This window comes from Burkholderia cepacia GG4, assembly GCF_000292915.1.
Lineage (GTDB): Bacteria > Pseudomonadota > Gammaproteobacteria > Burkholderiales > Burkholderiaceae > Burkholderia > Burkholderia cepacia_D.
Genome location: NC_018513.1, coordinates 574,790 through 804,175, shown reverse-complemented (window position 1 = coordinate 804,175; position 229,386 = coordinate 574,790). Strand labels below are relative to the sequence as shown.

Below are 229,386 nucleotides of genomic sequence, written 5' to 3'. Positions count from 1 at the left end.
GCGACCTGAAACACCACGCCGAGCGCGATCAGCACCACACCGCATGCGGCGACGACCAGCCACGGATGCCATGCCGGGTTGTCATAGTGGTTCAGGCGGCGCGTCATGCCCATGAAGCCGAGCACATAGAGCGGCACGAACGCGACGTAGAAGCCGGTGAGCCAGCACCAGAACGCGCGCTTGCCTTGCTGCTCGTCGAGCTTGAAGCCGAACACCTTCGGGAACCAGAAATGGACGCCCGCGAAATAGCCGAACACGACGCCACCGATGATCGTGTTATGGAAGTGCGCGATCAGGAACAGGCTGTTGTGCAGCACGAAGTCCGCGCCGGGAATCGCCAGCATCACGCCCGTCATGCCGCCGAGCGTGAACGTCACCATGAAGCCGATCGTCCACAGTACCGGCACCGTGAACTCGACACGTCCGCGGTACATCGTGAACAGCCAGTTGAAGATCTTCACGCCGGTCGGGATCGCGATGACCATCGTCATAATCCCGAAGAACGCATTGACGTCGGCGCCCGAGCCCATCGTGAAGAAGTGATGCAGCCACACAAGGAACGCCAGCACCATGATCGCGCACGATGCGTACACCATCGTCTTGTAGCCGAACAGCGGCTTCTTCGCGAACGTCGAGATGACTTCCGAATAGATGCCGAACGCAGGCAGCACGAGGATGTACACCTCCGGATGGCCCCATGCCCAGATCAGGTTCAGGTACAGCATCGCGTTGCCGCCGGCATCGTTCGTGAAGAAGTGCATGTCGAGGTAGCGATCGAGGCCGAGCAGCGCGAGCGCGACCGTCAGGATCGGGAACGTCGCCATGATCAGCACGTTCGAGCACAACGCGGTCCATGTGAACACCGGCATCTTCATCAGCGTCATGCCCGGCGCGCGCATCTTGATGATCGTCACGAAGAAGTTGATCGACGTGATCAGCGTACCGACGCCCGAGATCTGCAGCGCCCACAGGTAGTAGTCGACGCCCACGCCCGGGCTGAACTGCAGCTCGGAAAGCGGCGGATACGCGAGCCAGCCCACCTGCGCGAATTCGCCGAGCACCAGCGAGATGTTCATCAGAATCGCGGCGACCGCCGTCATCCAGAACGAGAGCGAGTTCAGGAACGGGAACGCGACGTCGCGCGCGCCGATCTGCAGCGGCACGATCAGGTTGAAAAACGCGACCAGCAGCGCCATCGCCATGAAGAAGATCATGATCACGCCGTGCGCGGTGAAGATCTGGTCATAGTGGTGCGGCGGCAGATAGCCGGGGCCGTTGTACGCGAGCGCGAGCTGCAGGCGCATCATGACCGCATCCGCGAAGCCGCGCAGCAGCATCAGCACGGCGACGATCAGGTACATCACGCCGATCTTCTTGTGATCGACGGACGTCAGCCATTCGCTCCATAGCCATTTCCACCGGCCGGTGACCGTCAGTGCGGCGACGATGCCCAGCACGACGAGCCCCATGAAGGCGCTCGCCCCCATGATGATGGGCTGATCGAGCGGGATCGCCGAAAGTGTCAGTTTGCCGAACATGCGTTACCCCTTCGTCGTGCAGGCGGCGTCCTTCGGGTCGAGGACGTGGCCGTTGTTGTATTTCGCGATGATGTTGTGGAACAGCTTCGGATCGACCGACGAGAAATAGTGCACGGGCGCCTTCTCGCTCGGCTGCGCGACCGTGCCGTACGCGGTCATGTCGAGCCGGTCGGACGACGCCTTCACCTTCTGCACCCACGCGTCGAACTGCTCGCGCGGCTCGGCGAGCGTGCGGAACTTCATGTCGGAGAAGCCACGGCCGCTGTAGTTGGCGGACACGCCGGCGTAGTTACCTGCCTCGTCGGCGATCAGATGCAGGCGTGTCTGCATGCCGGCCATCGCATAGACCTGGCTGCCAAGCTGCGGGATGAAGAACGAGTTCATCACCGAATCCGACGTGATGTGGAAATTCACCGGCGTGCCGACCGGAATCGCGAGCTGGTTCACCGACGCGATGCCGAGTTCCGGATAGATGAACAGCCACTTCCAGTCGAGCGCGACCACCTCGACATTGATCGGCTTGACCGACGATTCGATCGGTCTGTACGGGTCGAGCTCGTGCGTCGTCCGCCAAGTGAGCACGCCGAGGAACAGGATGATCAGCGTCGGCACCGTCCAGATCACGACCTCGATCGCGGTCGAGTGCGACCAGTTCGGCGCGTAGGTGGCGTTGCGGTTCGACGCGCGATAGCGCCACGCGAACCACAGCGTGAGCAGGATCACCGGAATGACGACGATCAGCATCGTCCACGTCGCCGTCGCAATCAGCGATTTTTCCGCGACGCCCACCGCGCCCTTCGGATCGAGCACGTGAAGGTCGCTGCATCCGGCGAGTCCAGCCAGCAGCCCGATGACGGGTGCCGCACGCGCCCCGCCGGTGAATCGTCCGATCATTGTTCGTTCGCCTGATTGTCGTTGAGAAGAACCGCTGGCCGCACGCCGCCATCGCGCGACGCATCCGGCCGCGGCGACCTGTGCGCGAACTGTACGGAAAATTGCCGCAGTGCAACTTGACGGCGGACAAGGTTTGCCGAGGTGAGCCGGAACCGCTCCGAGCGGGGCGGGTCGGGAGACTGGCACTGGCACTGGCACTGGCACTGGCACTGGCACTGGCACTGGCACTGGCACTGGCACTGGCACTGGCACCGGCACCGGCACTGGCACTGGCGATGCCCTGCGGCAAAACCGGCGCTGGGCTTTCGCTCAAGCACCGCGGATAGCGGACGGCGACAGCGGGGCGGGGAGCGTGACGGCGGTGCACCGCGACATGACGGACGCCGGCGCGAACTGCGCAGCAGTCTCGGCGGCGGAACGGCGTCGGATGCGGAGGGCAGACGCGGAACGCCATGCGAGCGCATGGCGATTCAGGATCGAGCCGCCGCGCCGATTGATGCGTCGGCAACGAGGACCGAACGCAAGCCGCACGGCGGGCGGCGCGCGAGGCGCAAGCGTTGCCGCGCCGGACGGTCAAGGCGTCCGGCGCGGCGAAGCGCTTGCGCCCCGTGTCAGTCGAACTGACGGAAATCCGGCTTGCGCTTCTCGAAGAACGCCGTCATCGCCTCGCGTGCTTCCGGCGCGCGCAGCATCGCGGCAAAATGGCCGGCCTCCTCGGCCATCCGCGCGGACGTCGCCACGCCGCCCGTATCCTTCAGCAGCGCCTTCGTCACGCGCAACGACGCCGCCGGCAGTGCCGCGAGCTTCGCCGCCTGCTTCGCCACGAACGCGTCGAGCTCGGCAGCCGGCAGCACGCGGTTGACGATGCCGATCCGGTGCGCTTCCAGCGCATCGAACGCCTCGCCGAGCAGCAGCTTCTCGGCCGCGACTTGATGGCCGGCCAGGCGCGGCAGCAGCACGCTCGACGCGGCTTCCGGACACAGCCCGAGCTGCGCGAACGGCAGCGAGAACGTCGCGGTGTCGGCCGCGTAGACCAGATCGCAGTGCAGCAGCATCGTCACGCCGATGCCGATCGCCAGACCCGGCACCGCGGCCACGATCGGCTTGCTCGCGCTGCTGATCCGCGCAAGGAACTGGAATACCGGAGCGGTGTCGTCCTTCGGCGGCGCCTTCAGGAAATCCTCGAGATCGTTCCCCGCGGTGAAGTTGCCGTCGCTGCCGCGCAGCACGATCACGCGGATCGCCTTGTCTTCCTGCGCGTCGGCCAGCGCATCGGCCATCGTCTGGTACATCGCCGCCGTCAGCGCGTTCTTCTTCGCCGGGCGCGCGATCGTGATCGTCATCACGCCTTCGGCGCGTTCCACTTGAATTTCGGACACAACCGTCTCCTTTGACTTTCCTCTACCGGAATGAAAAACGGTGCGCGAGCTCGTGGCCCGCGCACCGTCGTCGCTTTGCGTCGCGTCCCGCTTACAGGCGTTCGATGATGCCCGCGGCGCCCATGCCGGTGCCGACGCACATCGTGACCATCCCGTACTTCAGGTTGCGGCGGCGCAGGCCGTGCACGACGGTCGCCGCGCGGATCGCGCCGGTCGCGCCGAGCGGGTGGCCGAGCGCGATCGCGCCGCCCATCGGGTTGACCTTCGACGGGTCGAGGCCGAGGTCGCGCATCACCGCCAGCGATTGCGCGGCGAACGCCTCGTTCAGCTCGATCCAGTCGAGATCGTCCTGCTTCAGGCCGGCGGCCTTCAGCGCGGCCGGAATCGCTTCCTTCGGGCCGATGCCCATGATTTCCGGCGGCACGCCGCGCACCGCGAAGCTCACGAAGCGCGCGAGCGGCGTCAGGTTGAACTCCTTCAGCACTTTCTCCGACACGACGAGCAACGCACCCGCGCCGTCCGACGTCTGCGAGCTGTTGCCGGCCGTGACCGAGCCCTTGTTCGCGAACACCGTGCGCAGCTTCGCGAGGCCTTCGATCGACGTATCCGCGCGCGGACCTTCGTCGAGCGCGATCTCGCGCGTCTTCACGTCGACTTCGCCGGTCGCGAGGTTCGGGAAACGCTCGGTGATCGTGTACGCGGCGATTTCGTCGTTGAACTCGCCGGCTTGCTGCGCGGCCAGTGCCTTGCGATGCGACTCGACCGAGAACGCGTCCTGGTCTTCGCGGCTCACCTTCCACTGCTCGGCGACGCGCTCGGCCGTCAGGCCCATCCCGTACGCGATGCCGAAGTCTTCGTTGCGATCGAAGATGTGCGGCGACATCGACGGCTTGTTGCCCATCATCGGCACCATGCTCATCGATTCGCAGCCACCCGCGAAGATCGCGTCTGATTCACCGACACGGATGCGGTCGGCCGCCATCGCGAGCGCGGTGATGCCCGACGCGCAGAAGCGGTTGACCGTCACGCCGCCGACCGTCTGCGGCAGGCCGGCGAGCAGCGCGCCCATGCGCGCGACGTTCAGGCCCTGCTCGGCTTCCGGAATCGCGCAGCCGATGATCGCGTCCTCGATCAGCTTCGTGTCGAAGCCGGGCACCTGCGCGACCGCCGACCTGATCGCGTGGACCAGCAGCTCGTCCGGGCGCGTGTTCTTGAAGACACCGCGCGGGGCCTTGCCGATCGGCGTGCGGCTGGCGGCGACGATGTATGCGTCTTGCAATTGTTTGCTCATTTGAGACTCCTTGCCTTATCCGCTCGCTCAGTTACGCACCGGCTTGCCGGTCTGCAACATGCCCATGATCCGTTCCTGCGTCTTCTGCGTGCCGAGCAACTCGACGAACGCACGGCGCTCCAGCGCGAGCAGCCACTGCTCGTCGACCAGGCTGCCGGCTTCGACGTCGCCGCCGCACACGGCTTCGGCTATGCGGCTCGCGATCAGGTAGTCGTGGTCGCTGATGAAACGACCGTCACGCATGTTGACGAGCGATGCCTTGATCGTCGCGATCGCCGAACGGCCTGCGACCGGCACGTCCTTCGCGCGCAGCGGTGCACGGTAGCCGGTGGCGGCCAGCGCACGCGCTTCCTTCTTCGCGGTGTCGAGCAGTTCGAACACGTTGAAGATGATCGTGTCGGACGGCTTCACGTAGCCCATCGCACGTGCATCGTGCGCGGACGCCGAGACCTTCGCCATCGCCGCGTTCTCGAACGACTTCGTGACGAACTTCAGGATGTCGGTGGTCGCGTTCGCGGCGGTCGCGGCATCCGCTGCGCGCAGCGCCGCTTCCTTCAGGCCGCCGCCCGCCGGCACGAGGCCGACGCCCACTTCGACGAGACCGATGTAGCTCTCGACGTGCACGACGCGCTTCGCGCTGTGCAGCATCAGCTCGCACCCGCCGCCGAGCGCGATGCCCGACACGGCCGCGACAACCGGCACGTTCGCGTACTTCACGCGCAGCATGCCTTCCTGGAACTTCTTCACGAACGGCTCGATGCCCTTCGCGCCGCCCATCATGAACGCGGGCATCGCCTCTTCGAGGTTCGCACCGGCCGAGAACGGGCCCCCCGGCGTGCCGAGCTTCAGCGAGGTCGGCTGCCAGATCACCACGCCCTTGTAGTCCTGCTCCGCGAGCTCGATCGCCTGCACGAGGCCGTCGATCACGCTCGGTCCGATCGTGTTCATCTTCGACTTGAACGACACGATCACGACGTCGTCCTCGCCTGCGCGATCATCGACCCATGCACGCACCGCGTCGGTTTCGAACAGCGTCTTGCCGTACATCTTCGGATCGGTGCCCGCTTCGCCGAGGAGCGGCGCGCGGAATACCTGCTTGTCGTAGACCGCGAGGTCCGAACGCGGCACGAAGCGCTTCGATGCCGGTGCCCACGAGCCTTCGGCCGTGTGCACGCCGCCCTGCTCGGCGACCGGGCCTTCTAGCACCCACGACGGCAGCGGCACGTTCGCGAGCGCCTTGCCGGCCGCGATGTCTTCCTGCACCCACTCGGCGACCTGTTTCCAGCCGGCGGCCTGCCAGCCTTCGAACGGGCCTTCGTTCCAGCCGAAGCCCCAGCGGATCGCGAGGTCGACGTCGCGCGCGTTGTCGGCGATCGACTCGAGATGCACGCCGATGTAGTGGAACACGTCGCGGAAGATCGACCACAGGAACTGCGCGTGCGGATGGTCCGTCTCGCGCAGCAGCTTCAGGCGTTCCGCCGGCGGACGCTTCAGGATGCGGCCGACTGTTTCGTCCGCCTTCGCGCCCGAATCCACGTAGCTGCCCGTCTTCGCGTCGAGCACCTTGATCGCCTTGCCTTCCTTCTTGTAGAAACCGCCGCCCGTCTTCTGGCCGAGCGCGCCCTGCTTCACCAGCTCGGCGAGCACGGCGGGCGTCTGGTAGACCGGGAAGAACGGATCGTCGGCGAGGTTGTCCTGCATCGTCTTGATCACGTGCGCCATCGTGTCGAGGCCGACCACGTCCGCGGTGCGGAACGTCGCCGACTTCGCGCGGCCGAGGCGGCTGCCCGTCAGGTCGTCGACTTCGTCGAAGCGCAGGCCGAACTTCGCGGCCTCGGTGATCACCGCGAGGATCGAGAAGATGCCGACACGGTTCGCGATGAAGTTCGGCGTGTCCTTTGCGCGCACGACGCCCTTGCCGACGATGCTCGTCAGGAAGGTTTCGAGCTGGTCGAGGATCTCCGGACGCGTATGCGCGGTCGGGATCAGCTCGACGAGGTGCATGTAGCGCGGCGGGTTGAAGAAGTGCACGCCGCAGAAGCGCGACTTCAGCTCGTCCGAGAAACCTTCGGACAGCTTCGTGATCGACAGGCCAGACGTATTGGTCGCGAAGATCGCATTCGGCGCGATGTGCGGTGCGACCTTCTTGTACAGGTCGTGCTTCCAGTCCATCCGCTCGGCGATCGCTTCGATCACGACGTCGCACTCGGCGAGCTTCGCGATGTCGTCTTCGTAGTTCGCGGCTTCGAGGTATTTCGCGTCGTCCTTCACGCCGAACGGCGCGGGCGACAGCTTCTTCAGGTTCTCGATCGCCTTCAGCGCGATCGCGTTTTTCGGGCCTTCCTTGGCCGGCAGGTCGAACAGCAGCACCGGCACGCGCGCGTTGACGAGGTGCGCGGCGATCTGCGCGCCCATCACGCCGGCGCCCAGCACGGCGACCTTGCGAATCAGGAAATTGCTCACGGGATGTCTCCGGATAGTGTCGTGCAGCGCGGGTTGTGAGGGCTGCACGGCGAAGTGAGTACCAGGAACCGTTGCGTTCGGGCGGCGCGCGGCGCGCACCGCCCGGACTCGCGTCAGAACAGCGATTCGTCGACTTCCATCATCGTCTTCGAACCGGCGCGCGCGGCGCGGATCGTCGCTGCCGTCTCAGGCAGCAGGCGCGCGAAGTAGAAGCGGGCCGTCGCGAGCTTCGACTTGTAGAACGGATCGCCCGACGCTTCGTTGTCGAGGGCGAGACGCGCCATGCGCGCCCAGAAGTACGAGAACACCAGGTGGCCGACGGTGCGCAGGTACGGCACGGCGGCAGCGCCGACTTCGTCCGGGTTCTGCATCGCCTTCATGCCGATTTCCATCGTCAGCTTCTGCACCTTGTCGCCGATGTCGGCGAGGGGGTTGATGAACTCGGCCATCTCCGGCTTCACGCCTTCGGCTTCCGCGAATTCGGTGACGAGCTTGCCGAACTTCTTCAGCTTCGCGCCCATGTCGCCGAGCACCTTGCGGCCCAGCAGGTCGAGCGACTGGATCGAGTTCGTGCCTTCGTAGATCATGTTGATCCGCGCGTCGCGCACGTACTGCTCCATGCCCCACTCGGAGATGAAGCCGTGGCCGCCGTAGATCTGCATCGCGTGGTTGGTCGACTCGAACGCGTTGTCGGTCAGGAACGCCTTGATGATCGGCGTGAGCAGCGCGACGAGGTCGGCCGCTTCCTTGCGCACCGCTTCGTCACCGTGCGACAGCTCCTTGTCGATCTGCAGCGCGGACCAGTACGTGAACGCGCGTGCGCCTTCCGCGTAGGCCTTCTGCGTGAGCAGCATGCGGCGCACGTCCGGGTGCACGATGATCGGGTCGGCCGGCTTGTCCGGTGCCTTCGGGCCCGTCAGCGAACGCATCTGCAGGCGTTCCTTCGCATACGTCAGCGAGTTCTGGTACGCGACTTCCGTGAGCCCCAGGCCCTGCATGCCGACGCCCAGACGCGCGGCGTTCATCATCACGAACATCGCGTTGAGGCCCTTGTTCGGCTCGCCGACCATCCAGCCCTTCGCGCTGTCGAGGTTCATCACGCACGTCGAGTTGCCGTGGATGCCCATCTTGTGTTCGATCGAGCCGCACTTGATGCCGTTGCGCTCGCCCGGCTCGCCCGCGGCGTCCGGAATGAACTTCGGCACGATGAACAGCGAGATCCCCTTCGTGCCTTGCGGCGCGTCCGGCAGGCGCGCGAGCACGAGGTGGATGATGTTCTTCGACATGTCGTGCTCGCCGCTCGAGATGAAGATCTTCGTGCCGCTGATCGAGTACGAGCCGTCGCCGTTCGGTTCGGCCTTGGTGCGCAGGATGCCGAGGTCGGTGCCGCAGTGCGGCTCGGTCAGGCACATCGTGCCCGTCCATTCGCCCGACACGAGCTTCGGCAGATACTGTTTCTGGAGTTCCGGCGCGCCGTGCGCGTGCAGGCATTCGTACGCGCCGTGCGACAGGCCCGGATACATCGTCCACGCCTGGTTCGCCGAGTTCAGCATTTCGTAGAGCGCGTTGTTCACGAACGCGGGCAGGCCCTGGCCGCCGTAGTCCGGATCGCAGCCGAGTGCCGGCCAGCCGGCCTCGACGTACTGCTGATACGCTTCCTTGAAGCCGGTCGGGGTCTTCACGACGCCGTCGCCTTCATACGTGCAGCCTTCGCGGTCGCCGACCTGGTTCAGCGGGAACAGTACCTCGGAGCAGAACTTGCCCGCCTCCTCGAGGACCTGGTTGATCGTGTCGGCGTCGAGGTCCGCATGCTTGGGCATTTGCTTGACTTCGGCTTCGACGTTCAGAAGCTCGTGCAACACGAATTGCATGTCGCGCAGCGGCGCGGCGTACTGTCCCATGACTCTCTCCAAAGGTGGGCAAAACGGCTCGAGCTCCTGGCGGGCGGGTCACGCGCCGCTAACGGCTCTCGCTCTGATACGAAACAATCGTCTTTTCCAGCGCGGCCCACGTGAGGCGCACGGCATCCGGCGAATGCAGGAAACGTGCGTCGTGATGCAGGCCGAGCGTGAAGCTGTACAACTCGAAGAGCATCAGGTCCGGATCGGTATCCGCACGCAGATGGCCTTCTTCCTTCGCCTGCGAAATGGCACGCAGCATCGCGGCACGCCAGGCCGTCACGCTCGCGATCAACTGCTCGCGCACGGGGCTGTCAGGCCGGTCGTCGTACTCGACGGCACCGCTGATGTAGATGCATCCGGTCGTCACCTCCTGGATGCGCTTCTCCGTCCAGCGGGCCAGCATCGCCCGCAGGCGCGGCAAGCCGCGCGCCTCGCGCAGGCTCGGAAAGAACACCTCGTTTTCGAAACGATGGTGATACTCGCGGACGACCTCGACCTGCAGGTCTTCGCGCGATCCGAAGTGCGCGAACACGCCGCTCTTGCTCATCTGCATGCGCTCGGCCAGCAGGCCGATCGTCAGCCCCTCCAGCCCGTCACGGCTGGCGAGGTCCAATGCAGCTTCAAGTATCGCGGCACGCGTCTGTTCGCCTTTTCGCATAGCTTTTTCTGTAACCGTTCGGGGGTTCGAATAAAATCGAACGGCCGTACTATTATTGAGTGCGGCCGCTCGCGAAACAAGGAAATTATTAGAAACCGGTGTCTAACCGAGCCGCTATTTTGCGCGATTCCGGCGGGACCGGAGCGGCTTTTCCGCACGAACGTGCGGACAGATTTTTGAAGCGAACGCTTAGTCGTAACCGCCGACCGTCAGCGCCTTCATCACGAGGCGGTACGTGTTGTACGCGAGCCAGTTCAGCGCACGCTCGATGCGCGGCCGCGCGGCGTACCGGGCGGCGTCGATTTCGCGGCCTTCGGCGAAGGCCGCCGCGATCGCGTCGCGCAGTTCGTTCGTGACCGCGTCGTAGCGCACCAGCACGACGTTGGCCTCATTGTTCAGCATCAGGCTCAGCGCGTCCAGGTTCGACGAGCCGACCGTCGCCCAATTGTCGTCGATTACCGCGACCTTGCCGTGCAGGATCGTCTTGTCATATTCCGCCACCCGCACGCCCGCGCGCAGCAGCGCGTGATACAGGAACGGCACGGCCGTATCGAGCGCCGTGAATTCCTTGCGGCCGATCAGGATCCGCACGTCGACGCCGCGTCGCGCGGCGCCCGTCAGCGCGCGGCGCAGCTTGCGGCCGGGCATGAAGTACGGGTTCGCGAGCAGGATCCGGTGGCGCGCCTGGCCGATCGCCGCGAGATAGGTCTTCTCGATCGCGCGGCGGTTCACGACGTTGTCGCGCGCGACGAACGCGACGCTCGGCTCCGTCACGACCCGCAGCGCGCCGGCCTTGACCCACCGGTGGCTGCGCATCCAGCGCCGGAACATGTCCGGGAACGCTTCACCGCCGTGCAGCCCGGCCGCGTACTGCGCATACGGCTTGTGGCCGAACTGGATCCGGTGCCACTGCAGCTCGAACGCGGCGCCCACGTCGGACACCGCCGGCCCGGCCATCTCGACCGCGAAATCCCAGCGCGGAAACGGCAGCGTCGCGCTGCCCTGCGTGTAGTCGTCGACGATGTTGATCCCGCCGCAGAACGCGACCGCATGATCGATCACCGCGAGCTTGCGGTGCGTGCGAGAAAAGCCGAAACGGCCAAACAGGAAACGGTTGTAGATGCAGTGCTCGACGCCGGCCTTGGCCCACGTGTCAAACAGCGGCAGGCGCGCGGTGCCGATGCCGTCGGTGATCACGCGCACGCGCACGCCGCGCTGCGCCGCGCGGATCAGCGCATCCGATACCGGGCGGCCGGCCGCGTCGTCGCAAAAGATGTAGGTTTCGAGCATGACCTGCTCGTGCGCGGCGTCGATGCGTTCGATCAGCGCGTGGAAGAATTCGCCGCCGGTCTCGCACAGCCGCACCGTGTTGCCGGCCGTAAACGCGAGTCGCGACGCGGAGCCGCGCTCCTGCAGGAACATCTGCCGCAATTGCGCGAAGCGCTTGCGGGTTTCCGCATTCATGCGGACGAGCCGTGCGGCACCCGCGCGAGCGCCGCGCGCACGGGCAATTGCAGGATCGCCTCGGCGTTCGACGGCGAGAAACAGCGTGCTGCGGCTTCGCGGTACGGCAGCCACGCGTGGTCGACATGCTCGCGCGGCGACAGCGTCACGTCGACGCGGCGCGGCACGCACAGGCCGAACCAGTGCTCGACATTGCGCGTGACGCCCGGTGCGTAGCGATGCAGGTATTGCGGATAGATCGTGTATTCGAGCCGGTGGTGCCAGTCGATCAGCGCACTGGCCGGCACGTCGTGCGACCCGACCGAGATGCCGGTTTCCTCGGCCACTTCACGCGCGGCCGTCAGCGCGAGCGGCTCGTCGAGCGTGTCCTTCGATCCGGTCACCGATTGCCAGAAATCGGGCTGGTCGGCGCGCTTGATCACCAGCACGTCGAGTTCGGGCGTATAGATCACGACGAGAACGGATTCGGGGATTTTCGGCGGCTTCGTCATCTTTGTTTCATGCGGCACCGGGCCGTGTGCCGGCCTGTGCCCGAACGGGCGGCAAGTGCTGCGACTGTACCGCAAAAAACGAAAAAGGCGCACCACGGCGCCTTTTTCATTGGGAGTCGTGCGCGCGTTACCGCGCCCACGACCTGCGACAAGCGCGTTACGCCTTCGGCTGTTCCGGCTGACGCAGGCGGATGTGCAGTTCGCGCAGCTGACGCTCGTCCACCGGGCTCGGCGCCTGCGTGAGCAGATCCTGCGCACGCTGCGTCTTCGGGAACGCGATCACGTCGCGGATCGAGTCGGCACCGGCCATCATCGTGACGATGCGGTCGAGACCGAATGCGATACCGCCGTGCGGCGGCGCGCCGTACTGCAGCGCGTCCAGCAGGAAGCCGAACTTCAGCTGGGCTTCTTCCGCGCCGATCTTCAGCGCGCGGAACACCTTGCTCTGCACTTCCTCGCGGTGGATACGCACCGAGCCGCCGCCGATTTCCCAGCCGTTCAGCACCATGTCGTACGCCTTCGCGAGGCAGCGGCCCGGATCGGTCTCGAGGTACTCGAGGTGCTCGTCCTTCGGGCTCGTGAACGGGTGGTGAGCCGCGACGTAGCGCGCATCTTCGTCGTCGTATTCGAACATCGGGAAGTCGACGACCCACAGCGGCTTCCAGCCGGCCTGGACCAGACCGTTCGCCTTGCCGAATTCCGAATGGCCGATCTTCAGGCGCAGCGCGCCAAGGCTGTCGTTGACGACCTTCGCGCGGTCGGCCGCGAAGAAGATGATGTCGCCGTCTTCAGCGCCGGTGCGCTCGAGGATCGCCGCGATCGACGCGTCGTGCAGGTTCTTGACGATCGGGCTTTGCAGGCCGTCGCGGCCCTTCGCCTTCTCGTTGACCTTGATCCATGCGAGGCCCTTCGCGCCGTAGATGCGCACGAATTCCGTGTAGCCGTCGATGTCGCCGCGCGACAGCTCGCTGCCCTTCGGCACGCGCAGCGCCGCGACACGGCCGTCCTTCGCGTTGGCCGGCGTGCTGAACACCTTGAAGTCGACGTCCTTCATCGCGTCCGTCAGCTCGGTGAACTCGAGCTGCACGCGCAGGTCCGGCTTGTCCGAACCGAAACGCGCCATCGCTTCCGAGTACGGCATGACCGGGAATTTCGCGTCGAGCTCGACGTCGATCGTCGTCTTGAAGATGTGACGGATCATGTCTTCGAACAGGTCGCGGATCTCCTGCTCGCCAAGGAACGACGTCTCGCAGTCGATCTGCGTGAATTCCGGCTGACGGTCGGCACGGAGGTCCTCGTCGCGGAAGCACTTGGTGATCTGGTAGTAACGGTCGAAGTTCGCGACCATCAGCAGCTGCTTGAACAGCTGCGGCGACTGCGGCAGCGCGAAGAACTGGCCCGCGTTCACGCGCGACGGCACGAGGTAGTCGCGCGCGCCTTCCGGCGTGCTCTTCGTCAGCATCGGCGTTTCGATGTCGATGAAGCCCTGCTCGTCGAGGTACTTGCGCGCTTCGATCGCGACGCGGTAGCGCAGGCGCAGGTTGTGCTGCATCTGCGGACGGCGCAGGTCGAGCACGCGATGCGTGAGGCGCGTCGTTTCCGACAGGTTGTCGTCGTCGAGCTGGAACGGCGGCGTGACCGACGCGTTCAGCACGTTCAGCTCGTGGCACAGCACTTCGATCTTGCCGCTCTTCAGGCCGGCGTTGACCGTGCCTTCCGGACGGTTGCGCACGAGGCCCTTGATCTGTACGCAGAACTCGTTGCGCACGCCTTCGGCGGTCGCGAACATTTCCGCGCGATCCGGGTCGCAGACCACCTGCACGAGGCCTTCACGATCGCGCAGGTCGATGAAGATCACACCGCCGTGATCGCGGCGGCGCTGCACCCAGCCGCACAGCGACACGGTTTGGCCCAGCAGGTGTTCGGTCACGAGACCGCAGTATTCAGTACGCATCGACATGATGTTTGCTTTCGTTCGGTTTGATCAACGGGTGCCGCGACGCGCGGCCCGGGCGATGATTCTTTACTTACAGCGGCGGCTCGACGGGACGGCGGGCGGGCGCCGGAGCCGGCGCCGGAGGCGCCACGACGCCCATCGAGACGATGTACTTGAGCGCGGCATCGACCGACATGTCGAGTTCGATGACTTCGCTCTTCGGCAGCATCAGGAAGAAGCCCGACGTCGGGTTCGGCGTCGTGGGCACGTACACGCTCACGTACTCTTCCGTCAGATGGTTGACCACGTCGCCGCCGGGCGCGCCGGTCAGAAACGCGATCGTATACGAGCCGCGACGCGGGTATTCGATCAGCAGCGCCTTGCGAAACGCATTGCCGCTGCTCGACAGCAGCGTGTCCGACACCTGCTTGACACTCGTGTAGATCGGCCCGACGACCGGGATGTGACGCACGACCGCGTTCCACCACGTGACGAGCTTCTGGCCGATGAAGTTCCGCGTAGCCAGCCCGACGACGAAGATGAACGCGAGCGTCAGCACCGCGCCGATCCCCGGCAGGTGGAAGCCGAGCATCCGCTCCGGCTGCCACGATTCGGGCAGCAGCAGCAGCGTCTGGTCCATCGTGCCGATGATGAGGCCGAGCACCCACAGCGTGATCGCGAGCGGGACGAGAACCAGCAGGCCGGTCAGAAACACCGATTTCAGGGTCGTCTTTTTCATCATCTGCCGTCTATGAACCGCACCGGCGGTGCGGGTTGGTCACGGCCCGGCCGGGCCGCAACGGTCAACTGCTGGCGGCGGGCGCTGCAGCCGGGGCGGGCGCGGCGCTCGTCGTCGTGCTGTCGGAACTCGTGGCAGCGGGCGCGGGCGCCGCGGCGGCAGGCGCTGCAGACGCAGCGTCGCCGGACGCCGTCGCCGGCGCGCTGGTGCCGCCCGAGCCACCGCGGAAATCGGTGACATACCAGCCGGAACCCTTCAGCTGGAAGCCGGCGGCGGTGACCTGCTTGCGAAAAGCATCCTTCCCGCATTCGGGGCACTGCGACAGCGGCGCGTCGCTCATCTTCTGGAGCACGTCCTTCGCGAAACCGCACGCTTCGCATCGATAGGCGTAGATCGGCATGATATTTTTTCCCGCAGAAACTGGAAACGGCTTGCAAAACCTTGAATTATATCCGAAACCCCGGCGCGCTCCGGCAACAGCCGCGACGCCCGGGGATCAGCGACGGCGCCACGTGAGCCAGCGCTCGTGCCCGTCGAACACAGGCAGCGAATCGGTCACGGGCAGATCCTCGATCAGTTCGAAGTGCGGCGCGAGCAGCGCATCGAGTTCGGCGCGCTCGATCCCGAACGGCGGCCCCTTCGGTTTCGCCGTCACGAAGAAATAGCCGGCCAGCAACCCGTTCGCGGGCAGCAGCTCCGCCATCCGCGCCGCATAGTCGGCGCGCATGGCCGGCGGCAGCGCGCACAGGAACGCGCGCTCGTACACCCACTGCACGTCGAACGGCGGCCAGTACGCGAAGAAGTCGGCCTGCTCGACGACCGCCGCATGCGCGCCGAGCTGCGCCTTCGCGGCCGCCACCGCCTGCGCGGCGAAATCGATCGCGCGCACGGGCCAGCCCGCCTGCGCAAGCCAGCCGGCCTCCTGCGCGCTGCCGCAGCCGGGAATCAGCACCGCGCACGGTTCGAGCCGCTGCGCGAACGCGCGAAACCCGTCCGGTACGCCGCCGAATTCCCACGGCGTCACGCCGCGCGCGAAGCGCTCGTCCCAGAACGACGCGTTGCCGGGATCGCGCGTCGCGAAATCGGCGGCGCTCGGCGCGGAAGGTTGTTTCGGTTCGGACATCGCACGGCTCCTTGCGCTCATGCGCCGTACGCGAGCGCGAGCAGCACGCGCGCGACGAGCGCCCCGACGCCGACGGCAAGACCGAAAATCAACAGCGCCTGCATCAGCCGATTGGTTCGTTTCTGCTCGACGAGGATCTGACGCATCAGGTCCTCGCTCGCCGCGCGCGGCGCATCGTGGTGCGCCGCCATCGCCTGATGGATCAGACGCGGCAGTTGCGGCAGCGTCTTGCTCCACTGCGGCGCCTCGACCTTGAAGCGCTCGTACCAGCCGCGCAGGCCGATCTGCTCGGTCATCCAGCGCTCGAGATACGGCTTCGCGGTCTTCCACAGGTCGAGTTCCGGGTCGAGCGAGCGGCCGAGCCCTTCGACGTTCAGCATCGTCTTCTGCAGCAGCACGAGCTGCGGCTGGATCTCGACGTTGAAGCGGCGCGACGTCGAGAACAGGCGCATCAGCACCTGGCCAAGCGAGATGTCCTTCAGCGCGCGGTCGAAATACGGCTCGCACACCGCGCGGATCGCGCTTTCGAGTTCCTCGACGCGCGTCTCGGGCGGCACCCAGCCCGATTCGAGGTGCAGCGTCGCGACGCGGTGGTAGTCGCGCTTGAAGAACGCGAGGAAGTTCTGCGCGAGGTAGTTCTTGTCGAAATCGGACAGCGCGCCGACGATCCCGAAATCGAGCGCGATATAGCGGCCGAACGTCTTCGGGTCGAGGCTCACCTGGATGTTGCCCGGGTGCATGTCCGCATGGAAGAAACCGTCGCGGAACACCTGCGTGAAGAAGATCTCGACGCCTTCGCGCGCGAGCTTCTTGATGTCGACGCCCGCCGTGCGCAGCGTCTCGACCTGGCTGATCGGCACGCCGGTCATGCGCTCCATCACGAGCACCTGCGACGTCGAGAAGTCCCAGAACATCTCGGGCACGAGCAGCAGGTCGAGGCCCGCGAAGTTGCGGCGCAGCTGGCTGCCGTTCGCCGCCTCGCGCATCAGGTCGAGCTCGTCGTGCAGGTACTTGTCGAATTCGGCGACGACTTCGCGCGGCTTCAGGCGCCTGCCGTCGGCCCACATCCGCTCGGTCCACGTCGCGATGTCGCGCATCAGTGCCAGATCGGAATCGATCACCGGCAGCATGTTCGGGCGCAGCACCTTGACCGCGACGGCCTTGCCCGCGTGCACGCCCTGCTTCAGCTTCGCGAAATGCACCTGCGCGATCGACGCGCTCGCGATCGGCTCGCGCTCGAATTCGTCGAACAGCTCGTCGACCGGCGCGCCGAGCGACTTCTCGATGATCGCGATCGCGACCGCCGAATCGAATGGCGGCACCTGGTCCTGCAGCTTCGCGAGTTCGTTCGCGAAATCGACCGACAGCAGGTCGCGACGTGTCGACAGCACCTGGCCGAACTTGACGAAGATCGGGCCGAGGCTTTCGAGCGCGTGGCGCAACCGCACCGCGGGCGGAGCCGTATAGCGGCGGCCGATCGTCGTGATCCGCAGCAGCAGCTTCACACGCCGGTCGTCGATCCGGGACAGCATCACCTCGTCGAGGCCGAAGCGGATGACGGTATAGACAATCTTGATGAAACGGAAAATGCGCATGCCCTGCGGCCCTCAGTGCGCGCCGCGCGGGCCGGAACCCGTGCGCGCGCCAATTTTTTGTTCGAGTCGCTCGACCCGTTTTTCGACCCGCGCGAGCGCATCGCGCGCGCGCGCCAGTTCGGCGTCGAAGCCGCCGAGCACCGCGCGCCGGACGACTTGCGGGTTCTCGTCAAGCCAGTATTCGGCGACGGAATCGAGCACGTTGCGGCCGGTGCGGCGCGCGCGCGCGCCGGCGTCGCGCACGACCGTCGCGATCCGGTACGCCGCCGCGTCGCCGACCAGCTTCGCGAGATCTTCCTCAGGTTCCCAGCGCAGATGTTCGGCCAGTTTCGCGATCTGGGTCGCGAACTCCGCGTCGCCCTCGATCTTCACGTGCTTCATCACGGCCGCCTGGCCACCCTGCAGGAACGCAGCGACCGTGTCGCCCGCGAGCGCGATCGACACGTCGACGTGTTGCGCATCGTGCGCTTCCACCGCGGACAGGTAGCCGTCGGGCTGCACGAGCAGCGTGAGCGTGACGGGCGGCACGTCGAGCCGGGCGGTCTTGCCCGCGTAGGGGATCAGGCGGTCGCGCGCCCATGATTCACGCGCGAGCAGGTGATTGACAGCAGCAGCAAAAGGCTTGGCGGCAAAGGTCATCGGGCTGGGAAAGAAAAAACCCGCGCAGGCCGGGCGCCCACGCGGGTTTCTATTGTAACGTCGGATCGTCGGCAGGCCGCGGCCAACCACACACCCGGGCGGCAAGCGGTCGCAGTGCGGCGGCCGTCGCCCGGGCAGCCGGCAGGCCGGCCGCCGGTCACGCTCAGTGCGTGTTGATCTGCTGGATACCCGCGAGCAGCCAGCCCTGACTGCCCGACTTCGACAGGTTCCACACCTCGTCGAACGGCGCGGCCGACGTATTCGCCGATTCGCGGATCAGCCCGTGGAAGCGCACGCTCGCCGACTGCTCGATGCCGCGATCCTCGATTGCGACCAGTTCCGCGTCGAGCTGCACGACATCGGTCTGGTTCGACTCGGTGCCGCGCGAGTCGAGGTCGATCTTGATCTCGGCGAACATTTCCGGGGTCGTGAACTCGCGGATGTCGGCCAGGTTGCCCTGGTCCCAGGCCGCCTGCAGGCGCACGAAGTAGACCTTCGCGCTGCGCAGGAACGCCTCGGTGTCGAAGCCTGCCGGCACCTGCAGCGGGGCGGCCGCCATCGCGCCCGCCGCGCCGGCAGCCGGCGTACCGCCGCCGAACACGCCCTGCGCTTCGTTCGCGTAGCTGCTGCCGCTGCCCGCATAGTTGTTGCCGGTGCTGCCCTGCTGGAACGACGGGCTCTGCGAGTAGCCGCCCGACGACGAGGCCGAGCCGCCCACCGAGTACGCCGGTTCCTGCGGACGGCGACGGTTCATGAACTTGCGGATCAGCCAGATGCCGACCATCGCGAGCAGTGCGATCACGATGACGTTCGCCATCATGCTCGCGAACGCGCCGCCCAGACCGAAGTGCGACAGCAGCGCCGCGATACCGAGGCCGGCCGCGAGGCCGGCGATCGGCCCGAGCCAGCGCGAGCGGTTCGGCTGCGCGGCCGGCGCCGGTGCGGCCGGGTTCGCGCGCTGCGCCTGCGCCGGCGCGGCCTGCTGCATCGGCTGCTGCGCGGGCGGCGTGGCCTGACGCTGGGTGACGGTGGAGTTCTGGCGGCCGATGCTGCGCCCGCCGCCCATGCGCCTGGCTTCGGCGTCGAGCGATGCGAACGTGCCGGCCGTGAGCAGGCCGACCATCAGCAGCGTGCCGACCCGTCGAGCCCACGGCTTCGACGGCTTGCTACGGTTGAACAACGAACGCGATTCGGACATCAGCTTCTCCAGATGTAAGGCGAATGTATGGGAAGAACCCCTTAATACTTGGTTCCTAGGTGTAAAGCTACCACGCCACCTGACAAATTGTAATATTTGACGGCATCGAGGCCCGCTTGTTCCATCATCGTCTTCAGCGTGTCCTGATCGGGGTGCATCCGGATAGATTCAGCAAGATACCGGTAACTTTCAGCATCTTTCGCGAACTTGTCGCCAAGCCACGGTAATACTTTGAAAGAATACAGATCGTACGCCTTTTTCAGCGGATCCCAGACTTTCGAGAACTCCAGCACCATCACGCGGCCGCCGGGCTTCGCCACGCGACGCATCTCGGCGAGCGCCCCGTCCTTGTGGGTCATGTTGCGCAGCCCGAACGCGACCGTGACCACGTCGAAGTAGTTGTCCGGAAAGGGAATTTTCTCGGCGTCGCACAGCAGCGACGGCGTCACGATGCCCTTGTCGAGCAGCCGGTCGCGGCCCACGCGCAGCATCGATTCGTTGATGTCGGTGTGCCAGACCTCGCCCGTCGGGCCGGCCGCCTTCGCGAATGCCTTAGTCAGGTCGCCGGTGCCGGCCGCGATGTCGAGCACCTTGAAACCGGGGCGCACGTTCGCCTGCGCGATCGTGAACGCCTTCCACGCGCGGTGCATGCCGGCCGACATCAGGTCGTTCATCAGATCGTAGTTGCTCGCGACCGAATGGAACACGCCCGCCACTTTCTTCGCTTTTTCGTTTTCCTCGACGCTTTCGAAGCCGAAGTGGGTTTTGCTCATCGCGTTGATCCTCAGTAAATGGCAAGACGGCGCCGAGCGGGCGCCGTCGATTTCAGTGACAGTGGCCGTGCGGCGCGGGGGCCGCCTGCATCGGCGCGTCGCGCTCGACGCCTGCCGCCTTCAGTTTGTCGAAATAGTCGCGCCACAGCGCGTCCTGCTGCGTCGCCAGTTCGTACAGCAGATCCCACGAATAGATGCCGGTCGAGTGGCCGTCGGAGAACGTCGGCTGCAGCGCGTAATTGCCGACGCCCTCGAGCGCCGTGATGGTCACCTCGCGCTTGCCGGTCTGCAGCGTCTCCTGGCCTGGGCCATGGCCGCGCACCTCCGCCGACGGCGAATAGACGCGCATCAGCTCGAACGGAATCCGGAAGCTGTCTCCGTTCGGGTACTGCAATTCGAGCACGCGCGACACCGCGTGCACGACGACGCCGGACGGAATCGGCGTCGTGGAAGTCAAACCGCTCATGGCTGCCTCGAATCGGTCGTTCGTTGAATTTCCTCGCGCACCGCATTGTGCAGCAGCGAGGCCTGCGCCGCGCGCGTGCGCAGCAGCGCGTCGGACACGCCGCGCTGACGCGGCGCCCAGACGGCCTGCGGGAAGTGGGGGTCGTTCGAGAAGCGCGGGATCACGTGCCAGTGCACGTGCGGCACCATGTTGCCGAGGCTCGCGAGATTCACCTTGTTCGGCTGCATCACGCGGCGCACGGCCCGCTCCACCGCGTACACCACGCGCATCAGGTGTGCCCGCTCGGGCTCGCCCAGATCGGAGAACTCGGCCACGTGCGTGCCCCAGATCACCCGGCAGAAGCCCGGGTACTCGTGCTCGCCCGTCGCGAGGACGACGCGCAGCATGTCGTCCTGCCAGAGCACCTCGCCGCCGTCTTCACGGCAAAACACGCATTCCATCGTCGCTCCCATGTGGACGGGCGCCGGCGCTGAAGCGCCGGCGCCCGCTCTCATGCCAAGCCCGGCCGGGCCGGCGTCATGCCCGCATTAGACCAGCACGCGCTCGATCCCGCCATTGTTCGCGTGTGCGACATAGTCGGCCATCCAGTTCTCGCCGAGCACCTGGCGCGCGATTTCGACCACGATGTAGTCGGCCTCGAGGTTCGCGTCCTCGCTGTAGCGCGACAGGCCCTGCAGGCACGACGGGCAGCTCGTCAGGATCTTCACGTCCGGGCCGTTCGCGGCGGCGGCCGGCGCATCGCCGGCCACGACCGGGATGCTGCGCAGCTTCGCGGCACCCTTGCGGATCTCCTCTTCCTTGCGGAAGCGGACCTGCGTCGACACGTCCGGACGCGTGACCGCGAGCGTGCCCGATTCACCGCAGCAGCGCTCGTTCTTCTCGATCTTGTAGCCGTCCTTCTCCGCGCCCATCAGCTCGTTGACGAGCTTCACCGGGTCCATCGTCTTGATCGGCGTGTGGCACGGGTCGTGATACATGTAGCGCGTACCTGACACGCCGTCGAGCTTCATCCCCTTCTCGAGCAGGAACTCGTGGATGTCGATGATCCGGCAGCCCGGGAAGATCTTGTCGAATTCGTAGCCTGCGAGCTGGTCGTAGCAGGTGCCGCACGACACGACCACCGTCTTGATGTCGAGGTAGTTCAGCGTGTTCGCGACCCGGTGGAACAGCACGCGGTTGTCGGTGACGATCTTCTCGGCCTTGTCGTACTGGCCCGAGCCGCGCTGCGGATAGCCGCAGCACAGGTAGCCCGGCGGCAGCACGGTCTGCACGCCGGCTTCCCACAGCATCGCCTGCGTCGCGAGGCCGACCTGCGAGAACAGGCGCTCGGAGCCGCAGCCCGGGAAGTAGAACACCGCTTCCGAATCGACGGTCGTCGACTTCGGGTTGCGGATGATCGGCACGATCTTGTTGTCCTCGATGTCGAGCAGCGCGCGCGCCGTCTTCTTCGGCAGGTTGCCCGGCATCTTCTTGTTGACGAAGTGGATCACCTGTTCGACCACCGGCGGCTTGCCGACCGTCGCCGGCGGGTGCTGGGTCTGCTTCGTCACGACCTTCTTCAGCATGTCGTTCGCGAAGCGCTGCACCTTGTAGCCGACGCCCATCATCACGCCGCGCGCGAGGTTGATCGTCTGCGGATTGGTCGCGTTCAGGAAGAACATGCCCGCCGCATTGCCGGCATTGAATTTCTTCTTGCCCATCTTGCGCAACAGGTTGCGCATGTTCATCGTGACGTCGCCGAAGTCGATCTTCACCGGGCACGGCGTCGCGCACTTGTGGCACACCGTGCAGTGGTCGGCCACGTCGTTGAACTCGTCCCAGTGCTTGATCGACACGCCGCGGCGCGTCTGCTCTTCATACAGGAACGCCTCGACCAGCAGCGAGGTCGCGAGGATCTTGTTGCGCGGGCTGTACAGCAGGTTCGCGCGCGGCACGTGGGTCGCGCACACCGGCTTGCACTTGCCGCAGCGCAGGCAGTCCTTCACCGAATCGGCGATCGCGCCGATGTCGGACTGCTTCATGATCAGCGACTCGTAGCCCATCAGCCCGAAGCTCGGCGTGTACGCGTTGCGCAGGTCGGCACCGTCGAGCAGCTTGCCCTTGTTGAAGCGGCCGTTCGGGTCGACGCGCTGCTTGTACGCGCGGAACTCGGCGATCTCGTCGTCGGTCAGGAACTCGAGCTTCGTGATGCCGATCCCGTGTTCGCCGGAAATCACGCCGTCGAGCGAACGCGCGAGCGTCATGATGCGCGCGACCGCTGCATGCGCGTCCTGCAGCATCTCGTAGTTGTCGGAGTTGACCGGCAGGTTCGTGTGGACGTTGCCGTCGCCCGCGTGCATGTGCAGCGCGACGAACACGCGGCCGCGCAGCACCTGCTTGTGGATCGCCTGCGCCTCGTCGAGGATCTGCTTGAACGCGCCGCCGTTGAAGATCGCGCGCAGTTCCGCGCGGATCTCCTGCTTCCACGAGATGCGGACCGTGCGGTCCTGCGTGACGTGGAACACGGTCGCGCCCGGCTGCTCGTCCGCGCGATCCGCGAACTTCTCGGCGAGCGCCTCGTAGCCGAGCTGCACGAGGTAGTGCTGCGCTTCGCGCAGCGGCTGGTCGAGCCGGTCGCGCACGAATTCCCAGCGTGCGCGCACGCGCTTGAGCAGTTCGAGCGCCTGCTGGACACGATCCTCGAGCAGTTCGGCGCTCGGGATCTCGTTCGCGTCGTCGGTCTTGCCGAGCGGCAGGTTGCCGGCGCGGAAGAACGCCTCGAGCGCGTCGACCAGCTGCAGCTTGTTCTTCAGCGACAGCTCGATGTTGATCCGCTCGATGCCATCGGTGTACTCGCCCATCCGGTTCAGCGGGATGACGACGTCCTCGTTGATCTTGAACGCGTTCGTGTGCTTCGCGATCGCGGCCGTGCGGCTGCGGTCGAGCCAGAAGCGCTTGCGCGCCTCCGCGCTAACCGCGACGAAGCCTTCGCCGCTCTTGCCGTTGGCCATCCGGATCACTTCGGACGTCGCTTGCGCGACCGCATCGGCGTCATCGCCGACGATGTCGCCGATCAGCACCATCTTCGGGAATGAATTGCGCTTGCTCTTGGTCGCGTAGCCGACCGCGCGCAGGTAACGCTCGTCGAGGTGCTCGAGGCCCGCGAGGATCGCGCCGCCCTGCTTCGACGTCTCGAACAGGTAGTCCTTGATCTCGACGATGCTCGGGATCGCCTCGCGCGCCTGGCCGAAGAACTCGAGGCAGACAGTGCGCGTGTGCGCGGGCATCTTGTGCAGCACCCAGCGCGCGGACGTGATGAGCCCATCGCAGCCTTCCTTCTGCACGCCCGGCAGGCCCGCGAGGAACTTGTCGGTCACGTCCTTGCCGAGCCCTTCCTTGCGGAACCGGCGGCCTTCGATCTCGAGCATCTCGGTGCGCAGCAGCTTCTCGCCCGGCGCGTATGCGCCGTCGAACCACTTCAGTTCGAAGCGCGCGACCGCGATGTCGTGGATCTTGCCCTGATTGTGCTCGTGGCGCGTGACTTCGAGCCAGTTGCCATCCGGGTCGACCATCCGCCACCAGGCCAGGTTGTCGAGCGCGGTGCCCCACAGCACGGCCTTCTTGCCACCCGCGTTCATCGCGACGTTGCCGCCGATGCACGATGCGTCGAGCGAGGTCGGATCGACCGCGAACACGTAGCCGGCCGCTTCGGCCGCCTCGGTCACGCGACGCGTGACGACGCCCGCGCCGGAGAAGATCGTCGGCACCTTGTGCGCGACGCCCGGCAGCTCGGTCAGTTCGACCGCGCCGAGCTGTTCGAGCTTCTCGGTATTGATCACCGCGGAGAACGGCGTGAGCGGCACCGCGCCGCCCGTGTAGCCGGTGCCGCCGCCGCGCGGGATCACGGTCAGGCCGAGCTCGAAGCACGCCTTGATCAGCCCGGCGATCTCGGCTTCGGTATCGGGGGTCAGCACGACGAACGGGTATTCGACGCGCCAGTCGGTCGCGTCGGTCACGTGCGACACGCGCGACAGCCCGTCGAAGCGGATGTTGTCCTTCTCCGTGCAGCGGCCGAGCGCCTTGGTCGCGCGGCGGCGCAGGTCGGCCATCTTGTCGAATTCGTCGGCGAATTCGTCGACCGCGCGCTGCGCGGCGGCCTCGAGCATCTCGACGCGCACCGCGCGTTCGCGGCCCGCATCGTCGTGGTGCGCGGTCAGGTCGGCACGGCGGCGCTTGCCGATCTCGGTCAGGCGGTGGTTCAGCGCCTCGATCAGCAGCGCGCGGCGCTTCGGGTTGTCGAGCAGGTCGTCCTGCAGGTACGGGTTGCGGCGCACGACCCAGATGTCGCCGAGCACTTCGTACAGCATCCGTGCCGAGCGACCCGTGCGCCGTTCGGCGCGCAGCTCGTCGAGCACCGACCACGCGTCCGCGCCGAGCAGGCGGATCACGATCTCGCGGTCGGAGAAGGACGTGTAGTTATAGGGAATCTCGCGCAGTCGGGGCGCGGGGTCGGCGGCGACGGCGGCGGCCGCGCCATGCGGATCGAAAACTTGTGGTGCGTTCATGTTCGGACGACTCGGAGGGCCGATACACCGTGCACGGGCGTCGGCAAGCGCGTAGGCGCAATCTTGGGGAAATCTGTTCTGGTGCCAGGCGCGCGACTATCTCGCATGGGGCCGGAGCGGGACGGTACTCACCGTTCCGGGCCGGCAGGGCCTGGCGGCACTCGGGGCCATCAGCACGATCGCGCGCGGCGCGCATGCCGCTCCGCCGCGGGGCTGGCAGCGCGCGGCGACGGCTTCAACGGGGCGATCCGAGGGTGCCTCTGCATCTTCCGATCCTTGATTCAAAACGGAATTCTAACTCATGATCGGGCCATGCGTGACACCCCGGACAGCTCGTGGGGCTATCGCCGCAAGCCGCGCCAGGCCTGGTTCGGCGCGGGTTTGCGCCGATATTCGCCGTCCGGCCGGTCGGTAACCATGCAGTTAAACCGGTAAAAAAGGACGCTCCATGCGGCAAACCCGCCCGCGGGCGCGGTTTCGCGGCGCGCGCCCGGCATGCCGCTTGCGTGCCGGCGGACCCTTGGCGCTATCATTGATGCTTTACCGTCTGCTTCCGCACTGCACGCGAGCGCCCATGGCATCCCACGACTACCTGAAGAAAATCCTCACCGCGCGCGTCTACGACGTCGCACTCGAGACGGAACTCGAACCCGCCCGGAACCTGTCGGCCCGGTTGCGCAACCCGGTTTACCTGAAGCGCGAGGACAACCAGCCGGTGTTCTCGTTCAAGCTGCGCGGCGCGTACAACAAGATGGCGCACATTCCGACCGACGCGCTCGCGCGTGGCGTGATTACGGCCTCGGCCGGCAATCACGCGCAGGGCGTCGCGTTCTCGGCGGCCCGGATGGGCATCAAGGCCGTGATCGTCGTGCCCGTCACGACGCCGCAGGTGAAGGTCGACGCGGTGCGCGCGCACGGCGGCCCGAGCGTCGAGGTGATCCAGGCAGGCGAGTCGTACAGCGATGCGTACGCGCACGCGGTGCAGGTACAGGCGGAGCGCGACCTCACGTTCGTCCACCCGTTCGACGATCCGTACGTGATCGCCGGCCAGGGCACGATCGCGATGGAAATCCTGCGCCAGCACCAGGGCCCGATCCACGCGATCTTCGTGCCGATCGGCGGCGGCGGGCTCGCGGCCGGCGTGGCGGCCTACGTCAAGGCGGTGCGTCCGGAGATCAAGGTGTTCGGCGTGCAGGCCGAGGATTCGTGCGCGATGGCGCAGTCGCTGCAGGCGGGCAAGCGCGTCGAGCTGTCCGAGGTCGGCCTGTTCGCCGACGGCACCGCGGTGAAGCTGGTCGGCGAGGAAACCTTCCGGCTCTGCAGCGAATTCCTCGACGGCGTCGTGACGGTCGACACCGACGCGCTGTGCGCGGCGATCAAGGACGTGTTCCAGGATACGCGCAGCGTGCTCGAGCCGTCGGGCGCACTCGCGGTCGCGGGCGCGAAGCGCTATGCGGAGCGCGAAGGGATCGAGAACCAGACGCTCGTCGCGGTCACGTCGGGCGCGAACATGAACTTCGACCGGATGCGCTTCGTTGCCGAACGCGCGGAAGTCGGCGAGGCGCGCGAAGCGGTGTTCGCGGTCACGATTCCGGAGGAGCGCGGCAGCTTCAAGCGCTTCTGCTCGCTGGTCGGCGATCGCAACGTGACCGAGTTCAACTACCGGATCGCCGATGCGCAGTCCGCGCACATCTTCGTCGGCGTGCAGATCAAGCGGCGCGGCGAATCGGCCGAGATCGCCGCGAACTTCGAGTCGCACGGCTTCAACACCGTCGACCTGACCCACGACGAGTTGTCGAAGGAGCATATCCGCTACATGGTAGGCGGCCGCTCGCCGCTCGCGCTCGACGAACGCCTGTTCCGCTTCGAATTCCCGGAACGGCCGGGCGCGCTGATGAAGTTCCTGTCGTCGATGGCACCGGACTGGAACATCAGCCTGTTCCACTACCGCAACCAGGGCGCCGACTACAGCTCGATCCTCGTCGGGCTGCAGGTGCCGCAGGCCGATCGCGCCGAGTTCGAACGCTTCCTTGCGGCGCTCGGCTATCCGTATGTCGAAGAGAGCGCCAATCCGGCTTACCGCCTCTTCCTGTCGTAAAGGCATCACGCAATGAATCCCGAACATTCCCCGCTCGGCAAGGCCACCGTCTACGCAGCGCAGTACGACGCGTCGCTGCTGTTCCCGATCCCGCGCGCCGGGGCGCGCGAGCAGCTCGGCATCACGTCGGCGCTGCCGTTCTTCGGCACCGACATCTGGAACGCGTACGAGCTGTCGTGGCTCAACGCGCGCGGCAAGCCGCAGCTCGCGGTCGCGACGTTCTTCGTGCCGGCCGAGTCGCCGAACATCGTCGAATCGAAGTCGTTCAAGCTGTATCTGGGCTCGTTTGCGCAATCGAAGTTCGACTCGGTCGACGCGCTGCGCGACGTGCTGAAGCGCGACGTATCGGCCGCGTGCGGCGCGAGCGTGTCGGTGCAGCTCGTGTCGCCGCACGATTTCGGCAAGCTCCAGATGGAAGAGCTCGACGGGCTGTCGCTCGACCGGCTCGACCTCGACACCGACGTGTACGAACCCGATCCGTCGCTGCTGTCGGCCGCCGACGCCGAAGACGAAGCGCCGGTCGAGGAGACGCTCGTGTCCGACCTGCTGCGCTCGAACTGCCCGGTCACCGGCCAGCCCGACTGGGGCAGCGTGCAGATTCACTACGTCGGGCCGCAGATCGATCACGCGGGGCTGCTGCGCTACATCATCTCGTTCCGCAATCACACGGGCTTTCACGAGCAGTGCGTCGAGCGGATCTTCCTCGACATCCTGCACGCTTGCAAACCGGTGAAGCTCGCGGTGTATGCGCGGTACACGCGGCGCGGCGGGCTCGACATCAATCCGTTCCGCACGAACTACAACCAGCCGATGCCGGACAACGCGCGGACGGCGCGGCAGTGACGGCGGCTGGCGTTCGCCGCGTACAGTCGCGGCGAATCCAAAACCAAACAGCCCGCTCGGCGCAAGCCGAACGGGCTGTTTTCCTGTGCACGGGGAAGCCCGGCAGCGTTACTTCACCGGCGCTTTGTAAGCGATACAATCGACCTCGACCTTGCAGTCGATGACCATGCTCGACTGCACGCATGCGCGCGCCGGCGGATGCTCGCCGAAGTACGACACGAACACCTTGTTGAACGACGCGAAATCGCGTGCGTCGTCGAGCCACACGCCGCAGCGCACGACGTGTTCCAGGCCGTAGCCGGCTTCCTTCAGGATCGCGATCACGTTCTCGATCGTCTGCTTCGACTGCGTGACGATCCCGCCTTCGACGACCTCGCCGTTCACCATCGGCGTCTGGCCCGACACGTACAGCCAGCCGTCGGCCTCGACCGCACGCGCAAACGGCATCACCTGGCCGCCGGTGCCCTTCGCTTCGCCTACGCCATATCGCTTCATCGTTTCACTCCTTGTTTGTCGACCGGCATCGGCGAGCAAGCGCCAGCGCCGGTCCCATGCAACGCACGGTTGCGGATGCGCGCGCCGACATGGCGCACGCGGCAAATCGGATCGAGACCGCGTTCAGAACGCGGCGTCGGCACTCGCCGGCACGCGCTCGCCGCGTGCGACGAAACCGCCGGCGCGCTCGCCGGTCGGCTGGCCGTTCTCATAGGTCAGCACGCCGTTCACCCACACCGCGTCGATCCCGTGCGCGGGCTGCTGCGGCTTCTCGAACGTCGCGGCATCGATCACGCGCGCCGGATCGAACAGCACGAGATCCGCGTGGTAGCCGACATGCACCTCGCCACGCCGCGCGATCCCGTAGCGGCGCGCTGACAGCGACGTCATCTTGCGGATCGCCTCCTCGAGCGGCAGCAGGTTGGTGTCGCGCACGTAATGGCCGAGCACGCGCGGGAACGCCCCCCACAGCCGCGGATGCGGCAGCGGATCGTTCGGCAGGCCGTCCGACCCGACCATCGTCGCCGGGTGCGACAGGATCCGGCGCACATCGTCCTCGGACATGTTGTGGTACACGGCGCCGGCCGGGCGGATCCGCTGCGCGGCTTCCTGCTCGGACACGCCCCAGTCGGCCGCGATCGCCTTCAGCAGCTTGCCGGCGACTTCCGGATGCGGCTCCGACCACGTGATCGTGATGTCGATGTCGCCCGTCACCTGCTTCAGGTCGAGCGTCGACGAGCTGCGGCTGTACGGATAGCAGTCGCAGCCGACCGGCTGGTAGCGGCGCGCGCCTTCGAGCGACGCGAGCACCTCGGTGCTGCGCCCCCAGTTCGACGGGCCCGCGCACTTCAGGTGTGAGATCACGACCGGCACCTGCGCGTGACGGCCGACGCGGTAGGCCTCGTCCATCGCATCGAGGATCGCGTCGAACTCGGTGCGCATGTGCGTCGTATAGAGCGCGCCCGCATTCGCGAGCGGCTCGGCCAGCGCCATCACTTCCTCGGCCGGCGCCGCGAACGCGGAGCCGTATGCGAGGCCCGACGACAGCCCGAGCGCGCCGTTCGCGAGCGCCTCCTCGAGCTGCGCGCGCATCCCGGCGATTTCGCCGTCGGTCGCCGCGCGGTCGAGGCGGTCCATCTGGTTGTTGCGCAGCGCGGTGTGCCCGACGAGCGCCGCGACGTTCACGGCCGGACGCGCGTCGTTCACGGCCGCGACATAGTCGGCGAAGGTCGGGTAGCGGAACGCGTCGCGTTCGCCGAGCAGGTTCATCGGGTCGGGCGGATCGCCCGCGAGCGTCACCGGCGACGCGCTGATCCCGCAGTTGCCGACGATCACGGTCGTCACACCCTGCGAGATCTTCGGCAGCATCTGCGGCGCGCGGATCACGTGCGTATCGTCGTGCGTGTGCACATCGACGAAACCCGGCGCGAGCGCGCGGCCGTTCGCATCGACCACGGTCTCGGCGAGCCAGTTCGACAGGTTGCCGATCGCCACGATCACGCCGTTGCGGATCGCGACGTCGCGCGTGACGGGCGGTGCGCCAGTGCCGTCGTACAGTTGCGCGCCGACGATCAGCGTATCGGCGGCTTCGGGATGCGAATGCATGGTCAGTCTCCTACCGGTTGACGGTCTCCGCCGCCGCGGTGCGCATCGAGCGCATGCTTGATGCGGCGCAGCGATTCTCGGCCCGCATCGCCGAGCCGCAGCGCGACTCCGGTGACGAGCACATCGATCGCCATCATCATCGCGTAGCGCGATGTCGAAGGCTTGTAAATGAAATCGGTCTCGAACGCGACGACCGGGATCAGGTGGTCGGCCAGCTTCGCGAGCGGCGAAGCCGGCGCCGTGATTGCGATCAGCTTCGCGCCGTAGCGCTTCGCGAGGCGGCAGCTCTCGAGCAGCTCGGGCACGCGCCCGCTGACCGACAGCGCGACGACCACGGCATCGCGCGACAGCGTCGCCGACACCATCCGCTGCAGCAGGCTGTCCTGGTAGCTCGCGACCGGCCGGCCGAAGCGCACGAGCCGGAAGCGCAGCTCGTCGGCGAGCGCGGTCGAGCCGCCGCCCTGCCCGTACACGTAGATCATCTTCGCGCCGGCGAGCAGGTCTGCCGCCGCGTCGAACGAGGTGTTGCGCAGCAGCTGGTGGTTGTGCGCGAGCGCCACGCGGATCTCGTCGTAGACGACCGACGCGGGGCTCGCGTCTTCTTCGGCATGCTCGTCGGACGGCACGAGAAAACGCTGGCCGACTGCCGCCGCCTGCGCGACGAGCACCTTCAGCTCGCGCACGTCGCGACAGCCGACCGCCTTCGCGAAACGCGTAACCGTCGCGACGCTCACTTCGGCGTCGCGAGCCAGCGTGCCGATGCTCGCATGCGCGGCACGTGCGAGATCGGCGAGGATGAACGCGGCGACCTTGCGCTCGGCTTCACGCAGCTCGGGCGCGCATTCGGCGATCCGCGCGACGATGTCGAGGACCGGCTGGGCGACCGGGGCCGGTTGCTCGGCTGCGAACGGTGCGGACGGGGTGGCGGGCGCATTCATCTGCTGAAATGGTGTGGCGCTTTATGTTACTAAATAACATCACCGCGCCGATGCTACTTTCTGTACCATCTGCATGTCAACTTTAGTGCAATGCATAGTGATGATGGAGCGGAGTGAGATGAAAGTTACAAACTATCAGGAACCGACAATCAATCCGCTGGGCAAGGGCCTCGGCAACCTGCCGAGCGCGAGCGTGCCGCTCGACGACGCCGGCCGCCTCGAATGGAACCTGCTCGCGGAAGACGTCAGCCTGCCGGCCGCGGTGCTGTACGCGGATCGCATCGAACACAACCTGAACTGGATGCAGGCGTTCGTCCAGCAATACGGCGTGAAGTTCGCGCCGCACGGCAAGACGACGATGGCGCCGCAGCTGTTCCGCCGCCAGCTCGACGCCGGCGCATGGGGCATCACGCTCGCGACCGCGCACCAGACGCAGGCCGCGTATCACGGCGGCGTGCGGCGCGTGCTGCTCGCGAACCAGCTGGTCGGCCGCCAGAACATGACGATCATCGCGGAGTTGCTGTCCGATCCCGAGTTCGAATTCTTCTGCCTGGTCGATTCGGCCGACAGCGCCGACCAGCTCGGCCGCTTCTTCGGCGACCGGAAGAAGCCGCTGAACGTGCTGCTGGAACTCGGCGTGCCAGGCGGCCGCGCGGGTGTGCGCGACGCCGCGCAACGCACCGCCGTGCTCGACGCGATCGCGCGCTATCCGGACACGCTGAAGCTGGCCGGCATCGAACTCTACGAGGGCGTGCTGAAGGAGGAAGGCGAGATTCGCACGTTCCTGCAGGATGCGGTCGCGCTCACGCGCGAGCTGGCCGAAGCCGGCCGGTTCGCGCGCACGCCGGCGATCCTGTCGGGTGCCGGCTCGGCGTGGTACGACGTGGTCGCGGAGGAATTCGCGAAGGCGTCCGACGCCGGTTTCGCGGAAGTCGTGCTGCGTCCGGGCTGCTACCTGACGCACGACGTCGGCATCTACAAGAAGGCGCAGACCGACGTGTTCGCGCGCAACCCGATCGCCCGCAAGATGGGCGAAGGGCTGCTGCCGGCGCTGCAGCTGTGGGCGTACGTGCAGTCGGTGCCGGAAGCCGACCGGGCGATCATCGCGCTCGGCAAGCGCGACGCGGCGTTCGACGCGGGCCTGCCCGAGCCGGCGCGCCACTTCCGTCCGGGCCGCGACAGCGCGCCGCGCGAGGTCGCCGCGAGCGAAGGCTGGGCCGTCACCGGGATGATGGACCAGCACGCCTACCTGCAGATCCCGCCGGGCGCGGACGTGAAGGTCGGCGACATGGTCGCGTTTGACATCTCGCACCCGTGCCTGACGTTCGACAAGTGGCGCCAGCTGCTCGTCCTCGATCCGCAGTTCCGCGTGACGGAAGTCGTCGAAACCTTCTTCTGACGCGCCGCGCGCGCCACCCCACCGCCCCGCCGCCGCGCGGGGCGGCCGTCACGCGCGCTTCAATCGGCCGGAGTACACTGCGCTTTCGCCCTCGGGGCCGCTTCGTCGCCGTAGCACCCGTCTGCCGCACACGGCGCGAACGGACCCTCAACGCTGTTCAATGGAGAAAGCCATGGCCGCGAAGAAGATCCTGTTCCTGACCGGTGATTTCGCCGAAGACTACGAAACGATGGTGCCGTTCCAGGCGCTGCAGGCCGTCGGCCATCACGTCGATGCAGTCTGCCCTGGCAAGCGCGCGGGCGACAAGGTCAAGACCGCGATCCACGATTTCGAAGGCGACCAGACCTACACCGAAAAACCTGGCCACAACTTCACGCTGAACGCGACGTTCGACGACGTCGATGCGTCGGCCTACGACGCGCTCGCGATCGCGGGCGGCCGTGCACCCGAATACCTGCGGCTCGATGCGAAGGTGATCGCGCTGGTGCGTGCGTTCGCGGAAGCCGGCAAGCCGATCGCCGCAATCTGCCACGCGGCGCAGCTGCTCGCGGCCGCCGACGTGATCCGCGGCAAGCGCATCTCGGCCTACCCGGCCTGCGCGCCCGAAGTGAAGCTCGCGGGCGGCGAATACGCGGACATCCCGGTCGATGCGGCCGTGACCGATGCGCCGTTCGTCACCGCGCCCGCGTGGCCCGCACATCCGGCATGGCTTGCGCAGTTCCTCGCGCTGCTGGGCACGCGCATCGAGCTGTAAATGAAGTGAATGAATTGAAGTGAAGTGAAACGCCGGCCGGCGGCGGGTTCGTGCGACCCGTGTGCCGCGCCGGTCACGAGCGGCCGGGGCGTGCGCCCCTTCGGGCCGCTCCCCGCCCCGCCCTTCAGTGCGACGCCGGCGTCGACCCGACGTCCGCGATCCGCGACTCCAGCATCGCCAGCGCGCCCGACAGCGCGGTCAGCACATCGTCCGGCAATTGCGCCATCGTCCGGTCGAGGAACACCTTGCGGCGCGGCAGGCACGCGTCGAACGCGGCACGCCCCTCGGCGGTCAGCGTCACGTTGGTCACGCGATTGTCGCGTGCGTCGGAGGCGCGCTCGATCCAGCCGAGCGCGTCGAGCGACTTCAACTGGCGCGTGAGCGCGCCCGGATCGATGCGCAGCACTTCGACGAGCTTCTTCTGCGACGAATGCCCGCCCATCGTGTGCAGCGCGACCATGATGCGCCAGCGCGGCATCGGCTGCCCGACATGCGTTTCGAACGCGGTCATGAACGCGCGATACGTGCGTCCGAATTGCTGCAAGATCGCGACGCGGTCCTGTTCTTCCATGCGCTGATTTCTACTCGTTCAATCGGTCAATCGTTCAATCGGCCGCGACATGCGGCTCGATCTTGTGTCGCAGCGCGATCGGCGGCACGCGACGGCACTGCCACACCGACACGACGGCGACGACGGCTGCCATCGCGACACCCAGGTGGATCGCGCCGACCAGCGATTCGCGGGCCGCTTCCAGCAACAGCGCGCCATTATGCCCGGCACGGGTCAGCTCCGCGACGAGACCGCTTTGCGCGGCCCGGTCGATCAGGATCTGCGGATCGGCGAGCTGCGCATGCCACTGCAGCGCGTGGTCGCCCGACAGCGCATCGCGCACGCCGCTCGAATACATCTGGTTGACGAGCGTGCCCGTCAGCGCAGTGCCGATCATCCCGCCGACCATCCGCAGCGATTGCAGCAGCGCGGTCGCGATACCGAGATGCTCGCGGCCGGCCGTCTGCTGCGCGAACACGGTGAGGTTCGGCAGCACGAAACCGAGGCCGATGCCGCCCGCGACCATCAGCGCCATCAGCGCCCAGGTCGGCGTCGTGTGCGTCGCCACGACGATGCCCGCGCACGCGATCGCGAACAGCACGAAACCGACGTGCAGCATCGCGTTCGGGTTGCGGATGCGCGTCACGACGCGGCCGTTCATGATGCTGCCGATCGTGATGAACACGACGAGCGGCGTGATCACGAGCCCCGCCGCCTTCGGCGACATCCCGAAGCCGCCCTGGAACAGCAGCGGTGCGTAGAACAGCAGCGAGAACATCGAGAAACCGGCGAGGATCGCGAGCACGAACAGCGCCGACAGCGCGCGATTGCCGAACATGTCGAACGGCAGGATCGGCTGCGCGCAGCGCTTCTCCCAGTGCCACAAGGCGACACCGGCGCCGACCGCGACGACCAGCAGCAGCGACGCCCAGCTCGCCACGCCGTACTTCGGCAGCCATTCGACGAACAGCTGCAGCGCGCCGAGCGACAGCGCGATCAGGAGCGCGCCGGGCCAGTCGAGCCGCATCTTGCGGTCGTGCTCGACGTGACGCAGGTGCGGCAGGTAGCGCCACACGAAGAACAGCGACAGCAGGCCGACCGGCAGGTTCACGTAGAACACCGAGCGCCAGCCGAACGACTGGGTCAGGATGCCGCCGAGCGACGGCCCGACCGCGTTCGCGATGCCGAACGCGGAGCTCATCAGCACCTGCCAGCGCAGCCGCACGACGGAATCAGGGAACAGGTCGGGAATGCACGCGAACGCGGTGCCGACCAGCATCCCGCCGCCGATCCCCTGCAGGCCGCGCGCGAGCACCAGGAACAGCATGTCGTTGGCCATCCCGCACAGCACCGACGCGCCGGTGAACACGACGATCGACGCGATCACGAACGGCTTGCGGCCGTAGTAGTCGCCGAGGCGACCGAAGATCGGTACCGTAATCACGGAACTGAGCAGGTACGAGGTCGCGACCCACGCATACAGGTCGAACCCCCTGAGCTCGGCGACGATGGTCGGCAACGCGGTGCCGACGACCGTCTGGTCGAGCGCGACGAGCATGGTGACGAACGAGATCCCGATCATCGCCAGCAGCGATTCGCGGAACGGCAGGACTTGCCCGCTCGAATGGTGGGCGGCAGTATGGACGGCCATTTTTTGTTGATGCAACTTTTGACGAGTCAAACAATCTCAAAATTCTAGCACGCCGGAGTAATCTAGGCTGGTGACGGATTTGGGGCCTGTGGCCGCCTGGGAGAACAATGGAACCGATTTCAATCACGCCTTCCGCGACGCTGTCGCCGGAAGACCAGGACGCGCTGCGGCGCGCGAAGCAGGTGCTGGAAAGCCCGTCGCTGACGATGAAGCTGACGGGCGTGCTGGGCGCGCCGGTCGAGAAGATGATCGCGCGGCTGCCCGACTTCGCGACCGGCAAGATCAACGACGCGACGCAGCTTGCGCTGCGCAAGTGCCTGAACATCGCGCTGCGCACGCTCGGCAAGCCGCAAACGCCCGACGCCGAGCCGGACAAGCCGAGCAACCTGCTGCACAAGCTCGCGGTCGCGACGACCGGCGCGGCGGGCGGCGCGTTCGGTTTCCTCGCGCTGCCGGTCGAGCTGCCGGTGACGACGACGCTGATCTTCCGCTCGGTGTGCGACATCGCGCGCAGCGAGGGCGAGGACCTGGGTTCGGTGGATACGCAGTTGCAGTGCCTCGCCGTGCTCGGCATGGGCGGCAACCCGGACAAGCGGGAAGAGGACGCCGATCTCGGCTATTTCGTGCTGCGCGGCGCGCTCGCACAGGCGATTTCGAAGGCGTCGTCGGACATCACGACGAAAGGGATCGCCGCGCACAGCTCGGCGGCGGTGTTCAAGCTCGTGCAGACGGTGGCGTCACGCTTCTCGGTGCAGGTCACCGAGCAGATGGCCGCGAAGTCGATCCCGGCGATCGGCGCGGTGCTCGGCGCGACCGTCAACACGCTGTTCATCGACCACTTCCAGCAGATGGCGCACGGCCACTTCACCGTGCGCCGGCTCGAGCGCAAGTACGGCTCGGTCGCCGTGCAGGCCGCGTATCAGGCGATCGACAGCTCGCCCGCGCGCTGAACCGCGCGCTCGACCGCGACGCGGCGCAGGAACGCGGCCGCACGATCGAGCGCGTCGCGCGACTCCGGCACCATCGGCGTGTACAGCTGCCACACGTGCGGCATGTCGGGCCACACCTCGATCTCCACCGGCACGCCGGCCGCCTTCGCGTTGTCGGCGACGCGGCGCGAATCGTCGAGCAGCACCTCGGTGCTGCCGACCTGGATGAAGAGCGGCGGCAGCCCGGTGAAATCGGCATAGAGCGGTGACGCGTACGGATGCGTCGCCGACGCGTCGCCCAGATACAGCTTCGCGGCCTTCGGCAGCGCCGCGCCCGCGAACATCGGGTCGGCGCCGTCGTTGCTGCGCATCGTGCCGCCGGTGCCGGCCAGGTCGGTCCATGGCGAGAACAGGATTGCACCGGCCGGCAGCGGTTCGCCGCGATCGCGCAGCGCGACGAGCGTCGCGAGCGCGAGGCCGCCGCCCGCCGAATCGCCGCCGATCACGATCGACTCCGGCGGCGTGCCTAGCGCGAGCAATTGCCGGTACGCGGCCAGCGCGTCGTCGAGCGCCGCCGGGAAGCGGTTCTCGGGTGCGAGCCGGTAGTCGAGCGAGAACGAGCGCACGCCCGCGCGCTTCGTGAGGCCGAACACGAGCGGCCGATGCGTTTTCGTCGAACAGAAGTAATAGCCGCCGCCGTGGAAGTACAGCAGCGTGCGGCCGGGCCCGCGTGCGGCGACCGCGTCGGTGCGTTCAAGCCATTCGCCGCGCAGCGGCGCGTCGCCGGGACCGTAGCATTCCCGCAGCCGGTAGCCCGATGGCGCGCGACGCGGCACGACCATCCTCAGGTCGGTAAAGCGCCGCGCACGGGCCGGATCGAGCACCGGGCGCGTGGTCTCGGGACGAAACTGCCAGCGCAGCAGCCAGCACGCGAACTTGCTTTGCCAACTCATCGAACGCACTCCGTGATCGCAGTGTGACGATAGTACGTGCGATCGTTGCCGCGACGCTCGACAGGAGGCTCTATATCAAACGCCGGCGCGCGCTGCGCCGGCCTCGGTTCGCCGGCCTCAGTTCGCCGGTCTCAGTTCGCCGGCATCACCTGGCCGCGGATCTCGCCGGCCGGATGCTCCTTCGTATGGACGTTGAAGTACCACTTGCCGCCCATCAGGTCGGTCACCTGCGCGTCGGTGAGTTCCTTCGAACCCTTGATCGGGCTCGCGAGCCCGTCCTTCGGAATCGGCACCTGCACGCCGGCGTTCTGGCCGACCGGTGCGGGCCCGTGGAAGTGCGCGGCGGTCGCCGGCCCCGTGAGGTGTTCGTAAGTCGCCGTCCACTGCAGCATGTGGGTGGCCGTGTCGTAGGTGGCCTCGACGGCGCCGGAGCCCTTGGTCGCGGTGGGCGGCACCTCGCTCGACGGCTGCAGGCTGGCGGACAGGCGCACCGTTTCGGCGGCGGCGCTGCCGGCGGCCAGCACACCCGCGAGCAATACGACCTGGAGCAAACGCAGCTTCGGCATGAATCCTCCTTGTACGACGTGATACGCCACCCGGCCGGGGACGTTACGTGATGGTAGTCGATCGCCACCGATCCGGCAGCCTGTCGTAACGAGGAAGAGACCTTTGCAGCGCGGGCCCTGAATCCGCGCGCGGCCTTTCGCTACACTTCGTCTCACAGTTGCTTGTTTCCTTCGTCCGAAGGAGTCTGCGAGTATTCACGCGGCCACCCGGCCGCGTTTTTTTTGCCCATACCGCATGGCATGCCGGCATCGTCATGCGCATTCCGCTGCGCGGGCTCTCAAGCATCGCGAATCAATTTTCGCCGCGGCGACCGAATCGGACCTCGCGCCGACACCGCGCCTTCACGCGCGATAGGCGGGATCGATGCGATCGACGATACGCTGCAGCGCGTCGAACGCGTCCTGCCCGGCGCCATGCTTCGGATCGAAATTCAGCGAATCGCGCACGCATGCGTCGAGCACTGGCGGCGCGATCGGCAATGCGCCGCCGATCGCGTGGGTCGCGACCTGCACCTCGCACGCGCGATTGAGCAGCCACATCAGCGAGAACGTCTGCGCGAGCGTCGCGCCGATCGTCACGGGCCCGTGGTTGCGCAGCAGCAGCACGGGGCGCCCGCCGGCACTCTCGACGATGCGCCGCCCTTCCTCGAGATGCACGGTGATGCCCTCGAAATCGTGATACGCGATCTTCCCGTACAGCTGCGCCGAATAGAAGTTCGAGAACGACAGCCCGTCGCGCGAGCAGCACACGGCCATCGTGGGCGTCGTATGCACGTGCATCACGCAGTGCGCGTCGGGCAGCGCCGCATGGATCGCGCTGTGGAACGTGAAGCCGGCCGGGTTGATCGGCCAGTCGGAATGGCCGATCACGTTGCCGTCGATGTCGATCTTCACGAGGTTCGATGCGCACACCTCGCGGTAATGGAGCCCGAACGGGTTGATCAGGAAATGGCCGTCCTCGCCCGGCACGCGCAGCGAGATATGGTTGTAGATCAGTTCGGTCCAGCCGAGATGGTCGAAGATCCGATAGGCAGCCGCGAGCTGCACGCGCGCTTGCCATTCGGCTTCGGAGAAACGGGCGGGACGCGTGAACGGCTGGTTCGGTACACGTTGCATGAGGCACTCCGGTTGCGGGCGGGCGCGGCCGCACGGGGGCGGCTGCGCGCATCGTCCATCGTCTCCTGGCGCCGCACGCGGCGCATACGGCTCGTGCGGCGCGTCGTTCGACACCGCGCCGGCCCGCATTGCGCGAGCCGTCCGCCGGCGCCTTCACGATACCCATATCGTTGCGCACACAACGATATCACCTTTCCCCGCGCACCGGTATTGCGGGTTTGGCCCGAGCCGTTCCGGCCCTTACAACTGGTCGCCGACCGGCAGCAGCATGAAGATGCCGGTCATCAGGTTGCGCATCAGCCCGGCATGCGGATCGACGTGAAAGGTGGCGGGCACGCCGTTGTCGGCACCGGTCCACAGCAGCTCGGGCGTGCCGCCGCCTGCCGGCGTCACGAGGCTCACGCGATAGCTCTCGTCGGGCTGCGTCACGTTCGCGAAGATCTCCGCCGCCTGCTGCGCGATCGTCGGGCTGTGGATCACGAGCGCAAGCTCGGTGTTCAGGTGCGCGGAGCGCGGATCGAGATTCATCGAGCCGATCACGAGGATCCTGCGGTCGATCACGTACGCCTTCGCATGCAGGCTCGCCCGCGAGCGCGAGCCGAACAGGCGCGCGCGCGAGCCGCCCGGCTGCGCCTTGAATTCGTACAACTCGACACCGTGCTGCAGCAGCGGCACGCGGTACGGCGCGTAGCCGGCCTGTACGGCGACCGCGTCGGTCGCGGCGAGAGAATTGGTGAGGATCGCGACGCGCACACCGCGCGCCGTCGTGTCGCCGAGGATCTTCACGCCTGCATCGTGCGGCACGAAGTACGGCGAGAACACGAGAAATTCCTGCTGCGCGGCGCGCGTCAGCTCGACGAGGCGCTGCATCGGCGGGCTCACGTACACGTCGGTCGGCCGCGCGACCTTGTCCGGCGCGTCGACCTTGAATTCGGCCGGCGCCCAGACGAGCCCGAGCTCGTCGTGCGCGATCTGCTGCGCGAGCGGCGTCGCGTTCAGCGGCTTCGCGTTGTACGGATCGGCGTTCTTGCGCCAGTGGTCGCGCAGCTCGTCGCGCATCGCGTCGAGATCCTTCGGATCGAACGACTGATGATTCAGCACCCGCAGCGGATAGCTGCTCGTGCTCGCCCAGTAGTCGTCGAAGCTCTTCGAGATGTCGTTCGTCACGGGCCCCGCGGCAAGCACGTCGAGATCGCGGAACTGCAGCGTCGGGCTCGCGCTGAAGTACTCGTCGCCGAGATTGCGGCCGCCGACGATCGCGAGCTGGTTGTCCGCGATCATCGCCTTGTTGTGCATCCGCCGCGTGAAGCTGTCGATCCGCGTAAAGAAGTTGGCCGTGCGCTCGACCATCCCGTGCTGCGACGCGCCGAACGGATTGAACACGCGGATCTCGATGTTCGGGTGCGTGTTCAGCGCGGCCATGACGCGATCGATGTCGCGGAAGTTCAGGTCGTCGACCAGCATCCGCACACGCACGCCGCGATCGGCCGCATACAGCGCCGCGCCGAGCAGCAGCTTGCCGGTCGTGTCCTCGGTCGCGATGTAGTACTGCATGTCGAGCGTTTTCGTCGCCGCACGCGCGAGCGCGATGCGCATCTGCAGCGCGGTCGCGCCGTCGGACAGCAGCCGGAAGCCCGACTGGCCCGGATGCGTGGCTTCCGGCGCAGCCAGCGCGTCGCGCAGCGGCGTCGCGGTATCGACCGGCAACGCATGAGAAACGGACCGATCGAGCGTGGTAGCAGGCGGATGCGTCGCGCACGCGGCGACCAGCGACAGCAGCGCGCAGACGGCCAGCGCGCGGGCCGAACGGCCGGCGGCTCGCCACGACAGCGCGGCCGGCGCGCGCCGGATCAAAGACGTGAGCACGGAGGCTTCCTCGACAGGCGGATCAATGAGCACGCGATCGCCGCGGCGCGCGGCTGACGGGCGGTTCCGGCCGATTCTAGTGGGCACTCGACGAACCGGTCAATCGCACGGCAGGCGCACGTCGCGCCGCCGGACCGCCCCCGGCGCCAATCGCGACCGGCCGCCGCGCGTGCTTGCGGCGCGCTCGGTCCAACCAATCTCATGGCACATCGCCGATTCGCTCGAAATGGCTGCGCACGTAATCGATATGGGTTTGCATCGCGGTGCGCGCCTCTTCGGGCCGGTGCGCGCAGATCGCGTCGCAGACCACCCGGTGCTGCTGCAGGAGCAACTCGGATGCCTGCTCGTCCTGCGTCGTCATCCCCGCGACGTTGATCGAGATGTGCTCGCGCAGCATCCCGATCACGCTCGTATGCAGGTGCAGGAACATCGTGTTGTGCGACGCGAGCGCGATCGCCTCGTGCAGCTTCGCGTCGGTCGACGCTTCGACGACCGCGTCGTCGTTCGCGTGCGCGGTTTCGAGCTCGCGCAGCAGCGTGCGGATCCGGCGCCGGTCGTTCGCGTCGGCGCGCAGCGCGGCGAAATAGGCGGTCGCGCCTTCGAGCACGCGGCGGAATTCGAGGATGTCGTCGCGCAGCGCCGGGTGATCGGCGACCAGCTGGCCCCACGGCGACGCGATGCCCGCGCGCAACTGGTCCGTCACGTAGACGCCCGCGCCGCGCCGGCTCTGCAGCAGCCCGCGCGCGACGAGCCGCTGGGTCGCCTCGCGCACCGTATTGCGGGCCACGCCGTACTGCTGCGCGAGCACGCGCTCGGCCGGCAGCCGCGCGCCGGCCGGCCATGTGCCGTCGAGCAGCGCCGTCTCGATCTTGCGCATCACTACTTCGGTCCGGCCCCGTGCCGTCATCGCCGCCATCGTCGTGTCTCCATCCGGAATGCCCGCCCGCGCCGATTGGCCCAACCAATTTGAGCTGCGGCGCCGTCGCGGGAATTATGCAGCGAAATCGTCGTCCCGCATTCGCATGCCGGGCCGTCGCCCCTGGAGCGAGACATGAACGAAAGGCACTACCCCGCCACCGCCCCCACGCACGTCTACCTGTTCGCGACCTGCCTGGTCGACCTGTTCGTCCCCGACGCGGGGCTCGACGCGGTCCGCCTGCTGGAGCGCGAAGGCCTGACTGTCCACTATCCGCGCGGCCAGAGCTGCTGCGGCCAGCCGGCCTACAGCAGCGGCAATCCCGACGAGGCGCGCCGCGTCGCGGCCGCGCAACTCGACCTGTTCGCCGAGCCGTGGCCGGTGATCGTACCGTCCGGCTCGTGCGCGGGCATGATCCGGCACCATTGGCCGGCGCTGTTCGCCGACGATCCCGTGCACGGCCCGAAGGCCCGTGCGATCGCGGAACGCACCTACGAACTCACCGAATTCCTCGTCCATGTGCTCGACGTGCGGCTCGACGGCGTCACCGCGAGCGCGGGCCCGGACGAGCGCGTGGTGCTGCACACGTCTTGCGCGGCCCGCCGCGAGATGGGCACCCGCGTGCACGGCGTCGCGCTCGTCGACGCGCTGCCGGGCGTCACGCGCATCGAACATGAACGCGAATCCGAATGCTGCGGCTTCGGCGGCACGTTCTCGCTGAAGCATCCCGACATCTCCGGTGCGATGGTGCGCGACAAGGTCGCATCGGCCTGCGCGACGGGCTGCGACCGGCTCGTGTCGGCGGACTGCGGCTGCCTGCTGAACATCGGTCACGCGGCCGACAAGGCCGGCGCGGCGCTGCCCGTCGAGCATCTCGCGAGCTTCCTGTGGCGCCGCACGGCCGGTGCCGCGTCGCTGCGCGGAGACCAGCAATGAGCGCGCGCGACGCGATCCTCGCGCGCCTGCGCACCACCGCGCCCGGCGTCGCCGCGAGCGCCGCGCCCGCACTCGACGCGCGCATCGACACGCATTACGCGGCGCGCCGCGCCGCGAGCGCACCCGCGCCGCACGTGCTGTCACACACGATGCAGGCCGCGCTCGCCGCGGCGCACGCGCAAGTCTGGTGCGCCACCGCCGCTGCGTGGCCCGCGCAGGTCGCCGCGCGCCTCGCCGAAGCCGGCGTGCGGCGCCTGCTGCTCGATCCGGCCCGCCCCGAATCGGCCGCCCTCGCACGTGCGCTGCCCGACGCGGTCGCGCCGGTGCCGTTCGACCGGCCGATCGACGCGTGGAAGGCCGAGCTGTTCGACACGATCGATGCCGGCTTCACCGTCGCGCGCTCGGGCATCGCGGCCACCGGCACCGTCGTGCTCGCGCCCGACCCGGGCACGCCGCGCACGGTGTCGCTGGTGCCGCCGCTGCACGTCGCGCTCGTCCACGCGAGCACGCTGCATGCGGATCTTCACGCGGCCGTGCACGCGGAACGCTGGCATGCGGGCATGCCGACCAACGTGGTGCTGGTGTCGGGCCCGTCGAAGACGTCCGATATCCAGCAGACGCTCGCATACGGCGCACACGGCCCGCGCAACCTGTGGGTCGTGATCGTCACCGACCCGGCCGAACCGACCGCAACCGCCAGCCAGGACCTGCCGCGATGAGCCACCAACCGCTGCAATTCGTCGCCCCCGGCGACTTCAAGGGCCGCGCGCGCGCCGCGCTCGACGATCCCGCGCTGCGCCGGAGCTTTCGCGGCGCGATGGATTTCCTGCAGGGCAAGCGCGCGACCCAGTTCCCCGACGACACCGAGCTGCAGCAGCTGCGCGATCTCGGCGAAGCCGTCCGGCAGCACGCGCTCGCGCAACTGCCCGTGCTGCTCGAGCGGCTGGAGGCGAAGCTCACCGCAGCCGGCGTGCATGTGCACTGGGCCGAGACGGCCGCCGATGCGAACGCGATCGTGCTCGGCATCGCGCAGGCGAAGAAGGCGCGCCGTGTGATCAAGGGCAAGTCGATGGCGAGCGAGGAAATCGAGCTGAACCATTACCTCGCGGAACACGGCGTCGACTGCATCGAGTCCGACATGGGCGAGTTCATCGTGCAGCTCGCGGGCGAGAAGCCGTCGCACATCGTGATGCCGGCGATCCACAAGACCCGCGGCGACATCGCCGAGCTGTTCGAGGAACACATCCCCGGCACGCGCTACACGGAGGACGTCGACGAGCTGATCCAGACCGGCCGGCGCGCGCTGCGCCGCGCATTCGCGGAAGCCGACATCGGCCTGTCCGGCGTGAACTTCGCAGCGGCCGACACGGGCACGCTGTGGCTCGTCGAAAACGAAGGCAACGGCCGGCTGTCGACGACGGTGCCCGACACGCACATCGCGATCATGGGGATCGAGAAGGTCGTCGAGAAACTCGAGCACATCGTGCCGCTGTCGAGCCTGCTGACGCGCTCGGCCACCGGCCAGGCGATCACGACCTACTTCAACCTGATCTCGGGCCCACGCCGCGACGGCGAGCGCGACGGCCCGCGCGAGCTGCATCTCGTGCTGCTCGACAACGGCCGCACGCAGGCCTACGCGGACGAACAGCTGCGCGCGACGCTGCAGTGCATCCGCTGCGGCGCGTGCATGAACCACTGCCCCGTCTATACGCGCATCGGCGGCCACGCATACGGAACGACCTACCCCGGCCCGATCGGCAAGATCATCTCGCCGCACCTGCTCGGCCTCGACGCGACGGCCGACCTGCCGACCGCCTCGACGCTGTGCGGCGCGTGCGGCGAGGTGTGCCCGGTCCGGATCCCGATCCCGCAGCTGCTGGTGCGGCTGCGCACCGAGGCGAACCGCAAGCCCGACGAACCCGTCGCGCATCCGCTGCGCGGCCAGGGTGCGAACTACAACCGCGCGGAAGACCTCGTGTGGCGCTTCTGGTCGGGCGCCTTCGCGCATCCGCGCGCGTATCGCGCGTTCCGCTGGACCGCGACGCGGTTGCGCGCGCTGACGCCTGCGAAGCAGATGGGCTGGACGCAGCACCGCACGCCGCTCGAGCCGGCGCCGCGCAGCCTGTCCGACCTGTTGCGCGCCCGCGGGCAGCCCGAATAGACCACCCCGCTTTCAAACCCGTACCGATAGAAATCCATGGAGGAGACACCCATGCAGGTTTGGCATCAGATCTATACCCCGCTCGGCAGCCTCGGGCTGTCGGCGTTCGTCGCCGCGATCCCGATCATCTTCTTTTTCGTCGCGCTCGCCGCATTGCGGCTGAAGGGGCACGTCGCTGCCGCGATCACGCTGCTGCTGTCGCTCGGCGTCGCGATTCTCGCGTACGGGATGCCCGTGCCGCAGGCACTCGCGGCGGCCGGCTTCGGCTTCGCGTACGGCCTGTGGCCGATCGCGTGGATCATCGTCGCCGCCGTGTTCCTGTACAAGATCGTCGTGAAGACCGGCCAGTTCGACATCATCCGCGCATCGGTGCTGTCGATCACCGACGACCAGCGCCTGCAGATGCTGCTGATCGGCTTCTCGTTCGGCGCGTTCCTCGAAGGCGCGGCCGGTTTCGGCGCGCCCGTCGCGATCACGGCCGCGCTGCTCGTCGGCCTCGGCTTCAAGCCGCTGCACGCGGCAGGACTGTGTCTGATTGCAAACACCGCGCCGGTCGCGTTCGGCGCGATGGGCATTCCGATCATCGTCGCCGGACAGGTGACGGGCATCGACCCGTTCCACATCGGCGCGATGGCCGGCCGCCAGTTGCCACTGCTGTCGCTCGCGGTGCCGTTCTGGCTCGTGTTCATGATGGACGGGCTGCGCGGCGTGCGGCAGACCTGGCCGGCCGCGCTGGTCGCCGGCGGCAGCTTCGCGATCACGCAGTACTTCACGTCGAACCATATCGGGCCCGAGCTGCCGGACATCACGTCGTCGCTCGTCAGCCTCGTCGCACTCGCCGCATTCCTGAAGGTGTGGCAGCCGAGCAGCGCGAAGCAGGCGGCCGGCGGCCTCGTCGCATCCGGCGGCGGCGCGGCGCTCGCGGGGTTCGGCACGGGCGGCAACGGTCCGCGCACGAGCCGCCAGGCGTCGCCGTACACGCTCGCGCAGACCGTGCGCGCGTGGTCGCCGTTCCTGATCCTGACGGCCGTCGTCACCGTGTGGAGCATCGCGCCGTTCAAGGCGCTGTTCGCCGCACACGGCGCGCTCGTGTCGACGGTGCTGAAGTTCCACGTGGCGGGGCTCGACCAGCTCGTCGTGAAGACCGCGCCGATCGCCGCGACGCCGAAGGCGCTCGACGCCGTGCTGAAGATCGATCTCGTGTCGGCAGTGGGCAGCGCGATCCTCGTGACCGCGCTGATCTCGATGGTGCTGCTGCGGATGAAGCCGCGCGATGCGCTCGTCACGTTCGGCGAAACGCTGAAGGACCTCACGCGCCCGATTCTGTCGATCGGCCTCGTGCTCGCATTCGCGTTCGTCGCGAACTACTCGGGGATGTCGTCGACGCTCGCGCTGATGCTGGCGGCGACCGGCGCCGCGTTCCCGTTCTTCTCGCCGTTCCTCGGCTGGCTCGGCGTGTTCCTGACCGGCTCGGACACGTCGTCGAACGCCCTCTTCTGCTCGCTGCAGCAAGCGACCGCGCACCAGCTCGGCGTACCCGAGACGCTCGTGGTCGCCGCGAACACGACGGGCGGCGTGACCGCGAAGATGATCTCGCCGCAGTCGATCGCCGTGGCGTGCGCGGCGACGGGCCTCGTCGGCAAGGAGTCGGAGCTGTTCCGCTTCACGGTGCGCCACAGCCTGCTGTTCGCGGTGATCGTCGGCCTGATCACGCTCGTGCAGGCCTACGTGCTACCGGGGATGGTGCCGTAAGCAAGCGGCGCGGCCGCTTTCCCGGCCCCCGAAAAACAAAACCCCACGCCCGAAAGAGCGTGGGGTTTTGTTCATCGCGGGCGCCGCCGGACGAAGCCGGCGCCCTGAGCGGCGCTCAGCTGCCCTTCGCGATGCGATCCTGGATGTGCTGCGCGCGGCTCGCCGACGACGGGTGCGAGCTCATCATCGAGCTCTTGCCGCCGTCGAGTTGTGCCAGCTTCTGGAACGCGGTGACGAGGCCCTTCTGGCTCATGTTCTTCTGCTTCATCAGGTCGAACGAGTAGTCGTCCGCCGCGCTTTCCTGCGTCTGCGAGAACTGTGCGTTGATGAACTTCTCGGTGATGTCGCCAAGCTGCGAGCTCGTCAGTGCCGCGACGCCCGGCGATGCCGCGCCGGCCGCGGTGCGCGCCGCGCTCACCGCGTAGGCGGTCTGCATCGCCTTCTTCGAGTGACCCAGTGCGACGTGGCCCATTTCATGACCGATCACGCCGCGCAGTTCGTCGTCGTTCATCATGTCCATCAGGCCGCTGTACACGCGCACGCAGCCGTTGCCCATCGCCCACGCGTTGACGTCCTTGGTCATGTAGACCTTGTAGTTGATCTTCTGGCCGTTCAGCGTCATGTCGCCGAAGCCCTTCATCACCTTCGTCAGGCGCTTCGAGTATGCGCTGTTCGGCGCCGCGATCTTCGATTCGGCGTCGCTCGCCTTGCACGAGTCGGTCGACAGTGCCGCGATGTCGCTGTCCGACAGCGTCGCTGCCTTCAACAGGTTGGTCCCCGCCGACGTCAGGCTGTTCGCGTCGAGGCTCTGTACCCCGCCACACGCGCTCAACAGGAACGCCACGCCACACGCTGCCGCCGCTTTCTTGATATGCATCCCGGATCCCTCGGTAGTTGTATTTGGAAGCGGCGATTTTGCATAATCCGGCAGAAAATTACCAGATGTTTACATCGGATGACATCTTGATTACTTGCCGATTCGGCATGAACGGCGCGATCGACCAGCCGATTGACGACGAAAATGCCGTCAATTGCCGCGTCCGTGCGAGCGGCTGAACGCGGAGCGGGACCGGCGCAGCAGCAGCCGCACGGCCAGCATCGGCAGCCGCACCACGAAACCGATGAAGAGCCGCAAGTGCATCCATGCGAGCAATGCGTTGTCGCGCCCGTAGTGGAAATGCGACACACCGCCCTCGTGCGCGCCAAAGTAGCGCACCGGCGCTTCGATGCGGATCGGGCGCACGCCGGCCCAGCACAGCCGCACGGCCGCTTCGGGATCGAAGTCGAAGCCGCGCATCCACGGTTGCCGGTGCATGATCGCGGCGAGCGGCGCGACCGGGTACACGCGAAAGCCGTACAGCGAATCGCCGATCCCGGCCCACAGCGTCTCGAGGTCGGCCCACGCGTTCGACAGCCGGCGGCCCTGCACGCGCAGCTGCGGCGCGCTCGCATCGAACTTCGGCAGGCCCAGCACCATCGCGTCCGGCGCCGCCTGCGACGCGGCCATGAATTCGGGAATCAGGTCGGCCGGATGCTGGCCGTCGGAATCCATCGTCAGCACATGCGTGAAGCCGCTCGCGGCGGCCGCGTCGAGCCCGGCGAGCACCGCTGCGCCCTTGCCGCGGTTCTCGGGCAGCACGATCACGCGCAGCCCCGGATCGCGGTCGGCCATCGCCTGCAGCCGCTCGGCGCTGCCGTCAGTGCTGCCGTCGACGACGACCCACACCGGATTCCACTGCGCCCGGGCATTGCGTACGGTCGTGTCGACCTTGACGCCCGGGTTGTAGCTGGGAATCAGCACGAGATGGGTGGACGAGGCGTGCAGCTTGGACATGGAAACGGCCGGTTGTGAAGACGGTGATCCTGACAAAAGTTTATGACCTGCGAGCGACCGCCGACAGGCTTCATCGACGCCGCCCGCACGCGGCGACGGTTCGCGGAGCGACAGGCCCGCGCGCTTCACGACAGTTGCTCCAGCGGATGGCCCGCGCTGGCCTCGATCTCGACCAGCAGATCGTCGCGGCACACGTCCGCGTGGACGAACAACGGCCGCACGTCGGGGCCGGCCGCGTCGCGCAGCACGCGCTCGATCGCGGCGAGCGCCGCGGCGTCGCCGGCGTCGCGCACATAGACGCGATAGCTCAGGTCGGCGAGCGCGAACGGGCCGTGCCCCTGCCGCCCGGCCTGCTCGAGCACGGCGGCCAGGTTCGCCATCGTCTCTCGCGTTTGCGCGACGACGTCGCCGCGATGCACGGTGCGGTGCCCGACGATGCTGGCGGTGCCCGACACGAACAGCACCGGAGCGGCAGCGCCGTCGGTCCAGGCGGCCGCGCGCGCGAAGGTCGGCGCCCGCGGACCGTACTGCGCCGGGTAGTCATATGCGCTGACCTGGCGCGGATTCTCGACCGGATCGGCCGGCGTGCGGCTCGCGATGAAATGGATCACCAGCGGCGCGGCCGGCGGCGCGTCGCCCGCGACCGGCACGACCGAACCGAGCGCGCACGCGGCCGGCACGCCGCCCGTCAGCGCGCGGCGGCACGCGTCGAACGCGCGCTGCCTGCCGATATTGAACTGACGATAGCGCTCGATTCCGAACTGCTGCGCATTGATCGCCGGCACCGTATTCCAGATCCGCAGCGGATGCGGCATGCCGAGCGTATCGAGCACGTCGAACAGCGCGCGGTATGCATCGTGTGTCGCGCGCTCGAGCGGCGTGCCGCCGTCGGGATCGACATCGGTCGCTTCCTGCACGACGATGCTGCCGAACACGAGCCCCGCCGTTTCGCTGTAGCGGAACTGCAGCGCGCCGCGTCGTTCGCTGCGCAGGTCGGGCGCGTCGCACTGCCAGATTTCGCAGACCGCACCGGCGCGTGCGCCGCTGCCGGCATCGAGCAGGGCCATCTGCACCGGTGCGAGCGGCAGGTCGGGCGCGGCGTCGGCCAGCATGCGTTCGGCCGCGTCGGCCTGCGCGCCGGCCGCCCCGATGCACACGGCACCCAGCGCGCCCGGAAACACGTGTTCGAATGCGTCGCCGCGCCGTTGCGCCTCGCGCAGCAGCGCCGCAAGCCGCACATGCTCGATCTGGACGAGCCGCAGCGCGCGATTACCGCGATTCGCTGCGGGCGACATGCGCGCTCGCGATGCGGCGGGCCCGGTTGCAGTGTGTCCGTGCGCGACCGCGTTCGTGGCGGACGACAGGGAACACGCTCGCCGTTCGGCGTCGACTGGATGCACTGACACTTCGATTTCCTCACTATGCTGCGCAGGCCCGCGGCACTGCGGCCACGCGTTGCGTTGCGCGCCGTTGCCCTGTGTCAGGCCGACGCGGCGCGCGTCGTCATGCAAGCCCGCCGTTGACGGACATGACCTGCCCCGTCACATAGGCGGCCGCGTCGGATACCAGGTACGCGACCATCGCCGCGACTTCGTCGGGCCGGCCCGCGCGTTGCGCCGGCACGAGCTGCTTGATCCGTTCGGCGGGAAACGCGTGTTCGGCCATCGGCGATTCGATGATGCCGGGCGCGACCGCGTTCACGGTGATGCCGCGCGACGCGAGCTCCAGCGACAGCGACTTCGTCGCGCCGATCAGCCCCGCCTTCGCGGCCGCGTAATTGACCTGCCCGCGGTTGCCGGTCACACCGGCGACCGATGCGATGTTGACGATCCGTCCGCGGCGCGTGCGGATCATCGGCAGCAGCAGCGGCTGCGTGACGTTGAAAAAGCCGTTGAGCGTCACGTCGATCACGCTGTGCCATTGCTGGCGCGACATGCCGGCCATCGGAGCGTCGTCGTGAATGCCCGCGTTGTTGACGAGGATCTGCACCGGCGCGTCGTTGACGAATGGCGCCAACGCGGCGAGCGTCGCGTCGGCGTCAGTCACGTCGAACGCGATCGCGTGCGCGACACCGCCGGCCGCGACGATCCGCTGCGCGACCGCCTCCGCCTGCGCGAGATTCCGGTTCGCGTGCACCCAGACTTCATGGCCGGCCTGCGCGAGCGCCGTGCAGATCGCCTGCCCGAGTGCGCCGCTGCCGCCCGTTACGAGCGCCCGCATCGAATTGCTCCGTTCATCGCGTTCCACCTCGATCGACGCGGCGGCGGATCGTCCAGCGACCGCCGCCGCGTACCGTAATCACCTGCGTGCCGCGTCGCGCCCGTGCGCGCCGCCGTCACTTCGTGCGATGCGCGGCGACGTACGCGGCAAGCGCGCCGAGCGTCGCGAAGATCTTCTGGTTGTCCGGATTGTCCGAGCGCAGCTCGAAGCCGTACTTCTTCGAGATCAGCAGCGCGATTTCCAGGATGTCGATGGAGTCGAGCCCGAAGCCCTCGCCGTACAGCGGGGTCCCGGCCGTCACCGTTTCGAGCGGGACGTCTTCGAGATTCAATTCGCCGATGATCAGCGTGGCGAGCTCTTGTTCCAGTGCGTTCATCATGCTTGCGGGCAGGCGGCCCATGGCAGCGGGAGGCGCCCGGAAACGGCAAGCGTCGTGCACGCCCGGCGCGTGCGAAGCGCGCGCGAATCTCCGTCCCTCCGGCGTCTGCCGGCTTCCCCGCCTGCGTTATTGGGGATCGTTGGTAAAAGTTACGCGGATTCTAGACGATGGGTATCGGCACGTATACGGTGAATGGTTACAGACTGAAGGGCTCCCGCCGCGGCCGGTTTCGGGACCCGATCGCAGCAGACGCTTGAGCCGCTTCGGATGGCTCTGGATCGCCTGCACGAAACGCTCAGTGCGATGCCATACAATCGGTTACAAAACCCGGCTGCGCCCGTCCCGAAGCCGCGCCGCCGCGGCCCTAAAATGTGCGTGCATGACACGCCGGCCCGGACATGCTCCCGGCCGCCATTCGTATGATGTTTAACGGCCCGACGACCGCGTCCGGCCCCGATCCGCCCGATGTCTCCAGCAGCCATGCCGCGCCCGTCCGCCTGTCCCGCTTCACCTTGCCGCCCGTTCGCCGCCGTGCCGCGGCGCGCGGTGGCGACGCGCGCCCCGCGCCGCGCAACCGGAGCATGGCGATGAGCGCGCCGCTGGGTATCGCGGGTATCGCGCGCGGCGCCGGCGCGCTCGCCGCGGTGGCGGCGTACCAGATCGGCGCGCATTACGCGGCCGCGACGCCCGGCGCGCACGGCTTCGGCCTCGCGATGGCACTGGTGCCGCCGCTGCTGCTCGCGCTCGGCGCGGCGCGGCGCTCGCCGCGGCGCGCGTGGCTCGTGCCGGCGTGGCTGCTGGCCGCCGTCGCGCTGTGGGCCGCGCGCATTCCGCTCGCGCGGCATTTCGAATGGGGCCTGTATCTGGAGCATGCGAGCTTCAACCTCGCCATGGCGCTGCTGTTCGGCCGCACGCTCGCGGCCGGCCAGGTGCCACTGTGCACGCGCTTCGCGACGATGATCCACGGCACCGTCACGCCGGCCGTCGCGCGCTACACGCGGCGCATCACGCTCGCGTGGACGCTGTTCTTCGTCGCGATTGCCGCCGTGTCGACGCTGATGTTCGCGACCGCGCCGATCGTCGCGTGGTCGACGTTCGCGAACTACCTGTCGCTGCCGCTCGTCGCCGTGATGTTCGCCGCCGAGCATGCGTGCCGACGCTTCGCGCTGCCGCACGACGCGCGGCCGAAGATGGTCGAAGCGGTGCGCGCGTATCGCGCGTCGACTCAGCCGTCACGATGAATTCCTGGCCGACGCGGCGACGCGCCGGCCACCGCCTTCCGCTTTAGCCGATTTATGCCGACTCACCCGCTGGTATTCCATTCCTCGCCGGACCAGACGATCGCCTGGCGCGACGGCACGCCCGTCACCGTGCGCGCGTTCATCGCCGACATCGCGCGCGTGGCCGCCGCACTGCCCGCCGGCGGCCATGTGTTCAACGTGTGCCGCGACCGCTACCGCTTCGCGGTCAGCCTGTGCGCGGCGCTCGTCGCCGGCAAGATCAGCCTGCTGCCGTCGACGCACACGCCGGAGATGGTGCGCCAGCTCGCGTCGTTCGCACCGGACGCGTTCTGCCTGCACGACGCGCCGGACTGCGCGATCGACCTGCCGCGCTTCGCGTATCCGGATGCCGCCCCCGGCGCCCTCGCCGACGACGCACCGTGCGTCGTGCCGCAGATCGATGCGGCGCGCATCATGGCCTACGTGTTCACGTCCGGCTCGACCGGCGCGCCGGTGCCGCACCGCAAGACCTGGGGCTTCCTGGTCGGTTGCGTGCGCGCGGCGGCCGACCGCCTCGGCCTGCTCGACGGCCGCGCGGCCACCCTGATCGGCACCGTGCCCGCGCAGCACATGTACGGCTTCGAGTCGACGGTGCTGCTCGCGCTGATCGGCGGCCTCGCGTTCAGCAATCGCCAGCCGTTCTACCCGGTCGACATTCGCGACGAACTCGACGCGATCCCGCAACCACGGGTGCTCGTCACGTCGCCGATCCACCTGCGCGCGCTGCTGTCGGCCGGCCATGCGCTGCCGCCGGCGGCACTCGTGCTGTCGGCCACCGCGCCGCTGTCGGAAAAACTCGCGTGCGAAGCCGAAGCCGCGCTCGACGCGCCGCTCGTCGAAATTTACGGCAGCACCGAGACCGGCCAGATCGCGACGCGCCGCACGTCACATGGCGCAACGTGGCAGTTGTTCCCGGAGATCCGGCTCGATGCGCGCGAAGGGTGTGACGCAGCGGACCACGACGGCACGAGCGACGGCGGCGGGCCGACCGTGTGGGTGTCGGGCGGGCACGTCGAAGCCCCCGTGCCGATGGGCGACGCGCTCGAGCTGCTCGGCGACGGCCGGTTCCTGCTGCACGGCCGCAAGGCGGACCTCGTGAACATCGCCGGCAAGCGCACGTCGCTCGCCTATCTGAACCATCAGCTGAACGCGATTCCCGATGTCGTCGACGGCGTGTTCTTCATGCCGGACGACACCGCGCCGGCCGACGCCGATGCGAGCCACGAAACCGTCACGCGCCTCGTTGCGCTCGTCGTCGCGCCGACGCTCGCCACGGCCGACCTGCAGCGCGCGCTGCGCGAACGGATCGATCCCGCGTTCATGCCGCGCCCGCTCGTGTTCGTCGAGGCACTGCCGCGCAACGAAACGGGCAAGCTGCCGCGCGACGTGCTGGCCGCGCTCGTCGCACGGCACACGCGCGCCGCGGCGACCGCCGTGCGCGAGCGCGCCGCGACGGACGCGTCGCTCGCATTCACGGTTCCCACCGATCACCCGGCGCTGCCCGGTCATTTCCCCGGCCACCCGATCGTGCCGGGCGTCGTGCTGCTCGATCACGCGATCGCGACGCTCGGCGCGTCGCTGAACCGCCCGCTGCACACGTGGCGGCTCGCTTCCGCGAAATTCCTGAGCCCGGTCGCGCCCGGCGAACCGCTCGCGCTCGCGTTCGATACGGCGGCCGGCGGCGCGATCCGCTTCACGCTGCGTGCCGCGTCGCGCGACGTCGCGACCGGCGTGCTGTCCGCGCCGCCGGCCGCGCAGGACGGCGCGCAGCCATGAAGCGCACCGCGTGGGCCGAGCGCCAGGAGCGCAGCAACGCGGGGCTGCTGCGCGTGATGACGTGGATCTCGCTGCGTTTCGGCCGGCGGCCGTCGCGCGTCGTACTGCACGCCATCGCAACCTATTTCGTGCTGTTCTCGCCGGTCGCCTGCGCGGCGTCGCGCGACTACCTGCGCCGCGTGCTCGGCCGTCCCGCGCGCTGGCGCGACGTGTACCGGCACGTGTTCGCGTTCGCGGCGACGATCCACGACCGCATCTACCTGATGAACGGCCGCTTCGACCTGTTCGACATCCGGCTGCATGGCGAAACGCTCGTCGATGAAGCGCTCGCCGGCGGTCACGGCGCATTCCTGATGGGCGCGCACCTCGGCAGCTTCGAAGTCGTGCGGGCGATCGGCCGCACGCGTCCGGACCTGCGGGTCGTCGTCACGATGTATGAAAAGAACGCACGCAAGATCAACGCGTCGCTCGCCGCCGTCAATCCGGCCGCGAAACCGGAAGTGATTCCGCTCGGGCAGATCGACTCGATGCTGAAGGTGCGCGAGCGCCTCGACGCGAACTGCATGGTCGGCATGCTCGCCGACCGTACGCTGCTCGACGACGCGGCCGCGTCGCTGCGGCGGCTGCCGCTGCTCGGCGCGCCGGCCGCGTTCCCGCTCGGGCCGCTGCGCATGGCGGCCATGCTGCGGCGTCCGGTGATCTTCATGACGGGCCTCTATCGCGACGGCAACCGCTACGATGTGCACTTCGAGACGCTCGCCGACTTCTCCGACGTGCGCCGCGACACGCGCGCGGCGGCCGTCGACGCGGCGCTCGCGCGCTACGTCGCGCTGCTCGACAAGTATTGCCGCGCGGCGCCGTACAACTGGTTCAACTTTTTCGATTTCTGGCAGAACGGCGGCGCCGCCGCGCGCCGCGACGATGCGTGCGCCTGCACCGACCTGTCCACCACGAGGGATTCCGACGCATGACCGCCGTTCGCTGCCTCCTGTCGCTGTTGCCGCGCCCGTACGCATTCGTGCTGCGCCGCGTCGCGCGCACCTTCGCCGTCACGACCGTCGTCGCGCTGGCCCTGCCCGCGCACGCCGCCGACACCGGTTCGACGTGGACCCTCGACCGGCTGATGGCGACGCTCGCGCAGCACAAATCCGGGCACGCGACGTTCACCGAGACGAAGACCCTGTCGATCGCCACGCAGCCGGTCGAATCGTCGGGCGAGCTGGTGTTCGTCGCGCCCGACCATCTCGAGAAGCGCACGCTGAGCCCGAAACCCGAACAGCTCGTCGTCGACGGCGACATGCTCACCGTCGAGCGCAACAACCGCAAGTACACGCTCGCGCTCGCGCGCTATCCGGAGCTCGGCGCGTTCATCGACAGCATCCGCGCGACGCTCGCCGGCAACCGCTTCGCGCTCGAACAGGTCTACAAGGTCGCGCTCGCCGGACGCGGCGACGACTGGACGCTGACGCTCACGCCGCTCGATTCGCGGATGCTGAAGGTGGTCAGCACGATTACGCTCGAAGGCACGCGCGACGAGTTGCGCAGCGTCGCGATCCGGCAGGCCGACGGCGACCATTCGCTGATGCGCCTGCAACCCGTCCCGGCGAACTGATGGACGAACGCACCCGGCCGCCCGCCCCCGTCACGCGCCGCCTGCCTGCGTTGCAGCGGCGCGCGGTGCTCGTGTGGCTGCTCGCGCTCGTCGCGTGCGGGATCGCGATCGCCCGCGCGAACTTCACGGCTGACCTGTCCGCATTCCTGCCGCGCGCGCCGAGCGCCGGGCAGCGCGTGCTCGTCGATCAGCTGCGCGACGGCATCGTGTCGCGGTTGATCCTCGTCGCGATCGACGGCGGCGATGCGGCCACGCGTGCCGCGCTGTCGCGGCGCGTCGCCGGCACGCTGCGCACCGACCGGCAGTTCTCGGCGGTCAACAACGGCGAAGCCGTGAACGACGCGCACGACCGGCAGTTCGTGTTCGACCATCGCTACCTGCTGAGCCCGGCCGTCACGCCGCAGCGCTTCGGCGCGGACGGCCTGCACCAGGCGCTCGGCAACAGCCTCGACCTGCTGAGCTCATCGGCGGGCCTCGTCGCGAAGGCGCTGCTGCCGCGCGACCCGACCGGCGAGGTCAGCGCGCTCGTCGACCAGCTCGACAGCGGCTCGCAGCCGGCCATGCGCGACGGCGTGTGGGCGTCGCGCGACGGCACGCGCGCGGTGCTCGTCGTGCAAACGGCCGCCGCCGGTGCCGACACCGATGCGCAGGCACGCGCGATCGACGCGGTGCGCCGCGCGTTCTCCGCCGCGACGCAGGCGCTGCCGAATCCGGCCGCGTACACGCTCGCGATGACCGGCCCCGGCGTGTTCTCGGTCGACACGCGCGACACGATCCGGCACGACGTCGAGCGGCTGTCGACGGCGAGCGTCGTGCTGATCGTCGCGCTGCTGCTGACGCTGTACCGCTCGCCGCGCACACTCGCGCTGGGGCTGCTGCCGGTGCTGACCGGCATCGCGGCCGGCATCGCGGCGGTCAGCGTCGCGTTCGGCACGGTCCACGGGCTGACGCTCGGCTTCGGCACGACGCTGATCGGCGAAGCCGTCGACTATTCGATCTACCTGTTCGTGCAATCGGCCCAGGCCGGCTCGCGCGGTGCCGCGCGGCCCGCCGACGCGACGCGTGCGTGGGTCGCCGCCTACTGGCCGACGATCCGGCTCGGCGTGCTGACGTCCGTGTGCGGCTTCGCGTCGATGCTGTTCTCCGGCTTTCCGGGCCTGGTGCAGCTCGGACTCTATTCGATCGTCGGGCTGACGGCCGCCGCGCTCGTCACGCGCTTCGTGCTGCCGCACCTGCGCGGCGAGCATGTCGCGATTCGCGACGTGTCGCGCGTCGGCGCCGTGCTCGCGCGCGCGGCCGACGCGGCGCCGCGGCTGCGCTGGCCGCTCGCCGTGCTCGTGATCGCCGCGTGCGCGACGCTCGTGCTGCACCGCGACGGCCTGTGGAGCCGCGAGCTCGCCGCGCTGAGCCCCGTTCCCGCCCGCGCACAGGCACTCGACGCGCGCCTGCGCGCCGATGTCGGCGCACCCGACGTGCGCTACCTCGTCGTGATTGCCGCGCCGACCGAACAGGCCGCGCTCGAACGCGCGGAACAGGTCGCCGCGCAATTGCAGCCGCTCGTCGATCGCGGCGCGCTCGCGGGCTTCGAAAGTCCCGCGCGCTACCTGCCGAGCGACGCCGCACAGCGCGCGCGCCAGGCGAGCCTGCCGGCCGCGGACCTGCTTGCCACGCGGATGCGCGCGGCCGTCGCGAACCAGCCGATCTCGGTCAAGCCCGAGCTGTTCGCCCCGTTCATCGCCGATGTCCAGGCCGCGCGCCACGCGCCGCTGCTCACGCGCGCGGACCTGCGCGACACGTCGATGGCGCTCGCCGTCGATGCACTGCTGACCGAACGCGCGGGCCGCTGGAGCGCGATGCTGCCGCTGCGCGCACCGGACGTCGCACGCACCGCGTCACCGGCCGCGCCGGGGCTGGATGCCGCGCCCATCCGCGCGGCCGTCGCGCGCGCCGGCGTGCACGACGCGCTGTTCGTCGACATGAAGGCCGAAGCCGACCGCCTGTACGTGAACTACGTGCACGAGGACATCCGGCTGTCGCTCGCGGGTTTCGCGGCGATCGCCGCACTGCTGCTGCTCGCGCTGCGCTCGCCGCGCCGCGTCGTGCACGCGCTCGCGCCGCTCGTCGCGGCCGTGCTGGTGGTGACGGCCGGCTTCGCGCTCGCCGGCGTGCAACTGACGATCCTGCACCTCGTCGGGATGCTGCTGATCGTCGCGGTCGGCTCGAACTATGCGCTGTTCTTCTGCAAGCGCGACGACGCGCAACCGGTCACGCCGAACACGCTCGTGTCGCTGCTGATCGCGAACCTCGCGACGGTCGCCGGGTTCGGCCTGCTCGCGCTGTCGCACGTGCCGCTGCTCGAAACCTTCGGGCTGACCGTCGGCCCCGGCGCGATGCTCGCACTCGCATTCGCCGCGATTCTCGCGCCGCGTGCCGCGGCCGTGAGCGGCCCTCGTCATGCTCCCACCGGAGGCCGCGCATGAACGCGCCGTCGTCCGTTCCGCCAGCGCCGCCCGCCGGCGCCCGCCGCTGGAAGCCGACCCCGCTGATCGCGGGCACGGCCGCGCTGCATGCGGGCGCGCTCGCGACCGTCGTCGCGCAGCCGGCCGCATGGCCGTGGGCCGCCGGCGGCGTGGTCGCGTCGCATCTCGCGCTGACGGCCGCCGGCCTGTGGCCGCGCAGCGCACTGCTCGGCCCGAACTGGACGCGCCTGCCGGCCGGTGCCGGCCGCCGGATCGCGCTGACGATCGACGACGGCCCGGACCCGGACGTCACGCCGCGCGTGCTCGACCTGCTCGATCGTTACGATGCGCGCGCGACGTTCTTCTGCATCGGCGATCTCGCGCGCCGCCATCCGCGATGGATCGAAGCGATCGTCGCGCGCGGCCATGCGATCGAGAACCACAGCCAGCGGCACCGGCACACGTTCTCGCTGTCGGGGCCCGCCGCGCTGCGGCGCGAGATCGCGGCCGCGCAGCAGACGCTGACCGAGATCGCCGGCACGCGCCCGTGCTTCTTCCGCGCGCCGGCCGGCCTGCGCAATCCGTTTCTCGAGCCGGTACTGTGCGAGCTCGGCCTGCAACTCGCCAGCTGGACGCGGCGCGGCTTCGACACACGCGCACACGACGCGGGCACCGTCACGCGCCGCCTGTTGAACGGCCTCGCAGCGCGCGACATCCTGCTCGTGCACGACGGCCACGCGGCGCGCGACGCACGCGGCGAGCCGGTCGTGCTCGACGTGCTGCCGGCACTGCTGCGCGCGGCCGCCGACGCGCAGTTGCACTGGACCACCCTGCGCGCCGCGCTCGCGCCCGAACCACCCGGCCAGCCGGGCATGCCGGTAACCCCGTTTGATAAAATCTGACCATGCGCGGCGCGCTCGCCAGCCCTGCTGCGGCGCCCGTTCCGGCCACCGGATGCGACCCTCGTGAAACCTCTCCTGCTCTCGCACTTCACCGCCACCAGCTGCATCGGCCGCGGCCTCGACGCGACCCTCGCCGCGCTGCGCGACGCCCGCGGCGGGCTCACGCCGTGCGACTTCGAGCGCGCCGATCTCGACACCTGGATCGGCGCCGTGGACGGCGTCGCTGCGCAGCCCGTGCGCGCGGATCTCGCCGATTTCGACTGCCGCAACAACCGCCTCGCGCAGCTCGGCCTCGTGCAGGACGGCTTCGACGCACGCGTCGCGGCGGCCGTGTCGCGCTATGGCGCCGCCCGCGTCGGCGTGTTCGTCGGCACGAGCACGTCCGGCATCCTCGAGACCGAACGCGCGTACGAGCAGCGCGATCCGGCGAGCGGCGCACTGCCCGCCGGCTTTCACTACGCGCATACGCACAACCCGTATTCGCCTGCCGCGTTCGTGCGCGCATATTTCGCGCTGCGCGGACCTGCGATGGCGATCTCGTCCGCGTGCTCGTCCGGCGCGAAGGTATTCGGCTCCGCGCGCCGGATGATCGACGCGGGGCTGATCGACGCGGCTGTCGTCGGCGGCGTCGATTCGCTGTGCCTCACGACGCTGTACGGCTTCAATTCGCTCGAACTGCTGTCGCGCCTGCCGTGCCGGCCGTTCGACGTCGCGCGCGACGGCATCTCGATCGGCGAGGCCGCCGCGTTCGCGTTGCTCGAACGCGTGCCGGCGCCGCCCGCCGCGCTCGACGACGACGCGATCCTGCTGCTCGGCATCGGCGAATCAAGCGACGCGCACCACATGTCGTCGCCGCATCCGGAAGGGCTCGGCGCGCGCCTCGCGATCGAACAGGCGCTCGCCTCGGCCGGCCTCGACGCGAGCGACATCGACTATGTGAACCTGCACGGCACCGCGACGCCCAGCAATGACGCTGCCGAAAGCCGCGCGGTCGGCGCATTGCTCGCGCGCACGCCGTGCAGCTCGACGAAGGGTGCGACCGGTCATACGCTCGGCGCCGCCGGTGCGCTCGAAGCCGTCGTCGCCGCGCTCGCGCTGCGCGAGCAGTTCGTGCCGGCCGGCGTCAACACGACGCATCCCGACCCGGCGCTGGCTGCCGACTACGTGCTCGCCAGCCGCGCGGCGCGCGTCCGCGCGGTCCTGTCCAATTCGTTCGGCTTCGGCGGCACCAATTGCAGCCTGATCCTCGGCCGCGCCGAGCATGCCAGCCGCCGGGAGCCGACATGACAGTCACCGCCTACATCGACAGCGTCGGCCTCGTCGGCCCCGGACTGAACGACTGGCCGCACGCGGCCGACGTGCTCGCGGGCCGCGCGGCCTATGCGAGCGCGCGCACCGTGCTGCCGCCGCCGGCCGGCCTGCCGCCGGCGGAACGTCGCCGCACCGGCCCCGTCGTGCGGGTCGCGCTCGCGGTCGGCCTCGAAGCGGCAGCCGCGAGCGGGCGCGATGCGGCCACGCTCGCGACCGTGTTCAGCGCGTCCGGCGGCGACGGCCAGAACTGCCACGCGATCTGCGAGACCCTCGCCGGCGACGATCGCCACCTGTCGCCCACGCGGTTCCACAACTCCGTGCACAACGCGCCGGCCGGCTACTGGAGCATCGCGACCCGCGCGATGGCGACGTCGAACGTGCTGTGCGCGCACGACGGCAGCTTTGCCGCGGGCCTGCTCGAGAGCCTGTGCCAGGTCGCGGTCGATCGCGTGCCGAGCCTGCTGATCGCGTACGACACCGAGTATCCGGAGCCGTTGCACGCGGTGCGGCCGATCGTCGACGCATTCGGCGTCGCGCTCGTGTTCGCGCCCGATGCGGGCGAACGCACGCTCGCGCGCATCGACGTGCAGCTCACCGACGCGCCGGCGACGACGCTCGCGAACCCCGAACTCGAGGCGCTGCGCGCCGGCAATCCGGCCGCGCGCGCGCTGCCGCTGCTCGACGCGCTCGCCGCGCGGCGCGCGACGCGCGTCGTGCTCGACTATCTGGCGGATACGCGCGTGCAGGTCGACATCGTGATGCCGGATGCCGCCGCGGAGCGCGCGCAATGACGACGCTCGCCTCGACGCCGCCGGCGACGCTCGATCGCGCATGGATCGCCGCGCACATTCCGCACGACGGCGCGATGTGCCTGCTCGATCGAGTCGAAGCATGGGACGCCGCGTCGATCCGCTGCAGCGCGACGAGCCACCGCGATCCGCACAACCCGCTGCGCTCGCGCGGCCGGCTCGCGTCGGTCTGCGGGATCGAATATGCGGCGCAGGCGATGGCCGTGCACGGCGCACTGGTCTGCGCACAACAGGCGCACGCGCGGCCGTGCGTCGGTTATCTCGCGAGCGTGCGCAACGTCGACGCGTGCGTCGATCGGCTCGACACGTTCGACCTGCCGCTGACCGTCGACGCCGAACGCATCAGCGGCGACGGCCGCTCGGTGCTGTACGCCTTCGCGCTGCGCTGCGGCGAGCGCGTGCTGCTCAGCGGCCGCGCCGCGGTGATGCTCGATGCATCGGCGGCCGGCGCACTTGTTCCGCCGCCTGCCGGTAGTGCAGACCCCAGATGAATTTACCCAAGGAAACCAGGTCGTGAAAGCACGTCAGTTCATTTACAGCGCGCTCGTTCTTGCGCTGATCAGCCCGATCGCGCACGCGGACATGTCGGAAGTGAAGCAGGACATCAAGCGCGATTCGAAGGAAGCCGCGCACAAGACCGGCGAGGCCGCGCGCGGCTTCGGCCACGCGACCGCGAGCGCCGCGAAGACGGTCGGCCACGGCATCGCGCATGCGTCACGCGAGGGCTGGGATGCCACCAAGCGCACGACGAAGCGGATCTTCCACAAGAACGATTCGGGCGAAGGCGCGGAGAAGAGCAGCAATTGAGCGTGCAGGTGCCGCACACCGCAGGCTGGATACGCGGGGTGCGGCACGGCGCGTGAACGCGCCGCGGCCGCACCGCCACCGCCACCGTCATCGCGAGCCGGCGCGGGTGCGGCGCGCCGGCCTGCGCGCGAGGCACTTGCCGTACGCGACGAGCCAGCAATCGCGATGATCGAAGTTTCGCAGCAGCCGCGCGCGGCGCCGCTCGAGCCAGTGAAGCGCGATCGCCATCGTCAGTGCGACGGCCAGCGCCGAGCCGCCGATCGCAAGTCCCATCCAGGTGTCACCCATGCCTCCTCCGGAATGCGAGGCCGGTGCGGCGTGCCTGCCGCGTCGCGGTGGCCGGACCATGGGCGCACACCGCCCGCCGCGGGTGCAGCGCGCCCGCGTCCGTGATCCGTCACTGCGCGCCTGCGTGCCGCCCCGGCGCTGGATACAGCGGGAGCACGACCCGGACGCGCGCGAACGCCGCCCGGGCCGCCGCGCGTCAGTGCATGTGCTGGCCGCCGTTGATCGCGATGTTGGAGCCCGTCACGAAACCGGCGTCCTCCGAGCACAGATACGCGATCAGTGCCGCGACTTCCTCGGGTTGACCGAGTCGTCCCGCCGGAATCTGCGGAAGGATCTTCGTGTCGAGGATGTCCTGCGGGATCGCCGTCACCATCTTCGTCGCGAGATAGCCCGGCGACACCGTGTTCACCGTCACGCCCTTGCGCGCGATCTCGAGCGCGAGCGATTTCGTGAAACCGTGCATGCCGGCCTTCGCGGCCGCGTAGTTGGTCTGGCCGACCGAGCCCTTCGAACCGTTGACCGACGCAATGTTGACGATGCGCCCCCAGCCGCGCTCGACCATGCCGTCGCAGACCGGCTTCGTCATGTTGAACACGGAATCGAGGTTGGTGCGGATCACCGCATCCCAGTTGACCTTGTCGAGCTTGCGCAGCGTCATGTCGCGCGTGATGCCCGCGTTGTTCACCAGGATGTCGACCGGGCCGACGTCCCGGACGATCTTCTCGATGCACTGCTGGCACGAATCGTGATCGGCCACGTCCACCGGATACGCGTGGAATTCACGGCCGGCCGCATGCATCTCGGTCAGCCAGCGATCGGCGCCGGCATTGTTCGGCGAATACGTGACGACGACCCGGTGGCCCGCATCGTTCAACCGGATGCTGATCGCTTCACCGAGGCCGCCCATTCCACCTGTCACAACTGCAATTCGCTTAGTCATCCTATAAGTTACCGACAAAGAAAGTAATCGATGGTGCGGGGCGACGGCATGGCACATGCTGCCGCCCCACCGCTTCGATGCGCTGCCGCCCGCGACGCGGACGTGGCACGCACCGGAACATCACGCTTGTTGTTGGTTGCTTGTTACGCGCGAAAGCTGCTTCGCGCGTATGCGGCACAGGCCGGCGCCGCACACGCGCGATGTCTCAGATCCTGCTCAGACGCGCTCGACCGCGAGCGCGACGCCCATCCCGCCGCCGATACACAGCGACGCCAGCCCGCGCTTCGCGTCGCGCTTGACCATCTCGTGCAGCAGCGTCACCAGGATCCGGCAGCCCGACGCGCCGATCGGGTGACCGATCGCGATCGCTCCGCCGTTCACGTTCACCTTCGACGTGTCCCAGCCCATCTGCTTGTGCACCGCCAGCGCCTGCGCCGCGAATGCCTCGTTGATTTCCATCAGGTCCAGGTCGCCCGGCGTCCAGCCCGCACGCTCCAGGCAACGGCGCGACGCCGGCACCGGGCCCATGCCCATCACGCTCGGATCCACGCCCGCGTTCGCGTACGCCTTGATCCGCGCCAGCGGCGTCAGGCCGAGTGCCGCCGCCTTCTGCGCCCGACATCACCAGCACCGCCGCCGCGCCGTCGTTCAGCCCCGACGCATTCGCCGCCGTCACCGAACCGTCCTTCGAGAACGCCGGCTTCAGCCCGGCCAGCGATTCCGCCGTCACGCCGTGACGCACGAACTCGTCGGTCGCGAACTGCAGCGGCTCGCCCTTGCGTTGCGGGATCGATACCGGAACGATCTCGTCGTTGAAGCGGCCGGCCTTCTGCGCGGCTTCCGCCTTGTTCTGCGACAGCGCCGCGAACGCGTCCTGCTCTTCGCGCGTGATCCCGTATTCCTTCGCGACGTTCTCCGCCGTGACGCCCATGTGGTACTGGTTGTACACGTCCCACAGGCCGTCGACGATCATCGTGTCGACCAGCTTCGCGTCGCCCATCCGGAACCCGTCGCGCGAGCCCGGCAGCACGTGCGGCGATGCGCTCATGTTCTCCTGGCCGCCCGCGATCACGATGTCCGCGTCGCCCGCGACAATCGCATTCGCCGCCAGCATCACGGCCTTCAGGCCCGAGCCGCACACCTTGTTGATCGTCATCCCCGGCACTGCCGTCGGCAGCCCGGCCTTGATCAGCGACTGGCGCGCCGGGTTCTGCCCGGAACCGGCCGTCAGCACCTGGCCCATGATCACTTCGCTGACCTGCTCGGGCTTCACGCCCGCACGCTCCAGCACTGCGCGGATCACCGTCGCGCCCAGCTCCGGTGCCGCAACCTTCGCGAGCGAGCCGCCGAATTTGCCGACCGCGGTCCGCGCGGCCGATACGATCACTACGTCCGTCATGTTCAGTTCCTGCATTGAAATCAGTGGGTCGATCCGTATTGCGTTCCGGTGCCGGCACGGTGCGGCGGCCGACGGTGGCGCTCAAGGGCCACGCGGCCCCGAATGCGGCTGCACGTTCGCGCGCTCAGGCGCGCCGCGCATCCGCACGGTCCAGCCATGCACCGGCACGGTGCGGCAAACCGGAGGTTCGCCGGCCGCCACGCGGCACACGCGGCGGCCGGCGCCATCCGGCGCCGGTCAATCGTGTCGCGCCGACGCGCGACACGCGGTCATGCTGCCGATTCGCGCGAAGCGGCTTCCTTGCGTGCTGCGGCGGCCGCCTGCTTGGCACCGCGCGTCGCCGTTTCGCTGACTGCGTCGAAACCGCTTTGTGCGGCTTCGATCGCCTGCCCCGCCGCTGCGCGCACGGAGTCGGCCGCGGCGGTTGCCGCGGACAGCGCCGAATTCAGCGCCGCGACCACGGGGGCCGAACCGGCCGGCGCATGCTTCGTCAGCTCGCCGAACACGTCCTTCACGCGCTTGTCGGTCTGCTCGTACTGAGCCTGCGCGACCTTCGCCCACTCGGCCTGCGTCGACACCGCGATGTCGAACAGATGGCGGCCGTACGCGACGGCCTTGCCGGCTGCTTCCTGCGGTGCGGCGACCTGCTGCGCGAAACCCGCGGCCGGGTTGCTGGCATTGAATGCGTTCTTCAGCTTGTCTTCGTACTCTTCGAGCGCCGTCTTGGTCGCTTGCAGGTTGAGTTCGACGACGGCCTCGAAACCGCTGATCGCCGGACGGGCGATCGCGAACCAGGCGGCAATACCGGACTGATAATCGGCAGCGAATTTTTCGGGGGCAAATACGGACATCGGACACGCTCCTGTTAGCAATGCGAGAGACGACGTAAAGAGAATGGGAGCCAGATTGACGGCCTGCCCCCTAATTCACAACCCGCAAACGCCATTGAATGCGAGAAGTTGAGAGTGGCCATTCTAGAGGCATTAATTGTCAATTAAGTTGCATTAATGCTAGGTGAAAACCCTTAGCAGTCAGGTTGACCGTGTGACCCGGGATAGGCTTGCACCGTGGGGCCATGTTGCAACACCTTGTCCGATAATGATTTTTACATTTTTACAGCATAGCGCATCGTGCCTGACCGCAACATTTACCCCGTCATTATTCCCGTTATTAGAAAAGAGGTCCCCATTGAAAACGGATCGGCTACCGATGTAATCGTTTTTGCAGATTTATTTTGAAATCGTTTCCAGGATTATTAATGACGATTTCAACGATCGCGCGCACCACCGCACGCGACGGCGACGACCTCAGCCGACCAGCTCGCGATGCAGCGCGAGAAACTCCTGCGCGAGCTTGTGGGTCGGTTCGAGATGGATCACCGGCGTCGACTGCTGATGCGACTCGCGGATCTTCACCGACGCCGACAACTTCGACGCCAGCACCGGCAGCCCTTCGCCGACGAGTTCGTCGACCAGCCGCTGCGGCAGGCTCGCGCGTGGCTGGAACTGGTTGATGACGATTCCCTCGACCTCGAGCGCCGCGTTATGGTCCTGCTGGATTTCCTTCACGTTCTCGAGCAGCGTGTACAGCGCGCGGCGCGAGAAGTCGTCGCAGTCGAACGGGATCAGGCAGCGCTCGACCGCGATCAGCGCCGAGCGCGTGTAGAAATTCAGCGCGGGCGGCGTGTCGATGTAGACGGCATCGTAGGTGTCGAGCTCGTTCAGCGCATCGCGCAGCTTGTAGATCTTGTAGCGCGACTCGAGCTTGCCGTGCAGCGTGTCGAGATCCGGATGCGCAGGCATCACGTCGAGCCCTTCGAACGGGGTCGGATGGATGAACGATGCGACGTCGACCGGCCGGAAGTTGAACGTCAGTGCGGTCTCGAAGAATTCGGCGACGCCGGGATGGACGTCGGTCGCGCCGTCGCCAAGCAGGTAGCGCGTCGAATTCGCCTGTGCGTCGAGGTCGATGACAAGCGTGCGCAGCCCTTCGCTCGCGCTGATCGCCGCCAGGTTGCAGACGATCGTCGACTTGCCCACGCCGCCCTTCTGGTTGAATACGACCCGCCGCATTGTGTCCCCTTCGATTGAAACGTCGAAGGAACGAGCTTAACGGGTCAATAATGGCGCGCGCGTGACATCCGTCAGATCCGCGTCAAAGGGCCCGATACATAGCGGTTGCCGGGCACGCTCCAGCGCCAGGGCAACGCCTTGCCGACGCGAATGCCGATGCGCGGCCCACCCGCCAGATTCGCGGGCGGCGCCATGCCGTCGTCCACGATCGCGAAGCCTGCGCGCGCGGCGACCAGATCAACGCCGTCCTGCGCGCCGCCGATGCCGAGCGCCTGCGTCAGCCGCGCCGGCCCGCGACACAGATCGCGATCGCGCGTCAGCGGCGGCCGTGCGGCGCGCATCCGCTCGAGCCCGTGAAGCGGCTCCAGCGCACGGATCAGCACCCCCGTGTCGGCGCCGTCCGGGCCGCACACGCAGTTGCAGCACCAGTGCATGCCGTAGGTGAAATAGACGTACAGATGCCCAGGCGGCCCGAACATCGTCGCGTTGCGCGGCGTCTTGCCGCGGTAGGTATGCGCGGCCGGGTCGATCGCGCCGGCATACGCTTCCACTTCGACGATCCGGCCCGCTCGGCCGTCCGCTGCCGCAAGGATCTTGTTCAGCAGTTGCGGCGCGACTTCGGTGGCGGCGCGATCGAAGAACGCGCGCGGCAACAGTGCGCCCGGCCAGTCCGGCACGCGCTTATTGCGCGTCATCCGGCGCCTCGTGCCGGTGGCGGCCCGCCACGGCGCGCGCCGCGATACGAAGCTGACGGTACGCATCGACCAGTTCGTCGCTGCCGAATGCACGGTTTCTTCCGCTCGGGTTCGGCAGGATCCAGACGGCCGCGCGCTGCATGCGCGCCGGTTGCAGCCCCCACGCGATCTCGCGTTGCCCGGAGAGCGCGGCGTAAGCGGCCTTGCCGAGAAACGCGACGAAGCGTGGCGCATGACGCGCGACCTTCTGCTCGAAGACGGCCGCGGCCGCGATGAATTCCGCGTGCGACAGCTGATCGGCACTTGCGGTCGGTCGCGGCACGACCGCGGTCAGCCCGCATCCGTACTGCAGAATCGTCCGGTCGTCCTGCGGCGCGATTTCGTCCGGCGTAAAGCCCGCGAGATGCAGCATGCGCCAGAAGCGGTTGTTCCTTCCGGCGAAGTGATGGCCGGTCGCGGCCGCGGTCAGGCCGGGGTTGATTCCGCAGAACAGCACGTCGAGCTGCGGGGCGATGATGTCGGGGAGTGCGTCTGCCACGGTCGGCCTCGGGCGCGCGGGACGTAAACGAAAAAAGACCCGAAGGTCCGGGCCAGGCGACTGGCTTGACTCGGACATTCGGGCCCATTCCGGTGCGGGATGCCGGCGTTCCGTCAGAACGGAATATCGTCGTCCATCTCGTCGAAGCCGCCGCCTGCCGGCGCGCTCGGACGGCTCGGTGCGCCGCCGCCTGCACCGCCACGCGCCGCGCCGCCGGCACGACCGCCGCCACCGCCGCGTTCCATCTGCTCGCCGCCACGACCGCCGCCGCCACCACCGTAGCCGCCGCCGTAACCGCCTTCGTCACCACCGCCGCCGCCGCCGCCCGCACCGCCGCGGCCGCCGAGCATCTGCATCTGGTCGGCGACGATTTCGGTCGAGTAGCGATCCTGGCCGTCCTGGCCCTGCCACTTGCGCGTGCGGATGCGGCCTTCGATATAGACCGACGAGCCCTTCTTCAGGTATTCGCTGACGATTTCGGCGAGACGGCCGAAGAACGCGACGCGGTGCCACTCGGTCATTTCCTTGAAATCGCCGCTCGCCTTGTCCTTGTAGCGATCGGTCGTCGCGAGACGGATGTTCGCAACCGCGTCGCCGCTCGGCAGGTAACGGACTTCAGGATCGGCGCCGAGATTGCCGACGAGGATGACCTTGTTGACGGATGCCATGTGTTTCTCCAGTAAATTCGATGCCGGGCCGCCCGCGAAAGTCGTCGGAGCGGCCCGCCGGGCTAGCCGGCAAGCGTCGCCGCTGCCTGCCCGGAAATTAGGTTCAGGCCTTGCGCGGCGGCGCTTTCATGCTGGCCGCGATTATAAGCCACGCTGCCACGAGCCCCGAGCACGCATAGAAGACGGTGTTCGCGCCGCCGTGCTTCAGCAGCCACCCGCCTACGATGCCGCCGAGCGCGAGCCCGATCGACTGCGTGGTGTTGTAGACGCCCGTGGCCGCGCCCTTGCGCGAACCCGGCGCGAGCTTCGACACGAGCGACGGCTGCGACGCTTCCAGGATGTTGAAACCAAGGAAGTACACGAACAGGATCGCCGCCACAATGAGGATGGTATGCGGCGCGCTGCCGAGCAACAATTGACCGATCAGGATAGCCAGAATGCCGCCGAGCAGCACCGGCTTCATCTTGCCCCGTTTTTCCGCGACGATGATCGCCGGGACCATCATCACGAACGCGAGCCCCATCACCGGCAGGTAGACCTTCCAGTGCGAAGCGACCGGCAGCCCGCCGTCGACCAGCAGGCGCGGCACGACGAGGAACAGCGCCGTCTGCGTCGCATGCAGCACGAGCACGCCGAAGTTCAGGCGCAGCAGCTCGACGTTGTGCAACACCTCGCCGAACGGCGCCGGCACGTGCACGGGCTTCGCCGCGTCGGGCACGACCCACACCACGACGCCGATCGCGAGGATCGACAGCACGCCGACGATCGCGAACAGCCCGCTCATCCCGACCCAGTGGAACACGATCGGCGCACCGACGATCGCGACCGCGAACGATACGCCGATCGAGCCGCCGACCATCGCCATCGCCTTCGTGCGGTTCTGCTCGGAGGTCAGGTCGGCGATGAACGCGAGCACCGCGGACGACACGGCGCCCATCCCCTGGATCACGCGGCCGACGATGATCCACGTGATGTCGTGCGCGAACGCGGCGACGAAGCTGCCGAGCGCGAAGATCACGAGGCCCGTGGCGATCACCGGCTTGCGGCCGAACTTGTCGGATGCCCAGCCGTAGAAGATGTAGAACAGCGACTGCGTGACGCCGTAGGCCCCGAGCGCGATGCCGACGAGCAGCACGTTGTCGCCGCCCGGGATGGTTTTCGCGTAGACCGAGAACACCGGCATGATCATGAACAGGCCGAGCATGCGCAGCGCGAAGATCGCCGCGAGCGACGTGGTCGCGCGCAGTTCGGGCGCACTCATGCGGGAAGACGTGGCGGACGGATTGGACATCGGGAATGAATTTCGAATGATCGGAATGTCCGCCCGGCGGCGGGCGGCGGAAGATCAGGGCCACTGGCCCGGCGGCCTGGCTGGCGCTTGCCGGGGCCGCTTTCCGGGACGCCGGCGGGCCGCCTCGAGCCGTGCAGCGCGGCTACTTTCCCCGGCGTGGGCACCGCCTTGCTGCCAGCTGCTGCAAAGGCTGGGGGCCCCAACGACGGCCTCGAAAAGCCGTTATAGTAGCAGGTTTGGTTCCCTCCATTTTCGCCAGGTTCATGGAACAGATCCGTATCCGTGGGGCACGCACCCACAACCTGAAAAACGTCAATCTCGACCTGCCGCGCCACAAGCTGGTCGTGATTACCGGGTTGTCCGGGTCGGGCAAGTCGTCGCTCGCGTTCGACACCCTTTATGCCGAGGGCCAGCGCCGCTACGTCGAAAGCCTGTCCGCGTATGCCCGCCAGTTCCTGCAGCTGATGGAGAAACCCGACGTCGACCTGATCGAGGGCCTGTCGCCCGCGATCTCGATCGAGCAGAAGGCGACGTCCCACAACCCGCGTTCGACCGTCGGCACGGTCACCGAAATCCACGACTACCTGCGACTTTTGTTCGCACGTGTCGGCACGCCTTACTGCCCCGACCACGACATCCCGCTCGAGGCGCAGAGCGTGTCGCAAATGGTCGACGCGGCGCTCGCGCTGCCCGAGGAAACCAAGCTGATGATCCTCGCGCCGGTCGTCGCGAACCGCAAGGGCGAGCACGCCGAGCTGTTCGAGGACATGCAGGCGCAGGGCTTCGTGCGCTTTCGCGTGCGCTCGGGCGGCGGCACCGCCAACGAAGGCGTCGCGAAGATCTACGAGGTCGAGTCGCTGCCGAAGCTCAAGAAGAACGACAAGCACACGATCGACGTCGTCGTCGACCGCCTGAAGGTGCGCCCGGACATGAAGCAGCGCCTCGCGGAATCGTTCGAGACCGCGCTGCGCCTCGCCGACGGCCGCGCGATCGCGCTCGAGATGGATACCGACCACGAGCACCTGTTCAGCTCGAAGTTCGCGTGCCCGATCTGCTCGTACTCGCTGCAGGAGCTCGAGCCGCGCCTGTTCTCGTTCAACAACCCGATGGGCGCGTGCCCGGAATGCGACGGCCTCGGCCAGATCACGTTCTTCGACCCGAAGCGGGTCGTCGCGCACCCGTCGCTGTCGCTCGCCGCCGGCGCCGTGAAGGGCTGGGACCGCCGCAACCAGTTCTACTTCCAGATGCTGCAGAGCCTCGCGGCATTCTACGAATTCGACATCGACGCCGCGTTCGAGGACCTGCCGGAAAAGATCCGCAAGGTGTTGCTGTTCGGCTCCGGCAAGCAGACGATCCCGTTCTCGTACATCAACGAGCGCGGCCGCACGACGATCCGCGAGCACGTGTTCGAAGGGATCATCCCGAACCTGGAGCGCCGATACCGCGAGACCGATTCGGTCGCGGTGCGCGAAGAGCTGTCGAAGTACCAGAACAACCAGCCGTGCCCGTCGTGCGACGGCACGCGGCTGCGCCGCGAGGCGCGCCACGTGCGGGTCGGCACCGGCGATTACGCGCGCGGCATCTATGAAATCAGCGGCTGGCCGCTGCGCGACGCGCTCGGCTATTTCGACGGCCTGTCGCTCGACGGCGCGAAGCGCGAGATCGCCGACAAGGTGATCAAGGAGATCGTCGCGCGCCTGACCTTCCTGAACAACGTCGGCCTCGACTACCTGTCGCTCGAGCGCAGCGCCGAGACCTTGTCCGGCGGCGAGGCGCAGCGCATCCGGCTCGCGTCACAGATCGGCTCGGGCCTGACCGGCGTGATGTATGTGCTCGACGAGCCGTCGATCGGCCTGCACCAGCGGGACAACGACCGCCTGATCGGGACACTCAAGCACCTGCGCGACCTCGGCAACTCGGTGATCGTCGTCGAGCACGACGAGGACATGATCCGCACCGCCGACTACGTCGTCGACATGGGTCCCGGCGCGGGCGAGCACGGCGGCGTGGTGGTCGCCGAAGGCACGCCGAAGCAGGTGCAGTCGAATCCGCAGTCGCTGACGGGCCAGTATCTCGTCGGCAAGCGCACGATCGAGTATCCGGACGAGCGGCTCGCGCCCGATCCCGAACGCATGCTGCGCATCGTCGACGCGCACGGCAACAACCTGAAGCACGTCGATCTCGAGTTGCCGGTCGGCCTGCTGACCTGCATCACCGGCGTGTCGGGTTCCGGCAAGTCGACGCTGATCAACGACACGCTGTATCACGCGGTCGCGCGCCACCTGTACGGCTCGTCGGCCGAACCGGCGCCGCATGAGGCAATCGAAGGGCTCGAGCACTTCGACAAGGTGATCAACGTCGACCAGTCGCCGATCGGCCGCACGCCGCGTTCGAACCCGGCCACGTACACGGGCCTGTTCACGCCGATCCGCGAACTGTTCTCGGGCGTGCCGACCGCGAAGGAGCGCGGCTACGATCCGGGCCGCTTCTCGTTCAACGTGAAGGGCGGCCGCTGCGAGTCGTGCCAGGGCGACGGCGTGCTGAAGGTCGAGATGCACTTCCTGCCGGACGTCTACGTGCCGTGCGACGTGTGCCACGGCAAGCGCTACAACCGCGAAACGCTCGAGGTGCAGTACAAGGGCAAGAACATCAGCGAAGTGCTCGACATGACGGTCGAACACGCGTACGAATTCTTCAGCGCGGTGCCGGTCATCGCCCGCAAGCTGAAGACGCTGCTCGACGTCGGCCTTGGCTACATCCGCCTCGGCCAGTCGGCCACGACGCTGTCGGGCGGCGAGGCGCAGCGCGTGAAGCTGTCGTTGGAGCTGTCGAAGCGCGACACCGGCCGCACGCTGTACATCCTCGACGAGCCGACCACCGGCCTGCACTTCCACGACATCGCACTGCTGCTGGAGGTGATCCACCGGTTGCGCGACCAGGGCAACACGGTCGTGATCATCGAGCACAACCTCGACGTGATCAAGACGGCCGACTGGGTGATCGACCTCGGCCCCGAAGGCGGCGCCGGCGGCGGCCAGATCATCGCGCAGGGCACGCCCGAGCAGGTCGCGAAGACCAAGGCGAGCTTCACCGGCAAGTACCTCGCGCCGCTGCTCAAGCGCCCGACCCGCAAGGTGGCGGCCGGCTGACGGCCACCGTTCCCGCGCGCGGCCGCCCGGCCGCGCGTGCCGGGCGCCCGCGGCGGCGCCCGCCTCCTCGTTTTCCCTTCCGCGGTTTTTCCCTCTGCGTTTACACCACGAGCCAAACTGCCCCGTTGCGGCCCATAATGGCAGCTATACTTTACGGTCGTAAGGTTCGCCATCCGCACCAATCCGGCGCGGCGCCGCGGCGACCGCCGTCCTGCCGCCCACCGCGCGGCGCGACACACGAACGACAGGAATCCACGATGGAGAAGCAACAAGAGTCGCGCGACGCGCAGAACCGCGAGCCGCACCTGCGCAGCGTGCAGCTGACGAGCGACTTCAGCCTGCCGAAGCTGTCGGCGATCGAGACCGGCAGCTACCTGTTCGCCCTCGTCGCGATGGTGCTCGTCATCGAACTCAAGCTGCTGGGCGGGCTGCTGGCCGGCCTGTTGGTCTATCAGCTGATCCATACGATCGCCCCCGTGATCGAGCGCCACACGACCAGCATGCGCGCGCGCTGGGTCGCCGTCGTGCTGCTGTCGATCGCGATCGTCGGCGGGCTCACCGGCCTGACGATCGGCATCATCGAGCACTTCGAGCGCACGGTGCCGAACCTGCAGAGCCTGCTCGACCAGCTGATGCAGATCGTCGAGCAAACGCGCGCACGCACGCCGGCCTGGATCGCGAACCTGCTGCCCGTCGACGTCGAACAGATGAAGACCAAGGCGGCGCTGCTGATGCACTCGCACATGGACCAGCTCCAGCAAGGCGGCAAGAGCGTCGCGCGCGGCTTCGGCCACGTGCTGTTCGGGATGATCATCGGCGCGATGATCGCGATCGGGGTCGAGCACGGCAAGGTGCGCCGGCCGCTGTCGACCGCGCTCGTCACGCGCGTGTCGCGCTTCGCCGAATCGTTCCGCCGGATCGTGTTCGCACAGATCAAGATCTCGGCGATCAACGCGGCCTTCACCGGCATCTACCTGCTCGTCGCGCTGCCGATCTTCCACCAGCGGCTGCCGCTGTCGAAAACGCTGGTGCTCGTCACGTTCATCGTCGGGCTGCTGCCGGTAATCGGCAACCTGATCTCGAACACGCTGATCGTCGCGGTGTCGCTGTCGGTCAGCATGGGCACCGCGATCGCGTCGCTCGCGTTCCTCGTCGTGATCCACAAGCTCGAATACTTCCTGAACGCGAAGATCATCGGCGGCCAGATCGAGTCGCGCGCGTGGGAGCTGCTGCTCGCGATGCTGATCATGGAAGCCGCGTTCGGGCTGCCGGGCGTGATCGCCGCGCCGATCTTCTATGCGTACCTGAAGCGCGAGCTGTACATGCTGCGCCTGATCTGACGCCCTGCCCGTCACGCGATGAAAAAACGCCGCGCCCCGTGAAGGGCGCGGCGTTTTCATTGGCGGGCCGGCGGCCGACCGCCGGCAGGCGCGAACCGCCGATCAGCGGAACACGACCGTCTTCGTCCCGTTCAGCACGATCCGGTGCTCGACGTGCCACTTCACCGCACGCGCGAGCGTCACGCACTCGACGTCGCGACCGATCGCGGTGAGCTGGTCGGGCGTCATGCTGTGGTCGACGCGCTCGACTTCCTGCTCGATGATCGGGCCTTCGTCGAGATCGGTCGTCACGTAGTGCGCGGTCGCGCCGATCAGCTTCACGCCGCGGTCGAACGCCTGGTAGTACGGCTTCGCGCCCTTGAAGCTCGGCAGGAACGAATGGTGGATGTTGATCGCGCGACCGGCGAGCTGCTGGCACATGTTCGGCGACAGGATCTGCATGTAGCGCGCGAGCACGACGAGATCGGCCTGGTGTTCGTCGATCACCTCCAGCACGCGCGCTTCCTGCGCGGCCTTCGCCGCATCGGACGAACCGCCGATCAGCGGGAAGTGATGGAACGGGATGTTGTAGCTCGCGGCGAGCTGGTAGAACTCCTTGTGGTTCGACACGATCGCCGGGATCTCGATCGGCAGCTGGCCGGTGCGATAGCGGAACAGCAGGTCGTTCAGGCAATGGCCGATCTTCGACACCATGATCACGACACGCGGCTTCACGGCCGCGTCGTGCAGTTCCCAGCGCATCGCGAACTGCTCGGCGAGCGGCGCGAATTCGTTGCGAAGCGTGTCGAGCGCAGACGCGGCATCCGCGCCGTCGGCATCCTGCTCGAAGTGCACGCGCATGAAGAACTCGCCGGTGCGGCTGTCGCCGAACTGCGCCGAGTCGAGGATGTTGTTGCTGCGCTCGAACAGGAAGCCCGAGACCGCGTGGACGATGCCGTGCCGGTCGGGGCACGACAGTTTCAAGATAAAGCTGTGATCGGTCGACATGACCGCTACTCCCTTGGTTTCCGTATTCGTCAAATGGGCCGTTCGTGCGACCTCGACCGCGCCGGGACCGGCGCGCGCATTACGCGGCCGGCGCGAACAGCGCGTCGATGCCCGCCGCGTCGGCCGCCGCGAGCCAGCGGTGGCGCAGCAGCGTGTCGAGCATCGCGAGGCTCGCATCCATCGTCGCGCGGCCCTCGCGCAGCCAGCCGATCACCTCGGGCACGCCGGCCAGCAGGTGCTCGGCCACTTCGCCGTCCTGGTTGTGCGGCGCGAAGTCGCGCGGCAGCGGCAGGTCGTACACGAAGATCAGCTCGGACTGAGTGCCTTCGGGCAGCGAGCACAGCACCTGCACTGCGCGGCCCGCGATCGCGCGCGACGCGAGTTCGGCCGGCATGCCGGCCTCTTCCCAGCATTCCTTCGTGAGCGTCTCGTGAACACCCAGCCCCCAGCCGATACCGCCCGCGACGACGTTGTCGAGCATGCCGGGGTCGGTGGCCTTGGTCTCGCTGCGGCGGCCGAGCCACATCTGCGGCACGGCCGGCGAACCCGGCGCAGCCGCATATTCTACGATGCCGTTCAGGTGCACCGCATAGGTCTGCGTGCCGAAAAAGCGCGACGCCGCGCGCTCGATATACGCGAGCGGCGGATCGTCGAAGCGGTTGCGGACCGCATAGATCTCGTCGCGCCAGCCGGGAATCGCACCTTCCGCCGCGAGCGCGCCGATCGCGCTCGCGAGCGCCATGCTGCGCGCGTCGACCGAGTCGTAACGCGCCGACAGCACGACGCGCGCGTCCGTCAGCTCGAACACGTCGGGCCAGCGGGCAAGCTTCGCGACGTCCTGGCGGCGCACCCAGCCGACCTGCTCGCCGGCGATCTCGAAGCGCAGGTGCGCGGCCGGATCGAAGCGGCGTGCGGCCGCAATGCACGGAAACGTCATCGGGCTCAGTCCTTCAGCGCGACGCGAATGCCGATCGCGATGAAGGTCGCGCCGGCAATCCGGTCGAGCCACACGCCGGCCTTCGGGCGGCGCTTCAGCCATGTGCCGATCGCGCCCGCGCCGACGCCGAACAGCGAGAAGATCGCGGCCGTCTGCAGCATGAACAGCGCGCCGAGCTCGAACATCTGCAGCGTCACGCTCTGCACGCCGTGCGGATCGACGAACTGCGGCAGGAACACGACGAAGAACAGCGTGACCTTCGGGTTCATCAGGTTGCCGATCACGCTCTGCCGGAAGATCGCGCGCAGCGGCTGCGGCGGACGCTGATGCGCATTCGCGAGGCCCTGGCTGCGCAGCGCCTTGATGCCGATCCACACGAGGTACGCGGCGCCCGCGAGCTTCAGTGCCTGGAACGCGACCGGCGACGAACGCAGCACGGCCGCGACGCCGAGCGCCGCGAGCGTCGTATGGAACAGGATCCCGGCCGTGAAGCCGAGCGCCGCGACGAAGCCGGCCGCGCGGCCCTGCGAGATGCCGCGCGCGAGCACCTGCAGGTTGTCGGGACCCGGCGCGAACGTGATCGCGATCGACGTGGCGAGAAACAGCATGAAGTTGGGCATCGTGACCTCGCGGCGTGGGCCGGCGTTCAGGGGTTCAGTGGCCGGCGAATTCGGTGACGGTGTAGACGGGCAGCCCCGCGTTGCGCAGCAGCGTCGAGCCGCCGAGATCGGGCAGGTCGATGATCGCCGCGCCTTCGACCACGACCGCGCCGAGCCGCTGCAGCAGGTTGCGCCCCGCCATCATCGTGCCGCCGGTCGCAATCAGGTCGTCCATGATGATCACGCGATCGCCGGGGCGGCACGCGTCTTCATGGATTTCGACCGTCGCACTGCCGTATTCGAGGTCGTACGATTCCGAGCACGTCTTGTACGGCAGCTTGCCGACCTTGCGGATCGGCACGAAGCCGACGCTCAGCTCGTACGCGACGATCGGCGCGATGATGAAGCCGCGCGCATCGAGCCCCGCGACGTAGTCGAGCTTCGCATCGACATAGCGTTCGACGAACAGGTCGACGAGGATGCGCAGCGCCTTCGGGCTCTGCAGCAGCGTCGTTATGTCGCGGAACATCACGCCCGGCTGGGGCCAGTCGGGGACCGTGCGGATCTGGCTGTGAATGAAGGCGACCGGATCGAGCGGTGCGCCCGACGACGAATGCGGCATGAAACTCTCCGAAAAAAACGGTGCGCGAAGATCGGGCACCGTTTTGAATAAATACGGGTCAGGTTATCGAATCGCGACTCAGGCGACCGCGGTCGGCGGCTCGCGCCGATGGCGCGACAGCCGCTCCTCCGCGAGTGCAAGCGCCTCGGGCAGCCCGCGCAGCACGACGATGTCGCTGGCGCGCAGCTTGGTCTGCGGATCGGGTTCGACGCCGCGGATCCCGTGCCGGCGGATCGCCGTGACTTCCAGCCCGAGCGCATACAGCCCGAGCTCTTCCAGCGAGCGCCCGACCGCGTCCGCGCGCGTATCGACCGGCACCGATTGTAGCCGCACCTGCTCGCGCGCGTCGTCGTCCGCGTCGTCCGCGCCGTGGAAATAGCCGCGCAGCAGGCTGTAGCGCTCGTCGCGCATCTCCTCGACGCGCCGCACGACCTTGCGCATCGGCACGCCGACCAGCACCAGCGTGTGCGACGCGAGCATCAGGCTGCCCTCGACGATCTCCGGAATCACCTCGGTCGCGCCGGCCGCGAGCAGTTTCTCGAGATCGGCGTCATCGACCGTGCGCACGATCGCCGGCAGCGTCGGCTCGAGTTCGTGCACATGGTGCAGCACGCGCAGCGCGGACGGCGTGTTCGCATACGTGATCGCGACCGCCGCCGCGCGATGGATACCGGCCGCGAGCAGCGACTCGCGGCGCGCCGCGTCGCCGAACACGACCGATTCGCCGGCCGTCGCGGCCGCGCTCACGCGATCGGGATCGAGGTCGAGCGCGACGTACGAAATGCCTTCCTGCTCGAGCATCCGCGCCAGGTTCTGGCCCGCGCGGCCGTAGCCGCAGATGATCACGTGGCCGCGCTGCTTGAGGCTTTGCGTCGCGATCCGCGTCATCTGCAGCGACTGCTGCATCCATTCGGTCGACGACAGCCGCATCACGATCCGGTCGGCATTCTGGATCAGGAACGGCGCGGCCAGCATCGACAGCAGCATCGATGCGAGGATCGCCTGCAGCAGCGTCGAATCGACGAGATGCCGGTCGAGGATCAGGTTCAGCAGCACGAAGCCGAATTCGCCGGCTTGCGCGAGACCGATGCCGGTGCGCATCGCGACGCCCGGCGTCGCGCCGAACAGGCGCGCGAGCCCCGCGATCATGGTCGCCTTGAACAGGATCTGCCCGACGAAGAAGCCGAGCACGAGGAGCGGGTGCTCCCAGATCACGCGCGGATCGAGCAGCATCCCGGTCGTCACGAAGAACAGGCCGAGCAGCACGTCGCGGAACGGCTTGATGTCCTCTTCCACCTGATGGCGGAACGGCGTCTCGGAGATCAGCATCCCCGCGATGAACGCGCCGAGCGCGAGCGACAGGCCGAAGCGGTCGGTGATGAACGCGGCGCCGAGCGTGACGAGCAGCAGGTTCAGCACGAACAGTTCCTGCGAGCGACGACGCGCGACGACGTTGAGCCAGCGCGTCATGAAGCGCTGGCCGACGATCAGCAGCAGCGCGAGCGCGATCACGATCTTCACCGCCGCGAAGCCGAGCGTGAGCGCGAGATCCTTCGACGACTCGGCGCCGAACGCGGCGATCACGATCAGCAGCGGCACCACCGCGAGATCCTGGAACAGCAGCACGCCGAAGATGTTGCGGCCGTGCGCGGTCTCGATCTCGAGCCGCTCGGCGAGCATCTTCGACACGATCGCCGTCGACGACATCGCGAGCGCGCCGCCGAGCGCGACGCTGCCCTGCCACGTGATGTGCACCCAGTGCTCGAACAGCGCGCCGAGCACGACCGCGAGCACGAGGGTCGCGACGACCTGCAGCAGCCCGAGCCCGAACACGAGCCGCTGCATCGCCCTCAGCTTCGCGAGCGAGAATTCGAGGCCGATCGAGAACATCAGGAACACCACGCCGAACTCCGCGAGGTGCTCGGCCCGTTCGAGGTCCGCGGCGATGCCGAACGCGTGCGGGCCGACCAGGATGCCGACGGTCAGGTAGCCGAGCATCGGCGGCAGGTTCAACGAGCGAAATACGACGACGCCCACCACCGAGGCCAGCAGCAGCAGCAGGGTCATTTCGAGCGGGGAAATCACGGGCAAAGCGTCCTCGTTCGTCGGGGCCACGGCAATGCGGGCGCGGGTGGTGGCGGTGGGCTGGCGACATCGGACGAGTCCGAAGGCGCGGCGCGGCGAACAAACGCCTTTGCTATACTCCGCGCATGATAGCGAAAATCAATGATGATCGGGCGCTCGCGCTCGCCCGCGACGTGCTCGACATCGAGGCGGACGCCGTACGCGCGCTGCGCGACCAGCTTGACGGCGACTTCGTCCAGGCCGTCGCGCTGCTGCTCGGCTGCCGCGGCCGCGTCGTGGTGTCCGGCATCGGCAAATCGGGGCACATCGCCCGCAAGATCGCGGCAACGCTGGCGAGCACCGGCACGCCGGCCTTCTTCGTCCATCCGGCCGAGGCCAGCCACGGCGACCTCGGCATGGTCACGTCGGACGACGTCTTCATCGGCATCTCCTATTCAGGCGAGTCGGAAGAACTCGTCGCGATCCTGCCGCTCGTCAAGCGGATCGGCGCGAAGCTGATCGCGATCACGGGCCGAGCGGAATCGAGCCTCGGCACGCTCGCCGACGTGAACCTGAACGCCGCGGTCTCGAAGGAAGCGTGCCCGCTGAACCTCGCGCCCACCGCGAGCACGACCGCCGCGCTCGCGCTCGGCGATGCGCTCGCCGTCGCGGTGCTCGACGCGCGCGGCTTCGGCTCCGAGGATTTCGCGCGCTCGCATCCGGGCGGCGCGCTCGGCCGGCGCCTGCTCACCCATGTGCGCGACGTGATGCGCTCGGGCGACGACGTGCCGCGCGTCGGGCTCGACGCGACGCTGTCGGACGCGCTGTTCCAGATCACCGCGAAGCGCTTGGGCATGACGGCCGTGGTCGACGCCAATGGCCATGTCGCCGGCATCTTCACGGACGGCGACCTGCGTCGCGTACTGGCGCGCGACGGCGATTTCCGCACCTTGCCGATCGTCGAAGTGATGACGCGCGAGCCGCGCACGATCGGCCCCGAACATCTCGCGGTCGAGGCCGTGGAACTGATGGAGCGCCACCGGATCAACCAGATGCTGGTCGTCGATGCCGACGGCGCGCTGATCGGCGCGCTGAACATGCACGACCTGTTTTCGAAGAAGGTGATCTGATGAGCGCAGCGCTGACTGCGGCCGAACGCGCGAGCCGCGTGAAGCTGATGATTTTCGACGTCGACGGCGTGCTGACCGACGGCGGCCTGCTGTTTACCGCGGCCGGCGACGCGATGAAGTCGTTCAATTCGCTCGACGGCCACGGCGTGAAGCTGCTTGGCGAAGCCGGCATCGCAACCGCGATCATCACCGGCCGCCGCTCGGAGATCGTCGCGGCGCGTGCGAAGGAAATGAAGATCGCGCACCTGTTCCAGGGCGTCGAGAACAAGCTCACCGTGTTCGCCGACCTGATCGCGTCGCTCGGCATCACCGCCGACGCGTGCGGCTACATGGGCGACGACTGGCCCGACCTGCCGGTGCTGCTGCGCTGCGGCTTCGCGACCGCGCCGGCCAATGCGCACCCCGAGGTGATCGCCCGCGCGCACTGGGTCGCCGAGGCCCGCGGCGGCCAGGGCGCGGTGCGCGAAGTCTGCGACGCGATCCTGCGCGCGCAGCGCCGCTACGACGCGCTGCTCGCGGCCGCCTGCGGAGCCTGACGGATGAACACGCATTTCCGCTGGACCCAGTTGCTGCCGCTCGTCGCGGTGGCCGCGCTCGCGGGCATCACGTGGTGGCTGCTGCAGGCGACGCTGCCGCCGCCCGGCGAGGGCACCGTGCAGCCGAAGCGCCATACGCCCGACTATTTCGCGGACAACTTCTCGGTCACCGAGCTCGACCAGTCCGGCTCGACCCAGTACCGGCTGACGGCCGCGAAGCTGATCCATTACGAAGACACCGAAACCAGCGACCTGACCGATCCGGCCATGCGCGCATTCCAGCCCGGCAAGCCGGTCGTGACGACCACCGCGAAGCGCGGCACCGTCAATGGCGACGTGTCGATCGTCGATTTGTACGACGACGCGCGCATCCTGCGCGTGGCCGGCGGCGGCGATCCGCAGATGCAGGCCGATTCCCAGCATTTCCGGATCTTCGTCAATGACGATGTGATCCAGACCGAAAAGCCGGTTAAACTTCAGCGCGGCCTGTCGCTCGTCAACGCGACCGACGGCATGAAGTACAACAACGTCACCCGGGTCATCGAGCTTTACGGCAACGTGCGCGGCACGATCGCCGCCGCGGATACGTCCGGCGGCTCGAAAGGTCAATCCAGGTGACGCATCCCTCACGTGACTGCATGAACGAACCGTTCCCTCGACAGAATTCCGGCGGCGCTGCGCGCGCCGTCCGCGCCGCGCTCGCCGCGACGCTCGTGGCGCTCCCGCTCATCGGGCTGGCGCCGCTCGCCCATGCCGAGAAGGCTGACCAGAACAAGCCGATCAACGTCGAGGCGGACAACCTGACCTATGACGACCTGAAGCAGGTCACGGTCGCGACCGGCAACGTCGTGATCACGAAGGGCACGATCATCATCAAGGGCGATCGCGTCGAAGTGCGCCAGGATCCGGAAGGCTATCAGTACGCCACGTCGTTCGGCAGCGGCAAGAAGCACGCGACGTTCCGCCAGAAGCGCGAAGGTCTCGACGAGTACATCGACGGCGACGCCGAGCGCATCGACTACGACGGCAAGCAGGACCTGACGACGCTGACGACCGCCGCGACCGTGCGCCGCCTGCAGGGCACGACGACGATCGCCGACACCGTGCATGGCAGCGTGATCACGTACGACGGCCAGCGCGACTTCTACACCGCGAAGGGCGGCAAGGACGTTGCGGCGCCGGGCAACCCGAACGGCCGCGTGCGCGCGATGCTGTCGCCGAAGAACGGCGGCCCCGGGCCGCTGAACGGCGCGCCGGCGAAGCTGTCGCCGTCGACCACGATCCAGGGAGCGCCCGGCCAATGAACGCGCTCCCGAACCGCCAGCCGGCCGGCACCACGAGTTCGCTCGTCGTCCGGAACCTGAAGAAGCGCTATGGCTCGCGCACGGTCGTCAAGGACGTGTCGCTCGATGTGAAGAGCGGCGAGGTCGTCGGCCTGCTCGGCCCGAACGGCGCCGGCAAGACCACGTCGTTCTACATGATCGTCGGCCTGGTGCCGCTCGACGCGGGCGAGATCTCGCTGAACGGCAGCTCGATCAGCCTGCTGCCGATCCACAAGCGCGCATCGCTCGGCCTGTCGTACCTGCCGCAGGAAGCGTCGGTGTTCCGCAAGCTGACCGTCGAGGAGAACATCCGCGCGGTGCTCGAGCTGCAGCACGGCGAAGACGGCAAGCGGCTGTCGAAGGACGCGATCGCGTCGCGCACCGAGGCGCTGCTCGACGAGTTGCAGATCGGCCACCTGCGCGAGAACCCGGCGCTGTCGCTGTCGGGCGGCGAACGCCGTCGCGTCGAGATTGCGCGTGCGCTCGCGACCAATCCGAACTTCATCCTGCTCGACGAGCCGTTCGCCGGCGTCGACCCGATCGCGGTGCTCGAGATCCAGAAGATCGTCAGGTTCCTGAAGCAGCGCAACATCGGCGTGCTGATTACCGATCACAACGTCCGCGAAACGCTCGGCATCTGCGACCACGCTTACATCATCAGCGACGGTTCGGTGCTCGCCGCCGGCGCGCCGAGCGACATCATCGAAAACGAAAGCGTGCGCCGCGTGTACCTCGGCGAACACTTCCGCATGTAAATCCCCCCCGTGGCTGGCTGCACCCCGCCCGGCGTCGCCGCGCGGGGCCGCTCCCCGCTTTGCGGCCATGCCTGCGGCCGAGCGGCGCGCCGCGCGTAATCGCGGATGGCTCAAGGCGCCTGGGTCGTGGCAAACTGCCGGTATGACTCCCTCTCTGCCATGAAAGCCAGCCTTCAACTCCGCCTGTCGCAACACTTGGCGCTGACGCCGCAACTGCAGCAGTCGATCCGGCTTCTGCAGTTGTCGACGCTCGAACTGCAGCAGGAAGTCGCGATGGCCATCGCGCAGAATCCGCTGCTCGAGAACGACGACGAATGGATCGCGAGTCCGCTGCGTGTCGCGGCGGACGGATCGCTGATCGCGCAGACGCCTCCCGCACAGAGCACCGAATCGTCCGTCGGGAACAGCAGCAGCCAGTCGAGCGATCGCGCCGAGCGCGACGAACCGGCTGCCGCCGACGAATACGACGGATACGCATCGAGCGACGCCGGCGACGGCCCGCAGTGGAATCTCGACGAATTTGGCCGCTCGAGCGGCGCGTCGGACGACGACGACCTCCCGCCGCTGCAGGTGCAGGAAGCCGCGACGTCGCTGCGCGACCACCTGTCCGCGCAACTGCGCGTCACGCAGGCCAGCCCGCGCGATCGCGCGCTCGTGATGTTCCTGATCGAATCGCTCGACGACGACGGCTACCTGACCGCCACGCTCGACGAAGTGCTCGCCGATTTGCCGTCGGAACTGGAAATCGACTGCGACGAGATGAACGCGGCGCTCGCGCTGCTGCACAGTTTCGATCCGGCCGGGGTCGGGGCCCGCTCGGCATCCGAATGCCTGAAGCTGCAGTTGCTGCGCCTCGATCCGTCCCCCACCCGCACGCTCGCGCTCGAGATCGTGTCGCAGCATCTCGAACTGCTCGCCGCGCGGGACTTCACGCGGCTGCGCAAGCAGCTGAAGGCGAGCGACGACGCGCTGCGCGACGCGCATGCGCTGATCCGCTCGCTGGAGCCGTTCCCCGGCGCCGCCTACGGCAAGGCCGAGGCCGACTACGTCGTGCCCGACATCATCGTGAAGAAAGCCGGCCAGGGCTGGCTCGCGGAACTCAATCCGGAAGTCATGCCGCGCCTGCGGATCAACAACCTGTACGCGAACATCCTGCGCAACAGCCGCGGCGATCCGGCGGCCGGATCGTTGAAACAGCAGCTCCAGGAAGCACGCTGGCTGATCAAGAACATCCAGCAGCGATTCGACACGATCCTGCGCGTCGCGCAGGCTATTGTCGAACGTCAGAAGAATTTCTTTGCGCACGGTGAAATTGCCATGCGCCCCTTGGTTTTGCGGGAAATAGCTGATACGCTGGGCCTACACGAGTCAACTGTCAGCCGTGTGACAACTGGCAAGTACATGCTGACCCCGTTCGGGACGCTTGAATTTAAGTACTTCTTCGGATCACACGTTTCGACCGACACCGGAGGCGCCGCATCGTCGACCGCCATCCGAGCCCTGATCAAGCAACTGATAGGAGCTGAAGACCCAAAATCGCCACTTTCGGACAGCCGCATTGCCGAGCTGCTGGCAGAACAGGGATTCGTGGTTGCGCGCCGCACGGTTGCCAAGTATCGCGAAGCCCTCAAGATCCCGGCAGTGAATCTGCGCAAGTCTCTTTAAGCCTGCTGCCTGCCCGGCGGCAGGCGTGTTCCGGCCACCGCGCATACGGGGAACAGGCCGGGCGACCTGTCCGCAATTCGGCCGCCTCGTGCGGCTGGGGCAAGTCGACCGGAGCGCCGCCTCGATGCGGCCGGGTGGTCACTCGCTTGGAGAAGCACTATGAACCTGAAGATCAGTGGACATCATCTCGAAGTCACGCCTGCAATTCGCGAATACGTGATCACCAAGCTGGACCGGGTGCTACGCCATAGCGATCAGGTAATCGATGGCACTGTGATCCTCTCGGTCGACAACCACAAAGAAAAGGACAAGCAGCAGCGCGCGGAAATCAACCTGCACCTGAAGGGCAAGGACATCTTCGTCGAAAGCGCGAACGGCAACCTCTACGCAGCGATCGATCTGCTGATCGACAAGCTGGATCGCCAGGTCGTCAAGCACATGGAGCGTCTGCAGACGCATGCGCACGACCCGATCAAGCTTCAGCCGTCGATCGACCAGATCGAACTGCCGCCGCAATAACGGTCACCGCAACACGCACGCCGCCCGGTTCGCCGGGCGTTTTTTTTGTGACTCCGCGGCAGCGGTGCGACCGGTCCGTCCATCCCGCGCCACGCGCGCGGCTGTGCTCTATAATGTTCCGGTTATCGCCGGGGGGCGTTGGGTGCGGTAGCTGCCTTGAGGGTGCCGATGCCGAACGCCTTGATATCGCCGAACATGGAAGATCAGTCTGCCGCAGCAAGGAGACCCCAGGCCGCCCAATCGCCTGCCAACATGAATCGCCTAGCCAAAATCCTGCCCATAGAGAACGTCGTCATCGACCTCTCCGTCACCAGCAAGAAACGCGTCTTCGAACAAGCCGGGCTGATCTTCGAGAATCAGAACGGCATCGCCCGCAGCACCGTCACGGACAACCTGTTCGCGCGCGAGCGCCTCGGCTCGACCGGGCTCGGCGAAGGCGTCGCGATTCCGCACGGGCGCATCAAGGGGCTCAAGCACCCGCTCGCCGCGTTCGTGCGGCTCGCCGACGCGATCCCGTTCGAAGCGCCCGACGGCCAGCCGGTCGGCCTCCTGATTTTCCTGCTCGTGCCCGAGCAAGCCACCCAGCAACACCTCGAGATCCTGTCGGAAATCGCGCAACTGCTGTCCGACCGCGACGCGCGTGAGCGTCTGCACAACGAAACGGATATCGCCGAGTTGCATCACCTGCTCACTCAGTGGCAACCTTGAGTTGATCCGGGCGGAATATTTTCCCGAACGAGGCGGCACGCGCCGCCGTCCCGGGCTGCCCGGCGCCGGTCCGGCATGGCGACGCCCGTCGCCGCGCGCATGCACCGGCTCATTGGAGTGACGAGAGTCATGGATACGTCCAGCATCAACGCCCAGAGCATCTTCGACGACAACGCAGCCATGCTGAAGCTGAGCTGGCTGACGGGGCATGAAGGCTGGGAGCGCGGCTTTTCGGCCGACACCGTCGGCAATGCGACGTCCAGCGCCGACCTCGTCGGCCACCTGAACCTGATCCACCCGAACCGGATCCAGGTGCTCGGCGAAGCCGAAATCGACTACTACCAGCGGCAGACCGACGAAGACCGCTCGCGCCACATGGCCGAACTGATCGCGCTCGAGCCGCCGTTCCTCGTCGTCGCCGGCGGCGCCGCCGCACCGCCCGAACTCGTACTGCGCTGCACGCGCTCGTCCACGCCGCTGTTCACGACGCCGATGTCGGCCGCCGCGGTGATCGACAGCCTGCGACTCTACATGTCGCGCATCCTCGCGCCGCGCGCGACGCTGCACGGCGTGTTCCTCGACATCCTCGGGATGGGCGTGCTGCTCACCGGCGACTCCGGGCTCGGCAAGAGCGAACTCGGCCTCGAACTCATCAGCCGCGGCCACGGCCTCGTCGCCGACGACGCGGTCGACTTCGTCCGACTTGGCCCCGATTTCGTCGAAGGCCGCTGCCCGCCGCTGCTGCAGAACCTGCTCGAAGTGCGCGGCCTCGGCCTGCTCGACATCAAGACGATCTTCGGTGAAACCGCCGTGCGCCGGAAAATGAAGCTGAAGCTGATCGTCCAGCTGGTGCGTCGGCCGGACGGCGAATTCCAGCGGCTGCCGCTGGAAAGCCAGACCGTCGACGTGCTCGGCTTGCCGATCAGCAAGGTCACGATCCAGGTGGCGGCCGGCCGCAACCTCGCGGTGCTCGTCGAGGCGGCCGTGCGCAACACGATCCTGCAGTTGCGCGGAATCGACACGTTGCGCGACTTCATGGATCGGCAACGACTCGCCATGCAGGATCCCGACAGTCAGTTCCCCGGCAAACTCGTGTAACTCCGCCGCGCCGGCCGCGCAGCGCCGACGACGCGTCGAGCCGGTGCTATGATGAAATGTCCGGATTCTCTGCTTCCCATGCGCATCGTCCTCATCACCGGCATCTCCGGCTCAGGCAAGTCCGTCGCGCTGAACGCGCTTGAAGACGCAGGCTATTACTGCGTCGACAACCTGCCGCCGCATGTGCTCCCCGAACTCGCCCGCTACCTCGCCGAGGGCGGCCAACATCGGCTCGCGGTTGCGATCGATGCGCGCTCCAGCGCATCGCTCGACGAAATGCCCGGCCTGATCCGCGCCCTGTCGCTCAAGCACGACGTTCGCGTGCTGTTCCTCAACGCGAGCACGCAGGCGCTGATCCAGCGCTTCTCCGAAACGCGCCGGCGCCACCCGCTGTCCGGCTCGCCGTCGCACGACGCGAACGTCGGGCTGCTGTCGTCGCTCGAGGAAGCGATCGAACGCGAGCGCGAGCTCGTCGCGCCGCTCGCCGAATTCGGCCACCAGATCGATACCAGCACGCTGCGCGCGAACGCGCTGCGCACGTGGGTCAAGCGCTTCATCGAGCAGAAGAACAACGACCTGATGGTGATGTTCGAATCGTTCGGCTTCAAGCGCGGCGTGCCGCTCGACGCCGACCTGATGTTCGACGTGCGCGCGCTGCCGAATCCGTACTACGACCATGAGTTGCGCCCGCTCACCGGGCTCGACCAGCCGGTCATCGCCTTTCTCGACGCACTGCCGATCGTCCACCAGATGATCGACGACATCCATGCGTTCCTGATGAAATGGCTGCCGCACTTTCGCGAAGACAACCGCAGCTACCTGACCGTCGCCATCGGCTGCACGGGCGGCCAGCATCGCTCGGTGTTCATCGCGGAAACGCTCGCCGCGCGCCTCGCGCACGATGCGAACGTGATCGTGCGGCATCGTGACGCGCCCGTGGATGTCGACGCGTCGTCGCGGCTCGTCACCGAGGTCGCCCGACCTTAGCGACACCGCCCTCTCACCGACGCGCCATGTCCACTCTATCGACCACCCTGATCGACCTGCCGCTGTTTCCGCTGCACACGGTGCTGTTCCCCGGTGGCTGGCTGCCGCTCAAGGTGTTCGAGGCGCGCTATCTCGACATGTGTCGCGCCTGCCTGCGCGACGACGCGCCGTTCGGCGTGTGCCTGCTGAAGAGCGGCCCCGAAGTCGCGCAGGACGGTGCCGTGTCGGTGCCGGAGACCATTGGCTGCATGGCGCGCATCACCGAGTGCGATACCGGCGACTTCGGGATGCTGTACCTGCAGGCAGTCGGCACGCAGCGTTTCGAGCTGCTGTCGTATCGCGTCGAAGGCAACGGGCTGCTGGTCGGCATCGCGGAGCCGCTGCCCGACGATATCCCGCTCGAAGGCGAGCAGGCGCTCGCGCAATTCGGCTCGTGCGCGGAGGTGCTCGAGCGCATCATCGAAGCGCTGAAGAAATCGGAACAGGGCAAGCTGCCGTTCGGCGAACCGTTCCGCCTCGACGATCCGAGCTGGGTAGCGAACCGCCTCGCGGAACTGCTGCCGCTCGACCTGCGCGCGCGGCAGAAGCTGATGGAGTTTCCGGACGTCGGCGCGCGCATCGACGCCGTTCACCACGTGCTCGACCGGCACGGGTGGCTGTAAGCGCGGCCGCGCCTGTCGCTTCACACCGGCTCCCGACCGGACTTCCCGCGAGACGGAAAACCCGCCGGTAGCCAGGCGCTTTCCTGAGCGCGTGCCCTTCCCCTTTCGTTACAGCAGCGGCCCGCTCAGCGCATCGAGCAGCTTGCGCACGGGCGCCGGCACGCCGTACGCATCGAGCCCGCTCAGCGGCACCCACGCCGTCTCGGCATCCTGCGCGTGCGCGAGCGCTGGCCCGCCGTTCGTCATGTCACTCAGCCGCGGCTCGATCTCGAGCCGGAAATGCGTGAACGTGTGCGTAAATGCCGCGAGCGGCACCGGGACATCGCCGCCGAAGCCGTGTGCGAGTTCCGCCAGCGCGGCATCGCCGTCGGCCTGCGGCAGGCACCACAGGCCGCCCCAGATGCCGGCCGGAGGGCGCCGCTCGAGCAGCACGGCGTCGCCGTCGCGCAGCACGAGCATCCAGGTCTTGCGCGTCGGCACCGCCTTCTTCGGTCGCGCGGCCGGCAGTTCGCGCTGCCGGCCCGTCGATTGCGCAACGCAGTCGCCTGCAAACGGGCAACGCTCACAGTCCGGTTTGCCGCGGACGCACAGCGTCGCGCCGAGATCCATCAGCCCCTGCGTATATGCGCTGACGTCGGCCGCGTTCGCGGCGTCCGGCAGCAGCGATTCGGCGAGCGCCCACATGTCGTTCTCGACACGCTTCTCGCCCGGAAAACCTTCGACGCCGAACACCCGCGCGAGCACGCGCTTCACGTTTCCGTCGAGGATCGTCGCGCGCGCACCGTATGCGAACGATGCAATCGCCGCCGCCGTCGAGCGGCCGATGCCCGGCAGTTCGGCCAGCGCGTCGGGCGTCGACGGAAATGCGCCGCCATGTTCGGCGACGACGACCTGCGCGCAGCGGTGCAGGTTGCGCGCGCGCGAGTAGTAGCCCAGGCCGGCCCACAACGCCATCACGTCGTCGGCCGGCGCGGCCGCGAGCGCGGCGACATCGGGGAAGCGTTCGAGAAAGCGTGCGTAATACGGGACGACGGTCGAGACCTGCGTCTGTTGCAACATGATTTCCGACAGCCAGATCCGGTACGGATCGCGGGTGTTCTGCCACGGCAGGTCGTGGCGGCCGTGCACGCGCTGCCAGGCGACCAGGCGCGTGGCGAAGGTGCGGTGCAGCGGCGTGACGGGGAACGGAGCGGGAGCGGTGCGAGGCGGCTTCAAGTGTTCTAATCGGTGGAAAAAGGTTTCAACGCGCGGTTCAACGCTGGCAGGTCGGGCAGAAATAGGTCGAGCGCTGGCCCTGCACGATCTGCCGGATCGGCGTGCCGCATACGCGGCAAGGCAAACCCGCACGGTCGTAGACGAAGCAGTCGAGCTGGAAATAGCCGCTTTCGCCGTTGCTGCCGACAAAATCGCGCAGCGTGCTGCCGCCGCGCTCGATCGCGTCGGCGAGCGTGGCGCGCACCGCGTCGGCGAGCCGCTCGTAGCGCGGCAGCGACACCTTGCCGGCCGCGGTCGTCGGCCGGATGCCGGCGCGAAACAGGCTCTCCGACGCATAGATGTTGCCGACGCCGACGACCATGTCGCCCGCGAGCAGCGCCTGCTTGACCGAGACCGTGCGACCGCGCGTGCGCGCATGCAGCAGCGCGCCGGTAAAGGCCGGCGAGAACGGCTCGACGCCGAGGCTTGCGAGCAGCGGATGCGCATGCACGTCACCCGCTTCGCGCGGGTGCCACAGTACGGCGCCGAAACGGCGCGGATCGCGGAACCGCAGCACGAACTCGTCGAAGATCCAGTCGATGTGATCGTGTTTCGCGGCGACTGGCACGTCGGCCGCGGGCAGCACGCGCAGCGTGCCCGTCATCCCGAGATGAACGATGAACCAGCCCGCGTCGACCTCGAACAGCAGGTACTTGCCGCGCCGCTCGACGGCGATCACCTCGCGCGCGCACAATTGCTCGGCGAGCCCCGCCGGCACGGGCCAGCGCAGCATCGCGGTACGGACGTCGACACGCTCGACGCGGCGGCCCGCGACAAAGGGCTCGATGCCCCGGCGCGTGACTTCGACTTCTGGCAACTCTGGCATGTTTGGCGGGTCTGAGACTGGATTCACGATCGTGCGTGTATTGTAGCGAGCGCGTTACAATCGGTTGAAACGTGCGACACGACACTCTTCGTGTAGAGGCGGAGCCGGACTCTTAACAAGCCGGCAATAGTTGTAAATACAAGGCTCTCGGGCAATTCTGACCGGATGTTTCGGGGGAATTTTGCCTGAGTTGCCAAGTGCCAAATACGTGCCGGTTCGGCTGCAAATGAACCACACGGGCACCCGCATGAACCGGAAAAGCGTTGTATTTCTGCGACATTTCGCATGTCAGAGATGTTAGCAGCAGTACGCGCCGAAGAACTACAACAGCGCAATCCCGGCCACCGATCCCTCTCGGGAGAATGGTGCTCGGCCACGCGAATAAATCCGTGAATGCACCGCCTCAATGAAGAAAACTCCAACGGCCATTGTTCAACCGCAGATCGATCGCGGTAGGGAACCGTTTGTACGGCCAAATGTAGCCTAGGAAGATGTGCGTCGCTGGTAACGGCGGGGTTCAAAGCTCTTCTGACAAAGTAACCCCCGCAGTAAGGGCGGACTGACCCCGCGAGGTGTTCGTTCGGAGATCTCTAGCAGCATGGGATCGAGGTGCAAGGCTGGCTGGCATGGTCAACACACGTGAATCGCTGATAAACCCCGTGACGATTGAAGAGCCAAACGCTGCTGGGCTCTAACCAAAAAGGTATGTGGCCGGTTGATCCGCTGTTTTATCGGGTCACGCCGTCGTATGGCCATCGGGGAATAGGCGGGACCTAAACCAGTCGTGTGGCAGTTGGGGAACGTGGTAAGCCCGTATCTCCGCCAGCGGAAGTTTGCTGGCAGGTGAACCGCAAGGGGATCTGACGGGGGTGCGGGTATGGGAACGAGGAAAAAGCGAACGTCGTCCTGTAATGGGACGGATAGGAGTTGAGACATTACTCCACGCGAAAGCGGGCAGACTTCCTCATGGTCTACCGTCGCAAGACGGCTGTGGGACCCTTGTAACTGGTTGCGGCACGGACTTGTACGTGTCGCGCTGAAACCTTCCCCACGGGGGGCGCTATCGCTCCCCGTCGGGGGAAAGATGCGACTCCTCGTCCGGGAAATTTCTATCACCGGAAAGGAGAGCAGCATGAGAGAACTTGTCCGAAAGGACGAGTCTGCGCTTTCCCATGCTCCGGACGACTGGCACGCCATTGACTGGCGCCGGGTCGAACGGAACGTGAGGGGGATGCAGATTCGAATTGCGAAGGCGACGCGGGAAAGTGACTGGCGTAGGGTGAAAACTCTGCAACGGATGCTGACCCGCACGTTGTCCGCGAAGCTGTATGCGGTACGACGTGTTACGCAAAACACTGGCGCGCGAACGGCGGGAGTCGATCGTGAACTGTGGGAAACGCCTGCAAGCCGGCTGGCAGCAGCCGGCGGGTTGAAGCGGCGCGGATATAGGCCCCTGCCACTACGGCGGGTTTATATCCCGAAGGCCAATGGAACGAAGCGCCCTCTGGGTATTCCGACCATGCGAGACAGGGCGATGCAAGCCCTGTATCTGCTGGCTCTCGAGCCCGTGGCAGAAACCATCAGCGACCCGAACTCGTATGGGTTCAGGCAAAACCGCTCGACGGCCGACGCCATGTCCCAGATTTTCGTCACCATGTCCAAACGGGCTTCGGCTCAATGGGTGCTGGAGGCGGACATCAAGGGATGCTTCGACCACATCAGTCATGACTGGCTGATTGCCAATGTCCCGATGGACAGGGGCATTCTCCGGAAATGGCTGAAGTCCGGCCTGCTGTATCGGGGCCGGTATGAGGCAACAGAGGCCGGTACGCCGCAGGGGGGCATCATTTCCCCGACCTTGGCGAACGTTGCACTGAACGGGCTGGAACGGGATCTGGAAAAGTATCTGGCTGCAAAGTTCCGGACGCGGGAAAACCGGAAGCTGAAAGTGAACGTGGTGCGGTACGCGGATGACTTCGTGATCACTGGTGTCTCGAAAGAGGTGCTGGAAGAAGTGATCAAACCTTGGGTAGAAGCATTCCTTGCTGTACGAGGTCTGCGACTGTCGGAGGAGAAAACGCGGATCACCCACATCGAGGACGGCTTCGATTTCCTAGGGTGGAATTTCCGGAAGTATTCGGGAAAACTGCTCATCAAACCAAGCAAGAAAAACGCGCAAGCGTTCTATCGCAAGGTGGCGGAAACGATCAGTCGCAACAAAACGGCAAAGCAGGAGAGCCTGATCCAACTGCTGAACCCGATGCTGCGTGGCTGGGCGCAATACCATCAGCCCGTGGTAGCCAAGGAAGCGTACAGCCGCATGGGGTCTCTGATTTTCCGGAGGCTCTGGTGGTGGTCGAAGCGGCGGCATCCGAACAAGAACGCCGAATGGGTGCGGACGAAATACTTCCACACAGTCGGTGAACGGAATTGGGTGTTCGCCACTCCCATAGTGCATGACGACGGCAGCGAGGAGTTGTCTGCTCTGTATCACCTCGGTGGTACGGTAATCAGGCGACATAAAAAGATCGAGGGAAAGTACAACCCCTTTGATCTGAGTATGGAGCAATACGGTGAAGAACTGCGGCAGAAGCGCATGGAGCAATCCAGAGGCTATCTGAGGACGTGGTTCCAGCTGTATTCATCGCAGGGCGGGCTGTGTGCGCACTGCGGATGTGCCCTGACGGAGGAAACGGGCTGGCACGATCATCATCTGGTGTATCGGATGAATGGCGGGTCAAACGCGCTCTCCAACCGGGTACTGCTCCATCCTGACTGCCACCGACAGGTGCACGCTGGTAACATTGACGTAGCGAAGCCGGTCCGGCCTACAGGTCGGGCTTCGAAATAGCTGTATATGTAGGCTTGAGCCGTATGCGGGGAAACTCGCACGTACGGTTCTTAGGGGGCTCCTTTTCCGCAAGGGAAAGGGGCTACCCTCCATCGAACGGATTTCCATGACCCTGCCCTCGAAGCTGCTTCTGAAGCGCCCCGCCGCCGAGCGCGGCGCGCGCGCCTTCCCGGTCCGCCGTGCGCTCGGCGCCGCGCTGTTCGCCGCCTGGACCCTCACCGCCCTCCCGGCTCACGCGCAGGATCCGGCATCGGACGACGCGGAGCCGCAGGGCGCGTTCGAGCACGTGATGCCGGACGAGCAAAAGAATCTCCCGGGCGTCCCGCTGACGAGCCAGATCGTCTATCAGGTACTGGCTGCCGAGGTCGCGCTCCAGCGCAACCAGCCCGCGCCGGCCTACCAGACCTACCTCGCGCTCGCCCGCGACACGCGCGATCCGCGCATGGCGCAGCGTGCGACCGAGATCGCGCTCGGCGCGCAAAGCCCGGCCGACGCCCTGTCCGCGGCCAACCTGTGGCTCCAGTACGCACCCGACTCGAACCGCGCGTCGCAAGTCGATGCAGCGTTGCTCGTGCTCGCCGGCAAGCCGGCCGACGCGCAGCCGATGCTCGCGCGCGAGCTGGCCCGCGCGAACGGCGAGACGCGCGGCCCCGCGATCCTCGCGCTGCAGGCGCTGCTGGTGCGCGGCGCCGATCGCGTCGGCGGCCTCGCGGTGCTGAAGGACATGCTGAAGAACGACATGAACCGTCCCGAGGCGCAGCTCGCGATCGCGCGGCAACAGCTCGCGGTCGACGACAAGGACGGTGCCGCGCAGTCGCTGAAGCAGGCGCTGCAGATCCGCCCCGACTACCTGCCGGCGGCGCTGATGCTGTCGCAGATGGGCCCCGCGGAACGCGCGGCCGGCATCGCGTCGTTCGAGAAATATGTTCAGCAGAATCCCAAGTCGCGCGACGCGCGGCTCGCGCTGTCGCAGCTGTATCTCGCCGACGATCGCATCGAAGACGCGCAGAAGCAGTTCGAGACGATGCGCAAGCTCGACTCGAAGGATCCGACACCGCTGATGGCGCTCGCGCTGATCAAGATCCAGCAGAAGAAGCTCGACGACGCGAGCGCGTACCTGAAACAGTACGTGCAGCTCGGCGTCAAGCAGCCGAACCTCGACGTCGGCCAGGGCTACATCTACCTCGCGCAAATCTCGATCGAGCAGGGCAACGACGCGCAGGCGTCGCAATGGCTCGACAAGGTCGACCAGACGAGCCAGCACTACCTCCCCGCGCAGATCACCCGCGCGCAGTTGCTGCAGAAACAGGGCAAGACCGACGAGGCGCGCAAGGTGCTCGACGACCTGCCGATCAGCGATCCGCGCGATGCAGCCGTGGTCGCGCGCACCGATGCGTCGATCCTGTTCACCGCGAAGCGCTATCCGGAAGCCGAGGCACGGCTCGGGCAGGCGGTCCAGGACTTCCCGGACGATCCCGACCTGCGCTACGACTACGCGATGGCGGCCGAGAAGACCGGCCACTACACGACGATGGAAAAGCAGCTGCGCGAGCTGATCCGCACACAGCCCGACAACCCGCAGGCGTACAACGCGCTCGGCTATTCGCTGGCCGATCGCAACCAGCGCCTGCCCGAGGCCAGCAAGCTGATCGACAAGGCACTGTCGCTCGCGCCGAACGACGCGTACATCATGGACAGCCTCGGCTGGGTGAAGTACCGGATGGGCGACACGGCCGGTGCGGCGAAGGTGCTGCAGCACGCGTACGAACTGCAGCCGAACGCCGAGATCGGCGCGCACCTCGGCGAAGTGCTGTGGAAAAGCGGCGCGCAGGACGACGCGCGTTCCGCGTGGCGTGCCGCGCAGAAGCTCGAGCCGGACAACGAAACGCTCGTGCAGACGTTGAAGCGCCTCCAGATCAACGGCCTCTGATGCAGATGTTTCTGATGCTTTCCCGGTCTTCCCGCGCGCTGCGCACGCTGGCCGCGACCGGCGCGGCGCTCGCGCTCGCCGGCTGCGCGAGCACGCCGCCGTCCGCAAATGCGCCGGCGGGTGCCGTGCTGCAAACGGCCGCAACGCATGAATACCACGGCCGCTTCGCGGTGCAGTACAACGACCGCCTCGGCAGGCAGCAAAACGTGTACGGCAACTTCGACTGGCAGGAACACGGCGACGACGTGTCGCTCGAACTGCGCAGCCCGCTCGGCCAGACCCTCGCGGTCGTGAAATCGACGCCGCAGGCTGCCTCGCTCGAGCTGCCGAACCGCCAGCCGCAATACGCGACCGACGTCGGCGAGCTGATGCAGAACACGCTCGGCTTCGCGCTGCCGCTCGCCGGCCTGCGCTACTGGCTGCTGCCGACGCCCGCGCCGGCGACACCCGCGCAAACCGTGCGCGACCCGGCCGACGGCACGCGCGTCAAGCAGATCCGCCAGGACGGCTGGACGATCGACTACCTCGCCTACGCGGACGCACCGGCCACCGGCGTCAAACGCGTCAACCTCGTGCGCGCGACGCCGCCGCTCGACATCAAGCTCGTGCTCGACCAGTAAGCACGTGAACCTAGCCCCGACATACGCATGACCGATTCGACCCGCTCGCTGCGCAACTGCCTTGCGCCCGCGAAACTCAACCTGTTCCTGCACATCACCGGCCGCCGCCCGAACGGCTATCACGATCTGCAGAGCGTGTTCCAGCTGCTGAACTGGGGCGATACGCTGCACTTCACGCTGCGCGACGACGGTCGCGTCGCACGCGTCACCGACGTGCCGGGCGTGCCCGAGGAAAGCGATCTCGTCGTGCGCGCGGCCAACCTGCTGAAGACGCACACCGGTACCGCAGCCGGCGTCGACATCGAGATCGACAAGTGCCTGCCGATGGGCGCGGGCCTCGGCGGCGGCAGCTCCGACGCGGCGACGACGCTGCTCGCGCTGAACCGCCTGTGGCAACTCGACCTGCCGCGTGCGGAACTGCAATCGCTCGCGGTGAAACTCGGCGCAGACGTCCCGTTTTTTGTTTTTGGAAAAAATGCGTTCGCAGAGGGTATCGGAGAAGAATTAGCTGAGGTACAATTGCCGACTCGCTGGTTCTTGGTTGTAACGCCGCGAGTTCATGTCCCAACCGCTGAAATTTTTTCAGATAAGTTGTTGACAAGAGATACGAAGCGAGTCACAATTACAGACTTTCTTGCACAGCAAAACAGCGATGCGGGATGGCCAGACAGCTTCGGCCGGAACGACATGCAGCAAGTTGTGACAAGTAAGTACGCGGAAGTTGCGCAGGTGGTCAAATGGTTGTATGATGTGACCCCCGCGAGGATGACCGGCTCCGGAGCAAGCGTGTTTGCGGCGTTTCATAGCAAGCACGAGGCAGAAGCGGCGAAAGCCAAGCTGCCCACCGGTTGGAACGGTGCAGTTGCCGAGAGCTTGAACGAGCATCCGCTCTTCACTTTCGCGTCATGAAGTTTTGCTTTGCCGGATGGCCTACAAGTCCGGTGAAGTTATCAGTTGAGTGTAGGGGAGTCGCCAAGTTGGTCAAGGCACCGGATTTTGATTCCGGCATGCGAGGGTTCGAGTCCTTCCTCCCCTGCCAAAAATTTTCCCGCATTTCCCGCCTAAGCCTGAAGCAGGTGCACGATGAGCAGCCACAGCCATGATGGCTTGATGGTCTTTACTGGCAACGCGAATCCCGCGCTCGCCCAGGAAGTCGTCAATATCCTTGGAATCCCCCTCGGCAAAGCAATGGTCAGCCGTTTCTCCGACGGCGAGATCCAGGTCGAGATCCAGGAAAACGTGCGCGGCAAGGACGTCTTCGTCCTGCAATCCACGTGCGCGCCGACGAACGACAACCTGATGGAACTGATGATCATGGTCGACGCGCTCAAGCGTGCGTCCGCCGGCCGGATCACTGCAGCCATCCCCTACTTCGGCTATGCCCGCCAGGACCGTCGCCCGCGCTCGGCGCGTGTCGCGATCTCGGCGAAGGTCATCGCGAACATGCTGGAAATCGCCGGCGTCGAGCGGATCATCACGATGGATCTGCACGCCGACCAGATTCAAGGCTTCTTCGACATTCCGGTCGACAACATCTACGCAACGCCGATCCTGCTGGGTGACCTGCGCAAGCAGAACTACTCGGATCTGCTCGTCGTGTCGCCGGACGTCGGCGGCGTGGTGCGCGCCCGGGCACTCGCCAAGCAGCTCAACTGCGATCTCGCGATCATCGACAAGCGTCGCCCGAAGGCGAACGTCGCCGAAGTGATGAACATCATCGGTGAAGTCGAAGGCCGCACCTGCGTGATCATGGACGACATGGTCGATACGGCCGGCACGCTCTGCAAGGCCGCGCAAGTGCTGAAGGATCGCGGTGCGAAGCAGGTGTTCGCGTATGCGACGCACCCGGTGCTGTCCGGTGGCGCCGCCGAGCGTATCGCCGCATCGTCACTCGACGAGCTGGTCGTCACCGACACGATCCCGCTGTCGGCCGAATCGCTGTCCTGCTCGAAGATCCGCTCGCTGACCAGCGCAAGCCTGCTGGCCGAAACGTTCTCGCGAATCCGTCGCGGCGACTCGGTGATGTCGCTGTTCGCGGAATCCTGATCGCGTCACGACACGACAAAGCATGCGCAGAAAGCGAAGCGGCAACGCTTCGCTTTTTGCACAATCGGACGGGATAGACGAAACCCCGTCCGTTTCATCAGGGGCCGCCATTTCGCCGGCCCCGTTTTACTGCCTGGTCGCGGGCAGCTATTGGAGAATTACATGAAAGTCGTCGCTTTCGAGCGCCAAGAGCAAGGTACGGGTGCGAGCCGCCGCCTGCGCAACGCTGGTAAGACCACGGGTATCGTTTATGGTGGCGAAGCAGCCCCGCAAAAGATCGAACTCGACCACAACGCGCTGTGGCACGCCCTGAAGAAGGAAGCTTTCCACTCGTCGATCCTCGACCTCGAAGTGGCTGGCCAGTCGCAACAGGTCCTGCTGCGCGACGTGCAATACCACCCCTTCAAGCAACTGGTGCTGCACGTGGACTTCCAGCGCGTTGACGCGAAGAAGAAGCTGCACACGAAGGCACCGCTGCACTTCCTGAACGCTGAAGTCAGCCCGGCCGTGAAGCTGTCGAGCGCGATCGTTTCGCACGTCGCGACGGAAATCGAAATCGAGTGCCTGCCGGCTGACCTGCCGGAGTTCCTCGAAGTCGACCTGTCGAAGCTCGAAGCTGGTCAATCGCTGCACGCGAAGGACATCGCGCTGCCGAAGGGCGTCGCGCTGGTCGCGCACGTCGACGCGGAAAACCCGGTTGTCGCATCGGCGACGATCCCGGCTGGCGCCGTGTCGGACGCAGCAGAAGGCGAAACGCCGGCTGCCTAAGCGGGCTGCCCACGCGCCCGTTCGATCCGTTTCACGAAACGGTCGACGCAACCCGCCGCGGCTTGCCCGGCGGGTTTTTCTTTTTCTGCGCCCAGGCGGCCGCTGCCGCCTACGAAACGTCATGATCAAACTGATCGTCGGCCTCGGCAATCCCGGGGCGGAATACACCGCGACGCGCCACAACGCCGGCTTCTGGCTGATCGACCAGCTCGCCCGCGAAGCAGGCACGACGCTGCGCGACGAGCGCCGCTTCCACGGCTTCTATGCGAAAGCGCGCCTACACGGCGAGGAAGTCCACCTGCTCGAGCCGCAAACCTACATGAACCGCTCCGGCCAGTCGGTCGTCGCGCTCGCGAGTTTCTTCAAGATCCTGCCGGACCAGATCCTCGTCGCACACGACGAGCTCGACCTGCCGCCCGGCACCGTCAAGCTGAAGCTCGGCGGCGGCAGCGGCGGCCACAACGGCCTGAAGGACATCTCCGCACACCTGTCGTCGCAACAGTACTGGCGCCTGCGGATCGGCATCGGCCATCCGCGCGACCTGATTCCGGAGGGTGCACGCGCCGGCGCGAAGCCCGACGTCGCGAACTTCGTGCTGAAGCCGCCGCGCCGCGAAGAGCAGGAAGTGATCGATGTATCGATCGAACGCGCGCTCGCCGTGATGCCGATGGTCGTCAAGGGCGAACTCGACCGCGCGACGATGCAACTGCATCGCAACTAAGCGCGCACCGCACCGGCATGGTGCATCGTGCTGTCCGGCTGCGCCGGGCGGCATCTCCCGCCATCGCAATTGCGCACCGCGACGCCCACATGCGGTAATCTGGTCGTTTTGCCCGTCAGGAGCCAAGCGGTGAGCCGTTACTGGAGCGACGTCGTTCAGCAACTCGTGCCTTACGTGCCGGGCGAACAGCCCGCACTCGCACACCCCGTCAAGCTGAACACCAACGAGAATCCCTATCCGCCTTCGCCGCGCGTCGTCGCGGCGATCGCACGCGAACTCGGCGAAACCGGCGACACGCTGCGCCGCTATCCCGACCCGCTCGCGCGCGCGCTACGCGAGACGGTCGCGGCCCATCACCGCATCAAGCCCGAGCAGGTCTTCGTCGGCAACGGCTCCGACGAGGTGCTCGCGCACGCGTTCCAGGCGCTGCTCAAGCACGACCGGCCGCTGCGCTTTCCCGACATCTCGTATAGCTTCTACCCGACCTACGCACGCCTGTACGGCGTGGAAACCACGGTCGTGCCGCTCGCGGACGACTTCTCGATCCGCGTCGACGACTATCTCGACGACGCCGGTGGCGTGCTGTTTCCGAACCCGAATGCGCCGACCGGGCGCGCGCTGCCGCTCGCGGACATCGAACGGATCGCAGCCGCGAATCCGTCGTCGGTCGTGCTGATCGACGAGGCGTATGTCGATTTCGGCGCGCAGTCCGCGATCACGTTGATCGACCGCCATCCGAACCTGCTCGTCGTGCACACGACCTCGAAGGCGCGCTCGCTCGCGGGCATGCGCGTCGGCTTCGCGTTCGGCGATGCGGCATTGATCGACGCGCTGAATCGCGTGAAGGACAGCTTCAACTCCTATCCGCTCGACCGGCTCGCGCAGGTCGCCGCGCAGGCAGCCTACGAAGACACCGACTATTTCGGCGCGACCTGCCGGCGTGTGATCGACAGCCGTGCGCGGCTCACGCACGGGCTCGCCGCACTCGGCTTCGACGTCGTGCCGTCGGCCGCGAATTTCGTGTTCGCGCGCCATCCCGCGCACGATGCGGGCGCGATCGCGGCCAAGCTGAAGGATCGGGAAATTTTCGTGCGGCACTTCCGCTCGCCGCGCATCGACCAGCACCTGCGCATCACCGTCGGCACCGACGCCGAATGCGACGCGCTCGTCGCTGCATTGCGCGACTTGCTCGGCTAAAACGTAAGCGGAAGCGGATCCGGCGCCAGGCGGCGCCGGCCGGAACACGTGACACGTGCGCGGCAACGCCGGCGTGCGCGTCACCGCATGGTCACGGCGCGTCGTCGCCCTTCGCGGCGATCAGCGCGTGGTACTTCTCCATCAATTGCGCGTGCGATTCGTCATGCTGCGGATCGCGCGGAATGCATTCGACCGGACACACCTGCTGGCACTGCGGTTCGTCGAAATGGCCGACGCACTCGGTGCACTTGCTCGGGTCGATCACATAGATGTCCGGGCCCATCGAAATCGCGCCGTTCGGGCACTCGGGCTCGCACACGTCGCAATTGATGCACTCGTCGGTAATCATCAAAGACATACTGATCTCACTTCTTCAGGCCAACGGCCGGCTTCGCGATGAAACCGGCCGGCGCCGCGTCACGCGGCCGGGCCTCCCATCGCAGCGACTTTCTCGGTCAGCCACTTCTCGACGGACGGAAACACGAACTTGCTGACATCGCCGCCCAACTGCGCGATTTCGCGCACGATCGTCCCCGAGATGAACTGGTACTGATCGGACGGCGTCATGAACATCGTCTCGACGTCAGGCAGCAGATAGCGGTTCATCCCTGCCATCTGGAACTCATATTCGAAATCGGACACGGCACGCAGGCCGCGCACGATCACGCGCGCGTTGTTGACGCGGACGAAGTCCTTCAGCAGGCCGGTGAAACTCATCACCTTCACGTTCGGATAATGACCGAGCACCTCGTTCGCAATCGTCAGACGTTCTTCGAGCGAGAAGAACGGCTTCTTCGCGCGGCTGTCGGCCACACCGACCACCAGCGTATCAAAAATACTCGACGCACGCCGCACGAGGTCTTCGTGCCCGCGCGTCAGCGGATCGAACGTACCGGGATACACGGCGACTACCATGTCGCTCCTCCTGTCATCACGCAAACGGGGGGGCAGCCGTGCCACGCGCACGCCACTGCCGAGATGGGCAATGCGTCGCCTTTACGGCGCGCCGCCTCGTATGGAACGCGCATTATTCATCATTTTCGCGCCGCAGCAAATGATAGTGAACTGCACCGGCCTGGCCGTGCTTCACCACCTGCCAGCCGGCGAGCGCTTCGTGCGCGGCCGGGTCGAGCTCCGCCCCCGTCTCGACGTACAGCGCGCCGTCCTGCGCGACGAGCGGCGCCGCCAGCGCGATCGAGCGATCGAGCACGGCCGGCTCGCCGAACGGCGGATCGAGGAACACGACGTCGAACGCGCCGGGCGTAAGCCCGGCTGCGAGCCGCAGCGCGTCGGCTTCCGCGACCTCGACCGAGCGCGCGCCGAGCTTGTCCTTGATTGCGCGCAGCTGCTGCGCCGCGCGCGGGTGGCGCTCGACCATCACGACGCTCGTCGCGCCGCGCGACGCGGCCTCGAAACCGAGCGCGCCGGTACCCGCGAACAGGTCGAGGCAGCGCCGGCCTTCGAGATCCTGGCCGAGCCAGTTGAACAGCGTCTCGCGCACGCGATCGGGGGTCGGCCGCAGGCCGTCGAGATCGAGCACGGCGAGCGGCGTGCGTTTCCAGTCGCCGCCGATGATGCGGATCGTGTGCGGCTTGCCGCGGCCAGGGGTGGCCGCCGGGCGGCCGGAAGAGGAACGGGACATACGGAATATCGACAACGGAGGGACCGGGCGCGCACGAGGGCGCACCGCCAAACAGGCGCACGTTACCACAGCAGCGGCACCGGCTGACGCGAGTGACCCGCCGCACTGATAAAATGCACGGTTTCGGCCGCCGGGCGCACGCGCGACGGCCCCTCCGGCGCTCCGCCCTGGCGGCACCCGCCCTCTTCCCGACGTCAGACCATGTTCAGCTTCTTCAAACGATTCAAGAAAACGCAGGAGCCCGACTCCGCGGAATCGCAATCGGCCGACGCGCCGCTCCAGGACGAGCCGTCCGACGCGCCCGCCCCCGCCGCGCGCCAGGCGATCGAAGCGCCGCGAGCGCCCGCGCAACCGGCCGCGCCGGCCGTCGTGATGACCGTCACGCCGACCAACGACGGCAGCAACGAAGTCGTCGAAGCGGTCGAGATCGTGCCGCCGCCGACGCAGGACGCATCCGCGAAGAAATCGTGGCTCGCGCGCCTGAAAACGGGGCTCGCGAAGACGGGCTCAAGCATCACCGGCGTGTTCGTCAACACGAAGATCGACGAGGATCTGTATGAAGAGCTCGAAGCCGCGCTGCTGATGTCGGACGCCGGCGTCGACGCGACCGAGTACCTGCTCGGCGCGCTGCGCGAGAAGGTGCGCGCAGGCCGGCTGACCGACCCACAGCAGGTGAAGGACGCGCTGCACGACCTGCTCGTCGAACTGCTGACGCCGCTCGAGAAGTCGCTGATGCTAGGCCGCGCGCAGCCGCTCGTGATGATGATCACGGGCGTGAACGGCGCGGGCAAGACGACCAGCATCGGCAAGCTTGCGAAGCATCTGCAGAGCTTCGACCAGTCGGTGCTGCTGGCCGCGGGCGACACGTTCCGCGCGGCCGCGCGCGAACAGCTGGCGGTCTGGGGTGAGCGCAACAACGTGACGGTCGTGCAGCAGGAAAGCGGCGACCCGGCCGCGGTGATCTTCGACGCGGTCAGCGCCGCGCGCGCGCGCAAGATCGACGTGATGATGGCCGACACGGCCGGCCGCCTGCCGACGCAGCTCCACCTGATGGAAGAGCTGAAGAAGGTGAAGCGCGTGATCTCGAAGGCGCACGACGGCGCCCCTCACGAGGTGCTGCTCGTGATCGACGCGAACACGGGCCAGAACGGGCTCACGCAGGTGAAGGCATTCGACGATGCGCTCGGTCTCACGGGCCTGATCGTCACGAAGCTCGACGGCACCGCGAAGGGCGGGATTCTCGCCGCGATCGCGCGGCAGCGCCCGGTGCCGGTCTACTTCATCGGCGTCGGCGAGAAGGTCGAGGACCTGCAGCCGTTCAGCGCCGTGGAATTCGCGGACGCGCTGCTCGGCTGAACGCCGCCGGCCCGCACCGCACAGGGCGCCTTCGGGCGCCCTTTTTCATGCGCGGCCGGAATCCGGCGGCCGCTTCGTCATTCCGCGTCGGGTTGCACGCCGGGTTCGGCGGCCTTGAACGCGTCGAGCGTCGATGCATGGTCGGCGATCCGCTGGATCGTCGGGAAGCGCGTCGTGTCGATCGAGAAACGGTTCGCGTTGAACACTTGCGGCACGATGCAGATATCGGCGAGCGTCGGCGCGTCGCCGAAGCACAGCTTGCCGGTGCGCGGATCGTTCGCGAGGCGCGCCTCGAGCGACGCGAAACCCGCCTCGATCCAGTGCCGGTACCACTCGTTCTTCGCGTCCTCGGGCACCTTCAGCGTGTGCTTCAGGTACTTCAGCACGCGCAGGTTGTTGAGCGGATGGATCTCGCACGCGACCTGCAGCGCGATCGCCCGCACATACGCGCGGTCGACCGGCTGCTTCGGCAGCAGCGCGGGTTCGGGATGCGTTTCCTCGAGGTATTCGATGATCGCGAGCGATTGCTGAAGCGTCGCATCGCCGTCGACCAGCGTCGGCACGACCGCATCCGGATTCACTGCCCGGTATGCGTCCTTCAGTTGCTCGCCGCCGTCGCGCAGCATGTGAACGGGGACGGTGTCGTACGGCAGCTGCTTCAGGTTCAGGGCGATCCGCACGCGGTACGACGCGGAACTGCGGAAATAGCTGTAGAGCTTCATGGGATGTCTCTCGTAGTCGTATGCGGCCGGCAACGGGGCACGCCGCGCACGCGCGGCACCGCCGGGAACCAGAGTTTAGCGCGCCACGTAGCGTCGACGCGCGCAGCCGCGCGCTTGGGCGGGCCGCGCCCGTGCGATACTCGGGGCATTCCTTACCGCTCACCGCGCGGCCCGATGCGGGCCGCCCGCCCCACGCCCCGATGACCGCACCCCACGACTCCGCAGCCTCGCCGTTCCCTTGCGCCCGCTTCATCAAGGAAATCGGCCGCGGCCCGCACGGCGCGCGCGCGCTGTCCGCCGAAGACACGTTCGAGCTCTATCGCGCGATGCTCGATGCGCGCGTGTCGGACGTCGAACTCGGCGCGATCCTGATCGCCTATCGCCTGAAGGGTGAAAGCGCCGACGAGCTGGCCGCGATGCTCGCCGCCGCGCAGGCGTCGTTCGAGCCTGTGCACGTGCAGGATGCCGCGTTCCGCCCGGTGTCGATCCCGAGCTACAACGGCGCGCGCAAGCAGCCGAACCTGGTGCCGCTGCTCGCGCTGCTGCTCGCGCGCGAAGGCGTGCCGGTGCTCGTGCACGGCGTCGAGCGCGATCCGGGCCGGGTGACCAGCGCGGAGATCTTCTCGGCGCTGTCGATCGCGCCGTCGACGTCGCACGATGCGATCGAGGACACGCTCGCCGAGCGCCGCGTCGCGTTCGCACCGATCGACGCGCTGGCGCCGTGCATCGCGCGCCTGCTGTCGCTGCGCCGTGTGCTCGGCGTGCGCAATTCGACGCACACGCTCGTGAAGATCCTGCAACCGTTCGCGCCGGCCGGCCTGCGGCTCGTGAACTACACGCATCCGCCGTACCGCGACAGCCTCGCGCAGCTGTTCCGTGATCATCCGGACGCCGCGCTCGGCGGCGCGCTGCTCGCGCGCGGCACCGAAGGCGAGGCCGTCGCCGATACGCGGCGCCAGGTGCAGGTCGACTGGCTGCACGACGGTGTGTGCGATACGCTGATCGAGCCCGAACGCTCGTCGACCGACGCGCCGCCCGTCGAACTGCCCGAATCGCGCGACGCGGCGACGACGGCCACGTGGACGGACGCCGTGCTGCGCGGCGAGATTCCGGTGCCCGACACGCTCGCGCGGCAGGTCGCGACGATCGTGCAGATCACCCGGATCGCGCCGTGATCGCCCCCTGGCCGGCCCCCTGTAGTGCCGGTCTTTCCACCGACCATTTGACACGCGCACGCATCCTGGCATAGAGTTGCCCTCATGCGTTCCTTTCCGAACACCCTCCGAATTACCTCCGGCCGCCTAGCGCGGCCGCTATCGCTACGACTAGCCTAAGGCTTTCGTAGCGCCGTGTGCTGTCCGCACGGTCCCTCCCAGCAGTTCCTCGCAGCACCCTTCTCGCAGTTTTTACAACCCGAAGTCGTCAGCATTCGTCCGTCTATCCGTCGGTCGATTCGCGAAGATCATCCGCATCCGCAGCGCGATCCGGCGCCACGGTGCGAGGCAGCGCCAACCGTCGCCCATGCCGCCCGTCTTCGCTCGCGACTTGAGACCCGAGGTCCAGAAGATGAAGCGCAATCCGCAAGACAAGTACCGTCCGTTCGAGCCCGTCCGCATCAATGGCCGCCGCTGGCCGACCCGCACCATCGAGCGTGCGCCGGTCTGGATGAGCACCGACCTGCGCGACGGCAACCAGTCGCTGATCGAGCCGATGAGCATCGAACAGAAGCTCGAGTTCTTCGAGATGCTGGTCGCGATCGGTTTCAAGGAGATCGAAGTCGGTTTTCCGTCGGCGTCGCAAACCGACTTCGATTTCGTCCGCAAGCTGATCGACGAGCAGCGCATCCCCGACGACGTGACGATCGAAGTGCTCGTGCAGTCGCGCGAAGACCTGATCGCCCGCACCTTCGACGCGCTCGACGGCGTGCCGCGCGCGATCGTGCACCTGTACAACGCGGTCTGCCCGTCGTTCCGGCGCATCGTGTTCGGGATGTCGAAGGACGACGTGAAGGCGCTCGCGGTCGAGGGCACGCGACTCATCAAGGAACACGCCGCCGCGCGCCCCGGCACGCACTGGACCTACCAGTACTCGCCGGAAACCTTCAGCATGACCGAGTTGACGTTCGCGCGCGAGATCTGCGACGCGGTCGCGCAGGCCTGGCGGCCGACCCGCGATCACAAGATGATCGTCAACCTGCCGGCGACCGTCGAGGCGGCGAGCCCGAACGTGTTCGCCGACCAGATCGAGTGGATGGACCGCAACCTCGCGTACCGCGACAGCATCGTGCTGTCCGTGCATCCGCACAACGACCGCGGCACCGCCGTTGCGGCCGCCGAGCTCGCGCTGCTTGCGGGCGCCGACCGCATCGAAGGCTGCCTGTTCGGCAACGGCGAGCGTACGGGCAACGTCGATCTCGTCACGCTCGCGCTGAACCTTTATACGCAGGGCATCGACCCGGGCCTCGACTTTTCCGACATCGACGCGGTGCGCCGCGTGGTCGAGCGCTGCAACCAGATTCCGGTGCATCCGCGCCATCCGTACGCGGGCGACCTCGTGTTCACCGCATTCTCGGGCTCGCACCAGGACGCGATCCGCAAGGGCTTCGCACAGCAGCGCCCCGACGCGGTGTGGGAAGTGCCGTACCTGCCGATCGACCCGGCCGACCTCGGCCGCAGCTACGACGCGGTGATCCGTGTGAACAGCCAGTCCGGCAAGGGCGGCGCGACGTTCCTGCTCGAACGCGGGATGGGCTTCACGCCGACGCGCCGCGTGCAGATCGAATTCAGCCACGCGGTGCAGACGCTCGCCGACGCATCCGGCGAGGAAGTGACCGGCGACGCGATCTGCGCGCTGTTCGCCCGCGAATTCTTCGAGACCGACGGCCCGGCCACGCGCCATGGCGACGGCGCGCGCTGGCAGAACCGCGAGATCACCGGTGCGCCGCCGGCCGACGCGACGCCCGAGGACGCGGTGCAACGCGCGGCGGCAGCCTTCGCGACGGTGGCCGGCGCGACGATCGACGTCGCGTCGTGCGAACACGCGCGCACGACGGACGGACGGATCGCGGTATCGGTCGGCTGCCGGGTCGGCGATGCGCCGCTGCGGCATGGCGTCGGGCTGCACGCCGATACGGCGAGCGCCGCGCTCGACGCGGTCGTCAGCGCGATCAACCGCTCGGCCTGGCACTGCGCCGACCGCCGCGCGGCGGCCTGACCGTCGGGCTTCGATTCAGGGTTTGAACGTCAGCGAGCGGAGCGTGACCGCCCGTGCGCCGCGCGATCCGCGCCGCACGGGCCAACAAAAAGCGGCCCAGAAGGCCGCTTCGGTCGGGACATGAAAAGGAGCGCCACGCGCGCTCATGTCTCGGTTGCGCACCGCGTCGCCTGCCATGCCAGCAGGCGCCAGCGGCCCTGCTCATGGGTATGGACCGCGGTATAGGCGATCGGGAAGACCAGCCCGCCGTTGTTCGTTTCCATCTCGATCAACGCGCGCCCGGTGACGACACAGGTTGCGTCGCCGACCGGCAGCAGATCCTGCGACTGGATCTCGATCTGGCGATAGCGCCGGCGACCGGCGACGATGGCGTCGATGAACTGCTGCTTGGATTCGCGTTTGCCGTTGGTGTGCACGAAGAACACCTTGTCCGACAATTGCGCGTCGAGCGCCTCGCCGTCCCCGTCCACCATCGCCCGGAACCGATCGCGCTCGAGCGCGCGGATCGCATCGATCACCTTCGCCATCGCCTGACTCCTCGGCAACGCGCCCGCCGTGCGCGGGCGTGCGGATCAGAAGTTGTACTGCACGTAGAACTGGTGGAAATTTATACCAGGATTCGGCTCTTTGATACCCGCGTTAGACACATGTTCAAAACGGTAGCCGACCTGATACTGTTGCCGTTGGCCGAACTGCACGCCCACGCCCGCAGTAGGCGCGAACTGGAATGCGGTCGACAGCGAGAAATTGTCCGAGATCGTCGGATGCGTCAGAACCCGGACGCCGCCGCCGGCCTCGATGAACGGGCGAATCTGCCCCGCGCTCTTGATGAAGCGGAACATCGGCGTCACCCCGAATTCGCCGATGCTGCTGTGAACGTTGCCGCTCGTGTGCCAGTAGCCTGCGTGCCCTTCCACCACGAACGCAAAGTGCCAGCCGCCGATTTCCCACCAGTTCCAGCCCGGATCCCACACCACGCCGAGATCGCCCTTGTCGATCCCGTGCCGATCGGAAAACCCGCCGCCCGCCTGGATCCCCCACCGATCCGCGAACGCGACACCCGATCCGCCCAGCAGCGACGCCGCCAGCATCGCGTGCAGCGCAAACCGGCTACGAGGCCGGCGATTCTTCTTATTGTTCATCTGACACTCCAACTTTGTGGGTTGAATGGAGCCTGCCGCAGCGGCCTGGCCCGAGCGAACTGAATGGTATGGTAAAGGACTTTTCGGATCGGCATCACGAAACGAAATTGTTTGCTTCCAAAACTACAAAAATCGAAATCGTCTACTGATTACCATCAGAAACAATAACTTACGGAACTTCATCACGCCATCCCGGTCGCAAATTAGACTATCGACTCGACAAGTTCGATAGAAAATCGGGAACTCCGATGCCCCCGCACCCTCTAAGGAATTAGCACTCGGATTGCGGGAGTGCTAAGATGGCCCTCGGAATCTCATCCGAGACCAAGGGTTTGTCCCTGATTCCAAAGGAGTTTTTTTAGTGAGCCACGCTCTGACCCTTCCGAACACCCTGAGCCCGACGCCGGCCAAGGCCGAATCGGCAGGCTCGCTGGCGCTCGCAACTCAATCGATGTTGCCGGGCCAGCTTGGCAACATCGACGCGTATATCCAGGCCGTCAACCGGATTCCCCTGCTGACCGCCGAAGAGGAACGCCAGTACGCGACCGAATTCCGCGACGACAACAACCTCGACTCGGCACGCCGTCTCGTGCTGTCGCACCTGCGGCTCGTCGTGTCGATCGCGCGCAACTATCTCGGCTACGGCCTGCCGCACGGGGACCTGATCCAGGAAGGCAACATCGGCCTGATGAAGGCGGTGAAGCGTTTCGATCCGGCGCAAAACGTGCGTCTGGTGTCGTACGCGATCCACTGGATCAAGGCCGAGATCCACGAGTACATCCTGCGCAACTGGCGGATGGTGAAGGTCGCGACGACGAAGGCGCAGCGCAAGCTGTTCTTCAACCTGCGCAGCCACAAGAAGAGCATGCAGGCGATGACGCCCGAGGAAATCGACGGCCTCGCGCAGGAGCTCAACGTCAAGCGCGAAGACGTGACCGAGATGGAAACGCGCCTGTCGGGCGGCGACATCGCGCTCGAAGGGCAGGTCGAGGACGGCGAGGAGTCGTATGCGCCGATCGCCTACCTGGCCGATTCGCACAACGAGCCGACCGCCGTGCTGGCCGCGCGTCAGCGCGACATGCTGCAGACGGACGGCATCGCACAGGCGCTGGAAGCGCTCGACGCACGCAGCCGCCGGATCATCGAGGCGCGCTGGCTGCACGTCGACGACGACGGCTCGGGCGGCTCGACGCTGCACGATCTCGCCGCCGAATTCGGCGTGTCGGCGGAACGCATCCGCCAGATCGAAGCGAGCGCAATGAAAAAGATGCGCACCGCCCTCGCCGAATACGCGTAAATCCCTGGCGATTTAGAGCGCCTCATCGAAAACCGCTGCCCGACCGGCAGCGGTTTTTTTTCGCCTGTTGTTTGGTCCACCCCTCCCCTTATTAATCGACCTGATTCATCGGGTATCGACCGGTTTTCAGCCCCTTCCGCATATCCTTGATCTACCTCAAGTTTTGACCCGTGGTTCGCGACGGTCTGCCGCAGTGCAGCACTCGGCATCGGAAAGCCGGCAATTTAAAATTGGCATGTCGGCTTAAAAGGATTAAAAACAGCTTCAGTGCCGTCATAAATCCGACGTAAAGTCGCCCCCCAAACCGATGTAAATCGATTCAGGATAATCGCCTTGATCTCGATCAATAAAGAGCCTGCGCCGCCTCCCCGGCAGGCGGCCGGCACGATCGGCTGGCGCGCGCGCATCGCCGCGTGGGCACGCGGCCCGACCCTCGCCCGCGACATCACCCTGGTGCTGATCGTCAAGCTGATCCTCCTGATGTCGCTCAAATACGCATTCTTCAATCATCCGCAGGCCGAGCACATGTCGCTGCCGCCTGCCGCCGTCGCCGAGAAGCTGCTCTCGGTGCCGGCGCCTGCATCTACCGAGGGAGACCACCATGATAAGTAGTGAAGTCGTCGATCTGTCGCGTCTGCAGTTCGGCATCACGGCGCTCTACCACTTCCTGTTCGTGCCGCTGACGCTCGGCCTGTCCTGGCTGCTCGTCATCATGGAAGCCGTTTACGTGATGACCGGCAAGCAGGTCTACAAGGACATGACCCAGTTCTGGGGCAAGCTGTTCGGGATCAACTTCGCGATGGGCGTGACGACCGGCATCACGCTCGAATTCCAGTTCGGCACGAACTGGTCGTATTACTCGCACTACGTCGGCGACATCTTCGGCGTGCCGCTCGCGGTCGAAGGCCTGATGGCGTTCTTCCTCGAATCGACCTTCGTCGGCCTGTTCTTCTTCGGCTGGAACCGCCTGTCGAAGGTCAAGCACCTGATGGTCACGTTCCTCGTCGCGCTGGGCTCGAACCTGTCCGCGCTGTGGATCCTCGTCGCGAACGGCTGGATGAACAACCCGGTCGGCGCCGAGTTCAACTACCAGACGATGCGCATGGAGATGACGAGCCTGTTCGACGTGCTGTTCAACCCGGTCGCGCAAGTGAAGTTCGTGCACACCGTGTCGGCCGGCTACGTGTCGGCGGCGATGTTCGTGCTCGGCGTGTCGTCGTGGTACCTGCTGAAGAAGCGCGACGTCGACTTCGCGCTGCGCTCGTTCGCGGTCGCGGCCGGCTTCGGCCTCGCGGCGACGCTCTGCGTGATCGTGCTCGGCGACGAATCGGGCTATACGACCGGCGAAGTGCAGAAGATGAAGCTCGCCGCGATCGAATCCGAATGGGAAACGCAGTCGGCGCCCGCATCGTTCACGCTGATCGGCATCCCGAACCAGGCAGAACAGCGCACCGACTACGCGATCAAGATCCCGTACGCGCTCGGCTTGATCGCGACGCGCTCAATCGACGAACCGGTGATCGGCCTGCGTGACCTCGCGAAGCACAGCGAGGAGCACATCCAGAGCGGGATGATTGCGTACGGCGCGCTGCAGAAGATCAAGCAGGGCGATACCAGCGCGGCGACGCGCGAGCTGTTCGACCAGCACAAGCAGTATCTCGGCTACGGGCTGATGCTCAAGCAGTTCACGCCGAACGTGACGGACGCGACGCCCGAGCAGATCAAGGCCGCCGCGAAGAAGACGATTCCGCCGGTCGCGCCCGTGTTCTTCTCGTTCCGGATCATGGTCGCCCTCGGCTTCCTGTTCGTCGCGACCTTCGTCGCCGCGTTCTGGTTCTGCGCGCGCCGCGAACTGCTGCAGGACAACCGGCGCTGGTTCCTGCGCTACGCGGTGTGGGCCATCCCGCTGCCGTGGATCGCGATCGAATTCGGCTGGATCGTCGCCGAGCTCGGCCGCCAGCCGTGGACGATCGCCGGCGTGCTGCCGACGCACCTGTCCGCGTCCAGCCTGAAGCCGAGCGACCTGTACCTGAGTCTCGCGGGCTTCGTCCTGTTCTATACCGTGCTGTTCGTCATCGAGATCAAGCTGATGTTCAAGTACGCGCGTCTCGGCCCGTCGTCGCTGCACACCGGGCGCTATCACCACGAACTCGCCGCTGCCGGCGAGCGCGCCGCGGTTTGAGCACGCCCCTGCAACGGAACAAGGAATCGCTATGGACTATGCAACTCTCAAGCTGATCTGGTGGCTGCTCGTCGGCGTACTGCTGATCGGCTTCGCCGTCACCGACGGCTTCGACATGGGCGCGACCGCGCTGCTGCCGTTCCTCGGCAAGACCGACGACGAGCGGCGCATCATCGTCAACACCGTCGGCGCGACGTGGGAAGGCAACCAGGTGTGGCTGATCACGGCCGGCGGCGCGATGTTCGCCGCGTGGCCGCTCGTCTACGCGGCGTCGTTCTCCGGCTTCTACTTCGCGATGCTGCTCGTGCTGTTCGCGCTGTTCTTCCGGCCGGTCGGCTTCGACTACCGCAGCAAGCGGCCTGACCCGCGCTGGCGCGCGGGTTGGGACTGGGGCCTGTTCGTCGGCGGCTTCGTGCCGGCGCTGGTGTTCGGCGTCGCGTTCGGCAACCTGCTGCAGGGCGTGCCGTTCCAGTTCGACAGCGACCTGCGCGTGACCTACTACGGCAGCTTCTGGGCGCTGCTGAACCCGTTCGCGCTGCTCTGCGGGCTCGTCAGCCTCACGATGCTCGTCGCGCACGGCGCCGCGTTCATCAAGATGAAGACCGACGGCGTGATCGCGCGCCGCGCGTCGATCGCGCTGCGCGTGTCGGCATTCCTCGCGGTCGTGCTGTTCGTACTGGCCGGCGTGCTGGTCGCGTCGTATATCGGCGGCTTCCACATCACGCATGCCGCGCCCACCAACACGGTCGCGAACCCGCTGCTGAAGGACGTCGCCGCCGGCTCGGGCCTGTGGCTCGCGAACTACAGCGAGTATCCGTGGATGATCGCGGCGCCCGTCGTCGGAATCGCGGGCGGCCTGCTCGCGCTGCTGCTGGCCGGCTCGAAGCAGGAAAAGACGGCGTTCTTCTGCACGGGCCTGATGATCGTCGGCGTGATCCTGACCGCGGGCTTCTCGATGTTCCCGTTCATCATGCCGTCGTCGCTCGACCCGCGCAGCAGCCTGACCGTGTGGGATTCGACGTCGAGCCAGAAGACGCTGCAGGTGATGCTGTTCGCGGTGATCGTGTTCCTGCCGATCATCCTGATCTACACGAGCTGGGTGTATCGCGTGATGCGCGGCAAGGTCACGCGCCAGACGCTCGAAGAGAACACGCACTCGATGTATTGAACCCGGCCGGGGCGCTCACGCGCCCTCGCCCACCGTTTCGCAAGGAGTCGGATCATGTGGTATTTCAGCTGGATTCTCGGTATCGGCGTCGCGCTGTCGTTCGGCATCGTCAACGCGATGTGGCTCGAAGCACGGCAGAAGTCGCCGGAAGCGCCGGTGCGCGCACGCCGCGACTAATACTTGACGCATGCGCGGCGGGCGAATGATCGCCCCGCCGCCCGCCGTCGGGAACGAACCTCGCTACATGCGAGGTTTTTTTCGTCCGGGCAGTCCGGGGCAACCGATTGCCGTGTCGACACGGCATCCCCCCAGCCGGATCGCCGCCCCAAAAATGAAAACGGCTTGCGACGCACGCAAGCCGTTTTCGCTTTACCGACCGGCGGCCCGGATCCGCTACGCAGATCGGACCGGCCTCATCGGATCAGGCCGGTTGTACGGCCGCACCGCCGCCCGTCGGCGGCAGCCGCGCGCCGAGCTGTTCCGCATAACGTGCCGCCACGTTGCCGCAGACGATGTGGAACGTGTCCGGCGACACCCATGCGACGTCGAGCGCGCCAAGGCGATCGCGATCGACCGCCGAGGCGTCGCGCACGACGACGCGCAGTCGCGTGGTCGCGATCGCGTCGAGCGCTGCGACGTTGGTCGCCCCGCCGAACACCGCGAGCCAGCGCAGCGGATCGGGATCGAGCGGGCCGGCTACCGCGCCCGCGACCGGCTGCGCAGCCGCGGCCGTGGCCGTCTGCGCAGCGCCGGTCGCGCCGCTGCCGATGGCCGAACGCATCTCGTCGGCAATGATGTCGGCCTCGGGCCCGATGATCACCTGCACGCTGTTGCCGCCGCGCTTGAGCACGCCGCGCGCGCCGATCGACTTCAGCTCCGGCTCCGACACCTTCGCCGCATCGACGACGGTCAGGCGCAGGCGCGTCGTACACGCGTCGACGACCGTCAGGTTGCCCGCACCGCCGAGCGCGGCGATGTAGCGCTGCGCGCGCGGAGCGGCCGCAGCGGCACCGCCAGCCGGCGCGACGAAGCCACCCGATGCGTACGAATCGGTCGCCGCATCGGCCGAGGCCGGTTCGCGGCCCGGCGTCGCCATGTTGAACTTGCGGATGAAGAAGCGGAACAGCCCGTAGTACGCGGCGCCGTACGCGATGCCGAGCGGAATCGCGAGCCAGCCCTTCGTCGACAGGCCGTAGTTCAGCCCGTAGTCGATCGCGCCGGCCGAGAACGTGAAACCGAGCTTCAAGCCGAGCACCTGGCAGATCGCGAGCGACAGCCCGGTGAGCACCGCGTGGATCACGTACAGCACCGGCGCGAGGAACATGAAGCTGAATTCGATCGGCTCGGTCACGCCGGTCAGGAACGACGTGAGCGCCATCGAGAACAGCAGGCCGCCGACCATCGCGCGGCGCTCCTTCGGCGCTTCGTGCAGCATCGCGAGACACGCGGCCGGCAGGCCGAACATCATGATCGGGAAGAAGCCGGCCATGAAGGTGCCCGCAGTCGGATCGCCCGCGAAGAAGCGGTGCAGGTCGCCGTGCACGATCTCGCCGCCGGCCGGCGGCGTGAAGTTGCCGAACACGAACCACGCGAGCGAGTTGATGATGTGGTGCAGGCCCGTGACGAGCAGCAGGCGGTTCAGGAAACCGAACACGAACGCACCGATCGCGCCTGCCGTCGTCAGCCACTGGCCGGCCGCGTCGATCGCATGCTGGACCGGCTGCCACACGTAGCCGAATACGATACCGAGTATCACGCACACCAGCCCGGTGATGATCGGCACGAACCGCTTGCCGCCGAAGAACGCGAGGTAGTCGGGCAGCTTGATGTCCTTGTAGCGGTTGTACAGCAAGCCCGCGACCACGCCCGCAATGATCCCGGACAGCACGCCCATGTTCAGCTTGGGATCGATGTCCTTCATGATCGCGGTTTCGATCAGGTAGCCGATCGCGCCCGCGAGTGCCGCCACGCCGTTATTGTCCTTCGCGAAACCGACCGCCACGCCGATCGCGAACAGCAGCGGCAGGTTGTCGAAGATGGCCCCGCCGGCGTCGGCGATCATCTTGATGTTGAATACATCCGCCTGCCCGAGTCGCAGCAGGATGCCGGCAACCGGCAACACCGCGATCGGCAGCATCAGCGCCCGGCCCAGGCCCTGTATCTTCAGAAACGGATTCCCGTCCATTCAGTCCTCCAATCCATGTCTCGTCATTAAGCGTCGTTGACCTAATTGCTTTCGTAGTGAAACGAGTCGCGCGCCCGCCGTCGACGTTCAGTCGAGCGGCCAGACCTCGCGGCTTGCTGCCCTTACCGCCTGTGCCGAGTCGAGTGCGAGCAGATCCTGCGCACGCTGGCGACACAGCTGGTAATCGAGACGGCGCACGCGCGCCTTGATGCCCGGCACCGAGACCGGGTCGACCGACAGTTCGGTCACGCCGAGGCCGACGAGGATCGGCACCGCGAGCGGATCGCCGCCCAGCGCGCCGCACACGCCGACCCACTTGCCGTGTCTTCCCGCGCCGCGCACCGCGATGTCGATCAGGCGCAGCACGGCCGGATGCAGTCCGTCGGACTGCGCGGCCAGGTCGGCCTGGCAGCGGTCCATCGCCAGCGTGTACTGCGTCAGGTCGTTGGTGCCGATCGACAGGAAATCCGCGTGCTGCGCGAGCTGGTCGGCCAGCAGCGCCGCGGACGGCACCTCGATCATCGCGCCGACCTCGATCGGCTCGGTGCGGCCCTGCGCGCGCGCGAATTCGTCGATGCGCTTGCGCAGCCGCACGAGCTCGCCCGCATCGGTCACCATCGGCAGCAGGATGCGCACGGCGCCGAACGGCTTCACCGCGAGCAGGCCCTGCAACTGATCGTCGAGCAGGTCCGGGCGCACCTGCGCGAGGCGGATGCCGCGCAGGCCGAGCGCCGGGTTCGGTTCGGGCGGCAGCGTCAAGTAGTCGACCTCCTTGTCGGCGCCGACGTCGAGCGTGCGGATGATCGCGGTGCGCCCCTGCAGCGCGTCGACGATCGACTGGTAGCTTTGCTGGTGTTCGACGACGGTCGGCGCGGCCTGGCGATGGATGAACATCAGCTCGGTGCGCAGCAGGCCGATCGCGTCCGCGCCGTTGTCGACCGCGGTGTGCGCGTCGTCGAGCGTCGCGATGTTCGCGGCGATCTCGATCGCGCGGCCGTCGGTGGTCGCGGCGGCGGCGCCGGCCGTCTGCCGGTTCGCTTCGCGCACGCCGTCCAGGCGCTGGCGTTCGTGCCGCGCGCGTTCGACGTCAAGCGCGGTCGGCGCGTGTTCGAGACGGCCCGCGCTCGCATCGACGACGACCTGCGTGCCGTCCGGAATCGCGTACAGCGCATCGCCGACCGCAACGAGCGCCGGAATGCCGAGCTGGCGCGCGATGATCGCCGCGTGCGACGTCGCGCCGCCGCGCGCCATCACGAGCGCGGTCACGCGCTGGCGATCGAGCGACGACAGGTCCGACGGCGTGAATTCCTCGGCGGCGAGCACGGCCTCGTCGGGCAGCGCGCGCGTCGCGCCGCTCGTGTGGCCGAGCGCGCGCAGCACGCGCTTCTCGATGTCGCGCAGGTCGGCCGCGCGCTCGGCGAGCAGCGCGTCGTCGAGCTTCGACAGCGTGTCGATCTGCGCGCGGATCGTCGCGCGCCATGCGAAGCCCGCGCTCTTGCCGAGGCTGATCTGGTCGCGCGCCGCGTCGACCAGCGTCGGATCTTCGAGCAGCACGCGATGCACCGCGAAGATGCCCGCCTCGCCGACCGCGCCGCGCGCCGACGCGTTGCGCACCGTTTCGTCGAGTTCGGCGTCGACGGCCTTCAGCGCCTGGTCGAGGTGGCGGCTTTCCGATGCGGGCGTGCCGGCCGCCTGTTCGGGCGGCACGAGGTCCGCATCGTCGAGCCGCACCAGCGTGCCGACCGCGATGCCGGGCGCCGCGCACACGCCTGCGAGCGTGTTCGGGTCGAGGGATGCGCCGGTGTGGTGCACGGCCGCCTGTGGCGCAGGCGAATGCAGCCGCGCCGGCTTCTCCTCGACTTCGCCGTGCGCTTCGCGCAGCAGCTCGTGCTCGACCGCGTCGACGGCTTGCTGCGCGTGCGCGCCGCGGCCGACCAGTTCGATCGTCGCACCCTCGCCCGCGCCGAGGCCGAGCAGGCCCACGACGCTCGCGATCGACGCCTTGCGGCCGTCGAACTGCACGTCGACCGTCGCGTCGAAGCCGCGCACGGATTCACGCGCCCGTGCGGCGGGGCGTGCATGCAGGCCGCCCGGCTGCGTCAGCACGATCTCGCGGCGCACTTCGTTCATCGCCGCGGCGCCGGCCTGCGCCGCCTGCACGGCGGCTTCGCCCTTGCCGCGCAGCGTCAGGAGCGGTGTCTCGCCGGCCGTCGCGAATCCGCTCGCGCGCTCGACGACGTCGAACGCGTCGGAGTTCGCGATCGCGATCACCGACACCAGCGAATGCGCGCTGCGCGCGACCGCGTCCTGGTCGAACTCGATCAGCAGATCACCCGCCTCGATACGCGCGCCGGCTTCGACGTGCGCGGTGAAGCCCTGCCCGTTCAGCTCGACGGTGTCGATGCCGATATGCAGCAACACTTCGGCACCGTGCGGCGTCGTGATCGTCACCGCGTGGCCGGTGCGCGCGAGATGCGACACGACGCCGGCGCACGGCGCGACGAGCTTGCCCGCGAGCGGGTCGATGCCGATGCCGTCGCCGAACATCCCGCCGGAGAACACCGGATCGGGCACATCGGCCAGCGCGACGATCGGCCCGGTCAACGGGGCAAGCAGGACGATCTGATCATGGGTGGAACTCTTCAACTGGGACTCCTCGGCGCGTCTCATCGGCTGTCTCGGCTATCAGTGCGTTTCGGTGACTTTGTTCAGATGGCGCGGCGTGTCGGGATTGCGGCCGCGCGCGACGGCGAGATCCGCCGCCATCACGTAGAACGAAAGAATGGCGGCGATCGGGTCGAGCGCCGAATGGGCGGACTGCGCGAGCGGCAAGGTCGCGCCGGGCGTGCCGGCGGGCGCCGCGAGCAGCACCGCTGCGCCACGTGCGCGCATGTCCTGCGCGAGCTGCAGCAGCCCGGCCTGCTCGGGCCCCGGCGGCGCGAACACGAGCAGCGGATAGTCGCGGTCGATCAGCTCCATCGGGCCGTGACGGACTTCGGCACTCGAGAACGCCTCGGCCTGGATGCCTGAGGTTTCCTTCAGTTTCAGCGCGGCTTCCTGCGCAATCGCGAGGCCGAGGCCGCGACCGATCACGATCATCCGCTCGACGCCGGCGAGCGCGGCGACGGCTGGCGACCAGTCGAGCCGGCCGGCCTGCGCGAGCGCGTCGGGCAGCCCGCGCAACGCGGTCGTCAGCGCGGCGTCGCGCTGCCAGTACGCGACGATTTGCGCGGACAGCGACAGCATCGCGATATAGCTCTTGGTCGCGGCGACCGACAGTTCGGGGCCGGCCAGCAGCGGCAGCTGGTGCTCGCACGCGTCGGCGAGCGGCGACGGCAGCACGTTCACGGCGGCAACGGTGCGCGCGCCGGCTTCGCGCAGCGCGGCCATCGTGTTGACGAGGTCGGGGCTCTTGCCCGACTGGGAGAATGCGATCGCGAGCTGGTCCTGCACCTTCAGCGGTGCCTGCTGCAGTGTCGCGACCGACATCGGCAGCGACGCGACGGGCACGCCGAGGCAGCTCATCGTCAGGCTCGCGAAATAGCTGGCGGCGTGATCCGAGCTGCCGCGCGCGACCGTCAGCGCGACGGCCGGCGGGTGATCGAGCAGCTGGCCGGCGAGCGCTTCGACGCGCGTGGTGTCGGCGAGTTGCGCGGCGACGACCTGGGCGGACTCGCGCGCTTCCTTAAGCATATTCGACAATCGATTCTCCTTCGACGTAGGTCGCAGTGAGGTTCAGGTCGCGATCGAACACGACGAGGTCGGCCCATGCGCCGCGCACGAGGCGGCCGCGATCAGTGACACCGAGGTAGTCGGCCGCGTAGCGCGACATCCGGTTCGACACGTCGGCGATCGGCAAACCGAGCGATACGAGGTTGCGCAGCGCCTGGTCCATCGTCAGCGTGCTGCCGGCGAGCGTGCCGTCGGCGAGCCGCACGCCGCCGAGGCACTTGGTCACGTGCTGGCTGCCGAGCCGGTATTCGCCGTCGGGCATGCCGGTGGCGGATGTGCTGTCGGTCACGACGTACAGGCGCGGGATCGCGCGCAGCGCAGCACGAATCGCGCCCGGGTGTACGTGCAGCAGATCCGGAATGATTTCCGCGTATTCGGCATGAGCAAGCGCCGCGCCCACCAGGCCCGGGTTACGGTGATGCAGCGGCGACATCGCGTTGAACAGGTGCGTGAAGCCGCACGCGCCGTGCTTGAGCGCGGCAACGGCGTCGTCGTAGGTCGCGAGCGAGTGGCCGAGCTGCACGCGCACGCCGCGCGCGGCCATCTCGCCGATGATCTCGATGTGGCCGGCGATTTCCGGCGCGAGCGTGACCACGCGGATCGGCGCGATCGACAGGTACTTCAGCACTTCGTCGAGCACGGCCGACACGGCCGCGTCGGGCTGCGCGCCGAGCTTGCCGGGATTGATGTACGGCCCTTCGAGGTGCACGCCGAGCACGCGCGCGCCGCCCGCCGTGCGGGTGCGGGCGACGGTGCCGAGGTTCGCGACGACCTGCATCAGTTCGTCGCGCGGCGCGGTCATCGTCGTCGCGAGCAGGCTCGTCGTGCCGAACTGCGCGTGCGTGCGGGCGATCGTCTCGATCGCGTCGCCGCCTTCCATCACGTCGGCGCCGCCGCCGCCGTGCACGTGCAGGTCGATGAAGCCGGGCAGGATGTACGGCGCGTCGTTCTTCGCCGGATCGGCGGGCGTGCCGTCGAGGGTGGTGATGCGGCCGTTCGCGCTATCGAGCGAACCGTGAATCCAGCCGTCGGGGGTCAGGATGTTGCCAGTCAGCATGACGTTTCTCTTGATGATCTGGTGACGCGAGCATCCGCGTCGTGATTTGCAAAATCCGTTGCGTTTCGTTGCGCGTGGCGCGCGGGCAGTCTCGCGCGTCAGCGTTTCAGTTCGGCGACGAAGTCGTAATAGTCGTCGCGGCAATACGTTTCGGTCACTTCGATCGCGCGCTGGTCGGCGCCGTAGCCGATGCGCGTGATCACGAGCAGTGCCGAGCCCGGCGTCACCGCCATCCATTTCGCGATCTCGTGCGTCGCGTTCGCCGCGCGAAAGTGCTGCAGCGCGCGCACGACGGTCATCCCGCGCGCGTCGAGGTATTCGTACAGCGACGCACCGAGCGCCTGCGGATCCGGCACCACCGCGGCCGGCAGCGTCGAATGCTCGACGGCCATCACGATGCCGTCCGCCCGGCGCAGCCGTTCGAGCCGCGCGACCGTCGCGCCCGGCGCGAGGCCGAGACGCGTGATCTCGTCGCGGCGCGCGGCGCGCAGCTTGCGCGACAGCCACACCGAATCGGGCATGAAACCGCGCTGCTGCATCTTCGCGGTGAAGCCGACGAGACGCGACAGCGGATCGGCGACCCGCGGCGTGATGAAGCTGCCCGCGCCACGCGTCCGCTTGATCAGCCCCTGCTCGACCAGCAGCGCGAGCGCCCGGCGGGCCGTGATCCGCGACACGCCGACCGCCCCCGACAGCAGCCGCTCCGACGGCAACGCCTCCCCGGCCCGCCATGCGCCGGCGTGAATCGCGCTCGCCAGGTTGCGGGCGAGCTGCAGATACAACGGCGTGTCGTCGAGGGGATCGGGCGCCAGTTCGGACCAGCCGGTTTCCATGTGCCTCCGGGTGTCGGACGACGATCGCGGACCGTCGAAAGTGAACGCATTATATAACCACCATAATACCAGTCAACGAACTGGTATTAGCGGTGCAAAAATCGCCGGAAGCCTTGCCCGGCAAGCGTTTTAGCAACGGGAAAGCCTTTGTTTACAACGCGATGCGGGATAGGGATTTACCCGAGGTGGGTTGCAGGGGGACAGTTCCGGCGCCTGATTTGCCGGGCTTTGGGTGTCGAAAATGAGCCCCGGATAGAACCAGTTAGGCCGACTGGTATGCATCTGATGGCAGCCGATGGGCTGCGTCAGTGAAATTCGCGGCTCGACGTGCGCAGGCCGCCGAGCAGCGGCGTCAGATCCTCGAAATGCTGCGCGACGAGGTGCCTCACGTCGCTCACGACCTGCCACACGCCGGACGCGGCGAGCAGCCGCGAATCGAGCGTTTCGCGGCGCTGCCGCGCGAGCAGCTCGGGCCGGACGATCAGGTTCACGCAGCCTGTTTCGTCCTCGAGCGTCATGAACATCACGCCTTTCGCGGTGCCCGGCATCTGCCGGGCAGTCACGAGCCCGCACGCGCGCGCGAGCCTGCCGTCGGGACGGTCGCGCAGTTCGGCCGCGGACGACAGCCGCCGTGCGCGCAGCACGGGCCGCAGCAGCGCGACCGGGTGACGGTTCAGCGTGAGGCCGGTGGTGTGATAGTCGGCGAGGATGTCGTCGGCTTCCGACGGCGCGCCGAGCGCGGGCTGCTCCACTTCGTCGATCGGCGCCGCGGCGAGCAGGTCGCGCTCCGGCGCCGCGGCGACGGCCTGCCACAGCGCGTCGCGGCGATGGCCGGCGAGCGTCGCGAGCGCGTTCGCGGCGGCGAGCGCTTCGAGGTCGCGGCGTTCGAGCTGCGCGCGGCGTGCGAGGGTGTCGACGTTGTCGAACGGGCCGGCGGTGCGTGCGGTTTCGATGCGGCGCGCGGCGGCTTCGCCGAGGCCGCGGACGAGCGACAGGCCGAGTCGCACCGCAGGCTGGCCGTGGGGAGGCGGCTGGTCGGGCAGTGCTTCGAGGGATGCTTCCCAGTTGCTTTGCGTCACGTCGATCGGCAGGACCTGCACGCCGTGACGCTTGGCGTCCTGCACGAGTTGCGACGGCGGGTAGAAACCCATCGGCTGGCTGTTCAGCAGCGCCGCGACGAAGATCGCGGGCTCGTGGCATTTGAGCCAGCTGCTCGCGTAGGCCAGTTTCGCGAAGCTGGCCGCGTGGCTCTCGGGGAAGCCGTATTCGCCGAAGCCCTTGATCTGCTCGAAGATCTGCTCGGCGAACTCGCGCGTGTAGTCGCGTTCGAGCATGCCGCCGACGATCTTGTCGTGATACTTCTCGAGATTGCCCTTGCGCTTCCACGCGGCCATCGCGCGGCGCAGCTCGTCGGCCTCGCCGGGCGTGAAGCCCGCCGCGACGATCGCGATCTGCATCACCTGCTCCTGGAAGATCGGCACCCCGAGCGTGCGAACGAGCACTTCCTTGAGCGCCTCGCTCGGATACGTGACTTCGCCCTCCTCTTCGCCGGCCACGATCCTGCGCCGCTTCAGATACGGATGCACGGCACCGCCCTGGATCGGCCCGGGCCGCACGATCGAGACCTGGACGACGAGGTCGTAGTAGTTGCGCGGCCTCAGGCGCGGCAGCATCGACATCTGCGCGCGCGACTCGATCTGGAACACGCCGACCGTATCGGCGCGACAGATCATGTCGTAGGTTGCTTCGTCATCCTGCGGAATGTGCTTCAGCGTGAACGGCTGGCCGTCCTCCGGCAGCCCGCGCCACGCGGTGCGCAGGTCGAAGGCGCGATGCAGCGCCGACAGCATGCCGAGCGCGAGCACGTCGACCTTCATCAGCTTGAGCGATTCAAGATCGTCCTTGTCCCACTGGATCACGCGCCGCCCGTCCATCGCCGCGTTCTCGACCGGCACGAGCCGCGTGAGCTTGCCGCGGCTGATCACGAAGCCGCCCGAGTGCTGCGACAGGTGACGCGGAAAGTTGAGCAAGCGCCCTGCCAGTTCGGCCCACGCGCGAATCAGCGGCGTGTCGGGATCGAGTCCGGTCGTCGCGAATTGCTGCAGCAGGTCGCGGCTGCCGTCGAACCAGCGATGCCCCTTCGCGACGCGATCGACCAGCATCGGATCGACGCCGAGCGCCTTGCCGGTTTCGCGCAGCACGCCGCGCGGGCGGTATGTCGATACGGCCGCTGCGAGGGCGGCGCGATCCTTGCCGTATTTTTCGTAGATATGCTGGATCACCTCTTCCCGGCGCTGATGCTCGAAGTCAACGTCGATGTCCGGCGGCTCGCCACGCTCCTCGCTGATGAAGCGCTCGAACAGCATCGTGCTCTGTTCGGGATTCACCTCGGTGATGCCGAGACAGTAGCAGACGACCGAGTTCGCGGCCGAGCCGCGGCCCTGGCACAGGATGTTCCGGCTGCGCGCGTATTTGACGATGTCGTAGACAGTCAGGAAGAACGGTTCGTAGCTGAGCCTCGCGATCAGGTCGAGTTCATACTTGATCTGCTTCCCGACCTTTTCCGGAATGCCGTGCGGATAACGCCCGGCCGCCCCGGCGATGGTTTCCTGTTCCAGATAGCGCGTCGGCGTCAGCCCCTGCGGCACGATCTCGTCGGGATACTCGTAGCGCAGCGAGCTCAGTTCGAAATCGCATGCGTCGAGAATCGCGCACGTCTCCGCGATCTCGTCCGACGCGTACAACTGCCCGATACGCTGCCGCGAACGCAGGTGCTGCTCCGCATTCGGCGCCAGCGCATACCCGCACTCTGCAACCGGCATGCCGACCCGGATCGCCGTCATCACGTCCTGCAATGCCTTGCACGAGCGCCGGTGCATCGTCACGTCGCCGAGCGCGACGATGCGCACACCGCGCCGCTCGCCGGCCGCGCGAATCTCCTCGCGCTGCGCGCCATCGAGCGCGCGCTGCAACTGCACGAGCCCGAGCCGCGCACGCTCGCCGAAGGTCGTGCGAAACCATGCGACCTGCGCATCGAGCACGTCCGCACGCACCGGATACGCGGGTACGAGAATCGCGAAGCAGTCGGGCATGCCGCGCAGATGCGCAAACTCCGCGGGCGGTGCCGACAGCATCCGCGACGTCAACGTGTAGGTGCCCTTCGGCGCTGCCATCCGCCGCCACGAAATCAGCTCGGAAAGATTGCCGTAACCCTCGCGGTTCTGCGCGAGCAGCACGAGCCCGAACGCGCCGGGGCCCGGATCGTGGCCCGGTGCGACTTCATCCGGCGTGACGTCGAAATACGAACCGATGACGAGCGGCAGCCCTTTCGCCTTCGCCGCGACATGCATCCGCGGTGCGCCTGCGAGCGAGCATTCGTCGGTGATCGCGATCCCGCGATAGCCGAGTTCCACCGCACGCTCGACCAGCTCTTCCGCATGCGACGCGCCATGCAGAAACGAAAAGTTCGAACGGCAGAACAACTCCGCGTAATCGGGCAGCCAACTGAATTCCGCAACCATCTCCGCTCACCCGAACAAGCCGTGCAGGAACCAGCGCGGCGCGGCCTGGCTTCCCGACCGCTCCAGGAACACCCAGTAGCACGCACCGACCTCGTCCTGGGCGACGTAGTAATCGCGTGCGGCCAGTTGCCCGTCGAACCACCCGGCTTCGATCCGCTCGGCCGACGACATCATCCTGAGCGGCGTATGGAACACCGGCCGGTTCTCGCGCATCAGGAGCGGCTGCGGCTCGGCCAGCAGCCATGCGGGACGCGGCGGCACGGCGGGTGGCCCGCCGGCCGGCTTGCCCGCTTGCGCATCGAGCGGCAGCCAGCGGTTCGCGGCCTCGGGACGGTGATCGGCGACGGGCGCCGCGCGCAATACGTTCTCCGCGCCGAGCCGCGCGACCAGCAGTTCGAACAGCCGCGCGCGCGTCTCGCGCGTACCGCCCGGCTCGGGGAAAAGATCGTCGGCCGGCGGCGCGACCGATTCGACGCGCGTGGCCTTCAGCCGCACCGCGATCACCGCAGCCGGCAGCTCGACGCGCGCGAGCCGCTCGCCGAGCAGCCGCATGAAGTGCGTCTCGTCGCGCACCGGCGTGGCGAACGCGAGTTCGAGCGGCGTCGGCGGCACAGCCTGGCGGCCACGTTCGTGCTCGAGATCGAACGTCATCGCGGCCAGAGACAACTGCCGCGCAGCCAGCCACCCGCACAACTGCACGACGAGCCGCCGCGCGGCGAACAGCACGGCTTCCGCGTATTCGACGCGCTCCGGCAATTCGAGCCGTACGTCGAACACGGGCGGTACCGCCATCCACGCGAGCGGCTCGACCGCGTCGCCATACGCGCGATCGAGCGCGGCGAGCAGCGCCGGACCGCAGCGGCGCTGCAGCCCCGCGCGCGGCAGGCCGCGCAGATCGGCGAGCGTGCGGCAGCCGAGGCCGTCGAACCAGCCCGCATACGAGCGCGCATCGGGCAGCAGCACGCACGGCAAACGATCGAGCGCACGAACGAGCGAGGCCGGCCCGGCCACGCGGCGCCGGATCCGGGCACGCGCCGACGTGCGCGCGAGCAGCCACGCGCCGCGCCCGGTCGGCGCGGCCGACAGGCGCGCCGCATAGCCGAGCGCCGCGAGCGTCGCGCGCACCTGGCGGCACAGCGACGGCAGGCCGCCGAACAGGCGCAGGCTCGGACCGACGTCGACGATCAGCGTGGCTTCGTCGTCGAGCGCGACGCACGGCGAGAAGCGCAGCAATGCGAGCGCGACCGCGCGCAGCGCATCGGCCTCGCGGGCGGGATCGCGTTCGACCAGCCGGGTGTCGGGTGCGAGCGTCAGCACGCCGCCGCGCTTCATGCCCGCGCGCACGCCCTGCCGGCGCGCGGGCGCGTCGGCAATCAGCACGACGCCCTGCTCGAGCACCGCGCAGCCTGCGTCGTCCGCCGCGCCGTCAGACGGCGGCGGGGCGCACACGTCGAGCGGCAGGCGCGGCAGATGGATGCCGAGCAAGACGCGCATAGCGGCTCTCCACGATGGGCGACGGCAAATCGAGCGCGAGCGGCTCGCTGCGCGCGGGCCCGCGACGCTTGACGATATCGAGCGACACGCCGCCCGGCACCGGATGCAGCGCGATGCGCAGCACGGCCGGCGACGGCTGCCGCACGGCCGACAGCGGGCGCAGCATCACGAACAGCGTGTCGCCGGTGCGCGCGGCCGCGAGATGCAGGCGCCGCAGCGCATCGGGCCGCGCGTCCTGCCAGAGCAGCAGCGCACCACAGCAGCCCGTCCTGAGCGCCTGCTCGGCGGCCCACAACGCGTCGGTGCGGCTGCCGGCGCGCAGCCACAGCAGCGCGTCGGACGGCACGCCGAGACCGGCCAGCGCGGTCGCATGCGGCGACTGCGGCGGCGCGACGAGCGCGAGCGGACGCCGCACGCTGACGGTACGCGCGAGCGCGGGCGCGAGCAGCCGCATCTCGCCGCAGCCCGGCTGCGCGGCCAGCAGTTCGACGAGCCCGCCGACCGGCCAGCCGCCGCCCGGCAGCTCGGCGGACAGCGGCGCAAAGCCCGTGTCGATCGTGCGTGGACCGCCGCGTGCGAGCTGCGAGCCGCGCCAGAGCGATGGATGAAGGGATTCGGGAGAAATGGAGGATGCGAGCATGACGCCACCCACAACTGTATGGATATACAGTATATGGCAATGCGCTCGCGTCGCACAGTACTGGTACGAAACCGGTATTTTCGTCAGAGGAAAAACAAGGGGAAAGCCGGCGCACCCGTCATGTTACGGCGCGCCGCCCCGGGGCGTGGCCGGCTCACACCGTCCGAACGCCCGAACGCCCGAACACCCGCCGCAACCATCCGGCCCCGAGGCGACGCCGGCGAACCGGATCGCGCGGCCGGACCGGCAAGCAAACCGGCACGATGCCACCCACCGCACATCGCGCCGGTCCGCCCGCCGCGCGTCAGCCGAGCAGCAACGCGTCGTCGTCGAGCTGCTCGTGCCGCACCTTCTCGAACATCTGCAGCAGATCCGGCACGTCGAGCCCCTTGCGCTGGTCGCCCGACACGTCGAGCACGACCTGCCCCTGGTGCAGCATCACCGTGCGGTCGCCGTAGTCGAGCGCCTGTCGCATGCTGTGCGTGACCATCATCGTCGTCAGCTTGCTCTCGGCGACGATGCGCGCGGTCAGTTCCAGCACGAACGCGGCCGTCTTCGGGTCGAGCGCGGCCGTGTGCTCGTCGAGCAGCAGGATCCGCGACGGCCGCAGCGACGCCATCAGCAGGCTCACCGCCTGCCGCTGGCCGCCCGACAGCAGCCCGATCCGGTCAGTCAGCCGGTTTTCCAGGCCGAGGTTCAGGAGCCGCAGCTTGTCGCGAAACAGCTCGCGCGACGGCCGGTCGAGCGCGGCCCTGAAGCCGCGCCGCCCGCCGCGCGCCATCGCGAGCGCCATGTTCTCCTCGATCGTCAGCGCCTCGCAGGTGCCGGCCATCGGGTCCTGGAACACGCGCGCGACGAGGTGCGCGCGGTCCCACGCGGGCTGGCGCGTGACATCCGTGCCGTCGATCGCGATGCGCCCGGCATCGACGCGCTGGTCGCCGCTGACCGCATTCAGGAAAGTCGACTTGCCGGCGCCGTTCGAGCCGATCACCGCGACGAACTGGCCGTCGGGAATCTCGAGCGACAGCCCGCGCAGCGCGCGCGTCTCGATCGGCGTGCCGGGGTTGAACGTGAGTTTCAGGTCTTGTGCGGACAGCATGTCATGCCCCTCCGTTCTTGCGCGCGAACAGCTTCTTGCGCGTCGCCGGCAGCACCAGCGCGATCGTGACGAGCGCGGCCGTCACGAGGTTCAGGTCCTGCGCCTTCAGGCCGATGAATTCGCTGTTCAGCGCGAGCGCGATGAAGAAGCGGTAGACGATCGCGCCGAGCACGACGGCGAGCGTCGTCAGCACCAGCCGGCGCGCGGGCAGCAGCGTCTCGCCGATGATCACGGCGGCCAGCCCGATCACGATCGTGCCGATCCCCATCGAGATGTCGGCGCCGCCCTGCGTCTGCGCGAACAGCGCACCGGCAAGCGCGACGAGCGCGTTCGACAAGGCCATCCCGGCGAGCGTCGCGCGGCCCGTCGCGATGCCCTGCGCGCGCGCCATCCGCGGGTTCGCGCCGGTCGCGCGCATCGCGAGGCCGAGCTGCGACGAGAAGAACCAGTCGAGGCCGAGCTTCGCGACCACCACGACGATCGCGAGCAGCGCCGGGCGCAGCACGTAGTCGGGCATCCAGTCGGGCTGCAGCACGGTGAAGATCGTCGGCTCGGTGATCAGCGGCACGTTCGGTCGTCCCATGATCCGCAGGTTCACCGAGTAGAGCGCGATCATCATCAGGATACTGGCGAGCAGATCCATGATCTTCAGGCGCACGTTGAGCCAGCCCGTGATGAAGCCGGCCAGCGCGCCCGCGACGATCGCGAACACGGTCGACGTGAACGGGTCATGGCCGGCGGAGATCAGCGTCGCGGCGACGGCGCCGCCGAGCGGAAAGCTGCCGTCGACGGTGAGGTCGGGGAAGTTGAGGATGCGAAACGAAATCAGCACCCCGAGGGCGACGAGGCTGAAGATCAGGCCGATCTCCAGCGCGCCCAGAAACGAGAACAAAGACATGATGGGGAAATCCTGTTGCTTCCCGGCCGGACGTATACGGCCGGGCGAAGCGAACGGGCGGCCCCGGGTCGGAGCCGCCCGTCCGGCGGTTTCGTTCAGGCCCGGATCGGGCCTGCCAGCGCGGCGGTGGCCCGCCGCGGCTTACTTGATGACCGTCTTCGCTTCCTTCACGAGATCCGGCGCCAGCGTCACGCCCTGCTTCGCCGCCGCACCCGTGTTCGCGAACAGTTCGAGGTTGCTGCTCGTCTCGGACGCGATCGCGCCCGGCTTCTCGCCCTTCAGGATGCGCGCGACGACCTTGCCGGTCTGCCGGCCGAGGTCGCCGTAGTTGATGCCGAGCGCCGCGATGCCGCCGCGCTTCACGCTGTCGGTGTCGCCGGCGACGAGCGGGATCTTCGCTTCGTTCGCGACCTTCACGAGCGCTTCGTACGCGGACACGACGTTGTTGTCGGTGTTCGTGTAGATCACGTCGACCTTGCCGATCAGGCTCTTCGCGGCCGGGCCGATGTCGACGGTGCGCGGCGCGGCCGCTTCCTTCAGCGTCATCCCCTGCTTCGCGAGGATTTCCTTGAGTTCCTTCACGACGACGACCGAGTTCGCCTCGCCCGGGTTGTAGACCATGCCGACCGTCTTCGCCTTCGGCACGACGCGCTTGATCAGCGCAACCTGGCGATCGAGCGGCAGCTTGTCGGAGACGCCCGTCACGTTGGTGCCCGACGGGCCCCAGCCCTTCACGAGCTGTGCGGCGACCGGATCGGTCACGCCCGAGTAGACGACCGGCACGCTCTTGGTCGCCGCGACGACCGCCTGCGCGGCCGGCGTCGCGATCGCGACGATCACGTCGGGCTGGTCGCCGACGAACTTGCGCGCGATCTGCGCGGCCGTACCCGTGTTGCCCTGCGCGCTCTGGTATTCCCACTTGAGCTTGTCGTCGCCGTAGCCTTCCGCCTTCAGTTCGGCGCGCACGCCGTCGCGGATCGCGTCGAGTGCCGGGTGGTCAACGATCGACAGCACCTTGACCGTCTGTGCGTGCGCGGCGCCTGCCAGCGCGAGTGCGGCGACGCCGGCCGTGATCGAACGGATCGCGAAAGTCCTGTAACGCTTCATGGGTGAGTCTCCCCCGTATTTATGTCGGTTCTGGATGATGGATTCCCGCCGCCGTCATGCAGGTGCCGAGGCGCGCGCAACCGGGCGGCAACGGCCCCGCGCGGCCCCGGGAAGGCGCGCGGCGGCGAACGCACGAGGATACCATTTCCGCAGACCACCGCCTGACTCCACGCTTTCGCCCGGAACGCCCGCAGCCCGCCCGGCGCGCGGCCACGAAGCGCGCGCGAAGCCCGGCCGGCGGCGGTCTGCGCCGATCCCGGCGCAACGCGTCAGCCGCCCTTGCCGCTTTACGTTATGCTGTCCGCCGACCCAATCCACACCATCGGAGGGTGCATGAAACGAGGGATCCATGCGATCGCGTGCGCGGCCATCGCGCTGGCGCTGCCGGGCGCGGCATTCGCGCTGACCGACGGCAGCGCGCAATACGACGACTGCAAGCTCAATGCGCTGCGCGAGAGCCGCAACGGCGCGGCCGCCCAGCTGATCCAGCGCTCGTGCGACGCGCTGTACCGCAACAACGCGATGCTGCTGCCGCGCGAGCGGCGCGTTCACGAGTGCATCGTGCAGTCGCTGCCGGGCGTGCGCGACAACTACGCGATCCAGCAGATCATGGCGATCTGCTCGCGGCGCGGCGAGATGTGAGCCGGCGGCGCGGGCCAGGCGCCGCGCGGCCGGCTGCCCCAAACGGCCCGCGCGACGCAGCTGTCAGGACGCAAACAAATACGACCCGGTGATCAGTCAGCTGTAGAGCCAGCGCCCTGCCTTGGCCGATTCGATCAACATTCGGACGTTCAGGTCCGGAACGTGATGAACGACTCTTTTCCTGAACGGATTGATCAGGTCAAGAAGCAAAAAATCGTCGTCCGGGTAGTATTTTTTGATGTCGAACCCGCTCATATCGACATTAAACTCTTCCGAATACTCCCTCATTACCTCTTCGACTTCAGCCGCATCGAATCCCAGGTCGACATCCTCGCGCGCGATTTTTAAAGCTACCTTTTCAGCCTAACGAAGATATACGACTGCCACGCAGACGAATTCTTGCCGATCCGTTGGCCGTTCGCTCCGTAACGATAGTGGAATATCCCGCAACCTTTTGTTATTTGGCTCAGCGTGAACAATGACGGGGCACAACGGGATGCCGGAGAGAAAACGCGCATACCGATTCTGCATTCGAGCGGCGGCGCGCAGGCTCGATGCCACCGTAACGAACCGTGGCCAAACGGTGTTTATCGGTGAACACAAATGCAATTGCGATGTGTGATCTTCGCGTCGCGTCCGGATCTCGAAAGCACGTCAAAGCGGGCAGGCAACGCATGCGCAGCGGCAACGGGACGCCGCCCATCGCACATAAAAAAAGGCCTGCACACGTGCAGGCCTTCGTTCGGTCAACCGATCGCGTTCAGAACGACGCGACCATCGAGCCCTTGAACTGCTTCTTGATGAATTCCTTCACTTCCGGCGACTGGTACGCCTTGACCAGCTTCTTCACCCACGGCTGATCCTTGTCCTTCGCGCGCACGGCGATCAGGTTCGCGTACGGGCTCGTCAGCGATTCGAGCGCGATCGCGTCCTTGGTCGGCTGGAGGTTCGCGGCCAGCGCATAGTTCGTGTTGATCACGGCTGCGTCGACGTCCGACAGCACGCGCGGCAGTTGCGCGGCGTCGAGTTCGGAGATCTTCAGCTTCTTCGGGTTCTCGGCGATGTCGAGCACCGTCGCGTTGTTGCCGCCCGTGCCGGCGCCCGCCTTCAGCTTGATCACGCCCTGCGTCTGCAGCAGCAGCAGCGCGCGGTTCTCGTTCGACGGATCGTTCGGCACCGCCAGCTTCGCACCTTGCGGCAGGTCCTTCAGCGCCTTGAACTTCTTCGAGTACACGCCGATCGGCGAGATGTAGGTCAGGCCCGCGCTCACGATCTTGTAGCCGCGCTGCTTCACCTGGCTGTCGAGGTAGGGCTGGTGCTGGAAGCTGTTCGCGTCGAGGTCGCCCGAGTCGAGCGCCGCGTTCGGCTGCACGTAGTCGTTGAACTCGATGACCTTCACGGTCAGGCCTTCCTTCTCCTTCGCGACCTTCTGCACGACCTGCCACACTTCCGAATCCGGGCCGGCCACCGTGCCGACCTTGATCACCTTGTCTTCGGCGTGCGCGCCCGCCGACAGCGTCAGCACGGCACCGGTGGCCAGCACGGAAAATACCTTCAGGAGACTGCGACGCTTCATCTGTTTCTCGCTTTCTTGCAAACTGAAAATGGGGCGCGATACGGGTATGCCCCGACTCGCAGGAAGGGGCAAATGGTGTCACAGGATCGGCCGGAAGTGAAATACATCCCACTCATATGGGTATGCCCCGCGAGCGTGCTGGCGGAACGCGCACGGCTCGGCCGTTAGTTGCATTTCAATGAACGCGACCGCCGACCCGGAACGCGCCGACCGCATCGCGCAACCGCCCGGCCTGCTCCTGCAGCGACGCGGCCGCTGCGGTGGCCTCCTCGACGAGCGCCGCGTTCTGCTGCGTGACCTGGTCCATCTGCGTGACCGCGCGCCCGACCTGCGTGATGCCGCTCGCCTGCTCTTCGGACGCGGCCGCGATCTCGCCCATGATGTCGGTCACACGCGCCACCGCCTGCAGAATCTCGCCCATCGTCGTGCCGGCCTGGCCGACCAGCGTCGAGCCGTTGCGCACGCGCTCGACCGAATCGACGATCAGCTCGCGGATCTCCTTCGCGGCCGTCGCGCTGCGCTGTGCGAGTGAACGCACCTCGCCCGCGACCACCGCGAAGCCGCGCCCCTGCTCGCCGGCGCGCGCGGCCTCGACTGCCGCGTTCAGCGCGAGGATGTTGGTCTGGAACGCAATGCCCTCGATCACGCCGATGATGTCGGCGATCTTGTGTGAGCTGTCGTCGATCTCGCCCATCGTGCCAATCACCCGGTTCACGACGTCGTTGCCCGCCCGCGCGATCTCCGACGCGTTGTTCGCCAGCCCGCTCGCCTGCCGCGCGTTGTCCGCGTTCTGCTTCACCGTCGCGGTCAGCTGCTCCATGCTCGCGGCCGTTTCTTCCAGCGACGCGGCCTGCTCCTCGGTGCGCTGCGACAGGTCGCTGTTGCCGGACGCGATCTCGCGGCTCGCCGACGCGATCGACTCCGCCGACTGGCGGATCCCTCCGATCGTCGCCTGCAGGCGTGCCTGCATGTCGCGCATCGCAGCCATCATGCTCGTGCTGTCGCTCGCGCGCACGGGCACTGGCTGCGTCAGGTCGCCCTGCGCGATGCGGGCCGCCAGCGCGGCCGCCTCGTCCGGCTCGCCGCCGAGGCTACCGCGCACGTTGCGGATGATCACGAGCATCGCCGCGCTGATCATGAAGCCGATCACGAACACGACCGCGAGGTGACCGAACAGCGTCCGGTAGTAGACGGTATCGATGTCCTTCAGGAACACGCCGCTCGAGATGTTCCAGTCCCACGGTGCGAAGCGCGTGACGTAACTGATCTTCGGCGCCGCGGTCTCGCTGTGGGGCAGCCGCCCGCGATACTCGGCGAAGCCACTGCCGGTCGCCTTCGCGGCGTTCAGGATCGTGACGAACAGCGGCTTGCCGTCCGGATCGAGATAGTCGCCAACCTGCGTGCCGACCAGCTTCGGCAGCGTCGGGTGCATCAGCACGACGGGCTTCGAATCCATCACGAACACATAGCCCGAATCGCCGTAGCGCATCGCAGCCAGGCTCGCGAGCGCGTCGCGCTTCGCGTCGGCCTCGGGCAGCGCACCGTTCTGCGCGAGCGCGTGATACGCGTTGACGATGCCGGCCGCCGAATCGACGAGGTTCGCGATGCCTTCCTTGCGTTCGGCGAGCATCGTCGCGCGCGTCTCGTATGCGCTCCATGCGCCGACGCCGAGTAGACCGATCCATACCAGCGCAAGCGCGAGCCATAGCTTGCGGTTCAACGTCATTCTGCTCATCTGCGTGCCTTGTTGTCGAAGTCGATGCCCGTGATGCGCGCGAACGGCCGGTCGCGCGCAAACGGTTGCTCTCGTATTTACGGCAGTGAGACTTACAACTTGAATACACGCAGCCGGCGCACGCCGCACGGCACGACACGGAACGGGCGCTGTGCTACAAAGACCGGCTGGCCGGCGCGCAAGGCGTCGGCGACATTCCGGGGCCATCCATGTACGTCATCGACATCCACTACACCGCGTCGCTCGAGCGCATCGACGACGCGCTCGAACGCCATCGCGCGTATCTGCAGCCGCTGCTCGAGCGCGGCATCTTCATCGCGGCGGGGCCGAAGGTGCCGCGCGCAGGCGGCGTGATCCTCGCGGCCCGCATCGACCGCGACGAACTGGATGCGATCCTGAAGACCGATCCGTTCGTGATCGAAGGGCTCGCGACCTATCGCGTGACGGAATTCCGGATCACGCGTGCCGCGCAGGGCTTCAACGTGCCCGCGCTGCCATGACGCACGCAATCGCGCATGTGCGCACGCACGCCGCCCGGTGAGGCGGAGCATGTCAATCGAGGGGAACCAGGAGGAATGCGTGACGGCGCGTTGCGGCCGTCACGCGTTTCGCCGGGCAGAACGCCCGGGCGATCATGCGGCGCGCGCCGCTCAGTCGACCAGCAGTTTCAGGTCGTGAACCCACGGGCCGGGGCCCTGGCCGTCGCGCACGAACAGGCGCAGCTTGCCGTCGCGATCGAACACGTAGCTCGCGGCGGTGTGATCCATCGTGTAGCTGCCGGGCGTCTTGCCGGGCACCTTCGCGTAGTACACGCGGAAATCCTTCGTGACCTTCTTCAGCGCCGCTTCGTCGGCCGGCCGCAACCCGATGAACGACGAATCGAACGCGGGCACGTACTGGCCGAGCAGCGCGGGCGTGTCACGCTCCGGATCGACGGTGACGAACAGCACCTGCACGCGCTTCGCGGCGTCGGGGCCGAGCTGCTTCAGCGCTTCCGACAATTCGGCCATCGTCGTCGGGCATACGTCCGGGCAATGCGTATAGCCGAAGAACATCACGACAGCCTTGCCCTTGAAGTCGCCGAGCGTGCGTACCTTGCCGGCCGTGTCGGGCAGCGAGAAATCGCTGCCGAACTGCGTGTTGCCGGTGATGTCGAGATTCTGGAATTTCGGCGCGTTGTCGCAGCCCGCGAGCAGCGTGGCTGCCGCGAATGCGCACGCGAGCATCCAGCCTTGGCGCGCGCGGCGCCCGAACCGTGAATGGAGCATTGCGTTCAAACCGTGCGGTTACACGCCGAGCAGCGGGCGTGCATAGTGATCGACGAGCAGCGCGGCGAACAGCAGCGACAGGTAGACGATCGAATAGCGGAAGGCCTTGCGGGCGAGTTCGTCCGAATAGTCGCGGTAGATCTTCCATGCATACGCGAGGAACACCGCGCCGAGCAGCACCGCGCTCGTCAGGTAGACGGCCCCGCTCATCCCGGAGATGAACGGCATCAGCGTGACCGCGAACAGGATCACCGTGTACAGCAGGATGTGCAGCCGCGTGAACTTCTCGCCGTGCGTGACGGGCAGCATCGGCAGCCCCGCGCTCTCGTAATCCTTGCGGCGGTAAAGCGCGAGCACCCAGAAATGCGGCGGCGTCCACACGAAGATGATCAGCACGAGGATCCACGCGTCGCCGGGCACCGCGCCGGTGACGGCGGCCCAGCCGAGCGCCGGCGGCATCGCGCCCGACGCGCCGCCGATCACGATGTTCTGCGGCGTCATCGGCTTGAGCAGCAGCGTGTAGATCACCGCATAGCCGACGAACGTCGCGATCGTCAGCCACATCGTCAGCGGGTTCGTGAACGTATAGAGCGTCCATGCGCCGACGCTGCCGAGCACGGCCGAGAACAGCAGGATCTGCGGGGTCGTGATCTCGCCGCGCGCGGACGGGCGCCACGCGGTGCGGCGCATCATCGCGTCGATTTTCTGTTCGACGAGGCAGTTGATCGCAAACGCGGCGCCGGCCAGCAGCCAGATGCCGACCGTGCCGCCGATCAGCACATGCCACGGCACCATGCCCGGCGTCGCGAGAAACATGCCGATCACCGCGCAGAACACCGCGAGCTGCGTGACACGCGGCTTCGTCAGCGCCATGTACTGCGAAAACCGGCTACCGGGCGATTGGGAGAGGGTGCTTTGCATGGGGACGGTCACGCCGGGGCGGCGTCGCGCGCAGGCTGCACGACACGGCCGGGGCGGCTTGAAAGGATGCGAAAGTTTAACATGACGACGAGCAGCAGCAGGATCGCGGCGCCGCCGTTGTGCGCGACGGCGACCGGCAGCGGCCACTGCAGCACGATGTTGGTCAGGCCCGTCACGAACTGCAGCAGGACGACCAGCAGCACGCCGTCCGCGGGCCGCCGCAGCGACTCGAAGCGGCGCATCTTCAGTGCGAACGCGACCAGATATGCGACGACGACGAACGCGAACGTGCGGTGGGTCCAGTGGATCGCGACCAGCGCGTCCTGCGTGATCGCCTCGCCGTCCTTCGTCATCCCGAGCGCGCGCCACAGATGGAAGCCCTGGCCGAAGTTCATCGGCGGAATCCACTGGCCGTTGCAGGTCGGGAAATCGGTACACGCGAGCACCGCGTAGTTGGTGCTCACCCAGCCACCGAGCGCGATCTGCACGACCAGCAGCACCAGCGCGGCGAGCGCGGCCGCGCGGTAGCGGCCCGCCTCCGGGTCATGCGACGGCAGCGGCGTCTGCCGCGCCGCGAGCCAGCCGAGCGTGCCGAGCAGCGTGAGGCCGAGCAGCAGGTGGGTCGTGACGATCACCGGCTGCAGCTTCATGGTGACCGTCCATGCGCCGAACACGCCCTGCACGACGATCAGCAGCAGCAGGCTCGTCGGCCACCACGGCGACACGTGCAGCGGACGGCGGCGCAGCCGCGCAGCCCATGCGATCACGACCTGCGCGATGATCAGCACGCCGATCGCCATCGCGAAATAGCGGTGGATCATCTCGATCCACGCCTTCGTCATGCTGACGGGGCCGGTCGGCATCGCCTGGTGCGCGGCCGTGATCGCGGCATGCGCGATGAACGGCGACGAGGTGCCGTAGCAGCCGGGCCAGTCCGGGCAGCCGAGGCCCGAATCGGTCAGCCGCGTGAAGCCGCCGAACATCACCAGATCGAGCGTCAGGAACGTGGTGAGCCACACCAGCTTGCGGAACTTGTTGTCGTCGGCCTTCACCCACACGTACGACAGCGGCAGCAGCGCGATGCAGAAGCCGATCAGGCCGAGTTGCAGTAGATACGACATCGAATGGTTGCCTCGTAGTCTCGCCTTAGCCGATGCTCGACCACTTCAGCAGCTTCGTGACGTCCGCCTTGATCTTGCTGGGGTTCGGGTCCTTCGGGAAACGCATCATCAGGTTGCCGTTCGGATCGACCATGTAGATGTGGTCGCGGTCCTGCGTGCCGGTGTCGGCCGGCAGCCACGCGGCGACCGCGGCCGGATCGGCGACCAGCCGGCGCGTGTCGGGATAGGCTTCCAGCACCTTCGGTGGCACCGCGCCCGCATCGCTGCGCAGCCACACCATCGTGATCCGGTGCCGCTCGCCCGCCTGCGTGACGCGGATCTGGCGCATGAAATAGAGCTTTTGCGCACACGCGTCGTCGCATGCGCTGCGGTCGGTCATCACGAACAGCCACACACCGCGCAGCGACGCCAGCGGCACGGTCTTGCCGGTTTCGTCGGTGACCTGCAGATCGGCCGGGATCGGGCGCTGCGGCTCGATCAGCGTGCCGTAGTTGGTCGAGCCGCCCTTCGGCTTGATCACGTAATAGGTGAAGTACGACGCGATCATCGGTGCTGCGCACACGAGACCCAGCAGCACGAGCATCCAGCGGCCGCGCTTGCGGGCCGCCGGCGAGATCGGCGCAGCGGCCGGACCCTGACGGGAAGATTGCATGGACAAATCAGACCTCTCGAAACGAACCCGCGGCGCTGCCGCCGCGTCCGGGCATCGCGCTCACGCGCCGGCCGACTTCTTCGCCGCACGCCGCGCGGCGTACAGGCCGAAACCGAGCGCGGCCGCAGCCATGCCCCACCACTGAAACATGTAACCATAATTGCGCTCGACGCCGGTCGTCGCCGCCGGCCAGTCGCGCACGAGCTTGTCGCCGTCGTCGCTCGTCTGCTGGATCACGAACGGCTGCAGCGGCAACCCCGTTTCCTTCGCATACGCAGCGACGTCCAGGTTCTGCCGGATCTTCTGGTGCGCGGCCGAGCCACCTTCGCCGAGCTCGAATGCGCGCGACGCGTCGGCACGCGCGATGCCCTCGATCTCGATGTCGCCGTCGGGCGTCGGGAACGGCTCGATCGCCGTGCGATCGGCGATGTTGCGCGGCAGCCAGCCGCGGTTCACCAGCACGACGCCGCCGCCCGTGAGTTTAAACGGCATCACGACGTAAAAACCCGGCTGGTCGTTATACGGCCGATTGTCGAGGAACACCACCTGCTCCGCTATGAAGCGACCCTTGGCCCGCACGCGGTGAAACTCGATCGACGCAAGCGGCATCGGCTGCGCGCCGACGTCGACGGGCGCCGCATGCTCGTAGCGCACGACGCTCGCCTGCAGCGCTTCCTTCTGATGCGCGCGGTCGCGCTGCCAGAAACCGAGGCGTATCGTGACCGCGACCACGACGAGAATCAGCAGCGCAGGCAACCAGCGGATCTTCATCGCGCCACCCGCGAGGCGCATGCGCGAAAGCGAAGTGCGATAATTATCCTCTTCCTTTCGAATTGCCGTCGTCCGGTTCGTGTCATGCACATCCTCGTTCCCATCGCCTTCGTCCTCATCATCGCCAGCATGGGCTCGGCGCTCTACTTCATGATGCACGACCGCGGCCATACGAAACGCATGGTGTGGTCGCTTGCCACCCGCGTCGGGCTGTCGGTCACGCTGTTCCTGTTCATCCTGTTCGCGAACTGGATGGGCTGGATCCACTCGACCGGCCTGCCGATCGGACGTTGATGCATTCGCGGCGGCACCCGATGCGGCGGCAGCCGTCGCTGCGGCAGTCGCTGTGACATATCGCCGCACTGCGGCGCCACCAAGCAAAAGCGCCGCCTGACTGAGTCGCGGCGGCGCCGAGGTGGCGTTGACCGCAAGCAGCACGCTGCTGCCCCGTCCCCGCCAACGAAAACGGCCCGCGCATCGCTGCGCGGGCCGTTGTTCCATTTACAGCCAGTAGACGACGACGTACAGGCCGAGCCAGACGACGTCGACGAAGTGCCAGTACCACGCGGCGCCTTCGAATGCGAAGTGGTGATCGGGCTTGAAGTGGCCGCGGATCATCCGCACCAGCACCACCGCAAGCATCGTGCCGCCGAGGAACACGTGGAAACCGTGGAAGCCCGTCAGCAGGAAGAACGTCGAGCCGTACACGCCGGAGTTCAGCGTCAGGTTCAGTTCGTTGTACGCGTGGTAGTACTCGAAGCCCTGCAGGAACAGGAAGCAGATACCGAACAAGAGCGTCGCGGCCAGCCAGGCGATTGCCTTCTTGCGATGATCGTCGCGCAGTGCGTGGTGCGAGATCGTCAGCGTCACGCCCGAGGACAGCAGGAATGCCGTGTTCAGCGTCGGAATCGGCCACGGGCCCATCGTCTTGAAGTGACCGGCAAGCGCGGCGGGGCCTTCGTTCGGCCACACGGCGGAGAAATCCGGCCAGATCAGCTTGTAGTCGAGGCTGCCGAGCTGGTGCAGCGCGATTTCACGCGCATAGAACAGCGCGCCGAAGAACGCACCGAAGAACATGACTTCCGAGAAGATGAACCAGCTCATGCTCCAGCGGTACGACTTGTCGACGTTCTTGCCGTAATGACCGCCTTCCGACTCGGCGATCGCATCGCCGAACCAGTGATACAGCGTGAAGAGCAACCACAGCAGGCCAAGCAGCGCCGTGTACGGAGCCCAGTCGTGACCGTTGATCCACAGCGCCACCGATCCGAGCATGACCAGCAGGCCGACGGCCGCGCTGATCGGATGCTGCGACGGATGCGGCACGAAATAGTACGGGGTCTGGTTTTGACCGCTCATGCTTGATTCTCCACTTCAGTCCAATTTGTGTACCGGAAACCGCTCCGGCTTTATTTCTTGCGCGGCGCGACCGCCGCCGCTCTTTCCCGCACGCAGCGCCGGGGCGCTACGCACCGCATTCTTTCCAGCCGCGGGCCTCGGCCCTCAGCCCACCACCGCGCGCACGATCAGGATCAGCACGCCGATGAACACGCCGGCCGCGATCAGCGCGACGATCAGCACGTGCAGCGGATTGAGCTGCGTCGCATCGGCCTCCAGGTCGCGTCGCTTGCGCACGCCGAAGAACGACCACAACACTGCTCGCAACGCCTGGCCGAACGACCCGCTCCGCTTCGTCTCCGTCATCGCCCCGTCTCCGTCGTCATGCGTCCGGCTTCGCCGCGCCCTGCGCCGCCGTACTGCGCGGTGCCGGCGCCGGCGTGGCCGGCGTATTCAGCTCGAAGAACGTGTACGACAGCGTGATCGTCTTCACGTCCTTCGGCAGTTTCGGATCGATCACGAACACCACCGGCATCTTGCGCGACTCGTGCGCGGCCAGCGTCTGCTGCGTGAAGCAAAAACACTCGATCTTCTTGAAGAACTCCGTCGCCTGCTTCGGCGCGTAGCTTGGAATCGCCTGCGCCACCACCGGCCGGCCCTGCCCGTTCGTCACGTCGTACACGATCGTCGTCAGTTCGCCCGGATGCACGTCGAGGCTGTTGTGCTCCGGCTTGAAACCGAGCGGGCCGCGCGCATTCGCATCGAACTCGACCGACACCGTCCGGCTGGTGTCGACCTGCGAGTTCTTCACCTCGCGTTCGCTGACATCGCGCTGCACCAGGTTGTTGATGCCGGTGATCTGGCAGATCGCGCGATACATCGGAATCAGCGCGAAGCCGAAGCCGAACATCAATCCGGCCACGACGAAGAGCTTCACCAGCATCGAACGATTGAACGCGCGATCGACGGCGCCCTCTTCCGGCTTCGACATACGACTACTTCCTCGCTACTGCGTCAGTTACTGCATCAGTGAGTGGACAGCCACCACTGCTTGATCACGACACCCACAAAAAAAACGGCGGCGATGACGAGCAGGATGAGGCCGAGCCGCTTGTTGCCCGCGCGGATCTGCTCGGGCGTTCGTCTTTCTTGTGGATTCCGGTTCATCTGAAACTTCGCTGAAATTTCAATTCGGCGCCCGCCGCGCCTGCCTGCACGGCAGGCAGCGGCGGAACGCGCGGTGAAACTTATTCGACGTGCGGCGGTTGCTCGAACGTGTGGAAGGGAGCCGGGCTCGGCACCGTCCACTCGAGGCCCGTCGCGCCATCCCACGGCTTGTCCGACGCCTTTTCCAGCTCGCCGCCGCCACGGTAGGCCGGCAGCGCGACCGCGAACAGGAAGTACACCTGCGCGAGGCCGAAGCCGAATGCGCCGATCGTCGCCACCTGGTTGAAGTCCGTGAACTGCGCCGGGTAGTCCGCATAGCGGCGCGGCATGCCCGCGAGACCGACGAAGTGCATCGGGAAGAACGTCAGGTTGAAGAAGATCATCGACGACCAGAAGTGGATCTTGCCGCGCGTCTCGTTGTACATCCAGCCCGTCCACTTCGGCGCCCAGTAGTACCAGCCCGAGAACAGCGCGAACAGCGACCCGGCCACCAGCACGTAGTGGAAGTGCGCCACCACGAAGTAAGTGCCGTGGTACTGGATGTCGAGCGGCGCCATGGCCAGCATCAGGCCCGTCAGACCGCCGAACGTGAACACGAACAGGAAGCCGATCGCGAACAGCATCGGGGTTTCGAACGTCATCGAACCGCGCCACATCGTCGCGAGCCAGTTGAACACCTTCACGCCCGTCGGCACTGCGATCAGCATCGTCGCGTACATGAAGAACAGCTGACCGGTGACCGGCATGCCCGTTGCGAACATGTGGTGCGCCCAGACCATGAACGACAGGATCGCGATCGAAGCCGTCGCGTACACCATCGAGCTATAGCCGAACAGCGTCTTGCGTGCGAACGCCGGGATCACCTGCGACACGATCCCGAACGCCGGCAGAATCATGATGTACACCTCGGGGTGCCCGAAGAACCAGAAGATGTGCTGGTACATCACCGGGTCGCCGCCGCCTGCCGCGTTGAAGAACGACGTGCCGAAGTGGCGGTCGAACAGCACCATCGTGATCGCGCCTGCCAGAACCGGCATCACGGCGATCAGCAGGTACGCGGTGATCAGCCAGGTCCATGCGAACATCGGCATCTTCATCAGCGTCATGCCCGGTGCGCGCATGTTCAGGATCGTCACGACGATGTTGATCCCGCCCATGATCGACGACGCGCCCATGATGTGCACCGCGAAGATTGCGAAGTCCATGCCCGGGCCCATCTGCGTCGACAGCGGTGCGTACAGCGTCCAGCCGGCGGCCGTCGCGCCGCCCGGCGCGAAGAACGAGCCGACCAGCAGCACGGCCGCGACCGGCAGCAGCCAGAAGCTGAAGTTGTTCATCCGCGCGAACGCCATGTCGGATGCGCCGATCTGCAGCGGAATCATCCAGTTCGCGAAGCCGACGAAGGCCGGCATGATCGCGCCGAACACCATGATCAGGCCGTGCATCGTCGTGAGTTCGTTGAAGAACTCCGGACGCATGATCTGCAGGCCCGGCTCGAACAGCTCGGCACGGATGCCGAGCGCCATGACGCCGCCCGACAGGAACATGATGAACGAGAACAACAGGTACAGCGTACCGATGTCCTTGTGGTTGGTGGCGAACAGCCAGCGACGCCAGCCGTGCGGCATTTCGTGCGCGTGGTCGTCGTGCGCGTGGTCCGCGGCTACGTCGTGCCCGATGCTAGACATGAGAATCTCCTAATGCGAATACGTCGACTAACTCAGCGACACGTCAAGCCGCCGGCCCGATCTCGACCCGCCGGGCTTCCTTCGCGTCAGCCCCGCCCGTGATCGTTTCCGGCTTTTTCATGATGATGTGGTCTTCCGCCACGCCTGCTGCCTTCAGTGCGTCGCGCACGGCTTGTGCACGATGCTTGGCGAGTTCGGCGTTCGCGTCGGCCGAGCCCGTCTTGTCGGTGAAACCCGACAGCGCGAGCTTCGCGTCCGGATGTGCCTTCGCATAGTCGGCTGCTGCGGCGATCGCTGCCTTCGCGTCGGCCGGCAGCACGCTCTTGCCCGTCTCGAAGTAGATCGTCGACAGTGCAGCCGCGGCCGATGCCGACGCTGCCGCCGGCTGCTCGGCCGCGCCCGACGCGGCTTGCGCCGGAGCCGCTTCTGCCGGCGCCGCTGCGCCTGCCGTGTCTTCCGGCATCTTGCCGTTGCGCGCGTCAGCCACTTGCTTCGGCTGCAGCAGATCGTTCTTGTGGTTGCCCCACGAGTTGCGCTCGTAAGTGATGACCGATGCGATGTCGAGGTCCGACAGCGACGCCCACGACGGCATGGCACCCTTGCCCTGCAGCACGCGCTCGACGTGGCCGGCGATCGGGCCGTTCACGATCGGGCTGCCGTCCATCGCCGGGAAGGCGCCGAGGCCCTTGCCGCTCACCTGGTGGCAGGCCGCGCAGTTCGCCTTGTAGACTTCCTCGCCGTGCGCGACGAGTTCGGCCATCGTGTAAACCTTGTTCGGATCGACCGCTGCGCTGGCCAGCTTGGCCTTCTGCGCGGTCACCCACTTCGCGTAGTCGTCTTCCGACAGCACTTCGACCACGACCGGCATGAACGCGTGTTCCTTGCCGCACAGCTCGGTACAGAAGCCGCGGAACGTGCCGACCTTGTCGGCCTTGAACCACGTATCGCGCACGAAGCCGGGGATCGCATCCTGCTTCACGCCGAACGCGGGCACGTACCACGAGTGAACGACGTCGTTCGCGGTCGTGATGATGCGGATCTTCTTGTTGACCGGCACGACGAGCGGGTTGTCGACTTCCTGCAGGTACGTCTCGGTGATCGGCTTCTTGCCCATCACTTCGTCACGCGGGGTGCTGAGCGTCGACAGGAAGCCGATGCCCTCGCCCGGGCCCTTCACATAGTCGTAGCCCCACTTCCACTGGTAGCCGGTGACCTTGATCGTGAGATCGGCGTTGGTCGTGTCCTTCATCGCGACGACGGCCTTCGTGGCCGGCAGCGCCATCAGCACGACGATGATGAACGGCACGATCGTCCAGATGATTTCGACGGTCGTGCTTTCATGGAAATTGGCGGCCTTGTGGCCTTTGGATTTGCGGTGCGCGAAGATCGAATAGAACATCACGCCGAACACGCCGACGAAGATCACCGTACACAGGATCAGCATCATCGTGTGGAGATCGTAGAGCTCCTCGGCGATCTTCGTGACCGGCGGCTGAAAGTTGATCTCGTTGACGCGGGGGCCGCCCGGGCTATCACCGACCGCCAGGGCAGCGCCGGCAAAGAGCAATCCGCTGCATGCCAGCACGCCCGTGAGGGCTCGCTTGATTGTTTTCATAGCATCCTTACCCAAAATTTCCATTCAAACCCTCCCCCGTCGCAAGCCGCCGGCCCGTTTCGGCCGGTGCCCGCGCCTCGTCAGCCGCAGCGCCTGAGCGACACGCGCAGTTCGTCGGCGAACTGCGCACGCTTGTGCTGCGCGAGATGCTGCCCGATTACGACGGTCTGCCCGCGCGATACCAGTCGAATCGGATCGCGTGGCGTCGCCCCCGGCTCGACCCGCACCCAGCGCGGGTTGAATTCGATCTGCGTGAACCGCTCCGCATCCATCCGCTCGATCACGAGCCGATGCGGAAACAGCCTGATGCGCTCGTAATCGACCGCATGACGGGCATAGATCGCAAACGCGACGCCCACCGCCAGCACTTCGATTCCGGTGAAGGGCATGACGAGCCAAGCCCCCCGCCACATCAGCAATGCCGCGATCACCAGCGAGAAGCTCGCGAGCGACGCGTAAAACAGCACGAACTGGCGCGGCGACACCGAACAATTGCGTTTCATCAGCCAGTCCGCAAGAACCGGTTCGCCGTTCGTCGTCTCCGCCGAACCCCTCGCTGCTCCCATCGCCGCCTCACGCGAATGGCATGCGATGCATGCCTGCATCGGACTCGCCGCCCCGTATTGCGGGGACCCCAGGACGACAAGCTGACGCATTATAGGCGGGTTCAATGGCATCCACAAGCAAGCGGCTATCGGCCGGTGAGCCAAGCGTGACAAGCTTCCCGGCCGTTTTTCGCGCTAATTCGACCCCGCTTTGCACCGCTAATTTCAGACATAACAAAACCCCTCTTTACCGCTTTACCGATTCTTCGGACGTCCCTTTCCGATATCTTCGATGCGCACGATCCCGTGCCCCTCGGCAGTCGTGCGCGGCACGGCCTTCCACGCGTGGCCGTAGATCACCTCGAAGGTCAGCGGAATCGTTCCGTCCGCGCGCCGGCGCGCTTCCAGCGCGTCGTCGAGCGCCGCGCGAAAACGCCGCGTCGCGCGCTCCGGTGCCGCGCGGTCGAACGGATACGCGCCCCAGCGGCGCACGTCGGCCAGCAGGGAATCGGGGGTCTTGTAGGTGACGGTGAGCACTTCCTGGTCCATCACCGGAATCTCGAAGCCGCTCTCGACGAGCATGTCGCCGAGGTCGTGCATGTCGACGAAATCGATCACGCGCGCGGCGGGCGGCGCAATGCCGAGCGCCGCTTCGGCGTCCGCGCAGGCCGCGCGCAGCTCGCGCAGCGTGTCGGGGCCGAGCGTGCTGAACATCAGCAGGCCGTTGACGCGCAACACGCGCTGCCATTCGGGCAGCACCGCGTCGGGGCGCGAATGCCAGTGCAGCGCGAGGTTCGACCAGATCAGGTCGAACGCGCCGGCCGCGAACGGCAACGCCGAGAAGTCGGCCTGCGCGACGCGCGGGCCGCGTTGGCCCAATGCACGCCCGAGCGACGCGGGCAGCCAGCGGCGCCAGTTCGTCTGCTCGACCTCGCGCTGCCCTGCCCGCGCGAGCATCGCGCCGGACAGGTCGACGCCGAACACCGGGGCTTCGGGAAAGCGCGCACGCAGCGCCGGCAGGTCGTCGCCCGGGCCGCAGCCCGCATCGAGCACGGCCGTGGGGCTCACCTTGATGTATTCGAGGCGCTCGTTCATCCGCTGCGCGATCTCGCGCGGCAGGAACGCGACCGCGTCGAACGCGGCGGCACGGCGATCGAAGATCCGCCGCAAACGCCGGGCGTCATTGGCCGGACGGCCGGTTGAAGTCGAAGCTGGGGACATGTCGGGCACACTGGCGAAGAGCCCGAAGTATACTCGCTCGCCTCGGAGCCTTCATCGAGGCGGGGTTGCCAGGAGTGTTTGCGATGGATCGCAGTTCCACCCCGCGCCCGATGCGCGTCGTTTTGTCGCAGGTTCGCGCGCTGGCCGCGCACGTCGCCGCGCTCGCGCTACCGAATCGATGCGCGCTGTGCGGCAATTTGTCACATGAGGTGATGTGCGGCGCTTGCGACGCCGCGTACTGGAATGAAGCGCGGCTGCGCTGCGATGTCTGCGCGGTGCCGCTGGGTGTCGGGCGGCAGCGTCGGCGCGGCACCGATGGCCGACACGCCAGCGCCGGACCAGCATGTGCATACCAGTGCGACACGTGCCGCGCGACACCGCCGCCGTTCGACGCGACACTCGCGCTCGCCGATTACCGCGCTCCGCTCGATGGCCTCGCGCGCGGCCTGAAGTTTCATGCGCGGCTCGCGCTCGGCGCGGAATTCGCGGCCCGGCTTGCGCAGCGGGTCGACGACACGGCCGAGATCCGCGGCGCAGGCGGCTTCGACGTGATCGCGCCGGTGCCGCTGTCGCGAGGACGGCTCGTCGCACGCGGCTACAACCAGGCGTGGGCGATCGCGCGTCCGCTCGCGCGCCGGCTCGGCGTCCGTGCCGACGCCGCGCTGCTCGCGCGCGTGGCCGAAACCGCGCCGCAGTCGCGGCTCGACCGGCGCGCGCGACGCGACAACGTCATGGCGGCGTTCGCGGTCGCGGGCGACGTCGTCGGCCGCCACGTGGCGCTCGTCGACGACGTGATGACGTCCGGCGCGACGCTCGCGGCGGCCGCGCATGCATTGAAGACGGCGGGTGCCGCGCGCGTGACGAATCTGGTTGCGCTGCGCACCGCCAGGGATTAATTAGATAGAGAGGCCGGCCGCCCGAACGCGGCCCCGGCCATCACGAACCGGCCGGCCGGGACGGAATGCAGGTTGCTCCGCCCCGGCCGGCCCAGCCAGACCCAACCATGTTCAACGTCGTCCTCGTCGCCCCCGAAATTCCGCCGAACACCGGCAACGTGATCCGCCTGTGCGCCAACACCGGCGCGCGCCTGCACCTGATCGAGCCGCTCGGCTTTCCGCTCGACGACGCGAAGATGCGCCGCGCGGGCCTCGACTATCACGAATACGCGGAAATGCGCGTGCACCGCGACTGGGACGCGTTCGTCGCGGCCGAAGCGCCCGATCCCGCGCGGATGTTCGCGTTCACGACCCGCGGCTCGGGCCGCTTCCACGACCACGCGTTCGTGCCGGGCGACTGGTTCGTGTTCGGCTCGGAGACGCGCGGCCTGCCGGCCGAACTGCTCGAGGGCTTCCCGAACGAACAGCGCGTGCGCCTGCCGATGCAGCCGGGCAACCGCAGCCTGAACCTGTCGAACACGGTCGCCGTGGTCGTGTTCGAGGCCTGGCGCCAGGCCGGCTTCGAAGGCGGCGCATGACGCGCGGCCAGCTCCACTTCCACTAGATGATGATGCGCGCGAGCCGCGCGCGATACAGGTCGTACATGTCGGACGAAAAGCACGCGAACACCACGCGCGCGAGGTTCGGCGCCTGCGGCAGCATTTCGGCGACCGTACCGACCGCGATGTCGACGGCTTCGTCGGCCGGATAGCGGTACACGCCGCAGCTGATCGCGGGGAACGCGATCGACGTCGCCGCCACCTCCTCGGCCAGCTCGATCGCGCGCCGGTAGCACGACGCGAGCAGCTCGGGCTCGCCGCGCCCGCCGCCGTACCACACCGGGCCGACCGCATGAATCACGTATCGCGCCGGCAGCCCGTGGCCGCGCGTGAGTTTCGCGTCGCCGGTCTCGCAGCCGCCGAGCGTGCGGCACTCGGCCAGGAGGCCCGGGCCGGCCGCGCGATGGATTGCGCCGTCGACCCCGCCGCCGCCGAGCAGCGAACCGTTCGCGGCGTTGACGATCGCGTCGACGTCGAGCGTCGTGATGTCGACGACTTGCGCGTCGAACGTGGTGGAACCGATCTGCAGCATGACACCCTCCCGAAACGCCGGAGACTGTTCAAGCGTAGTGCGCTTTCGCGTCGCCCGCTTTGCGCGAGCGCGCCCGGTCGCGAGAACCGGTGCGACTCGTCGGTGTCATTCGGCGCGCGCGTCGCGCCGCAACAGGCCGCTGACCGCATCGCGCGGCGCGACGCCGTCGAACAGCACGCCGCACACGGCTTCGGTAATCGGCATTTCGATCGATTGCGCGCGCGCGATCGCGAGCACGGCCTGCGCACAGCGCACGCCTTCGGCCACGTGGCCGAGCGCGCCGAGGATGTCGTTCAGCGAGCGGCCTGCCGCCAGCTGCAGACCGACCGTGCGATTGCGCGACAGGTCGCCCGTCGCGGTGAGGATCAGGTCGCCGAGGCCCGTGAGCCCCGTGAAGGTTTCTGCGCGGCCGCCGAGCGCGACGCCCAGCCGCGACATTTCGGCGAGTCCGCGCGTGACCAGCGCGGCACGCGCGTTCAGCCCGAGCCCGAGCCCGTCGGCGATGCCGGTCGCGATCGCCAGCACGTTCTTCACCGCGCCGCCGACCTCGACGCCGACCACGTCGTCACCGGTATAGATCCGCATCGCGCCGTGATGGAACGCGGCGAGCGTGCGCTCGCGGCAATCGGTGGACGCGCTCGCGACCGTCAGCGCGACGGGCAGCGCGAGCCCGACCTCGCGGGCGAAGCTCGGCCCCGACAGCACGCCGTTGCTGTGCTGCCCGGGCAGCTCGGTCGCGATCACCTGGTGCGGCAACAGATGGGTGTCGGCCTCGAAGCCCTTGCAGACCCACACGACATGCGCGGGCACGCAGCCCGCGTCGCGCATCGCACCGAACAGCGTGCGCAGCCCGGCCACCGGCGCGGCGATCACGCACAGTGCGTCGTCCGCGGCGCCGTGCGCGAGCGCGGCGCCGAGATCGGCGTCGTAGCGCAGCGCATCGGGCAGCGCGATGCCGTCCAGATAGCGAGCGTTTTCGTGCCGGGCCTGCAGCCCGGCGATCAGCGCGGCGTCACGCGCCCATAGAAGCGTATCGTGCCGCGCGGCCAGATGGCCCGCGAGCGCGGTGCCCCAGGCACCGGCGCCGAGAACGGCTACTTTCATACCCAGCACCGGTCCGGAGTGAAACGTCAGTTCAGCGTCGTGCCGTTCGGCGCGCCTGCTGCGCCGGCCTGCTGCTGCTGAAGCTGCGCGAGACGCTGCTCGTACAGCGCCTGGAAGTTGATTTCCGCCAGGTGGATCGGCGGGAAGCCCGCACGCGTGATCGCGTCGGCGATGTTCGAGCGCAGGTACGGGAACAGGATCGTCGGACAGGCGATGCCGACGAGCGGGTCGAGCTGTTCGTCGGGAATGTTGCGAATGTCAAAAATGCCGGCCTGCTTCGCTTCGATCAGGAACGCAACCTTGTCCTTCACCTTCGCGGTGACGGTACCCGACACGACGACTTCGAACACGCTCTCCGCGAGGCGCTCGGCCTTGACGTCGACTTCGACTTCAACCGACGGCATGTCCTGCTCGAGGAAGATCGCCGGCGAATTCGGCTGCTCGAGCGACATATCCTTCAGGTAGACGCGCTGGATGTTGAAGAACGGTTGGTTTTCGACGTCGGACATGGTGTTTCCCTAAATGTGGTAACGCGGCGGCCCGGCTTCACGCCGGCCGCCTCGGTTGAATCCTGCGCGCTCAAGCCGCGGCGCGGCCGGCGGCCATTCTGCCCTAATCAGGCCGCTTGCAGAAGCGGCGCGAGGCCGCCTTCGCGGTCGAGCTTCGACAGATCGTCGTAGCCGCCGACGTGCGTGTCGCCGATGTAGATCTGCGGCACCGTGCGACGGCCCGTGCGCGCCATCATTTCCTCACGGCGGGCCGGATCGCGGTCGATCAGCACCTTTTCGATCTGCTCGACACCGCGCAGCTTCAACAGGCGCTCGGCCTGGATGCAATACGGACACACCTGCGTGCTGTACATCAAAACCTTGCTCACTTCGCTGCTCCTTGTTTGACGACCGGCATCCCGGCCTGCTGCCAGGCGGCCACGCCGCCCTCGAGCACGTGTACCTCGGCATAGCCTGCCGCCTCGACCTCGCGCGCCGCCTTCTGCGACTGCTGGCCATTCTGGCAGACGAGCAGCACGGGCGTGCTCTTGTTCTTCGCGACCTGCGCGATCTTCGCGCCGATCTCGCCGGCGGCGACCTGGCGTGCCGACGGCAGGTGGCCGGCGGCGAAGTCGGACGCGGCACGCACGTCGATCACGATCGCGTTGCGGCGGTTGATGAGTTGCGTCGCCTCTGCGGCCGACAGGCCGCCACGGCCGCGGCGCAGGGCGGGCCATGCGAGCAGGCCGCCGGAAACCAGCAGGATCGCGATAAGGGCCAGGTTCGTGTAATCGGTAAAGAACGTCACGGAATTCCGCCGGAAAAAGAGAAATCGGAAAAGGACAATCCCGCCATTATAAAATAACCGTCTTGCGCGATGGCGGACCCGGACCGGGTACCGCGCGACGCGCCCCGCTCCCCTCACTACCGACCGCAAGATCCATGTACAAACTCGTTCTCATCCGCCACGGCGAATCGACGTGGAACAAGGAAAACCGCTTCACCGGCTGGGTCGACGTCGACCTGACCGAACAGGGTCGCAACGAGGCCTACCAGGCCGGCGAATTGCTCAAGGAGGCCGGCTACACGTTCGACATCGCGTACACGTCGGTGCTCAAGCGCGCGATCCGCACGCTGTGGCACGTGCAGGACCGGATGGACCAGATGTACCTGCCGGTCGTCCACTCGTGGCGCCTGAACGAGCGCCACTACGGCGCGCTGTCGGGCCTGAACAAGGCGGAAACGGCCGCCAAGTTCGGCGACGACCAGGTGCTCGTGTGGCGCCGCAGCTACGACACGCCGCCGCCGGCGCTCGAGCCGACCGACGAACGCGCGCCGTTCAACGACCCGCGCTACGCGAAGGTGCCGCGCGAGCAGCTGCCGCTCACCGAGTGCCTGAAGGACACGGTCGCGCGCGTGCTGCCGCTGTGGAACGAATCGATCGCGCCGGCCGTCCGCGCCGGCAAGCAGGTGCTGATCGCCGCGCACGGCAACTCGCTGCGCGCGCTGATCAAGTACCTCGACGGCATCTCGGACAGCGACATCGTCGGCCTGAACATCCCGAACGGCGTGCCGCTCGTGTATGAACTCGACGAGAACCTGAAGCCGATCAAGCACTACTACCTGGGCGACCAGGACGCGATCGCGCAGGCGCAGGCCGCCGTCGCGAAGCAGGGCAAGGCGGGCTGACGCCCGTCCCGCCGGGCGGGCCGCCGTCAGCGCGGCATGCCCGGCCCGCCCCGCGCGCGGCCTGCGGTGCGAACCTTCGCGGCCCCGGTGCTGTCGAATCCGCTTTCGAATCCGCTGCGCGTCCGGCGGCACCCCGCCGGAACCCCGGCCTCCGGGGCCATTTCGCACCGTTCCACTGAGTAATCGGGCGAACAGTTATACTTGTCCGCTACATCCCCGCTACCGCCACGCGCTTCCCGACCGCACCAGACTCTCTATGCGAATGAAATTGAAGAACATCGGCCTGATTGCCGCGGGCCTCGCCACGGGCGTATTCGCCACGCTGCAAATTTCGGCGTCGGCCGAGCAGACCGCCACGGCGCCGCTTCCCCTCGACCAGCTCCGCCTGTTCGCGGAAGTGTTCGGCCAGATCAAGCGCGAGTACGTCGAACCGGTCGACGACAAGAAGCTGCTGACGGCGGCGATCAAGGGCATGGTGTCGAGCCTCGACCCGCACTCGTCGTTCCTCGACAAGACCGACTATGACGAGCTGCAGGAGCAGACGAAGGGCCGCTTCGCGGGTCTCGGCATCGAAATCTCGCAGGAAGACGGCCTCGTCAAGGTGATTTCGCCGATCGAGGACACCCCTGCGTTCCGCGCCGGCATCCGTCCGGGCGACCTGATCACCCGCATCAACGACAAGCCGGTGCGCGGCATGACGCTCGACAAGGCCGTCAAGCAGATGCGCGGCGAGCCGGGCACCAAAGTCACGCTGACGATCTTCCGCAAGAGCGACGACCGCACGTTCCCGGTCACGGTCACGCGCGCGATCATCAAGGTCCAGAGCGTGAAGATGAAGCTGCTCGACCCGGGCTACGCGTACATCCGGATCACGAGCTTCCAGGAGCGCACGACGCCCGATCTCGCCGCGAAGCTGCAAGACATCGCACGCCAGCAGCCGAACCTGAAGGGCCTGATCGTCGACCTGCGCAACAATGGCGGCGGCCTGCTGCAGAGCGCGGTCGGCGTCGCCGGCGCGTTCCTGCCGCCCGACTCCGTCGTCGTCTCGACCAACGGCCAGATCCCGGATTCGAAGCAGGTCTACCGCGACACCTACGACAACTACCGCCTGCCGTCCTTCGACGGCGATCCGCTGAAGGGCCTGCCGCCGGTCTTCAAGACCGTGCCGATGATCGTGCTGACGAACGCGTATTCGGCGTCCGCGTCGGAAATCGTCGCTGGCGCACTGCAGGATTCGAAGCGCGCGCAGATCATGGGCAAGACGACGTTCGGCAAGGGCTCGGTGCAGACGGTCCGTCCGATGACGGCCGACACCGCGCTGCGCCTGACGACCGCGTACTACTACACGCCGAGCGGCCGTTCGATCCAGAACAAGGGCATCACGCCCGACGTGCCGGTCGATCAGTACGCGGACGGCGATCCGGACGACGTGCTCGTGACGCGCGAGGTCGACTACACGAACCACCTCGCGAACACGCAGGACCCGAACGAGAAGAAGGAACAGGAAGATCGCGAGCAGCGCCGGATGGATCAGCTGCGCATCCTCGAAGAGCAGAACGACAAGAAGACGCCGGAGCAACGCCAGAAGGACCGCGATCGCAAGCCGATCGAGTTCGGCAGCGCCGACGACTTCATGATGCAGCAGGCGCTCAACAAGCTCGAAGGCAAGCCGGTGCAGGAATCGAAGTCGCTGCTCGCCGAGAGCACGGCGAAGACCCCGGCCAGCAAGGCCACGTCCGGCGCGAAAGCGTCGAAGCCGGCCGCACCGAAGGCCGCGTCGGCGCCGCAGTAAGCGCCGGCCGGCATCCGACGGGCCATCGCGGGAAGACCGCGATGGCCCGTTTTTCATGCGGGCCTAGAATAAACCGATACGCAGGCTCGTTCGCCTCGCCCGAGACTTCCCCATGAACGACGATCAACTCCTTCGCTACTCCCGCCACATCCTCGTCGACGAAATCGGCATCGAGGCGCAGCAGCGCTTCCTCGACGCGCATGCGATCGTCGTCGGCGCCGGCGGTCTCGGCTCGCCGGCCGCGATGTATCTCGCGGCGTCCGGGGTCGGCACGATCACGCTCGTCGACGCCGACACGGTCGACCTCACGAACCTGCAGCGGCAGATCCTGCACGTGACGGCATCGGTCGGCCGCAGCAAGGTCGAATCGGGGCGCGACACGCTCGCGCAGCTGAACCCGGAAGTGACGGTGCATGCGGTCGCGGCACGCGTCGACGATGCATGGCTCGACGAACACGTGCCGCGCGCGAGCGTCGTGCTCGACTGCACCGACAACTTCGCGACGCGCCATGCGATCAACCGCGCGTGCGTCGCGCACGGCGTGCCGCTCGTATCGGGCGCCGCCTTGCGCTTCGACGGCCAGATCAGCACGTTCGACTTCCGCGACCCGGCTGCGCCCTGCTACGCGTGCGTGTTCCCGGAAGACCAGCCGTTCGAGGAAGTCGCGTGCGCGACGATGGGCGTGTTCGCGCCGACGGTCGGGATCATCGGCGCGATGCAGGCCGCCGAGGCGCTGCGCGTGATCGGCGCGATCGGCACGACGCTCAACGGGCGGCTGATGATGCTCGATTCGCTGCGGATGGAATGGACGACGATGAAGATCGCGCGCCAAGCCGACTGCCCCGTGTGCGCGGGCCGGCACTGACGCACGCTGGATGCATGCGCCGAGCGGCGCATGCGTGACGTTTTGCTACGTTCGCGAGCGCTTCGCGACGCTGCCGCCTAGGCCGCGGCGTCCGCGCGCGGCTCCGCGACCGACAGGCGCTTGAGCGCCGCCTGCACTTCCTCCGGCTCGAACGCGGCGAGCACGTCGGCCGTCGGCTTCTCGAGCGCCTTCAGGTGCGCGCGCAAGATCTCCTGCTTCACGACCAGCAACTGGCTCGGGTGCATCGAGAACTCGGTGAGCCCCATCCCGAGCAAGAGGCGCGTGAGCGCCGGATCGCCCGCCATCTCCCCGCACACCGATACCGACACGCCCGCGCGCTTCGCCTCGCGCAGCGTGTACGAGATCAGGTGCAGCACCGCCGGATGCAGCGGGTCGTACAGGTGCGCGACCGCGTTGTCCGCGCGGTCGATCGCGAGCGTGTACTGGATCAGGTCGTTCGTGCCGATCGACAGGAAATCGAAACGCTTCAGGAACAGCGGCAGCGCGATCGCCGCGGCCGGAATCTCGATCATCGCGCCGATTCGGACGTTCGGGTCGTACGCGAGCCCCGCGTCGTCGAGCTGGCGCTTCGCCTCGCGAATCAGGTCGAGCGTCTGGTCGATCTCCTGCGCGTGCGCGAGCATCGGGATCAGGATCTTCACCTGCCCGAACGCGGACGCGCGCAGGATCGCACGCAACTGCGTGAGGAACATCTGCGGCTCGGACAGGCTCCAGCGAATCGCACGCAGGCCGAGCGCCGGGTTCGGCGCCGTCTCGTAGCCCTCGTCGAGTGCCTCGAGCGGCTTGTCCGCGCCGACGTCGATCGTGCGGATCGTCACCGGCATGCCCTTCATCCATTCGACCGCGCGCTTGTACGCGGCGAACTGCTCCTCCTCCTCCGGCATCTCCTTCTGATGCATGAACAGGAACTCGGAGCGGAACAGCCCGACGCCGACCGCGCCGGCCTCGACCGCCGCCTTCGCGTCGTCGGGCAGCTCGATGTTCGCGTACAGCTCGATCTTGGTGCCGCACATCGTTTGCGTCGGCGAGAACTTCAGGCGCTGCAGCTTGCGTTGCTCGAGCAGCTTCTCGGACTGGCGGTACGAATATTCCTCGAGGACGATCGGCGCCGGATCGACGATCACGATCCCCTGGTCACCGTCGACGATGATCAGGTCGTCCTGGCGGATCAGCGCGCTCGCATGCTGAACGCCGACTGCGGCCGGAATGCCGAGGCTGCGCGCGACGATCGCCGTGTGCGATGTGCGGCCGCCGAGATCGGTGACGAACGCCTGGAACGACTGCGACTTGAACTGCATCATGTCGGCCGGCGCGATGTCGTGCGCGACGACGATCATCTCGTTCTGGCCGTGCGCGGCCGCGCGACCGAGCGCCTGTGACGCGGACGGCGCGCCGGCGAGCGCCTTCAGCACGCGCTCGACCACCTGTTCGATGTCGGCCTTGCGCTCGCGCAGGTATTCATCCTCGATGTCGTCGAAGTGGCGCGTGAGCAGTTCGAGCTGCTCGGTCAGCGCCCATTCGACGTTGTAGCGCCGCGTGCGGACCAGGTCGATGGTTTCCTGCACGAGCATCGCGTCGCTCAGGATCATTGCGTGCACGTCGATGAACGCACCCACTTCGGTCGGGGTGTCGTCGGTCAGGTCGGCGCGCAGCGCCTCGAGTTCGCGATGCACGACCTCGCGCGCCGTACTGAAACGCTCGATCTCGGCGTCGATCTGGTCCGCCTCGACCAGGTAATGGGCGACGTCGAGCGCCGCCGGCGCGATCAGGTACGCTCGCCCGATCGCGATACCACGTGAGACGGGAATACCATGCAGCGTGAAGGACACGCGCACCTCCTCTGTACATGTAAAGCCGCGGCACACTGCTGCGATGCGCTTATGACCCCGGTTAGCGATTATAAATTCCGCGACTCCCTGCTGACTGCGTGCAGCGCAGCATTGCGCTTTTCGCATCAATGCTTCAGACGAAAAAAATGCCGCGAAAAACGCGGCATTCTGCTTCGAAACGGCAACGATCCCGCTCGGGGATCACTGACCTTCGCCGAACTTGTCCGCGATCAGCTTGAGCAGCGCGTCCATCGCTTCGTGTTCGTCGGGACCTTCGGTCTCGATCGTCACGCTACTGCCGATGCCCGCCGCGAGCATCATCACACCCATGATGCTCTTCGCGTTGATCTTGCGCCCGTTGCGCGTCATCCAGACTTCCGACTGGAAGTTGCCGGCCAGTTGCGTAAGCTTGGCCGATGCGCGTGCATGGAGCCCCAATTTGTTGACGATGGTGGTTTCTTGTTGAAGCATGGTTCTCGGTCGGGTCGGTCGAGGCCGTCGGCGACGTGCGTCGGCGGGTCGGTCTAAAACGGAAAGCGGGACGGTCAGTGCGATTCGGTGCGCGGTTGCGGCTCGGGCGGAATCGGCGCGCATTGGCCGCAGCCGGTTTCCGTCGGCGGCGGCGGCGTACCGGCCGACACCTCATGGACGCCCTTCGCGCCGCCGGACAGCGCCTTGTCGACGAGTTTGTCGAGCGGCACGGTACGGTAGCAGACGGCCCGCACCAGCATTGGCAGGTTCACGCCGGCCAGCACGCGCACGTTCTCGAGCTTCGCGAGTTGGCCCGCGATGTTCGCGGGGGTCGCGCCGTACATGTCGGTCAGCACGACAACACCGTTTTCTTCCCTGAGCCGCGCGAGTTCCGCGTGCGCGAACGCCATCACCTGGGTAGGGTCGCTGTCCGCCAGCACGTCGATACAGCCGATGCGCGCGGGCACGCCGCCGTAGATGTGCGCGATGCAGTCCCGCAGCGCGGTGGCGAGCGGGGCGTGCGCGATGATCAGAATCCCGGCCATGTCAGATCGCTCCCGGCCGCCCTTGGCGGGCCGACGCCCCGCGGCGGAGCAACGAGCATAGCGAGTGAGGGAAGCGTTTCATGTTCAGCCTTGCAACGGTTTCGGCCCGACCGCCGGGCCTTCGGCGCGCTGGTCGCGGCACCGGGCAAGCGGGCATTGTAGCAGGCCGGTCGAACCGCTCCGGCGACGGGGGACCTGCGCGGCCGCCGCCGGGGTTGCGCGGGAAGCGGGCTACGCGGCCGCCCGCTCCAGCGCGTCGATGAACATCGCGGCGACATCGAAGCCCGTCTGCTCCATGATTTCGCGGAAGCACGTCGGGCTCGTCACGTTCACCTCGGTCAGCCAGTCGCCGATCGCGTCGAGTCCGACCAGCAGCAGCCCGCGCGCGGCGAGCACCGGCCCGAGCGTCTCGGCGATCTCGCGGTCGCGCGGCGTCAGCGGCTGTGCGACGCCGAGCCCGCCCGCGGCGAGATTGCCGCGCACCTCGCTGCCCTGCGGAATCCGCGCGAGCGAATACGGCACCGGCTCGCCGCCGATCAGCAGGATGCGCTTGTCGCCGGCCTTGATCTCGGGAATGAATTTCTGCGCCATCACCGAGCGCGTGCCGTCGTGGCTCAGCATCTCGACGATCGAGCCGAGGTTCATCCCGTCCGGCTTCACGCGGAACACGCCCATCCCGCCCATTCCGTCGAGCGGCTTCAGGATCACGTCGCCGTGCTCGGCGTGAAATGCGCGCAGCCGTTTCGCATCGCGCGTGACGAGCGTCGGCGCAACGAACTGCGGAAACTCGCCGATCGCGAGCTTCTCCGAATGATCGCGGATCGCCTGCGCCTTGTTGAACACGCGCGCGCCGGCGCGCTCGGCCAGCTCGAGCAGCCAGGTCGACGTCACGTACTCCATGTCGAACGGCGGATCCTTGCGCATCAGCACCGCGTCGAACGATTCGAGGCGGCGCGCGTCGACCGAACCGGCGTCGAACCAGGTCTCGCGATGCAGGTCGTCCCGCCGCCGAGATCGTGATACGGCGCACGTCGGCCTCGACGGCAGAACCCGTCACGCGAGGTGGCGCGGCTCGCACGCGTACACCGCATGCCCGCGCCGCGCGGCCTCCGCCATCATCGCGTAGGTCGAATCCTTGTAGATCTTGAAGCGCTCGAGCGGGTCGGCGATAAAGAGAATGTCCATGCGGGTCCTGTACGTAGCGAAGCCGTTACACCTGGATGGCTTCGGGATCGGTCTTTTCCAGTTCGATCGACGACGCGATCAGCGACAGGCGCGCGACGACGCCATACATGTAGAAACGGTTCGGCGGGCGGCGCCCGGCTTGGCGCCTGCATCCGGCAGCGCCGTGTGTTCGAAGCCGAGCGGCACGTAGTGCATGCCGGGCGCGTTCAGGTTCTGATCGCGCTCGCGGCCGCCGTGCGTGCGGTAGAAGCCGCCGACCACGTAGCGGTCGATCATGTACACGACCGGCTCCGCGACTTCGTCGCCGACCCGCTCGAACGTATAGACGCCTTCCTGCACGATCACGTCGCGCACCGCGAGGCCGGCCTTCGACTCGGCCATCTGCGCGCGCTCGGCCTTCGACATGCGGCCGATCTCGGCCGCGTCGTGCACGGTCATTACGCCGCGCCCGGCGGTGCCGGCGTCAGCCTTCACGACGACGTACGGCTTTTCGCTGATCCCGTATTCGCGGTACTTGCGCGCGATCTTCTTCAGCACGCCGTCGATCGCGTCGGCGAGCGCCTGCTCGCCTTCATGCCCCTGCCAGTCGACGCCTTCGACATGCGCGAAATACGGATTCACCATCCACGGATCGACGCCGACCATCTTCGCGAACTTCTTCGCGACGTCGTCGTAGCACGAGAAGTGCGTCGACTTGCGGCGCACGGCCCAGCCCGCGTGCAGCGGCGGCAGCAGGTACTGCTCGTGCAGGTTTTCCAGCACGCCGGGAATCCCGGCCGACAGGTCGTTGTTCAGCAGGATCGAGCACGGATCGAAATTCTTCAGGCCGAGGCGGCGCTGCGAACGCTCGAGCGGTTCGAGCACGATCTTCTGGCCGTCGGCCAGCGTGATCGGCGTCATGTCGGTGATGCTCGGGTCGAGCGAGCCGAAGCGCACGTTCAGGCCGGCCTGGCGCATGATCGTCGCGAGACGCGCGACGTTTTCCAGGTAGAACGCGTTGCGGGTCGGCAGCTCGGGAATCACGAGCAGGTTCTTCGCGTCCGGGCAGATCTTCTCGATCGCGGCCATCGCGGCCTGGACGGCGAGCGGCAGCACTTCGGACGGCAGATTATTGAACGCGCCGGGGAACAGGTTCGCGTCGACAGGCGCCAGCTTGAAGCCGGCGTTGCGCAGGTCCACCGAACAATAGAACGGCGGGGTGTGTTCCTGCCATTCGAGCCTGAACCAGCGTTCGATCGCAGGCGTCGCGTCGAGGATCTTCTGCTCGAGTTCGAGCAGCGGACCGTTCAACGCGGTAACGAGGTGGGGAACCATGAATCACTCGCGAGCGGGAGAATGAAGATTGTAGAGCAATTGCCTTGCCCATTTGGGGATTGTTCCCGGCTTCACAAGGATTTGGAGGAAGTTTTCGGCTATTGACCCGATAGAGCGAAGGGTTATGCGCTACGGCAGCAGGAGACAGGAGAAAAAAAAGCCCGTGGGTGGACGGGCTGAAATCGCTGCGCTCATTCCAGGCGGGCGCCGTCTGCGCGGCAGCCCGCCGTCATCCGTACGACTTATTCGACGTGCTCGCCGTGCAGCACCACGTCGAGGCCTTCGCGCTCTTCTTCTTCGGTCACGCGCAGGCCGATCGTCAGGTCGATCAGCTTCAGCAGCACGAAGCTCAGCACGCCGCTGTACACCAGCGTGATCAGCACGCCCTTCGCCTGCAGCAGCAGGCTGCCGTCGGCGCCGCCGATGTCCTTGACCGCGAACACGCCGGTCAGCAACGCGCCGAGAATCCCGCCCACGCCGTGCACGCCGAACGCGTCCAGCGAATCGTCGTAGCCGAGCTTCGACTTGAGCCACGTCGCCGACCAGAAGCACACGACGCCGGCCGCGATGCCGATCACGAGTGCACCGGTCACGCCGACGAAGCCGGCAGCCGGCGTGATCGCGACGAGGCCCGCGACCGCGCCCGACACGATGCCGAGCACCGACGGCTTGCCGTGCGAGAGCCACTCGGCGAACATCCAGCCGAGCGCCGCGCACGCCGTCGCGACTTGCGTCGTCAGCATCGCGAAACCGGCACGGCCGTCGGCCGCGACTGCGGAGCCCGCGTTGAAGCCGAACCAGCCGACCCACAGCATCGAGCCGCCGATCATCGTCAGCACGAGGTTGTGCGGCGCCATCGATTCACGGCCGAAGCCGACGCGCTTGCCGAGCATCAGGCACGACACGAGGCCCGCGATACCGGCGTTGATGTGCACGACGGTGCCGCCCGCGAAGTCGAGCACGCCGTCCGTCGACAGCCAGCCGGTCGGCTCCCACACCATGTGCGCGATCGGCACATAGACGATCAGCGACCAGAGCGTCATGAACACGAGCATCGCCGAGAACTTCATCCGGTCGGCAAACGCGCCGCAGATCAGCGCCGGCGTGATGATCGCGAACGTCATCTGGTAGACGAAGTAGACCGACTCCGGAATCGTCGTCGCCAGGTGGCTGACGGTCAGCGTGGTCGCCTTGTCGCCCTTCACGTAGGTCATGCCGTGCAGGAACGCGCGCGACAGCCCGCCGATGAAGCCGTTGCCCGGCGTGAACGCGAGGCTGTAGCCGACCACCGTCCACAGCACCGTGATCACTGCGGTGATCGCGAAGCTCTGCATCACGGTCGCGAGCACGTTCTTCTTGCGGACCATGCCCGCGTAGAACAGCGCGAGGCCGGGGATCGTCATGAACAGCACCAGCGCGGTGGAGGTCAGCATCCACGCGGTGTCGCCGGCGCTGATCTTCGACGAATCGACGGAGAACGGCTCGGTCGGCGCGGCGGGTGCGGCCGGCGCCGAGGCGGCGGCGGCAGCGGATGCTCCGGCGGCGCCCGAAGCGGGAGCGGCAGCAGCGGCGGCTGCCGATGCGTCGGTGGCGGCCGGCGCCGAAGCGGCCGGCGCGGCGGCTGCCGATGCATCGGACGCCGTTGCGGCGGGCGCGGACGCAGCCGCGGCGGAAGCCGCGTCGTCAGCGAGCGCGGGGCCGACGCCGGCCGCGATCAGCGAGCCGGCCATCAGCAGGGACATCAGAAGTTTGCGCATCTCGGGTTTCCTCTTGTCGCTTGTCTTGGTCTGTTACAGCGCGTCCGCGCCTGTCTCCCCGGTCCGGATCCGGATCACCTGCTCGATCGGCGTGACGAAGATCTTCCCGTCGCCGATCTTGCCGGTGCGTGCGGCCCGCTCGATCGCCTCGACCGCCTGGTCGACGAGATCGTCGGACACGGCCGCCTCGATCTTCATCTTCGGCAGGAAATCGACCACGTATTCGGCGCCCCGGTACAGTTCGGTGTGCCCCTTCTGCCGCCCGAACCCTTTCACTTCCGTCACCGTGATGCCCGAGACGCCGAGCGCGGAGAGCGCCTCGCGCGTCTCATCGAGCTTGAACGGCTTGATGATTGCGGTAATGAGTTTCATGAAGTCCTCTCGCTGGGTGGTCCCGTCGAATTGGTTGGAATGTTGTAACGGACTCTCCTCAGCAACTCGCATGCCATGTTCGCTCGAGCGCCGCGTCGAACGGCTCCGAAACGGGGTTGCATCGCGTGCTGAAAGGTACGGAAAGGTGCGGAAGCCCGGCCGAATGGTCAACGTGGCCCAGGTTTGCTGGCGCGCCGAAAGGATCATTGCTAGAGTGCACGCACGTCCCGGATCACCGGGCCATTCACCCATGCGGGCGCCATGCCCGGAATTCGCGCCGCGGGCGCACCATTTCCGGTCATGCGTGCATCATGGGCACGTACGCAACTGAAGATGCACATTTTTTGTGCAAGGAAGGGAAATCTCATGAAGCAACCCAGCGATGTTTTCAACGACCTGCAGTCGCGCGTCAGCGACCTGCTGAAAAACTCGCCGGCCAAGGACGTCGAGCGCAACGTGAAGGCCATGCTGTCGCAAGGCTTCTCGAAGCTCGATCTCGTCACGCGCGAGGAGTTCGACACGCAGGCACAGGTGCTCGCCCGCACCCGCGTGCGTCTCGAGGAACTCGAGAAGCGCGTCGCGGAACTCGAGCAGAAGCTCGCAGCGTCCCAGGCCTGACGCCCCACCCGACCGACAGGTCCGGGCGCGGGCCGCCTCGTGCGGCCCGCGCCTGACACCCGAAGTCGGCCGGTCAGCCGTTCCGTCGTTCCTCGCAATCGCCCGCTCTTCGCCGTTCCTCGCTCTTCTCCGTTCTCCGTTCTTCGCTGCTCTCTGCTCTTCGCTGTTCTACGCTCTTCGCTGTTCTCCGCTCTTCGCTCTTCGCTGTTTGTAGCGCTTCGCTGTTCGTGGTTCCTCGTTCTTTTCCGCGCCACGCCGGCAAGCGCGTACCGATTCCTCCGATTCCCGCGGCATGCGGCCTGAATGGCCGTTGCCCGGCCGATTCATTTGCAGGAGCCTCGCCATGTCGCTCGCCGTGGTGCGCAGTCGCGCGCCGGCGGCCGGCCGCGCGCCGGACGTCACCGTCGAAGTCCATCTCGCCAACGGGTTGCCGTCGTTCTCGATCGTCGGCCTGCCCGATCTCGAAGTCCGCGAGAGCCGCGAGCGCGTGCGCGCCGCGCTGCAGAACTGCGGGTTCGAGTTCCCCGTCAGGCGCATCACCGTCAATCTCGCGCCAGCGGACCTGCCGAAGGAATCGGGCCGCTTCGACCTGCCGATCGCGCTCGGCATCCTCGCGGCGAACGGCCAGATTCCGGCCGACGCGCTGGCCGGCCGCGAATTCGCGGGCGAACTGTCGCTGACCGGCGCGCTGCGGCCGATGCGGGGCGCGTTCGCGATGGCGTGCGGCGCGGCACGGGACTGGCGCGCCGCGGCGACTGGAGCGGACTTCGGCTCCAGCGCCGCGGAGACCGGATCTGGCTTCGGGCCCGCCGCCGCAGGGACCGGCACGGGCCTCGGGTCTCACGCCGCGGCCGTCGCGCCGTCCGGGCCGGCGGCCGCAGCCCGTCCGCCCGAGCTCTACCTGCCGCTCGACAGCGCCGCCGAGGCCGCGCTCGTGCCGGGCGTCACGGTGTTCGGCGCGCCCGACCTGCCCGCGCTGTGCGCACACCTCGCCGGTGCGCCGGACGGCCGGCTCGCACCGGTCGCGGCGCCGTGCCTCGACGGCCTGCCGACACCGCCCGCGCCCGATCTCGCGGACGTGGTCGGCCAGCGCGGTGCCCGGCGCGCGCTCGAGGTCGCCGCCGCGGGCGGGCACCACATGCTGATGGTCGGGCCGCCCGGCGCCGGCAAGTCGATGCTGGCCGCGCGGCTGCCAGGGCTCCTGCCACCGCTGACCGACGACGAAGCGCTGGCGTCGGCCGCGCTGCTTTCCGCGAGCCGCATCGGCTTCTCGCCCGCGCAGTGGCGGCGGCGGCCGTTCCGCTCGCCGCATCATTCGTCGAGCGCCGCCGCGCTGGTCGGCGGCCGCAACCCGCCGCAACCGGGCGAGCTCACGCTCGCGCACCTCGGCGTGCTGTTTCTCGACGAGTTGCCCGAATTCGACCGGCACGTGCTGGAGATGCTGCGCGAGCCGCTGGAAGCCGGCCGCATCACGATCTCGCGCGCGGCGCAGCAGGTCGACTTCCCCGCCGCGTGCCAGCTGATCGCCGCGATGAATCCGTGCCCGTGCGGCTGGCACGGCGATCCGTCCGGGCGCTGCCGCTGCTCGCCGGACCTCGCCACGCGCTACCTGCGCAAGCTGTCGGGGCCGCTGCTCGATCGCATCGACATCCAGATCGACCTGCCCGCGCTGTCGCCGGCCGAACTCGCATCACGCGCGACGGCGCCCGGCGAGCCGAGCGCCGCGGTCGCCGCCCGGGTCGCGCAAGCGCGTGCGCGGCAGCTCGACCGGCAGGGCAAGACGAATCACATGCTGAGCGGGCGCGAGACCGACGATCTGTGCCGGCCGACCGACGACGGCGAGCGGCTGCTGCGCGAGGCCGGCGAGCGCTTCGGCTGGTCGGCGCGCGCGTATTTTCGCGTGCTGAAGGTCGCGCGAACGATCGCCGACCTGGCCGGCGATCCGTTGCCGACGGCCGCGCAGATTGCCGAGGCGATCCGCTACCGGCGCGCGCTCACGACACTGTGAGCGCCTTCGGAGGGACAAAATTTGCCAAGTGCGGCTTGCGGATCCCAGACCATCTCGGCACTGAATTCATCGCCGCCGACATACTCTTCGACGATGATTTTCCGTGACGACGAATAGCCGCGGCTGTTGACCGCCGGCGGCGCCAGGATGTCGCCCACTGCCTATCACATACCCGCGCTGGATGTCGACCACATTGCTTGCACCCCATCCGCTACGCTCCGTGCCTGCTCTCGATGCGCAGTCGATCGACACTGGTTGCGCTCGGCGTCAAGCCACGATCTCTCGAAGCGATCAGTACCGGATCGAACTGGTTGCATGCCTGTCCGGTGCCGAGATCGGCAACATTCAGCTCATATAGCGCAAAGAGCGTCGCATGGACCTCGCGCATCGCATCGACATCGCAAGCGTCATACGCGCTCGTTGCGACGCGCAGACCGAAGTCAGCCAACGCTTCGGCACTTCCCGCGTCCGCTCCCATCTCACTCGCAAATTTCGATCCGCTACCGCAGCGCGTATCCAGGTATTTCTACCATAGACACTTCGTGCACTTGAGCACCTTTCGAGTTTCGGGAGCTTCGAAGCCGCCTTCACGGTTTCGTGGTCGGGGCCTTGCAGACGAGCTCGACAATCTATCAACGGGCAGTGTCGTCGACGATATCTAAATAGGAGCAGAAACAGGGATGCGAGGCGGTGTGATTATGTCGCCCCCATGTTGGCCCACTTTTCATTACTTAGAGTGCATTCCGAGGGCCCAATTGTGGCGCGCATCTGGTGAGGGCTTCCAATATTTCGGCTTGGCCTATGGAAAAGCAGGACCCGATGCCGCTTGACCTAGCTGCTGTCGGAACGGCGAAATCGGTCAGCACTCTCACGTGAAGTCGCTCCAAATCGTCGAGCCAATTGCAGAACATCGCTGCACCCAACATTAATGGTTTCGGGCCAAGCAAAACCAAATCCAGCTGTTTGCAGTCCCGCAATGTTCGCGCCAGTACGCGGGCAATCGCTGACGGTTTGACTGCAACCGACTGCAGTACCTTCGGGTTGATTGTCTTGAATTCGTCGAGCCATGGTCTCGCAGCCGCTAGCGCCTGCGCACGCCCCTCAGGAACAAACTCAGGGTCAACAACTAGCGCAATGGTGTCCTCGGCTCGCCACGAATAGCGCTCGATGAACTTCTGCGCACGTCCCCCGTCGAAACCAAGCGCTATTACGTGATGTACTTTCTGCCCCTCCGTCTCCGGAACTCGCGCGACAAAACCTGGTAACTGACATATGTCGCTACGGTCGTGCAACTGGAAGGGGTCCTGCGAGAACGAATACGATGCTGGCGTGACGTAATGATACGTTACTGGAATTCCAGCACTGATTGCGTATTTAACGACATGAAAAATCGTTTCACAGCACAGCATCGTTATATCGACGTCGAGGCGTTCAGCGTCCTCAAGCAGCGTAGCCATCGTGGCAAAAAATTTACGCCACGGAATACGCTTCGCCTCCAAATCAAGCGAAATCTCGAATGATAGGTCTGAACCGGAGCCCTTCTGAGAAATTTCCAACCATCTGCTTGTAGCGAGCTTACGGCTAACAACTCGACTACGCGGCTCTGCCGGGTCAGAGATACCTTTAATAAGATAATTCATCGAGCATCACTAAAAAAGCTTGGGCTGAATCGTGTACGACTCTTGATTTTCGGTGACAACATTCGCAACAACCTCGCCAACATTGAATCGATTTCTGAATCGATTAAACAATCGCCCCCAGTCGTCATCGGATCCAGAAAAAATTATGTAAAGGTCTTCATCCGTCAAATCCAGACTCTTTTTCTTTCGAGTCGACAAATCAAAGAGTGGTGCAAATCTTGGCGCCAACTGCCATGCATCTAACCGCGCACTACGAAGATTCTTCTGCTTCGTTCCTGGCAGCTGCTTTAACACATCCTCAAAAACAGCATCGCGCAGATATTTATCTAATTCAGCAATCTTCTCATCACTAAGGGCCACTGTCTCTTTAATTGAGAAGTGATTTATCTCTGGCTCACTTTGCTTGGGACTCTTGTGAGCAGCCTCAAATACTCTTCCCAGGCGTTCAATTAGCTGATACAACTGCCTTGCGCTCTTATCGGTACGCTGAACATTTCGCTGATAATCAAGCGCTTGACTTCGAATTGCTTGGTCCTGAATTTGGGGCAATATCGGGAGAAGGGGCGCCACACCTCGCGAATCGTATGTCGTAAGCCATTCAGCGACCACTCGATTGCAGAAATCCAGGAAGTAGCGCATGTTCCGCCCAGACAAACCCAATAGAGCGGCGGTACCAGCGTATTGCTTGTTCTTTCGGTACAAGGTGCAGAGCCAGAACAATGCGCCCCGCTTATAGTTGGAGTACCAATTGCGTGAAGCAGCCCCGTCCTGTTGGAACTCTGCGATAACCGATGGAGGGCTCTTCAGTCCGACGGTAGTTGCCCCCTGGTTCATGACGACAACAGCCGTCGCGGCACGCAAGAAATTTGGCTCGCCCTCAACAAATTCCGAAATAATCTTCTCATCACCCGGGTAATATCTATGCACCCAGTCGAGAAGCGGTCTCAGTTTACGCCCTGACGCTTTTAAAAGCTGAGCCTCCTCTTCGTCCGACATAGAGGCAAGCAGTTGCTGTATGTCGTTAATCCCAAGCGCCCTAAAAAACGGACTCAGCTCAAGGTGCCGATTTGCTACACGCGTAACATGGACCTCGAACTCATCGAATGTCACATCGTCAAGCGAGTACGACCGAAAATCATGCGTTTCTTCAATTCGCTGCTCATGAGCAAGAGTTTCAGACGTTAGAAAAACCTCCGAGCGTGCAAAGAGGCGCCACGTGACCCCATCCTCCCGTTTCGTTTGCTTGAGGCGCGTATTAACAACTCGCTGCTGGAACGGAAGAAAATTCTCAAATTCGTCGATAGAGATAGCGAGATATCGCCCTCTCATCAACTCAGATTGCCCGACCTCACTTGCCAATATTTTAAGCAAAGCATTAGGCTGAACAAATACAAGCTGATTGAAATTTCTATCCGGATTATTGAGAATCAGCGTGACAAGCGTCAACTGCGACTCAATAAAATCCAAAAATGATGACTTATTCAGAGCACCACTATCGGGCACGACCCCAAACTGCGAATACATCCGCGTGAAGAATCGCTGTTCGTCCAGCCACTTCTCCAATGGCCAAACTTTGTCCAAAACTCGAATTGCCTTTTGGGTGATGGTCAAGTCGAGGTATTGATTAAAGAGTCGCTCGTTAAGCTTGCTCTCTTCGTCCGAAGGCGCGAAACCACGAAGGATGTCTGCGTCGATACGAAAATACAGACCAATTTGTGATGGCATATCGCGAGGCGAGACTGTGCCATCCGCGCGAGCCCGCGCATGCCAAGCGTCCAAGGAAAAAATCGATGCCAACGTAGTCTTGCCAGAGCCGCGCGCGCCGGTGACGATGACAGGCGGAAACTCCTGAAGCGCGCCAACTGTGACGTTGCCCGGGTCAACGTAGTATCTGACTAAGTCATCCTCGGAAATATAATCTCGACGGACAATGGAAAATGGATTGCTTGGCTTGATGCCGGACGACGGTGCAGACGCGGTCCGATTCACAATACGACTCGTCAGATCGGCACATTGTTGCCCATATGGCGTGGGCTGCCCCAAGTCGTCGGCCTCACGCGATAAAAGCCTCTCGGTTAAGGCCAGTTCAGCGACGTATGGAATGTAAACGTCGAACGGCGGAGCCTCGGGCCATTCAATGCGAATGTCATTCTGGCGCCTTCTCCTGTCATCCAGCGGAACATCAGGGACAGGGGACGCGACGAGAAGAAGCTGGCGATGTCCGTAGTGACTCAACGCCTCCGGCGACTGCAACAGCTCGTACGCTTTCCGGATGCCTGCTACATTCTGGCGATTCATACCGGACATCATCACTACCGTGTCGGCGAAATCGAACGCTGTTACATAGAAGATATCCGTCAGGCCTGTTCTGCTATCCAGTAGAACGTAGTCATAACCCGCAGCGCGAATTCGCTCTTTCAGAATCTCGATGAAGGCACGACCTTTCTGCTTATAGAAGGTATCCCATTTGAAATCCGCCAAACGTTGGTCGTATAACGGATCCTCAAAGCTCCCCGCTGGCAGTAACGCAATTGTGCCCAACGATGTCGACGCGTCGTTCTCCGAAGCGATAGGGCTTATTGCCACCCATTGAGCAAGGTCGAAGTCGTGCAGAAATTTCCTCGTGTCATCTTCAGTATACGAAGCACTGACGAAAGAGGTCAGAAGCTCTAAAACGCCCTTCGTAACCGAAATTCCTCGAAATAGGTCACTATAAATCTGCCCAGGCGCCTCGAGGTCGAAATCGATAACCAAAACCCGCTTCGCATCTTTTGCCAGATGATAAGCGACATTTGCCAGCGTCATGCTTCGACCGACGCCGCCTTTGAACGAATAAAAGGCAACAAATCTAGTTTCACTCATGCTGCCGCCACTGCCATTTTTCGAACCAAGTCACGGGGAGAGGCGGTGTTAGCAGTTATCGCCACTTTCGCCTGGAAATCGATGAGCTTGTCACCTTGCTCTCGTCCATAAGTCTTGCTTAGAGCCTTCGCAACGACGCGCTCAACACGCTGCTTCACGTTATCGAATTCAGAAGGCATCCGCAGCCCCACATTGGCACTGAGTAGACGACCACAAGAAACGACAGCAGGCATTGCAAACTGCTCCTCTTTGCGAGCCAATATTTCGCGAACAACTGTGAACAGCTCCGCTCCGAACTCCACCCCTGCCTCCAGCATGCCCTCCGCCGCTCCCGTATAGACGGAGTAGTCGTCGGCCTTAAAGCTGCCCATCGCAGCATAGAAGCAAATGTCTCGGAGAGCGTAGGCGTCGCGGGGCGGTATCTCGCTCGCCCTTTCGGCGGCGCCACGCGCCGCCACAACGATTTCTCGCCATCCAACTTTTGCCGGCTCTTGCGTGCCCGCGGCAATTGCAGCGAGCGCTGCCACGGTATCCGGCGCAGCTTCAATCACCTTAACGAGGTCCGGCCCCGACATATTGAGGAAGTCGATTACCCAATCACATTTGATTGCGGCGGCGTCGGGAGCTCTTCGCCGTAGCACCCCAAGGACACGGGCCAAGCGCTTCATGAACTCGCCGTTCCTTTGTTCCCACGCGATACGCAATGCCGACATGATGAGTTCGGCTGCCTTGACCGGCTCCGGCACCGCAGACAGCACCGCATTTACGAGCGCCTCCTCGACGGTTGTTCCTCGTCCGACACTCGGGTCTCCGTGAAGCAAGCCCAGCGTTTTGACTATGTCTTGCCCAGTACTAATGGTCATGCTGACCCCTGCATTGAGTGATGCGCTGCACCCCGGCCTGCCAATAGTCGTCGTGCAGACCCGCATCAGTGGTGTTCACCTCTCGCTCGACATTCCGCATGAGACTTCGCTCTGGCAGTACGTTCAGCTTGTCGGCACGGGAGACCCACTCACGAAGTGCAGGCCGACCGGTCGTAAGGTGAACGGTGAGCCCGTGGGTGGCTCCTTCATGCCCATCACGCCAATAGAATGCGCCGCCAGCATCCGCTACAGTGGGGCGATATCTCTCACGACTATTCAGATAGGCTATCACCACCTTGTCTCCAGCAGACAAGGTACGGTTGTACAGCCCAAGGGACTGGTACAAATCACCAATGTCACAGTCGCTGGTAACCAACTGTTCGCCATCATCCCTCATACCATCAGTCACCCAAAGGGTCCTCGTGGCATCGCGTTGGATAAACTCGGCTACCTTCTCTTCGACGAAGAGTTCTTCAACCTCTGTCTCATGGAACAGGTCCCGAGCTCTCCGCACAAACCAAACTTCTTGCTCTTCTTCTTCCTTCTCCCCCTGAAAGAGTAACGCCTCAGGGAGATTGAGCGACCAATTCGGCCAATTCGCATTGGCTTGTATGGCTTGGTCGATTTGTGCGTGCGTAGGGCAGCCCGCTTTTTCCTTGGCTTCAAGAAAGTTACAGTGAGCCAATGCGAGTTTGAGCGTAGGTAACCGCTCCGGCCGCTGGAACTCCCCGCCTTCAAAAGCCGATTGGCCATCTGCGTAGGTCATTGGTCTAATAGTTCTTAGAGTTGTCACTTCATTATGCTAGCACTGGCATCGTCAGCAGGGTTCCAACCGTCAAATGCTTAGCACAATTCCCCACCGCATGCGCTTGACGCCACTCGCGGCCAAAATCACTGTTCAGCGTGCTCCAAACAAGCGCACGATGTGCGTCAGGCACACGAATCCGATAAACGCAATCGGTAAAGAGCCCCTCGCCGGCCGTAACCCGAGCTTGCCGCGTTAGGCAGCGCGACCCAACACGAGCAACCAAAATGTCCCCTCTATACGCATTTTGAAATCCATCCTGCCCCCCCGTTAAATGAAGCTCCTCAGCGTCAGTCGTAAAGTGGGATGTGTGAAATGCCTGCAGTCCCATACCAGCATATTGATTTTTGGAGCGACTACCTCGGATAACAGCAGCCTGCAATGTAGCTAACGTGCCGATAACATGTCTTGCGTCGGCGTTCATCGTTGTCATGGCTTCGTGGTATCCGAAATCCATTCTCCGCATTGCATCTTCAATTGATATAGCGCGCTCCCCGACAACAACTCCATCCTGAGAGCAACGTTGAAGCGTAACGTTCTGCCCACGTGAAGGGGTTTTGCGACCGGTGATTAAGAAGGCATCAACTTCCGCCTTTTCGAATGTCTTAGGCTCAAGCTGAGTCACCGTGAGGTTTGAAAGACCTGAAATAAGCTGCCGCCGCACAGATGCGAACGCCGGCTGGGTAACGATGGGCGATGCGACTATGAGCGCAAAAGAACCGTTTCGGCCGAGCAAAGACCAAGCGTGCGCCGCGAATACAACGTCACTTCTTAACCAACCGCCTTGGTCCTGCACCTCAGGAAAGATGCATCGAACGCGGTCAATCGACGCTTTGCCAAGTCGAGCCATCGCATAGGGAGGGTTAGATACGACGACATCGGGACGGCTTCTCCCCACCCGCAATTGGGGAACGATGGGAGACCGCAACACGTCGAGATTCGCGGTCGTTGTGCGCGAGGGTGCGATATCTTCGAGCCGGCTCATAGCCTGCGCATCAATGTCGACAAGGAGCGCGCGACTCTTCAGGCATCTCCGCAAAACGCTGCCAGCCAGCGCCCCTTTACCCGCGCCCAAGTCAAGTATGCGCCGGGCGTCAGCCGGCACACTGGAAGCCAACAGCTGAGCAATGGAAGGCGGCGTAGGCACTTGCCCGAGTTTCTCTGCCCGCGTCTTCGCCTGTCTGAATCTAAGACTATTTGGATTGTGCGTTTTCTTATTTCCAGCCATAGGGCGCGTACTCTGAAAGGTCTGGCGCAATTCTATCGTGTGGCCCCTTTAACGACACAGACGTCTACGAAATTCCTGTCCTGGTTGACGCCAATGAGGGCGCGCGTCAAGAAGTCTACGTTTGGCCAAGTACTCCACAGGTGCTCAGACCCACCGTCCGCGCACCTAGGCAGGAACGCTGAAATCTCATAGTAATTTTTGCTGGCGCGGCAGCCCGGGTGGCAATTTGTAAGCATATAGAAATATAACTACGCCTTTGACTGGCCGGCGATCCGTTGCCGACGGCCGCGCAGATTGCCGAGGCGATCCGCTACCGGCGCGCGCTCACGAAACTGTGAATGCGCGCGGAGGACAAAACCAGACTGTCAAGACTTGACTTATGCACAATTTCACGAATCCTGCCCCGGATCACGGTTCTCCGGCGCCCTTTCATCGACAGATCCGTATGCATTTGTTTTTATTGAATTTTCCCAAACAGCACGCACGCTACGAAACGGCCCGGAAGGCCGTCCCGGCGCAGCTTTGCGGGAGATTCAGCCAACTTTTCAACAAAGTTATCCACATGCACTGTGGATAGCCGAAAAATCCCCGCAAAATCCGGCGATTAGCGCCGAAAGCTGCGAATGAACTTTCACTTGTCACAGCGTGTCTGAGCGCCCTCGCCCGCCGGCGTCAGTCGAGTTTGAACGAGCCGAAAAACTGGTCGAACTGTTCCTGCGCGAGCGGCCCGTCGGCGATCGCGACGGCCTGGTACGCATGCCGGCCGCGCGCCACGAGCCGCGCGACGATCGTCTTGTGCGAGTGGTCGCCACCGCTGGCCGCGCCCGCGATGCGCAGCTCGAGCCCGTTGACCGCGCCGCCGGCCGCGAGCGGCACCGGCACCGAGGCGGTCTGTGGCGTGCCCGCGAGGTTGCGCGACAGCCCGGCCTGCAGGAACGCGAGCGCCGCACGGCGCGTGTCGTCGCGGTCGTCGGGCAGCGTCAGCGTGCCGACCGCGAACACCGCACCGTCGACGTGCGCGGCCTGCATCCGCATCGGCATCGACGCGCCGCCGACCGCCACCGGCTGGTCCTCGACGGTCGGCTTCGCCGGCAGGTCGATCGTGTAGCCGGCGTCGTTGTGCAGCGTACGCCAGTCATATGACGGCGAGCACGCAGCCAGCGCCGCGCTCACGCACGCGAGCGCGGCGAAGTGTCGCAGCGGACGAAAAAGGGGGCGCAATGGATCGATGACTTCCTTCGGCATGGCAGTGACAGGGACAGGCAAAACGCCCATTATCCGCCGAACCAGACACCCGGGATGTGTGGCGGCCGCCGGTGCGCGCGCCGCATTCGCGCTAAAATAAGCGCCGAATTTCGACGTCCTTTGCATCGATCCGCGTCATCGACCGACTCCGAGAGCACCGCAGATGAACACCACGCCTCCCGCCCAGCGCCGCACCGGCCCCGCCCGCTACATCGTCGCGGCCGTCGTCGTCGCGGCCATCGCCGTTGCCGGCTTCTTCGCGTTCAACGGCAAATCCACCGTGCCGGACGCCACGTTCACGCTGCTGTCGGGCCAGAAGGTGTCGACGGCCGGCGACCTGAAGGGCAAGGTCTACCTCGTGAACTTCTGGGCGACGAGCTGCGCCACCTGCATGCAGGAAATGCCGCAGATGGTCGATACCTATAATCGCTTCAAGGGTCAGGGGCTGGAATTCGTCGCGGTCGCAATGAACTACGATCCGCCGATGTACGTCGCGAACTATGCGCAGACGCGCCAGCTGCCGTTCAAGGTCGCGCTCGACGACGGCAGCGTCGCGAAGCAGTTCGGCAACGTGCAGCTCACGCCGACCACCTTCGTCGTCGACAAGGACGGCAAGATCCTGAAGCGCTACGTCGGCGCACCGCAGTTCGCGGAACTCGACGCGCTGCTCAAGAAGGCGCTCGACAGCAACGCGGCCTGAGCGCCGCACAACAAGACTCGCAGGGCCACACGCTGCGCCCTGCCCCGCACCACGGACCGCACGACCGGCCAGCCCGGTTCCGCGGTCCGTTTGTGTTTCAGCGCTCGGTTTCGCCTTTTGCCGACAGCCCGTAGCGCTTCATCTTCTCGTACAGCGTCGCCTTGCCGACATGCAACCGGTCGGCCGTCGCGGCGACCGCGCCGCCCGTCTGGTTCAGCGCCTCGGCGATCACCGCGCGCTCGAACTGCTCGATGCGCTCCTTCAGCGTCTGGTCGTTCTCGGCCTCGTCGGCGTTCGCGCCGGCTTCCTGCGGCATGTCGGCGACGCCGAGCACGAAGCGGTCAGCCGCGTTGCGCAGCTCGCGCACGTTGCCGGGCCAGTCGCGCTGCATCAGGCTCGCGCGCTGCCGGTCGGTCAGCACGGGAGCCGGCCGCCCGTAACGCACGGCCGCGTCGAGCATGAAGTGCTCGAACAGCGGCACGATGTCCTCGCGGCGCTCGGCGAGCGGCGGCAACGCGATCGTCACGACGTTGAGCCGGTACAGCAGGTCGCGCCGGAACGTGCCGGCCGCGACGAGCTCGCTCATGTCGCCTTTCGCGGCCGCGACGACGCGGCAGTTCACGCGGATCGGCTGGTTCGAGCCGAGCCGCTCCAGCACGCCGTCCTGCAGCACGCGCAGCAGCTTCACCTGCAGCGCGAGCGGCATGCTTTCGATTTCGTCGAGGAACAGCGTGCCGCCGGACGCATATTCGAGCTTGCCGACGCGGCGCTTCGCCGCGCCCGTGAACGCGCCCGGTTCGTAGCCGAACATCTCCGACTCGAACATCGGCTCAGGCAGCGCGCCGCAGTTCACCGCGATGAACGGCTTGTCGCGACGCGGCGACAGCTCGTGCAGGCTGCGCGCGATCAGCTCCTTGCCGGCGCCCGTGTCGCCGTTGATCAGCACCGACGCGTCGGTCGGCGCGACGTTCGCGATCAGCTTGCGCACCTGCTCGATCGCCGGGCTGCGGCCGATGATGCGCGGCGCGACGATGTTCTGCCCGGCCAGCTCGCGCCGCAGCGCATGGTTCTCGAGCACGAGCTCGCGCCGCTCCAGCGCGCGGCGCACCGTCTCGATCAGCCGCTCGGCCGCGAACGGCTTTTCGATGAAGTCGTACGCGCCGTCGCGCATCGCCTGCACGGCCATCGAGATGTCGCCGTGGCCGGTGACGAGGATCACGGGCACGTCGGGGACCCGCTCGCGGCACTGCGCGAGCAGGTCGAGCCCGCTCGCGCCGGGCAGCCGGATGTCGCTGACGATCACGCCGGCGGCTTCCGCGACGATCGCCTTGTCGGCCGCTTCGGCCGATTCGAACCCGACGACGTCGAACCCCGCGAGCTGGAGGCTCTGCACGCTCGCCCGGCGAACGAGCGCATCGTCTTCGATATAGATCACTTGCAGCCGGTTGGCCATCGTAGTCACTTGCTCCTGACGGGCCGCGCGGCGAGGTTGCGCGCGCGGCTGCGTTGATGCCGGTCGTTCGCCGACCGGGCTAGGGTCTGCTTGCCTGGTGCGAGCCCGCCGGCTCGGATACGGAGTCCGGATGATGCGTGCGTGCGCGACGCAGCGTCAAGACGAACAACGCGCCGCCGGACGGTGCATTGCGCGCAGTCAGCGCGCCGCCCGCGTCGCTCGCGATCGACGACGAGATCGCGAGTCCGAGCCCGAGCCCGCGCCCCATTTCCTTGGTCGTGAAGAACGGCTCGAACAACCGCGGCAGCAGGTCGGGCGCGATGCCGGAACCGTTGTCGCGCACCTCGATCGCGAGCGTCGCGACCGACACCGCGACCGTCACTTCGATCGCGGGTGCCGCGACACCCGCGACCGCGTCGAGCGCGTTGCCGAGCAGGTTGATCAGCACCTGCTCGAGGCGCAGGTCCTCGCAGCGGGCAACGAGTTCCGGATAGTCGCGCGCCAGGTCGAGCGGCGCATCGTGCGCGGGCGACACCGTCGCATCCTGCAGCGTCAGCGTGAGCCCGACACCGCGCAGCCGGTCGCCGAGCAGCGACAGCACGCTGCGCAGCGCGCGCACGACGAGCGCCTGCTCGTTGCGCGGTTTCGCGCGGCCGACGAACAGCTTCAGCTGGTTGGTGATCTTGCCCATCCGCTCGGTCAGCGCGGCGATCGCCTCGAGGTTCTCGCGCGCGGCCGCCTGGTCGCCGCGATCGAGCAGCACGCGCGTGTTGTCCGAGAAGCTGCGCAACGCCGCGAGCGGCTGGTTCAGTTCGTGCGTGATGCCGGCGGCCATCTGGCCGAGCGCGGCGAGCTTGCTCGCCTGGATCAGTTCGTCGTGCGCGGCGCGCAGCTCCTGTTCCGCGCGGATCCGGTCGCCGACTTCCTTCTGCAATTGCTCGTTCGCCTCCGACAGGTCGGCCGTGCGCTCCTCGACGCGCCGGTTCAGCTCCGCGTACGCCTGCTGCAGCAGCGCGCGGCCGCGGATCATCTCGCGCACGCGTGCGCGGCGCATCCGCCAGTAGAACGCGAGCAAGGCGACCGACACGAAGCCGAAGCCCGTGACGATCGTCGCATTGCGCGCGTCGGCGTCGATCGGCGCGAGCGGCGCGAGCGTGACGAGCAGCCAGTCGGGTTCGCCGATCCGCCGCTTGCTGGCCAGGAAGCGCGGCGCGCGCAGGCCAGGGCCGAGGCGCACGATCTCCGCATCGGCGCCGAGCACCTGCTCGACGCGCAGCGGCAGCGGCGTGACGGGCTGCTGCGCATACTGGCGCGTCTCGTAGATCGATGCGGCGACGGGCCCCGTCAACGGATGCAGCGTGTGGTATTTCCATGCGGGCACGGACGACAGGAACACGACGCCGTGATCGTCCATGACGACGAGCGGCTCGGACGCGTCGGCGCCCTGGAACCATTCGAGATTGAGCTTCACGACGACGACGCCCGCGATCTTGCCGTCGCGCCACACCGGCTGCGAGATGTAGTAGCCGGGATCGCGCGAGATCGTGCCGATCCCGAAGAAGCGGCCGACCTGGCCATTCAACGCGTCGATGAAATACGGCCGGAAGCGATATTCGATCCCGACGAAGCTGTCGGGCGCGCGCCAGTTGCTGGCAGCGACGCACAGGCCGTCCGCGCCGATCACGTAGGTGACGGTCGCGTGCGCGTGTTCGTTGAGATCTTCGAGATAGCGGTTCGCGCGCGCGGTGAAGTCGGCGCGCTTCGGCTCGGCGAGCAGGTCCTGCACGTACGGATGGCTGCCGAGCAGATAGGGCAGCGATTCGTAGCGATCGAGCGTGCTCTTGAGCGCGTTGGTGGTGCGGTCGACGCGCACCGCGGCGTTGCGCTGCAGCTCGGCGACGCCGCGCTGCCACGTGATGGTCCACGTCAGCGCGCACGCCGCCGCGAGCGCGGCGGCAAGCACGACGAGGATGAACAGGCGGCGCTTCACGGACGAGGCTTCCTGGCGATGCGGATCGCCTATTGTGTCATAGGGCTCCGCATCAACGCCCCGGTCGCCGCGCGGCGCGCCGCCTGCGGGCGGTGCCGCCGCCTGCTCCTTCATGATGTCAGACGCCGGCCGTCTCGGTCGTCGTGACCTCGCCGCCACCCTTCAGCGCCTGGCGCAGCTTGGTGCGGTCGAGCTCCTTCTCCCATGCCGACACGACGACGGTTGCGACACCGTTGCCGACGATGTTGGTCAGTGCACGGCATTCGCTCATGAAGCGGTCGATGCCGAGGATCAGCACCATGCCCGACAGCGGGATCGTCGGCACGACGGCGAGCGTCGCGGCGAGCGTGATGAAGCCCGCGCCCGTGACACCGCTCGCGCCCTTCGACGTCAGCATCGCGACCGCGAGCAGCGTGAGCTGCTGCATCCACGTCAGTTCGATGTTGGTCGCCTGCGCGATGAACAGCACGGCCATCGTCATGTAGATGTTGGTGCCGTCGAGGTTGAACGAGTAGCCGGTCGGCACGACGAGGCCGACGACCGAACGCGAGCAGCCTGCCTTCTCGAGCTTTTCCATCAGCTGCGGCAGCGCAGCTTCCGACGAGCTCGTGCCGAGCACGATCAGCAGCTCTTCCTTGATGTAGGACACGAAGCGGATGATCGAGAAGCCCGTGAAACGCGCGATCGTGCCGAGCACGACCAGCACGAACACGACCGACGTCAGGTAGAACGTGCCGATCAGCTTGAGCAGCGGCACCAGCGAGCCGACGCCGTACTTGCCGATCGTGAACGCCATCGCGCCGAATGCGCCGATCGGCGCCAGCTTCGTGACGATGTGCACGATGCCGAACAGCACGCGCGTGAGGCCGTCGATGAAGTCGGTCACGACCTTGCCGCGCTCGCCGAGGTGCGCGAGCACGCTGCCGAACAGCAGCGCGATCAGCAGGATCTGCAGGATTTCGCCCTGCGCGAACGCATCGACCATCGTGTTCGGGATGATGTGCATCAGGAAGTCGACCGTCGACTGCCCGTGCGCCTTCGCCGCATACGATGCGACTTCCTTGCCGTTCAGCGTCGCCGGATCGATGTTGAAGCCGACGCCCGGACGCAGGATGTGCGTGGCCGCGAGGCCCAGCATCAGCGCGAAGGTCGACACGATCTCGAAGTACAGCAGCGCCTTGCCGCCGACGCGGCCCACCTTCTTCATGTCCTCCATGCCGGCGATGCCGGTGACGACCGTACAGAAGATGATCGGGCCGATCACCATCTTGATCAGCTTGATGAAGCCGTCGCCGAGCGGTTTCATCTCGGTGGCGAGCGCCGGGTAGTAGTGGCCGAGGATCACGCCGACGATGATGGCGAAGATCACCTGCGCGTAGAGCACTTTGTAGAAGGGTTTCTTCTTCACGATGGTTCCTGCTGAAGTAGATGAGCCGGTGGAAACGGCGTCACGCGCGCGGACGAATGTCTCAGGGGAAAAGTCACCCGCCCGCGCGGCTGCCGTGCCGCAACAAGCGATGCCTCAGGACGTCCGGAGGGGGTGGAGGGCAGTGGTCATCGATTGTCTCCTTGGTTTAATAGTCAGGCCGGGGGGATGGCCGTGCTTTTCATATTGCAAGGTCGATGCCAGGCTTCCAGAACCCCTCAAGGCATTGTTTTCATTGTATTTCTCATAATGCGGCAGGCAAGAAAATCCGGGATTCCGGATTTCCGGAAAATATCCGTCCGGCGATCCGGACGGATGGGCACATTCTTCCGACGAATCAGTGCTGCACGGCCTTGCCGGCCAGCACGCCCGTCTGCGCGTAGAACTCCTGCTGCTCGAACGCAGCACGCTCGCGCCGCGCGCGCTCGCCGCGATCCGCGAGCGAGCCGACGACGATCCCGATGAACGCGAGCGGCACCGACACGAGCGCCGGGTTGTCGAGGAACACCGGCGCGTGCGCGTGGTGCAGCACGTCGACCCACACCGACTTCGACAGCACCGTGAGCGTCACCGCCGACGCGAGGCCGAGGCCACCGCCGAGCACTGCGCCGCGCGTCGTCATCCCGCGCCAGAAGATCGACATCGCGAGCACCGGGAAATTGGCGCTGGCGGCCACCGCCGCGACCAGGCCGACCATGAACGCGACGTTCACGTGCTCGAACAGGATCGACAGCGCGATCGCGATCGCCGACAAACCGATCGTCGCCGCGCGCGAGATGCGCATCTCCAGCCGTTCGTCGGGTTTGCCGCGCGCCCACATTTGCGCATACAGGTCGTGCGAGATCGTAGTCGCGCCGGCGAGCGTCAGCCCGGCGACCACCGCGAGGATCGTCGCGAACGTGACCGCCGCGATGAAACCGTAGAACCAGTTGCCGCCGACCGCCTGCGCAAGCTTCACCGCGACCATGTTCGAGCCGCCGAGCAGGTCGTGCGTCAGGTTGAAGGTGCCGTTCGCGCCGAGCCGAAAGAATTCCGGATGCTGCGCGAGCAGCACGATCGCCGAAAAGCCGATCACGAAGGTCAGCAGATAGAAGTAGCCAATGAAGCCGGTCGCGTACAGCACCGACTTGCGCGCCTCCTTCGCGTTCGGCACCGTGAAGAAGCGCATCAGGATGTGCGGGAAACCGGCCGTGCCGAACATCAGCGCGATGCCGAGCGACAGCGCATTGGCCGGATCGCGGATCAGCTTGCCGGGCCCCATGATCGACAGCGCGCCCGGATGCACGGCCACCGCGCGGCGGAACATCTCGTCGACGCTGAAACCGAATTCGCCGAGCGCGAGCAACGCGAGCACAGTCGCGCCGCACAGCAGCAGCACGGCCTTGATCACCTGCACCCAGGTGGTCGCGGTCATCCCGCCGAAGAACACGTAGACGACCATCAGCACGCCGACGATCAGCTCGGCGGTGCCGTACGACAGCCCGAACAGCAGCTGGATCAGCTTGCCCGCGCCGACCATCTGCACGACCAGGTACAGCACGACGATCGTCAGCGCGTTCGCGGACGTCAGCAGCCGGATCGGCCGCTGCGCGAAGCGATACGCGACGACATCGACGAACGTGAACTTGCCGAGGTTGCGCAGCGGTTCCGCGATCAGGAACATCACGAACGGCCAGCCGACCAGGAAGCCGATCGAGTAGATCAGCCCGTCGAAGCCGAACATGAACACCATCCCCGACAACCCGAGGAACGATGCGGCCGACATGTAGTCGCCCGCGATCGCGAGCCCGTTCTGCAGCCCGGTGATGCCGCCGCCGGCCGTGTAGAAGTCGCGGGTCGAGCGCGTGCGCCGCGCGGCCCAGCGCGTGAGCGCGAGCGTCGCGAACACGAACGCGAAGAACATTCCGATCGCGACCGGGTTCAGTTCGACCTTGTCGGGCATCGGGCCCGCGACGGCGGTCGCATGGGCGGCGGAGGAAACGAGAACGGCCAGTGCGCCGAGCGCAATCGAGGTGCGTCGCATGTCGGCCTCCGTCACGAACGCTGCAGGATGGCGTCGACGCGGCGGTCGAACGCGCGGTTCGCGCGCAGCACGTAGCACGCGGTCAGGCCGATCGCGACCAGGATGATCGCGACGCCCGCGGCGATCCCGACCGTCGTCGTCGCGCCACGGTACAGCGGTGCAGCAAGCACGTGCGGCGCGAGCGCGACGAGCAGGATGAAGCCGTAGTAAGTGGCGATCATCAGCGCCGTCAGCGTGAAGCTGAAGCGGCGCCGCGCACGTACGAGCTGCTGGTAGTCACGGCGCGCCGTGACCGATTCGATGACGGAAAGCTCCATGGTGTCTCCAATATCGTCTCGTCGTATCGCGAGAACTGTCTTGTGGATGGTCGGCGCGTCGACTGCTCCGCCCGCGCCGCGGCGGCAAGAGATGAATCGCGTTACACGATGCGGTCAGCACGCAGGCGCGCCAACGCGTCGGCCGACAGCCCGAGCCAGCCGCCGAGCACGTCGTCCGTATCGGCGCCGAGCACCGGCGGCGCACCGCGCACCGGCAGGCGCGCGCCATCGAAGCGATACGGCGGCGCGAGCACGTCGACGCCGCCCGCGACCGGATGCGGCTGCCGCGTGACGAGGCCCGCGCGGGTCGCACGTTCGGACGTCAGCGCGTCGTGCAGCCCGAGCACTTCGCCGCACGGGATGCCCGCCTCGGCCAGCGCCGCCAGCAGCGTCGCGCGCGGCCTGCGCGCGAGTTCGCGGCGAATCTCGGGCAGCAGTTCGGTGCGATTCTCCGAGCGACCGAGGTTGGTCTTGTAGCGTTCGTCCGCGGCGAGATCAGGCCGCTCGATCGCGTCGCAAAAACGCGCGAACTGCGGGTTGTTGCCGACCGTGATCACGAGCGGGCCATCGGCCGCATCGAACACGCCGTACGGCACGATCGACGGATGCGCGTTGCCGTAGCGCGGCGGATCCTCGCCCATCAGCAGCGCATCGAGCCCGTAGTACGCGGTGATCATCAGCCCGCAGTCGAACAGCGCCATCTCGATGCGCCGTCCGCGCCCCGTCGCATGACGCTCGTACAGCGCGGCGAGAATCGCCTGCGCCGCATACATGCCGGTGAACAGATCGACCGCCGCGACGCCGAACTTCAGCGGCGGCTGGTCGGCCTCGCCGTTCAGCGCCATCAACCCGGCCTCGCCCTGCACGACGAGGTCGTAGCCGGGCCGCGCGGCCTCCGGGCCCGAGCGGTCGTAGCCCGAGATCGCACAATGCACGAGCCGCGGATTCAGCTCGGCCAGCGCGTCGTAGCCGAGCCCGAGCTTTTCCGCGCCGCCGAACTTGAAGTTGTGGATCAGCACGTCGGCCTGCGCGGCCAGCTCGCGCGCGAGACGCTGCCCTGCTTCGGTCTGCAGGTCGACGCAGATCGATCGCTTGCTGCGGTTCACGCTGTTGAAGTAGGTCGTCTCGGTATCGCCGATCCGCAGCCCCCAGTCGCGCGTGTCGTCGCCGCGCGCCGGATGCTCGACCTTGATCACTTCTGCGCCGAAATCGGCGAGCACCATCGCGCTCCACGGGCCCGCGAGCACGCGCGAGAAATCGAGCACCTTCACGCCGGCCAGCGGCAACGCGCGCGGTTCGTTCGTCATCCTTGTCTCCTCCATTCGCGTGTTTCGCTGTTACTGTTTCGACAGCACGATATAGCGTGCGAGATGGTGATCCTCGTCGCCGAGCTGGTGATCGATCATCACGAGCCGCTTCGCGTAGTGCGACAGCGGCAGCTCCCACGTCATCCCGATCCCGCCGTGCAGCTGGATGCTCTCCTCGGCGACCAGCGTGCCGATCCGGCCGATGCTGGTCTTGGCCGCCGCGAGCGCGCGCTCGCGCACCACGCGCGGCGCGTCGAGCTGCGCGGCCGCGTTGATCACCGCCGAACGCGCCTGCTCGACTTCGAGCAGGAGGTCGGCCATCCGGTGCTGCAGCGCCTGGAAGCTGCCGATCGGCAAACCGAACTGCTTGCGCGTGCGCAGGTAGTCGAGCGTGTGCGCCTTCGCGACGTCCATCGCGCCGAGCGCCTCTGCCGACAGCGCGAGCAGACCGTAGCCGAGCACGCGTTCGAGCAGCGTCGCGCCCGCTTCGCCGTCGTGAGCGTCTGGCGCGCCGAGCACGGCATCGGCCGGCAGCGCAACGCGCTCGAAGCGCACTTCGGCCGCGCGGCCGCCGTCGATCTTCTTGTAGTCGCGCAGCGACACACCCGGCGCGTCGGCCGGCACGACGAACAGGCCGATGCCGGCCGCATCGTCGTCGTGGCCCGATACGCGCGCACTGACGACGAAGAACGCCGCCTGCGCGGCCTGGTCGACGACGCCCTTCGCGCCCGTCAGCACCCAGCCGTCGCCGGCACGTTCGGCGCGCGTGCGCACGGTCGTCAGTTCGTAGTGCGAGCCAGGTTCGTCGTGCGCGAACGCGGCGCTCGCGCTGCCGTCGATCAGCGCGGCCAGCCGCTCGCGATGCGCGTCGCCGCCGGCGAGCGACAACGCGCGACCCGCGAGCAGCGCGCCGAGGAATGGCTCGACGACGAGCCCGCGCCCGAGGCATTCGAACACCACGGCGATGTCGAAGCCCGCGCCGCCGAAGCCGCCATCGGCTTCTGGAAACAGCGCGCCGACCGCGCCGAGTTCAGCGAAGCGCTGCCACATCGCGCGATCGAACCCTTCGGCCGACTGCGCGATGCGGTCGCGCACCGGGAACGCGTACTGTTCGGCGATGAAGCGGTTCAACGTGTCCGCCAGCATCCGGCGGTCTTCTGTGTGCTGGAAATCCATCGTCGCGTCCCTCGTTACAGCCCGAGCATCATCTTCGCGATGATGTTCTTCTGGATCTCGTTCGAGCCGCCGAAAATCGACAGCTTGCGGTTGTTGAAATACTGCTGCGCGGCGCTCGCGGCCTCGTCCGGGCCGATCGGCTCGCCGCCGCCATCCGCATGATCGCCGTCGAGCGCGGCCTCGACGAACGGCTGCGCGTACGGCCCCATCGCGCGCCGCATCAGCGCCGTGATCTCCTGGCGGATCTGCGTGCCGCGGATCTTCAGCATCGAGCTTTCCGCGCCCGGCACGCCGCCGCCCGCGACCGCGGCCAGCACGCGCAGGTTGGTCGTGCGCATGTTCTCGAGTTCGATTTCGACGCGCGCGACGCGAGCCGCGAAGAACGGGTCGTCCGCGAGCGGCCGGCCGTTCTTCGTGACTTTCGCGGCGACCGCGCGCAGCCGGTCGAGCGCGGCCGTCGAGAAGCCGATCCCGGCGATGTTGGTGCGCTCGTACGTAAGCAGGTATTTCGCGTAGGTCCAGCCGCGGTTCTCTTCGCCGACCAGGTTCTCCACCGGCACGCGCACGTCGGTGAAGAACACTTCGTTCACCTCGTGCTCGCCATCGAGCGTGATGATCGGGCGCACTTCGACGCCCGGCGTGTTCATGTCGATCAGCAGGAAGCTGATGCCCTCCTGCTTGCGCACGTCGGTCGCGGTGCGCACGAGACAGAAGATCATGTTCGCGTAGTGGCCGAGCGTGGTCCACGTCTTCTGGCCGTTCACGACGTAGTGACTGCCCTGCGCGTCCACACCCCGCACCGCGCTCGTCTTCACCGCCGCGAGATCGGAACCGGCGCCCGGCTCCGAATAGCCCTGGCACCACCAGTCGGTGCCGTCCAGGATGCGCGGCAGCCAGTGGCGCTTCTGCGCTTCGTTGCCGTACTTGATCAGCACGGGCCCGAGCATGTTGACGCCGAACGGCACGATGCGCGGCGCGCCCGCGAGCGCGCATTCGTTGTCGAACAGGAACTTCTGCGCGACGCTCCAGCCGGGGCCGCCGTATTCACGCGGCCAGTGGCTCGCGAGCCAGCCGCGTGCGTTGAGGATCGCGTGCCATTCGCGCATGTCGTCACGCGTGAGATGCAGGCCGCCCTTCACCTTGCGCGCGATGCGCTCCGGCAGTTCGGCGGCGAGGAAGCGCTGCACGTCGGCGCGGAACGCTTCCTCTTCGGGTGTGAAATTGAGGTCCATCGTGGGTCCGTTGCGAATGCGGTTGGCGTTCAGTCGATGCGGTTCAGGCTCGCGAAATCCGCGCCGCGCTCGACCAGCTCGACGATCAGCGGCGAAGGCTTCCAGAACAGCGGATCCTCCTGCGCGAACGCACGGATGTCGGCGAGCACGTTCGCGAGGCCGACCGTGTCCGCGTAGTGCATCGGGCCGCCGCGATAGCGCGGGAAGCCGTAGCCGTACAGGAACACCGCGTCGACGTCGAGCGGGCGCAGCGCGATCTTCTCGTGCACGACGTTCGCGCCTTCGTTGATCATCGCGGCGAGGTAGCGGCGCAGGATCTCGTCATCGGTGAACGTGCGCGGCGTGATGCCCTGCTTCGCGCGCGCGTCGGCGACGATGGCCTCGACTTCCGGGTCCGGCGTGCCGACGCGCGTGCCGTCCGGATACAGGTAGTAGCCGCGTCCGGTCTTCTGCCCGAACCAGCCGCGCTCGCACAGCCGGTCGGAAATCTCCACGTAGCGCGCGCGCGGGTCGCGCGTCGCCGCGCGGCGCTTGCGGGTCGCCCAGCCGATGTCGCCGCCCGCGAGGTCGACCACCTGGAACGGCCCCATCGGGAACCCGAATTCACGCACCGCGCGATCGATCTGGTACGGCGACGCGCCGTCTTCCATCAGGTAGTCGGCCGCGGTGCGGTAGACCGCGAGGATCCGGTTGCCGATGAAGCCGTCGCACACGCCCGCACGCACCGGCGTCTTCTTCAGCTGCTTCGCGAGCGCGAACGCGGTCGCGACGACGTCCGCACTCACGCGCGCCGGCACGACGATCTCGAGCAGCTTCATCACGTTGGCTGGCGAGAAGAAATGCAGGCCGATCACGTCGGCCGGCCGGTCGATGCTGGCCGCCAGCTCGTCGATGTCGAGATACGACGTGTTGGTCGCGAGCACCGCGCCCGGCTTGCACGCGCGCGCGAGTTCGGCGAACACCGCCTTCTTCACGGCCATGTCCTCGAACACGGCCTCGATCACCACGTCGGCCTGCGCGAGCGCGTCGTACGACGTGCTGCCCTTGAAGCGGGCGAGCCGCGCCGCGTGCGCGGCCGGGGTCATCCGGCCCTTCGCGACGAGGCCGTCGTAGACCTTCTCGACATGCGCGCGGCCACGCGCGAGCGATGCTTCATCGCGTTCGATCATCGTCACCGGCAGCCCGGCGTCGAGCGCCGCGACCGCGATCCCCGCGCCCATCGTGCCGCCGCCGACCACGCCGAGCCGCTCGACCGGACGCGCGCTCGCGCGGCGCGCCTCCGGCACCTTCGCGGCCTCGCGTTCCGCGAAGAACGCATGCACGAGGCCCGCGCGCTGCGGACTGTCGATGCATTGCAGGAACAGGCTGCGTTCGAGCTTCATTCCCGCGTCGAACGCGTGCGTGAGCGTGGCCTCGACCGCGTCGACGATCTTCGCCGGCGAGAACAGACCACGCGACTTCTTCGGCAGTTCGGCGCGCGCCGCATCGATCGCGGCCTGCGCGGCCGCGCGATCGGCGAGCCCCTGCGCATCGCGGGTGCGCCTTGCCGGCGCGCCGAGCGACACGAGTTCCTGGGTGTACGCGAGACCTTCGGCGAGCGTGTCGTCGCTGTGCGCGACGCGATCGACGAGGCCGAACGCGAGCGCTTCGTCGGCGCTCACGTGGCGCCCCGTCAGCATCAGGTCGAGCGCGGCCTGGGCGCCGATCAGGCGCGGCGTGCGCTGCGTGCCGCCCGCGCCGGGCAGCAGACCGAGCGTGACTTCGGGCAGCCCGAGCTTGGTGCCGGGTACCGCGAGCCGGTAATGCGCGGCGAGCGCGACCTCGAGGCCGCCGCCGAGCGTCGCGCCGTGCAGCGCGACCACGACCGGCTTCGCGCTCGACTCGATCCGTTCGCATACGTCGGGCAGCGACGGCGGCACCGGCGGCTTGCCGAATTCGCGGATGTCGGCGCCCGCAATGAAGTTGCGGCCGGCGCCGACGATCAGCACCGCGCGGATCGCGTCGTCGGCCTGCGCGGCGTCAAGCGCGTCGGCGAGGCCGCGCCGCACGTCGGCCGACAGTGCATTGACGGGCGGATGGTCGATCGTGACGACGAGCACCTTGTCGCGCCGTTCGCGCGTGACGGTGCCGGCTCGGGAGGGTTCGGGGGAAACGGTTGAATTCATGGGGTCTCCAGTGCGGTGCGCCGGGCGGGAGCCGCGGGACGGGTCGGCGGTGCCGGTTCCCGATCCGCGTCCCGCGAGGCGGGAAACAATCCGGCGTGCGTGCCGATCATGACTCGATTCTCGATTGATCGAGATTCATTGACAATTCCCGCGCGCCTTTACAAGCTGTCAAGTCTGACTTGACACTGAATGCTTTCGAACCATTAAACGGGACAGACCAGGAGACACCGGGCATGGACCTGAACGCGCTGACCCTGCTGGTCGAGATCCTCGACGCGGGCAACCTGAGCAAGGCCGCGCAACGGCTCAAGATGAGCCGCGCGAACGTCAGCTACCGGCTGAACCAGCTCGAGCGCTCGATCGGCCAGCAGCTGGTGCGGCGCACCACGCGCCGCATCGAGCCGACCGAGATCGGGCTGAAACTGTACGAGCACGGCCGGCGCATCCGCAACGAGCTGCTCGCCGCGCAGGAATCGGTGACGACGCTCGGCCAGGACCTGCAGGGCCGCGTGCGGCTGTCGGTGCCGAGCGGCTACGGGCAGATGGTGATGTCCGAATGGCTGCTCGCGTTCAAGCGGCTGCATCCGGGCATCGTGCTCGACGTGGTGTTCGAGAATCGCGTGGAGGACCTGATGCGCGACGAAGTCGACATCGCGATCCGCGTGATGTCCGAGCCGCCGCAGAACCTCGTCGCGCGCGACATGGGCGCGGTGCGCTACGTCGCGTGCGCGTCGCCCGCGTTCGCGGCCGCGCACGGGATGCCCGCCAACCTCGGCGCGCTGGCCGCCGCGCCGGTCGTCACGGCGACGGTGCTGGGCCGGCAGCTGCGGATCGCCGCGTATCTCGGCGACGAGCGCCACGAGGTGCTGCTCGAGCCCACGCTGATTTCGGAGAACTTCCTGTTCCTGCGCCAGGCGATCCTCGCCGGGATCGGCGTCGGCATCGTACCCGACTACGTGATGCAGGACGACATGCGGCGCGGCACGGTCGTCACGTCGCTGGACGCGTACCGGCTCAGCATCTTCGGCACGCACATGTACATGCTGTACATGCCGAACCGGCACCACACGCGCGCGACCTCGACGTTCATAGAGTTCATCCTCGAACAGGCCGGAAAGGCCGGCCGGGGCGGGCCCGGCGGGATGCGTCAGGGTTTCTTGTCTGATGACAATCCGCCGGCCGCGCGGCGACAATAGCGCGCCGCGTGCGCACGGCGCGTGCCGCACCAGCGCCGCAGCCCCCTTCGATTTCACAGTTGCCGAGGGTTCAATGTTCGACCGGATTCGTCCGCATTCGCGTCCCTGGACGCCTGTCGCCGCGCTCGCGCTCGTCGCGCTCGTCACGTTCAGCGCCGGCTGCACGTCCCCGTCCGCGCCGTCGGGCGCCGTCGTCCCGGTCGCCGCCGCGTCGGGCGCCGCGGTGCCGCTGCCCGGCGTCCATGCGCCCGAACTGTCGTCCGGCTGGACCGACAAGCCGGGCTGGACCTCGCAGCACTTCATGATCGCGGCCGCGAACCCGCTCGCGACCCAGGCCGGCTACGAGATACTGAAGGCCGGCGGCACCGCGATCGACGCGGCGATCGCGACGCAGATGGTGCTCGCGCTCGTCGAGCCGCAATCGTCGGGTCTCGGTGGTGGCGCGTTCATGCTGTACTTCGACGGCAAGGCGGCGCAGGCATACGACGGCCGCGAGACCGCGCCGGCCGCCGCGACCGACCGCCTGTTCTACGGCCCGACCGGCCAGCCGATGGGTTTCTATGAAGGCGTCGTCGGCGGGCGTTCGGTCGGCACGCCGGGCGTGCTGCGGATGCTCGACGCCGCGCATCGCGCGCACGGCAAACTGCCGTGGCGCCGGCTGTTCCAGCCCGCGATCCGGCTCGCCGAGCACGGCTTCACGATCAGCCCGCGCCTGGCGATGCTGGTTGCGAACGACCCGTACCTGATGAAGGATCCGGCCGCACGCGCGTACTTCTACAACAAGGACGGCACGCCGAAGCCGGCCGGCACGGTGCTGAAGAACCCCGCGCTCGCGACCGTGCTGCGCCAGGTCGCCGACCGCGGCGCGAATGCGTTCTACACCGGCGCGATCGCGCGCGACATCGTCGCGAAGGTGCGCAAGCATCCGACCAATCCGGGCCTGCTGGCGGTGCAGGATCTCGCGCGCTACAAGGCGAAGGTGCGTACGCCGCTGTGTACCGACTACCGGCGCTCGGTGGTCTGCGGGATGCCGCCGCCGTCGTCGGGCGGCCTCGCGATCGCGCAGATGCTCGGCATCCTCGAGGCGATGCCCGACTGGCAGCAGATCGGCGCGCAGAAACCGGTGCGCAACGAGGTCGGCTACGAGCCGACACCGTTCGCGGCGCACCTGTTCAGCGAGGCCGGGCGCCTTGCGTTTGCGGACCGCGCGCGCTACGTCGCCGATCCCGATTTCGCGCCGCTGCCGGGCGGCAGCTGGGCGAGCCTCACCGACCGGACCTATCTCGCGCAGCGCGCGCGCCTGATCGGCGACACCAGCATGGGCGTCGCGCAGGCCGGCATGCCGCAGGGCGCGACGCTCGCACTGGCCGACGACCGCAGCCCCGAATTGCCGTCGACGTCCGACATCGCGATCGTCGACCGCTACGGCCAGGCGCTGTCGATGACGACCAGCGTCGAGGACGCATTCGGTTCGCGGCTGATGGTGCGCGGCTTCATGCTGAACAACCAGCTCACCGATTTCTCGTTCGTGTCGAGCGAGAACGGGCGGCCCGTCGCGAACCGCGTGCAGGCCGGCAAGCGGCCGCGCTCGGCGATGACGCCGGAACTCGTGTTCGACAGGAAGACGAAGCAGGTGACGATGATCGTCGGTTCGGCCGGCGGCCCCGCGATCATCAACCACGTCGCGAAGGCGCTGATCGGCGTGCTCGACTGGGGGATGACGATGCAGCAGGCGATCGCGCTGCCGAACTTCGGGTCGATGAACGGGCCGACGCAGCTCGAACGCGGCCGCGTGTCCGATGCACTCGTCGACGGGCTGAAGGGACGCGGGCACGACGTGCAGGTCGTCGAGATGAACTCGGGACTGCAGGGGATCCAGCGACTGAACGTGCAGGGGCAGACGGTGTGGTTCGGCGGCGCGGACCCGCGGCGGGAAGGAATTGCGATGGGGGATTGAGGCCGGCCGGCAGAGGCGGCGCACATGCGCCGCCTGCTTCGTATCATCCGCGCCCCTTCCACGGCACCACCCGCCGCTCGACCCAGCGCATCGCGAGATCGAACAGCCACGCGATCGCGCCGATGATCAGGATGCCCATCACGACGATATCGGTGCGCAGGAAGCTCGACGCATTGAGCACCATCTGCCCGAGCCCGGCCGTCGCGGCGACCATCTCGGCCGCGACGAGGGTCGTCCAGCCGAACCCGATCGCGATCCGCAGGCCGGTGAGGATTTCCGGCAGCGCGGCCGGCAGCACGACGTGGCGCACGATCTGCGCGAAGCTGCCGCCGAGCGAATACGCGGCGTTGATCTGCTCGACCGTCGCCGCGCGCACGCCGGCGCGCGCGGCCATCGCGATCGGCGCGAAGCACGCGAGGAAAATCACGACCAGCTTCGCCGTTTCGTCGATGCCGAACCAGATCACGACGAGCGGCAGGTACGCGAGCGGCGGCAGCGGCCGGTAGAACTCCAGCAGCGGATCGAGCACGCCGCGCGCGATCCGGCTCACGCCCATCAGGATGCCGGCCGGCACGCCGATCGCGGTTGCGAACAGGAACGCGCCGAACACGCGCGCGGCGCTCCACAACAGGTGCTCGGACAACGGCAGGCCGCCCTGGATGCGACCGTGCCAAGCGTCGACGAAGGCGGCCCACACCGCTTCCGGCGCGGGCAGGAACAGCGGCGGCAGCCACTGCCGGTGCGTCGCGACCCACCACAGCACGGCCAGCGCCGCGACCGTCGCCGCGCTGAGCGCGGCTGTCTTCCCCTGCCCCGGCAACCGGTAGCGATGCGATGCGCGCGCCGGACGCGCCGCGTGGCGTCGTTGTGTCGCGCGCTGATCCTGCCCGAACTCCCCGGCCGCTCGATCGGCCGCCCACGAATCCTGCGTGCTCATGTTGTCCTGCCTGTGCAATGTACTGATCCGGCCGCGCCCGACGGACGCACCCTGCCGCGCGAACTCATGCATCACGCGGTCTCCGCGACCGCCTCGTCGCGATGCAGATACGCGATCAGCCGCTCGCGCCATGCGATGAAATCCGGCGACGACTTCACCGCGCGCGCATCGCGCGATTCGACGTAGCGCCGCGCGAACGGCAGCTCGAACGTTTCCGCGATGCGGCCGGGGCCGGGTGTCATCACGACGAGACGCGTCGCAAGGAACAGCGCCTCCTCGACGTCGTGCGTGATGAAGAACACCGTCTTGCCGGTACGCGCCCACACGTCGAGCACGAGCGCCTGCATCGTGCCGCGCGTCATCGCGTCGAGCGCGCCCATCGGTTCGTCCATCAGCAGCACGCGCGGGTCGCTCGCGAGCGCACGCGCGATGCCGACGCGCTGCTGCATCCCGCCCGACAGTTCGTACACGCGCGCATGCGCATGGCGCTCGAGGCCGACGAGCGCGAGCATCTCTCTCGCGCGCGCTTCACGTTCGGCCTTCGACACGCGCGCGAAGCGCAGCCCGAGCGCGACGTTCTCGAGCACGTCGAGCCACGGCAGCAACGCGTATTTCTGGAACACGACGCCGCGGTCGGCGCCGGGGCCCGTGACCGGCACGCCGTCGACGCACACGTTGCCCGTGGTCGGCGCGACGAAGCCGGCCATGCAGTTCAGCAGCGTCGTCTTCCCGCACCCGGACGCGCCGAGCGCGACGACGAATTCTCCGGAATCGATGCGCAGGTCGACGCGCGCGAGCGCCTGCGTCGTCGGCCGACCGCGTTCGCCCGGATAGGCGACCGATACCTGACGGACTTCCAGCGTGCTCATGATCGAGGGCTCCGCGATGAATGGCCTGAGTGGCCGCGCTCAGCGCGCGGCCTTCTGCACGAACTGCGGATCGACGCCGACCGAATAGTCGGCGAGCACCGTCTGGATCGTGCCTTGCGATTTGAGGAACGTGGCGGTGGCCGCGAGCGACTTCGCGGCACCCGATTGCGCGCCGCCGCCGAGCCACGTCGGCGACGCCTGCTCGGCCGCCGTCGGGAATGCGTAGAGTGCGAGGCTGGCCGGCACGTCCTGCGCGTTCGCGCCCGACACCTTCGCGACCGCCGCGACCTGCGGCGAGCCGACCTTCCACGCGGCGGCATGCGCGCGGTAGTCGGCATCGGCGGCCGCCAGCACCTTCACGAAACGCGTGACGAACTCGGGGTTCTCGCGCGCGAACTTGCGGCTCACGACGAAGCCGTCGAAGGTCGCCTTGCCGCTTTCCTGCGCGACCCGGCCCGACGTCGTCAGCACGGTGCCCGACTGCTTGACCTTCGCGAGCACCGGGTCCCAGATGTAGGTCGCGTCGATGTCGCCGCGCGCCCAGGCGGCCGCGACCTCGGGCGGACGCAGGTTGACGATCTTCACGTCGTTCGGATTCACGCCCGCGGCCAGCAGCGCGACGAGCGTATGGAAATGCGACGTCGACACGAACGGCACGCCGATCTTCTTGCCCTTCAACGCGGCGACGCTGGTCACGCCCGAGCCGTTGCGCGCGACGAGCGCCTCGGCGTCGTTGATGTTGTCGAGCACCCAGAACAGCGAGATGTCGAGCCCCTGCGACAGGCCAGCCGCGATCGGGCTGGAGCCGGCCTCGCCGAGCTGCACGGAGCCCGATGCGAGCGCGCGGATCACGTCGGCGCCGCTGTCGAGCTTGCGGAACGTGACCTTGTAGCCGGTCGCCTTTTCGACTTCACCGCTCGCCTGCGCATAGCGCCACGGCACGACCATGTCCTGGTACGCGATCACGACCTCGCGCGATTCGGCGTGCGCCGCGCCGAGCGCGGCAAAAGCGGTCAACGCGACGACGGCGCGGCGGATAAAGCGGAAACGGGACATGCGGCTCTCCTTCGAATGCGGGCATTGCTGCGGGAGAGCCGACTTTACGAGCTTTGCGTGCGGCGGGAGCGAACTTATCCTGCGAAGCTATCGATGCCGTTTCAGCTTTGCTTTCCACGCTGAACCGGATCGTGCATCCGGTCGGGTGGCGATTGTCGTGCAAATGCGCGGGCGGCGGCCGCGCCAACAAAAAAGCCCGCATCGCTGCGGGCTTGTTCGGCTGCGGGAAATCTGCAGCAATGCGAGTACGGCGCTCAGACCACCCCGGCCCCGTGCGCCTGCAGATCGGCGTGATAGCTCGAACGCACCATCGCGCCAACGGCCGCGTGCGTGAAGCCCATCTTGTACGCCTCTTCCTCGTACATCTTGAACGTATCCGGATGCACGTACGCACGCACCGGCAGGTGGTGCTCGGACGGCTGCAGGTACTGGCCGATCGTCAGCATGTCGACGTCGTGCGCGCGCAGGTCGCGCATCACCTGCAGGATCTCCTCTTCGGTTTCGCCGAGGCCGACCATCAGGCCCGACTTCGTCGCAACGTCCGGATGCTGCGCCTTGAAGTCCTTCAGCAGCTTCAGCGAGTGCGCGTAGTCCGAACCCGGGCGCGCTTCCTTGTACAGGCGCGGCACCGTTTCGAGGTTGTGGTTCATCACGTCGGGCGGTGCAGCGTTCAGGATCGAGATCGCGCGGTCGAGACGGCCGCGGAAGTCCGGCGTCAGGATCTCGATGCGCGTTTCCGGCGACTGCGCGCGCGTCTCGCGGATGCACTCGACGAAGTGGGCGGCACCGCCGTCGCGCAGGTCGTCGCGGTCGACGCTCGTGATCACCACGTACTTGAGCTTGAGCGCGGCGATCGTGCGCGCCAGGTTCTTCGGTTCATCCGCGTCGAGCGGATCGGGACGGCCGTGGCCGACATCGCAGAACGGGCAGCGGCGCGTGCACTTGTCGCCCATGATCATGAACGTCGCGGTGCCCTTGCCGAAGCATTCGCCGATGTTCGGGCAGCTCGCTTCCTCGCACACCGTGTGCAGGTTGTGCTCGCGCAGGATCGTCTTGATCTCGTTGAAGCGCGAGCTGCCGGTAGCCGCCTTCACGCGGATCCACTCCGGCTTCTTCAGCTTCTCGATCGGAACGACCTTGATCGGGATGCGCGCCGTCTTCGCCTGCGCCTTCTGCTTGGCGGTCGGATCGTAGGCAGTCGCGGCCGAATCGGCCGGTGCGGGGGAAGCGGTAACGTCAGTCATTCGAATGTTCCAGTGCCTGCGGCTTGTCGGCGGCCGCGGATTCGCCGTCGAGGTTGGCGATCAGACGACCCACCAGCGTGTGGGCGACGTCGTTCCAGTCGGCGGCAACCTCGAGGCTTGCCATGTCGACGGTTTCCAGTCCGGCATAGCCGCACGGGTTGATCGCAAGAAACGGGCGCAGATCCATCTTCACGTTCAGGCTCAGTCCGTGATAGCTGCAGCCGTTGCGGATCTTCAGGCCGAGGGCCGCGATTTTCGCGCCTTCGTGCACGCCGGATGCCACGTAGATTCCCGGCGCGCCCGCCTTGCGGACCGAAGCGAGATTATACGCCGCAAGGGTTTCGATCACGGCCTCCTCGATCTTCGTCACGAGCGTGCGCACCATCAGCTTGCGCCGGCGCAGGTCCAGCAGCAGGTAGGCGACGATCTGGCCGGGGCCGTGGTAGGTGATTTGTCCGCCGCGGTCGACCTTCACGAGCGGCACGCCGCTGTCGGCCACCAGCAGGTGGGCCGGGTCGCCGGCCTGGCCGAGCGTGTACACGGGCGGATGCTCGACGAGCCAGATTTCGTCGCCGGTGTCGGTCGTGCGTGTGTCGGTAAACGCCCGCATCGCGGCGAAGCTCGTCTCGTAGGCTTCGCTGCCCCGCCAGCGCACGGTGACCGGCACGACCGGATGAACCGGGGACCCGGCGGGCGATTCGGAAACAGCGACAGGCGTGGACACGATGGCAACCGGCGAGACGGACATGGGCGGTAGTTTACCGAAAACCCATGGGTCTCGCCGGCCTTGGAAAGGGACGGATCGCGAGGTTCCGTCGGAGGAAAGCTCGGTCAGACGGTGCGCCAGCCGTCGTGGAGCAGCGCATTCAGGCGGTTGCGCAGCCGCGCGAGCCCGGTGAGCGCGACTTCCCGGGCCGGTCGCGACACCGAGAATGCGACGTGCGCGCCTTGCCCGCTTTCCGCGCTGAGCCACAGCCGCTCGCCGCGGCGCAGCCGGAGCGTCTCGCCGTCGACCAGGAAGTAGTCTTCGACGTCGTTGCTGCGCGTCGCCCAGACCGGCCCGCATTGCACCGTCAGGCGCGTGCTGCGTTGCACCTTCATCGGCACGGTTTCGCCCGCGGGGATTTCGAACGTGATGCTTGAAGAAATTTCTTGCATGATCGACTCCGCCAATAAATGCTTCGATGGCTACAATCGTAGTCACTTAAAGGCGCCCGACTAAACGACCAATTTTCACGTCGATGTGAGGAAAATTAGCAAATGGACCTCCGCCAGCTGCCTGCACTGAACGCGATTCGCGCGTTCGAAGCCGCCGCCCGTCACGAGAATTTCTCGCGCGCCGCCGACGAGCTGTACGTCACGCACGGCGCGGTCAGCCACCAGGTGCGCGCACTCGAGGAGGAGCTCGGCGTGCAGCTGTTCACCCGTAACGGCAAGCGCTTGTGCCTGACCGACGCCGGCATGCGCTACGCGCAGCAGGTCCGCGGCGCGCTGATGGTGATCGCCGACGCGACGCGCGAGGTGCGCGCAAGCGACCGCGGCCGGCGGCTGGTGGTGTCGATGCTGTCGTCGTTCGCCGCGCGCTTCATCACGCCGCGCATCGGCACGTTCATCGAGCGGCATCCGGAAATCGACGTCGAGCTGCAGTCGACCAACTCGCTCACCGATTTCGCGCGCGACGACGTCGACCTCGCGATCCGCTTCGGCTCCGGCAACTATCCGGGGCTGCACGTCGAGCCGCTGTTCGAGGAGGTGTTCTTTCCGGCCTGTGCGCCGACGCTGAACGGCGGCAAGCTGCCGCAGACGCCCGCCGATCTCGCGCACTACAACCTGCTGCGCTCGGACGACGAGCTGTGGCGGCCGTGGTTCGACGCGGCCGGGCTCGATACGCTGACCGAGCCGAAACGGGGGATCCTGTACCAGGATTCGTCGAACCTGCTGCTGGCCGCGATCGACGGCCAGGGCATCGCGCTCGTGCGCCGCTCGCTCGCGGTGCATGACCTGCTCGACGGGCGCCTCGTGCGCCTGTTCGACATCGACGGGCAAAGCCCGTGGCACTACTTCTTCGTGTGTCCGCCGCCGCTCCTGAACACGCCGCGCGTGCAGGCGTTCAGGACCTGGCTGCTTCAGGAAGTCGCCGAGTACATGCTGCTGTGCGACGAGCTGGACGCGCGGCGCGCGGCGGGGAAGACCCCCGCCGAGTGCGCGCAGGAAGGAGGATGGAAGGCGTAGGGCCAGCGCAAGCCCGTTATTAGCGGGAACAGGCCCTACAGTACGACCTTGACCATCGGATGGCCGGTCAGTGCGCGGTAGATGTTGTCGAGCTGTTCCTGGCTCGTCGCGCGCACGGTGATCGTGAGGCCGGTGTAGTTGCCGCCGCTCGATGCGCGCTCTTCGATCTTCTCGACGTCGATCTCGTTGTCATGGACAGCGACGACCTTGAAGATCGTGTCCTTGAATTCCGGATGCGCCTTGCCCATGATCTTGATCGGGAAATCGCACGGAAACTCCAGCAGCGACTCCTTCCGGGTATCGATCGCGCCGGTGACCTCGATGGTTTTGGTCGGTTCGCTCATCATTTTCTCCGGGTTAGGTCAAACTGTTCAAATTCGCGCGCTTTCGCGCGCTGGTACGCGTCGTACAACGCCGCGAACACGGGGCCCGGCTTGCCGCCCTGCACGGGCAGATCGTCGAGCAACGTGACGGGCAGGATTTCCTTCGTGGCCGACGTGATCATGATTTCGTCCGCCGAACGCAGCTCGACCTCGCTGATCTCGCGCGCCACGAACGGAATCCCGCATTCGTCGGCCAGCTGCTCGACCAGCGCGTAGCGGATCCCTTCGAGGATCTTGTTGCTGCGCGGCGGCGCCATCAGCTCGCCGTTCTTCACGATCCACACGTTCGACGACGAGCCTTCGGTCACGTTGTCGTCGCGCAACTGAATCGTCTCGAACGCGTTGCGTTCGGCCGCATGCTGCGCCATCAGCACGTTGCCGAGCAGCGAGATCGACTTGATGTCGCAATGCAGCCAGCGCCGATCCTCGGCCGTCACGCAGCACACGCCCTGCGCGCGCTCCTCGTCCGACGGCAGGCGCAGCGGGCTCGTCATCACGAACACCGTCGGCACCACGTTGGCCGGGAACGCGTGGCCGCGCTTCGCGACGCCGCGCGTCACCTGCAGGTAGACGAGCGCATTGCCGTCGCCGAGACCTTCGGCATTCGCGGCGACCATGCGCTCGATCAACTCGCGCCAGCCGGCCGCGTCATGCGGATTGTCGATGCCGATCTTCTTCAGGCTGCGCGCAAGCCGCTCCAGATGCTGTTCGATCCGGAACGGCACGTGCGCGCCGTCGTGTGCATAGACGGGAACGACTTCATACACGCCATCGCCGAAGATGAACCCGCGGTCGAGCACCGGGACCCGGGCTTCCGACAGCGGCACCAGTTCCTCCTGCGCTGACACGCTGAGGTAGACGATCGGTTCGAATTCGGCTTGGCTCATGGCAATACCAGATGGGGATGAAGTCGTAAAAAACAAAGGCCCGTCGCGCTTACTTCTTCTTGCTGAACATCAGCAGGATCGAGTCCCAGATACGCCCGAAGATACCCGCTTCAGGCACGGCCTGCAGGGCGACGACCGGGAACTCCGACAGCGTCTTGCCGTCGGCGACGATCTTCACGGTGCCGACCTGCTGGCCTTCCGCGAGCGGTGCGATCAGCGGCGCGTTGACTTCGACTTGCGGCTTGACCTTCTCGCCGAGGCCGCGCGGCACGGTCACCCACTGGTCGCCCTTCACGCCGACCTGCACGGTGTTTTCCTTGCCCTTGTAGATGCGCGGCGTCGACATCGCCTGGCCGCCCTTGAACAGGCGCACCGCGTCGAACGCGCTATAGCCGTAGTTCAGCATCTTCATGCTGTCCTGCGTGCGCTCGCCTTCCTTCTGCTCGCCCATCATCACCGACACGAGGCGACGCTGGCCATCGACACCCGGGATCGCGCGCTTGGCCGACGCGATCAGGCAGTAGCCCGCCGCCTGCGTATGGCCCGTCTTCAGGCCGTCGACCGTCGGATCCAGCCAAAGCAGCCGGTTGCGGTTGCCCTGGCGGATGTTGTTGTACTTGAATTCCTTCTCCGAGAAGATGCTGTAGTACTGCGGAAAATCGCGGACCAGGTGTGCGGACAGCTTCGCGAGGTCGCCGGCCGTCGTGTAGTGGTTCGGGTCGGGCATGCCGTTCACGTCGGCGAAGTGCGTGCCCTTCATGCCGAGGCGCTGCGCCTCGTCGTTCATCAGCGTGACGAACTGCCCTTCGCTGCCGCCGACCAGTTCGGCCAGCGCGATCGCGGCGTCGTTGCCCGACTGGATGATCATCCCGTACACGAGGTCGTGTACCGACACCGGCTTGTCCGCCTCGATGAACATCCGCGACTCGTCGGTGCCGACGCGGCGCACGGCTGCGCTCGGCGTGACGATCTGCTCCATCGAGATCTTCTTCTTGTCGAGCGCCTCGAACACCAGGTAGGCCGTCATCAGCTTCGTCAGCGAGGCGGGCTCGACGCGTTCGTCAGCGTTGCCCGACGCGAGCACCGTGTTGCTCGTCGCATCGACGAGCACCCACGAGTGCGCGTTCACGCCCGGCGGCGGCACCGCGCCCGGCATGAAGGTCGCGGGCGCGCCGGTGAACTGCTCGGCGGCGGCCGGCGCGGCATGCGCGGCCTTGGCCTTGGCGGCCGGCTTCGCTTCCGCGACGACGATCGTCGACGCGAGCGCGACAGGCAGCATCACGCCCAGCGCGACGTTGCGCGCGGCGGTGCCGAAGGCGATGGAGGAAGCGAGGGACTTGAGGCCTTGGGGAGACAGACGCATGATCGATTCAGGCTGATGGCAGAAAGTGCAGCGCGAAACGCGCAGGGTTGAACGGCAAGGCGGCGGGCGTTCCGGGCATGCGTCCGACAGCGTCGGACGGCGCGAAACGCGCCGGTTGGACTCGTGCGGACGCGTTCGGTTCGCGGCCGTCGCGAGCGGGCGGACAGGCGGCGAAACGAGCGCCGCATGGGCCCAGCCGGGCCGCGGGCGACGCGAAATGCGGCCATTATACGTGGCCGCGAAGGGCGTTTTCGCGAACCGCGCGCCGGGTGGCCGCACACCGGCTTCGAGAGGATAGCGCGGGTGAGTGACGGGAGAGCGCGCTCGAAGCCGCGCGAAAGGCGTGCGCAGGCACCGTGCAAGTCGGGTTGCACCGCGCGGCGGCGGCAGGTGCGACCGTGTCCGACACGGTGCGGCGCGATCTCGCGCGAGCGGCGACCTCGCAGTCGTGCGGCTCCGGCGCCGCGCGGCGGGCTCAGCGTCTCAACGCCACGCGTCGACGATGATGCGCTTCAGCACGTGCAGCTTGCGATGGAAGAAGTGCTCCGCGCCGGGGATCACGACGACCGGCAGTTCCTGCGGCCGCGCCCAGTCGTAGACCGATGCGATCGGCACCGTGTCGTCGGTTTCGCCGTGGATCACGAGCGTGTTCTCGGGCACGTCGGCGACCTGCCAGCGGCTCGCGGCCGTGCCGACGAACACCATCCGCTCGATCGTCTCGCCCGCATCGCGCAGCCGCTTCGCGACATGCGACAGCACGAAGGTGCCGAACGAGAAGCCCGCGAGCACCAGCGGCAGGTCCGCATACGCGGGCTGCGCGCGCATCTGCGCGAGCACCGCGAGCAGGTCGTCGGCCTCGCCGATGCCGTTGTCGTGCACGCCTTCGGTCGCGCCGACGCCGCGGAAGTTCGACCGGTATACCACGTAGTTGAGCTGGACCAGCGTGCGCGCAAGGGTTTGCGCGACCTTGTTGTCCATCGTGCCGCCGAACAGCGGATGCGGATGCGCGACGAGCGCGATGCCGCGCGGCGCGGCGCTGCCTTCGCGCACGGCGTCCGGCAGGTCGACCGCGATTTCGATCTGCCCGACCGGGCCGGCGATCAGCGACTTCTGCGTATTAACGTTCATTCGGCCGGCCCGCTCAAATCTTCAGGCGGTCGACGACCTTGCCGTCGCGCAGGTGCGATTCGACGATCTCGTCGATGTCGGCCTGATCGACGTACGTGTACCACGTGCCTTCCGGATACACGACCATCACGGGCCCTTCCTCGCAGCGGTCGAGGCAGCCGGCCTTGTTGATGCGGACCTTGCCGGGCCCCGCGAGGCCGAGTTCCTTCACGCGCTTTTTCGCGTATTCCTGCATGGTCTGCGCATCGCATTGCGCGCAGCTCGGACGCTCGGCGCCCGGTTCGCGCTGGTTCAGGCAGAAGAAGACGTGGTGCTGGTAGTAGGAATCCATGATGGTGACGAGCGGCCCGGCGCGGTGCCAGGCGGAAAGAGGGGCGATTGCCGGCGCGCGGTGCGACGGATGGTGCGGTCGATTATAACGACCGGCGCGCGCCGCTGCCCGCGATCGCGCCGTGGCCGCCCTGCCCCGACCGCCGCGTCAGCGCCGCAGCGCGGCCGGCAGCCACGCGTGCTCGACGCGCTGGCCGAGCCAGAGCAGCGCCGCGTAGGGCCAGATCCACGCGAGCCAGCGCGCGATGCTGTTGAAATGCACGTAGCGGCCCTGCCGCCAGCCCGACAGCGTGAAGTCGAAGAACGGGTTGACGGGCAGCAGGTTGACGAGCGCCACGCCGGCCAGCAGCGCGACGGCCGCGAGCATGGCACGCCAGGTGGCCGGCACGTGCAGCGCAACCAGCGCCGCCGCGAAGCCGAGCTCGATGCCGAGCCGCGTGCCGGGCGTCGCCCACACGACGACGAGACCGGTGGTCGACTGCATGAACGTCGCGGCCGACTTCAGCGCGAGCGTCGCGGCGACCAACCCGATCAGGAGCCGCACGCGCGGCGCAGACTCGCGCATCGCCAGCGACGCGATCGCCAGCGCGGCGAACAGCATCAGCCCGCCGAGCGCGGCTTCCCACGCGGAGTCGGACAGCCAGCCGTCGACCCGCTCGGGCCATTCGCTCACGCGCCACGCGGCCGGCAGCCACGCGAGCAGCGCGTCCTGCATCGAGCCGTCGGTGCGCTCCCACAGTGCGGCCGGCCAGTCGCCGATGCCGAACAGGAACGGCGACGGGAACAGGATCGCGAACGGCCACAGCGCGGCGAGCAGCAGCGGTGTGGCCCCGTCGGTTTCGAACCACGCGAAGCGCAACCGGCGCAGTGCGCCGCGGTCGAGCAGCGCGCCGGTGGCCGGCGCCGCGAGCGCGGCACCGACCAGTGCGCCGAGCGCGTTGGCCGCGAGGTCGAGATTCGACGCGACGCGCGTCGGCAGGTAGGTCTGCAGCGCCTCCATCGATCCCGACAGCAGCACGCCGAGGCAGCCGACGATCAGCGTCGCGGCGACGCCGCGCCAGCGCGGGTGCAGCGCGAGCACGCCGAGTGCGCCGAACGGCAGGTAGCCGAGCACGTTGGTGACCACGTCGAATGCGGTCACATAGCGCTGCATCGGCGCGAACAGGTAGTCGAACGGCCCGATGCCGAGCGACACCCAGCCTTCGAACGGATACAGCGACGCATAGACGATGAGCGCCGCGTACGCGGCGAACGCCTGTCGCGCCAGCGACGACGCGCGCGGCGTGCCCGGCGGGTTCATCGCGGCTGCGCGTCGCGCGTCACGGGTTGCCCGCGTACGCCTGCACGCCAACCCACGCGGCGATCTGCGACACGAGTTCGTCGCTCGCAGCCGCGAGCGCACGCGCGCCGCCGGCCGCATCGGGCGTGCTCGACGGCGCGCGCGCGACGAACGTGCGCTGGCCGAGCACCTTGCCGTCCTGCATCAGCGTCGCGCGGGCGGTGACCGCGCCGTGACTCTGCGACTGGCCGTCGAACACCTGCTCGAATTCGTTCAGGTCGACCTTGAGCGTCGGCGCGCGCACGCCGTCGGAGCCTTCGAGCACCGCGCCGCGCGACGACAGCGCGCCGCGCAGCCGCTGCGTGAGCAGTTGCGCGGGCGGCGCGGTCCAGCGGCTGTCGCGATAGACGGCCATGCGCTGCGCATCCGCATACGCGAGGCGGTAGACGAACTTGTCCGAGTCGAGTGCGTCGGGCGCGGCGACGTCGAGCACCTTCAGCGCGGGGCCCGTGCCGGCCGTCACGACCGACGCGGCCGGCCCGAGGTCGTAGCGGACGTTCGACAGCGCCGCGCTGTGGCCAGCGCAGCCGGCGGCGAGCGCGAGCGTCAGCACGGCGAGCGCGGCCGCGGCCGGACGCAGCGCGCGATCAAGGATTCGTGGCATGGCGTGTTCCTGCATGATGGTTCCGGTTTCGATGGCGTCATTGCCCGGCCTCGCGCCGGGCCGGACGATCGATGGGCTTGCGATACGCTTCATTTCCCGGCCGACGCACCCGGCCAGACGAAGCCCGCTTCGCCGGGCCCGGGCGCGGCGCCGGGCGAACCGAACAACAGACTGCTCGGATTGCGGCCGAGTTCACCGGCGACGTCCTTCAATTGCCGCGACGCATCGCCGACGCTGCCCGCCAGCGAGTTGAAGCGCGGCAGCGTGTCGTACTGGACCCGCGAGTTCAGGTCGTTCAGCGCGACGCCGACCTGCTCCGCGGCCGAGCCGGCCTTGTTCAGGTTCGACACGAGCGGCCCGTTCGGCTGCAGCAGCGTGTTCGCCGACGCCATCGCGCGATCGACCTGATGCATCGTCTCCGGCAGCGCGGCAACCGTCGGCGCCAGCTGCTTCGACAGCGTCGCCGCGCCGTCCGCCGCGTGCTGCAGGCTTTCGGCCGTCGCGCGCAGTTGCTCGCGCATCTCCGGCGACATCAGCTGGTTCGCGCTTTTCGCCGCCTGCTCGAGCTGCCGCAGCAGCTCGTCGCCGCGCTCCTGGATCTGGTCGAACAGGCTCGGCCGCATCGGGATCTGCGCGATCGCCTTCGGCGACGACGGCAGCGGCGCCAGGTCGCGGCCCGTATCCTCGAGCTGCACGAACGCGATGCCCGTCACGCCCTGGAAGCCGAGGCTGCCGTAGGTCGACTGCGTGATCGGCGCGTCGTGGTCGACGAGAATCCGGATCCGGATCTGACCGGGGTGCGTACGGTCGAAGCCGATCGACTGGACCTTGCCGACGTCGAGGCCGCGAAAGCGCACGGCCGCATCGGGAAACAGGCCCGTCACGTTGGTGCGCGCGAGCAGGTCGTACGGCACGCGCACGGTGCGGTCGACGTTGAACCAGAACACGGTGCCCGCGATCGCCAGCGTCAGCGCGATCGTGAACAGGCCGGCCCAGAACGCATGTGATTTGTTTTCCATTCGCGGGTTCCTTGCTTCTTGCCTTGGCTTACAACTCGACGCTCGACGGCGCCGGTTCGAGGGCCGCCTTCGGCAGCTTCGCGCGCCGCTCGGGCGGCAGCGCCTGCAGTGCGCGGCGCCCGCGCAGCCCCAGGAAATATTCGTGGATGAACGGATGGTCGACGTTCGCGGCCTCCTCGACCGGCGCGGCCACCAGCACCTTGCGGTCGGCCAGCACCGCGACCCGCGTCGACAGCGCGACCATCGTGTCGAGATCGTGCGTCACCATCACGACGGTCAGCCCCAGCGTGCGGTGCAGCGTCGCGATCAGCTCGACGAATTCGTCGGACGCCTGCGGGTCGAGGCCGGCCGTCGGCTCGTCGAGGAACAGCAGCTCGGGCTCGAGCGCGATCGCGCGCGCGATGCCGACCCGCTTGACCATCCCGCCCGACAGCGCGGCCGGCATCTTCGACGCGTGCTTGCACGGCAGCCCGACCATCTCGAGCTTCAGCATCACGATGTCGTGCAGCAGGTCGGGTGGCACGCGGCCGAGCTCGCGCAGCGGCTGCGCGACGTTGTCGAACACCGTCATCGACGAGAACAGCGCCCCCTGCTGGAACAGCATCCCCGAGCGCGTGCGCATCATCCGCGCGCTCGCGTCGTCGATCTTCGACGTGTCTTCGCCGAACACCTTGATCGTGCCCGACGTCGGCCGCTCGAGGCCGAGGATCTGCCGCACGAGCGTCGTCTTGCCCGAGCCGGAGCCGCCGACGATCGACACGATCTCGCCGCGTCGCACGTCGAAATCGAGCTTCTGGTGAACGATGTTGCGCCCGTAGCGCTTCGTCAGGTTGTGGACCTCGATCACGAGGTCGTCGCCGTGCGCGGCGACGCCACGCGGCATGCCGACCGATCCGGCGCCGATTGCAGCGGCATGTGCGGTCGTGGCATCGGCCGGCGCGGCATCGGCCGGCGCGGCATCGGCCGGCGATTGGTTCGACGCGTTCATCCGAGCCCCACGTTCTGGAACAGGATCGCGAACACCGCGTCGGCGAGGATCACGACCGTGATCGACGTGACGACCGACGTCGTCGTCCCTTCGCCGAGGCTCTGCGAGTTCGCCTTGATCCGGAAACCGAAATGGCACGCGACCAGCGCGATCAGCATGCCGAACACGACACCCTTGCCGACGCCGATGTACAGGTTCGCGATCGGCACGACGCCCGGCAGCGAACGCACGAAATAGCTGACGTCGATCCCGAGGACCATCTTCGCGGCGAGCGCGCCGCCCGTCAACGCAATGATATTGGTCCACATCACGAGGAGCGGCATCGCGACGCCGAGCGCGAACACACGCGGCAGGATCAGCCGCAGCCCGTGCGGGATGCCCATCACGCGCATCGCGTCGAGCTCCTCGGTCACGCGCATCACGCCGATCTGCGCGGTGATCGCCGAACCGGAGCGGCCCGCGACGAGGATCGCCGACAGCACGGGGCCGAGCTCGCGGATCACCGACAGCCCGAGGATGTTCACGATGTAGCGGTTCGCGCCGAACATCTGCAGTTGCTGCGCGGACAGGTAGCTCAGCACGATGCCGATCAGGAACGCGACCAGCGCGGTGATCGGCAGCGCCTGCGCGCCGGCGCTGTAGATGTTCGCCGAGGTTTCCTTCCACGGCATCGTCTGCGGGCGGCGCAGCACCGACACCGTGTCGAGGACCACGAGGCCGAACATTGCGATGCCGCCCTGCAGGTGTTCGCCGAACGCGAAGATCGCCTGGCCGAGACGCGTGACGGGACCGTAGCGCACGACGCGCTCGGGCGCCTCGCGCTGGCTGTCGAGGCGTTCGATGCGCTCGAAGATCGTGCGCTGGGTGGCGGTCAGCTCGACGCCGGCCGGCAGCTTGCGGCCCCATACGCGCCACAGCGCCTGGCCGCCGACGTGGTCGAGCCGCTCGATGCCGGACAGGTCCCACTCGCTCACGCGCCCGGACGCGATGCCCGCGACGCGACGCGCAACCACGCCGCGGTTGCGCGCGAGCGCGAGCGCAGTCCATTGGCCATACAGGCGCACCGTCTGACCCTGGCCGCCGGCGTCGACCGACAGGCCGGGAGGAGTCTCAAAGTCCAAGGGCGGGTTGTTTGCAAAAGGATGACAGCGGCCATTGTAGCGAACCGCCCGGCGCCGCGACGTGAGGATTTCCGTGGGGGCGCCTAGCTGGGGGCGCCTAGCTGGGGGCGCCGGGCCCTGGCGACGCAACGCTCGCCGCCGGGGCCGGCCGATTGCCCGACCCGCGACCTTTCATTCTTCCGTCATGTTTCCTTTCGATACTCTCACGCGCCGCACATCAGGCCGTCGGCGCCCGCGCCGCCATCTCGTTGCGCACCTCGCGACTCATAGAACAGAACACCGAACAGGACAATCGATGCGTCTCCCCCCGCTTTCCCGTCGCCGCGTGCCGAGCGCCGCCGCGCTCGCCAGCCTCGCCTTCGCCCTCGCCGGCTGCGGCGGCGACGACGTCACCGCGCCGTCGTCGCAGACGCAGGCCCAGGCCCCCGCCGGCACGACGGCCACGCTCGCGCTGCTCGAGACGACCGACCTGCACACCAACGTGCTGTCGTATGACTATTTCAAGCTCGCCGCCGACAATTCGCTCGGTTTCGAACGCGTGTCGACGCTGATCGCGAAGGCGCGCGCGCAGTACCCGAACACGCTGCTGCTCGACAACGGCGACACGATCCAGGGCACCGCGCTGTCGGACTACCAGGCGCTCGTGAACCCGATCGGCTGCGACCGGACGCTCGCGATCTACAAGGTGATGAACGCCGCGAAGTTCGACGGCGGCGGGATCGGCAACCATGAGTTCAACTACGGGCTGCCGTACCTGTCGCAAGTGACCGGCAACACGTTCGACGTCGATGGGCTGCCGGCCCCCGCGCAGCAGAAGAAGTGCGCGGGCCCGAATTTCCCGCAGGTGCTCGCGAACGTGATCAGCGCGAAGACCAATGCGCCGCTGTTCACGCCGTACACGATCCTGACCCGCACGGTGACGGCCGTCACGCCCGACGGCAAGACGGTCAGCGCGCCGGTGAAGGTCGGCATCATCGGCTTCACGCCGCCGGCGATCATGAGCTGGGACAAGCGCTGGCTCGACGGCAAGGTCTACACGACCGGCCTGAAGGAAGCGGCCGAGAAGTACATTCCGGAGATGCGCGCGAAGGGCGCCGACCTCGTCGTCGCGATCTCGCACGGCGGCCTCGACAACTCGACGTATTCGCCGACCATGGAAAACGGCAGCTGGTGGCTGTCGAAGGTGCCCGGCATCGACGCGATGCTGATCGGCCACTCGCACCAGGTGTTCCCGGACGCGAACAGCACCGTGGCGCAGTTCAACCTGCCGGGTGTCGACAAGGCGAAGGGCACCGTCAACGGCGTGCCGACCGTGATGGCCAACTACTGGGGCAAGCACCTCGGCGTGATCAAGCTCGGCCTGAAGTTCGACGGCAAAGCCTGGAGCGTCGACAAGTCGCAGACGACCGTCGAGGCCCGGCCGATCCAGAACGCCGACAAGAGCTACGTCGCAGCCGATCCGTCGGTCTCCGCCGCGATCGCCGCCGAGCACCAGGCGACGATCGACTACGTGAAGACGCCGATCGGCTCGACCGACTACCGGATGAACTCGTACTTCGCGGACGTCGGCGATCCGGGTGCAATCCAGATCGTCAACGAGGCGCAGGCCGACTACGTGCGGAGCTACGTGCAGGCGAACCTGCCGCAATACGCGGCGCTGCCGGTGCTGTCGGTCAGCGCGCCGTTCAAGAGCGGCTTCGGCGGCGGCACCGACTACACCGACGTCGTGCCGGGCGCGCTCGCGATCAACAACGCGGCCGACCTGTACCTGTATCCGAACACCGTGTACGCGGTGAAGGTGAGCGGCACCGACGTGAAGAACTGGCTCGAGACGGCCGCGAAGCGCTTCAACACGATCGACCCGACCAAGGCGACCGTGCAGCCGCTCGTCGGCAGCTTCCCCGGCTACAACTTCGACATGTTCACGTCCGCGGATCTCGCGTACGAGATCGACGTCACGCAGCCGGTCGGCAGCCGGATCAAGAACCTGACGTACAAGGGCGCGCCGATCGACCCGAACGCGCAGTTCATCGTCGCGACCAACAACTACCGCGCGAGCGGCGGCGGCAACTTCCCGGGCCTCGACGGCAGCAAGACGATCTTCGCGTCGCCCGATGCGAACCGCGACGTGCTGATCGCGTTCATCAAGAAGCGCGGCGCGATCACGCGCACGGCGGACGGTGCGCAGCGCAGCTGGCGCTTTACGAAGCTCGCGAGCTCGGTCGCGCACGTGCAGTTCGCGTCGGCGCCGAATCGCCTCGGCGACGCGGCGGCGGCCGGCCTGACCGGCCTCACGCAGGTCGCGGCCGACGACGGCTCGGGCAAGAACCTCGCCACCTACGAGATCGACCTCACGCAATGACCATGAGACCCGCGATGCAACCGATCCGGACGATGCGGCCGGCCGAAACCGGCTTCGCCGCGGCCGCGCGGCGCCTGCTGCGCGCGAAACTCCCGCCGGCCGCGCTGCTCGCGGCGGCGGCCGTGACCGTCGCGGCCATCGCCGCGACGACCGGCTGGCGTGCGGCCGGCCCCGCGCCGAGCGCCGCGCAGCTCGACGAGTGGCAGGCGATGGTCACGCAAGCCGTCGAGCCGCACGCGCTTGCGCAGTTGCGCACCCTCGCACGCCGCGGTTCGGGCGACGCGCAGGCAGCGCTCGGCATCGCGCTCGTCGATGCGCGCGAGCCGGGGCTGCGCGACGAGGGGCGCGGCTGGCTGGAAACCGCCGCGCAAGCGGACGCGAAAACCGAAACGCCGGCCGCACGCCGCGCTCAGCTCGCACTCGGCAAGGCGCTGCTGCTCGGCAGCGGCGACATCCCGAAGGACTACGTGCGCGCCCGCGCGCTGCTCGGCGAAGCGGCCGGACAAGGCGATCCGGCCGCCGCGTATTACCTCGGGCTGATCTATCGGAGTGGCTACGGGATCGCGGCCGATCCGGTGCAGGCCGCGCACTGGTTCGAGGTCGCGTCGCAAGCCGACATCCCGGCCGCGGACTTCATGCTCGCGAACGCGTACCGCGAAGGCAGCGGCGCGCCGCGCGACGAAGCGCGCGCGCTCGCGCTGTATCGCCGCGCGGCGGAACACGAGTTGCCGGAAGCGGTGCAGACGCTCGCGATGGCGTATCGCAACGGCGAGCTGGGGCTCAAGCCCGACGCGGACGAGTTCCACGCGCAGTGGATCGAGACCGCGCATGCGTTGAAGCATCCGGTGGTGGCGCCCTGACAGGGCGGCCACGCGCGGCGGGCCGCCTCCGCTGCGGCCTGACGCATGCGGCATCCCGCGCTCCATCGCGGGATGCCGCGCCCGCTACGCGGTGACGGACCGAGCCGCGCCAAGGGCGACTGCGGCACCGTCGAACGCGGCGGCCAAAGCGCCGCCCGGCACGCACCGCCCCCCTGTCGCTACAATAGCCACCATGAACGCCCCCACCTCCTCCGACACGCCCGACTCCGGCGACGCGTACATCGCGCGCAACCGGCTCGAGGCGCACCTGGACGCCGCGCCGCGCGCGTGGCCGCTCGACATCGTCGCCGCCACCGGCTCGACCAACGCCGACGTCGCGACGCGCCTCAAGGCGCTGCCGCGCAACGCGAACGCGCTGCCCGCGCCGCTCGTGCGCGTCGCGTTCGAGCAGACGGCCGGCCGCGGCCGGCAAGGCCGCCCGTGGTTCGCGCAGCCCGGCAACGCGCTGCTGTGCTCGGTCGGCTGCATCGTGCCGCGTGCCGTCGATGCGCTCGGCGGCCTCAGCATCGCGATCGGCGTCGCGCTCGCGGAGGGGCTCGCGGCGCTGCCGCTCGACGCCCGCTCGCGCATCGCGCTCAAATGGCCGAACGACCTGCTGCTGACGGCGACCGACGACGGCGCGACGCACATCGTCGGCAAGCTCGCCGGGATCCTGATCGAAACCGTCTGGACCACCGCCGACGCGACCGCCGTCGTGATCGGCTTCGGCATCAACGTGCGAGGCGCGGAAGCGGTCGCCGCGCAGGTCGACGCACTGCGTGCGCGCGAAGCGACGCTCGCGAGCGGGCTGCCGCCGGCCGCGCTGTCGGCGGCGTGCGCATCGGCCAACCTCACCGATACGCTCGCCGCGGCGCTGAACGCGCTCACGCCCGCGCTCGCGCAGTTCGGGACCGACGGGCTCGCGCCGTTCCTGCCGCGCTGGCACGCGCTGCACGCGTATGCGGGACGCGAAGTCGTGCTGCTCGAACAGGGCGTCGAACGCGTGCGCGGCATCGCGACGGGCATCGACGCGACCGGCCAGCTGCTGCTCGACACGCCGGACGGCGTGCAGGCGATCGCGGCCGGCGACGTGTCGCTGCGCGAAGCGCAATGAGCGAACCACACCTGCTGATCGACGCCGGCAACAGCCGGATCAAGTGGGCGCTCGCCGACGCGCAGCGCACGCTGGGTGCTACGGGCGCATTCGGCCACACGCGCGACGGCGGCGCCGATCCCGACTGGTCGAACCTGCCGCGTCCGCGCGGCGCCTGGATCTCGAACGTCGCGGGCGCCGACGTGGCCGCGCGGCTCGACGCACTGCTCGACGCTCGCTGGCCGGGCCTGCCGCGCACGACGATCCGCTCGCAGCCCGCGCAATGCGGCGTGACGAATGGCTATACGACGCCCGAGCAGCTCGGCAGCGATCGCTGGGCCGGCCTGATCGGCGCGCGCGCCGCGTTTCCGGGCGAGCACCTGCTGATCGCGACGTTCGGCACGGCGACCACGCTCGAGGCGCTGCGCGCGGACGGTCGGTTCACGGGCGGGTTGATCGCGCCGGGCTGGGCGCTGATGATGCGCGCGCTCGGCACGCACACCGCGCAGTTGCCGACGCTGACCGCCGACACCGCGAGCGGGCTGCTGGCGGGGGCGCAGGCCGAGCCGTTCCAGGTCGATACGCCGCGCTCGCTGTCGGCCGGCTGCCTGTATGCGCAGGCGGGGCTGATCGAACGCGCCTGGCGCGATCTCGCCGATGCGTGGCAGGCGCCGGTGCGGCTCGTACTGGCAGGCGGCGCGGCCGACGACGTCGCGCGCGCGCTGACGCTGCCGCACACGCGGCACGACGCACTGATCCTGTCCGGGCTTGCGCTGATCGCCGCGGAAGCGGCCGCGCAGGATTGACGGAAACCGGCCGGCATTGCGCCGGCCGCGTCGACGGATGCCCGTGCCGCGGGCTTCGTCACGGTGGCGACGAGTACACGGGCGTCGTGGCCTGCGCCCCTGCAAACGCCAGGTCGCACCCACGGTGCGGCCGTCGCCGACGATCGCCGGCCACAACGAAAAAACCGGCCATGCGGCCGGCCTGACTGAACGGTTGAACGACTGAACCACGACGAGGAGCGTCGACGATGCTGCGCTGGCTGATCGCTGTTCTCTTTCTCGCCAACATGCTTGCATTCGTGGTGGCGCGCGGCGTGTTCGGACCGCTGCCGGCGGCCGGCCCGCGCGAACCGGGCATGCTGTCCCGGCAGGTGCGGCCCGATGCGCTGCGCGCGATGCCGCTCGCGCAGGCGACCGACCAGCCCGTGATCGGCGGCCCGCTCGCCGCGCCCGCCGTCACGGCCGAGCCGCTCGCGGCATCTGCGCCCTGACGGCGCGACACCCGCGTCAGGACTGCTGCGTGCGCACCTTCTTCAACAGCGCGGTGGTCGAGCGGTCGTGCTCGAACGGAATCGCGAGCGCACGGCCGCCCCAGCCGCGCACGATTGCCGACTCCGGCAACGCGTCCATGTCGTAGTCGCCGCCCTTCACGAGAATGTCCGGACGGACGGCCTCGATCAGCGACACGGGCGTCTGCTCCTCGAACTTCACCACCCAGTCGACGCTTTCCAGCGCCGCGAGCAGCGCCATCCGGTCTTCCTCGCGGTTGATCGGACGGTCGTCGCCCTTGCCGAGCATGCGCACCGACGCATCGCTGTTCACGCCAACGATCAGGCACGCGCCGAGCGCCTTCGCGTCGGCGAGATACGTGACGTGGCCACGGTGCAGGATGTCGAACACACCGTTCGTGAACACGACGGGCGAAGTCAGCGAAGCGCGCAGGGCAACGAGGGCGTCGCGGGTGATCAGCTTGCGTTCGAAGGTAGCGGGCATGATGGATGTCGAATCGAGTGAGCGGCGCGCCGTGCGGGTCGTGACGGAACACGGCGGCGCCAGTTAAAAAGCCCGCCGGACGGCCGGGCGGGCTTCATGCATCGGGCCTGCTGCAGCGCTCGCGACCGGCGGAACCTCACGCCGGCTGCGACGCCGCGCGGCCTCAGGCCGGTTGTGCGGCCGACGACGGGCCGCTTTCGGACTGCAGGCGGCCGGTGACTTCCTTGCGATAGCGGTTCAGCTCCTGCGCCGTCGCGAAGGTGCGCTCGAACAGGATCGACAGGTTGTGCAGGATCCGTTCGACGACCTTCTTTTCCCATTCGCCGTCGAAGCGGATCTGCTCGTCGAGCCAGCGCTCGAGCCATTCCGGATCGGGCAGGCGCGACTGCACGGTGTCGCGCGGGAACAGCGCCTGGTTCACGTGCAGGTTGGTCGGGTGCAGCGGCTTCTCGGTGCGGCGCGCCGACGCCATCAGCACGCCGATCTTCGCGAACGCCGCGCGCGCGACGTCGCCGCAGTTGTTCAGCGCCTTCTTCATGTAGCGCAGGTACGCCCCGCCGTGGCGCGCTTCATCGCGCGAGATCGTTTCGTAGATCTGCTTGATGACCGGCTCGGTGTGCCAGTCGGCCGCGCAGCGATACCAGTGGTTCAGGCGGATCTCGCCGCAGAAGTGCAGCATCAGCGTTTCGAGCGGCGGCGCCGGATCGAACTGGAAGCGCACCGCGTGCAGCTCTTCCTCGGTGGGCACCATTTCCGGCCGGAAGCGGCGCAGGTATTCCATCAGCACGAGCGAATGCTTCTGCTCTTCGAAGAACCACACGCTCATGAACGCGGAAAAGTCGCTGTCGTGCTGGTTGTCCCGCAGGAACATTTCCGTCGCGGGCAGCGCCGACCATTCGGTGATCGCGTTCATCTTGATCGTCTTCGCCTGCTCGTCGGTGAGCAGCGAAGCGTCGAACTTGTCCCACGGAATGTCCTTCTCCATGTCCCAGCGGACGGCTTCGAGCGACCTGTAAAGTTCCGGATAAAGCATCGTGTTCATGATGGTCCCACCCCTGTTCTGCGCAATGCGACTTCTCTAAACGTGACTGTTGCCGCGTAGGCGCGCGAGCGCGCTTTTTGCAGCCAAGACTGTAATTTTACGCGTGAATCCGGCCCCCGGACGCAGATTCCGCGTCCGGCAGCCGGGCGGCCGCGCCGCCGCCTTGAAGCACGCCGCGGCCCCGCTCCGCTCGAACGGAACCGACCGCGCGTGCCTGATGTGGGGGCCGGCGCAGGCCGGCTCGTTGGCGAGCCCGCCCCGGCGCCACACGGCCCCCGACGGGTTCCCGTGCGGCCGCCGGCCCGGCGGACTGCTCGATATGGTGTATACGGCGGCGGCCATGATAGCACGCGTGCATGACGGTTCCGAGACGCGAGCCCGGTCGCCGGCCGCCAACCGCGGTGCGACGATCGGTCGCGGGCGGCCGTCGCGAAAACACAACCGGCGCATCATCCGCGTACGTCCCGGGCGCGCCCCGATCGCTTCAGACCCGTATTTCACCCGCCGCATGGCCGCCGTCCGGCGGCGTGCCGGCCGTCAGCGCGCTGCCGCCGTCTGCCTGCGCGATCCAGTCCGCCAGGGTGTCGCGCTGCGCGCGCCCGTCGCGGTAGCCGAGCTCGATCAGCTCGCACGTGAACGCCTGCTCGAACAGCAGGTAGCTCGCGAACGACGCGCCGGCCGGCTGGCTGCCGCCGATCGCGCCGAGCAGCCCGCGCATCGTCGCCGGCAGCTGCTTCAGGTGTTTCGCGGCGATCAGCTCGATGCGCTCGGACGGCGCGATCGCGATCACATCCACGTGCCGCCAGCCGCTGTCCACTTCGATCTGGTGTGGCAGGTGCTCGATCATCCGGTTGATGTGCTCGATCCGCTCGATGTCCGAGCCGATCGAGTCGAGAAACACGCTCGCCAGCACCTGCTGGCCGATCTGCGCGAGCGTTGGGTAGCCCCGCACCCGCCCCGAGCCGTTCGCGGCGGGAATCTCGGGCCGCGCATCGGCCGCGCCGATCACGACGATCCGGTCCGCGCCGAAGTGAATCGCCGGCGACAGCGGCGCGACCTGCCGGATCGACCCGTCGCCGAAGTACTCGATCTGCCCGTCGAGCACGAGCGGCACGGCCGGGAACACGAACGGAATGGCCGACGACGCGAGCAGGTGCGACGCAGACAGGTCGACGAGCCGCGCGGTGCGCTGCGCGCGCCGCCACGCCTGGATCGGCTCGGCGGCCTGGTAGAAAGTCAGGTGCCGGCCGCTCGAATAGCTGAGCGCAGTGATCGAGAGCGCATGAAGCAGGCGCGCCTCGAGCATCTGCTCGATCCGGTGAAAGCTCAGCTCGCGCTGCAGCAAGTGTGCGAGCGGCGCGTTGTCGAGCAGCCCGCGCGGCGAACGGCGCGCGGCCCAGCCGAACGTCATCGCCGCGAGCCAGCGTGCGCCCGCCGCCGCGATGCCGAGCCAGTCGGTGCGATACACGTAGTCGGCGCGCAGCGGTTCCCAGAATTCGAGCAGCCGCCGCACGCCGTGAGAAAAGTCGTCCGCGTGGCTCGCGATCGACGTCGCATTGATCGCGCCGGCCGACGAGCCGCACACGACCGTGAACGGCACCGTATGCCGGTTGGGGTCGGCCTCGCGCGCGATCTCGGCCAGCGCCTTCAGCACGCCGACCTGGTAGGCGGCGCGTGCGCCGCCGCCCATCAGAACGAGCGCGAGCCGCATGATACTTCCGCATTATCGTCCTGCGAGTTCTCGACGCTCTGCGAGGGATTCGGGCATAAATTCCGCACCTTTCATGATGGTTTGCATCAGCGGCGAATAATATCGAGAATAGTCTTTGCTTTTATTATGCAAGATGGTCGGTGAATCAGCCCAGGGCCAGCAGAGCCAGAATCTCGTCAGTCATTTGAGAGCGTCATTCCAGAGTCCTGCCATCAGCCAGTCCGAGGCAGCAGCCTCGGCGTCCGGCGCGTGCCGGGCATCGGCGCGCGACGCGGACGCGGCCTGTGCGGCCGCGACCGCCGCTTCCTCGGCCGCCGACATCGAGCTTTGCGCGAACGCGCCGAATGCACGCAGCGTCGCGAGCGTCGCGCGCTGCACTTCGAGCGCCTGGATCGCGGACTGCAGCATCCCGAGGTTGAGCTTGAGCCACTGCTCGACCGCGCGCAGATCGGTGATCCGCTTGTCGAGCTCCTCGACGCTCGTGAGCGGCGCCATCATGTCGGACATGCTCGACAGCGACGGCGGCAGCCCCGATGCGGCGCCAGGAAACGGCGCCATCCCGCCGAACGGCGACATCCGCATCATGTCCCACATGCGGTCGAGCATGTCGGCAGGCTTGAAACCGGCAAAGCCGGCGAATGGATTGGAGCCGGAGGCATCGGTGGTCATACGGGCATCCTGGTTGACTGGGTGGGCGAAGCGGCCGGCACGGGTCGGGCGGCCGCCTTGGGTTCGATCATAGCGCGCGTCAGAACGGTGCGTCGCCGGGGAAGTCGGGCGGGCGCCGCTCGCGCAGCGAACGGATGCCTTCCTGCACGTCGGGCCCCGAGAAGCCCATGAATTCGAGCGCGAGCGACGTATCGAAGGTCGGCCCGGCCGAGCGCAGCCAGTTGTTCAGCGCGTACTTGGTCCAGCGGATCGCCGACTGCGAGCCGTGCGCGAGCCGCTCGGCCACCTCGTACGCCTTCGGCAGCAGGTCGGCCGGCTCGACCGCGAGCGACACGAGTCCGATCCGCTCGGCCTCCTCGCCGCTCACCGGCTCGCACAGCAGCAGGTAGTACTTCGCCTTCGCCATCCCGCACAACAGCGGCCACACGATCGCCGCATGATCGCCGGCCGCGACGCCGAGCCGCGTATGGCCGTCGATGATGCGCGCATCCTTCGCGGCGATCGAGATGTCGGCGAGCAGCCCGGCGACGAGCCCCGCACCGACCGCCGGGCCGTGCATCGCCGACACGATCGGCTTGCTGCAGTTGATCACGTTGTAGACGAGGTCGCGCGCCTCGCGCCACACGCGAGCGCGCACGTCGAAGTCGTTGGCCATCGCCTCGACGAGCGCGAGATCGCCGCCCGCCGAAAAGCCCTTGCCCTCGCCGCGGATCACCGCGACGCGCGTATCGGGATCGCGGTCGACGTCACGCCAGATGTCGGCGAGCTCGCGATGCATGCGTTCGTTCGCGGTCGCGAGGCCGCTGCGGTTCGCGCCCTCGCCGCTCATCACGATGTCGAGCACGCCATGATCGCGGCGTGTCACCTTCAGTGCTTCGTACCCGCCGTATGCGGAAAGATCGGCCATGCGGAGCTCCCGGCGCCTTGAGACGCTTGAATCGAGTGTAGCCAAGCCCGCGCGGGCAAACATCAGGCGAAACCCGGCGCGCGGGCCGGAGCCGGGTTTCGCGCCGGCGTCAGGCCGCGCCGTCGGGCGGTGCGACCGACTGCTCGATCGCGCCGAAGATCGACTTGCCGGCCGCATCGAACATCTCGATGCGCACGGTGTCGCCGTAACGCATGAATTCGGTCTGCGGCGCGCCGTGCTCGATCGTCTCGAGGCAGCGCTTCTCGGCGATGCAGCAGTAGCCGCGCTTCGCGTCCTTGTTCGACACCGTGCCCGAGCCGACGATCGAGCCGGCCCGCAGGTTGCGCGTCTTCGCCGCGTGGGCGACCAGCTGGCCGAAGTGGAACACCATGTCGGTGCCTGCGTCGGGCTGGCCGACCTTCTTGCCGTTCCAGTGGACGATCATCGGCCGGTGCACGCGGCCTTCGCGCCATTCCTCGCCAAGCTCGTCGGGCGTCACCGCGACCGGTGCAAACGCGGTTGCCGGCTTGCTCTGGAAGAAGCCGAAGCCCTTCGCGAGCTCAGCCGGAATCAGGTTGCGCAGCGACACGTCGTTCACCAGCGTGACGAGCCGCACGGCCTTCAGTGCGTCGTCGGGCGTCGTGCTCATCGGCACGTCGCCGGTGAGCACCGCAACTTCCGCCTCGAAGTCGATGCCCCATTCCTCGGACGGGCACACGATGTCGTCGCGCGCGCCGAGGAAATCGTCGCTGCCGCCCTGGTACATCAGCGGATCGGTCCAGAACTCGGGCGGCATCTCGGCGCCGCGCGCGCGGCGCACGAGCTCGACGTGGTTCACGTACGCGGAGCCGTCGGCCCACTGGAACGCGCGCGGCAGCGGCGCCATGCAGTTCGCCGCATCGAACGCGAACGCGTTGCGCGCGCGACCGTGGTTCAGCGCGTCGTACAGGTCGCGCAGTTGCGGCGCGTAGAACGCCCAGTCGTCGAGGACGCGCTGCAGCGTCGGCGCGATCGCATCGGCGATCGCCGCGGTGTGCAGGTCGCGCGACACGACGATCAGCTGGCCGTCGCGCGTGCCGTCCTTCAGCGATGCAAGTTTCATGGGGGTATCTGCCGTTGTAGTGACGATGGAGGGAATCTATTTTACGATGGTGAATCCGTGCGGCGCGCCACGATCGTGCACGCCGCGTTCGTCCCGATCCTTGCCGCATTTTCGCGCACCCGTTGCCCATGCCTGCCAGCCCGCTTCCCGATGACGATCTCGCTGATTCCGACACCGACGACACCGGCTCCGGCGAGCACGGCGAAGGCGGCGAGAAGGTCCGCTCCGGCATCCAGTCGATCGAGGTCGGCTTCCGCCTGCTCGACGTGCTGACGAGCGAGCCGCGCGCGATGATGCTGCGCGACCTCGCCCAGCGCGCGGGCATGAGTCCCGCGAAGGCGCACCGCTATCTGGTCAGCTTCTCGCGGCTCGGCGTCGTGGCGCAGGATCCCGTATCGGGCCGCTACGAGCTCGGCGGCTTCGCGCTGCAGATGGGGCTCGCCCGGCTGGCGCGTGTCGACGGCGTGAAGCTCGCGCGGATCGCGCTGACCGAGTTGCGCGACCGCGTCGACCAGACGGTCGGCATCGCGGTATGGGGCAACCAGGGGCCGACGATCGTGCACTGGATGGAATCGAGCCATCCCGCGAAGGCGTCGCTGAAGCTCGGCGACGTGATGCCGCTGCTCGGCTCCGCGACGGGCCTGCTGTTCGCCGCGTATCTGCCGCGCAGCAAGACCGCCGCGATGCTCGAGCGCGAGCTCGCCGATACGCGCCGCTCGCCGCATCACGGCGGCCCGCGCACGCTCGACGAGCTCGACGCGGTGCTCGCCGACGTGCGCGCGCACCAGGCCGCGCGCGTCGAGGGGATGCTGCTGCCGACGATCCACGCGTTCTGCATGCCGGTGTTCGATGCGGTCGGCGAACTCGCGCTCGCGATCGTCGCGCTCGGTCAGGAAGGCATGTTCGACATCGCGTGGGGCGGCGAGATCGACACCGCGCTGCGCGCGTGCGCGCAGAAACTGTCTTACGAACTCGGCTATAGTCCGGACGCGCGCGACGCCTGACACGCGAGGCGCGCGACACACGCGCGATCCACCGCGAACGCGCGGCGCATCCGGCGGTCCGATTGCTGTGACGCGCGTTGCGCACGGCGCGCCACACCCGCCCCAACCCTGTTCCGTTTCGCCGATGCCGCCAGCCGTCCCCCGTCCTCGCCACGCCCTGCCCCGCCATTGGCTGCGGGCGGGCGTGGCGCTCGTCGTCGTGCTGGTGCTGCACGCGCTCGCGGCGTTGTGGCTGACGCACAACCGCGCAGCGTTCACGCCACCCGCGCCCGCCGAGGTGCCGGTACAGATCGAGCTGCTGAAGCCGCAGCCGATTGCGCGCCAGCCCGCGCCGAAACCGGCAGAACAGCCGGCCGAGCCTGCACCGGCAAAGCCGGCCCCCGTCGCACCGAAGGCCGCAGCGAAGCCCGCGCCGCCGCACGAGCCGGTCCTCACGTCGACGCAGACGGCCGAGCAGGGCGAGCCGCCGGCCGCCACCTCCGCCACGAGCGGCACGGCGGCCGCAGCGGGCACGCAACCCGCATCGGCCGGCGGCGCCAGCAGCGCCGCGGCGCCCGGTCCCGCGACGAGCGGCGTGAAATTCGCCGCGCCGCCGTCCGGCGACCTGCAATACGACACGTTCTACAACGGCATGCAGAACATGATCGGCACGATTCACTGGCGCACCGACGGACGCACGTACGATCTGTCGGTATCGATGCCGGTGCCGTTCGTCGGTCCGTTCACCTATCGCAGCGAAGGCCGCGTCGATGCATTCGGCGTCGCACCCGACCGTTACGTCGAGAAGCGCGGCAAGCGGCCCGAGGACATCGCGATCTTCAACCGCGAGATCCGCCAGGTCGTCTTCACGCGCACGCCGAACAACGCACCGCTGCCCGACGGCGTGCAGGATCGGTTCAGCATGCTGATGCAGCTGTCGGGGCTCTTGCGCGGCAACCCGTCCGCCTACAAGCCGGGTGTCACGCAGCAGTTCTTCGTGATCGACAACAACAGCGGCGAGACGTGGCCGATCACGGTGATCGGCGACGAGGACGTGCAGACGCAAGCCGGCAGCGTCAGGGCCCGGCACTTCATGCGCCTGCCGCGCCGCGACGGCGACACGCGCCGCATCGACATGTGGCTCGCGCCATCGCTTGGCTGGCTGCCCGCCCGGCTCGTACAATCGGAACCGAACGGCGCGCAGATCGAGCTGCTGTGGCACGGCCGGCTCGCACCGCCAGGCGCGCCTTCCGATGCAGCACCGGAAGGCGGCACGACGAATGCACCCGCCGGTGCATCGGTGCCCGCCGCACCGGCTGCGGAGCCGGCACAACCCGTGCCGCCACCGGCAGTGCAACCGCCTGCATCGTCGCCTGCTGCGCCGTGATGAACGATGAACCGGCAATTTCGACCGATTAAAGCTATCGCCGAAATGGCCGATGACACTCTTTAACAACTATTTCGGTCCACCGGATCACAATGAGAAACGTTTGATAGACATCGGCTTCTAACCCGATACACCCCACGCAAACGGGAGACCGGGGTGTGCAGCGCAAGCCCCTTGAAACCGGCAAGGTCTGCCCCACCTACGGGACAACAAGGCCAGATGCCACTGCGAAGAGGAGTGCCGCCATGCAAATGATCTACAACAGCCCCAACTACTGCGTCGTCGAATTTGCGCCGCAGGCCGGTCACCATCTGATGAATGCCGGCGGATACGAAATCGTCGACAAGAACGCGCAGCGCGAGATCTTCATCGACGGCGAACTTGCCGAGCGATTCCGCGCGCACGTGAAACAGCTGATCGAAGATGAACCGTCGCTCGACGAAGTCGACGAATTCCTCGGACAATTCGACAGCCTGATGATGATGCCCGTCGTCCTGCACTGACGACACGCGGCCCGGCGCGTCGCGCGGCCGGGTCATCCGCCGCGCTCAAGCGGCACCGCGAGCACTCCGATCAAAGCCCCCGCCCGGTTCGCCGGCGGGGGTTTTCGTTTGGTACGACCGCCGCGCGTCGCAGCGTGCATCGGTTGCGCCGGCAACGCTGACGGACCCGCAGCGGGCGCCCCCCGCCACCGCACATGCAACCCGCGCGCTGCATCGCACGCCGCGCAAGGCCGGGCGGCGCCCCGGCGCACCGGCTACAATGACGGTTTTCCCGTCTTCGCCGGTCTTCCGCCATGTCTGCGACCCCTCTCGCCGCTTCCGCCCCGCTCGACGCGCCCTACACGCGCGGCGCCGAACTGCCCGCGCTGCTGAAATCGCGCATCCTGATCCTCGACGGCGCGATGGGCACGATGATCCAGCGCTACAAGCTCGACGAGGCCGCGTATCGCGGCGAGCGCTTCAAGGACTTCCCGCGCGACATCAAGGGCAACAACGAACTGCTGTCGCTCACGCAGCCGCAGATCATCCGCGAGATCCACGACCAGTACTTCGCGGCCGGCGCGGACATCGTCGAAACCAACACGTTCGGTGCGACGACGGTCGCGCAGGCCGACTACGGGATGGAAGACCTCGTCGTCGAGATGAACATCGAATCCGCGCGCCTCGCGCGCGAATCGGCCGCCCGCTACGCCACACCGGACAAGCCGCGCTTCGTCGCGGGCGCGATCGGGCCGACGCCGAAGACGGCGAGCATCTCGCCGGACGTCAACGACCCGGGCGCGCGCAACGTCACCTTCGACGAGCTGCGCGACGCGTATTACCAGCAGGCGAAGGCGCTGCTCGACGGCGGCGTCGACCTGTTCCTCGTCGAGACGATCTTCGACACGCTGAACGCGAAGGCCGCGCTGTTCGCGCTCGACGAACTGTTCGAGGACACCGGCGAGCGCCTGCCGATCATGATCTCGGGCACCGTGACCGACGCATCGGGCCGCATCCTGTCGGGCCAGACGGTCGAAGCGTTCTGGAATTCGCTGCGCCACGCGAAGCCGCTCACGTTCGGCCTGAACTGCGCGCTCGGCGCGGCGCTGATGCGCCCGTACATCGCCGAGCTCGCGAAACTGTGCGACACCTACGTGTCGTGCTACCCGAACGCGGGCCTGCCGAACCCGATGAGCGACACCGGCTTCGACGAGACGCCGGATGTCACGTCGGGCCTCCTGAAGGAGTTCGCACAGGCCGGGCTCGTGAACCTCGCGGGCGGTTGCTGCGGCACGACGCCCGAGCACATCGCCGAAATCGCGAAGGCGCTCGCCGACGTGAAACCGCGCCGCTGGCCGAGCCAGTACAGCGAAGCCGCCTGACCCGACCGCCTCAACGCCTGCCCTACCTCACACGAATTCGCACCGCCATGACCGATCACATGATGCGCCTTGCCGGCCTCGAGCCGTTCAACGTCACGTCCGGGACGCTCTTCATCAACGTCGGTGAACGCACCAACGTCACCGGCTCGAAGGCGTTCGCGCGGATGATCCTCAACGGCCAGTTCGACGAGGCGCTCGCCGTCGCGCGCCAGCAGGTCGAGAACGGCGCGCAGGTGATCGACATCAACATGGACGAGGCGATGCTCGATTCGAAGGCGGCGATGGTGCGCTTCCTGAACCTGATCGCATCGGAGCCGGACATCGCTCGCGTGCCGATCATGATCGACTCGTCGAAGTGGGAAGTGATCGAGGCCGGCCTCAAGTGCGTGCAGGGCAAGGCCATCGTGAACTCGATCTCGCTGAAGGAAGGCGAGGAAGCATTCCGCCACCACGCGAACCTGATCCGCCGCTACGGCGCGGCCGCGGTCGTGATGGCGTTCGACGAGACGGGCCAGGCCGATACGTACGAGCGCAAGACCGAGATCTGCAAGCGCTCGTACGACTTCCTCGTGAACGAAGTCGGCTTCCCGCCGGAAGACATCATCTTCGACCCGAACATCTTCGCGGTCGCGACCGGCATCGAGGAGCACAACAACTACGCGGTCGACTTCATCGAGGCGACCCGCTGGATCAAGCAGAACCTGCCGTACGCGAAGGTGAGCGGCGGCGTGTCGAACGTGTCGTTCTCGTTCCGCGGCAACGACCCGGTGCGCGAGGCGATCCACACCGTGTTCCTGTACCACGCGATCCAGGCGGGGATGGACATGGGCATCGTCAACGCGGGCCAGCTCGGCGTGTACGCCGATCTCGACGCGGAGCTGCGCGAGCGCGTCGAGGACGTGATCCTGAACCGCCGCGCCGATTCCACCGACCGGCTCCTCGAAATCGCCGACAAGTTCAAGGCCGGCGGTGCGAAGAAGGAAGAGAACCTCGAGTGGCGCAACCAGCCGGTCGAGAAGCGGCTCTCGCACGCGCTCGTGCACGGCATCACGACCTTCATCGTCGAGGATACCGAAGAAGTGCGCGCGAAGATCGACGCGGCCGGCGGCCGCCCGATCAACGTGATCGAAGGCCCGCTGATGGACGGCATGAACATCGTCGGCGACCTGTTCGGCCAGGGCAAGATGTTCCTGCCGCAGGTCGTGAAGTCGGCGCGCGTGATGAAGCAGGCCGTCGCGCACCTGATCCCGTTCATCGAGGAAGAAAAGCGCCTGCTCGCGGAAGCGGGCGGCGACGTGCGCGCGAAGGGCAAGATCGTCATCGCGACCGTGAAGGGCGACGTGCACGACATCGGCAAGAACATCGTGTCGGTCGTGCTCCAGTGCAACAACTTCGAAGTCGTCAACATGGGCGTGATGGTCCCGTGCAACGAGATCCTCGCGAAGGCGAAGGTCGAGGGCGCGGACATCATCGGGCTGTCGGGCCTCATCACGCCGAGCCTCGAGGAAATGGCGTACGTCGCGTCCGAAATGCAGCGCGACGACTACTTCCGCGTGAAGAAGATTCCGCTGCTGATCGGCGGCGCGACCACGTCGCGCGTGCACACGGCCGTGAAGATCGCGCCGCACTACGAGGGCCCGGTCGTCTACGTGCCCGACGCGTCGCGCTCGGTATCGGTCGCGTCGAACCTGCTGTCGGACGAAGGCGCGGCGAAGTACCTCGACGAGCTGAAGTCCGACTACGAACGCATCCGCGACCAGCACGCGAACCGCAAGGCGCAGCCGATGGTCACGCTCGAGGCGGCGCGCGCGAACAAGACGAAGGTCGACTGGGCGGGCTACCAGCCCGTGAAGCCGAAGTTCATCGGCCGCCGTGTGTTCAAGAACTACGACCTGAACGAGCTCGCGAACTACATCGACTGGGGCCCGTTCTTCCAGACCTGGGACCTCGCGGGCCCGTACCCGGCGATCCTGAACGACGAGATCGTCGGCGAATCAGCGCGGCGCGTGTTCTCCGACGCGAAGTCGATGCTCGCGCGCCTGATCCAGGGCCGCTGGCTGACCGCGAGCGGCGTGATTTCGCTGCTGCCGGCGAACACCGTCAACGACGACGACATCGAGATCTACAGCGACGAATCGCGCTCGGAAGTGCTGCTCACGTGGCGCAACCTGCGCCAGCAGAGCGTGCGCCCGGTGGTCGACGGCGTGATGCGGCCGAACCGCTCGCTCGCCGACTTCATCGCGCCGAAGGAATCGGGCGTTGCCGACTACATCGGGATGTTCGCGGTGACGGCCGGCCTGGGTGTCGACGTGAAGGAAAAGCAGTTCGAAGCCGACCACGACGACTACAGCGCGATCATGCTGAAGGCGCTCGCCGACCGCTTCGCGGAAGCGTTCGCCGAAGCGATGCACGCGCGCGTGCGCCGCGAGCTGTGGGGCTACGCGAGCGGCGAGACGCTCGACAACGACGCGCTGATCGCGGAAAAGTACGCCGGCATCCGCCCGGCGCCCGGCTACCCGGCCTGCCCCGATCACCTCGTGAAGCGCGACATGTTCGACGTGCTGCACGCGGACGAGATCGGCATGAGCGTGACCGACTCGCTGGCGATGCTGCCGGCGGCAAGCGTGTCGGGCTTCTACCTTGCGCATCCGGACAGCACGTATTTCTCGGTCGGCAAAATCGGGCAGGATCAGCTCGAGGACTACGCGCAGCGGATGGCGCTGTCGCTCGACGACGCGCGCCGCGCGCTCGCGCCGCAACTCTGATCCGCGCACGGCCGGGGCGGCTTCCCGCCCATTTGGTCAGACAAAATAAAAAGGCCCGCTTCGAGCGGGCCTTTTTCTGGCCTTTCCGACCGTTCGATCCGCGTCAGCCGGGCAACGAAGCTCAGAAGCCCCAGTGCACGTCGGCCTCGCCGGCCTTCGCTTCGCGCAGCATCGTGAGGAACGGTGCAACGCGCTGCGCCAGGCTCGGCGGCACTTCGTGGTGCGCGTGGTCGGCGTCGTCCTCGTGGAAATGGCCGGCGTGCTCGGCGCGTTCCTGCTTCGCCTGCGCAACCGCGCCTTCCAGCTTTGCGATCGCGTGGTCCAGTTCGTCGTGCGTAATCACACCGCGTTCGCCCAGCTGCTTGCCGACGAGGCCCAGCACGTATACGGCGAAATCCTTCAGCACGTCGAGATCCTGTGCCGCCTTGCTCTTGAACGTAATCATGACAATTCCCTTTTCATCTTGTTGTGCCTGCGCGGCGCGATTGGGGAACACCGGCAGACCGGCGTCCGGCCTCGCGGACGCGGGCCGCCTGAGCGGCATATTAGCACCTGTTAAAATTCTGCGATCCCTGAAACGCGCGCTCGAAAAGCGCGCCGGCGGGCCGGCGTTTCCGGCTGCCACCAACGAAGCCTTCTACCAGCATGCTGCCAGCACACAAACAGACCCTCGAAGCCCTGCTCGCGGATAGCGTCACGCAGGTCGCACACGCGCTGAAAGGCGCCGACGCCGAATTCGTCGCCCCGGCCATCACGCTCGAGCGCCCGAAGGTCGCCGCGCACGGCGACGTCGCGTGCAACGTCGCGATGCAGCTCGCCAAGCCGCTCGGCACGAACCCGCGCCAGCTCGCCGAACGGATCGTCGCCGCGCTCACGGCCCAGCCGGCCGCGCAAGGGCTCGTCGACGCCGCCGAAATCGCCGGCCCCGGCTTCATCAACCTGCGCCTGACCGCCGCCGCGAAGCAGGCGGTGATCGCCGCCGTGTTCGACCAGGGCCGCGCGTTCGGCACGTCGGAGCGCGAGAAAGGCAAGCAGGTGCTGCTCGAATTCGTGTCGGCCAACCCGACCGGCCCGCTGCACGTCGGCCACGGCCGCCAGGCGGCGCTCGGCGACGTGCTCGCGAACGTGATCGCGAGCCAGGGCTACGCGGTGCACCGCGAGTTCTACTACAACGACGCCGGCGTGCAGATCGGCAACCTCGCGATCTCGACGCAGGCGCGCGCGCGCGGCCTGAAGCCGGGCGACGCAGGCTGGCCGGAAGCCGCGTACAACGGCGAATACATCGCCGACATCGCACGCGACTACCTGAACCGCGAGACGGTCGCCGCGAAGGATGGCGAGCCGGTCACGGGCGCGGGCGATATCGAGGATCTCGACGCGATCCGCAAGTTCGCGGTCGCGTACCTGCGCCACGAGCAGGATATGGACCTGCAGGCGTTCGGCGTGAAGTTCGACCAGTACTACCTCGAGTCGTCGCTGTACAGCGAAGGCCGGGTCGAGCAGACGGTCGACGCGCTGATCAAGGCCGGCATGACCTACGAACAGGACGGCGCGCTGTGGCTGCGCACGACCGACGAAGGCGACGACAAGGATCGCGTGATGCGCAAGTCGGACGGCACCTACACGTACTTCGTGCCGGACGTCGCCTACCACGTGACGAAATGGCAGCGCGGCTTCACGAAGGTGATCAACATCCAGGGCTCGGACCACCACGGCACGATCGCGCGCGTGCGCGCCGGCCTGCAGGGGCTGCACGTCGGCATCCCGAAGGGCTATCCCGACTACGTGCTGCACAAGATGGTCACCGTGATGCGCGACGGCCAGGAAGTGAAGCTGTCGAAGCGGGCGGGCAGCTACGTGACGGTGCGCGACCTGATCGAATGGTCGGGCGGCGCGACGCCGGGCCAGGAAGCGGCACCCGACCTGATCGACGAGGCGACCATCACGCGCGGCCGCGACGCGGTGCGCTTCTTCCTGATCTCGCGCAAGGCCGATACCGAGTTCGTGTTCGACATCGATCTCGCGCTGAAACAGAACGACGAGAACCCGGTCTATTACGTCCAGTACGCGCACGCGCGGATCTGCTCGGTGCTCAACGAATTGAAGTCGCGCTACAACGTCGAGGTGACGCAGCTGCCGGGCGCCGACCTGGCGCAGCTCACGAGCCCGCAGGCCGTGTCGCTGATGCAGAAGCTCGCCGAGTATCCGGACATGCTCACGCACGCGGCGAACGAGCTGGCACCACACGCGGTCGCGTTCTACCTGCGCGATCTCGCTGGTGAATTCCACTCGTTCTACAATGCGGAGCGCGTGCTGGTCGACGACGAAGCGCCGCGCAACGCGCGCGCCGCGCTCCTCGCCGCGACCCGGCAGGTGCTCGAGAATGGCCTGGCGGTGCTCGGCGTGTCCGCGCCCGCCAAGATGTAAGCGGCCCGAACCGGGCAGCGAATGGCCGCGGCAGGCGCGCCTGGCGTCGGATGCCCGCCACCGGGTGCCCGCCGTCGGGTGCCCGCCGCAGCCTTTTCACGATTCTTTTTGCAGGTGACTCAAGCAATGGCACAACCACGCCGAACTTCGAAGCAATCGAAACAAGCCGGAGGGACATTTCTTGGAATCGTGCTGGGCCTGATCGTCGGCCTCGCGATCGCGGTGGTGGTGGCGCTCTACATCACGCGTTCGCCGTCGCCGTTCGTGTCGAAGGTCGCGCCGCCGCCGGCCGACAACGGCGCGAGCCAGCCGCAGCAGTTCGACCCGAACCGCGCGCTGCAGGGCAAGACGCCCGGCCAGCCGGTGCCGCAGGCCGCGCAATCCGCGCCGCCCAATACCGCGCCCGGCCAGGCCGCGAACCAGACCCAGGGCGGCCTGCTGCCCGAACCGCAGATCGTCGAAGTGCCGCCGTCGGGTAACGCGAACGGCTCCAGCGGCTCGGGCAACACGACCGCGTCGAACAATCCGCCGTCGGACAACGGCGTCGCCGTCGCACCGAAGCCAGCCAACAACACGCCGCCGCCGAAGAAGACGCAACAGGCGCAGCAACAGCAGCAACAGCAGCAGCAAGGCGGCGAGGACGACCTCGCGCGCTTCGCCGCGCAGAAGCAGGCGCAGCAGGCGGCCGCCCAGAAACAGCAGCAGCAGGTCGCGAACAACACCCCGAAGCCGACGTCGTCCGCGACGGCCGCAGCGGCAGCGAAGCCGCCGACCGCGAGCGACGCGAACACCGGCTACTTCCTGCAGGTCGGCGCCTATAAAACGGAAGGCGACGCCGAGCAGCAGCGCGCGCGGCTGGGCTTCCAGGGCTTCGAGTCGAAGGTGTCGAAGCGCGATGTCAGCGGCGTGACCTATTTCCGCGTGCGCGTCGGCCCGTTCTCGAAATTCGAGGATATGAACTCGGCCCGTCAGCGCCTGTCCGATGCAGGTGTCGACACGGCGGTGATCCGTTTCACGAAGCAATAAGCAACCGGCCGCGCCCACGCAGAACCCGTTACGTTCCGTAACCCGAGCAACTGATTCGACGTTCACAACATGAAAAAACTGCTTAGCACGCTCCTTCTGTCCCTGGGTCTGGCCGCCGCCGGCTTCGCCCAGGCGTCGCCCGCCGCGCCGGCTACCGGCAAGGACTTCGAGGTGATGAAGTCGCCGCAGCCGGTGTCCGCGCCGGCCGGCAAGGTCGAGGTGATCGAGTTCTTCTGGTACGGCTGCCCGCACTGCTACGAATTCGAGCCGACGATCGAGGCCTGGGTGAAGAAGCAGGGCAACAACATCGACTTCAAGCGCGTGCCGGTCGCGTTCCGCGACGATTTCGTCCCGCACTCGAAGCTGTTCTACGCGGTGTCCGCGCTCGGCATCTCGGAGAAGGTCACGCCGGCGATCTTCAACGCGATCCACAAGCAGAAGAACTACCTGCTGACGCCGCAGGCGCAGGCCGACTTCCTCGCGACGCAAGGCGTCGACAAGAAGCAGTTCATGGACGCGTACAACTCGTTCAGCGTGCAGGGCCAGGTGAAGCAGTCGGCCGAGCTGCTGAAGAACTACGCGATCGACGGCGTGCCGACGGTCGTCGTCCAGGGCAAGTACAAGACGGGCCCGGCTTACACGAACAGCATCCCGGGCACCGCGCAAGTGCTCGACTACCTCGTGAAGCAGGTTCAGGACAAGAAGCTCTGATCCCCGCCCACGCGCCGGCATGACTACTCCGCTGAAGGTCTTCATCACCGGCGCGTCGAGCGGCCTCGGCCTCGCGATGGCCGAGGAATACGCCCGCCAGGGCGCCACGCTCGCCCTCGTCGCGCGCCGCACCGATGCCCTCGATGCGTTCGCGCGACGCTTTCCCAAGCTGTCCGTCTCCGTCTATTCCGCCGACGTGCGCGACGCCGATGCGCTCGCGACGGCCGCCGCGTCGTTCATCGCCGCGCACGGCTGTCCCGACGTCGTGATCGCGAACGCGGGCATCAGCCAGGGCGCCGTCACGGGCCAGGGCGATCTCGCCGCGTTCCGCGACGTGATGGACATCAACTACTACGGGATGGTCACGACGTTCGAGCCGTTCGTCGGCCCGATGACGGCCGCGCGGCGCGGCACGCTGGTCGGCGTCGCGAGCGTCGCCGGCGTGCGCGGCCTGCCCGGCTCCGGCGCGTACAGCGCGTCGAAATCGGCCGCGATCAAGTACCTCGAAGCGCTGCGCGTCGAGTTGCGCCCGGCCGGCGTCGGCGTCGTGACGATCGCGCCCGGCTATATCCGCACGCCGATGACCGCGCACAACCCGTACCGGATGCCGTTCCTGATGGACGCCGACCGCTTCGCGGCCCGCGCCGCCCGCGCGATCGCGCGGCAGCACGCGTTCCGCGTGATTCCATGGCAGATGGGGGTCGTCGCGAAGGTGCTGCACGTGCTGCCGCGCTGGCTCTACGACCGCCTGTTCGAGAAGGCGCCGCGCAAGCCGAAGGCCGGCGCGC

The 229,386-nt window shown here is 67.2% G+C and carries 209 protein-coding genes, 1 tRNA gene and 4 pseudogenes (2 of these 214 only partly in view); 78 read left to right on the top strand and 136 right to left on the bottom strand.

The annotated features are described in order from the left end of the window. The 20 genes from cyoB to GEM_RS03495 all read right to left on the bottom strand — a co-directional run. Positions 1-1,538: the 5' portion of a cytochrome o ubiquinol oxidase subunit I gene (gene cyoB / locus GEM_RS03590; protein ID WP_014896090.1), read on the bottom strand. 475 nt of this gene lie to the left of the window's left edge; only the first 1,538 of its 2,013 coding nucleotides appear in the window; it begins with the start codon at positions 1,536-1,538; its stop codon lies beyond the left edge, outside the window. Between the two features lie 3 nt (positions 1,539-1,541). Then, positions 1,542-2,432, bottom strand: a complete 891-nt coding sequence (cyoA, locus tag GEM_RS03585) for a ubiquinol oxidase subunit II (RefSeq protein ID WP_014896089.1) — start codon at positions 2,430-2,432, stop codon at positions 1,542-1,544. 611 nt (positions 2,433-3,043) lie between these two features. Next, the gene (locus GEM_RS03580) at positions 3,044-3,811 is read right to left on the bottom strand and encodes an enoyl-CoA hydratase (protein ID WP_014896088.1); all 768 of its coding nucleotides are present in this window, start codon (positions 3,809-3,811) and stop codon (positions 3,044-3,046) included. 91 nt (positions 3,812-3,902) lie between these two features. Beyond that, entirely contained in the window at positions 3,903-5,102 is a 1,200-nt protein-coding gene (locus GEM_RS03575) for an acetyl-CoA C-acyltransferase (protein ID WP_014896087.1), read from the bottom strand. A 27-nt stretch (positions 5,103-5,129) separates the two neighbouring features. Beyond that, positions 5,130-7,565 (bottom strand): 3-hydroxyacyl-CoA dehydrogenase/enoyl-CoA hydratase family protein, encoded by a 2,436-nt coding sequence (locus GEM_RS03570; RefSeq protein ID WP_014896086.1) that lies wholly within the window; start codon positions 7,563-7,565, stop codon positions 5,130-5,132. 113 nt (positions 7,566-7,678) lie between these two features. Next, the gene (locus GEM_RS03565) at positions 7,679-9,466 is read right to left on the bottom strand and encodes an acyl-CoA dehydrogenase C-terminal domain-containing protein (protein WP_014896085.1); all 1,788 of its coding nucleotides are present in this window, start codon (positions 9,464-9,466) and stop codon (positions 7,679-7,681) included. 58 nt (positions 9,467-9,524) lie between these two features. Then, on the bottom strand, positions 9,525-10,124 hold the full coding sequence (locus tag GEM_RS03560; protein ID WP_014896084.1) for a TetR/AcrR family transcriptional regulator: 600 nt from the start codon (positions 10,122-10,124) through the stop codon (positions 9,525-9,527). Positions 10,125-10,313: 189 nt separating this feature from the next. After that, complete coding sequence (gene clsB, locus GEM_RS03555; protein WP_014896083.1) at positions 10,314-11,588, bottom strand: cardiolipin synthase ClsB; 1,275 nt, start codon at positions 11,586-11,588, stop codon at positions 10,314-10,316. Beyond that, complete coding sequence (nudB, locus tag GEM_RS03550; RefSeq protein WP_014896082.1) at positions 11,585-12,079, bottom strand: dihydroneopterin triphosphate diphosphatase; 495 nt, start codon at positions 12,077-12,079, stop codon at positions 11,585-11,587. The genes clsB and nudB overlap by 4 nt, the downstream gene beginning before the upstream one ends. A 157-nt stretch (positions 12,080-12,236) precedes the next feature. Next, positions 12,237-14,039 (bottom strand): aspartate--tRNA ligase, encoded by a 1,803-nt coding sequence (gene aspS, locus GEM_RS03545; protein ID WP_014896081.1) that lies wholly within the window; start codon positions 14,037-14,039, stop codon positions 12,237-12,239. A 67-nt stretch (positions 14,040-14,106) separates the two neighbouring features. Beyond that, positions 14,107-14,757, bottom strand: coding sequence for a DUF502 domain-containing protein (locus tag GEM_RS03540; RefSeq protein ID WP_014896080.1), 651 nt, complete (start codon positions 14,755-14,757; stop codon positions 14,107-14,109). A gap of 61 nt (positions 14,758-14,818) precedes the next feature. Next, the gene (locus tag GEM_RS03535; protein ID WP_014896079.1) at positions 14,819-15,154 is read right to left on the bottom strand and encodes an FmdB family zinc ribbon protein; all 336 of its coding nucleotides are present in this window, start codon (positions 15,152-15,154) and stop codon (positions 14,819-14,821) included. 96 nt (positions 15,155-15,250) lie between these two features. Continuing rightward, positions 15,251-15,877, bottom strand: a complete 627-nt coding sequence (locus tag GEM_RS03530) for an SAM-dependent methyltransferase (protein ID WP_014896078.1) — start codon at positions 15,875-15,877, stop codon at positions 15,251-15,253. Positions 15,878-15,894: 17 nt separating this feature from the next. Beyond that, positions 15,895-17,472: a ubiquinone biosynthesis regulatory protein kinase UbiB gene (ubiB, locus tag GEM_RS03525; protein WP_014896077.1), complete on the bottom strand. Its 1,578-nt coding sequence runs from the start codon at positions 17,470-17,472 to the stop codon at positions 15,895-15,897. A 12-nt stretch (positions 17,473-17,484) separates the two neighbouring features. Continuing rightward, positions 17,485-18,111 (bottom strand): ubiquinone biosynthesis accessory factor UbiJ, encoded by a 627-nt coding sequence (locus GEM_RS03520; protein WP_014896076.1) that lies wholly within the window; start codon positions 18,109-18,111, stop codon positions 17,485-17,487. A 163-nt stretch (positions 18,112-18,274) separates the two neighbouring features. Next, positions 18,275-19,309 carry a Tim44 domain-containing protein gene (locus tag GEM_RS03515; RefSeq protein ID WP_014896075.1) on the bottom strand — a complete coding sequence of 345 codons (1,035 nt, stop codon included), beginning with the start codon at positions 19,307-19,309 and terminating at the stop codon, positions 18,275-18,277. 41 nt (positions 19,310-19,350) lie between these two features. Then, the gene (ubiE, locus tag GEM_RS03510; RefSeq protein WP_014896074.1) at positions 19,351-20,082 is read right to left on the bottom strand and encodes a bifunctional demethylmenaquinone methyltransferase/2-methoxy-6-polyprenyl-1,4-benzoquinol methylase UbiE; all 732 of its coding nucleotides are present in this window, start codon (positions 20,080-20,082) and stop codon (positions 19,351-19,353) included. Between the two features lie 52 nt (positions 20,083-20,134). Beyond that, positions 20,135-20,548, bottom strand: a complete 414-nt coding sequence (locus GEM_RS03505) for a gamma-butyrobetaine hydroxylase-like domain-containing protein (protein WP_014896073.1) — start codon at positions 20,546-20,548, stop codon at positions 20,135-20,137. Next, positions 20,545-20,988, bottom strand: coding sequence for an HIT family protein (locus tag GEM_RS03500; RefSeq protein ID WP_014896072.1), 444 nt, complete (start codon positions 20,986-20,988; stop codon positions 20,545-20,547). The genes GEM_RS03505 and GEM_RS03500 overlap by 4 nt, the downstream gene beginning before the upstream one ends. An 87-nt stretch (positions 20,989-21,075) precedes the next feature. Continuing rightward, positions 21,076-25,092: a DUF3683 domain-containing protein gene (locus GEM_RS03495; protein ID WP_014896071.1), complete on the bottom strand. Its 4,017-nt coding sequence runs from the start codon at positions 25,090-25,092 to the stop codon at positions 21,076-21,078. 574 nt (positions 25,093-25,666) lie between these two features. On the opposite strand from GEM_RS03495, the gene ilvA reads away from it, so the two are divergent. After that, positions 25,667-27,190 (top strand): threonine ammonia-lyase, biosynthetic, encoded by a 1,524-nt coding sequence (gene ilvA / locus GEM_RS03490; protein ID WP_014896070.1) that lies wholly within the window; start codon positions 25,667-25,669, stop codon positions 27,188-27,190. A gap of 12 nt (positions 27,191-27,202) precedes the next feature. Next, positions 27,203-28,033, top strand: coding sequence for an NADPH-dependent 7-cyano-7-deazaguanine reductase QueF (gene queF / locus GEM_RS03485; protein ID WP_014896069.1), 831 nt, complete (start codon positions 27,203-27,205; stop codon positions 28,031-28,033). 108 nt (positions 28,034-28,141) lie between these two features. On the opposite strand, the gene GEM_RS03480 is transcribed toward queF, so the two are convergent. From GEM_RS03480 to GEM_RS03470, 3 genes are all read right to left on the bottom strand, one after another. Then, the gene (locus tag GEM_RS03480; RefSeq protein ID WP_014896068.1) at positions 28,142-28,528 is read right to left on the bottom strand and encodes a RidA family protein; all 387 of its coding nucleotides are present in this window, start codon (positions 28,526-28,528) and stop codon (positions 28,142-28,144) included. 123 nt (positions 28,529-28,651) lie between these two features. After that, a complete protein-coding gene (locus GEM_RS03475; RefSeq protein WP_014896067.1) occupies positions 28,652-30,133 on the bottom strand; it encodes an N-acyl-D-amino-acid deacylase family protein in 1,482 nt (493 codons plus the stop codon). Between the two features lie 2 nt (positions 30,134-30,135). Then, complete coding sequence (locus GEM_RS03470; protein ID WP_014896066.1) at positions 30,136-31,071, bottom strand: MurR/RpiR family transcriptional regulator; 936 nt, start codon at positions 31,069-31,071, stop codon at positions 30,136-30,138. A gap of 118 nt (positions 31,072-31,189) precedes the next feature. Here GEM_RS03470 and GEM_RS03465 point away from each other — a divergent pair, with 118 nt between their 5' ends. Beyond that, on the top strand, positions 31,190-32,470 hold the full coding sequence (locus tag GEM_RS03465; protein WP_014896065.1) for an amino acid deaminase: 1,281 nt from the start codon (positions 31,190-31,192) through the stop codon (positions 32,468-32,470). A gap of 172 nt (positions 32,471-32,642) precedes the next feature. Further along, positions 32,643-33,224, top strand: a complete 582-nt coding sequence (locus GEM_RS03460) for a DJ-1/PfpI family protein (protein WP_014896064.1) — start codon at positions 32,643-32,645, stop codon at positions 33,222-33,224. A gap of 124 nt (positions 33,225-33,348) precedes the next feature. On the opposite strand, the gene GEM_RS03455 is transcribed toward GEM_RS03460, so the two are convergent. Then, positions 33,349-33,795 carry a MarR family winged helix-turn-helix transcriptional regulator gene (locus GEM_RS03455; RefSeq protein ID WP_014896063.1) on the bottom strand — a complete coding sequence of 149 codons (447 nt, stop codon included), beginning with the start codon at positions 33,793-33,795 and terminating at the stop codon, positions 33,349-33,351. 34 nt (positions 33,796-33,829) lie between these two features. Next, the gene (locus GEM_RS03450; RefSeq protein WP_014896062.1) at positions 33,830-35,425 is read right to left on the bottom strand and encodes an MDR family MFS transporter; all 1,596 of its coding nucleotides are present in this window, start codon (positions 35,423-35,425) and stop codon (positions 33,830-33,832) included. 107 nt (positions 35,426-35,532) lie between these two features. Between GEM_RS03450 and GEM_RS03445 the strand changes: the two genes are divergently transcribed. After that, positions 35,533-36,375, top strand: coding sequence for an EcsC family protein (locus GEM_RS03445; protein WP_014896061.1), 843 nt, complete (start codon positions 35,533-35,535; stop codon positions 36,373-36,375). Here the strand turns inward: GEM_RS03445 and GEM_RS03440 are convergent. The 5 genes from GEM_RS03440 to GEM_RS03420 all read right to left on the bottom strand — a co-directional run bounded on the left by GEM_RS03440 (position 36,345) and on the right by GEM_RS03420 (position 41,771). Then, on the bottom strand, positions 36,345-37,307 hold the full coding sequence (locus GEM_RS03440; protein ID WP_014896060.1) for an alpha/beta hydrolase: 963 nt from the start codon (positions 37,305-37,307) through the stop codon (positions 36,345-36,347). The genes GEM_RS03445 and GEM_RS03440 overlap by 31 nt on opposite strands. A gap of 131 nt (positions 37,308-37,438) precedes the next feature. Next, positions 37,439-37,873, bottom strand: coding sequence for a CHRD domain-containing protein (locus GEM_RS03435; RefSeq protein WP_014896059.1), 435 nt, complete (start codon positions 37,871-37,873; stop codon positions 37,439-37,441). A 342-nt stretch (positions 37,874-38,215) separates the two neighbouring features. Beyond that, positions 38,216-38,989 (bottom strand): class II aldolase/adducin family protein, encoded by a 774-nt coding sequence (locus GEM_RS03430; RefSeq protein ID WP_014896058.1) that lies wholly within the window; start codon positions 38,987-38,989, stop codon positions 38,216-38,218. Between the two features lie 240 nt (positions 38,990-39,229). Next, positions 39,230-40,855: a phospholipase D family protein gene (locus GEM_RS03425; protein WP_014896057.1), complete on the bottom strand. Its 1,626-nt coding sequence runs from the start codon at positions 40,853-40,855 to the stop codon at positions 39,230-39,232. 199 nt (positions 40,856-41,054) lie between these two features. Next, a complete protein-coding gene (locus GEM_RS03420) occupies positions 41,055-41,771 on the bottom strand; it encodes a FadR/GntR family transcriptional regulator (RefSeq protein ID WP_014896056.1) in 717 nt (238 codons plus the stop codon). Between the two features lie 135 nt (positions 41,772-41,906). Between GEM_RS03420 and GEM_RS03415 the strand changes: the two genes are divergently transcribed. Genes GEM_RS03415 through GEM_RS03400 form a run of 4 tightly spaced genes read left to right on the top strand, consistent with a single transcriptional unit; the run spans position 41,907 to position 46,620 of the window. After that, positions 41,907-42,707 (top strand): (Fe-S)-binding protein, encoded by an 801-nt coding sequence (locus GEM_RS03415; RefSeq protein ID WP_014896055.1) that lies wholly within the window; start codon positions 41,907-41,909, stop codon positions 42,705-42,707. Beyond that, positions 42,704-43,426 carry a LutC/YkgG family protein gene (locus tag GEM_RS03410; RefSeq protein ID WP_014896054.1) on the top strand — a complete coding sequence of 241 codons (723 nt, stop codon included), beginning with the start codon at positions 42,704-42,706 and terminating at the stop codon, positions 43,424-43,426. Before GEM_RS03415 ends, GEM_RS03410 begins: the two co-directional genes overlap by 4 nt. Next, complete coding sequence (locus GEM_RS03405) at positions 43,423-44,868, top strand: LutB/LldF family L-lactate oxidation iron-sulfur protein (RefSeq protein WP_014896053.1); 1,446 nt, start codon at positions 43,423-43,425, stop codon at positions 44,866-44,868. The genes GEM_RS03410 and GEM_RS03405 overlap by 4 nt, the downstream gene beginning before the upstream one ends. A 51-nt stretch (positions 44,869-44,919) precedes the next feature. Beyond that, positions 44,920-46,620, top strand: coding sequence for a lactate permease LctP family transporter (locus GEM_RS03400; RefSeq protein ID WP_014896052.1), 1,701 nt, complete (start codon positions 44,920-44,922; stop codon positions 46,618-46,620). Positions 46,621-46,735: 115 nt separating this feature from the next. On the opposite strand, the gene GEM_RS03395 is transcribed toward GEM_RS03400, so the two are convergent. The 5 genes from GEM_RS03395 to GEM_RS03375 all read right to left on the bottom strand — a co-directional run bounded on the left by GEM_RS03395 (position 46,736) and on the right by GEM_RS03375 (position 51,074). Further along, the gene (locus GEM_RS03395) at positions 46,736-47,497 is read right to left on the bottom strand and encodes a M48 family metalloprotease (protein ID WP_014896051.1); all 762 of its coding nucleotides are present in this window, start codon (positions 47,495-47,497) and stop codon (positions 46,736-46,738) included. 150 nt (positions 47,498-47,647) lie between these two features. After that, positions 47,648-48,454, bottom strand: a complete 807-nt coding sequence (locus GEM_RS03390) for a glycosyltransferase family 2 protein (RefSeq protein ID WP_014896050.1) — start codon at positions 48,452-48,454, stop codon at positions 47,648-47,650. Between the two features lie 125 nt (positions 48,455-48,579). Continuing rightward, the gene (locus tag GEM_RS03385) at positions 48,580-49,749 is read right to left on the bottom strand and encodes an endoribonuclease L-PSP (protein ID WP_014896049.1); all 1,170 of its coding nucleotides are present in this window, start codon (positions 49,747-49,749) and stop codon (positions 48,580-48,582) included. Positions 49,750-49,957: 208 nt separating this feature from the next. Beyond that, positions 49,958-50,674, bottom strand: a complete 717-nt coding sequence (gene fabG, locus GEM_RS03380) for a 3-oxoacyl-ACP reductase FabG (RefSeq protein ID WP_014896048.1) — start codon at positions 50,672-50,674, stop codon at positions 49,958-49,960. 115 nt (positions 50,675-50,789) lie between these two features. After that, positions 50,790-51,074: a phosphopantetheine-binding protein gene (locus tag GEM_RS03375; RefSeq protein ID WP_014896047.1), complete on the bottom strand. Its 285-nt coding sequence runs from the start codon at positions 51,072-51,074 to the stop codon at positions 50,790-50,792. Between the two features lie 566 nt (positions 51,075-51,640). On the opposite strand from GEM_RS03375, the gene GEM_RS03370 reads away from it, so the two are divergent. The 10 genes from GEM_RS03370 to GEM_RS03325 all read left to right on the top strand — a co-directional run bounded on the left by GEM_RS03370 (position 51,641) and on the right by GEM_RS03325 (position 62,009). Then, positions 51,641-52,294, top strand: a complete 654-nt coding sequence (locus tag GEM_RS03370) for a membrane protein (RefSeq protein ID WP_041490597.1) — start codon at positions 51,641-51,643, stop codon at positions 52,292-52,294. A gap of 54 nt (positions 52,295-52,348) precedes the next feature. Next, positions 52,349-54,109 (top strand): AMP-binding protein, encoded by a 1,761-nt coding sequence (locus GEM_RS03365; protein WP_014896045.1) that lies wholly within the window; start codon positions 52,349-52,351, stop codon positions 54,107-54,109. Next, positions 54,106-55,080 (top strand): acyl-CoA synthetase, encoded by a 975-nt coding sequence (locus tag GEM_RS03360; RefSeq protein ID WP_014896044.1) that lies wholly within the window; start codon positions 54,106-54,108, stop codon positions 55,078-55,080. The genes GEM_RS03365 and GEM_RS03360 overlap by 4 nt, the downstream gene beginning before the upstream one ends. Next, complete coding sequence (locus GEM_RS03355; RefSeq protein ID WP_014896043.1) at positions 55,077-55,721, top strand: outer membrane lipoprotein carrier protein LolA; 645 nt, start codon at positions 55,077-55,079, stop codon at positions 55,719-55,721. Before GEM_RS03360 ends, GEM_RS03355 begins: the two co-directional genes overlap by 4 nt. After that, positions 55,721-58,201 (top strand): MMPL family transporter, encoded by a 2,481-nt coding sequence (locus tag GEM_RS03350; protein WP_014896042.1) that lies wholly within the window; start codon positions 55,721-55,723, stop codon positions 58,199-58,201. Before GEM_RS03355 ends, GEM_RS03350 begins: the two co-directional genes overlap by 1 nt. After that, the gene (locus tag GEM_RS03345; RefSeq protein ID WP_014896041.1) at positions 58,198-59,082 is read left to right on the top strand and encodes a polysaccharide deacetylase family protein; all 885 of its coding nucleotides are present in this window, start codon (positions 58,198-58,200) and stop codon (positions 59,080-59,082) included. Before GEM_RS03350 ends, GEM_RS03345 begins: the two co-directional genes overlap by 4 nt. Before the next feature lie 63 nt (positions 59,083-59,145). After that, the gene (locus tag GEM_RS03340; protein ID WP_014896040.1) at positions 59,146-60,369 is read left to right on the top strand and encodes a beta-ketoacyl-[acyl-carrier-protein] synthase family protein; all 1,224 of its coding nucleotides are present in this window, start codon (positions 59,146-59,148) and stop codon (positions 60,367-60,369) included. Further along, a complete protein-coding gene (locus tag GEM_RS03335) occupies positions 60,366-61,184 on the top strand; it encodes a beta-ketoacyl synthase chain length factor (RefSeq protein ID WP_014896039.1) in 819 nt (272 codons plus the stop codon). Before GEM_RS03340 ends, GEM_RS03335 begins: the two co-directional genes overlap by 4 nt. Beyond that, positions 61,181-61,693 (top strand): hotdog family protein, encoded by a 513-nt coding sequence (locus GEM_RS03330; protein ID WP_014896038.1) that lies wholly within the window; start codon positions 61,181-61,183, stop codon positions 61,691-61,693. The genes GEM_RS03335 and GEM_RS03330 overlap by 4 nt, the downstream gene beginning before the upstream one ends. Positions 61,694-61,715: 22 nt before the next feature. Beyond that, entirely contained in the window at positions 61,716-62,009 is a 294-nt protein-coding gene (locus GEM_RS03325) for a hypothetical protein (protein WP_014896037.1), read from the top strand. 87 nt (positions 62,010-62,096) lie between these two features. Here the strand turns inward: GEM_RS03325 and GEM_RS03320 are convergent, their stop codons facing one another. The 9 genes and pseudogenes from GEM_RS03320 to GEM_RS03280 form a co-directional block, all read right to left on the bottom strand. Continuing rightward, entirely contained in the window at positions 62,097-62,297 is a 201-nt protein-coding gene (locus tag GEM_RS03320; protein ID WP_014896036.1) for a hypothetical protein, read from the bottom strand. 196 nt (positions 62,298-62,493) lie between these two features. Continuing rightward, positions 62,494-63,237, bottom strand: coding sequence for an acetoacetyl-CoA reductase (phbB, locus tag GEM_RS03315; protein WP_041490444.1), 744 nt, complete (start codon positions 63,235-63,237; stop codon positions 62,494-62,496). A 216-nt stretch (positions 63,238-63,453) separates the two neighbouring features. After that, positions 63,454-64,636 (bottom strand): annotated as a pseudogene (locus GEM_RS03310) (acetyl-CoA C-acetyltransferase). A 269-nt stretch (positions 64,637-64,905) separates the two neighbouring features. Then, the gene (phaP, locus tag GEM_RS03305; protein WP_014896033.1) at positions 64,906-65,487 is read right to left on the bottom strand and encodes a TIGR01841 family phasin; all 582 of its coding nucleotides are present in this window, start codon (positions 65,485-65,487) and stop codon (positions 64,906-64,908) included. Positions 65,488-65,943: 456 nt separating this feature from the next. Then, on the bottom strand, positions 65,944-66,708 hold the full coding sequence (locus tag GEM_RS03300) for a ParA family protein (protein WP_014896032.1): 765 nt from the start codon (positions 66,706-66,708) through the stop codon (positions 65,944-65,946). Positions 66,709-66,779: 71 nt separating this feature from the next. After that, positions 66,780-67,403 (bottom strand): DNA-3-methyladenine glycosylase, encoded by a 624-nt coding sequence (locus tag GEM_RS03295; RefSeq protein ID WP_014896031.1) that lies wholly within the window; start codon positions 67,401-67,403, stop codon positions 66,780-66,782. Beyond that, positions 67,390-67,941 carry a G/U mismatch-specific DNA glycosylase gene (mug, locus tag GEM_RS03290; RefSeq protein ID WP_014896030.1) on the bottom strand — a complete coding sequence of 184 codons (552 nt, stop codon included), beginning with the start codon at positions 67,939-67,941 and terminating at the stop codon, positions 67,390-67,392. The genes GEM_RS03295 and mug overlap by 14 nt, the downstream gene beginning before the upstream one ends. 113 nt (positions 67,942-68,054) lie before the next feature. Beyond that, positions 68,055-68,609 carry a single-stranded DNA-binding protein gene (locus GEM_RS03285; RefSeq protein ID WP_014896029.1) on the bottom strand — a complete coding sequence of 185 codons (555 nt, stop codon included), beginning with the start codon at positions 68,607-68,609 and terminating at the stop codon, positions 68,055-68,057. A gap of 103 nt (positions 68,610-68,712) precedes the next feature. Next, a complete protein-coding gene (locus GEM_RS03280) occupies positions 68,713-69,900 on the bottom strand; it encodes an MFS transporter (protein WP_039321700.1) in 1,188 nt (395 codons plus the stop codon). A gap of 263 nt (positions 69,901-70,163) precedes the next feature. Between GEM_RS03280 and uvrA the strand changes: the two genes are divergently transcribed. Together uvrA and GEM_RS03270 are read left to right on the top strand one after the other, a co-directional pair. Next, on the top strand, positions 70,164-73,049 hold the full coding sequence (gene uvrA, locus GEM_RS03275) for an excinuclease ABC subunit UvrA (protein WP_014896027.1): 2,886 nt from the start codon (positions 70,164-70,166) through the stop codon (positions 73,047-73,049). A gap of 257 nt (positions 73,050-73,306) precedes the next feature. After that, entirely contained in the window at positions 73,307-74,389 is a 1,083-nt protein-coding gene (locus tag GEM_RS03270) for an AI-2E family transporter (RefSeq protein ID WP_014896026.1), read from the top strand. A gap of 102 nt (positions 74,390-74,491) precedes the next feature. Here GEM_RS03270 and purU read toward each other — a convergent pair whose 3' ends face one another. From purU to GEM_RS03245, 5 genes are all read right to left on the bottom strand, one after another. Then, positions 74,492-75,376, bottom strand: coding sequence for a formyltetrahydrofolate deformylase (gene purU / locus GEM_RS03265; RefSeq protein WP_014896025.1), 885 nt, complete (start codon positions 75,374-75,376; stop codon positions 74,492-74,494). 79 nt (positions 75,377-75,455) lie between these two features. Then, positions 75,456-76,313 carry an NUDIX hydrolase gene (locus tag GEM_RS03260; protein ID WP_014896024.1) on the bottom strand — a complete coding sequence of 286 codons (858 nt, stop codon included), beginning with the start codon at positions 76,311-76,313 and terminating at the stop codon, positions 75,456-75,458. Between the two features lie 5 nt (positions 76,314-76,318). After that, positions 76,319-76,933, bottom strand: coding sequence for a LysE family translocator (locus GEM_RS03255; RefSeq protein ID WP_014896023.1), 615 nt, complete (start codon positions 76,931-76,933; stop codon positions 76,319-76,321). Between the two features lie 34 nt (positions 76,934-76,967). After that, positions 76,968-77,534, bottom strand: coding sequence for an adenine phosphoribosyltransferase (locus tag GEM_RS03250; protein ID WP_014896022.1), 567 nt, complete (start codon positions 77,532-77,534; stop codon positions 76,968-76,970). A gap of 78 nt (positions 77,535-77,612) precedes the next feature. Then, a complete protein-coding gene (locus tag GEM_RS03245; protein WP_039321728.1) occupies positions 77,613-79,619 on the bottom strand; it encodes a monovalent cation:proton antiporter family protein in 2,007 nt (668 codons plus the stop codon). A gap of 125 nt (positions 79,620-79,744) precedes the next feature. Between GEM_RS03245 and kdsD the strand changes: the two genes are divergently transcribed. The 11 genes from kdsD to GEM_RS03190 all read left to right on the top strand — a co-directional run bounded on the left by kdsD (position 79,745) and on the right by GEM_RS03190 (position 88,980). After that, positions 79,745-80,728 (top strand): arabinose 5-phosphate isomerase KdsD, encoded by a 984-nt coding sequence (kdsD, locus tag GEM_RS03240; RefSeq protein WP_014896020.1) that lies wholly within the window; start codon positions 79,745-79,747, stop codon positions 80,726-80,728. Next, positions 80,728-81,264 carry a KdsC family phosphatase gene (locus GEM_RS03235; protein WP_014896019.1) on the top strand — a complete coding sequence of 179 codons (537 nt, stop codon included), beginning with the start codon at positions 80,728-80,730 and terminating at the stop codon, positions 81,262-81,264. The genes kdsD and GEM_RS03235 overlap by 1 nt, the downstream gene beginning before the upstream one ends. 3 nt (positions 81,265-81,267) lie before the next feature. After that, positions 81,268-81,882, top strand: coding sequence for an LPS export ABC transporter periplasmic protein LptC (gene lptC, locus GEM_RS03230; RefSeq protein WP_014896018.1), 615 nt, complete (start codon positions 81,268-81,270; stop codon positions 81,880-81,882). Between the two features lie 20 nt (positions 81,883-81,902). Further along, positions 81,903-82,568 (top strand): lipopolysaccharide transport periplasmic protein LptA, encoded by a 666-nt coding sequence (gene lptA, locus GEM_RS03225; RefSeq protein WP_014896017.1) that lies wholly within the window; start codon positions 81,903-81,905, stop codon positions 82,566-82,568. Further along, positions 82,565-83,341, top strand: a complete 777-nt coding sequence (lptB, locus tag GEM_RS03220; RefSeq protein ID WP_014896016.1) for an LPS export ABC transporter ATP-binding protein — start codon at positions 82,565-82,567, stop codon at positions 83,339-83,341. Before lptA ends, lptB begins: the two co-directional genes overlap by 4 nt. Before the next feature lie 159 nt (positions 83,342-83,500). Next, positions 83,501-85,006, top strand: coding sequence for an RNA polymerase factor sigma-54 (locus GEM_RS03215; RefSeq protein ID WP_014896015.1), 1,506 nt, complete (start codon positions 83,501-83,503; stop codon positions 85,004-85,006). A gap of 159 nt (positions 85,007-85,165) precedes the next feature. Continuing rightward, the gene (hpf, locus tag GEM_RS03210; RefSeq protein ID WP_006477786.1) at positions 85,166-85,525 is read left to right on the top strand and encodes a ribosome hibernation-promoting factor, HPF/YfiA family; all 360 of its coding nucleotides are present in this window, start codon (positions 85,166-85,168) and stop codon (positions 85,523-85,525) included. Between the two features lie 168 nt (positions 85,526-85,693). Then, the gene (locus tag GEM_RS03205) at positions 85,694-86,233 is read left to right on the top strand and encodes a PTS sugar transporter subunit IIA (RefSeq protein ID WP_014896014.1); all 540 of its coding nucleotides are present in this window, start codon (positions 85,694-85,696) and stop codon (positions 86,231-86,233) included. A gap of 129 nt (positions 86,234-86,362) precedes the next feature. Beyond that, the gene (gene hprK / locus GEM_RS03200; protein ID WP_014896013.1) at positions 86,363-87,331 is read left to right on the top strand and encodes an HPr(Ser) kinase/phosphatase; all 969 of its coding nucleotides are present in this window, start codon (positions 86,363-86,365) and stop codon (positions 87,329-87,331) included. Positions 87,332-87,409: 78 nt separating this feature from the next. Beyond that, positions 87,410-88,318, top strand: coding sequence for an RNase adapter RapZ (rapZ, locus tag GEM_RS03195; RefSeq protein WP_014896012.1), 909 nt, complete (start codon positions 87,410-87,412; stop codon positions 88,316-88,318). A gap of 26 nt (positions 88,319-88,344) precedes the next feature. Beyond that, entirely contained in the window at positions 88,345-88,980 is a 636-nt protein-coding gene (locus GEM_RS03190) for an LON peptidase substrate-binding domain-containing protein (protein ID WP_014896011.1), read from the top strand. A gap of 108 nt (positions 88,981-89,088) precedes the next feature. Here GEM_RS03190 and mutY read toward each other — a convergent pair whose 3' ends face one another. Both mutY and mutM read right to left on the bottom strand, forming a co-directional pair. Next, on the bottom strand, positions 89,089-90,195 hold the full coding sequence (mutY, locus tag GEM_RS03185; RefSeq protein ID WP_014896010.1) for an A/G-specific adenine glycosylase: 1,107 nt from the start codon (positions 90,193-90,195) through the stop codon (positions 89,089-89,091). A gap of 37 nt (positions 90,196-90,232) precedes the next feature. After that, positions 90,233-91,060, bottom strand: a complete 828-nt coding sequence (gene mutM / locus GEM_RS03180; RefSeq protein ID WP_014896009.1) for a bifunctional DNA-formamidopyrimidine glycosylase/DNA-(apurinic or apyrimidinic site) lyase — start codon at positions 91,058-91,060, stop codon at positions 90,233-90,235. Between the two features lie 1,132 nt (positions 91,061-92,192). Here mutM and ltrA point away from each other — a divergent pair. The 9 genes from ltrA (at position 92,193) to hisC (ending at position 101,193) form a co-directional block, all read left to right on the top strand. After that, a complete protein-coding gene (ltrA, locus tag GEM_RS03175; RefSeq protein WP_014896008.1) occupies positions 92,193-93,911 on the top strand; it encodes a group II intron reverse transcriptase/maturase in 1,719 nt (572 codons plus the stop codon). Between the two features lie 106 nt (positions 93,912-94,017). Beyond that, entirely contained in the window at positions 94,018-95,841 is a 1,824-nt protein-coding gene (locus GEM_RS03170; protein WP_014896007.1) for a tetratricopeptide repeat protein, read from the top strand. Further along, complete coding sequence (lolB, locus tag GEM_RS03165; protein WP_014896006.1) at positions 95,841-96,461, top strand: lipoprotein insertase outer membrane protein LolB; 621 nt, start codon at positions 95,841-95,843, stop codon at positions 96,459-96,461. Before GEM_RS03170 ends, lolB begins: the two co-directional genes overlap by 1 nt. 27 nt (positions 96,462-96,488) lie before the next feature. After that, positions 96,489-97,370: a 4-(cytidine 5'-diphospho)-2-C-methyl-D-erythritol kinase gene (gene ispE / locus GEM_RS03160; RefSeq protein WP_014896005.1), complete on the top strand. Its 882-nt coding sequence runs from the start codon at positions 96,489-96,491 to the stop codon at positions 97,368-97,370. A 53-nt stretch (positions 97,371-97,423) separates the two neighbouring features. Continuing rightward, positions 97,424-97,500: transfer RNA gene (locus GEM_RS03155), tRNA-Gln, on the top strand. A gap of 44 nt (positions 97,501-97,544) precedes the next feature. After that, on the top strand, positions 97,545-98,507 hold the full coding sequence (locus GEM_RS03150; RefSeq protein WP_014896004.1) for a ribose-phosphate pyrophosphokinase: 963 nt from the start codon (positions 97,545-97,547) through the stop codon (positions 98,505-98,507). 162 nt (positions 98,508-98,669) lie between these two features. Further along, positions 98,670-99,275, top strand: coding sequence for a 50S ribosomal protein L25/general stress protein Ctc (locus GEM_RS03145; protein WP_014896003.1), 606 nt, complete (start codon positions 98,670-98,672; stop codon positions 99,273-99,275). 121 nt (positions 99,276-99,396) lie between these two features. Continuing rightward, positions 99,397-99,996, top strand: coding sequence for an aminoacyl-tRNA hydrolase (gene pth / locus GEM_RS03140; protein ID WP_014896002.1), 600 nt, complete (start codon positions 99,397-99,399; stop codon positions 99,994-99,996). A gap of 129 nt (positions 99,997-100,125) precedes the next feature. After that, positions 100,126-101,193: a histidinol-phosphate transaminase gene (gene hisC / locus GEM_RS03135; RefSeq protein WP_014896001.1), complete on the top strand. Its 1,068-nt coding sequence runs from the start codon at positions 100,126-100,128 to the stop codon at positions 101,191-101,193. A 91-nt stretch (positions 101,194-101,284) separates the two neighbouring features. Here hisC and GEM_RS03130 read toward each other — a convergent pair whose 3' ends face one another. The 3 genes from GEM_RS03130 to rsmD all read right to left on the bottom strand — a co-directional run bounded on the left by GEM_RS03130 (position 101,285) and on the right by rsmD (position 102,835). Beyond that, positions 101,285-101,551, bottom strand: coding sequence for a YfhL family 4Fe-4S dicluster ferredoxin (locus GEM_RS03130; RefSeq protein WP_014896000.1), 267 nt, complete (start codon positions 101,549-101,551; stop codon positions 101,285-101,287). A gap of 59 nt (positions 101,552-101,610) precedes the next feature. Then, positions 101,611-102,108, bottom strand: a complete 498-nt coding sequence (gene coaD, locus GEM_RS03125; RefSeq protein WP_014895999.1) for a pantetheine-phosphate adenylyltransferase — start codon at positions 102,106-102,108, stop codon at positions 101,611-101,613. A gap of 112 nt (positions 102,109-102,220) precedes the next feature. Next, entirely contained in the window at positions 102,221-102,835 is a 615-nt protein-coding gene (gene rsmD / locus GEM_RS03120) for a 16S rRNA (guanine(966)-N(2))-methyltransferase RsmD (RefSeq protein ID WP_014895998.1), read from the bottom strand. A gap of 201 nt (positions 102,836-103,036) precedes the next feature. Between rsmD and ftsY the strand changes: the two genes are divergently transcribed. After that, positions 103,037-104,191: a signal recognition particle-docking protein FtsY gene (gene ftsY, locus GEM_RS03115; protein ID WP_014895997.1), complete on the top strand. Its 1,155-nt coding sequence runs from the start codon at positions 103,037-103,039 to the stop codon at positions 104,189-104,191. A 77-nt stretch (positions 104,192-104,268) separates the two neighbouring features. On the opposite strand, the gene maiA is transcribed toward ftsY, so the two are convergent. After that, positions 104,269-104,913, bottom strand: a complete 645-nt coding sequence (gene maiA, locus GEM_RS03110; protein WP_014895996.1) for a maleylacetoacetate isomerase — start codon at positions 104,911-104,913, stop codon at positions 104,269-104,271. A 200-nt stretch (positions 104,914-105,113) separates the two neighbouring features. Here maiA and ybiB point away from each other — a divergent pair, with 200 nt between their 5' ends. After that, positions 105,114-106,088, top strand: a complete 975-nt coding sequence (ybiB, locus tag GEM_RS03105) for a DNA-binding protein YbiB (RefSeq protein ID WP_014895995.1) — start codon at positions 105,114-105,116, stop codon at positions 106,086-106,088. A gap of 391 nt (positions 106,089-106,479) precedes the next feature. Further along, complete coding sequence (gene leuA / locus GEM_RS03100) at positions 106,480-108,126, top strand: 2-isopropylmalate synthase (protein WP_014895994.1); 1,647 nt, start codon at positions 106,480-106,482, stop codon at positions 108,124-108,126. 143 nt (positions 108,127-108,269) lie between these two features. Here the strand turns inward: leuA and GEM_RS03095 are convergent, their stop codons facing one another. Together GEM_RS03095 and GEM_RS03090 are read right to left on the bottom strand one after the other, a co-directional pair. Further along, entirely contained in the window at positions 108,270-108,653 is a 384-nt protein-coding gene (locus GEM_RS03095; protein WP_014895993.1) for a nuclear transport factor 2 family protein, read from the bottom strand. Positions 108,654-108,698: 45 nt separating this feature from the next. Continuing rightward, on the bottom strand, positions 108,699-109,268 hold the full coding sequence (locus GEM_RS03090) for an acyloxyacyl hydrolase (RefSeq protein WP_014895992.1): 570 nt from the start codon (positions 109,266-109,268) through the stop codon (positions 108,699-108,701). A gap of 361 nt (positions 109,269-109,629) precedes the next feature. On the opposite strand from GEM_RS03090, the gene rpoH reads away from it, so the two are divergent. The 5 genes from rpoH to cydX all read left to right on the top strand — a co-directional run bounded on the left by rpoH (position 109,630) and on the right by cydX (position 114,092). Next, the gene (gene rpoH / locus GEM_RS03085; RefSeq protein WP_014895991.1) at positions 109,630-110,565 is read left to right on the top strand and encodes an RNA polymerase sigma factor RpoH; all 936 of its coding nucleotides are present in this window, start codon (positions 109,630-109,632) and stop codon (positions 110,563-110,565) included. A 333-nt stretch (positions 110,566-110,898) separates the two neighbouring features. Further along, positions 110,899-111,177, top strand: a complete 279-nt coding sequence (gene cydP / locus GEM_RS03080) for a cytochrome oxidase putative small subunit CydP (protein WP_014895990.1) — start codon at positions 110,899-110,901, stop codon at positions 111,175-111,177. After that, positions 111,167-112,747, top strand: a complete 1,581-nt coding sequence (locus GEM_RS03075; protein ID WP_014895989.1) for a cytochrome ubiquinol oxidase subunit I — start codon at positions 111,167-111,169, stop codon at positions 112,745-112,747. Before cydP ends, GEM_RS03075 begins: the two co-directional genes overlap by 11 nt. 31 nt (positions 112,748-112,778) lie before the next feature. Further along, positions 112,779-113,915 (top strand): cytochrome d ubiquinol oxidase subunit II, encoded by a 1,137-nt coding sequence (gene cydB / locus GEM_RS03070; protein WP_014895988.1) that lies wholly within the window; start codon positions 112,779-112,781, stop codon positions 113,913-113,915. A 54-nt stretch (positions 113,916-113,969) separates the two neighbouring features. Further along, entirely contained in the window at positions 113,970-114,092 is a 123-nt protein-coding gene (cydX, locus tag GEM_RS29445; protein ID WP_014895987.1) for a cytochrome bd-I oxidase subunit CydX, read from the top strand. Between the two features lie 244 nt (positions 114,093-114,336). Here the strand turns inward: cydX and nagE are convergent, their stop codons facing one another. From nagE to GEM_RS03010, 11 genes are all read right to left on the bottom strand, one after another. Then, positions 114,337-116,100, bottom strand: a complete 1,764-nt coding sequence (nagE, locus tag GEM_RS03060) for an N-acetylglucosamine-specific PTS transporter subunit IIBC (protein ID WP_014895986.1) — start codon at positions 116,098-116,100, stop codon at positions 114,337-114,339. 87 nt (positions 116,101-116,187) lie between these two features. Continuing rightward, positions 116,188-118,770: a phosphoenolpyruvate--protein phosphotransferase gene (gene ptsP / locus GEM_RS03055; RefSeq protein WP_014895985.1), complete on the bottom strand. Its 2,583-nt coding sequence runs from the start codon at positions 118,768-118,770 to the stop codon at positions 116,188-116,190. Between the two features lie 15 nt (positions 118,771-118,785). Beyond that, entirely contained in the window at positions 118,786-119,793 is a 1,008-nt protein-coding gene (locus tag GEM_RS03050; RefSeq protein ID WP_041490442.1) for an SIS domain-containing protein, read from the bottom strand. Then, entirely contained in the window at positions 119,786-120,889 is a 1,104-nt protein-coding gene (nagA, locus tag GEM_RS03045; protein ID WP_014895983.1) for an N-acetylglucosamine-6-phosphate deacetylase, read from the bottom strand. Before nagA ends, GEM_RS03050 begins: the two co-directional genes overlap by 8 nt. A gap of 98 nt (positions 120,890-120,987) precedes the next feature. Then, a complete protein-coding gene (locus GEM_RS03040) occupies positions 120,988-121,722 on the bottom strand; it encodes a GntR family transcriptional regulator (RefSeq protein ID WP_014895982.1) in 735 nt (244 codons plus the stop codon). Between the two features lie 305 nt (positions 121,723-122,027). Beyond that, positions 122,028-125,243, bottom strand: a complete 3,216-nt coding sequence (locus tag GEM_RS03035) for an error-prone DNA polymerase (protein WP_014895981.1) — start codon at positions 125,241-125,243, stop codon at positions 122,028-122,030. A 6-nt stretch (positions 125,244-125,249) separates the two neighbouring features. After that, positions 125,250-126,737, bottom strand: a complete 1,488-nt coding sequence (locus GEM_RS03030; RefSeq protein WP_041490441.1) for a Y-family DNA polymerase — start codon at positions 126,735-126,737, stop codon at positions 125,250-125,252. Then, positions 126,670-127,377, bottom strand: coding sequence for a translesion DNA synthesis-associated protein ImuA (imuA, locus tag GEM_RS03025; protein ID WP_014895979.1), 708 nt, complete (start codon positions 127,375-127,377; stop codon positions 126,670-126,672). The genes GEM_RS03030 and imuA overlap by 68 nt, the downstream gene beginning before the upstream one ends. A gap of 304 nt (positions 127,378-127,681) precedes the next feature. Further along, positions 127,682-128,476 (bottom strand): ABC transporter ATP-binding protein, encoded by a 795-nt coding sequence (locus tag GEM_RS03020; protein ID WP_014895978.1) that lies wholly within the window; start codon positions 128,474-128,476, stop codon positions 127,682-127,684. A 1-nt stretch (position 128,477) separates the two neighbouring features. Further along, the gene (locus GEM_RS03015; protein WP_014895977.1) at positions 128,478-129,374 is read right to left on the bottom strand and encodes an ABC transporter permease; all 897 of its coding nucleotides are present in this window, start codon (positions 129,372-129,374) and stop codon (positions 128,478-128,480) included. Between the two features lie 141 nt (positions 129,375-129,515). Further along, positions 129,516-130,481 (bottom strand): ABC transporter substrate-binding protein, encoded by a 966-nt coding sequence (locus GEM_RS03010; RefSeq protein WP_014895976.1) that lies wholly within the window; start codon positions 130,479-130,481, stop codon positions 129,516-129,518. Positions 130,482-130,814: 333 nt separating this feature from the next. On the opposite strand from GEM_RS03010, the gene GEM_RS03005 reads away from it, so the two are divergent. After that, entirely contained in the window at positions 130,815-131,123 is a 309-nt protein-coding gene (locus GEM_RS03005; protein WP_014895975.1) for a VF_A0006 family four-cysteine protein, read from the top strand. Between the two features lie 96 nt (positions 131,124-131,219). Here the strand turns inward: GEM_RS03005 and GEM_RS03000 are convergent, their stop codons facing one another. The 3 genes from GEM_RS03000 to GEM_RS02990 all read right to left on the bottom strand — a co-directional run bounded on the left by GEM_RS03000 (position 131,220) and on the right by GEM_RS02990 (position 134,434). Beyond that, a complete protein-coding gene (locus GEM_RS03000) occupies positions 131,220-131,444 on the bottom strand; it encodes a DUF1493 family protein (protein WP_272148373.1) in 225 nt (74 codons plus the stop codon). A gap of 439 nt (positions 131,445-131,883) precedes the next feature. Next, positions 131,884-132,699: a MetQ/NlpA family ABC transporter substrate-binding protein gene (locus tag GEM_RS02995; RefSeq protein ID WP_014895973.1), complete on the bottom strand. Its 816-nt coding sequence runs from the start codon at positions 132,697-132,699 to the stop codon at positions 131,884-131,886. Positions 132,700-132,874: 175 nt separating this feature from the next. Further along, positions 132,875-134,434 carry a methyl-accepting chemotaxis protein gene (locus tag GEM_RS02990; RefSeq protein WP_014895972.1) on the bottom strand — a complete coding sequence of 520 codons (1,560 nt, stop codon included), beginning with the start codon at positions 134,432-134,434 and terminating at the stop codon, positions 132,875-132,877. Positions 134,435-134,643: 209 nt separating this feature from the next. Between GEM_RS02990 and GEM_RS02985 the strand changes: the two genes are divergently transcribed. Continuing rightward, positions 134,644-134,934, top strand: a complete 291-nt coding sequence (locus tag GEM_RS02985; protein ID WP_014895971.1) for a YciI family protein — start codon at positions 134,644-134,646, stop codon at positions 134,932-134,934. Positions 134,935-135,084: 150 nt separating this feature from the next. Here GEM_RS02985 and GEM_RS02980 read toward each other — a convergent pair whose 3' ends face one another. From GEM_RS02980 to GEM_RS02960, 5 genes are read right to left on the bottom strand one after another with little or no spacing between them, the layout of a single operon-like run. Next, positions 135,085-135,702 (bottom strand): SCO family protein, encoded by a 618-nt coding sequence (locus tag GEM_RS02980; RefSeq protein ID WP_014895970.1) that lies wholly within the window; start codon positions 135,700-135,702, stop codon positions 135,085-135,087. 18 nt (positions 135,703-135,720) lie between these two features. After that, positions 135,721-136,623, bottom strand: coding sequence for a heme o synthase (cyoE, locus tag GEM_RS02975; RefSeq protein WP_014895969.1), 903 nt, complete (start codon positions 136,621-136,623; stop codon positions 135,721-135,723). 8 nt (positions 136,624-136,631) lie between these two features. Further along, positions 136,632-137,744: a COX15/CtaA family protein gene (locus tag GEM_RS02970; RefSeq protein ID WP_014895968.1), complete on the bottom strand. Its 1,113-nt coding sequence runs from the start codon at positions 137,742-137,744 to the stop codon at positions 136,632-136,634. A 25-nt stretch (positions 137,745-137,769) separates the two neighbouring features. Then, complete coding sequence (locus GEM_RS02965) at positions 137,770-138,396, bottom strand: SCO family protein (protein ID WP_014895967.1); 627 nt, start codon at positions 138,394-138,396, stop codon at positions 137,770-137,772. A gap of 60 nt (positions 138,397-138,456) precedes the next feature. After that, entirely contained in the window at positions 138,457-139,167 is a 711-nt protein-coding gene (locus GEM_RS02960) for an SURF1 family protein (RefSeq protein WP_041490596.1), read from the bottom strand. A gap of 84 nt (positions 139,168-139,251) precedes the next feature. Between GEM_RS02960 and GEM_RS02955 the strand changes: the two genes are divergently transcribed. Beyond that, a complete protein-coding gene (locus tag GEM_RS02955; protein WP_014895965.1) occupies positions 139,252-139,461 on the top strand; it encodes a twin transmembrane helix small protein in 210 nt (69 codons plus the stop codon). Positions 139,462-139,668: 207 nt separating this feature from the next. Here the strand turns inward: GEM_RS02955 and GEM_RS02950 are convergent, their stop codons facing one another. From GEM_RS02950 to GEM_RS02915, 8 genes are all read right to left on the bottom strand, one after another. Further along, positions 139,669-140,526: a cytochrome c oxidase subunit 3 gene (locus GEM_RS02950; protein ID WP_014895964.1), complete on the bottom strand. Its 858-nt coding sequence runs from the start codon at positions 140,524-140,526 to the stop codon at positions 139,669-139,671. A gap of 144 nt (positions 140,527-140,670) precedes the next feature. Continuing rightward, complete coding sequence (locus GEM_RS02945) at positions 140,671-140,871, bottom strand: DUF2970 domain-containing protein (RefSeq protein WP_006760730.1); 201 nt, start codon at positions 140,869-140,871, stop codon at positions 140,671-140,673. A 16-nt stretch (positions 140,872-140,887) separates the two neighbouring features. Next, the gene (locus GEM_RS02940; RefSeq protein ID WP_014895963.1) at positions 140,888-141,496 is read right to left on the bottom strand and encodes a cytochrome c oxidase assembly protein; all 609 of its coding nucleotides are present in this window, start codon (positions 141,494-141,496) and stop codon (positions 140,888-140,890) included. Between the two features lie 35 nt (positions 141,497-141,531). Continuing rightward, a complete protein-coding gene (locus GEM_RS31745) occupies positions 141,532-141,672 on the bottom strand; it encodes a cytochrome oxidase small assembly protein (protein WP_006760728.1) in 141 nt (46 codons plus the stop codon). An 80-nt stretch (positions 141,673-141,752) separates the two neighbouring features. Further along, positions 141,753-143,360: a cytochrome c oxidase subunit I gene (gene ctaD / locus GEM_RS02930; protein ID WP_014895962.1), complete on the bottom strand. Its 1,608-nt coding sequence runs from the start codon at positions 143,358-143,360 to the stop codon at positions 141,753-141,755. Positions 143,361-143,403: 43 nt separating this feature from the next. Then, positions 143,404-144,999, bottom strand: a complete 1,596-nt coding sequence (coxB, locus tag GEM_RS02925) for a cytochrome c oxidase subunit II (protein ID WP_014895961.1) — start codon at positions 144,997-144,999, stop codon at positions 143,404-143,406. A gap of 56 nt (positions 145,000-145,055) precedes the next feature. Then, complete coding sequence (locus GEM_RS02920; RefSeq protein WP_051137960.1) at positions 145,056-145,580, bottom strand: DUF2244 domain-containing protein; 525 nt, start codon at positions 145,578-145,580, stop codon at positions 145,056-145,058. Between the two features lie 195 nt (positions 145,581-145,775). Beyond that, on the bottom strand, positions 145,776-146,741 hold the full coding sequence (locus GEM_RS02915; protein ID WP_014895959.1) for a methyltransferase domain-containing protein: 966 nt from the start codon (positions 146,739-146,741) through the stop codon (positions 145,776-145,778). Positions 146,742-146,824: 83 nt separating this feature from the next. Here GEM_RS02915 and GEM_RS02910 point away from each other — a divergent pair, with 83 nt between their 5' ends. Together GEM_RS02910 and trmL are read left to right on the top strand one after the other, a co-directional pair. Next, a complete protein-coding gene (locus GEM_RS02910) occupies positions 146,825-147,637 on the top strand; it encodes a ComF family protein (protein WP_014895958.1) in 813 nt (270 codons plus the stop codon). A gap of 107 nt (positions 147,638-147,744) precedes the next feature. Next, positions 147,745-148,215: a tRNA (uridine(34)/cytosine(34)/5-carboxymethylaminomethyluridine(34)-2'-O)-methyltransferase TrmL gene (gene trmL, locus GEM_RS02905; RefSeq protein ID WP_014895957.1), complete on the top strand. Its 471-nt coding sequence runs from the start codon at positions 147,745-147,747 to the stop codon at positions 148,213-148,215. 22 nt (positions 148,216-148,237) lie between these two features. On the opposite strand, the gene GEM_RS02900 is transcribed toward trmL, so the two are convergent. From GEM_RS02900 to GEM_RS02880, 5 genes are all read right to left on the bottom strand, one after another. Next, complete coding sequence (locus GEM_RS02900) at positions 148,238-148,768, bottom strand: O-acetyl-ADP-ribose deacetylase (RefSeq protein ID WP_014895956.1); 531 nt, start codon at positions 148,766-148,768, stop codon at positions 148,238-148,240. A gap of 105 nt (positions 148,769-148,873) precedes the next feature. Next, the gene (locus GEM_RS02895; RefSeq protein WP_014895955.1) at positions 148,874-149,872 is read right to left on the bottom strand and encodes an NAD(P)H-dependent glycerol-3-phosphate dehydrogenase; all 999 of its coding nucleotides are present in this window, start codon (positions 149,870-149,872) and stop codon (positions 148,874-148,876) included. Between the two features lie 26 nt (positions 149,873-149,898). Further along, positions 149,899-150,381, bottom strand: a complete 483-nt coding sequence (gene secB / locus GEM_RS02890) for a protein-export chaperone SecB (protein ID WP_014895954.1) — start codon at positions 150,379-150,381, stop codon at positions 149,899-149,901. Positions 150,382-150,488: 107 nt separating this feature from the next. Further along, a complete protein-coding gene (gene grxC / locus GEM_RS02885) occupies positions 150,489-150,749 on the bottom strand; it encodes a glutaredoxin 3 (protein WP_014895953.1) in 261 nt (86 codons plus the stop codon). Then, positions 150,746-151,168, bottom strand: coding sequence for a rhodanese-like domain-containing protein (locus GEM_RS02880; RefSeq protein ID WP_014895952.1), 423 nt, complete (start codon positions 151,166-151,168; stop codon positions 150,746-150,748). Before GEM_RS02880 ends, grxC begins: the two co-directional genes overlap by 4 nt. A 134-nt stretch (positions 151,169-151,302) precedes the next feature. Here GEM_RS02880 and gpmA point away from each other — a divergent pair, with 134 nt between their 5' ends. From gpmA to GEM_RS02865, 3 genes are all read left to right on the top strand, one after another. After that, positions 151,303-152,049: a 2,3-diphosphoglycerate-dependent phosphoglycerate mutase gene (gene gpmA, locus GEM_RS02875; RefSeq protein WP_014895951.1), complete on the top strand. Its 747-nt coding sequence runs from the start codon at positions 151,303-151,305 to the stop codon at positions 152,047-152,049. Positions 152,050-152,305: 256 nt separating this feature from the next. Beyond that, a complete protein-coding gene (locus GEM_RS02870; protein ID WP_039321598.1) occupies positions 152,306-153,841 on the top strand; it encodes a S41 family peptidase in 1,536 nt (511 codons plus the stop codon). Positions 153,842-153,953: 112 nt separating this feature from the next. Continuing rightward, positions 153,954-154,706 (top strand): HesA/MoeB/ThiF family protein, encoded by a 753-nt coding sequence (locus GEM_RS02865; protein WP_014895949.1) that lies wholly within the window; start codon positions 153,954-153,956, stop codon positions 154,704-154,706. A 77-nt stretch (positions 154,707-154,783) separates the two neighbouring features. On the opposite strand, the gene ptsP (GEM_RS02860) is transcribed toward GEM_RS02865, so the two are convergent. The 7 genes and pseudogenes from ptsP (GEM_RS02860) to GEM_RS02830 form a co-directional block, all read right to left on the bottom strand. Next, positions 154,784-156,556 (bottom strand): phosphoenolpyruvate--protein phosphotransferase, encoded by a 1,773-nt coding sequence (ptsP, locus tag GEM_RS02860; protein WP_014895948.1) that lies wholly within the window; start codon positions 156,554-156,556, stop codon positions 154,784-154,786. A 201-nt stretch (positions 156,557-156,757) separates the two neighbouring features. Then, a complete protein-coding gene (locus GEM_RS02855) occupies positions 156,758-157,027 on the bottom strand; it encodes an HPr family phosphocarrier protein (RefSeq protein WP_014895947.1) in 270 nt (89 codons plus the stop codon). Between the two features lie 74 nt (positions 157,028-157,101). Further along, positions 157,102-157,572, bottom strand: a complete 471-nt coding sequence (locus GEM_RS02850) for a PTS sugar transporter subunit IIA (RefSeq protein ID WP_014895946.1) — start codon at positions 157,570-157,572, stop codon at positions 157,102-157,104. A gap of 231 nt (positions 157,573-157,803) precedes the next feature. Further along, positions 157,804-158,757, bottom strand: a pseudogene (gshB, locus tag GEM_RS02845) (glutathione synthase). A gap of 25 nt (positions 158,758-158,782) precedes the next feature. Then, positions 158,783-160,071: pseudogene (gene gshA, locus GEM_RS02840) on the bottom strand (glutamate--cysteine ligase). A 242-nt stretch (positions 160,072-160,313) separates the two neighbouring features. Further along, complete coding sequence (locus tag GEM_RS02835) at positions 160,314-161,828, bottom strand: ammonium transporter (protein ID WP_014895944.1); 1,515 nt, start codon at positions 161,826-161,828, stop codon at positions 160,314-160,316. A 33-nt stretch (positions 161,829-161,861) separates the two neighbouring features. Beyond that, positions 161,862-162,200 carry a P-II family nitrogen regulator gene (locus GEM_RS02830; RefSeq protein WP_006398175.1) on the bottom strand — a complete coding sequence of 113 codons (339 nt, stop codon included), beginning with the start codon at positions 162,198-162,200 and terminating at the stop codon, positions 161,862-161,864. A 366-nt stretch (positions 162,201-162,566) separates the two neighbouring features. Between GEM_RS02830 and GEM_RS02825 the strand changes: the two genes are divergently transcribed. Beyond that, complete coding sequence (locus GEM_RS02825; protein WP_006398174.1) at positions 162,567-162,818, top strand: accessory factor UbiK family protein; 252 nt, start codon at positions 162,567-162,569, stop codon at positions 162,816-162,818. Positions 162,819-163,161: 343 nt separating this feature from the next. Beyond that, positions 163,162-164,826, top strand: coding sequence for a YifB family Mg chelatase-like AAA ATPase (locus GEM_RS02820; protein ID WP_014895943.1), 1,665 nt, complete (start codon positions 163,162-163,164; stop codon positions 164,824-164,826). On the opposite strand, the gene GEM_RS31065 is transcribed toward GEM_RS02820, so the two are convergent. The 7 genes from GEM_RS31065 to GEM_RS29440 all read right to left on the bottom strand — a co-directional run bounded on the left by GEM_RS31065 (position 164,799) and on the right by GEM_RS29440 (position 172,224). Then, on the bottom strand, positions 164,799-164,984 hold the full coding sequence (locus GEM_RS31065) for a hypothetical protein (protein WP_148283803.1): 186 nt from the start codon (positions 164,982-164,984) through the stop codon (positions 164,799-164,801). The genes GEM_RS02820 and GEM_RS31065 overlap by 28 nt on opposite strands. 53 nt (positions 164,985-165,037) lie before the next feature. Beyond that, positions 165,038-165,304 (bottom strand): hypothetical protein, encoded by a 267-nt coding sequence (locus GEM_RS02815; protein WP_041490440.1) that lies wholly within the window; start codon positions 165,302-165,304, stop codon positions 165,038-165,040. 253 nt (positions 165,305-165,557) lie between these two features. Further along, positions 165,558-166,382 (bottom strand): hypothetical protein, encoded by an 825-nt coding sequence (locus GEM_RS31060; protein ID WP_148283802.1) that lies wholly within the window; start codon positions 166,380-166,382, stop codon positions 165,558-165,560. 93 nt (positions 166,383-166,475) lie between these two features. Beyond that, on the bottom strand, positions 166,476-169,328 hold the full coding sequence (locus GEM_RS02810) for a tyrosine-protein kinase family protein (RefSeq protein WP_014895941.1): 2,853 nt from the start codon (positions 169,326-169,328) through the stop codon (positions 166,476-166,478). Further along, a complete protein-coding gene (locus GEM_RS02805) occupies positions 169,325-170,191 on the bottom strand; it encodes a hypothetical protein (RefSeq protein ID WP_014895940.1) in 867 nt (288 codons plus the stop codon). Before GEM_RS02805 ends, GEM_RS02810 begins: the two co-directional genes overlap by 4 nt. Continuing rightward, a complete protein-coding gene (locus GEM_RS31055; protein WP_014895939.1) occupies positions 170,181-170,957 on the bottom strand; it encodes a hypothetical protein in 777 nt (258 codons plus the stop codon). Before GEM_RS31055 ends, GEM_RS02805 begins: the two co-directional genes overlap by 11 nt. A gap of 31 nt (positions 170,958-170,988) precedes the next feature. Next, the gene (locus tag GEM_RS29440) at positions 170,989-172,224 is read right to left on the bottom strand and encodes a methyltransferase (protein WP_014895938.1); all 1,236 of its coding nucleotides are present in this window, start codon (positions 172,222-172,224) and stop codon (positions 170,989-170,991) included. Between the two features lie 372 nt (positions 172,225-172,596). On the opposite strand from GEM_RS29440, the gene GEM_RS31050 reads away from it, so the two are divergent. Further along, positions 172,597-172,851, top strand: a complete 255-nt coding sequence (locus GEM_RS31050) for a hypothetical protein (protein ID WP_148283801.1) — start codon at positions 172,597-172,599, stop codon at positions 172,849-172,851. A 45-nt stretch (positions 172,852-172,896) separates the two neighbouring features. On the opposite strand, the gene GEM_RS02795 is transcribed toward GEM_RS31050, so the two are convergent. After that, positions 172,897-173,469 (bottom strand): hypothetical protein, encoded by a 573-nt coding sequence (locus GEM_RS02795; protein ID WP_014895937.1) that lies wholly within the window; start codon positions 173,467-173,469, stop codon positions 172,897-172,899. 163 nt (positions 173,470-173,632) lie between these two features. Here GEM_RS02795 and GEM_RS02790 point away from each other — a divergent pair, with 163 nt between their 5' ends. Further along, entirely contained in the window at positions 173,633-174,169 is a 537-nt protein-coding gene (locus tag GEM_RS02790; protein ID WP_014895936.1) for a TlpA disulfide reductase family protein, read from the top strand. Positions 174,170-174,266: 97 nt separating this feature from the next. Here the strand turns inward: GEM_RS02790 and GEM_RS02785 are convergent, their stop codons facing one another. The 9 genes from GEM_RS02785 to GEM_RS02745 all read right to left on the bottom strand — a co-directional run bounded on the left by GEM_RS02785 (position 174,267) and on the right by GEM_RS02745 (position 187,258). Continuing rightward, on the bottom strand, positions 174,267-175,622 hold the full coding sequence (locus GEM_RS02785; protein ID WP_014895935.1) for a sigma-54-dependent transcriptional regulator: 1,356 nt from the start codon (positions 175,620-175,622) through the stop codon (positions 174,267-174,269). Positions 175,623-175,701: 79 nt separating this feature from the next. After that, on the bottom strand, positions 175,702-177,726 hold the full coding sequence (locus GEM_RS02780) for a sensor histidine kinase (RefSeq protein ID WP_014895934.1): 2,025 nt from the start codon (positions 177,724-177,726) through the stop codon (positions 175,702-175,704). A 4-nt stretch (positions 177,727-177,730) separates the two neighbouring features. Continuing rightward, complete coding sequence (locus GEM_RS02775; RefSeq protein ID WP_014895933.1) at positions 177,731-179,020, bottom strand: dicarboxylate/amino acid:cation symporter; 1,290 nt, start codon at positions 179,018-179,020, stop codon at positions 177,731-177,733. Between the two features lie 355 nt (positions 179,021-179,375). Continuing rightward, a complete protein-coding gene (locus GEM_RS02770; RefSeq protein WP_014895932.1) occupies positions 179,376-181,061 on the bottom strand; it encodes a cation acetate symporter in 1,686 nt (561 codons plus the stop codon). A gap of 11 nt (positions 181,062-181,072) precedes the next feature. Continuing rightward, positions 181,073-181,378 (bottom strand): DUF485 domain-containing protein, encoded by a 306-nt coding sequence (locus tag GEM_RS02765; RefSeq protein ID WP_014895931.1) that lies wholly within the window; start codon positions 181,376-181,378, stop codon positions 181,073-181,075. A 101-nt stretch (positions 181,379-181,479) separates the two neighbouring features. Continuing rightward, on the bottom strand, positions 181,480-182,685 hold the full coding sequence (locus GEM_RS02760) for a CaiB/BaiF CoA transferase family protein (protein WP_014895930.1): 1,206 nt from the start codon (positions 182,683-182,685) through the stop codon (positions 181,480-181,482). 30 nt (positions 182,686-182,715) lie between these two features. Next, positions 182,716-183,861, bottom strand: coding sequence for an acyl-CoA dehydrogenase family protein (locus GEM_RS02755; RefSeq protein WP_014895929.1), 1,146 nt, complete (start codon positions 183,859-183,861; stop codon positions 182,716-182,718). Between the two features lie 14 nt (positions 183,862-183,875). Next, entirely contained in the window at positions 183,876-185,093 is a 1,218-nt protein-coding gene (locus tag GEM_RS02750) for an acyl-CoA dehydrogenase family protein (RefSeq protein ID WP_014895928.1), read from the bottom strand. Between the two features lie 29 nt (positions 185,094-185,122). Continuing rightward, positions 185,123-187,258, bottom strand: coding sequence for a 3-hydroxyacyl-CoA dehydrogenase NAD-binding domain-containing protein (locus GEM_RS02745; RefSeq protein ID WP_014895927.1), 2,136 nt, complete (start codon positions 187,256-187,258; stop codon positions 185,123-185,125). A gap of 233 nt (positions 187,259-187,491) precedes the next feature. On the opposite strand from GEM_RS02745, the gene GEM_RS02740 reads away from it, so the two are divergent. Next, complete coding sequence (locus GEM_RS02740; RefSeq protein ID WP_014895926.1) at positions 187,492-188,454, top strand: LysR family transcriptional regulator; 963 nt, start codon at positions 187,492-187,494, stop codon at positions 188,452-188,454. 73 nt (positions 188,455-188,527) lie between these two features. Continuing rightward, positions 188,528-190,411 (top strand): gamma-glutamyltransferase, encoded by a 1,884-nt coding sequence (ggt, locus tag GEM_RS02735; protein WP_014895925.1) that lies wholly within the window; start codon positions 188,528-188,530, stop codon positions 190,409-190,411. A 43-nt stretch (positions 190,412-190,454) separates the two neighbouring features. Here the strand turns inward: ggt and GEM_RS02730 are convergent, their stop codons facing one another. From GEM_RS02730 to GEM_RS02705, 6 genes are all read right to left on the bottom strand, one after another. Continuing rightward, positions 190,455-191,420, bottom strand: coding sequence for an ABC transporter permease subunit (locus GEM_RS02730; protein ID WP_014895924.1), 966 nt, complete (start codon positions 191,418-191,420; stop codon positions 190,455-190,457). Continuing rightward, entirely contained in the window at positions 191,420-192,217 is a 798-nt protein-coding gene (locus GEM_RS02725) for a taurine ABC transporter ATP-binding protein (protein ID WP_014895923.1), read from the bottom strand. The genes GEM_RS02730 and GEM_RS02725 overlap by 1 nt, the downstream gene beginning before the upstream one ends. 39 nt (positions 192,218-192,256) lie before the next feature. Then, entirely contained in the window at positions 192,257-193,273 is a 1,017-nt protein-coding gene (gene tauA / locus GEM_RS02720) for a taurine ABC transporter substrate-binding protein (protein WP_014895922.1), read from the bottom strand. A gap of 254 nt (positions 193,274-193,527) precedes the next feature. Next, positions 193,528-194,517: a lipoyl synthase gene (gene lipA, locus GEM_RS02715; RefSeq protein WP_014895921.1), complete on the bottom strand. Its 990-nt coding sequence runs from the start codon at positions 194,515-194,517 to the stop codon at positions 193,528-193,530. After that, positions 194,510-195,265 carry a lipoyl(octanoyl) transferase LipB gene (gene lipB / locus GEM_RS02710; RefSeq protein WP_014895920.1) on the bottom strand — a complete coding sequence of 252 codons (756 nt, stop codon included), beginning with the start codon at positions 195,263-195,265 and terminating at the stop codon, positions 194,510-194,512. The genes lipA and lipB overlap by 8 nt, the downstream gene beginning before the upstream one ends. 83 nt (positions 195,266-195,348) lie before the next feature. Next, complete coding sequence (locus GEM_RS02705) at positions 195,349-195,675, bottom strand: DUF2917 domain-containing protein (protein ID WP_014895919.1); 327 nt, start codon at positions 195,673-195,675, stop codon at positions 195,349-195,351. A gap of 102 nt (positions 195,676-195,777) precedes the next feature. On the opposite strand from GEM_RS02705, the gene GEM_RS02700 reads away from it, so the two are divergent. Next, complete coding sequence (locus GEM_RS02700; protein WP_014895918.1) at positions 195,778-196,749, top strand: transcriptional regulator GcvA; 972 nt, start codon at positions 195,778-195,780, stop codon at positions 196,747-196,749. A 35-nt stretch (positions 196,750-196,784) separates the two neighbouring features. Here GEM_RS02700 and GEM_RS02695 read toward each other — a convergent pair whose 3' ends face one another. The 10 genes from GEM_RS02695 to GEM_RS02650 form a co-directional block, all read right to left on the bottom strand. Next, a complete protein-coding gene (locus GEM_RS02695; RefSeq protein ID WP_011353335.1) occupies positions 196,785-197,093 on the bottom strand; it encodes a YbeD family protein in 309 nt (102 codons plus the stop codon). Then, positions 197,093-198,019, bottom strand: coding sequence for a D-amino acid aminotransferase (locus GEM_RS02690; protein WP_014895917.1), 927 nt, complete (start codon positions 198,017-198,019; stop codon positions 197,093-197,095). Before GEM_RS02690 ends, GEM_RS02695 begins: the two co-directional genes overlap by 1 nt. Before the next feature lie 49 nt (positions 198,020-198,068). Next, positions 198,069-199,382: a D-alanyl-D-alanine carboxypeptidase family protein gene (locus tag GEM_RS02685; RefSeq protein WP_014895916.1), complete on the bottom strand. Its 1,314-nt coding sequence runs from the start codon at positions 199,380-199,382 to the stop codon at positions 198,069-198,071. Positions 199,383-199,865: 483 nt separating this feature from the next. Beyond that, positions 199,866-200,510: an alpha/beta hydrolase gene (locus GEM_RS02680; RefSeq protein WP_014895915.1), complete on the bottom strand. Its 645-nt coding sequence runs from the start codon at positions 200,508-200,510 to the stop codon at positions 199,866-199,868. Positions 200,511-200,523: 13 nt separating this feature from the next. Next, the gene (locus tag GEM_RS02675) at positions 200,524-200,841 is read right to left on the bottom strand and encodes a (2Fe-2S) ferredoxin domain-containing protein (RefSeq protein WP_011694422.1); all 318 of its coding nucleotides are present in this window, start codon (positions 200,839-200,841) and stop codon (positions 200,524-200,526) included. Positions 200,842-200,988: 147 nt separating this feature from the next. Next, positions 200,989-202,140 (bottom strand): VanZ family protein, encoded by a 1,152-nt coding sequence (locus GEM_RS02670; RefSeq protein WP_014895914.1) that lies wholly within the window; start codon positions 202,138-202,140, stop codon positions 200,989-200,991. Between the two features lie 19 nt (positions 202,141-202,159). Beyond that, positions 202,160-202,783 carry an ABC-type transport auxiliary lipoprotein family protein gene (locus GEM_RS02665; protein ID WP_014895913.1) on the bottom strand — a complete coding sequence of 208 codons (624 nt, stop codon included), beginning with the start codon at positions 202,781-202,783 and terminating at the stop codon, positions 202,160-202,162. A gap of 89 nt (positions 202,784-202,872) precedes the next feature. Next, entirely contained in the window at positions 202,873-203,802 is a 930-nt protein-coding gene (locus GEM_RS02660) for an MlaD family protein (RefSeq protein WP_014895912.1), read from the bottom strand. 28 nt (positions 203,803-203,830) lie between these two features. Next, positions 203,831-204,790, bottom strand: a complete 960-nt coding sequence (locus GEM_RS02655; protein ID WP_014895911.1) for an ABC transporter ATP-binding protein — start codon at positions 204,788-204,790, stop codon at positions 203,831-203,833. Then, positions 204,787-205,911, bottom strand: coding sequence for an MlaE family ABC transporter permease (locus GEM_RS02650; RefSeq protein WP_014895910.1), 1,125 nt, complete (start codon positions 205,909-205,911; stop codon positions 204,787-204,789). The genes GEM_RS02655 and GEM_RS02650 overlap by 4 nt, the downstream gene beginning before the upstream one ends. 295 nt (positions 205,912-206,206) lie before the next feature. On the opposite strand from GEM_RS02650, the gene GEM_RS02645 reads away from it, so the two are divergent. From GEM_RS02645 to GEM_RS02625, 5 genes are all read left to right on the top strand, one after another. Next, complete coding sequence (locus GEM_RS02645; RefSeq protein ID WP_014895909.1) at positions 206,207-208,273, top strand: bifunctional 2',3'-cyclic-nucleotide 2'-phosphodiesterase/3'-nucleotidase; 2,067 nt, start codon at positions 206,207-206,209, stop codon at positions 208,271-208,273. Positions 208,274-208,287: 14 nt separating this feature from the next. Beyond that, positions 208,288-209,133: a tetratricopeptide repeat protein gene (locus GEM_RS02640; RefSeq protein WP_041490594.1), complete on the top strand. Its 846-nt coding sequence runs from the start codon at positions 208,288-208,290 to the stop codon at positions 209,131-209,133. A 193-nt stretch (positions 209,134-209,326) separates the two neighbouring features. Continuing rightward, positions 209,327-210,247, top strand: a complete 921-nt coding sequence (locus tag GEM_RS02635) for a biotin--[acetyl-CoA-carboxylase] ligase (protein ID WP_014895907.1) — start codon at positions 209,327-209,329, stop codon at positions 210,245-210,247. Next, entirely contained in the window at positions 210,244-211,032 is a 789-nt protein-coding gene (locus tag GEM_RS02630; protein ID WP_014895906.1) for a type III pantothenate kinase, read from the top strand. The genes GEM_RS02635 and GEM_RS02630 overlap by 4 nt, the downstream gene beginning before the upstream one ends. A 227-nt stretch (positions 211,033-211,259) precedes the next feature. Further along, positions 211,260-211,502 (top strand): hypothetical protein, encoded by a 243-nt coding sequence (locus GEM_RS02625; RefSeq protein ID WP_014895905.1) that lies wholly within the window; start codon positions 211,260-211,262, stop codon positions 211,500-211,502. Between the two features lie 16 nt (positions 211,503-211,518). Here the strand turns inward: GEM_RS02625 and rfaE2 are convergent, their stop codons facing one another. The 6 genes and pseudogenes from rfaE2 to GEM_RS02595 form a co-directional block, all read right to left on the bottom strand. Beyond that, complete coding sequence (rfaE2, locus tag GEM_RS02620) at positions 211,519-212,004, bottom strand: D-glycero-beta-D-manno-heptose 1-phosphate adenylyltransferase (protein WP_014895904.1); 486 nt, start codon at positions 212,002-212,004, stop codon at positions 211,519-211,521. Between the two features lie 163 nt (positions 212,005-212,167). Continuing rightward, positions 212,168-213,046: a diiron oxygenase gene (locus GEM_RS02615; protein ID WP_014895903.1), complete on the bottom strand. Its 879-nt coding sequence runs from the start codon at positions 213,044-213,046 to the stop codon at positions 212,168-212,170. A gap of 484 nt (positions 213,047-213,530) precedes the next feature. Continuing rightward, on the bottom strand, positions 213,531-214,757 hold the full coding sequence (locus GEM_RS02610) for a patatin-like phospholipase family protein (RefSeq protein WP_014895902.1): 1,227 nt from the start codon (positions 214,755-214,757) through the stop codon (positions 213,531-213,533). Between the two features lie 195 nt (positions 214,758-214,952). Continuing rightward, positions 214,953-215,426, bottom strand: a pseudogene (locus GEM_RS02605) (PhaM family polyhydroxyalkanoate granule multifunctional regulatory protein); the annotation flags it as partial. Between the two features lie 79 nt (positions 215,427-215,505). Continuing rightward, positions 215,506-216,333: an enoyl-CoA hydratase/isomerase family protein gene (locus GEM_RS02600; protein WP_014895900.1), complete on the bottom strand. Its 828-nt coding sequence runs from the start codon at positions 216,331-216,333 to the stop codon at positions 215,506-215,508. A 109-nt stretch (positions 216,334-216,442) separates the two neighbouring features. Beyond that, on the bottom strand, positions 216,443-217,435 hold the full coding sequence (locus GEM_RS02595) for a fumarylacetoacetate hydrolase family protein (RefSeq protein ID WP_014895899.1): 993 nt from the start codon (positions 217,433-217,435) through the stop codon (positions 216,443-216,445). Positions 217,436-217,563: 128 nt separating this feature from the next. On the opposite strand from GEM_RS02595, the gene GEM_RS02590 reads away from it, so the two are divergent. The 5 genes from GEM_RS02590 to metH all read left to right on the top strand — a co-directional run bounded on the left by GEM_RS02590 (position 217,564) and on the right by metH (position 224,434). Next, positions 217,564-218,439, top strand: a complete 876-nt coding sequence (locus tag GEM_RS02590) for an IclR family transcriptional regulator (protein ID WP_014895898.1) — start codon at positions 217,564-217,566, stop codon at positions 218,437-218,439. Positions 218,440-218,563: 124 nt separating this feature from the next. After that, positions 218,564-219,805, top strand: a complete 1,242-nt coding sequence (locus GEM_RS02585) for a DUF3108 domain-containing protein (protein WP_014895897.1) — start codon at positions 218,564-218,566, stop codon at positions 219,803-219,805. A gap of 245 nt (positions 219,806-220,050) precedes the next feature. Beyond that, positions 220,051-220,308 carry a DUF3567 domain-containing protein gene (locus tag GEM_RS02580; RefSeq protein ID WP_006477667.1) on the top strand — a complete coding sequence of 86 codons (258 nt, stop codon included), beginning with the start codon at positions 220,051-220,053 and terminating at the stop codon, positions 220,306-220,308. 293 nt (positions 220,309-220,601) lie between these two features. Then, positions 220,602-221,669, top strand: coding sequence for a homocysteine S-methyltransferase family protein (locus tag GEM_RS02575; protein WP_014895896.1), 1,068 nt, complete (start codon positions 220,602-220,604; stop codon positions 221,667-221,669). A 47-nt stretch (positions 221,670-221,716) separates the two neighbouring features. Continuing rightward, a complete protein-coding gene (gene metH / locus GEM_RS02570; protein WP_014895895.1) occupies positions 221,717-224,434 on the top strand; it encodes a methionine synthase in 2,718 nt (905 codons plus the stop codon). A 121-nt stretch (positions 224,435-224,555) separates the two neighbouring features. On the opposite strand, the gene GEM_RS02565 is transcribed toward metH, so the two are convergent. Continuing rightward, positions 224,556-224,879 carry a DUF1840 domain-containing protein gene (locus GEM_RS02565; RefSeq protein WP_009693452.1) on the bottom strand — a complete coding sequence of 108 codons (324 nt, stop codon included), beginning with the start codon at positions 224,877-224,879 and terminating at the stop codon, positions 224,556-224,558. Positions 224,880-225,079: 200 nt separating this feature from the next. Between GEM_RS02565 and argS the strand changes: the two genes are divergently transcribed. The 4 genes from argS to GEM_RS02545 all read left to right on the top strand — a co-directional run. Continuing rightward, a complete protein-coding gene (gene argS, locus GEM_RS02560; protein ID WP_014895894.1) occupies positions 225,080-226,861 on the top strand; it encodes an arginine--tRNA ligase in 1,782 nt (593 codons plus the stop codon). A 126-nt stretch (positions 226,862-226,987) separates the two neighbouring features. Continuing rightward, a complete protein-coding gene (locus GEM_RS02555; RefSeq protein ID WP_014895893.1) occupies positions 226,988-227,887 on the top strand; it encodes an SPOR domain-containing protein in 900 nt (299 codons plus the stop codon). 69 nt (positions 227,888-227,956) lie between these two features. Beyond that, a complete protein-coding gene (locus tag GEM_RS02550) occupies positions 227,957-228,598 on the top strand; it encodes a thiol:disulfide interchange protein DsbA/DsbL (protein ID WP_014895892.1) in 642 nt (213 codons plus the stop codon). A gap of 19 nt (positions 228,599-228,617) precedes the next feature. Further along, positions 228,618-229,386 carry the 5' portion of an SDR family oxidoreductase gene (locus tag GEM_RS02545; RefSeq protein ID WP_014895891.1) on the top strand. 5 nt of this gene lie beyond the right edge of the window, so the window shows 769 of its 774 coding nt (coding positions 1-769); it begins with the start codon at positions 228,618-228,620; its stop codon lies beyond the right edge, outside the window.

Bases quoted from the DNA above. Each gene is read 5' to 3' on its own strand.
- GEM_RS03170 (WP_014896007.1), top strand. From the start codon at position 94,018: ATGACCCTGCCCTCGAAGCTGCTTCTGAAGCGCCCCGCCGCCGAGCGC.
- GEM_RS02870 (WP_039321598.1), top strand. From the start codon at position 152,306: ATGCGAATGAAATTGAAGAACATCGGCCTGATTGCCGCGGGCCTCGCC.
- GEM_RS03515 (WP_014896075.1), bottom strand. From the start codon at position 19,309: ATGTCCGAATCGCGTTCGTTGTTCAACCGTAGCAAGCCGTCGAAGCCG.
- GEM_RS31055 (WP_014895939.1), bottom strand. From the start codon at position 170,957: ATGACCTACGCAGATGGCCAATCGGCTTTTGAAGGCGGGGAGTTCCAG.
- GEM_RS02665 (WP_014895913.1), bottom strand. From the start codon at position 202,783: ATGCCACGAATCCTTGATCGCGCGCTGCGTCCGGCCGCGGCCGCGCTC.
- hpf (WP_006477786.1), top strand. From the start codon at position 85,166: ATGAACCTGAAGATCAGTGGACATCATCTCGAAGTCACGCCTGCAATT.
- imuA (WP_014895979.1), bottom strand. From the start codon at position 127,377: ATGCTCGCATCCTCCATTTCTCCCGAATCCCTTCATCCATCGCTCTGG.
- GEM_RS02595 (WP_014895899.1), bottom strand. From the start codon at position 217,435: ATGAAACTTGCATCGCTGAAGGACGGCACGCGCGACGGCCAGCTGATC.
- coaD (WP_014895999.1), bottom strand. From the start codon at position 102,108: ATGGTAGTCGCCGTGTATCCCGGTACGTTCGATCCGCTGACGCGCGGG.
- kdsD (WP_014896020.1), top strand. From the start codon at position 79,745: ATGATAGCGAAAATCAATGATGATCGGGCGCTCGCGCTCGCCCGCGAC.
- nagA (WP_014895983.1), bottom strand. From the start codon at position 120,889: ATGCTGACTGGCAACATCCTGACCCCCGACGGCTGGATTCACGGTTCG.
- GEM_RS02770 (WP_014895932.1), bottom strand. From the start codon at position 181,061: ATGCGACGCACCTCGATTGCGCTCGGCGCACTGGCCGTTCTCGTTTCC.
- lptA (WP_014896017.1), top strand. From the start codon at position 81,903: ATGAACGAACCGTTCCCTCGACAGAATTCCGGCGGCGCTGCGCGCGCC.
- GEM_RS02750 (WP_014895928.1), bottom strand. From the start codon at position 185,093: ATGGACCTCAATTTCACACCCGAAGAGGAAGCGTTCCGCGCCGACGTG.
- phbB (WP_041490444.1), bottom strand. From the start codon at position 63,237: ATGACTAAGCGAATTGCAGTTGTGACAGGTGGAATGGGCGGCCTCGGT.
- GEM_RS02790 (WP_014895936.1), top strand. From the start codon at position 173,633: ATGAACACCACGCCTCCCGCCCAGCGCCGCACCGGCCCCGCCCGCTAC.
- GEM_RS03400 (WP_014896052.1), top strand. From the start codon at position 44,920: ATGCAGGTTTGGCATCAGATCTATACCCCGCTCGGCAGCCTCGGGCTG.
- GEM_RS02630 (WP_014895906.1), top strand. From the start codon at position 210,244: ATGAGCGAACCACACCTGCTGATCGACGCCGGCAACAGCCGGATCAAG.
- secB (WP_014895954.1), bottom strand. From the start codon at position 150,381: ATGTCCGACGTCGAAAACCAACCGTTCTTCAACATCCAGCGCGTCTAC.
- GEM_RS02635 (WP_014895907.1), top strand. From the start codon at position 209,327: ATGAACGCCCCCACCTCCTCCGACACGCCCGACTCCGGCGACGCGTAC.
- GEM_RS03475 (WP_014896067.1), bottom strand. From the start codon at position 30,133: ATGCATTCGCATCCCGAAGCCGCCGATACGCTGATCGTCGGCGCGCAA.
- GEM_RS03075 (WP_014895989.1), top strand. From the start codon at position 111,167: ATGATAAGTAGTGAAGTCGTCGATCTGTCGCGTCTGCAGTTCGGCATC.
- GEM_RS02960 (WP_041490596.1), bottom strand. From the start codon at position 139,167: ATGAAGATCCGCTGGTTGCCTGCGCTGCTGATTCTCGTCGTGGTCGCG.
- GEM_RS02835 (WP_014895944.1), bottom strand. From the start codon at position 161,828: ATGCGCAAACTTCTGATGTCCCTGCTGATGGCCGGCTCGCTGATCGCG.
- ubiE (WP_014896074.1), bottom strand. From the start codon at position 20,082: ATGAGCAAAACCCACTTCGGCTTCGAAAGCGTCGAGGAAAACGAAAAA.
- GEM_RS03355 (WP_014896043.1), top strand. From the start codon at position 55,077: ATGACCGCCGTTCGCTGCCTCCTGTCGCTGTTGCCGCGCCCGTACGCA.
- GEM_RS03410 (WP_014896054.1), top strand. From the start codon at position 42,704: ATGAGCGCGCGCGACGCGATCCTCGCGCGCCTGCGCACCACCGCGCCC.
- GEM_RS02965 (WP_014895967.1), bottom strand. From the start codon at position 138,396: ATGCAATCTTCCCGTCAGGGTCCGGCCGCTGCGCCGATCTCGCCGGCG.
- ilvA (WP_014896070.1), top strand. From the start codon at position 25,667: ATGGCATCCCACGACTACCTGAAGAAAATCCTCACCGCGCGCGTCTAC.
- GEM_RS02600 (WP_014895900.1), bottom strand. From the start codon at position 216,333: ATGGCCGATCTTTCCGCATACGGCGGGTACGAAGCACTGAAGGTGACA.
- nagE (WP_014895986.1), bottom strand. From the start codon at position 116,100: ATGGACGGGAATCCGTTTCTGAAGATACAGGGCCTGGGCCGGGCGCTG.
- lptB (WP_014896016.1), top strand. From the start codon at position 82,565: ATGAACGCGCTCCCGAACCGCCAGCCGGCCGGCACCACGAGTTCGCTC.
- leuA (WP_014895994.1), top strand. From the start codon at position 106,480: ATGAAGCGCAATCCGCAAGACAAGTACCGTCCGTTCGAGCCCGTCCGC.
- GEM_RS03500 (WP_014896072.1), bottom strand. From the start codon at position 20,988: ATGGAATGCGTGTTTTGCCGTGAAGACGGCGGCGAGGTGCTCTGGCAG.
- GEM_RS03345 (WP_014896041.1), top strand. From the start codon at position 58,198: ATGAACGCGCCGTCGTCCGTTCCGCCAGCGCCGCCCGCCGGCGCCCGC.
- GEM_RS02940 (WP_014895963.1), bottom strand. From the start codon at position 141,496: ATGTCGAAGCCGGAAGAGGGCGCCGTCGATCGCGCGTTCAATCGTTCG.
- GEM_RS03370 (WP_041490597.1), top strand. From the start codon at position 51,641: ATGAGCGCGCCGCTGGGTATCGCGGGTATCGCGCGCGGCGCCGGCGCG.
- GEM_RS02640 (WP_041490594.1), top strand. From the start codon at position 208,288: ATGCAACCGATCCGGACGATGCGGCCGGCCGAAACCGGCTTCGCCGCG.
- GEM_RS02915 (WP_014895959.1), bottom strand. From the start codon at position 146,741: ATGTCCCCAGCTTCGACTTCAACCGGCCGTCCGGCCAATGACGCCCGG.
- GEM_RS03295 (WP_014896031.1), bottom strand. From the start codon at position 67,403: ATGACGCGCAATAAGCGCGTGCCGGACTGGCCGGGCGCACTGTTGCCG.
- GEM_RS03470 (WP_014896066.1), bottom strand. From the start codon at position 31,071: ATGAATGCGCCCGCCACCCCGTCCGCACCGTTCGCAGCCGAGCAACCG.
- aspS (WP_014896081.1), bottom strand. From the start codon at position 14,039: ATGTCGATGCGTACTGAATACTGCGGTCTCGTGACCGAACACCTGCTG.
- GEM_RS03435 (WP_014896059.1), bottom strand. From the start codon at position 37,873: ATGCCGAAGCTGCGTTTGCTCCAGGTCGTATTGCTCGCGGGTGTGCTG.
- GEM_RS03015 (WP_014895977.1), bottom strand. From the start codon at position 129,374: ATGTCTTTGTTCTCGTTTCTGGGCGCGCTGGAGATCGGCCTGATCTTC.
- GEM_RS02780 (WP_014895934.1), bottom strand. From the start codon at position 177,726: ATGAAGGAGCAGGCGGCGGCACCGCCCGCAGGCGGCGCGCCGCGCGGC.
- GEM_RS03430 (WP_014896058.1), bottom strand. From the start codon at position 38,989: ATGCAACGTGTACCGAACCAGCCGTTCACGCGTCCCGCCCGTTTCTCC.
- GEM_RS02705 (WP_014895919.1), bottom strand. From the start codon at position 195,675: ATGCAAGAAATTTCTTCAAGCATCACGTTCGAAATCCCCGCGGGCGAA.
- hprK (WP_014896013.1), top strand. From the start codon at position 86,363: ATGGATACGTCCAGCATCAACGCCCAGAGCATCTTCGACGACAACGCA.
- GEM_RS02815 (WP_041490440.1), bottom strand. From the start codon at position 165,304: ATGGGAGCGGACGCGGGAAGTGCCGAAGCGTTGGCTGACTTCGGTCTG.
- GEM_RS02645 (WP_014895909.1), top strand. From the start codon at position 206,207: ATGCGTCTCCCCCCGCTTTCCCGTCGCCGCGTGCCGAGCGCCGCCGCG.
- GEM_RS02950 (WP_014895964.1), bottom strand. From the start codon at position 140,526: ATGAGCGGTCAAAACCAGACCCCGTACTATTTCGTGCCGCATCCGTCG.
- maiA (WP_014895996.1), bottom strand. From the start codon at position 104,913: ATGAAGCTCTACAGCTATTTCCGCAGTTCCGCGTCGTACCGCGTGCGG.
- GEM_RS03190 (WP_014896011.1), top strand. From the start codon at position 88,345: ATGTCCACTCTATCGACCACCCTGATCGACCTGCCGCTGTTTCCGCTG.
- GEM_RS03215 (WP_014896015.1), top strand. From the start codon at position 83,501: ATGAAAGCCAGCCTTCAACTCCGCCTGTCGCAACACTTGGCGCTGACG.
- GEM_RS02850 (WP_014895946.1), bottom strand. From the start codon at position 157,572: ATGGCCGGGATTCTGATCATCGCGCACGCCCCGCTCGCCACCGCGCTG.
- GEM_RS03280 (WP_039321700.1), bottom strand. From the start codon at position 69,900: ATGTCCAATCCGTCCGCCACGTCTTCCCGCATGAGTGCGCCCGAACTG.
- lipA (WP_014895921.1), bottom strand. From the start codon at position 194,517: ATGACTGACGTTACCGCTTCCCCCGCACCGGCCGATTCGGCCGCGACT.
- GEM_RS02955 (WP_014895965.1), top strand. From the start codon at position 139,252: ATGCACATCCTCGTTCCCATCGCCTTCGTCCTCATCATCGCCAGCATG.
- GEM_RS03095 (WP_014895993.1), bottom strand. From the start codon at position 108,653: ATGGCGAAGGTGATCGATGCGATCCGCGCGCTCGAGCGCGATCGGTTC.
- GEM_RS02575 (WP_014895896.1), top strand. From the start codon at position 220,602: ATGTCTGCGACCCCTCTCGCCGCTTCCGCCCCGCTCGACGCGCCCTAC.
- GEM_RS02805 (WP_014895940.1), bottom strand. From the start codon at position 170,191: ATGACCATTAGTACTGGGCAAGACATAGTCAAAACGCTGGGCTTGCTT.
- GEM_RS03335 (WP_014896039.1), top strand. From the start codon at position 60,366: ATGACAGTCACCGCCTACATCGACAGCGTCGGCCTCGTCGGCCCCGGA.
- GEM_RS02685 (WP_014895916.1), bottom strand. From the start codon at position 199,382: ATGCGTCTGTCTCCCCAAGGCCTCAAGTCCCTCGCTTCCTCCATCGCC.
- GEM_RS02660 (WP_014895912.1), bottom strand. From the start codon at position 203,802: ATGGAAAACAAATCACATGCGTTCTGGGCCGGCCTGTTCACGATCGCG.
- GEM_RS02795 (WP_014895937.1), bottom strand. From the start codon at position 173,469: ATGCCGAAGGAAGTCATCGATCCATTGCGCCCCCTTTTTCGTCCGCTG.
- GEM_RS02990 (WP_014895972.1), bottom strand. From the start codon at position 134,434: ATGAGCAGAATGACGTTGAACCGCAAGCTATGGCTCGCGCTTGCGCTG.
- GEM_RS03250 (WP_014896022.1), bottom strand. From the start codon at position 77,534: ATGCCGCATTCGTCGTCGGGCGCACCGCTCGATCCGGTCGCCTTCATT.
- GEM_RS02785 (WP_014895935.1), bottom strand. From the start codon at position 175,622: ATGGCCAACCGGCTGCAAGTGATCTATATCGAAGACGATGCGCTCGTT.
- GEM_RS02910 (WP_014895958.1), top strand. From the start codon at position 146,825: ATGGATCGCAGTTCCACCCCGCGCCCGATGCGCGTCGTTTTGTCGCAG.
- GEM_RS02585 (WP_014895897.1), top strand. From the start codon at position 218,564: ATGCCGCCAGCCGTCCCCCGTCCTCGCCACGCCCTGCCCCGCCATTGG.
- tauA (WP_014895922.1), bottom strand. From the start codon at position 193,273: ATGTCCCGTTTCCGCTTTATCCGCCGCGCCGTCGTCGCGTTGACCGCT.
- GEM_RS03390 (WP_014896050.1), bottom strand. From the start codon at position 48,454: ATGTCCAAGCTGCACGCCTCGTCCACCCATCTCGTGCTGATTCCCAGC.
- GEM_RS03415 (WP_014896055.1), top strand. From the start codon at position 41,907: ATGAACGAAAGGCACTACCCCGCCACCGCCCCCACGCACGTCTACCTG.
- GEM_RS02670 (WP_014895914.1), bottom strand. From the start codon at position 202,140: ATGAACCCGCCGGGCACGCCGCGCGCGTCGTCGCTGGCGCGACAGGCG.
- GEM_RS02580 (WP_006477667.1), top strand. From the start codon at position 220,051: ATGCAAATGATCTACAACAGCCCCAACTACTGCGTCGTCGAATTTGCG.
- trmL (WP_014895957.1), top strand. From the start codon at position 147,745: ATGTTCAACGTCGTCCTCGTCGCCCCCGAAATTCCGCCGAACACCGGC.
- GEM_RS03505 (WP_014896073.1), bottom strand. From the start codon at position 20,548: ATGAGCGGTTTGACTTCCACGACGCCGATTCCGTCCGGCGTCGTCGTG.
- GEM_RS02985 (WP_014895971.1), top strand. From the start codon at position 134,644: ATGTACGTCATCGACATCCACTACACCGCGTCGCTCGAGCGCATCGAC.
- pth (WP_014896002.1), top strand. From the start codon at position 99,397: ATGATCAAACTGATCGTCGGCCTCGGCAATCCCGGGGCGGAATACACC.
- fabG (WP_014896048.1), bottom strand. From the start codon at position 50,674: ATGCGGGCGCTCGTAACGGGCGGCAGCGGCGCACTCGGGCAGGCGATC.
- GEM_RS02680 (WP_014895915.1), bottom strand. From the start codon at position 200,510: ATGAACGTTAATACGCAGAAGTCGCTGATCGCCGGCCCGGTCGGGCAG.
- GEM_RS03260 (WP_014896024.1), bottom strand. From the start codon at position 76,313: ATGACGTTTCCGTGCATTGCGGCCGCACGCCGCTTCGATCCGGCCGCG.
- GEM_RS02825 (WP_006398174.1), top strand. From the start codon at position 162,567: ATGAAGCAACCCAGCGATGTTTTCAACGACCTGCAGTCGCGCGTCAGC.
- GEM_RS02895 (WP_014895955.1), bottom strand. From the start codon at position 149,872: ATGAAAGTAGCCGTTCTCGGCGCCGGTGCCTGGGGCACCGCGCTCGCG.
- GEM_RS03445 (WP_014896061.1), top strand. From the start codon at position 35,533: ATGGAACCGATTTCAATCACGCCTTCCGCGACGCTGTCGCCGGAAGAC.
- GEM_RS03235 (WP_014896019.1), top strand. From the start codon at position 80,728: ATGAGCGCAGCGCTGACTGCGGCCGAACGCGCGAGCCGCGTGAAGCTG.
- GEM_RS03205 (WP_014896014.1), top strand. From the start codon at position 85,694: ATGCCGAACGCCTTGATATCGCCGAACATGGAAGATCAGTCTGCCGCA.
- GEM_RS31745 (WP_006760728.1), bottom strand. From the start codon at position 141,672: ATGAACCGGAATCCACAAGAAAGACGAACGCCCGAGCAGATCCGCGCG.
- ispE (WP_014896005.1), top strand. From the start codon at position 96,489: ATGACCGATTCGACCCGCTCGCTGCGCAACTGCCTTGCGCCCGCGAAA.
- queF (WP_014896069.1), top strand. From the start codon at position 27,203: ATGAATCCCGAACATTCCCCGCTCGGCAAGGCCACCGTCTACGCAGCG.
- GEM_RS02615 (WP_014895903.1), bottom strand. From the start codon at position 213,046: ATGAACACGATGCTTTATCCGGAACTTTACAGGTCGCTCGAAGCCGTC.
- GEM_RS02610 (WP_014895902.1), bottom strand. From the start codon at position 214,757: ATGCGGCTCGCGCTCGTTCTGATGGGCGGCGGCGCACGCGCCGCCTAC.
- rfaE2 (WP_014895904.1), bottom strand. From the start codon at position 212,004: ATGCCCGCTACCTTCGAACGCAAGCTGATCACCCGCGACGCCCTCGTT.
- GEM_RS03535 (WP_014896079.1), bottom strand. From the start codon at position 15,154: ATGCCGATCTACGCCTATCGATGCGAAGCGTGCGGTTTCGCGAAGGAC.
- GEM_RS03420 (WP_014896056.1), bottom strand. From the start codon at position 41,771: ATGGCGGCGATGACGGCACGGGGCCGGACCGAAGTAGTGATGCGCAAG.
- GEM_RS02855 (WP_014895947.1), bottom strand. From the start codon at position 157,027: ATGCTTCAACAAGAAACCACCATCGTCAACAAATTGGGGCTCCATGCA.
- cydX (WP_014895987.1), top strand. From the start codon at position 113,970: ATGTGGTATTTCAGCTGGATTCTCGGTATCGGCGTCGCGCTGTCGTTC.
- ftsY (WP_014895997.1), top strand. From the start codon at position 103,037: ATGTTCAGCTTCTTCAAACGATTCAAGAAAACGCAGGAGCCCGACTCC.
- GEM_RS03285 (WP_014896029.1), bottom strand. From the start codon at position 68,609: ATGGCATCCGTCAACAAGGTCATCCTCGTCGGCAATCTCGGCGCCGAT.
- GEM_RS03145 (WP_014896003.1), top strand. From the start codon at position 98,670: ATGAAAGTCGTCGCTTTCGAGCGCCAAGAGCAAGGTACGGGTGCGAGC.
- GEM_RS03495 (WP_014896071.1), bottom strand. From the start codon at position 25,092: ATGAACGCACCACAAGTTTTCGATCCGCATGGCGCGGCCGCCGCCGTC.
- GEM_RS03150 (WP_014896004.1), top strand. From the start codon at position 97,545: ATGAGCAGCCACAGCCATGATGGCTTGATGGTCTTTACTGGCAACGCG.
- GEM_RS02565 (WP_009693452.1), bottom strand. From the start codon at position 224,879: ATGATTACGTTCAAGAGCAAGGCGGCACAGGATCTCGACGTGCTGAAG.
- mutM (WP_014896009.1), bottom strand. From the start codon at position 91,060: ATGCCAGAGTTGCCAGAAGTCGAAGTCACGCGCCGGGGCATCGAGCCC.
- GEM_RS03255 (WP_014896023.1), bottom strand. From the start codon at position 76,933: ATGCCCAACTTCATGCTGTTTCTCGCCACGTCGATCGCGATCACGTTC.
- GEM_RS03540 (WP_014896080.1), bottom strand. From the start codon at position 14,757: ATGATGAAAAAGACGACCCTGAAATCGGTGTTTCTGACCGGCCTGCTG.
- GEM_RS02900 (WP_014895956.1), bottom strand. From the start codon at position 148,768: ATGCTGCAGATCGGTTCCACCACGTTCGACGCGCAAGTCGTCGACATC.
- GEM_RS03460 (WP_014896064.1), top strand. From the start codon at position 32,643: ATGGCCGCGAAGAAGATCCTGTTCCTGACCGGTGATTTCGCCGAAGAC.
- GEM_RS02695 (WP_011353335.1), bottom strand. From the start codon at position 197,093: ATGAGCGAACCGACCAAAACCATCGAGGTCACCGGCGCGATCGATACC.
- GEM_RS02690 (WP_014895917.1), bottom strand. From the start codon at position 198,019: ATGAGCCAAGCCGAATTCGAACCGATCGTCTACCTCAGCGTGTCAGCG.
- GEM_RS03320 (WP_014896036.1), bottom strand. From the start codon at position 62,297: ATGGGTGACACCTGGATGGGACTTGCGATCGGCGGCTCGGCGCTGGCC.
- GEM_RS03090 (WP_014895992.1), bottom strand. From the start codon at position 109,268: ATGAACAATAAGAAGAATCGCCGGCCTCGTAGCCGGTTTGCGCTGCAC.
- GEM_RS02590 (WP_014895898.1), top strand. From the start codon at position 217,564: ATGCCTGCCAGCCCGCTTCCCGATGACGATCTCGCTGATTCCGACACC.
- GEM_RS02755 (WP_014895929.1), bottom strand. From the start codon at position 183,861: ATGGATTTCCAGCACACAGAAGACCGCCGGATGCTGGCGGACACGTTG.
- GEM_RS03375 (WP_014896047.1), bottom strand. From the start codon at position 51,074: ATGGGCCGCCTGCCCGCAAGCATGATGAACGCACTGGAACAAGAGCTC.
- GEM_RS03030 (WP_041490441.1), bottom strand. From the start codon at position 126,737: ATGCGCGTCTTGCTCGGCATCCATCTGCCGCGCCTGCCGCTCGACGTG.
- GEM_RS02675 (WP_011694422.1), bottom strand. From the start codon at position 200,841: ATGGATTCCTACTACCAGCACCACGTCTTCTTCTGCCTGAACCAGCGC.
- GEM_RS02655 (WP_014895911.1), bottom strand. From the start codon at position 204,790: ATGAACGCGTCGAACCAATCGCCGGCCGATGCCGCGCCGGCCGATGCC.
- GEM_RS03385 (WP_014896049.1), bottom strand. From the start codon at position 49,749: ATGTCGCCCGCAGCGAATCGCGGTAATCGCGCGCTGCGGCTCGTCCAG.
- GEM_RS03450 (WP_014896062.1), bottom strand. From the start codon at position 35,425: ATGGCCGTCCATACTGCCGCCCACCATTCGAGCGGGCAAGTCCTGCCG.
- ctaD (WP_014895962.1), bottom strand. From the start codon at position 143,360: ATGTCTAGCATCGGGCACGACGTAGCCGCGGACCACGCGCACGACGAC.
- GEM_RS02760 (WP_014895930.1), bottom strand. From the start codon at position 182,685: ATGACGAACGAACCGCGCGCGTTGCCGCTGGCCGGCGTGAAGGTGCTC.
- GEM_RS02730 (WP_014895924.1), bottom strand. From the start codon at position 191,420: ATGCATGAGTTCGCGCGGCAGGGTGCGTCCGTCGGGCGCGGCCGGATC.
- ubiB (WP_014896077.1), bottom strand. From the start codon at position 17,472: ATGCGCATTTTCCGTTTCATCAAGATTGTCTATACCGTCATCCGCTTC.
- GEM_RS03010 (WP_014895976.1), bottom strand. From the start codon at position 130,481: ATGAAGCGTTACAGGACTTTCGCGATCCGTTCGATCACGGCCGGCGTC.
- GEM_RS03565 (WP_014896085.1), bottom strand. From the start codon at position 9,466: ATGGGACAGTACGCCGCGCCGCTGCGCGACATGCAATTCGTGTTGCAC.
- GEM_RS03360 (WP_014896044.1), top strand. From the start codon at position 54,106: ATGAAGCGCACCGCGTGGGCCGAGCGCCAGGAGCGCAGCAACGCGGGG.
- GEM_RS03520 (WP_014896076.1), bottom strand. From the start codon at position 18,111: ATGACCTTTGCCGCCAAGCCTTTTGCTGCTGCTGTCAATCACCTGCTC.
- GEM_RS03330 (WP_014896038.1), top strand. From the start codon at position 61,181: ATGACGACGCTCGCCTCGACGCCGCCGGCGACGCTCGATCGCGCATGG.
- GEM_RS02740 (WP_014895926.1), top strand. From the start codon at position 187,492: ATGGACCTGAACGCGCTGACCCTGCTGGTCGAGATCCTCGACGCGGGC.
- GEM_RS03350 (WP_014896042.1), top strand. From the start codon at position 55,721: ATGGACGAACGCACCCGGCCGCCCGCCCCCGTCACGCGCCGCCTGCCT.
- cydB (WP_014895988.1), top strand. From the start codon at position 112,779: ATGGACTATGCAACTCTCAAGCTGATCTGGTGGCTGCTCGTCGGCGTA.
- GEM_RS03560 (WP_014896084.1), bottom strand. From the start codon at position 10,124: ATGCGAAAAGGCGAACAGACGCGTGCCGCGATACTTGAAGCTGCATTG.
- GEM_RS02550 (WP_014895892.1), top strand. From the start codon at position 227,957: ATGAAAAAACTGCTTAGCACGCTCCTTCTGTCCCTGGGTCTGGCCGCC.
- GEM_RS03465 (WP_014896065.1), top strand. From the start codon at position 31,190: ATGAAAGTTACAAACTATCAGGAACCGACAATCAATCCGCTGGGCAAG.
- GEM_RS02625 (WP_014895905.1), top strand. From the start codon at position 211,260: ATGCTGCGCTGGCTGATCGCTGTTCTCTTTCTCGCCAACATGCTTGCA.
- rsmD (WP_014895998.1), bottom strand. From the start codon at position 102,835: ATGTCCCGTTCCTCTTCCGGCCGCCCGGCGGCCACCCCTGGCCGCGGC.
- GEM_RS03040 (WP_014895982.1), bottom strand. From the start codon at position 121,722: ATGGAAACCGGCTGGTCCGAACTGGCGCCCGATCCCCTCGACGACACG.
- GEM_RS03020 (WP_014895978.1), bottom strand. From the start codon at position 128,476: ATGCTGTCCGCACAAGACCTGAAACTCACGTTCAACCCCGGCACGCCG.
- GEM_RS03455 (WP_014896063.1), bottom strand. From the start codon at position 33,795: ATGGAAGAACAGGACCGCGTCGCGATCTTGCAGCAATTCGGACGCACG.
- GEM_RS03130 (WP_014896000.1), bottom strand. From the start codon at position 101,551: ATGTCTTTGATGATTACCGACGAGTGCATCAATTGCGACGTGTGCGAG.
- GEM_RS03270 (WP_014896026.1), top strand. From the start codon at position 73,307: ATGGAGAAGCAACAAGAGTCGCGCGACGCGCAGAACCGCGAGCCGCAC.
- gpmA (WP_014895951.1), top strand. From the start codon at position 151,303: ATGTACAAACTCGTTCTCATCCGCCACGGCGAATCGACGTGGAACAAG.
- cyoA (WP_014896089.1), bottom strand. From the start codon at position 2,432: ATGATCGGACGATTCACCGGCGGGGCGCGTGCGGCACCCGTCATCGGG.
- GEM_RS02810 (WP_014895941.1), bottom strand. From the start codon at position 169,328: ATGAGTGAAACTAGATTTGTTGCCTTTTATTCGTTCAAAGGCGGCGTC.
- lolB (WP_014896006.1), top strand. From the start codon at position 95,841: ATGCAGATGTTTCTGATGCTTTCCCGGTCTTCCCGCGCGCTGCGCACG.
- ggt (WP_014895925.1), top strand. From the start codon at position 188,528: ATGTTCGACCGGATTCGTCCGCATTCGCGTCCCTGGACGCCTGTCGCC.
- GEM_RS02920 (WP_051137960.1), bottom strand. From the start codon at position 145,580: ATGCAGGCATGCATCGCATGCCATTCGCGTGAGGCGGCGATGGGAGCA.
- GEM_RS02820 (WP_014895943.1), top strand. From the start codon at position 163,162: ATGTCGCTCGCCGTGGTGCGCAGTCGCGCGCCGGCGGCCGGCCGCGCG.
- GEM_RS02555 (WP_014895893.1), top strand. From the start codon at position 226,988: ATGGCACAACCACGCCGAACTTCGAAGCAATCGAAACAAGCCGGAGGG.
- GEM_RS02725 (WP_014895923.1), bottom strand. From the start codon at position 192,217: ATGAGCACGCTGGAAGTCCGTCAGGTATCGGTCGCCTATCCGGGCGAA.
- clsB (WP_014896083.1), bottom strand. From the start codon at position 11,588: ATGAATGCGGAAACCCGCAAGCGCTTCGCGCAATTGCGGCAGATGTTC.
- GEM_RS02745 (WP_014895927.1), bottom strand. From the start codon at position 187,258: ATGAATTCAACCGTTTCCCCCGAACCCTCCCGAGCCGGCACCGTCACG.
- uvrA (WP_014896027.1), top strand. From the start codon at position 70,164: ATGGAACAGATCCGTATCCGTGGGGCACGCACCCACAACCTGAAAAAC.
- GEM_RS02980 (WP_014895970.1), bottom strand. From the start codon at position 135,702: ATGCTCCATTCACGGTTCGGGCGCCGCGCGCGCCAAGGCTGGATGCTC.
- nudB (WP_014896082.1), bottom strand. From the start codon at position 12,079: ATGACGAAGCCGCCGAAAATCCCCGAATCCGTTCTCGTCGTGATCTAT.
- GEM_RS03530 (WP_014896078.1), bottom strand. From the start codon at position 15,877: ATGTCCGAACCGAAACAACCTTCCGCGCCGAGCGCCGCCGATTTCGCG.
- rapZ (WP_014896012.1), top strand. From the start codon at position 87,410: ATGCGCATCGTCCTCATCACCGGCATCTCCGGCTCAGGCAAGTCCGTC.
- GEM_RS03050 (WP_041490442.1), bottom strand. From the start codon at position 119,793: ATGCTTAAGGAAGCGCGCGAGTCCGCCCAGGTCGTCGCCGCGCAACTC.
- GEM_RS02865 (WP_014895949.1), top strand. From the start codon at position 153,954: ATGAACGACGATCAACTCCTTCGCTACTCCCGCCACATCCTCGTCGAC.
- GEM_RS02830 (WP_006398175.1), bottom strand. From the start codon at position 162,200: ATGAAACTCATTACCGCAATCATCAAGCCGTTCAAGCTCGATGAGACG.
- GEM_RS02970 (WP_014895968.1), bottom strand. From the start codon at position 137,744: ATGTCGTATCTACTGCAACTCGGCCTGATCGGCTTCTGCATCGCGCTG.
- GEM_RS03405 (WP_014896053.1), top strand. From the start codon at position 43,423: ATGAGCCACCAACCGCTGCAATTCGTCGCCCCCGGCGACTTCAAGGGC.
- GEM_RS03480 (WP_014896068.1), bottom strand. From the start codon at position 28,528: ATGAAGCGATATGGCGTAGGCGAAGCGAAGGGCACCGGCGGCCAGGTG.
- coxB (WP_014895961.1), bottom strand. From the start codon at position 144,999: ATGGAAATTTTGGGTAAGGATGCTATGAAAACAATCAAGCGAGCCCTC.
- metH (WP_014895895.1), top strand. From the start codon at position 221,717: ATGACCGATCACATGATGCGCCTTGCCGGCCTCGAGCCGTTCAACGTC.
- GEM_RS29440 (WP_014895938.1), bottom strand. From the start codon at position 172,224: ATGGCTGGAAATAAGAAAACGCACAATCCAAATAGTCTTAGATTCAGA.
- GEM_RS03035 (WP_014895981.1), bottom strand. From the start codon at position 125,243: ATGGTTGCGGAATTCAGTTGGCTGCCCGATTACGCGGAGTTGTTCTGC.
- cyoE (WP_014895969.1), bottom strand. From the start codon at position 136,623: ATGCAAAGCACCCTCTCCCAATCGCCCGGTAGCCGGTTTTCGCAGTAC.
- GEM_RS03440 (WP_014896060.1), bottom strand. From the start codon at position 37,307: ATGAGTTGGCAAAGCAAGTTCGCGTGCTGGCTGCTGCGCTGGCAGTTT.
- GEM_RS03575 (WP_014896087.1), bottom strand. From the start codon at position 5,102: ATGAGCAAACAATTGCAAGACGCATACATCGTCGCCGCCAGCCGCACG.
- GEM_RS02945 (WP_006760730.1), bottom strand. From the start codon at position 140,871: ATGACGGAGACGAAGCGGAGCGGGTCGTTCGGCCAGGCGTTGCGAGCA.
- purU (WP_014896025.1), bottom strand. From the start codon at position 75,376: ATGTCGACCGATCACAGCTTTATCTTGAAACTGTCGTGCCCCGACCGG.
- argS (WP_014895894.1), top strand. From the start codon at position 225,080: ATGCTGCCAGCACACAAACAGACCCTCGAAGCCCTGCTCGCGGATAGC.
- GEM_RS02995 (WP_014895973.1), bottom strand. From the start codon at position 132,699: ATGAAGCGTCGCAGTCTCCTGAAGGTATTTTCCGTGCTGGCCACCGGT.
- GEM_RS03365 (WP_014896045.1), top strand. From the start codon at position 52,349: ATGCCGACTCACCCGCTGGTATTCCATTCCTCGCCGGACCAGACGATC.
- lipB (WP_014895920.1), bottom strand. From the start codon at position 195,265: ATGTCCGTCTCGCCGGTTGCCATCGTGTCCACGCCTGTCGCTGTTTCC.
- phaP (WP_014896033.1), bottom strand. From the start codon at position 65,487: ATGTCCGTATTTGCCCCCGAAAAATTCGCTGCCGATTATCAGTCCGGT.
- ptsP (WP_014895985.1), bottom strand. From the start codon at position 118,770: ATGAGACGCGCCGAGGAGTCCCAGTTGAAGAGTTCCACCCATGATCAG.
- ltrA (WP_014896008.1), top strand. From the start codon at position 92,193: ATGAGAGAACTTGTCCGAAAGGACGAGTCTGCGCTTTCCCATGCTCCG.
- ybiB (WP_014895995.1), top strand. From the start codon at position 105,114: ATGACCGCACCCCACGACTCCGCAGCCTCGCCGTTCCCTTGCGCCCGC.
- GEM_RS03300 (WP_014896032.1), bottom strand. From the start codon at position 66,708: ATGCGGCGGGTCGTATTCAACCAGAAGGGCGGCGTGGGCAAGTCGACG.
- GEM_RS03005 (WP_014895975.1), top strand. From the start codon at position 130,815: ATGAAACGAGGGATCCATGCGATCGCGTGCGCGGCCATCGCGCTGGCG.
- GEM_RS03395 (WP_014896051.1), bottom strand. From the start codon at position 47,497: ATGCATATCAAGAAAGCGGCGGCAGCGTGTGGCGTGGCGTTCCTGTTG.
- GEM_RS02765 (WP_014895931.1), bottom strand. From the start codon at position 181,378: ATGGAGCTTTCCGTCATCGAATCGGTCACGGCGCGCCGTGACTACCAG.
- lptC (WP_014896018.1), top strand. From the start codon at position 81,268: ATGAACACGCATTTCCGCTGGACCCAGTTGCTGCCGCTCGTCGCGGTG.
- GEM_RS02700 (WP_014895918.1), top strand. From the start codon at position 195,778: ATGGACCTCCGCCAGCTGCCTGCACTGAACGCGATTCGCGCGTTCGAA.